The organism is Vibrio sp. 1CM2L (genome assembly GCF_023161695.1).
GTDB classification, from domain to species: Bacteria; Pseudomonadota; Gammaproteobacteria; order Enterobacterales; family Vibrionaceae; genus Vibrio; species Vibrio coralliirubri.
The window spans coordinates 1-196,675 of sequence record NZ_JALNTT010000003.1 but is presented as its reverse complement, the minus strand read 5'-3'; the positions used below and the strand labels follow the sequence as shown (position 1 = coordinate 196,675).

General features: G+C 45.6%; 168 protein-coding genes, 2 tRNA genes and 1 pseudogene. 58 read left to right on the top strand and 113 right to left on the bottom strand.

Annotation, left to right across the window (positions count from 1 at the left end):
• Positions 1-768: 768 nt before the first annotated feature.
• Positions 769-1,677 carry a TIM44-like domain-containing protein gene (locus MSG34_RS10905; protein WP_248337373.1) on the bottom strand — a complete coding sequence of 303 codons (909 nt, stop codon included), beginning with the start codon at positions 1,675-1,677 and terminating at the stop codon, positions 769-771.
• Positions 1,678-1,873: 196 nt separating this feature from the next.
• Between MSG34_RS10905 and MSG34_RS10900 the strand changes: the two genes are divergently transcribed.
• From MSG34_RS10900 to MSG34_RS10890, 3 genes are all read left to right on the top strand, one after another.
• Entirely contained in the window at positions 1,874-2,464 is a 591-nt protein-coding gene (locus MSG34_RS10900; RefSeq protein ID WP_017064073.1) for a TetR-like C-terminal domain-containing protein, read from the top strand.
• A gap of 17 nt (positions 2,465-2,481) precedes the next feature.
• The gene (locus MSG34_RS10895; RefSeq protein ID WP_248337371.1) at positions 2,482-4,356 is read left to right on the top strand and encodes an MFS transporter; all 1,875 of its coding nucleotides are present in this window, start codon (positions 2,482-2,484) and stop codon (positions 4,354-4,356) included.
• 146 nt (positions 4,357-4,502) lie between these two features.
• Positions 4,503-5,423, top strand: a complete 921-nt coding sequence (locus MSG34_RS10890; RefSeq protein ID WP_048613077.1) for a putative sulfate exporter family transporter — start codon at positions 4,503-4,505, stop codon at positions 5,421-5,423.
• Between the two features lie 133 nt (positions 5,424-5,556).
• On the opposite strand, the gene MSG34_RS10885 is transcribed toward MSG34_RS10890, so the two are convergent.
• Both MSG34_RS10885 and MSG34_RS10880 read right to left on the bottom strand, forming a co-directional pair.
• Positions 5,557-5,724 carry a hypothetical protein gene (locus MSG34_RS10885; protein ID WP_017056955.1) on the bottom strand — a complete coding sequence of 56 codons (168 nt, stop codon included), beginning with the start codon at positions 5,722-5,724 and terminating at the stop codon, positions 5,557-5,559.
• A 106-nt stretch (positions 5,725-5,830) separates the two neighbouring features.
• A complete protein-coding gene (locus MSG34_RS10880) occupies positions 5,831-6,709 on the bottom strand; it encodes a LysR substrate-binding domain-containing protein (RefSeq protein WP_048613079.1) in 879 nt (292 codons plus the stop codon).
• 193 nt (positions 6,710-6,902) lie between these two features.
• Here MSG34_RS10880 and nagE point away from each other — a divergent pair, with 193 nt between their 5' ends.
• Positions 6,903-8,348: an N-acetylglucosamine-specific PTS transporter subunit IIBC gene (gene nagE / locus MSG34_RS10875; RefSeq protein WP_170930211.1), complete on the top strand. Its 1,446-nt coding sequence runs from the start codon at positions 6,903-6,905 to the stop codon at positions 8,346-8,348.
• A gap of 124 nt (positions 8,349-8,472) precedes the next feature.
• Here the strand turns inward: nagE and menE are convergent, their stop codons facing one another.
• From menE to MSG34_RS10845, 6 genes are all read right to left on the bottom strand, one after another.
• The gene (menE, locus tag MSG34_RS10870; protein WP_248337369.1) at positions 8,473-9,909 is read right to left on the bottom strand and encodes an o-succinylbenzoate--CoA ligase; all 1,437 of its coding nucleotides are present in this window, start codon (positions 9,907-9,909) and stop codon (positions 8,473-8,475) included.
• 64 nt (positions 9,910-9,973) lie between these two features.
• A complete protein-coding gene (menC, locus tag MSG34_RS10865; RefSeq protein WP_248337367.1) occupies positions 9,974-10,981 on the bottom strand; it encodes an o-succinylbenzoate synthase in 1,008 nt (335 codons plus the stop codon).
• Between the two features lie 75 nt (positions 10,982-11,056).
• The gene (gene menB / locus MSG34_RS10860) at positions 11,057-11,923 is read right to left on the bottom strand and encodes a 1,4-dihydroxy-2-naphthoyl-CoA synthase (protein WP_017060170.1); all 867 of its coding nucleotides are present in this window, start codon (positions 11,921-11,923) and stop codon (positions 11,057-11,059) included.
• Between the two features lie 102 nt (positions 11,924-12,025).
• On the bottom strand, positions 12,026-12,826 hold the full coding sequence (gene menH / locus MSG34_RS10855) for a 2-succinyl-6-hydroxy-2,4-cyclohexadiene-1-carboxylate synthase (protein ID WP_048661466.1): 801 nt from the start codon (positions 12,824-12,826) through the stop codon (positions 12,026-12,028).
• A gap of 9 nt (positions 12,827-12,835) precedes the next feature.
• Positions 12,836-14,560, bottom strand: a complete 1,725-nt coding sequence (gene menD, locus MSG34_RS10850) for a 2-succinyl-5-enolpyruvyl-6-hydroxy-3-cyclohexene-1-carboxylic-acid synthase (RefSeq protein ID WP_248337365.1) — start codon at positions 14,558-14,560, stop codon at positions 12,836-12,838.
• Positions 14,557-15,864, bottom strand: coding sequence for an isochorismate synthase MenF (locus MSG34_RS10845; RefSeq protein ID WP_065583685.1), 1,308 nt, complete (start codon positions 15,862-15,864; stop codon positions 14,557-14,559). Before MSG34_RS10845 ends, menD begins: the two co-directional genes overlap by 4 nt.
• Before the next feature lie 296 nt (positions 15,865-16,160).
• On the opposite strand from MSG34_RS10845, the gene MSG34_RS10840 reads away from it, so the two are divergent.
• From MSG34_RS10840 to MSG34_RS10830, 3 genes are all read left to right on the top strand, one after another.
• Positions 16,161-17,393 carry a pyridoxal phosphate-dependent aminotransferase gene (locus MSG34_RS10840; protein ID WP_017060166.1) on the top strand — a complete coding sequence of 411 codons (1,233 nt, stop codon included), beginning with the start codon at positions 16,161-16,163 and terminating at the stop codon, positions 17,391-17,393.
• Between the two features lie 169 nt (positions 17,394-17,562).
• Positions 17,563-18,147 carry a 5'-deoxynucleotidase gene (gene yfbR / locus MSG34_RS10835; protein ID WP_017080360.1) on the top strand — a complete coding sequence of 195 codons (585 nt, stop codon included), beginning with the start codon at positions 17,563-17,565 and terminating at the stop codon, positions 18,145-18,147.
• A 55-nt stretch (positions 18,148-18,202) separates the two neighbouring features.
• The gene (locus MSG34_RS10830; protein ID WP_248337363.1) at positions 18,203-19,546 is read left to right on the top strand and encodes an anti-phage deoxyguanosine triphosphatase; all 1,344 of its coding nucleotides are present in this window, start codon (positions 18,203-18,205) and stop codon (positions 19,544-19,546) included.
• Between the two features lie 26 nt (positions 19,547-19,572).
• Here the strand turns inward: MSG34_RS10830 and MSG34_RS10825 are convergent, their stop codons facing one another.
• Positions 19,573-20,172: a tRNA-uridine aminocarboxypropyltransferase gene (locus MSG34_RS10825; protein WP_248337361.1), complete on the bottom strand. Its 600-nt coding sequence runs from the start codon at positions 20,170-20,172 to the stop codon at positions 19,573-19,575.
• A 9-nt stretch (positions 20,173-20,181) separates the two neighbouring features.
• Here MSG34_RS10825 and rrtA point away from each other — a divergent pair, with 9 nt between their 5' ends.
• Complete coding sequence (gene rrtA, locus MSG34_RS10820; protein WP_061039305.1) at positions 20,182-20,730, top strand: rhombosortase; 549 nt, start codon at positions 20,182-20,184, stop codon at positions 20,728-20,730.
• Here rrtA and MSG34_RS10815 read toward each other — a convergent pair.
• The 8 genes and pseudogenes from MSG34_RS10815 to MSG34_RS24250 form a co-directional block, all read right to left on the bottom strand.
• Positions 20,721-21,020 carry a ComEA family DNA-binding protein gene (locus tag MSG34_RS10815; RefSeq protein ID WP_248337359.1) on the bottom strand — a complete coding sequence of 100 codons (300 nt, stop codon included), beginning with the start codon at positions 21,018-21,020 and terminating at the stop codon, positions 20,721-20,723. The genes rrtA and MSG34_RS10815 overlap by 10 nt on opposite strands.
• Positions 21,021-21,245: 225 nt before the next feature.
• Positions 21,246-23,111: a peptidylprolyl isomerase gene (ppiD, locus tag MSG34_RS10810; RefSeq protein WP_248337357.1), complete on the bottom strand. Its 1,866-nt coding sequence runs from the start codon at positions 23,109-23,111 to the stop codon at positions 21,246-21,248.
• A gap of 218 nt (positions 23,112-23,329) precedes the next feature.
• On the bottom strand, positions 23,330-23,623 hold the full coding sequence (locus tag MSG34_RS10805) for an HU family DNA-binding protein (RefSeq protein ID WP_012604504.1): 294 nt from the start codon (positions 23,621-23,623) through the stop codon (positions 23,330-23,332).
• A 168-nt stretch (positions 23,624-23,791) separates the two neighbouring features.
• Complete coding sequence (lon, locus tag MSG34_RS10800; RefSeq protein ID WP_019824784.1) at positions 23,792-26,143, bottom strand: endopeptidase La; 2,352 nt, start codon at positions 26,141-26,143, stop codon at positions 23,792-23,794.
• A 132-nt stretch (positions 26,144-26,275) separates the two neighbouring features.
• Entirely contained in the window at positions 26,276-27,556 is a 1,281-nt protein-coding gene (clpX, locus tag MSG34_RS10795) for an ATP-dependent protease ATP-binding subunit ClpX (protein WP_009847283.1), read from the bottom strand.
• 81 nt (positions 27,557-27,637) lie between these two features.
• Positions 27,638-28,264, bottom strand: coding sequence for an ATP-dependent Clp endopeptidase proteolytic subunit ClpP (gene clpP / locus MSG34_RS10790; protein WP_004736080.1), 627 nt, complete (start codon positions 28,262-28,264; stop codon positions 27,638-27,640).
• 105 nt (positions 28,265-28,369) lie between these two features.
• On the bottom strand, positions 28,370-29,668 hold the full coding sequence (tig, locus tag MSG34_RS10785) for a trigger factor (RefSeq protein WP_017106221.1): 1,299 nt from the start codon (positions 29,666-29,668) through the stop codon (positions 28,370-28,372).
• A 294-nt stretch (positions 29,669-29,962) separates the two neighbouring features.
• A pseudogene (locus MSG34_RS24250) lies at positions 29,963-30,145 on the bottom strand (hypothetical protein); the annotation flags it as partial.
• A 163-nt stretch (positions 30,146-30,308) separates the two neighbouring features.
• Here MSG34_RS24250 and MSG34_RS10780 point away from each other — a divergent pair.
• The 3 genes from MSG34_RS10780 to MSG34_RS10770 all read left to right on the top strand — a co-directional run bounded on the left by MSG34_RS10780 (position 30,309) and on the right by MSG34_RS10770 (position 33,760).
• On the top strand, positions 30,309-32,129 hold the full coding sequence (locus MSG34_RS10780) for an ATP-binding protein (RefSeq protein WP_248337355.1): 1,821 nt from the start codon (positions 30,309-30,311) through the stop codon (positions 32,127-32,129).
• 29 nt (positions 32,130-32,158) lie between these two features.
• Entirely contained in the window at positions 32,159-33,508 is a 1,350-nt protein-coding gene (locus MSG34_RS10775; protein WP_248337353.1) for a sigma-54 dependent transcriptional regulator, read from the top strand.
• A gap of 78 nt (positions 33,509-33,586) precedes the next feature.
• Positions 33,587-33,760: a hypothetical protein gene (locus tag MSG34_RS10770; protein WP_164091110.1), complete on the top strand. Its 174-nt coding sequence runs from the start codon at positions 33,587-33,589 to the stop codon at positions 33,758-33,760.
• 45 nt (positions 33,761-33,805) lie between these two features.
• On the opposite strand, the gene MSG34_RS10765 is transcribed toward MSG34_RS10770, so the two are convergent.
• From MSG34_RS10765 to MSG34_RS10755, 3 genes are all read right to left on the bottom strand, one after another.
• Complete coding sequence (locus tag MSG34_RS10765; RefSeq protein ID WP_248337351.1) at positions 33,806-35,167, bottom strand: TRAP transporter large permease; 1,362 nt, start codon at positions 35,165-35,167, stop codon at positions 33,806-33,808.
• 2 nt (positions 35,168-35,169) lie between these two features.
• Positions 35,170-35,925: a TRAP transporter small permease gene (locus MSG34_RS10760; protein ID WP_048607896.1), complete on the bottom strand. Its 756-nt coding sequence runs from the start codon at positions 35,923-35,925 to the stop codon at positions 35,170-35,172.
• A 64-nt stretch (positions 35,926-35,989) separates the two neighbouring features.
• Positions 35,990-36,985 carry a TRAP transporter substrate-binding protein gene (locus MSG34_RS10755; RefSeq protein ID WP_016788636.1) on the bottom strand — a complete coding sequence of 332 codons (996 nt, stop codon included), beginning with the start codon at positions 36,983-36,985 and terminating at the stop codon, positions 35,990-35,992.
• Positions 36,986-37,331: 346 nt separating this feature from the next.
• On the opposite strand from MSG34_RS10755, the gene MSG34_RS10750 reads away from it, so the two are divergent.
• A complete protein-coding gene (locus MSG34_RS10750) occupies positions 37,332-37,739 on the top strand; it encodes a thioesterase family protein (RefSeq protein ID WP_048607892.1) in 408 nt (135 codons plus the stop codon).
• A gap of 11 nt (positions 37,740-37,750) precedes the next feature.
• Here the strand turns inward: MSG34_RS10750 and MSG34_RS10745 are convergent, their stop codons facing one another.
• Positions 37,751-38,593 carry a 4'-phosphopantetheinyl transferase superfamily protein gene (locus tag MSG34_RS10745; RefSeq protein WP_248338158.1) on the bottom strand — a complete coding sequence of 281 codons (843 nt, stop codon included), beginning with the start codon at positions 38,591-38,593 and terminating at the stop codon, positions 37,751-37,753.
• A 709-nt stretch (positions 38,594-39,302) separates the two neighbouring features.
• Here MSG34_RS10745 and MSG34_RS10740 point away from each other — a divergent pair.
• From MSG34_RS10740 to pfaD, 4 genes are read left to right on the top strand one after another with little or no spacing between them, the layout of a single operon-like run.
• A complete protein-coding gene (locus MSG34_RS10740; protein WP_248337349.1) occupies positions 39,303-47,150 on the top strand; it encodes a type I polyketide synthase in 7,848 nt (2,615 codons plus the stop codon).
• Positions 47,150-49,183 (top strand): PfaB family protein, encoded by a 2,034-nt coding sequence (locus tag MSG34_RS10735; protein WP_248337347.1) that lies wholly within the window; start codon positions 47,150-47,152, stop codon positions 49,181-49,183. The genes MSG34_RS10740 and MSG34_RS10735 overlap by 1 nt, the downstream gene beginning before the upstream one ends.
• Positions 49,180-55,131 (top strand): beta-ketoacyl synthase N-terminal-like domain-containing protein, encoded by a 5,952-nt coding sequence (locus MSG34_RS10730; protein WP_248337345.1) that lies wholly within the window; start codon positions 49,180-49,182, stop codon positions 55,129-55,131. Before MSG34_RS10735 ends, MSG34_RS10730 begins: the two co-directional genes overlap by 4 nt.
• Before the next feature lie 38 nt (positions 55,132-55,169).
• The gene (gene pfaD / locus MSG34_RS10725) at positions 55,170-56,807 is read left to right on the top strand and encodes an eicosapentaenoate synthase subunit PfaD (RefSeq protein ID WP_122082001.1); all 1,638 of its coding nucleotides are present in this window, start codon (positions 55,170-55,172) and stop codon (positions 56,805-56,807) included.
• 97 nt (positions 56,808-56,904) lie between these two features.
• On the opposite strand, the gene hflX is transcribed toward pfaD, so the two are convergent.
• From hflX to prmB, 11 genes are all read right to left on the bottom strand, one after another.
• The gene (gene hflX, locus MSG34_RS10720; protein WP_017056924.1) at positions 56,905-58,272 is read right to left on the bottom strand and encodes a GTPase HflX; all 1,368 of its coding nucleotides are present in this window, start codon (positions 58,270-58,272) and stop codon (positions 56,905-56,907) included.
• 225 nt (positions 58,273-58,497) lie between these two features.
• A complete protein-coding gene (locus MSG34_RS10715; protein ID WP_050052753.1) occupies positions 58,498-59,643 on the bottom strand; it encodes a S8 family serine peptidase in 1,146 nt (381 codons plus the stop codon).
• 140 nt (positions 59,644-59,783) lie between these two features.
• Positions 59,784-60,896: a sn-glycerol-3-phosphate ABC transporter ATP-binding protein UgpC gene (gene ugpC, locus MSG34_RS10710; protein ID WP_017056923.1), complete on the bottom strand. Its 1,113-nt coding sequence runs from the start codon at positions 60,894-60,896 to the stop codon at positions 59,784-59,786.
• Positions 60,897-60,902: 6 nt separating this feature from the next.
• A complete protein-coding gene (locus MSG34_RS10705) occupies positions 60,903-61,760 on the bottom strand; it encodes a carbohydrate ABC transporter permease (protein WP_122081999.1) in 858 nt (285 codons plus the stop codon).
• On the bottom strand, positions 61,757-62,695 hold the full coding sequence (locus MSG34_RS10700; RefSeq protein WP_009848503.1) for a sugar ABC transporter permease: 939 nt from the start codon (positions 62,693-62,695) through the stop codon (positions 61,757-61,759). Before MSG34_RS10700 ends, MSG34_RS10705 begins: the two co-directional genes overlap by 4 nt.
• Positions 62,696-62,876: 181 nt before the next feature.
• Positions 62,877-64,124 carry an ABC transporter substrate-binding protein gene (locus MSG34_RS10695; RefSeq protein ID WP_122081997.1) on the bottom strand — a complete coding sequence of 416 codons (1,248 nt, stop codon included), beginning with the start codon at positions 64,122-64,124 and terminating at the stop codon, positions 62,877-62,879.
• 111 nt (positions 64,125-64,235) lie between these two features.
• A complete protein-coding gene (locus tag MSG34_RS10690) occupies positions 64,236-65,681 on the bottom strand; it encodes an ATP-binding protein (RefSeq protein ID WP_122081996.1) in 1,446 nt (481 codons plus the stop codon).
• Positions 65,682-65,726: 45 nt separating this feature from the next.
• A complete protein-coding gene (locus MSG34_RS10685) occupies positions 65,727-66,455 on the bottom strand; it encodes a response regulator transcription factor (RefSeq protein WP_061039291.1) in 729 nt (242 codons plus the stop codon).
• A 159-nt stretch (positions 66,456-66,614) separates the two neighbouring features.
• Positions 66,615-68,072, bottom strand: coding sequence for a protein adenylyltransferase SelO (locus MSG34_RS10680; protein WP_248337344.1), 1,458 nt, complete (start codon positions 68,070-68,072; stop codon positions 66,615-66,617).
• Between the two features lie 569 nt (positions 68,073-68,641).
• Positions 68,642-69,283 carry a LysE family translocator gene (locus MSG34_RS10675; protein ID WP_050635205.1) on the bottom strand — a complete coding sequence of 214 codons (642 nt, stop codon included), beginning with the start codon at positions 69,281-69,283 and terminating at the stop codon, positions 68,642-68,644.
• A 253-nt stretch (positions 69,284-69,536) separates the two neighbouring features.
• Positions 69,537-70,469, bottom strand: coding sequence for a 50S ribosomal protein L3 N(5)-glutamine methyltransferase (gene prmB, locus MSG34_RS10670; protein ID WP_017060640.1), 933 nt, complete (start codon positions 70,467-70,469; stop codon positions 69,537-69,539).
• A 62-nt stretch (positions 70,470-70,531) separates the two neighbouring features.
• Here prmB and smrB point away from each other — a divergent pair, with 62 nt between their 5' ends.
• The gene (smrB, locus tag MSG34_RS10665) at positions 70,532-71,062 is read left to right on the top strand and encodes an endonuclease SmrB (RefSeq protein WP_017633130.1); all 531 of its coding nucleotides are present in this window, start codon (positions 70,532-70,534) and stop codon (positions 71,060-71,062) included.
• A 111-nt stretch (positions 71,063-71,173) separates the two neighbouring features.
• Here smrB and sixA read toward each other — a convergent pair whose 3' ends face one another.
• Positions 71,174-71,638 (bottom strand): phosphohistidine phosphatase SixA, encoded by a 465-nt coding sequence (sixA, locus tag MSG34_RS10660; RefSeq protein WP_017064097.1) that lies wholly within the window; start codon positions 71,636-71,638, stop codon positions 71,174-71,176.
• A gap of 305 nt (positions 71,639-71,943) precedes the next feature.
• Between sixA and MSG34_RS10655 the strand changes: the two genes are divergently transcribed.
• Positions 71,944-74,721, top strand: coding sequence for an insulinase family protein (locus MSG34_RS10655; protein ID WP_248337342.1), 2,778 nt, complete (start codon positions 71,944-71,946; stop codon positions 74,719-74,721).
• A gap of 478 nt (positions 74,722-75,199) precedes the next feature.
• Here the strand turns inward: MSG34_RS10655 and fadJ are convergent, their stop codons facing one another.
• Together fadJ and fadI are read right to left on the bottom strand one after the other, a co-directional pair.
• Positions 75,200-77,416 (bottom strand): fatty acid oxidation complex subunit alpha FadJ, encoded by a 2,217-nt coding sequence (gene fadJ / locus MSG34_RS10650; RefSeq protein WP_248337340.1) that lies wholly within the window; start codon positions 77,414-77,416, stop codon positions 75,200-75,202.
• Positions 77,416-78,723, bottom strand: a complete 1,308-nt coding sequence (fadI, locus tag MSG34_RS10645) for an acetyl-CoA C-acyltransferase FadI (protein ID WP_019824831.1) — start codon at positions 78,721-78,723, stop codon at positions 77,416-77,418. Before fadI ends, fadJ begins: the two co-directional genes overlap by 1 nt.
• Before the next feature lie 552 nt (positions 78,724-79,275).
• Here fadI and MSG34_RS10640 point away from each other — a divergent pair.
• From MSG34_RS10640 to MSG34_RS10625, 4 genes are all read left to right on the top strand, one after another.
• Positions 79,276-79,824, top strand: coding sequence for a sigma-70 family RNA polymerase sigma factor (locus tag MSG34_RS10640; RefSeq protein ID WP_017060646.1), 549 nt, complete (start codon positions 79,276-79,278; stop codon positions 79,822-79,824).
• On the top strand, positions 79,817-80,545 hold the full coding sequence (locus MSG34_RS10635) for a DUF3379 domain-containing protein (protein WP_052879760.1): 729 nt from the start codon (positions 79,817-79,819) through the stop codon (positions 80,543-80,545). The genes MSG34_RS10640 and MSG34_RS10635 overlap by 8 nt, the downstream gene beginning before the upstream one ends.
• Before the next feature lie 297 nt (positions 80,546-80,842).
• Positions 80,843-82,108, top strand: coding sequence for an OmpP1/FadL family transporter (locus MSG34_RS10630; protein ID WP_248337338.1), 1,266 nt, complete (start codon positions 80,843-80,845; stop codon positions 82,106-82,108).
• Positions 82,109-82,404: 296 nt separating this feature from the next.
• Complete coding sequence (locus tag MSG34_RS10625) at positions 82,405-83,733, top strand: outer membrane protein transport protein (RefSeq protein ID WP_172380351.1); 1,329 nt, start codon at positions 82,405-82,407, stop codon at positions 83,731-83,733.
• 95 nt (positions 83,734-83,828) lie between these two features.
• On the opposite strand, the gene MSG34_RS10620 is transcribed toward MSG34_RS10625, so the two are convergent.
• The 60 genes from MSG34_RS10620 to MSG34_RS10325 all read right to left on the bottom strand — a co-directional run bounded on the left by MSG34_RS10620 (position 83,829) and on the right by MSG34_RS10325 (position 145,000).
• On the bottom strand, positions 83,829-84,614 hold the full coding sequence (locus tag MSG34_RS10620; RefSeq protein ID WP_086775687.1) for an MlaA family lipoprotein: 786 nt from the start codon (positions 84,612-84,614) through the stop codon (positions 83,829-83,831).
• A 124-nt stretch (positions 84,615-84,738) separates the two neighbouring features.
• Positions 84,739-85,959, bottom strand: coding sequence for a c-type cytochrome biogenesis protein CcmI (gene ccmI / locus MSG34_RS10615; RefSeq protein ID WP_050621064.1), 1,221 nt, complete (start codon positions 85,957-85,959; stop codon positions 84,739-84,741).
• Entirely contained in the window at positions 85,959-86,450 is a 492-nt protein-coding gene (locus tag MSG34_RS10610; protein WP_081230577.1) for a cytochrome c-type biogenesis protein, read from the bottom strand. The genes ccmI and MSG34_RS10610 overlap by 1 nt, the downstream gene beginning before the upstream one ends.
• Entirely contained in the window at positions 86,447-86,998 is a 552-nt protein-coding gene (locus MSG34_RS10605; RefSeq protein WP_248337336.1) for a DsbE family thiol:disulfide interchange protein, read from the bottom strand. Before MSG34_RS10605 ends, MSG34_RS10610 begins: the two co-directional genes overlap by 4 nt.
• 5 nt (positions 86,999-87,003) lie before the next feature.
• Positions 87,004-88,974 (bottom strand): heme lyase CcmF/NrfE family subunit, encoded by a 1,971-nt coding sequence (locus MSG34_RS10600; RefSeq protein ID WP_017060654.1) that lies wholly within the window; start codon positions 88,972-88,974, stop codon positions 87,004-87,006.
• Positions 88,971-89,453: a cytochrome c maturation protein CcmE gene (ccmE, locus tag MSG34_RS10595; protein WP_017064106.1), complete on the bottom strand. Its 483-nt coding sequence runs from the start codon at positions 89,451-89,453 to the stop codon at positions 88,971-88,973. Before ccmE ends, MSG34_RS10600 begins: the two co-directional genes overlap by 4 nt.
• The gene (gene ccmD, locus MSG34_RS10590; RefSeq protein ID WP_009848525.1) at positions 89,450-89,656 is read right to left on the bottom strand and encodes a heme exporter protein CcmD; all 207 of its coding nucleotides are present in this window, start codon (positions 89,654-89,656) and stop codon (positions 89,450-89,452) included. Before ccmD ends, ccmE begins: the two co-directional genes overlap by 4 nt.
• Before the next feature lie 14 nt (positions 89,657-89,670).
• A complete protein-coding gene (locus MSG34_RS10585) occupies positions 89,671-90,411 on the bottom strand; it encodes a heme ABC transporter permease (RefSeq protein ID WP_017064107.1) in 741 nt (246 codons plus the stop codon).
• Positions 90,412-90,559: 148 nt separating this feature from the next.
• Complete coding sequence (ccmB, locus tag MSG34_RS10580; protein WP_017060658.1) at positions 90,560-91,228, bottom strand: heme exporter protein CcmB; 669 nt, start codon at positions 91,226-91,228, stop codon at positions 90,560-90,562.
• Position 91,229: 1 nt separating this feature from the next.
• Complete coding sequence (gene ccmA / locus MSG34_RS10575) at positions 91,230-91,847, bottom strand: cytochrome c biogenesis heme-transporting ATPase CcmA (RefSeq protein ID WP_048607846.1); 618 nt, start codon at positions 91,845-91,847, stop codon at positions 91,230-91,232.
• Between the two features lie 278 nt (positions 91,848-92,125).
• Entirely contained in the window at positions 92,126-92,638 is a 513-nt protein-coding gene (locus MSG34_RS10570; RefSeq protein ID WP_050644988.1) for a DUF2802 domain-containing protein, read from the bottom strand.
• Positions 92,638-93,132 (bottom strand): chemotaxis protein CheW, encoded by a 495-nt coding sequence (locus tag MSG34_RS10565; protein WP_017064109.1) that lies wholly within the window; start codon positions 93,130-93,132, stop codon positions 92,638-92,640. Before MSG34_RS10565 ends, MSG34_RS10570 begins: the two co-directional genes overlap by 1 nt.
• A 72-nt stretch (positions 93,133-93,204) precedes the next feature.
• Entirely contained in the window at positions 93,205-94,335 is a 1,131-nt protein-coding gene (locus tag MSG34_RS10560; protein WP_248337334.1) for a chemotaxis protein CheW, read from the bottom strand.
• Entirely contained in the window at positions 94,322-95,104 is a 783-nt protein-coding gene (locus MSG34_RS10555) for a ParA family protein (RefSeq protein WP_017064111.1), read from the bottom strand. Before MSG34_RS10555 ends, MSG34_RS10560 begins: the two co-directional genes overlap by 14 nt.
• Positions 95,105-95,114: 10 nt before the next feature.
• Positions 95,115-96,227, bottom strand: a complete 1,113-nt coding sequence (locus tag MSG34_RS10550) for a chemotaxis response regulator protein-glutamate methylesterase (protein WP_248337332.1) — start codon at positions 96,225-96,227, stop codon at positions 95,115-95,117.
• Between the two features lie 13 nt (positions 96,228-96,240).
• The gene (locus MSG34_RS10545) at positions 96,241-98,439 is read right to left on the bottom strand and encodes a chemotaxis protein CheA (protein WP_248337331.1); all 2,199 of its coding nucleotides are present in this window, start codon (positions 98,437-98,439) and stop codon (positions 96,241-96,243) included.
• A 9-nt stretch (positions 98,440-98,448) separates the two neighbouring features.
• Positions 98,449-99,180, bottom strand: a complete 732-nt coding sequence (locus MSG34_RS10540) for a protein phosphatase CheZ (protein WP_017064113.1) — start codon at positions 99,178-99,180, stop codon at positions 98,449-98,451.
• Between the two features lie 105 nt (positions 99,181-99,285).
• Entirely contained in the window at positions 99,286-99,654 is a 369-nt protein-coding gene (cheY, locus tag MSG34_RS10535; protein ID WP_016767062.1) for a chemotaxis response regulator CheY, read from the bottom strand.
• 42 nt (positions 99,655-99,696) lie between these two features.
• Entirely contained in the window at positions 99,697-100,431 is a 735-nt protein-coding gene (locus tag MSG34_RS10530) for an RNA polymerase sigma factor FliA (RefSeq protein ID WP_017060667.1), read from the bottom strand.
• Positions 100,424-101,311 (bottom strand): MinD/ParA family protein, encoded by an 888-nt coding sequence (locus MSG34_RS10525; RefSeq protein WP_017060668.1) that lies wholly within the window; start codon positions 101,309-101,311, stop codon positions 100,424-100,426. The genes MSG34_RS10530 and MSG34_RS10525 overlap by 8 nt, the downstream gene beginning before the upstream one ends.
• 13 nt (positions 101,312-101,324) lie before the next feature.
• Positions 101,325-102,887, bottom strand: coding sequence for a flagellar biosynthesis protein FlhF (gene flhF, locus MSG34_RS10520; RefSeq protein WP_248337329.1), 1,563 nt, complete (start codon positions 102,885-102,887; stop codon positions 101,325-101,327).
• Between the two features lie 27 nt (positions 102,888-102,914).
• The gene (gene flhA / locus MSG34_RS10515) at positions 102,915-105,014 is read right to left on the bottom strand and encodes a flagellar biosynthesis protein FlhA (RefSeq protein ID WP_048664306.1); all 2,100 of its coding nucleotides are present in this window, start codon (positions 105,012-105,014) and stop codon (positions 102,915-102,917) included.
• Positions 105,015-105,226: 212 nt separating this feature from the next.
• Positions 105,227-106,357, bottom strand: a complete 1,131-nt coding sequence (gene flhB / locus MSG34_RS10510) for a flagellar biosynthesis protein FlhB (RefSeq protein WP_017064116.1) — start codon at positions 106,355-106,357, stop codon at positions 105,227-105,229.
• Between the two features lie 9 nt (positions 106,358-106,366).
• The gene (gene fliR / locus MSG34_RS10505) at positions 106,367-107,149 is read right to left on the bottom strand and encodes a flagellar biosynthetic protein FliR (protein ID WP_017060672.1); all 783 of its coding nucleotides are present in this window, start codon (positions 107,147-107,149) and stop codon (positions 106,367-106,369) included.
• 6 nt (positions 107,150-107,155) lie between these two features.
• Positions 107,156-107,425, bottom strand: coding sequence for a flagellar biosynthesis protein FliQ (fliQ, locus tag MSG34_RS10500; RefSeq protein WP_029235191.1), 270 nt, complete (start codon positions 107,423-107,425; stop codon positions 107,156-107,158).
• Between the two features lie 11 nt (positions 107,426-107,436).
• Positions 107,437-108,366, bottom strand: a complete 930-nt coding sequence (gene fliP, locus MSG34_RS10495) for a flagellar type III secretion system pore protein FliP (RefSeq protein WP_082242291.1) — start codon at positions 108,364-108,366, stop codon at positions 107,437-107,439.
• A complete protein-coding gene (fliO, locus tag MSG34_RS10490) occupies positions 108,353-108,793 on the bottom strand; it encodes a flagellar biosynthetic protein FliO (protein WP_050635194.1) in 441 nt (146 codons plus the stop codon). Before fliO ends, fliP begins: the two co-directional genes overlap by 14 nt.
• A complete protein-coding gene (gene fliN, locus MSG34_RS10485) occupies positions 108,793-109,203 on the bottom strand; it encodes a flagellar motor switch protein FliN (protein WP_004739851.1) in 411 nt (136 codons plus the stop codon). Before fliN ends, fliO begins: the two co-directional genes overlap by 1 nt.
• Positions 109,204-109,232: 29 nt before the next feature.
• Positions 109,233-110,276, bottom strand: a complete 1,044-nt coding sequence (gene fliM, locus MSG34_RS10480; RefSeq protein WP_017631770.1) for a flagellar motor switch protein FliM — start codon at positions 110,274-110,276, stop codon at positions 109,233-109,235.
• Between the two features lie 7 nt (positions 110,277-110,283).
• On the bottom strand, positions 110,284-110,772 hold the full coding sequence (gene fliL, locus MSG34_RS10475) for a flagellar basal body-associated protein FliL (protein WP_050635193.1): 489 nt from the start codon (positions 110,770-110,772) through the stop codon (positions 110,284-110,286).
• Positions 110,773-110,825: 53 nt separating this feature from the next.
• A complete protein-coding gene (locus tag MSG34_RS10470) occupies positions 110,826-112,940 on the bottom strand; it encodes a flagellar hook-length control protein FliK (protein WP_122081967.1) in 2,115 nt (704 codons plus the stop codon).
• A 182-nt stretch (positions 112,941-113,122) separates the two neighbouring features.
• Positions 113,123-113,560 carry a flagellar export protein FliJ gene (fliJ, locus tag MSG34_RS10465; protein WP_248337327.1) on the bottom strand — a complete coding sequence of 146 codons (438 nt, stop codon included), beginning with the start codon at positions 113,558-113,560 and terminating at the stop codon, positions 113,123-113,125.
• A 19-nt stretch (positions 113,561-113,579) separates the two neighbouring features.
• Positions 113,580-114,899, bottom strand: a complete 1,320-nt coding sequence (fliI, locus tag MSG34_RS10460; RefSeq protein WP_017060680.1) for a flagellar protein export ATPase FliI — start codon at positions 114,897-114,899, stop codon at positions 113,580-113,582.
• Positions 114,899-115,699, bottom strand: a complete 801-nt coding sequence (fliH, locus tag MSG34_RS10455) for a flagellar assembly protein FliH (protein WP_017060681.1) — start codon at positions 115,697-115,699, stop codon at positions 114,899-114,901. Before fliH ends, fliI begins: the two co-directional genes overlap by 1 nt.
• Before the next feature lie 125 nt (positions 115,700-115,824).
• A complete protein-coding gene (fliG, locus tag MSG34_RS10450; RefSeq protein ID WP_017060682.1) occupies positions 115,825-116,886 on the bottom strand; it encodes a flagellar motor switch protein FliG in 1,062 nt (353 codons plus the stop codon).
• Entirely contained in the window at positions 116,879-118,621 is a 1,743-nt protein-coding gene (fliF, locus tag MSG34_RS10445; protein WP_248337325.1) for a flagellar basal-body MS-ring/collar protein FliF, read from the bottom strand. Before fliF ends, fliG begins: the two co-directional genes overlap by 8 nt.
• 16 nt (positions 118,622-118,637) lie before the next feature.
• Positions 118,638-118,949 (bottom strand): flagellar hook-basal body complex protein FliE, encoded by a 312-nt coding sequence (fliE, locus tag MSG34_RS10440; RefSeq protein WP_017060684.1) that lies wholly within the window; start codon positions 118,947-118,949, stop codon positions 118,638-118,640.
• Positions 118,950-119,081: 132 nt separating this feature from the next.
• The gene (locus MSG34_RS10435; RefSeq protein WP_248337324.1) at positions 119,082-120,491 is read right to left on the bottom strand and encodes a sigma-54 dependent transcriptional regulator; all 1,410 of its coding nucleotides are present in this window, start codon (positions 120,489-120,491) and stop codon (positions 119,082-119,084) included.
• A 33-nt stretch (positions 120,492-120,524) separates the two neighbouring features.
• The gene (locus tag MSG34_RS10430; RefSeq protein ID WP_019820743.1) at positions 120,525-121,565 is read right to left on the bottom strand and encodes an ATP-binding protein; all 1,041 of its coding nucleotides are present in this window, start codon (positions 121,563-121,565) and stop codon (positions 120,525-120,527) included.
• 184 nt (positions 121,566-121,749) lie between these two features.
• Complete coding sequence (locus MSG34_RS10425) at positions 121,750-123,216, bottom strand: sigma-54 dependent transcriptional regulator (protein WP_017064122.1); 1,467 nt, start codon at positions 123,214-123,216, stop codon at positions 121,750-121,752.
• A 227-nt stretch (positions 123,217-123,443) separates the two neighbouring features.
• Positions 123,444-123,854 carry a flagellar export chaperone FliS gene (gene fliS, locus MSG34_RS10420; protein ID WP_004736194.1) on the bottom strand — a complete coding sequence of 137 codons (411 nt, stop codon included), beginning with the start codon at positions 123,852-123,854 and terminating at the stop codon, positions 123,444-123,446.
• A 12-nt stretch (positions 123,855-123,866) separates the two neighbouring features.
• The gene (locus MSG34_RS10415; protein WP_248337322.1) at positions 123,867-124,172 is read right to left on the bottom strand and encodes a flagellar protein FliT; all 306 of its coding nucleotides are present in this window, start codon (positions 124,170-124,172) and stop codon (positions 123,867-123,869) included.
• Between the two features lie 3 nt (positions 124,173-124,175).
• On the bottom strand, positions 124,176-126,203 hold the full coding sequence (gene fliD / locus MSG34_RS10410; protein ID WP_248337320.1) for a flagellar filament capping protein FliD: 2,028 nt from the start codon (positions 126,201-126,203) through the stop codon (positions 124,176-124,178).
• Between the two features lie 22 nt (positions 126,204-126,225).
• Entirely contained in the window at positions 126,226-126,651 is a 426-nt protein-coding gene (gene flaG, locus MSG34_RS10405) for a flagellar protein FlaG (RefSeq protein WP_248337318.1), read from the bottom strand.
• A gap of 81 nt (positions 126,652-126,732) precedes the next feature.
• Positions 126,733-127,863 carry a flagellin gene (locus MSG34_RS10400; protein WP_019820748.1) on the bottom strand — a complete coding sequence of 377 codons (1,131 nt, stop codon included), beginning with the start codon at positions 127,861-127,863 and terminating at the stop codon, positions 126,733-126,735.
• A gap of 773 nt (positions 127,864-128,636) precedes the next feature.
• A complete protein-coding gene (locus MSG34_RS10395; protein WP_102300543.1) occupies positions 128,637-129,770 on the bottom strand; it encodes a flagellin in 1,134 nt (377 codons plus the stop codon).
• A gap of 648 nt (positions 129,771-130,418) precedes the next feature.
• The gene (locus tag MSG34_RS10390) at positions 130,419-131,555 is read right to left on the bottom strand and encodes a flagellin (protein ID WP_048615757.1); all 1,137 of its coding nucleotides are present in this window, start codon (positions 131,553-131,555) and stop codon (positions 130,419-130,421) included.
• Between the two features lie 418 nt (positions 131,556-131,973).
• The gene (gene flgL / locus MSG34_RS10385; protein WP_050620599.1) at positions 131,974-133,164 is read right to left on the bottom strand and encodes a flagellar hook-associated protein FlgL; all 1,191 of its coding nucleotides are present in this window, start codon (positions 133,162-133,164) and stop codon (positions 131,974-131,976) included.
• 10 nt (positions 133,165-133,174) lie between these two features.
• Complete coding sequence (flgK, locus tag MSG34_RS10380; RefSeq protein ID WP_248337316.1) at positions 133,175-135,055, bottom strand: flagellar hook-associated protein FlgK; 1,881 nt, start codon at positions 135,053-135,055, stop codon at positions 133,175-133,177.
• A gap of 209 nt (positions 135,056-135,264) precedes the next feature.
• The gene (gene flgJ / locus MSG34_RS10375; protein WP_248337314.1) at positions 135,265-136,206 is read right to left on the bottom strand and encodes a flagellar assembly peptidoglycan hydrolase FlgJ; all 942 of its coding nucleotides are present in this window, start codon (positions 136,204-136,206) and stop codon (positions 135,265-135,267) included.
• A gap of 11 nt (positions 136,207-136,217) precedes the next feature.
• Positions 136,218-137,309, bottom strand: a complete 1,092-nt coding sequence (locus MSG34_RS10370) for a flagellar basal body P-ring protein FlgI (protein ID WP_048615751.1) — start codon at positions 137,307-137,309, stop codon at positions 136,218-136,220.
• A gap of 94 nt (positions 137,310-137,403) precedes the next feature.
• Positions 137,404-138,180 (bottom strand): flagellar basal body L-ring protein FlgH, encoded by a 777-nt coding sequence (gene flgH / locus MSG34_RS10365; RefSeq protein WP_050620602.1) that lies wholly within the window; start codon positions 138,178-138,180, stop codon positions 137,404-137,406.
• Between the two features lie 87 nt (positions 138,181-138,267).
• Positions 138,268-139,056, bottom strand: a complete 789-nt coding sequence (gene flgG, locus MSG34_RS10360; protein WP_017062259.1) for a flagellar basal-body rod protein FlgG — start codon at positions 139,054-139,056, stop codon at positions 138,268-138,270.
• A gap of 21 nt (positions 139,057-139,077) precedes the next feature.
• Positions 139,078-139,827, bottom strand: a complete 750-nt coding sequence (locus MSG34_RS10355) for a flagellar basal body rod protein FlgF (RefSeq protein WP_019825277.1) — start codon at positions 139,825-139,827, stop codon at positions 139,078-139,080.
• A gap of 253 nt (positions 139,828-140,080) precedes the next feature.
• On the bottom strand, positions 140,081-141,385 hold the full coding sequence (gene flgE / locus MSG34_RS10350; protein WP_017062260.1) for a flagellar hook protein FlgE: 1,305 nt from the start codon (positions 141,383-141,385) through the stop codon (positions 140,081-140,083).
• Positions 141,386-141,434: 49 nt separating this feature from the next.
• Positions 141,435-142,148: a flagellar hook assembly protein FlgD gene (gene flgD / locus MSG34_RS10345; RefSeq protein WP_010439286.1), complete on the bottom strand. Its 714-nt coding sequence runs from the start codon at positions 142,146-142,148 to the stop codon at positions 141,435-141,437.
• 17 nt (positions 142,149-142,165) lie between these two features.
• Positions 142,166-142,579: a flagellar basal body rod protein FlgC gene (gene flgC / locus MSG34_RS10340; RefSeq protein ID WP_017631739.1), complete on the bottom strand. Its 414-nt coding sequence runs from the start codon at positions 142,577-142,579 to the stop codon at positions 142,166-142,168.
• A 4-nt stretch (positions 142,580-142,583) separates the two neighbouring features.
• Positions 142,584-142,979: a flagellar basal body rod protein FlgB gene (gene flgB, locus MSG34_RS10335; RefSeq protein WP_004736175.1), complete on the bottom strand. Its 396-nt coding sequence runs from the start codon at positions 142,977-142,979 to the stop codon at positions 142,584-142,586.
• Positions 142,980-143,234: 255 nt separating this feature from the next.
• Positions 143,235-144,062, bottom strand: coding sequence for a protein-glutamate O-methyltransferase (locus MSG34_RS10330; protein ID WP_004736174.1), 828 nt, complete (start codon positions 144,060-144,062; stop codon positions 143,235-143,237).
• Positions 144,063-144,073: 11 nt separating this feature from the next.
• Positions 144,074-145,000, bottom strand: a complete 927-nt coding sequence (locus MSG34_RS10325) for a chemotaxis protein CheV (protein WP_019825285.1) — start codon at positions 144,998-145,000, stop codon at positions 144,074-144,076.
• A gap of 77 nt (positions 145,001-145,077) precedes the next feature.
• Here MSG34_RS10325 and flgA point away from each other — a divergent pair, with 77 nt between their 5' ends.
• From flgA to flgN, 3 genes are all read left to right on the top strand, one after another.
• Positions 145,078-145,824, top strand: a complete 747-nt coding sequence (gene flgA, locus MSG34_RS10320) for a flagellar basal body P-ring formation chaperone FlgA (protein WP_048611324.1) — start codon at positions 145,078-145,080, stop codon at positions 145,822-145,824.
• A 178-nt stretch (positions 145,825-146,002) separates the two neighbouring features.
• Positions 146,003-146,320 (top strand): flagellar biosynthesis anti-sigma factor FlgM, encoded by a 318-nt coding sequence (gene flgM / locus MSG34_RS10315; RefSeq protein ID WP_017062263.1) that lies wholly within the window; start codon positions 146,003-146,005, stop codon positions 146,318-146,320.
• Positions 146,321-146,386: 66 nt separating this feature from the next.
• Complete coding sequence (gene flgN, locus MSG34_RS10310; RefSeq protein WP_248337312.1) at positions 146,387-146,812, top strand: flagellar export chaperone FlgN; 426 nt, start codon at positions 146,387-146,389, stop codon at positions 146,810-146,812.
• A 254-nt stretch (positions 146,813-147,066) separates the two neighbouring features.
• Here the strand turns inward: flgN and flgP are convergent, their stop codons facing one another.
• Positions 147,067-147,498 (bottom strand): flagellar assembly lipoprotein FlgP, encoded by a 432-nt coding sequence (gene flgP / locus MSG34_RS10305; protein WP_017062265.1) that lies wholly within the window; start codon positions 147,496-147,498, stop codon positions 147,067-147,069.
• Positions 147,499-147,507: 9 nt separating this feature from the next.
• A complete protein-coding gene (locus MSG34_RS10300; protein ID WP_248337310.1) occupies positions 147,508-148,143 on the bottom strand; it encodes a FlgO family outer membrane protein in 636 nt (211 codons plus the stop codon).
• Between the two features lie 192 nt (positions 148,144-148,335).
• On the opposite strand from MSG34_RS10300, the gene MSG34_RS10295 reads away from it, so the two are divergent.
• Together MSG34_RS10295 and MSG34_RS10290 are read left to right on the top strand one after the other, a co-directional pair.
• Positions 148,336-149,469 (top strand): flagellar assembly protein FlgT, encoded by a 1,134-nt coding sequence (locus MSG34_RS10295; protein ID WP_248337308.1) that lies wholly within the window; start codon positions 148,336-148,338, stop codon positions 149,467-149,469.
• A 139-nt stretch (positions 149,470-149,608) separates the two neighbouring features.
• Positions 149,609-150,115 carry a Fe3+-citrate ABC transporter substrate-binding protein gene (locus MSG34_RS10290; RefSeq protein ID WP_248337306.1) on the top strand — a complete coding sequence of 169 codons (507 nt, stop codon included), beginning with the start codon at positions 149,609-149,611 and terminating at the stop codon, positions 150,113-150,115.
• A gap of 126 nt (positions 150,116-150,241) precedes the next feature.
• Here MSG34_RS10290 and MSG34_RS10285 read toward each other — a convergent pair whose 3' ends face one another.
• From MSG34_RS10285 to MSG34_RS10275, 3 genes are read right to left on the bottom strand one after another with little or no spacing between them, the layout of a single operon-like run.
• Positions 150,242-151,483: an NAD(P)/FAD-dependent oxidoreductase gene (locus tag MSG34_RS10285; RefSeq protein WP_248337304.1), complete on the bottom strand. Its 1,242-nt coding sequence runs from the start codon at positions 151,481-151,483 to the stop codon at positions 150,242-150,244.
• A gap of 23 nt (positions 151,484-151,506) precedes the next feature.
• Positions 151,507-152,580, bottom strand: a complete 1,074-nt coding sequence (locus MSG34_RS10280) for a methyltransferase (RefSeq protein ID WP_122081958.1) — start codon at positions 152,578-152,580, stop codon at positions 151,507-151,509.
• 28 nt (positions 152,581-152,608) lie between these two features.
• A complete protein-coding gene (locus tag MSG34_RS10275) occupies positions 152,609-152,998 on the bottom strand; it encodes a hypothetical protein (RefSeq protein WP_019824137.1) in 390 nt (129 codons plus the stop codon).
• A 72-nt stretch (positions 152,999-153,070) separates the two neighbouring features.
• Here MSG34_RS10275 and MSG34_RS10270 point away from each other — a divergent pair, with 72 nt between their 5' ends.
• The 18 genes from MSG34_RS10270 (at position 153,071) to MSG34_RS10185 (ending at position 169,248) form a co-directional block, all read left to right on the top strand.
• Positions 153,071-153,820 (top strand): beta-ketoacyl synthase chain length factor, encoded by a 750-nt coding sequence (locus tag MSG34_RS10270; RefSeq protein WP_248337302.1) that lies wholly within the window; start codon positions 153,071-153,073, stop codon positions 153,818-153,820.
• Positions 153,817-154,587, top strand: a complete 771-nt coding sequence (locus MSG34_RS10265) for a lysophospholipid acyltransferase family protein (RefSeq protein ID WP_248337300.1) — start codon at positions 153,817-153,819, stop codon at positions 154,585-154,587. Before MSG34_RS10270 ends, MSG34_RS10265 begins: the two co-directional genes overlap by 4 nt.
• A gap of 105 nt (positions 154,588-154,692) precedes the next feature.
• Positions 154,693-154,953, top strand: coding sequence for a phosphopantetheine-binding protein (locus MSG34_RS10260; RefSeq protein ID WP_004736154.1), 261 nt, complete (start codon positions 154,693-154,695; stop codon positions 154,951-154,953).
• A gap of 10 nt (positions 154,954-154,963) precedes the next feature.
• Positions 154,964-155,221 (top strand): acyl carrier protein, encoded by a 258-nt coding sequence (locus MSG34_RS10255; RefSeq protein ID WP_004739745.1) that lies wholly within the window; start codon positions 154,964-154,966, stop codon positions 155,219-155,221.
• Entirely contained in the window at positions 155,221-155,778 is a 558-nt protein-coding gene (locus MSG34_RS10250; protein ID WP_050633644.1) for a septation protein IspZ, read from the top strand. Before MSG34_RS10255 ends, MSG34_RS10250 begins: the two co-directional genes overlap by 1 nt.
• A gap of 6 nt (positions 155,779-155,784) precedes the next feature.
• Positions 155,785-157,173, top strand: a complete 1,389-nt coding sequence (locus tag MSG34_RS10245) for an AMP-binding protein (protein ID WP_248337298.1) — start codon at positions 155,785-155,787, stop codon at positions 157,171-157,173.
• An 89-nt stretch (positions 157,174-157,262) separates the two neighbouring features.
• Positions 157,263-157,625, top strand: coding sequence for a 3-hydroxyacyl-ACP dehydratase (locus MSG34_RS10240; RefSeq protein ID WP_248337297.1), 363 nt, complete (start codon positions 157,263-157,265; stop codon positions 157,623-157,625).
• Complete coding sequence (locus tag MSG34_RS10235) at positions 157,618-159,423, top strand: glycosyltransferase family 2 protein (RefSeq protein ID WP_248337295.1); 1,806 nt, start codon at positions 157,618-157,620, stop codon at positions 159,421-159,423. Before MSG34_RS10240 ends, MSG34_RS10235 begins: the two co-directional genes overlap by 8 nt.
• Positions 159,401-160,948, top strand: a complete 1,548-nt coding sequence (locus tag MSG34_RS10230; protein ID WP_050654250.1) for an aromatic amino acid ammonia-lyase — start codon at positions 159,401-159,403, stop codon at positions 160,946-160,948. The genes MSG34_RS10235 and MSG34_RS10230 overlap by 23 nt, the downstream gene beginning before the upstream one ends.
• Before the next feature lie 56 nt (positions 160,949-161,004).
• Positions 161,005-161,535, top strand: a complete 531-nt coding sequence (locus tag MSG34_RS10225) for an acyl-CoA thioesterase (RefSeq protein WP_050643085.1) — start codon at positions 161,005-161,007, stop codon at positions 161,533-161,535.
• Positions 161,522-162,208 carry an outer membrane lipoprotein carrier protein LolA gene (locus tag MSG34_RS10220; protein ID WP_050620615.1) on the top strand — a complete coding sequence of 229 codons (687 nt, stop codon included), beginning with the start codon at positions 161,522-161,524 and terminating at the stop codon, positions 162,206-162,208. The genes MSG34_RS10225 and MSG34_RS10220 overlap by 14 nt, the downstream gene beginning before the upstream one ends.
• Positions 162,180-164,552, top strand: a complete 2,373-nt coding sequence (locus MSG34_RS10215) for an MMPL family transporter (protein WP_248337293.1) — start codon at positions 162,180-162,182, stop codon at positions 164,550-164,552. The genes MSG34_RS10220 and MSG34_RS10215 overlap by 29 nt, the downstream gene beginning before the upstream one ends.
• Entirely contained in the window at positions 164,549-165,172 is a 624-nt protein-coding gene (locus tag MSG34_RS10210; RefSeq protein WP_248337292.1) for a DUF3261 domain-containing protein, read from the top strand. The genes MSG34_RS10215 and MSG34_RS10210 overlap by 4 nt, the downstream gene beginning before the upstream one ends.
• 5 nt (positions 165,173-165,177) lie before the next feature.
• Positions 165,178-166,377 carry a beta-ketoacyl-[acyl-carrier-protein] synthase family protein gene (locus MSG34_RS10205; RefSeq protein WP_248337290.1) on the top strand — a complete coding sequence of 400 codons (1,200 nt, stop codon included), beginning with the start codon at positions 165,178-165,180 and terminating at the stop codon, positions 166,375-166,377.
• Positions 166,370-166,834 (top strand): hotdog family protein, encoded by a 465-nt coding sequence (locus tag MSG34_RS10200; protein ID WP_248337288.1) that lies wholly within the window; start codon positions 166,370-166,372, stop codon positions 166,832-166,834. Before MSG34_RS10205 ends, MSG34_RS10200 begins: the two co-directional genes overlap by 8 nt.
• A complete protein-coding gene (locus MSG34_RS10195; RefSeq protein ID WP_048611283.1) occupies positions 166,831-167,556 on the top strand; it encodes a 3-ketoacyl-ACP reductase FabG2 in 726 nt (241 codons plus the stop codon). Before MSG34_RS10200 ends, MSG34_RS10195 begins: the two co-directional genes overlap by 4 nt.
• Complete coding sequence (locus MSG34_RS10190; RefSeq protein WP_193841652.1) at positions 167,553-168,776, top strand: beta-ketoacyl-ACP synthase; 1,224 nt, start codon at positions 167,553-167,555, stop codon at positions 168,774-168,776. The genes MSG34_RS10195 and MSG34_RS10190 overlap by 4 nt, the downstream gene beginning before the upstream one ends.
• 7 nt (positions 168,777-168,783) lie before the next feature.
• The gene (locus MSG34_RS10185; RefSeq protein ID WP_248337286.1) at positions 168,784-169,248 is read left to right on the top strand and encodes an Sbal_3080 family lipoprotein; all 465 of its coding nucleotides are present in this window, start codon (positions 168,784-168,786) and stop codon (positions 169,246-169,248) included.
• 89 nt (positions 169,249-169,337) lie between these two features.
• Here the strand turns inward: MSG34_RS10185 and gltX are convergent, their stop codons facing one another.
• On the bottom strand, positions 169,338-170,765 hold the full coding sequence (gene gltX, locus MSG34_RS10180) for a glutamate--tRNA ligase (protein ID WP_248337284.1): 1,428 nt from the start codon (positions 170,763-170,765) through the stop codon (positions 169,338-169,340).
• 288 nt (positions 170,766-171,053) lie between these two features.
• On the opposite strand from gltX, the gene MSG34_RS10175 reads away from it, so the two are divergent.
• Both MSG34_RS10175 and MSG34_RS10170 read left to right on the top strand, forming a co-directional pair.
• Entirely contained in the window at positions 171,054-173,861 is a 2,808-nt protein-coding gene (locus MSG34_RS10175) for a heavy metal translocating P-type ATPase (protein WP_248337282.1), read from the top strand.
• The gene (locus MSG34_RS10170) at positions 173,851-174,291 is read left to right on the top strand and encodes a DUF411 domain-containing protein (protein WP_017060536.1); all 441 of its coding nucleotides are present in this window, start codon (positions 173,851-173,853) and stop codon (positions 174,289-174,291) included. The genes MSG34_RS10175 and MSG34_RS10170 overlap by 11 nt, the downstream gene beginning before the upstream one ends.
• Positions 174,292-174,554: 263 nt before the next feature.
• On the opposite strand, the gene MSG34_RS10165 is transcribed toward MSG34_RS10170, so the two are convergent.
• A complete protein-coding gene (locus MSG34_RS10165) occupies positions 174,555-175,289 on the bottom strand; it encodes an oligogalacturonate-specific porin KdgM family protein (RefSeq protein WP_248337280.1) in 735 nt (244 codons plus the stop codon).
• Between the two features lie 536 nt (positions 175,290-175,825).
• Positions 175,826-178,477, bottom strand: coding sequence for a beta-N-acetylhexosaminidase (locus MSG34_RS10160; RefSeq protein ID WP_248337278.1), 2,652 nt, complete (start codon positions 178,475-178,477; stop codon positions 175,826-175,828).
• A gap of 405 nt (positions 178,478-178,882) precedes the next feature.
• Between MSG34_RS10160 and MSG34_RS10155 the strand changes: the two genes are divergently transcribed.
• Together MSG34_RS10155 and MSG34_RS10150 are read left to right on the top strand one after the other, a co-directional pair.
• Positions 178,883-179,770, top strand: a complete 888-nt coding sequence (locus tag MSG34_RS10155) for a TraB/GumN family protein (RefSeq protein WP_248337276.1) — start codon at positions 178,883-178,885, stop codon at positions 179,768-179,770.
• Positions 179,771-179,891: 121 nt separating this feature from the next.
• A complete protein-coding gene (locus MSG34_RS10150; protein WP_048615705.1) occupies positions 179,892-180,314 on the top strand; it encodes a hypothetical protein in 423 nt (140 codons plus the stop codon).
• Between the two features lie 440 nt (positions 180,315-180,754).
• On the opposite strand, the gene MSG34_RS10145 is transcribed toward MSG34_RS10150, so the two are convergent.
• Positions 180,755-180,831, bottom strand: a tRNA-Pro gene (locus MSG34_RS10145).
• Positions 180,832-181,086: 255 nt separating this feature from the next.
• Here MSG34_RS10145 and MSG34_RS10140 point away from each other — a divergent pair.
• The 3 genes from MSG34_RS10140 (at position 181,087) to rluF (ending at position 183,289) form a co-directional block, all read left to right on the top strand.
• Complete coding sequence (locus tag MSG34_RS10140) at positions 181,087-181,227, top strand: DUF3149 domain-containing protein (protein WP_017062321.1); 141 nt, start codon at positions 181,087-181,089, stop codon at positions 181,225-181,227.
• 170 nt (positions 181,228-181,397) lie between these two features.
• Positions 181,398-181,979: a DNA endonuclease SmrA gene (smrA, locus tag MSG34_RS10135; RefSeq protein ID WP_017062320.1), complete on the top strand. Its 582-nt coding sequence runs from the start codon at positions 181,398-181,400 to the stop codon at positions 181,977-181,979.
• A 176-nt stretch (positions 181,980-182,155) separates the two neighbouring features.
• Positions 182,156-183,289: a 23S rRNA pseudouridine(2604) synthase RluF gene (gene rluF, locus MSG34_RS10130; RefSeq protein WP_248337274.1), complete on the top strand. Its 1,134-nt coding sequence runs from the start codon at positions 182,156-182,158 to the stop codon at positions 183,287-183,289.
• 106 nt (positions 183,290-183,395) lie between these two features.
• Here the strand turns inward: rluF and ybaK are convergent, their stop codons facing one another.
• The 8 genes from ybaK to hemA all read right to left on the bottom strand — a co-directional run bounded on the left by ybaK (position 183,396) and on the right by hemA (position 191,621).
• Positions 183,396-183,869: a Cys-tRNA(Pro) deacylase gene (ybaK, locus tag MSG34_RS10125; RefSeq protein WP_086774113.1), complete on the bottom strand. Its 474-nt coding sequence runs from the start codon at positions 183,867-183,869 to the stop codon at positions 183,396-183,398.
• A 118-nt stretch (positions 183,870-183,987) separates the two neighbouring features.
• Positions 183,988-185,649 carry a bifunctional UDP-sugar hydrolase/5'-nucleotidase UshA gene (gene ushA, locus MSG34_RS10120; protein ID WP_248337272.1) on the bottom strand — a complete coding sequence of 554 codons (1,662 nt, stop codon included), beginning with the start codon at positions 185,647-185,649 and terminating at the stop codon, positions 183,988-183,990.
• A 458-nt stretch (positions 185,650-186,107) separates the two neighbouring features.
• Positions 186,108-186,962, bottom strand: coding sequence for a 3-deoxy-8-phosphooctulonate synthase (gene kdsA / locus MSG34_RS10115; RefSeq protein WP_017069619.1), 855 nt, complete (start codon positions 186,960-186,962; stop codon positions 186,108-186,110).
• Positions 186,963-186,984: 22 nt separating this feature from the next.
• On the bottom strand, positions 186,985-187,794 hold the full coding sequence (locus tag MSG34_RS10110) for a SirB1 family protein (RefSeq protein ID WP_048615697.1): 810 nt from the start codon (positions 187,792-187,794) through the stop codon (positions 186,985-186,987).
• 27 nt (positions 187,795-187,821) lie between these two features.
• A complete protein-coding gene (locus MSG34_RS10105; RefSeq protein WP_009848726.1) occupies positions 187,822-188,205 on the bottom strand; it encodes a SirB2 family protein in 384 nt (127 codons plus the stop codon).
• 173 nt (positions 188,206-188,378) lie between these two features.
• Positions 188,379-189,239 carry a peptide chain release factor N(5)-glutamine methyltransferase gene (prmC, locus tag MSG34_RS10100; RefSeq protein WP_065675631.1) on the bottom strand — a complete coding sequence of 287 codons (861 nt, stop codon included), beginning with the start codon at positions 189,237-189,239 and terminating at the stop codon, positions 188,379-188,381.
• A gap of 5 nt (positions 189,240-189,244) precedes the next feature.
• Positions 189,245-190,333: a peptide chain release factor 1 gene (gene prfA / locus MSG34_RS10095; protein ID WP_019821589.1), complete on the bottom strand. Its 1,089-nt coding sequence runs from the start codon at positions 190,331-190,333 to the stop codon at positions 189,245-189,247.
• Positions 190,334-190,361: 28 nt separating this feature from the next.
• Positions 190,362-191,621 carry a glutamyl-tRNA reductase gene (gene hemA, locus MSG34_RS10090; RefSeq protein ID WP_248337270.1) on the bottom strand — a complete coding sequence of 420 codons (1,260 nt, stop codon included), beginning with the start codon at positions 191,619-191,621 and terminating at the stop codon, positions 190,362-190,364.
• Between the two features lie 160 nt (positions 191,622-191,781).
• Here hemA and lolB point away from each other — a divergent pair, with 160 nt between their 5' ends.
• The 6 genes from lolB (at position 191,782) to MSG34_RS10060 (ending at position 196,531) form a co-directional block, all read left to right on the top strand.
• Positions 191,782-192,429: a lipoprotein insertase outer membrane protein LolB gene (lolB, locus tag MSG34_RS10085; protein WP_248337268.1), complete on the top strand. Its 648-nt coding sequence runs from the start codon at positions 191,782-191,784 to the stop codon at positions 192,427-192,429.
• A complete protein-coding gene (gene ispE, locus MSG34_RS10080) occupies positions 192,426-193,301 on the top strand; it encodes a 4-(cytidine 5'-diphospho)-2-C-methyl-D-erythritol kinase (protein ID WP_050620629.1) in 876 nt (291 codons plus the stop codon). Before lolB ends, ispE begins: the two co-directional genes overlap by 4 nt.
• A gap of 27 nt (positions 193,302-193,328) precedes the next feature.
• Positions 193,329-194,273: a ribose-phosphate pyrophosphokinase gene (locus MSG34_RS10075; RefSeq protein WP_004739814.1), complete on the top strand. Its 945-nt coding sequence runs from the start codon at positions 193,329-193,331 to the stop codon at positions 194,271-194,273.
• Positions 194,274-194,481: 208 nt separating this feature from the next.
• A complete protein-coding gene (pth, locus tag MSG34_RS10070; RefSeq protein WP_004739815.1) occupies positions 194,482-195,072 on the top strand; it encodes an aminoacyl-tRNA hydrolase in 591 nt (196 codons plus the stop codon).
• Between the two features lie 10 nt (positions 195,073-195,082).
• A complete protein-coding gene (gene ychF, locus MSG34_RS10065) occupies positions 195,083-196,174 on the top strand; it encodes a redox-regulated ATPase YchF (RefSeq protein ID WP_010439159.1) in 1,092 nt (363 codons plus the stop codon).
• Between the two features lie 280 nt (positions 196,175-196,454).
• Positions 196,455-196,531, top strand: a tRNA-Met gene (locus tag MSG34_RS10060).
• Positions 196,532-196,675 lie beyond the last annotated feature (144 nt).

The following is a 196,675-nucleotide window of genomic DNA, read 5'->3' as shown; positions in this document are numbered from 1 at the left end:
GTGGCCAAAGGGAGCAGACTGTAAATCTGCCGGCACTGCCTTCGATGGTTCGAATCCGTCTCCCTCCACCATATTCTCCTTAATTGGAAAATCGAAAAGCCAACTCATCGAGTTGGCTTTTTTCGTTTCTGTGCTTTATCTCTTTCTAAACGTATCTTTGTAAACGTGTCTTTCTAAAACAGCCCTTACCTTCCTAAACACTAACCCGCTACAACCCAAAAGAAAGGCTAAGCGATCTAGCCCATGCAAACATCAGTGATCCCAAACTTCTGTATGACGCTCGCACACCAGATAAGCAGCGCAGCCTAAGCAATTGGTCGATACATGTTCTTCGCATTCATTCGCAATTCTCTGTTTCTGCTGCAAAGTAATCTCAGGCTCCAATACGGGTTCAAAGAACTTTGTCATTACTCACCACATCCAAATAAAATCAGTTAGTTAGTTAGTTAGTTAGTTAGTTAGTTAGTCTCAGGTTAATCCAATCTTTGGATAAGTTAATCTCTTAATATTTGTCGTGATGACACACTTCCGCTACTCATGTTCTTTGTCTGTTCCGCACGTTTTCGTCATATTGGCATTGTTCCTTGAATCTGAACCCCTTCCCTCTTCCCCAAAAAACAAGCTCAAAGCCAATTTCCCTGCTGCGACTTATAGACACATATACATTAGATACAAAAAAGCCCCTGCTGATTTCTCAGCAGGGGCTTTCTATTATTTGGTGTCATTCCGAATAACTACATCCTATTGATGTTGAGTTAAATCCTGGAATTAACCTTGAATACCAACAATTAACCAAGGTGCATTGTTAGTTGTTAGGTCACGCTCAAGGTGCCAGATATCAGTGATATCTTCTTCAACGCCATCCGCTGTGTCACGGTAACGACCGCTAAACTGAAGACTTAGCTGTGCTTTGCTACCATCGTGGTCTGCGCGAACGAATTCAGCATCAACGTACATTACGTCAGTGTGCTGATCACCGTCTAGCTTATTGCGCTCAGCTTTTAGGTCTTCAAATAAGCTTGGAGATACGTATTCTTCAATCGTGTTTAGCTCGTTGTGATTCCATGCACCTTGCAGTGTACGGTAGTGCTCACGAGAACCGTTGATGAATGCCGCTTGATCAAAGCCCGGTGGGTAGTTATGTGGAACATCGCTTTGTGCACCAAAACCGAAACCACCAGCAGCGCCTTGTGATTGAGGTTGTGCTTGCTCGAAGTTATGAACATTTGGTTGTTGCTTAGGTTGTTCAAACTTGTTCTGACCCATGCCGCCGAATGCTGGCTGTTGGCCACGTGCATTCTGCTGATTCATTGAGCCCTGCTTCGCGCCCAACATTCCGCGTAGGAATTTAAACGCTAGGAAAGCAATCAGACCCATAATCAGAATATCCATGAACTGGATACCTTCAAATGCACCACCAAAGAATGCTGCTAAAAGACCACCAGCAAGTAAGCCACCTAGTAGACCGCCCATAAGGCCTTTCTTGCTAGAGTTAGCTGCTGTGTTCTTACCTGTTTGATCTTGACGGATCGAATTCGTGTTTTGTTGTTTTGGTGCTGGAGCCGTTTTAAAGCTTTTGCCAAATGACTTACCACCACCAAACTTTTTCGCTTCCGCGATTGGCGTCACCGCGACTGTTACCAACAGGATCGCGACTAGTGAGAAAAATCGTTTCATTATTATCCTTTATAGGTTTTTTATCTTTCGACACCTTAATCATACTCGTTAACAAAGAACAATGAAATATTCACCGTGTTTACACATGTATCATAATATTGCGGCTATTAATTGATTACTAAACTAGCGAAGGGATTGACGGCACTCAGGGGCAGCATTAAAATATTGAACGATGTTCATTTAATAGAAAGTACCCATGGCAAGACGAAACGATCATACTCGCGAACAATTAGTGCAATTAACCTTAAAAACGGTAACCGACTTCTTAGAAGAGCACTCTTATCACGAGCTAAGTCTACGTAAAATCGCCAATATGATTGGTTACGTTCCAAGTACCTTAGTGAATGTATTTGGTAACTACAACCTACTGCTTTTGCATGTGGTCGCTCAAACATTAGATGAACTGGCGTCAGAATCTGCTGCTGCTGTTGAACAATCGAGCAACCCTCAACAAGCTCTATTCAACCTTGCCTACTGCTATCACGATTTTGCACAGAGACACCCTCACCGTTGGCAGCTTATCTTTGAGCACAACATGAACGGTGAAAACCTTCCTGAATGGCAATCGAATCGCATCGATAGAATGACAGGCATGCTAGAACAGTTGCTAGTAGCGATTGCTCCTGAACATACGAAAAGCGAAGTCGTTAAAGCCAGCCGTGTATTATGGTCTGGAGTACACGGAATTACTCTACTTAGCGTTGATGATAAATTTTTCGCCTCTGAGCCTATTGATGGTAAAGAGCTGATCAATAACCTAGTCTCAAACTACTTAACCAACTGGTAATCATCCAAGGAAAGACAATGAACAACAGCAGCCAATCTTCGCTGTTAACGCAAAAAAGGTTCCTACCCTACTTTGTTACCCAATTTCTAGGAGCCTTTAACGACAACATATTCAAAAATGTCCTGTTACTGTTTGTTGCTTTCGCAAGCGTAGACACGCTGCCTATTTCCAGCAATCTATTCATTAATTTGGCCGCTGGCCTTTTTATTCTGCCCTTCTTCTTATTTTCAGCTTTGGCCGGTGTACTGGCCGACAAATACGAAAAATCGTGGTTCATCCGTAAGGTTAAGCTCCTTGAAGTAGTAATCATGTCACTGGGTGCGATCGGTTTTATCTACGAAAGCTACGGAATATTACTTCTGCTTCTGTTCCTTATGGGAACGCAGAGTGCTTTCTTTGGCCCGGTGAAATACGCCCTGCTTCCACAGCAGTTAGAAACAAAAGAACTGGTAGCTGGTAATGCTCTTGTTGAGACAGGTACATTCTTAGCGATCCTGATTGGAACTCTAGGTGCAGGCATCATTGCATCTGAAGAAGGCGCGAAGCTCATCGCTGCGGTGTGTATTGTTTCGTTTGCCGTGCTTGGCTATATATCGAGCTGCTTTATCCCACAAGCGCCAAGTAATGCACCAGACCTTAAGGTAAAGTGGCAACCTGTAAAACTGACCCGCGCGACACTGGCGATTGCCAAAAAAGATCGCCCGACCTTTCAAGCTCTGATGTCTATCAGCTGGTTCTGGTTCCTTGGTGCGGCTTACCTAACTCAGTTTCCCAACTTCACTAAACTGCATCTAAACGGCACTGAAAGCTCCGTCGCCTTTTTACTGGCACTATTCTCGGTAGGCATTGCAATCGGCTCTTTGGCTTGCGATAAGTTATCTAATCACCGAATTGAAATCGGCATCGTGCCAATGGGCAGCTTAGGTATCTCGATCTTCGGTCTTCTGATGGCGATATCCATCCCGGAGTCTTTGCCTGACTTTAGTTCTTTCCATCAATTCGTCACCTACTCAGAGCTGTGGCCACTGTTTGCTTACCTTCTGCTTCTGGGGATCTCTGGCGGTATCTTTATCGTTCCTCTGTATTCACTGATGCAGTTACGTGCTAAGCCCGACGAGCGTGCCCAAGTGATTGCCGGGCTCAATATTTATAACTCACTGTTCATGGTGGGAAGTGCGGTTTTAGGTATTGTTTGCCTTAGTGTTCTAGAGCTTTCAATTCCACAGCTGTTTATCTTGCTCGCGGTGGGCAACACTTTGGTGATGCTGTACCTGTTTTATCAGGTGCCTATCTACGCTTTCCGCTTCTTTACGTGGGTGGTCACTCACACCATGTATCGAGTTAAACATAAGAACTTACATCACCTGCCAGAAAAAGGCGGCGCGTTGATTGTCTGCAACCATGTGAGTTATATGGATGCACTGCTGCTGAGTGCGGTTTGCCCTCGCTTGATCCGTTTTGTGATGGAAGAGGATTACACCAAGTTGCCGCCAATTCGACGCTTCTTGAAAAGAGCTGGGGTGATTCCAATCTCCGCCACCAACCGCAACTCGATTCGAAACGCTTTCAAAGAAGTAGAGCGTGCCCTACATGAAGGTCACATCGTGTGTATTTTCCCAGAAGGAAAGCTCACCTCTGATGGCGAAGTGGCTGAGTTCATGCGAGGTATGGAGCTGATCATCAAACGTTCCCCTGTCCCAGTGATTCCTATGGCTCTCAAAGGATTATGGGGCAGCTACTTTAGTCGTTACAAAGGCCGTGCCTGCAAAGGGTTACCCACTCGCTTCTGGACCAAGCTAGAGATAGAAGCGGGCGAGCCGATTTCACCTAAAGAAGCCTCTTGTGAAACGCTTCGACAGTCAGTCTCTGACCTTCGCGGATCACTACGCTAGTTAACCAGCCCTTTATTCATATCAGCTGAACAAGCGTTAAGTTTTCCTTAACGTTTGTTCAATTCATTTAGACTTACTTATCATTTTATTGAACGTATAGTGGTCTCATCACAATAACGCCACAACAAAACAAGACTCTAAATACAATGAACCTAAAAAAGTCCGTTCCATTTTATCTTGCTGCACTGTTTTGCTTAACGCCTTGGGTTAGCTCACCGACAGCCCTGGTTATCGGTTTCCTGCTTGCTAGTTTAGGTTTAGTCCCTGAACACTTGGAAGTCGGCAAACTTACCAAAAAGCTACTGGCCTACTCTATTGTTGGCTTGGGTTTTGGTATTCAGTTTGAAAAAGCATTAGCAGTAACAGGCGATGGTATTGGGCTCATTGTAACGACGATTATCGGTACATTAGTCATTGGTTGGTTCTTGGCTAAACGAATGGGGTTAGACCGCACTACAGGCTACCTTATCTCTTCTGGTACCGCGATTTGTGGTGGTAGCGCGATAGCAGCTGTGGCGCCCGCTATCAAAGCAGACGATGAACAGATTGGCTTGGCATTAGCCACTGTATTCGTGTTGAACTCGGTTGCTCTATTCTTATTCCCAATGATTGGTCACGCGCTTGAACTCAGCCAACAAACATTTGGTACTTGGGCAGCTATTGCGATTCACGATACGTCTTCTGTTGTCGGTGCAGCTTCAGCGTATGGCGAAGAAGCACTGACGACAGCGACAACATTGAAGCTCGCTCGCGCACTTTGGATCATCCCAATCGCTTTAATCAGTGCGATGATCTTCAAGAACGATCAAAAGAAGATTACAGTTCCCTACTTCATTTTCTTCTATTGCGCCGCTATCGCGGTGAGTGACTTACTGCCACAATTTGAGATGGTCTATCAAGGAATCTTTGATGTCTCTAAGCGAGCACTGGTAGTGTGTTTGTTCTTAATTGGCTGTGGTATTTCAGTTGAGAAGTTAAAAGCGGCAGGGCCAAAACCATTGATGTTTGGTATTACGATGTGGGTCATGATCTCGACAGGTTCATTAGCATGGTTAACTCTCGCCTAGCCTGCATAGAAACGCTTTAGATGGTTGTTCGGTTACCTAGACACTCGGGTTAGCGAGCAACAAAACAAAAAGGCAAAGCTCCAATGGGCTTTGCCTTTATCGTTTGTGGTAAGGATATTCTTTGTTGCAGCAATCACGAATCAAACAGGGGCTTATCACTCTTCTTACTCTCTCTTTTCATTAAAACAAGTACCACAACCAACACAAATGCGGTGAGCTCAGCCAACGAACGAGTCAACCCTGACGAGATGACCGCTTGGCCTATCTGCAGTAAAACCGCAATGATGAGGGCAATTTTCATAATAAGACCTTATTCTATAATCCGTTATTTATATGGCTTATTATGATGGATGGTTATAAAGATAATAAATTCTGTTTTGAACTATCTAATTGCTAAATTAACTAACCTAACGCAACTGCCCTTCTAACCACTTAATAAAGGTTCTTACCTTAGGCCGTTTTTCCGTGCCTAGCGGGCAGATTAAGTCATACCCTTGGTCTGTATCCATGCTCGGATAAGGTGTTATGAGCTCACCAGTCTGAACATACTGCTTAACAAAATGATAGCGCCCCATCGCGACACCGATATTACTGAGGGCACTTCTTACGCCCATATCTCGGTGGCTCACGCAGTAAAATTGCTCAAACAAGTTCACATCCAAGCCGTGGTGTTTAATCCAACGCTGCCATACATCTGACCCTAGTGCATGAATGAAATTAATCCGGTGCAGCGATTCTAAGCCATCATCAAAGATGTCGTGCTCAGCCGCGTAACTCGGTGTACACACCGGAATATACTTTTCACCGAACAGGCGCTGTCGATGCATGTCTTTGAGATCTTCAGCACCATAGTAAATGGCGACATCGAGATGATTTTGATGAAAATCCTGCTCTTCTTGCGAGAAAATGTTGAGATTAAACTTAGGATATCGCTTTTTAAAATCAGCCAGTCTTGGTAGTAACCAACTGTTAGCAAATGCAGGACTGGTACCGATATTGATCTGTCCATACAAGTCTGTGTTGGTAATGTCTTCGATCTCACCAAAAATAGAGCTTAACGACTTGGATAACGTTCGTTGAAAGCGCTGGCCTTCTTCCGTTAGTTCCAGTTTACGAGTCCCTCGCACAAACAAGTTAAATCCGAGTTCACCTTCTAACACTTTGATTCGATGGCTAACGGCTCCCTGAGTCAGATGCAACTTTTTCGCCGCTAGCGTAAAGCTCATTTTCTCTGCAGCAACATTAAAAGTATGAAGATTTCTAAGTAAAGATTGATGGTTAGCCATACGAACTCATGCATTAAAAATTTTAATTCATACTACTACCCGTTTCGTTTGTTTGCATTAAGAAATAAGTTTTTAATAGCCGCAGTTACTTAAAATCCTGCCTCGATCAACCTTTGACTCCATGCGTTGACGAGCAGAAACATTAAAAAAATTAATTACAAACTTAGGGGCACATATGAATATACTCGGGTATATGCAAAAAGTAGGTAAGGCATTGATGGTTCCCGTAGCCACACTGCCAGCTGCAGCAATCCTTATGGGAATCGGCTATTGGTTGGATCCTGTTGGTTGGGGTTCAGAAAGTATCTTAGCCGCATTCTTGATCAAATCTGGTGGCGCGATCATCGACAACATGGCGGTTCTGTTCGCGGTAGGTGTCGCATTTGGTTTGAGCCGTGATAAGAATGGTTCTGCGGCACTGTCTGGTTTTGTGATGTTCCTCGTCGTCACCACGCTACTTGCTCCGGGCTCTGTTGCTCAGTTAATGGATGTTGAACTCAGTGAAGTGCCAGCGGCATTTGGCAAAATCAGCAACCAATTCGTAGGTATCATTGTGGGTATCATCTCTGCTGAGATCTACAACCGCTACTCAACCGTTGAACTTCCTCAAGCTTTAGCATTCTTCAGTGGTAAGCGTTTGGTTCCTATCCTGACCTCAATCGCAGGTATGGCTCTCTCTTTTGCTCTACTTTACATCTGGCCAGCTGTTTACGACGCTCTGATCGTTCTGGGTATTAAACTAGAAAGCATGGGCGCTGTGGGTGCCGGTCTGTTTGGTTTCTTCAACCGTTTGTTCCTATCAGTTGGTATGCACCACGCTCTTTACCCTGTGTTCTGGTTCGACGTTGTTGGTATTAACGACATTCCAAACTTCTTAGGCGGCGCGCAATCTATCGCTAACGGCACGGGTATTCCGGGCAAAACAGGCATGTACCAAGCGGGCTTCTTCCCTATCATGATGTTTGGCCTACCAGCAGCAGCATTGGCGATGTACCACTGTTCTGATGCGAAAAACAAAAACCAAGTATTCGCAATCATGCTTGCGGCAGCTATGGCTTCATTCTTCACAGGTATTACAGAGCCGCTAGAGTTCAGCTTCATGTTCCTAGCACCGGTGTTGTTCCTACTGCATGCAGTATTAACAGGCCTATCGCTTTACATTGCAGCAAGCATGGAATGGATGGCAGGCTTCGGCTTCTCTGCTGGTTTCGTTGACCTAGTACTATCAAGCCAAAACCCACTAGCGGTTAACTGGTATATGCTACTGGTTCAAGGTGTGGTGTTCTTCGCGCTTTACTACGGTATTTTCCGCTTCGCTATCATCAAGTTCAACCTACGTACTCCAGGTCGTGGTGAAGAGATGGAAGCAGAGAAAGAAACTGAAACGCCAGAAGCATTGGCTAACCTAACCAATAGCTACATTGAAGCGGTTGGTGGTGCAGATAATATTCTAGAAGTCGATAACTGTATTACTCGTCTACGCTTAACTGTGAAAGACTCAGGTGCAGCAGACAGCGATAAACTGAAGAAACTCGGTGCGGCAGGTGTGGTACCGGTTGGTAAAGGTGGCCTGCAAGTTATCATTGGCCTAGGTAAGGTAGATAAAGTCGCTGAGCAAATGAAGAAGGCACTCGCTTAACGCCAAACCTTGAATGACACGATAAATAATTAGAATTTGTGACGGCTTCACCACCGTCACAACCCCCTGAAGCGCAATTACGACTAGTCACCGTGTATTGCGCTTCATTTTATTGCTCTTCGCTCTATTTAGAACGAGTCTGCTGTAACCACTGCGCCAATCCAGCGCGCGAAACCTTAATACCCTGTTGTTCCTGAAGAGGCATTCGATAATACTCAACAGGAAATTTGAACCGTTCAAGACGACCAGTTAATTGCTCGATAAACCACTCTTTGGTTGGCAGATCAGCACAATCGACAATCGCTACAGGTCGGAATCCAAACTCATCATCTTCAATGGGAACAATAAAAACCTGATTAACCTCAGACAATTGATTGAGTATTCGCTCAATTTCTTCGCAATGAATGTTCTCACCACCAGAAATAAACTGATTGTCGGCACGACCAATAATCGACACTTGTTCGCCATCCCACTCACCAAGATCTTTGCTATCAAACCAGCCGTTGTTATCAACTAATGGCGTTAATTTACCTTGATAGTAATACCCGGACGCGAGCGTCTCGCCACCAATAAAGATACGTTTTTCTTCAATTTTTAGCTGGCGATGGTTAAGGACAAAACCGGCGGTGCTGCTGGCATCAACGGGCTTCGCGGTCACGGTTGAAGCCGCTTCGGTCATGCCGTATCCAAGCCATGTTTCGATACCCATTTGTTGAGCTTCGAGCCCAAGTGCTTCTGGTATATGACTACCACCCAAAAGTACATGCGTTAAAGTAAGTGCTTGCTTACTCTTTAACAATCGATGTAGCTGAGTAGCGACTAATGAAGCGTGACTGCATTCTTCTATATCGGTTTCAAGCTGACCTGTGCCTATTTTGATGCAACCACCAGCCGCCAACCAACGATGAACTATCGCCAGCCCCGACACATGGTACATAGGTAAACTCAGTAACCAAGTGTCACCTTGTTGATAACGAAACACCTCAAGCAGCCCTGACGCAGAACACAAGTGCTGCTCAAGTGTATGAACGACCGCTTTTGGGTTTCCGGTAGAGCCTGAAGTGAATACGATGCTCGCTAGGTTTTGCGGATTGAAGTTGGTCTCTTGAGATGTCGTTATCCGACTGTCATCAACATCGACCTTCACTTCATTTAAACAAGGCAAGGTCACCAACTGAGTATTCAAATCAGCAGTCTCTGAATGCTCTATCCCACTACTGTCTAAAAGCCAAAGGTAGCTTTGTTGATCTGCTTGATATAAGGAATCGAGCTTTTGCTTCAGGCGTAAACTAGGCTGAGGCATCGTAAACGCACAAACCACACCCAAATTGAGTGCGGCAAGGTAAGCCGGGAGCACTTCAGCTTGATTCTTACCAACAATCGTCAGTACATCACCTTCAGATAGGCCTTGATGAGATAGCTGTTGTTGGTACTCACTAACCAACACAAACACTTGCTGCCAAGTATAAGTGCGGTGAGTGGTCACTAACGCTGGTTGAAGTGGGTTTTGCTGCGCCCACTGTACCCAGAGCGGGTGATGATTAGATTGTGGGCGCATCATAGGATAACCAAAAATAGATTAAAAACTTGTTAAGCTAACTAAATTGCCATTCAAATAGTTCGGTCTAAGAAGACCAAATCAATTGTTGCTGGTCAAGTGTAGAGACAGGCAACAGACTCCCCGGCCAAGAAACCTCTAGCTGCTGCTTGAACAAGCCAATCGTATCCAGCCCCGGCACTTCGTTTGGCAAATATTGATGCGCCAAACGAGCAATCTGAGTCAGACCTAGGCTCGACTCAATGCTTGAGCTCAATACAGGTTTCATTCCAAGCTTCTGTGCACGCTCAATGATTGCCACACAACGCTCGACAGAACCAATAAGAGTCGGCTTGATCACGACAGCTTTAACACCAGTAAGGTCGCTAAGATCAAACTCTGGGCTTCGCACCGCTTCTTGCAGTGTTTCGTCCCACGCAATCGCTACGCCGTGGTCGATGGCAAAGGCCAAGCTGTCTTCTGGCTTTTGGCAAGGCTCTTCAATAAAGCTAATGCGCTGACGCAGTGACGGCGAAATGTATTTAATAAACTGCTTCGCTTTCTCTGGCTTCCACGCTCGGTTGGCATCAAGTCTTAGGGTCAAATCAGGGATCGACTCAAGGAATAAGCTAACCAGCATACCATCGCGAATCGCTTCGTAGAGGCCGACTTTCACTTTCGCGACCTTCTCGCCTTGCATCTCATTCAATACAGGGATCAGTTCATCTGGATCGCCTGTACACAAAGGCGCAGCTTGGTAGTTACCTTGAGCGTTAAGATCGCCTCGCAATTCCATCATCGCCATTGAAAAGCCAAACGCGACAGAAGGATACAGCTCGTCGAAAGGAGTTTGAGGCTTATTGTGGCTCCAAAGCTCTAATTCGTGTTGAAGCTGAATGCCAGCTTGTTCGGCATCTTCTTGACTAAAACCGGGCAAAGGTGCAACTTCGCCAAAACCAGTTTTACCATCACACTCTAGTTGGATGATATAGCCAACGCGTTCGTTCAACTTATTGTCGCGAAGAACCACCCCACTATCCATAGGTAATTGATAACGGTAAAGTTTAGCGTGACGCTGAGAATTCACTGAGTTCATAAAGTTTCCTAAAAAACGGGGAACATCAAAACAAAACGAGCCGCTATTAGCGACTCATTTTGAAGAGGAGAAAGACTATGGATTACGCGGGAACTTGTCGAAGTCCGGTCGACGTTTCTCGTTGAATGCGTTGCGGCCTTCTTGGCCTTCCTCTGTCATGTAGAACATCATGGTTGCATTACCAGCCAACTCTTGTAAGCCTGCTTGACCATCACAGTCAGCGTTCAGAGCCGCTTTCAAGCAACGCAGTGCCATTGGGCTGTGTTGAAGAACTTCACGACACCAACGAACGGTCTCTTTTTCTAAGTCAGCGACAGGAACAACGGTGTTTACAAGGCCCATGTCCAGTGCTTCTTGTGCATCGTAGAAGCGGCACAAGAACCAGATTTCACGCGCTTTCTTTTGACCAACGATACGAGCCATGTAAGAAGCACCCCAACCGCCATCGAAAGAACCAACTTTAGGACCCGTCTGACCGAACTGCGCGTTTTCAGCAGCAATAGTAAGGTCTGCCATCATGTGAAGTACATGACCGCCGCCTACTGCCCAACCCGATACCGCTGCGATAACTGGTTTTGGACAAGTACGAATTTGACGTTGGAAATCAAGTACGTTCAGGTGGTGTGTACCTGAATCATCTTGGTAGCCGCCGTAGTCACCACGAATACTTTGGTCACCACCAGAACAGAACGCCTTCTCACCAAGACCCGTCAAAATGATCACGCCTACTTTCTCGTCGTAACGAGCGTCAGCCAGTGCGTTGATCATCTCTTTTACGGTTTGTGGACGGAACGCATTGTGGACTTGAGGACGTGCAATCGTGATTTTTGCAATACCATCGTCAGATTTGTGGTACTGAATATCTTCGTATTGACTGCTTTCATCGCTCCAGTTAACTGCCGCGTAAAGTTCTTCTTCTGTGATGCCTACTGTTTTAGCCATGGTGATTCCCATTGTTCTATTAGAGACCACGACTAACGAGTAGTCGTGACGGTGTTGCTCTGCTTTTGATAGTGCTTGATACGAGAGAATCGCTCAGTCAGATTAACGACGACTGGCGATACATTGGATTATCAGGTTGGAAAACAGCTCAGGTTGCTCAAAATGAACATTATGACCCGCGTAATCCACCTGACTATATTCAAAGCCACTATTCTCTGCTAGCTCCATGAATTTACGATCTTTTTCTCCACATACATAATGCAATAAATGCTCATGAGATTTCAATGTGGCACGTAAATCCGGTTGCTTAGCTAACGAAGTAGATAACAACATATTTGCTACGGATACTCCAAGGTTACCACTACGCTTTATGACCAAAGTTTGTCTTTGCTCATGATTTAGTGAAGAAAAGACGCTTTGTTGATACCAATCGTCTAAAACATCTTCAATCGACTGCTGTGCAAAGCGAACAGCCCATTGCGTATCGTGTACTAACCTTTGTGCTCTTTCTTCATCACATTCCAAGCCAAAGTTGCCACCTTCAATGATGACTTTCTCGAGGTTGAGCGTCTCAAAGCAAGGGCTTGTCACCCCATACATAGCGAGCCTTCCGCCCATAGAATACCCAATCACTACGATAGGATAATCGGCAGGAAGATCGTTGAGAGCCAGTTGGGATGTGATGCACTGGACAATTTTCTTGCAGCAATGATCAAACCCTACCGGATCGATAAAGCGACTTTGTCCGTGTCCGGGTAAATCTATGCAAAGGAGAGGAAAATCCTCAAGGAATGGATGACATGCACTCCAATCATCCCCGCTTCCGAGTAAACCATGTAAGAAAACAAGCAAAGGTTTGTCAGAAGAATCTTGTACAGCTGGGTAATAATCGGAGTAAAGCATGTAAAGTCCTTAGGCTAATGCCTCGGTGAGCATTGAACTGAATTGTTTCAGCAAAGTAGACGCTTGTTCGGGAGGCGTCTTAACTTCCACGAGCAAGGTACCCTGACCCTGTTCGAAATGTTGTTCGATAATGTTTTGATAGCAGTTCAAGGTTTCTGGCGCAGCGTACCCCAACTGGAATTGCGCAGCTGCGTGTTCAAAACTGAAACCATGAGGCATTTGATAAAGTGACTGTTTCTGCTGTTCTGGTACCGGCAATAAATCAAAGATCGCACCACCATCATTGTTGGTCACAACAATAACCATCGGCGTTAAATTATGAGTCAGCAGAGCCAGTGAGTTGAGGTCGTAAAGCAAAGAAGTATCGCCAATCAACATCAACAAAGGATTTTGGTTGGCTTTCACTACACCCGCAGCCGTTGCCACCAAGCCATCAATGCCCGATGCACCACGATTGCTGTAAACCCGATTCGCAGATATTGACGACAGCATATCCACCAGCCTTACCATCAAGCTGTTTCCCACAAACAACTCTCTGTCTTTAAGTCTAGACGACAAGTCAACAGCAACACTCAACTCGGTCAGTTGGTCATTATTGGATATTTGTGCGAGTGCGAGTTGCTGAACGGTATTAGCCACCTCGATTAAAGGCGTCGCCCAACCCGAATGTTTGCCCAACAAAGTTGGCAGGTGTTGATCGGTTATCCAGGACTCAATATTGGAAACAATATGAGTTTGAGGCAGATGGTCTTGATTTATACGGTGCGCATCAGGTGAAACCACGACATATTGCGTGCAATCGAACCAAGCCGCTTGTGACTTAACCCATTGGTTTAATCGCTTAGAAACAATGCGCTCACCAAACTGAAGAATGAAATCACACTGGTTGAGTTGCTCTTTGACTGAGTCACTCTGTAACCAGAGATCATAATGCTTCCAATCACTGCTCACGCCCGATTGAGGATCACAGAAAATTGGCCAGCCCAAAGCCGAAGCAAACTGCTGCGCTTTTGTTGCCGCTCCTTTATCAATCGAACCAATAATCACCGCACCTTTACGCGCTAGGTAATCGCCCGGCGCTATCGGCTGTACAGTCAAATGGTTGGGTAAACAGGTATTAGAATACGGGGTTGTTGACGAGCTCCACCCAGCGATACTGTTAGTGTAGTCAGCATACATGTCAGCACTGTTCTTAGAATAGAGCGGCTCTGGGAACGGACAATTGATATGAATCGCACCGCCCACATTGCGTTGTTTCGCAAGCGCGCTATCAACCGATGTTAGAAGCCAATTCAATGAAATCTGTGTGGTTGGACTTGGTAGATATAAAGCACTTTCAACATGGGAAGAAAAGATACCCTGTTGTTGAATCGCTTGATTGGCACCACAGTCGACCAAGTCGATGGGTCTATCAGAGGTCAGCAAGATCAGCTTCTCTCGTGTCAGCCCAGATTCAGCCGTCGCAGGAAGCAAATTCGCCACAGCGGTTCCTGATGTCACAATCACCGCAACTGGCTTGTTGCTGGCTTTAGCTAAGCCTAACGCTAAGAACCCAAGACCACGCTCATCAAAGTGCGTGTGTAAGTTTAACTTGGGATTAGCTTCAGCTTCGAGAGTTAATGGCGTTGAGCGAGAGCCCGGTGCAACACAAACATGTTCAACGCCATTGCGTGCAAGTTCTTCAAGTAACGTGTGACACCAAACTCTGTTTAATACGGCTTGGTCGTGATTCATGACGCCACACCTAATGGTGGGTGATCAGAAATGAGGCTGAGCAGAGTCGACATCTTCTTGTTCAGCTCTTGCCATTCATGTTCGGCAACCGATCCCGGCACGATCCCCGCGCCAGCAAACAGTTGTACTTGATCGTTTACAATCAAGGCGCTTCGAATCGCCACGCAGAATTCCGCTCTCTGATGACTGATATAGCCTACAGAGCCTGCATACCAGCCTCGAGCAAACGGTTCGTGTTCTAGAATGAAATCCATCGCTTCTTTACGCGGCAAACCCGCTACCGCCGCTGTTGGTTGTAAAGCAGCAAGCAACTGCACACCATTAACGCCATTGTTGAGCTGAGCATGGATATTGCGCTTCAAATGCTGCACCTTGCGCAAGCGCACTAGACGCGCATCCTTTTCAACATGGACCGTTTGAGAATGAGGAGTGAGACGCTCAATGATGTCGTCGACCACATACTGGTTCTCATTGAGGTTTTTGCTGTCTTGAGAAAGCCAGTTGGCCAGTTCCATATCCTCAGTTGCGTTCTCTCCGCGACCAATGGTCCCAGCAAGCGCTTCGGTATCGAGCTCAGTACCATGTCGGCTATATAAGCGTTCAGGTGTCGAGCCAATGAAACTATGTTTAGAATCCAGCACCAACATAAAGTGGAAACTGTGGTGATTTTGCAGATAGCTGGCTTTAAGTAATTGAGCTGCGCAGATTGGCGCATCGAGCTGCAGTGTGGTTTTACGCGCTAAAACGACTTTTTTGTACTCTTCGTCGCTAATGCCTTGCAGCACTTTATCGACAAGGTTGCCCCACTGCTCTCTTTCTGGAACGTGATTAATTTGTTCAATATGGGCAGACAAAGGCGCCAATATCGCGGCTTCTACAGAAAGCTTATTCAAAGCATTAATAGAAGAAACACGATCAGGGGACAAGTTAACCGCCAGCGACCAAGTATTGTCAAAGCGGATCAATTCAACCTGAGGAAGGAAGAAAAACGACTCCATGCAGCGACGGTTCTTTGCGGTGTGCCCGTCAAACGAGCGTCCACCCCAGATTCGTTGGTCTTCACCAAGAATCGCGTACGCGGGTGCAGGATCTGAAAACGTATGTAACTGTCCGAGCGCAACAACCTCTTCACGAGTGTCGCGTGACTGCCAGTAGAACTTAGGAAAGAGCGGTTGAGCATGAAGCCATTCTATAAATGCAAACGATGGTTTTTGCGTTAGAACTTCAACACAACGAACTTCGCTTGCTTGGGCATTTTGTACTCGCTCAATCAAAGCGGAGATAGTTTGCTGGAAATGTGACAAATCGACCTCGTTCACATCTAAATTATTATTATATTAGTTTGATACTTTATGGGCAGTACCCACTTAGATCAAGAATGTACTATATCTTTTCAACATTCCTGTGATTTTAAGCGATCCCGCCCCTTTATTCATCTTAGCCAATAACCAAGAAAGCGATTAATTAAAATTTAGAAAAGAGTGACAACAAAAAGGCTAAACGTGACACTGAAATGCGACATTCATCAGATTTTTATTCTATCAAACGCCATTTTGCGGTACTTTAATAAAGTATTTAAATTAATTTCAGGAAATCGGCAATGCAAAATATCGGGATGTCGTCAAAACTCAACAGCGTATGCTACGAAATCAGGGGGCCTGTACTCAAACATGCTAAGCGCATGGAAGAAGAAGGGCATAAAATACTGAAGCTTAATATTGGTAACCCCGCCCCATTTGGTTTTGACGCCCCTGATGAAATCCTTGTTGACGTAATCCGTAACCTACCGACATCTCAAGGTTACTGCGACTCAAAAGGCATCTATTCAGCCCGCAAAGCGGTTGTTCAGCACTACCAGAAAAAAGGCCTACGTAACCTTGATGTAGAAGACGTTTACATTGGTAACGGCGCATCAGAGCTTATCGTTATGTCTATGCAAGCGCTACTGGATAATGGTGATGAAATCTTAGTTCCCGCTCCGGACTACCCACTATGGACAGCGTCTGTTGCGCTTTCTGGTGGTACACCGGTTCACTACATGTGTGATGAAGATGCTGATTGGTATCCAGATTTAGATGACATGCGTGCGAAGATCTCACCAAAGACGCGCGGCATCGTTCTTATCAACCCGAACAACCCAACAGGCGCGGTATACAGCCGTGATTTCCTATTACAAGTGGTTGAGATTGCTCGCGAGCACGGTTTGATCATCTTCGCCGATGAGATCTACGACAAAGTACTTTACGACGGTGCGGTACACACTTCAGTGGCGACACTTGCGGAAGACGTACTAATGGTGACGTTCAACGGCCTATCTAAAGCTTATCGTGTATGTGGTTTCCGTGGTGGTTGGATGTTCTTAACAGGCCCTAAACACCTAGCGAAAGGCTACGTTGAAGGACTAGAAATGCTGGCCTCAATGCGTTTGTGCGCCAATGTTCCGATGCAACATGCCATCCAAACCGCACTCGGTGGCTATCAGAGCATCAATGAGCTGATTCTTCCAGGCGGTCGACTGCTTGAACAGCGTGACCGTGCATGGGAACTGATCAACAAGATCCCTGGCGTTTCTTGTGTGAAACCGAAAGGCGCAATGTACCTGTTCCCTAAAATCGACACAAACATGTACAACATCAAAGACGATCAGAAGTTTGTACTCGACTTCCTTAAGCAAGAGAAAGTGTTATTGGTTCAAGGTACTGGCTTCAACTGGCCGAAACCGGACCACTTCCGCATCGTGACTCTGCCGCACATCGAAGATCTAGAAATCGCGATTGGTCGTCTAGAGCGCTTCTTACAGACTTACAGCCAAGACGACCTCATCGAAGGTTAATAAGCACAAAGAAAGATGGCTACAATTTGCTGTTTTAAAAGACTTTAACTTGTATTCATTCACTTCTATGCTTAAAAGGCTCCTGTTTAGGAGCCTTTTTTGTATCCGCTGTCTCGTATGCCTGCGCAAACACAAAATACGAGTGGAGCACTCTCTAGATAGGACATTTATGAAACAGAGCCATTTCTTTGCCCATCTCGCACGTATGAAGCTAATTCAACGCTGGCCCCTGATGCGATCGGTCTCAAGCGAGAACATTTCAGAACATAGCCTACAAGTTGCTTTCGTGGCACACGCTTTGGCGCTGATCAAAAACAAGAAGTTTGATGGTCAGCTTAACCCCGAACACATTGCTCTGCTTGGCATGTACCACGACACCAGTGAGGTACTGACGGGTGATTTGCCAACGCCTGTTAAATACTACAACCCGGACATTGCACAAGAGTATAAGAAGATAGAAGCCGCAGCAGAACAAAGACTGCTTTCGATGTTGCCAGAAGAATTCCGAGACGACTTCTCCCCCTTCTTAATATCTGGTACTGCGAGTAAAGAAGAGCAAAGCATCGTCAAGCAGGCCGACACCATCTGTGCTTACCTGAAATGCTTGGAAGAGCTCAGTGCGGGCAATCATGAATACGAGCAAGCCAAGCGCCGACTGGAAGAGACACTCGAACAACGCAAAAGCCCAGAAATGGACTACTTTCTCACCACATTTGCGCCGAGCTTTGAATTATCACTAGACGAGATAAGCTAGCTGGGTATAAGTTGTTTTTAATTAGCTAAATAAAATCAATTTGATAGGTGCTATTTTGAATTCTCCACTCGAACCACCCTTTGTACTCGAACAGGAATGGCAGTATCGAAATGACGATGAACACAAAATAAGACGTGATGATCACCGCAGCCCGTATCAGCGTGACCGTGCGCGCGTGCTTCACTCTGCTGCTTTCCGTCGCTTACAAGCGAAAACCCAGATCCATGGCACCACGGTCAATGACTTTCACCGAACACGCCTTACCCACTCCCTCGAAGCGGCGCAACTTGGCACCGGTATCGTCGCTCAATTGAAGAAAAAGCAACCCGAATTTCGAGACCTATTGCCCTCAGACAGTTTGATTGATTCACTGTGTTTGGCTCACGACATCGGTCATCCACCATACGGACATGGTGGCGAAGTCGCACTCAACTACATGATGCGCGACCACGGCGGCTTTGAGGGCAACGCTCAAACGTTTCGTATTGTCACACAGCTAGAACCTTACACTGAACATCACGGGATGAACCTATCTCGACGCACTTTGTTAGGTCTGATTAAGTACCCTTCTCTGCTTAGTGAGGTTCAAGCTAAATTACAGTCTGAGCCCGTTAAGCATCAACGACAGCTCCGTGCTAAAGATTGGATGCCAGCAAAAGGCATCTACGATCATGATGAAGAACTGTTTAACTGGGTGCTTGAGCCGCTTTCAAGCAGCGACCAACAGCTCCTAAAACAGAAAAGAAAAACACACACCGAGCCACTTGAACATAACAAGACCAAATATAAGTCGCTGGATTGTTCGATCATGGAGTTGGCTGATGACATCGCGTATGGCGTGCATGATTTAGAAGATGCGATTGTGCTTGGTTCTGTGACCAAAGCTCAGTGGGTCGAATCGGCTTATCCTCAACTGAAAGAGATGGCCGACCCATGGATTTGTGAACACCTAGATTCAATCACAGAGATGCTTTTCTCTGGTGAACAGTATCGTCGAAAGGATGCGATTGGTGGGATAGTCAACGCCCTGTTGACCAGCATCTCGATTAAGCGAGTGGATGCTAACTTTGAGAATGTGCTTTTGGCATACAATGCGGTGCTTGAACCGAGCATGGACGGCACGCTCGATAAACTGAAACACTTTGTCAGCGAGTTCGTGATTCAAGTGCCACAGGTTCAAGTCATCGAATACAAAGGCCAACAGATCATCATGGATATGTTTGAAGCATTCAGCGCAGATCCGGAACGCTTGCTGCCACTACCCATCAAGAAGCAATGGCTACAACATCAAGATGAATCAAGAAAAATGCGCGTGATAGCGGATTACATCTCATCGATGACCGATGATCTTGCGCAGAAAATGCATCAGCAGCTGTTCTCGGCTCATACCGAGTTTTAACTCCTGACTCGTACCAGTGAATCGGCTTAATCTAAGTAGTTTTTCTCAAACACACCCGGCGGCATTTGATTGATTTGAAACTGAATCATTTGGTCAAATGCCGTTAGCAAAGGGCTAAAGTCGCCATCTCTCTCTAACAAGCTAAGCAAATGATAGCCAGCTTCAACGGTTGAAAGGCTGTTTTCACTGGGTGCTTTGCGAATTCGGTAGTTACCCTTGAGATCTTTCGGTAAATGAACCGTGTTCAACGCATGCAAGTTACTCGATACTTGCCACATCTTGAATGCCTTTTTCCACGTACCATCCAATAAAATTACACGCAGCTTCTTATTAGGACATGTCGCAGACTCAACTGAAGCAGAATTTTCGCTTGGGTATAAAATCACATGTTGGTACTGTTCATCGGCCAGCAATGCGTTCAGTTGTTCATTTTCTGAAAAGTCTTCACCGACAAGCGTCACACTGTTATTTAGAGACAACGAGAGAATACGCGCCGTTCCCATCGGACGATACTCTTCTGATGGGTGCTGAAGAATGATAAGCTCAACATTCGATTCGAGTGGTGTAACCCACTGACAAATACAAGCTTTCAAAGCCTTGCTGCATTGGGGGCAATAACGAGACATGGATTTAATGTGTACCCTGTTTTAATTTTCACTTCACTTTTATGCGTCTTATTCCAATTTGAGCCAATACAAGCTTGGGTCGTTTGGGATAGCAATGCGATTGCCGAAGGGCAATGGTGGCGAATCCTAACAGGAAACTTTTCACATACCAACTACTCGCATCTTCTGATGAATCTAGCAGGCTTGTGGATCATCAGCTACCTGTTTCAACCGAGTAAAAAACAGCTTGTTGTTGCTTTGCTTGTGATCAGTTTAGTGACTGGCGTCTCTCTGTTATTTTCAAGCATTCAGATCTACGTTGGCCTATCGGGCACTTTGCATGGGTTATTTGGCTTGTTCGCGCTCAGAGAGGCTTTAAACGGCAGGAAATCTAGTTGGCTGTTAGTGTTCGGATTGGTCGCTAAAATCGCTTGGGAGCAGCTTATTGGTCCTTCTAGTACGACTGGCGAACTGATTAACGCTCGCGTAGCAATTGAAGCCCACCTAGCAGGTGCACTGGCTGGAGGCTTCATAGCTGTCGTTTCATTTCTAATGAATAAAAAAACGGATCAAAGCTGAATTCTTTCGCGATTCTTTTCAACCGTCGCTTGACCTATTCCTTTGACACTCACCAAATCATCAGCAGTCGTAAATGCCCCGTTCTGATCTCTGTAATCGACGATCTCTTTGGCTTTCTTATCACCCACGCCAACCAATAGTGCTGAAAGTTCTTCTGCTGTCGCGGTATTGATGTTGACCGTAATCTCAATGCCATCGTAAAGCTCAGCCTTAGTTGGGCTGTCTGCAAACACGGCAGGGCTTAAGAGCACCAGAAATGAAAGAATTAATGTTGAATATATCGTGCGCATAAATCGTTCCTTTGTTCAAAAAACGTAACTTATGCATTTGCCGCGCTAGATAACACAATCACCAGATAAAAATAAAGCGGGTCACCTAGGTGACCCGCTTCGTTATACATCTTATTTTCATCAGCTTGTTTGTTGGCTCACAAATCTGAATTGGAGCTTAACAATCATATGTTGATTCTCGGTAGTCAACTCTAACTTGAGCTTGCTACCGAGGGAATCAAACGCTTACTGACCTTGACCCACTACGTAGTATTCAACGTCTGCGTTTTTACGAAGTACGTTTAGTACGTTAGTCAGGTCTTGCTGGTTACCAACTCGCTCCAACTGTGCACCAATTTGAGTGCTGTAAGCTGGGTTGATTTCAGCAGTCACTTTAGAAAGCTCAACAACAACGATGTTACCGTCTTGGTCTTTAGATTGACCGAACACAGCTTGACCTGCTTCTGGTTTCGCTAGAGCGAATACAGATACCGCTAATGGCGAGTTACGGTCAATCGTTTCAAGTTCAGTGAACTCAAGGTTGTTGTCCGCTAGCACTGCTTCATTGCCTTGCTCAAGTTCGTTCACTAGAGAAACACCTAGCTCAACCGCTTGCTGCTCTGCTTGTACAGCAGACAATGCAGCAACAACTTGATCTTTCACTTCAGCTAGAGGAAGAACTGTCTCGTCACGAGTCTCTTCTACACGAACAACAATTACGTGCTCAGGTGCAACTTCGATAACTTCCGAGTTTAGACCGTCTTCTTTCACTTCAGGGCTCAAGATAGCTTGCATAACTGCAGGCGTCATCAGAACTTCTGGAGCGTCGACTTGAGAGATGAAATCTGTTGTTGTGATCTTCGCGTTGATAGCTTCTGCAGAATCATCTAGAGAATCTGGGAATTCAAACGCTACTTTTTCTAGCTCGGTTTGTTGCTCGTAGAACTGATCAACTGCGTGTTGGTCTAGAAGCTCTGTCTTAATCTCTGCCGCTACTTCAGTGTAAGGCTGAGCTTGAGACGCTTTTAGTTCGTCTAGCTTGATGATGTGGTAGCCGAAATCAGATTTAACTAGGCCAGTCGTATCACCAATATTCTCAAGAGCGAAAGCCGCGTCTTCAAATGCTGGATCCATAACATCGCGTTCAATCCAACCTAAATCACCACCAACATCTGCACTACCGAAGTCGTCAGATTTCTCTTCCGCTAGCGTAGCAAAATCAGCACCTGCATTTAGCTCGTCTAGGATTGACTGAGCTTTCGCTTCGTCGTCGCCTTGAACTAGGATGTGGCTAACTTTACGTTGCTCTTCAGTTGAGTACTTGTCTAGGTGCTCTTGGTAGTATTTCTGTGCTTCTTCATCGCTTACTTCAAGCTGAGACTTAAGTGCTTCAGCAGAAAGCTCAATGTAAGATACCTTCGCTTGCTCTGGACGAGTGTAAGCTGCAGGGTTCTCTTGGTAGTACTGTTCGATCTGTTCGTCAGTTAACTCGATGCCTTTTGCAAGGTCAGCAACAGACAGTGTCACTGTGCGAATATCACGAGTTTGTGCGATAAGCTTGCTCTGAGTATCGATTTCGCCCTGAAGAACGAATTCACTGCCTTGAAGTGCAGTCACAAGCTGGTTGCGCATTAGGTCACGACGCATGTATTCAGCGAAGCTCTCTGCGCTGAAACCTGCACGACGTAGTGCTGCTTGGTAAACTTCTTGGTCGAATTGACCAGCCGTTTGGAACTGAGGCATTTCTAGAATCATGGTACGGATTTGAGAATCACTGATTCGTAGGCCTAGAGACTCAGCTTGCTGCTCAAGCAGTACATCATTGATCATGCGATCAAGTACTGATTTACGGAAAGACTCTACGTAAGCAGGGTCTGCAAGCATTTGCGCGAAGTAATCGCCAAGTTGAGACTGCATACGGTTACGTTCGTTTTGGTAAGCCTGTTCGAACTCACCACGAGCAATTTCTGTGTTGCCAACTTTAGCTGCTGCGTTGTTACCGCCACCGGTGATGTAGCTGCCTACACCTGCGAATACGAATGACAGGATAATCAACCCAAGGATAATTTTTACCGCGATGCTATTCACGCCTTCGCGTAATCGATCCATCATAATTTAAGTGCTCTCCGGATATGAAGCATTGGCTTCAAAATAAAAATCTATTCACGCGATATTATCAGAAAAAGAAATGCGCATCAGTAGGATGCGCATAATTTAAATAAGTTCAATGTGCTTTGTACACATACTGTTTAAGAATGAAACATCATTTTTCAAACAGTAAACGCATTTTACTGCCTTCCCCTCTTAAATGGAGGTTTCAGCAGTGAAAATTAGTTACATGCGTCTTTAAGTGCTTTACCCGCTTTGAAGCCAGGTACTTTAGCTTCTGCGATTTGGATCTCTTCACCAGTTTTTGGGTTACGACCTGTACGAGCAGCACGAGTACGAACACTGAAAGTACCAAAGCCAACAAGTGCAACTTGGTCGCCTGATTGTAGCGTTGTGCCAACTGCTTCGATGAATGCGTCTAGAGCGCGGCCAGCTGAAGCTTTAGAGATGTCTGCGTTTTCTGCGATTGATTCTACTAGTTGTGTTTTATTCACTGTTTTTCCCCTATGTGTCATCTGTGACTACTTCTGATGACTGTACGTTCCATTTTGGTTTTAATTTAGCCGCAAGCCTTATTGCAAAAGGGCTGCCGCTTTGATCAATAACTTAGCGTCCAAAAAAAACGCTGACAAGCCTTTTCGAGCCTATCAGCGTAATTCTTTACTTATTTTTGCTATGCATCACTATTTTTTCACGTCAAACTCGACCCCTGACGGATCTCGTTCTAGCGCGACTTTGAGTACTTCATCAATCCACTGAACCGGGATCACCTTCAAGTCAGCGATTACGTTGTCTGGAATCTCTTCCAAATCACGCTCATTGTCTTTAGGAATCAGTACAGTTTTGATGCCGCCACGGTGTGCTGCAAGCAGTTTTTCTTTCAAGCCACCGATAGGTAAAACTTCACCACGAAGGGTAATTTCACCTGTCATACCGACCTCAGCTTTAACCGGATTACCCGTCAAGCTAGAGACAAGTGCAGTACACATTGCGATACCCGCACTCGGGCCATCTTTCGGTGTAGCACCTTCTGGTACGTGAACGTGAATATCGCGCTTTTCGTAGAAATCTGAGTTAATACCCAGTTTTTCTGCACGAGAACGAACCACGGTCATTGCCGCTTGGATCGATTCTTTCATCACATCGCCAAGTGAACCGGTTTGCGTTAGCTTACCTTTACCCGGCATTGCTTCAGTTTCGATAGTCAGTAGATCACCACCAACTTGAGTCCAAGCTAAACCAGTCACTTGACCAATACGGTTGCTTTCATCCGCTTTACCGAAGTCATGACGTTGAACGCCTAAGTACTCTTTCAGGTTATCAATGTTAACCGTTACAGACTTAAGGTCGCTGTCTAGCAAGATGTTCTTCACTGCTTTACGACAGATCTTAGAGATTTCACGCTCTAGGCTACGTACACCCGCTTCACGCGTGTAGTAACGAATGATGCCGATGATTGCAGAGTCTTCAATCTCAATCTCATGAGGCTTAAGACCGTTGCGTTGAACTTGCTTGTCCAATAGGTGGCTCTTAGCAATGTTCAGCTTTTCATCTTCTGTGTAACCAGACAGACGAATGACTTCCATACGGTCCAGCAGTGGGCCAGGAATGTCCATCGAGTTAGACGTTGCAACGAACATCACATCAGACAGATCGTAATCGACTTCTAGATAGTGATCGTTGAATGCATTGTTTTGCTCAGGGTCTAGAACTTCTAGAAGCGCTGAAGACGGGTCGCCACGCATATCAGAAGACATCTTATCGATTTCATCTAATAGGAACAGTGGGTTCTTAACGCCAACTTTAGACATCTTCTGGATTAATTTACCCGGAAGTGAACCGATGTACGTACGACGGTGACCACGAATCTCAGCTTCATCACGAACGCCACCTAGTGCCATACGTGTGTACTTACGACCCGTTGCCGCAGCAATCGAACGACCTAGCGAGGTTTTACCTACACCAGGAGGACCTACAAGACAAAGGATTGGGCCTTTTAGCTTGTTGATACGGTTTTGTACTGCCAAGTATTCAAGAATACGTTCTTTAACACGCTCTAAGCCGTAGTGATCTTCGTTTAAGATCTCTTCCGCTTTCGCTAAATTCTTTTTCACTTTTGAACGCTTAGCCCAAGGAACGCCAACCATCCAATCAATGTAGCTACGTACTACTGTTGCTTCAGCAGACATTGGCGACATCATTTTCAGTTTTTGCAGTTCTTGCTCAGTTTTCTCACGAGCTTCTTGAGGCATCTTAGAATCTTCGATCTTCTTCTTCAGAGTCTCGAATTCATCAGGTGCGTCGTCCATCTCGCCAAGTTCTTTCTGAATCGCTTTCATTTGCTCATTCAGGTAGTACTCACGCTGAGATTTTTCCATCTGCTTCTTAACGCGGCCACGGATGCGTTTTTCAACTTGCAGGATGTCAATTTCTGACTCCATTTGGCCCATCAAGAATTCCAGACGTTCAGTCACATCTAAGATTTCTAGAACGTGCTGCTTGTCTACCAGTTTAAGTGGCATGTGCGCAGCAATCGTATCAGCAAGGCGAGCTGCCTCATCAATACCGTTCAGAGACGTTAGAACCTCTGGAGGAATCTTTTTGTTTAGCTTAATAAAGCCTTCGAATTGATTGATCGCACTGCGAACAACCACTTCTTGTTCTTTTTCGTCAAGTTCTGAGGTAACAACGTATTCGGCATCCGCTAAGAAGAATTCACTTTCTTTGAATTGGTGAATTTTTGCACGCTGCTGACCTTCAACAAGTACTTTAACCGTACCATCAGGGAGCTTTAATAACTGAAGAATAGTAGCGACTGTACCTACGTTAAATAGGTCGTCGATTGAAGGCTCATCAGTGTCCGCTTCTTTCTGCGCTACAAGTAGTACTTGTTTGTTAGCTTCCATTGCCGATTCAAGGCATGTAATCGATTTTTCACGACCGACAAACAATGGAATAACCATGTGTGGGTAAACCACTACATCACGTAGAGGTAGCACGGGGATTTCGATACGCTCGGAACGTTCCAAGTTCATATATTTCTCTCTTCCGCTTTAACTTATAAAGCAGTATATGGGGCTTAAACGACTGGATTCAATGGAAGAATAAAAAAAAGGAGGTAATTGCTTACCTCCTTTTTCAATTTGAGTGACTTGTCTAAAAAAGACCTACTCTGCAACAGCTGCTTGGTTATCTGAGTTGCTGTAAATCAACAGTGGTTCTGACTCACCATTAATTACCGACTCATCAATCACAACCTTGCTTACATCAGTTGAAGATGGCAGTTCGTACATAGTTTCTAGTAGAACACCCTCCAAGATAGAGCGTAGACCACGAGCACCTGTTTTACGGTTCATTGCTTTCTTAGCAATTGCGCGTAGGGCATCTTCACGGAATTCTAACTCTGTATCCTCAAGCTCAAATAATGCTGCGTACTGTTTTGTCAGTGCATTCTTTGGCTCACATAGGATTTGGATTAGCGCTTCTTCATCAAGCTCTGTCAGTGTTGTTGTCACAGGTAGACGACCAATGAACTCTGGAATCAGACCATATTTCACTAGATCTTCAGGTTCTACTTGAGTGAACAATTCACCGATAGTTTTGGTTTCATCTTTTGAACGCACTTCTGCGCCAAAGCCGATACCTGAACCTGTTTCTACACGCTGTTCAATCACTTTATCTAGGCCTGCAAACGCACCACCACAGATAAATAGGATCTTAGACGTGTCCACTTGCAAGAACTCTTGCTGTGGATGCTTACGACCACCTTGAGGTGGAACTGAAGCAACTGTACCTTCAACAAGTTTTAGTAGAGCTTGCTGTACACCTTCACCAGACACGTCACGCGTGATTGATGGGTTTTCAGCTTTACGAGAAATCTTGTCGATTTCATCGATGTAAACAATGCCGCGTTCCGCTTTCGCTACGTCGTAATCACATTTCTGAAGCAACTTCTGGATGATATTTTCAACATCTTCGCCCACGTAACCTGCTTCGGTTAGTGTTGTTGCGTCTGCCATTGTGAAAGGAACGTCTAGGAAACGAGCCAATGTTTCAGCCAGTAGTGTTTTACCACTACCAGTAGGACCGATAAGAAGAATGTTACTCTTACCTAGCTCTACGCCTTCAGCTGTCGTATCACCATTACGTAAACGCTTGTAGTGGTTATAAACTGCAACTGCTAGCACTTTCTTCGCGTATTCTTGACCGATTACATAGTCGTCAAGATGCTCACGAATCTCACGCGGCGTTGGCAGCGATTCCGATTCTTTCTTAGGAAGAACATCTTTAATTTCTTCACGAATAATGTCGTTACAAAGATCGACACATTCATCACAAATGTAAACAGAAGGACCTGCGATTAACTTGCGAACTTCGTGTTGGCTTTTGCCACAGAAAGAGCAGTAAAGCAGTTTACCGCTACCACCCTCTTTGCTTTTATCTGTCATTCGCTAACCTCTTAGCCTTAACTCTCTATGCTTGAGTGTATATCAATTTGAATCACTTTGCGTTAAACAATTGCCCTGCAATTATTGACCGCGGTGATTAAGAACTGAATCCACCAAGCCGTATTCTACTGCTTGATCAGCAGACATGAAGTTATCACGATCTGTATCGCGCTCAACAACTTCTAGAGGCTGACCAGTGTGCTCTGCCAATAGTTTGTTTAGCTTTTGTTTGATCGTTAGGATCTCTTGCGCGTGAATTTGAATATCAGACGCTTGGCCTTGGAAGCCGCCAAGTGGCTGGTGAATCATTACACGTGAGTTTGGAAGCACGTGACGCTTACCAGGAGTACCACCCGCTAGTAAGAATGCACCCATAGAGCAAGCTTGACCCATACATACTGTGCTCACGTTTGGCTTGATGAACTGCATTGTGTCGTAGATAGACATGCCTGCTGTTACGCTACCGCCAGGTGAGTTGATGTAAAGATAGATATCTTTGTCTGGGTTTTCTGATTCCAAGAAAAGCAGTTGAGCCACGACAAGATTTGCCATGTGGTCTTCCACTTGACCTGTTAAGAAAATGATACGTTCTTTTAATAGACGAGAATAAATATCGTAAGAACGTTCACCACGGGAAGTCTGTTCAACCACCATAGGAACTAGTGCGTCCATAATCGATGGCATTGTATTTTTTTCTTGGTAGCTCATATTCTTATGTCCCTAAAATAAATGGCCCGAATGATTAAATCATACGGACCATTGTTAGCAGAATTGTTGACCGTACGTCAACCTTCTACGTCAGATATTACTATATTAAGCAGGTTGCTGATTCATTAGCTCGTTGAAGCTAACTTCTTTATCAGAAACTTGAGCTTTAGCGATGATTGCATCAATAGCTTGCTCTTCTAGAGCAACATTGCGCATGTTGTTCATCATTTGCTCGTTTTGCTCGTAGTAAGCAATAACTTCTGTTGGATCTTCGTATGCTGTAGCCATCTCTTCGATGATAGCTTTAACTTTCTCGTCGTCAGCTTTTAGCTCTTCAGTCTTGATTACTTCACCAAGAAGAAGACCTACAACTACGCGACGTTTAGCTTGCTCTTCGAACAGCTCACGTGGAAGTTGGTCAGCAGCTTCAGTGTTGCCACCGAAACGTTGAGCAGCTTGTTGACGTAGAACACCGATTTCTTGATCGATAAGAGCAGAAGGTACGTCGATGTTGTTTTCGTTAACTAGACCGTCGATAGCTTGCTCTTTGATGCGGTTCTTAACAGCTTGCTTAAGCTCACGCTCCATGTTCTTACGAACTTCAGCTTTAAGACCTTCAACGCCGTCAGCAGCGCCGAACTTAGAAACGAATTCTTCGTTTAGTTCTGGAAGTTCACGAGCTTCAACTTTGTTCAGCTTGATAGAGAACTTAGCTGCTTTACCTTTTAGGTTTTCAGCGTGGTAATCTTCTGGGAAGTTTACGTCGATTTCGAATTCCATACCTGCTGTTTTACCAACGATACCGTCTTCGAAGCCAGGGATCATGCGACCAGCGCCCATCTCTAGTGGGAAGTTCTCAGCTTTGCCGCCTTCAAACTCTTCACCGTCGATAGAACCAACGAAGTCGATAGTTGCACGAGAACCAGCGTCAGCAGCAGCTTCAACTTCAGTCCAAGTTGCTTGTTGCTTACGTAGAGTTTCGATCATCTCTTCAACGTCAGCTTCTTTAACTTCTACTGCTGGTTTCTCAACAGTGATGTTTTCTAGACCTTTCAGCTCAACTTCTGGGTAAACTTCAAAAGTTGCGTTGAATACTAGGTCAGCGCCTTCGTTGTTTTCAACTGGTGCGAAAGTAGGTGCGCCAGCTGGGTTGATTTTCTCTTTAACGATCGCTTCGATGAAGTGACGTTGCATTACTTCGCCCATCACGTCTTGACGTACTGCTTTGCCGTACATTTTAGCAACCATCTTCATTGGCACTTTGCCTTTACGGAAACCATCGAAACGACGGTTTTTCGCGATGTTGCGTAGTTCAGCTGTAACTGCATCTTCGATGTTAGCAGCAGGAACAGTAATATTAAGACGGCGCTCTAGGCCTTCTAGCGTTTCAACAGTAACTTGCATTATATAAACCTCAAAACTGGCTCAGTAATCTGAGCATATGAGCCGTAACTTAGCTTTAATTCAAAAGCAGACGTTGTTGGCTGCATCCTTGTGTAGTGCTCTATCCGAACACCTAATTTAAAATCGAGCATTGATGTCTGAATTGATTATTCAACCAAACACCAGACTAATCAGCGATATCTTCGTTCTTCACACGTCGATTAAAACGTAATAAAGCTTGTTTTCATAAACAAGAAAGGTATCTCCGATTAGCCTCAGGACAGAAATTTTAGACGCGACATTCTAGCGATCTGTTTAATCTCTGTCGAGCCGTTCACCTCTGCATGATGATGAATGCTCTAAATTCGTCCAACTAAGTGATACAAAAACGATCAAATCATCACTTAGCACAACAGAAATGGGGACAATAGCGACTTTTTCAAGGGAATCGAGGGCTTTTTTTGCTAAAAACCTTAAAAAGAGATCTTGCTCTTGTTTTACCCCTCAGAGTCGATAACTTTTTCAACAATCCCCGTTACAAACCCTTAACCTACACCCATCTGTTCACTCTCTGCTTTCAGCAAAAACTACCGCTATTTGCTACCATAAACGAGAGAAGACAGGCTTGATTGTTTACTAAAGAAATCAGCGGAGAGCCTTCATGTTTCAAGCTTTTAGAATCCCAATACTGTTAATGGTCACATACAGTTTACTGATGGTGTTTGGCGGTCATTGGGTGTGGAGCACAAGCCATGAAAGTTTGTTAAATGATCATCAATCTAAGCTGGACCGCTTTTCTGTTCATATTTCAAGCCAATTGGATAAGTTCGCGCACATTCCAGAACTGCTTTCAAAAGACAAAGAGCTGGTCGATGCCCTGCACTCTCCAAGTAACTCTGCGCAAACCGAGCTCACTAATCGTTATCTAGAGCACGTAAACTCGGTGATTCAAGCATCCGACACCTACCTACTAGACAGTATCGGCACCACCATTGCAGCCAGTAACTGGAATCAACCGCATTCTTTTATTCGTCGTAATTTTGCTTTCCGTCCTTACTTTCAAGAAGCGATTATTGGCAATGAAAATCAATATTTTGCGCTAGGTTCAACCTCAGGAAAGCGAGGCTATTATTATTCTTATCCCGTCTCATATGCCGCCGAGATTATTGGCGTCATTGTCGTAAAGATGGATTTATCGCTGATTGAAGCAAGTTGGAAAGGCAAACAGAGTTTTTTTGTTGCTGACGATAAAGACCAGATCGTATTTATGTCGAGTAACCCTGAATGGCTTTTCAAAAGCCTTGAGCCGCTAAGCGAAGCGCAACACACTCGAATTCAGGAAAGCAGGCAGTATCTCGATACCAAAATAGAAAGCCTGCACTTCTCTGGCGATTTAGACAGTGCCACTAGTCGTATTGAGTCGCCACACAAACTCGTCCAAGAGCAGTTCTTTAGCTCTTCGCGTTTCCTAGCCGAACCAAAACTCACCATACGGGTATTTTCTCCAACCCACTTAGTTTGGTGGGACTTAGTTGCTTACCTTGTGGTTCTGAGCCTTATCTTTGCGATTATTTATCTAACGATGCAGCTCAACCACCATCGACAACAAAGACGAGCACAGATAGACAGGCTGCAATCCGAAGCCAAGCAAAAACTCGAATTTCAAGTGCTTGAACGTACATCGGAGTTGCATGTCGAGATCAAACACCGTATCGAAACCGAACATGTATTGAGGCAAACTCAAGACGAGCTCATCCAAGCCGCCAAACTGGCGGTGTTAGGTCAAATGTCGGCGAGCATCAGTCACGAGCTAAATAACCCGCTCGCTGCGATTCGCAGTTATGCCGACAACGGCCGACTGTTTCTTGCCAAAGATAAAACCGATCGTGTCGATGACAATCTATCGCGAATCTCAGCACTCACTGATCGTATGGCGAAAATCAGCCACCAGCTTCGCTCCTTCGCCAAGAAATCCACCGCAGAAGAGCTACACACATTACAAATACTCCCAGTTTTACATTCATCGAAAGAGTTGATGAAGCCACAACTTAAGAGTGAACGAGTTAAGGTCAACGAGCTCCCTGAAACCTTTGATGCTTGCGTGCTCGCCAACGCCATTCAACTGGAACAGGTGATCATTAACCTGCTGACCAACGCGATTCAGGCGATGGAACAACAAGACGACAAACAATTAGCTATTCTGTTAGCGATTAGAGAGTCCGACCATCAACAAGCCAATACCTTGCTGATTCATGTCGATGATAACGGCCCCGGCTTCACCTCCCCTTCGAACGGAAACTTTTTTGAACCCTTTCATACCACCAAGAAAAACGGACTTGGACTTGGACTATCGATTTCTCAACAAATAATCAGCGGAATAAATGGCAAGCTCGTTACCGGTAGTAGCCCTCAAGGCGGGGCTCGATTCAGCATAGAGTTGCCCCTTGTTGGACATGAACAGCAAGCAAAAACTCAGCAATAACCAGAATACAAAGAAGTAAAGGAATCACTATGTGTCACGTCTATTTCATTGATGATGAATCCGATCTAAGAATGGCGATTGAACAGAGCTTCGAGCTCGCCGACATTGATGCCGAATTCTTTCCCGATGCGGAGTCTGCTCTGCTCGCGATTCAAGAAAACGGCTTACCTCACGTGATCATCACTGATATCTGTTTACCGGGCCTATCCGGGCATGACCTGCTCAACACCGTGATGCACAAAGACAAAGAGATCCCCGTGATCATGATTACTGGTCACGGCGATATTTCGATGGCCGTTCAAGCAATCCAATACGGCGCCTATGACTTCATTGAAAAACCTTTCGCTAATGAACGCCTAATCGAAACCACCAAGCGAGCGATAGAAAAACGTCAGCTCACCCTTGAGAACCTTGAGTTAAAACGTTCACTCAAGGCCAGCCAAGCGCTTGGCCCAAGGATCATTGGTGACACGCAATCAATGACGGAGCTGCGGTCTATCATCACTCACGTTGCCGATACCAATGCCGACATATTGCTATTTGGCGAAACAGGCACCGGCAAAGAATTAGTTGCACGTTCTCTACATGAACAAAGCAGCAGGCGGGAACAAAACTTCGTCGCGGTCAACTGTGGAGCGGTTCCTGAAAACCTAATTGAGAGTGAGCTGTATGGCCATGAAAAAGGCGCATTCACTGGCGCTGAAAGCAAACGTGTCGGTAAATTTGAATTTGCTCAAGGCGGAACTCTATTCTTAGATGAAATTGAATCCATGCCAATGCAGGCACAAATTCGCCTGTTGCGCGTCTTGCAAGAACGCGTCATCGAAAGAGTCGGCTCAAACGGATTAGTCCCACTTGATATTCGAGTAATCGCCGCAACCAAAGTTGACTTAAAAAAGGCTGCTGAAGAAGGCACTTTCCGCCAAGACCTCTATTATCGGCTCAATGTCGTGACCCTAGATTTGCCACCGTTAAGAAGCCGACAAGAAGATATCCCAGCACTCTTCCATCACTTCTTACTGGTCGCTGCAGCACGTTATGGCAAGACAGCCCCAGCCCTTCCACAAAAGGAGCTGCATACCCTTTTAGCTCATGATTGGCCGGGAAATGTTCGAGAATTACGTAACACTGCAGAGCGTTTTGTGCTTTTAGGTAAGCTTTCTCACTTATCAGACAGCGCCACTGAAACTACTCAAGAGCTGTCTTTGGCAGAATTGGTATCTGACTTTGAAAAAAACACGTTGAAGCAGGCACTTATTGAATGCAATGGCAGTATAAAAGAGACCATGGAGAGGCTGCAATTACCGAGGAAAACCCTCTACGATAAGATGCAAAAACACCAGCTAACGAAAGAATCTTATAAGGTAGAACCAAACTAAATTAGATTTGGGAGCAAGATCACCTATACTTATTTCAATAACAGGATGTTATGCAATAAATATAATAAGGAAGTCGTTATGGGTGAGAAAACAAAAGTGCCATCGATTACCGATACTTTCGAAATAGATGGTATTTTTTATACTGACAATCATGTTGATCTATACACGCCAGAATTAGAGGCAAAACGGGCTCTGTATGAGCAGATAAACCATCATTCAAATCGTGGCAGAAATATAGATGAGGAGGTCTAGTAACCTCCTCATTTTTTATGGGTTAAATTCCATGTCACCAAATAACTACTTGGTTATGATTTCCGGTCCCATCAATGTGGTCGGCAACCATGTTGATACCCACGGCACGTAAGTGACGATAATCAGGAACAAGAACATCACCCCTACCCAAGGCAGTGCAGCTTTCACTACGTTTATCATCGACATCTTGGCGACACCTGCGGTCACAAACAAATTGAGCCCGACAGGCGGCGTTATCATCCCTATCTCCATGTTCACTACCATCATGATACCTAGGTGAATTGGATCGATACCGAGTGCAATAGCGATTGGGAATACCAATGGCGCAACGATGATCAGCAAGCCTGATGGCTCCATGAACTGCCCACCAATCAAGAGTAAAACGTTCACTACAATCAAGAAGGTGATCGGCCCTAAGCCCGCAGATAGCATAGACTCAGTGATCATTTGAGGAATGCGTTCTTCGGTCAGTACATGCTTAAGAATCAGAGCGTTGGCAATGATAAACAGCAGCATAATCGTCAGCTTACCTGCATCGTAAAGTGTGTCTTTGGTGTCTTTATGGAAGAAAGTTTGGAACACTTTCACCAAAGCAGGCTTTGTATTGTTCTTGTCAGCGAAAGGCCCCATATCTTTATAGATAAAGTTGGCAATGAAGAAGGCATACACCGCAGCGACAGCCGCCGCTTCTGTCGGAGTAAAGATACCGCCGTAGATACCACCTAGAATGATGACAATAAGCAGCAAACCCCAACTCGCATCTTTCGCAGCTGCGAACATCTCGCCCCAGCCCACAAATGGCTGCGCCGGAATCTTCTTAATACGAGCTGCAATGTAGATAGCAATCATCAGCATCACACCCGCCAGCAGACCAGGAATCACGCCACCTAAGAACATACGACCTACCGATACATCGGTCGCCGCTGCGTATACCACCATCACGATTGACGGTGGAATCAAGATCCCCAAGGTACCCGCGTTACAGATAACCCCTGCCGCGAACTCTTTTGAATAGCCGTTTTTGATCATGCCCGCAATAACAATACTACCGATAGCCACTACCGTTGCAGGAGATGAACCAGAAAGGGCTGCGAACATCATACATGCCACAACCGACGCCATCGCCAAGCCGCCGCGGAACCAACCCACCATCGCGATAGCAAAACGGATAATACGTTTCGCCACGCCACCAGTAGACATAAAGCTAGAGGCCAAAATAAAGAAAGGAATCGCTAAGAGTGTGTAGTGGCCTGCAAAAGCATTAAACAGCGTTTGTGCGACTGAAGCTAATGACGCATCTGAATGCATCAATAAGAATATTACGCTCGATAAACCGAGGGAAATTGCAATTGGTACACCGACCAACATGAAAGCAATTACCATTAAAAATAGAAATAACATTGCCATGATTAGTCTTCCTTACCGTTAGATTTTGTACTCGACTCATTCGCTTTGTTCTGCGGAGTCGAATTCAATACCGCTGTCGCATCTTCGTCAGAGCCCGCTAGCACGTCCGCTTTCAACGCATCCAGCTCTTCTTCGGCTTCATGTCCTGCAATCATGCGGTCAAGCTTGCCTGTTACCACTTGGTAAGCAACTTGAGCAAAACGGAACGTCAGCATTGCCATGCCAATCGGCAGCGCCATATAAGGAATAAAACGTGGCAGTTTCTCGTATCGCTCGCCTTCATTCAGCCAGTCAGCAAGAAACTGAAGCATCTCTGGCATTGGAATATCGTCGGTCTCATACCATGCGCGATCGGTCGCGAATGGGTACCAATAATTCCAAGAGCCGATAAGAAGTAAGATTGAAAATGCTAGGCAGCTTGTCACGGCGATTAGCGCATACACTTTGCGTAGCTTTTCTGGGGCAAGGTTGATGATTACATCAACACCAATGTGGAAGTGTTTTTTAACGCCATATGATGCGCCCACTAATACCATCCAAGCAAACATGAACACCGTCAGTTCCAGTGCCCATAAGATGTTGTCATTGAATGCGTATCGAAATACCACGTTGGCAAAAGTAAGTAGCGTCATTGCGCCAAGGAAAAATGCGATTAATGACTCTTCAATCACATCCGTAACTCTTCCGACTTTGGAAAAAAGAGAGGTTTCCAGTGCTGATTCGCTAGAATTTGGTTGTTCCATTTGAGGCTTTTCCATAATTGACTCCGCTTATAATTGTTTTAATAAGGAGTGACGAATACTCGCCACTCCCTTAGCGGTGTTATTGGTTTGAAGCTAACGCTGCATCGATAAGGTCTGAACCGATGTCTTTTTCAAACTTCTTCCATACTGGTTGAAGTGCAGCTACCCATGCTTCACGCTGTTCAGGCGTAAGTGTACGAACCTCACCACCCGCTTCGATGATGTTGTTTTTGTTCGCTAGGTTAACTTTTGAAGATTCTGCATTACGCGTCTCAGACACTTCTTGAACGATAGTGCCAAGCTGTGTGCGTACATCTTCAGGTAGGTCTTTCCAGAAGTCGTTTGACGTTACAACTAGGTAATCCAAGATACCGTGATTGGTTTCAGTCACGCCGTCTTGTACTTCAAAGAACTTCTTACCGTAGATGTTTGACCATGTGTTCTCTTGGCCATCGATAACCTTAGTTTGCAGGCCACCGTACACTTCTTTGAAAGACATCTTCTGTGGGTTAGCGCCTAGTTGTTCAAACTGAGCCACCAATACATCCGATGCTTGAACACGGAATTTCAAACCTTTTGCATCTTCAGGGCTGATAAGAGGTTTGTTCGCCGACATCTGTTTCATGCCATTGTGCCAAAACGCAAGGCCTTGCAGGCCACGACGCTTCATCGCGTTCTTCAGCTTTTCACCAGATTCTGAGTTTTGGAAACGGTCAACGGCTTCTACGTCTTCAAATAGGAAAGGAAGGTCAAAAATGCGGTATTTCTTAGTGAACTTCTCAAATTTTGACAGCGATGGCGCCGCCATTTGAACATCACCATTTAACAGGGCTTCCAGTACCTTATTATCATCGTAAAGTGTTGAGTTAGGGAAAACTTGCATACAAGCTTTGCCATTCATTTCCGTGTTTACTCGCTCTTCCAGTAAAGAAGCGGCGATGCCTTTCGGGTGCTTATCGGTATTGGTTACATGACTGAATTTAATCACGATTTCACCTGGGTCACAGTTTGCAGCAGCATTAAAACTAGTGAGCGCCAGAGCAGATACAGACAGCAGGGTAAGAGGCTTAAACATTATTATTCTCCTTAGTAAACAAAGCAGCCCTTCAATGGGAACTGCGTGCTTTCACTAAGGCAATTAGCGCGCCACATTGACACAATTCATTAACAAGCCTTTAACCACAAGGCTTCATCAGATCTGCCTGCAGTTGTCGCTAACTCGCTGCAAAAATAAATGGGTGGAAAATGACACATAGAATATTTGTAAATGGGTGGAAGCTGACCAATGTATTAGTGATGAATGAGGTCTGACCAAAAGCCACATTACCGATGATGTCTTGAAGTAATTTCGACCTATCCTGTAGAGTGCTGCACAACTTAGTCAGATTTACTGTCCCACTACTTACCAAGAGTTGATACCAATGAGTCAGATCTACCATCACCCAGTACAAATTTACTATGAAGATACCGATCACTCAGGTGTGGTTTATCACCCTAACTTTCTAAAGTACTTTGAGCGTGCGCGCGAACATGTCTTGGGTAGCGATAAATTGGCGGAATTGTGGAACGAGCACGGACTAGGTTTTGCGGTCTATAAAGCCAACATGACTTTTCAAGATGGGGTTGAGTTTGCTGAGATCTGCGACATCCGAACCTCTTTTGAACTCGATGGAAAATACAAAACCTTATGGCGACAAGAGGTATGGCGTAAAGATGCGACTAAGCCTGCCGTGATTGGTGATATTGAAATGGTCTGCCTTGATAAAGACAAGCAACTGCAGCCGGTACCCGCTGAAGTATTAAAAGCGATGCTTGGAGAGTCGAGCTAGCTTTATTTTATCTACATAGACGTAAAGAGGTGAGACGACGAAAAGGTTCTCATCTCTATCTGCATGGGTAGCAAATTTCCGCCAAGTGTAACCGCAAAACGATACTGCTCATCCAACCGCCCTAAGCAACACTGCCAATCTGTAGAACTATCGTCTTGTTGAGCAGAATTCAAATTCAACCCAATCCCGCTATGTAGCCTGATTTCGCGATACAAGCCTGATTGAAAGCCTAACGAACTGAGTTCCAATGCTTGCTTGGTCAAAAATGTTCGCTTGGTAAAATTAGAGAAATCGAACGAGAAGCTTCGCAACGATGTGGCTAGCCCCTTGCCTGTCGCTTTGATATACGACTCCTTCAGCGCCCACAGATCGAAAAAACGCTCTCTCTGCAGTTCTTTACTAAGTTCAAGTAAATCCGCCAATTCTTTATCTGAAAAATAGTGCTTCATGATCGAATCGATATTGGTCGAGCTTCTTGCATGTTCGATATCGACACCTAATTGAACTGGCCTCCCTACTCTCTGGCAAACCGCGATTAACAAATGTTCTTTGCTATGACTGATATTGAAATTTAACCCCGTCTTGAGTTGCTGTTCGGCGACTAAACTTGGCTTTCCTTTCTCACCATATTCAAAGCGCCACGCTTCGGGCATTAAATCAGAATAGCTAGACAACACCTTTCTTAGGTAGTTGCGAACATACAGAGCTTGAACTTGAGATGAGGGCATTCGATACCGCTCGACTTTGGCTATTTCATCGGCCGTGAGTGTCTGTTTGAGGTGTGACTTACTGTCGATGTCGTCAGGCAAATCACTCAAAGAACATAGCCACAAATCAACGATTGGATTTTCCAATTTACTCACGTTCACTTCTTCAAACCACTTATCAAAAAAACATCAAAACGAACAAATTTAACTCACCTATGATTTGAGATAAACATAGAGAATTTGCGCAGGAAACACCCTTCATATAGGGACTTAAAACTAACTTTTAAAATAATAACAAATTAAAACACAGATCACACTCCACCTTACGGAACAGACATCTATTAAATGTTACTTACAAAAATCTGACATAGATCTCAACAAGTCAAAAAATAGAGTACAAACACTAAAAAACCACTCATACCCATTAATTATCAATAAGTTAATTACATTAAAAATACAAAAAACAAAAGTTCAGTAAAATCATCTGGTCTGAACAGATCATAGTGGCCTCTGGGAGCATTGTATCGGCCACTCACCTCGGGTAGCCTGCTCAACCATTAAACAAAATCACACGTTTTTATTGCGGATACCTGCTTTGCATAAAGCAGTACTTTGGACAGGATTTAAATGGACATTAACCTCACATTCGAATGCCCTCTTCTCGCATGAAAAACGTAATCAACCCCTGCAAGTCACTGTACTTAGCACCCCCTATTTCAGTCAGGTGGCCGACTTTCGGTAGCCTTACTCTTCAGCTGCGTTTGCCCAAATCTGTCTCAGATTTATTTTCGATTTATTTAAAAGCGCAGCCTCAAAACACGACATCGCCCTCAGTGATTTCAAGTGGAGACTCATAATGAGCCAACCCGAAAAAAATACACCGGAATCAGTCGACGACACTCGACTTAATAAACGCCTTAAAGACATGCCAATTGCTATTGTTGGTATGGCAAGCATGTTTGCGAACTCTCGCTACCTAAACAAATTCTGGGATTTGATCAGCGAAAAGATCGATGCAATTACCGAAGTGCCTGATACGCACTGGCGCCCAGAAGATTACTACGATTCAGATCGTACTACGCCAGACAAGTCTTACTGTAAGCGCGGCGGTTTCATCCCTGAAGTTGACTTCAACCCTATGGAATTCGGTCTTCCGCCAAATATCCTAGAACTGACTGATACGTCACAGCTGCTTTCTCTGATCGTGGCAAAAGAAGTACTTGAAGATGCGAAGCTGCCTGAAGGCTACGATCGCGATAAGATCGGTATTACGCTCGGTGTAGGCGGTGGTCAGAAGATCGCTCAAAGCTTAAATGCTCGTCTCCAATACCCTGTTTTGAAAAAAGTCTTCAAGAGCAGTGGCATCAACGACGAAGACAGCGAAATGCTGATCAAAAAATTCCAAGACCAATACATCCACTGGGAAGAGAACTCATTCCCTGGTTCATTGGGTAACGTGATTTCAGGTCGTATCGCTAACCGCTTTGACCTTGGTGGCATCAACTGTGTGGTAGACGCTGCGTGTGCAGGTTCTCTAGCCGCAATGCGCATGGCACTGAGCGAGCTGGTTGAAGGCCGCAGTGAAATGATGATCACTGGTGGTGTGTGTACTGATAACTCACCAACCATGTACATGAGCTTCTCTAAAACCCCAGCATTTACCACCAATGAAACCATTCAACCTTTCGATATCGACTCAAAAGGCATGATGATTGGTGAAGGCATCGGCATGGTTGCTCTGAAGCGCCTTGAAGATGCTGAACGCGACGGCGACAGAATCTACTCAGTGATTAAAGGTGTCGGTTCTTCTTCGGATGGTAAGTTCAAGAGTATTTACGCACCTCGCCCTGAAGGACAAGCAAAAGCACTCAAACGTGCTTACGATGATGCTGGTTTCGCACCGCACACGCTTGGCCTACTAGAAGCGCACGGCACAGGTACAGCAGCTGGCGATGTTGCTGAATTTGGTGGCTTAAACTCGGTATTCAGTGAGAACAATGAAGAGAAGCAACACATTGCGTTAGGTTCTGTGAAATCTCAAATAGGTCACACCAAATCAACTGCGGGTACTGCAGGTTTAATCAAAGCTGCATTAGCACTGCACCACAAAGTACTGCCGCCAACGATCAACGTGTCGAGCCCGAATCCTAAACTGGATATCGAGAACTCTCCGTTCTACCTAAACACACAAACTCGTCCTTGGATGAAACGTGTCGACGGCACACCGCGCCGTGCAGGTATCAGCTCATTCGGTTTTGGTGGCACTAACTTCCACGTTGTATTAGAAGAGTACACGCCAGAGCACGCTCGCGGTGACAAATACCGTCAGCGCCAAGTACCGCAAACTCTGTTGTTCAGCGCAGAATCTCGCCAAGCACTGATCGACGAGCTAAAACAGGTTTCAACTCAAGCTGCCGATGCTGCGTTCAAACTGGAAGCACTTGCTGAGCAACACTCTCTACGTAAAGTAAACGCTAAACATGCTCGTCTTGGTTTAGTTGTCACTGACCAAGCAGACCTTCAAGCTCAGCTGACTCAAGCGGTTTCTATGCTTGAGAGCCAAACTAAAACACATTGGCAGATGCCAAACGGTACTAGCTACCGTGAGTCGGCACTGATTGCTGAAAACGGCACTGGTAAAGTAGCAGCGCTATTTGCAGGTCAAGGTTCGCAATATCTAAACATGGGTCGCGAGCTTGCTTGTCATTACCCAGAGATGCGCCAACAGCTTGCGCAAGCGGATCAAGTATTTGGTCAGCACAAAAAGACGGCTCTGTCCCAAATTCTATTCCCAATTCCAACCTTCACACCAGAAGCAACCAAAGCTCAAGAAGCTGTGTTAACCAACACGGCCAATGCGCAAAGTGCAATTGGTACTGTGTCTATGGGTCAGTTCGACATCATGACTCAAGCTGGCTTCAAAGCCGACATGGTCGCAGGCCACAGCTTTGGTGAACTAAGCGCACTATGTGCTTCGGGGGTTATCTCGCAAGACGATTACTACCAGTTAGCTTTCGCTCGTGGCGATGCGATGGCGGCGACACCTGAACAAGGCGACAGCGGTACTATGTTTGCGGTCATCCTAGACGCAGACAAGCTTCCAGCCGTTGAAAGCTGCATCAGTCAATTCGAAGGCGTGAGTATTGCCAACTACAACGCTCCGACTCAACTGGTTATTGCTGGTCCAACTGCAACGGTTCAACAAGCAGCACAAGCGCTAACTGAACAAGGCTTCAAAGCAATTGCTCTGCCAGTTTCTGGTGCTTTCCACACGCCGCTTGTTGCTCATGCTCAAAAGCCATTTGCTGCGGCAATTGATAAAGCTTCATTCAGCGCTCCAACGCTGCCGCTTTACTCAAACGCAACGGGCAAACTACACAGCAAAGACGCTAAAGCGATCAAGAAAGCGTTCAAGCAACATATGCTGCAATCGGTTCGTTTCAGTGAGCAAATTGAAGCGATGTATGAAGCAGGTGCGCGCGTATTCGTTGAGTTCGGTCCGAAAAACATTCTTCAAAAGCTGGTTGAAAAAACATTGGCTGATAAGAACGAAGAGCTTTACGCAATCAGCATCAACCCAAGCCCTAAAGGCGACAGTGACCAACAGCTTCGTTTAGCTGCGGTTCAACTGTGTGTGGCAGGAGTTTCATTAGACAACATTGACCCTTACCAAGCTGACATTGCTGAACCTGCAAAGGCATCACCAATGAACATCAAGCTGAATGCAACCAACTACATCAGCCCTGCTACTCGTAAGAAAATGGATCAATCATTGGCTTCGGGCAACGTCACCGAAAAGACTGAGATTGTTGAAGTGAAAGTTGAAGTCGAGAAAATCGTGGAAAAAGAAGTGATTAAAACAGAAATCGTTGAAGTACCTGTGGCTGCTCCTCAAGCTTCAAATATACAACAGTCAACTGCTCCAGCACCAAGTGCACAAGTAGCAACAACAACTCAGCAACCTCAAGTAGCACAACCTGCACCAGCGACTATTCAGCCAACAGCTTCAGTAACGGTTGATGAATCTTCACTGCAGTCGTTCTTCAATGCTCAACAACAAGCAGCAGAAGTACATCAGCAATTCTTGGCGATTCCTCAGCAATACGGTGATACGTTCAATACCCTAATGTCTGAGCAAGCGAAAATGGCAACAGCAGGCGTAGCAATTCCTGAGAACCTACAGCGTTCTATGGAGATGTTCCACCAGCACCAAGCTGAAACGCTAAAAGCGCACGCTCATTACCTAGAAATGCAAGCGCACAGCAACAACTCAGCACTTAATATGCTGACGCAAGGTTCAGTACAAACGACACAACCAACCTTCGTTGCGCCAGCAAATGCTCAACCTGCGATTCAAGCTCCAGTTGCTCCAACAGCTATCGTTCAGCAGCCTGTAGCTCAAGTGCAAACTGCTCCTGTACCGGCCGCGCCAGTTCAAGCTGCACCGCTTCAAAAGACAGCAGCTCAACAAGCTCCAGTCCAGAAAGCCGTTCCTGCACCACAAGTAGTGGCTCAAGCAGCAGCACCTGTTGCAGCTCAGCCTGTGCCAGTTAAAGCGCAACCGGCTCCTGTCGCTGCACCAGTAGAAGTACAATCAGCCGATGCTGAAAAAGTGATGCTAGAAGTGGTCGCTGAGAAAACGGGTTACCCAACGGAAATGCTTGATCTAGAAATGGACATGGAAGCAGACCTTGGTATCGACTCAATCAAGCGCGTAGAGATCCTTGGTACCGTTCAAGATGAAATGCAAAACCTACCTGAGCTGAACCCTGAAGATTTAGCTGAGTGTCGTACTCTTGGTGAAATCGTTACTTACATGAACAGCAAGATGCCTTCTGGAGTTTCAGCTAATGAAGCCGCACCAGTTCAAGCAGTTGCTGTAGCTAACGGTCTTGATGCGAAAGTCGTTCAACAAACCATGCTAGAAGTAGTTGCTGAGAAAACGGGTTACCCAACGGAAATGCTTGATCTAGAAATGGATATGGAAGCAGACCTTGGTATCGACTCAATCAAGCGTGTTGAGATTCTTGGTACGGTTCAAGATGAACTGCCTACTCTTCCAGAGCTAAACCCTGAAGACTTAGCTGAGTGTCGCACTCTTGGCGAGATTGTTGACTACATGAACAGTAAACTTCCGACTTCTGCACCAGTTGCAGCACAAACGGAAGTAGTTGCTCCAGCAGCAGCTAACAATGGACTAGATGCAGCTGTTGTTCAAGAAACCATGTTAGAAGTAGTAGCAGAGAAAACGGGCTACCCGACTGAAATGCTAGACCTAGCAATGGACATGGAAGCTGACCTTGGTATCGATTCAATCAAACGTGTTGAAATCCTAGGTACGGTTCAAGACGAATTACCGACTCTTCCAGAGCTAAACCCTGAAGATCTCGCTGAGTGTCGTACTCTTGGCGAAATCGTAGACTATATGAACAGCAAGCTTCCAGCTTCTGCTCCAGTAGCAGCTCAAGCATCTGCACCAGCGCAAGCAGTCTCAAACGGTTTAAACGCTGAGCAAGTTCAAAGCACAATGCTGAGCGTAGTGGCTGATAAAACGGGCTACCCAACAGAAATGCTCGACCTAGCAATGGACATGGAAGCAGACCTTGGCATTGACTCAATCAAACGTGTTGAGATCCTTGGTACGGTTCAAGATCAACTACCAACATTGCCAGAGCTGAACCCTGAAGATCTAGCTGAGTGTCGTACTCTTGGCGAAATCGTTGACTACATGAACAGCAAATTAGCTCCTAGTTCAGAAGCTGCGACAGTCGCTCCAGAAGCAGCTACAGCCGCTGCAGGAAGCGCAAGCAACGACCTGAACCCTGAACATGTTCAATCCACAATGATGGAAGTGGTTGCCGACAAAACAGGCTACCCAGCAGAAATGCTCGACCTAGCGATGGACATGGAAGCAGACCTTGGTATCGATTCGATTAAACGCGTTGAGATCCTGGGTACAGTTCAAGACCAGCTGCCAACGCTGCCGGAGCTAAACCCTGAAGACTTAGCTGAGTGTCGTACACTTGGTGAAATCGTTACCTACATGCAAAGTAAGCTATCCGCTGCTGCACCCGTAGCGACTGCTAAAGCTGATTCAGTAACGCCTATCGCAGAAACAGCGACAGCGGAACTTCCTCCACACAATGAGGTGGCGCTAAAAAAGCTACCAGCGGCAGATAAACTCGTCGATTGTTTCTCAAAAGATGCTTGTGTCGTGATCACAGATGATGGTCACAACGCTGGTGTTCTAGCAGAAAAGTTGACCGCTAACGGCATTCAAGTTGCTGTAGTGCGTAGTGCTCTTTCTGCCGCGTCACCTTTAAACAGTGAAATCGCAAGCTACACGATCAACAGCGTCGATGATGCTGGTGTGACTGCAGTTATTAACGACATCGAAGCAGACCTTAAAACGTCGAACAAAGTGATTGCTGGCTTCATTCATTTACAAGCTATCGTTGATGCCAAGCAAAGCAACGAGCAAGCGGTTAACTTGAATGCAGACTCAAGAGCTTCACTGACGACAGCGTTCTTATTCGCCAAGCACCTAAATGACCAACTGAATGCCGTTTCTGGTCGCAGTGTGTTCTTCACACTAAGCCGTATCGATGGTGGCTTTGGTTACCTAGATACTAAGCAATTAGCGAATGCAGAACTCAACCAAGCCGCGTTGTCTGGTCTCACTAAGACACTGAGCCATGAATGGTCAAACGTGTTCTGCCGAGCATTGGATGCTGACGCTTCTATTGATGCTCGTCACCTAGCTGAAGCTATCACTGGCGAACTATTCGATATCGATACCAACACGGTTGAAATCGGCCTTAGCCATGCGGAAAACGGTGAATCTGGTCGTGCAACATTGATTGCTTCAACACCAGGTGCAGCACAAACCAAAAACGCAGGCGCTCAACTCACCAAGAGCGACAAAGTTCTCGTAACTGGTGGCGCTAAAGGCGTGACGTTTGAATGTGCACTGACGCTTGCTAAGCAATGTAAATCTCATTTCATTCTTGCAGGTCGTAGTAAGCATATTACTTCAGCTGAACTACCTCAGTGGGCACAAGGCAAGCAAGAGAAAGAGCTAAAACCAGCGGCTATCGCTCACCTACAAGCTACGGGTGATAAGCCAACGCCGAAGAAAGTTGATGATCTGCTAAAACCGGTATTGAGCAGCCTTGAAATCAACGCAGCACTTACCGCTTTCAACGAGATTGGCGCGAGCGCTGAATACCTAAGCTTAGATGTTTCGTACCATGAGTCAGTAGGGAAAACACTGGCAAATTTCGACGACATTACAGGTCTTATCCACGGTGCAGGTGTACTGGCTGACAAACACATTCAAGACAAAACGCTTGATGAACTGAACATGGTTTACGGCACGAAAGTGGGCGGATTAGAAGCAGTTCTTGGTGGTCTTGATAGCAGCAAACTAAAACTGATTGCGATGTTCTCTTCGGCGGCAGGTTTCTACGGAAACACAGGCCAAAGCGACTACTCGATGTCTAACGAGATCCTAAACAAAGCGGCTCTGCAATTGTCTGCGCGTAACCCTCAAGCGAAAGTGATGAGCTTCAACTGGGGACCGTGGGACGGCGGCATGGTAAACGCAGCGCTGAAGCGTATGTTTACAGAGCGCGGTGTGTACGTAATTCCTCTTCAAGCGGGTGCAGAGCTGTTTAGCTCTCAGCTACTGAACGAAACTGGTATTCAACTGCTGGTTGGTACGAGCATGCAAGGTTCTGACAACAAGGAAGCTGCTGTAAAAAAGCTTAATGCGGAGTCTGTGCATCTTGCAGAGAGTCCGCTGAATACAAGCATTACTGTGACACGTCATCTTGATCCAAAGGCATTGCCTTTCATTCAAGATCACTGCATTGCCGGTAACCCAGTGTTACCGACAGTGTGTGCCATCCAATGGATGCGTGAAGTCGCTGAGCAACTGTTAGGGGTGAACGTTAGCGTTCACAACTACAAACTGCTGAAAGGTGTGATTTTTGATACTGATGAAGTGCAAGAGCTGAAACTGGTTCTTTCCTCTGATGCTAAATCAAAAGGTCAGCTAAAAGCAGTGATCAGTTGCCAAGGGCGACCACAGTATCAAGCTCAGTTGCAAGTTGCCTCTGTGCAAGTGTCTGAAGATGTTCAACAAGCGTCGACAAAGCGCTTTAAAGCCAACACTTCAGCACCTGTAACAACGGCACAAGCTCTATACAGTGACGGCACTCTGTTTCATGGACCAAGACTGCAAGGTATTACCTCAGTTGAACGTTTTGACGACTTAGGCTTATTGGCTCAATGCCAGTTGCCTCAGATTGAAAACAGCGACTGCGGATCATTTATCCCTAAGCAAGGTTTTGGTGATAGCCAACCATTTGCGGAAGATTATCTGTTGCAAGCCATGTTGGTATGGGCTCGATTGAAATACGGCGCGGCAAGCCTACCGTCTGCAATCGGTGAGTTTATTTGTTACGCACCGATGCACGATGGTGACCAAGGTTGGCTAGAGCTGAGCGTGATAAAAAGCACGGCTCGTTCGCTGCAAGCTGACATCTCGCTTTACCACCAAGATGGTCGTTTAAGCGCGGTAATGAAAGGTGCCAAAGTCACCATCAGCAAGAGCTTAAATGACGCATTTTTGCCGAAATCTAGCTCAGCAGTATCGAAGAAAGAGGCAACTAAGAACGCAGAAAAGGAGCAATTGTCATAGTGACTGTTCCTACTAATAAAGCGATGCCATTGCGCATCGCTCTTTTAGCTCAGCCAGCAAACGCGGCTGAGCTTTCTGCCGACTTATTCCCCTCGCTCCCAGAGATGATAACTGTTGTGGTTGGTGGCAATTTTAATCAAGCACTTACTCACGCCATCGAGGCAGTCAATCAAGGTAATGCCGTTAAGCTCTGTTTGGATTCTCACTCACCATCATTGTTGATGCTGAGTGCGCTGAATGCTGCTCAGAATAAAATTCACCCACACGCGAATTTGGCGAGCTTTGTAGATACAGCTACCGGAAATAGCATTCAGCTAGCTCTGGATATTGCACGCCGCCCCGCTGCAGATTTAAGCCATCAACAGCAATACTCAACCCTATCTGCTTCACAGCAGTTTGATGAATTGTTGAATATAGTTGAGGCTATATCGAGCCGTTCATTACCGAGTCATTATTGGTTCACTGAGCCGAACAAAGCACGTGTTGCTGCGTTAACTTTCAGCGACGATAGCCAACAATCCACCAGCCTGATATTGACTCAAGCGACCGGTTTGCAACAACCAAAACCCTTGCTATCAAGTGAGCGTTTGATGTTTGTGGTTTCTGGCAATGACCAAGCTGAATTGGTTTCTCAGCTAACCTCGTTAAGAGAAGAGCTTAAATGCGTTAGCGAATTGGCAGACAGTGAACTTGCTATCGCCAGCTTGATGCATTCAAACCTAAGTCACTTTCAAAGCGTTCAGCACAATGCTGGCCTTAGCGCGAATATCGTGATTCAGGCCGCTTCAATTGATGCTGCACTACAAGAGATCACAGCGGTAGAAAATGCGTTGCCAAAAGTAATGGCTGACAATAGCCAATACAAAACTCCTGCGGGCAGTTGTTTCTCTCCAAAGCCTCAAAGCAAAGGTGGCGTTGCATTTGTTTACCCTGGTGTTGGCACGGTTTATCCCGGCATGTTGCGCGAGTTTCACCACCATTTCCCACAGTTATTTGCTCGCTTAGAACGCGAAGGTAACTTGAAAGAGATGCTACAGGCTGACAAAACCTACGCTGAAGACGCGCAAGAAATGTCGCTCAGTGAGCTGGCAATTGCAGGTGTGGGCAGTAGTTATCTGTTAACACAACTACTGTGTGAAGAATTCAAAGTGCAGCCAGACTTCGCCTTGGGTTACTCCAAGGGTGAAGCTTCCATGTGGGCTAGCTTGAATGTTTGGAAAAACCCACATGCGCTAATTGAGATGACTCAAACCAGTCCTATCTTCACCACGGCTATTTCTGGCGAACTCACCGCAGTACGTCAAGATTGGCAGCTGAACGGTGACGAAAGCATCCAATGGAATAGCTTTGTGGTTCGCAGTGATGCGCAAGCAATTGAGGCTCTGTTACCAGAATTCCCACGTGCTTACCTTGCCATTATCCAAGGTGATACTTGCGTACTGGCCGGTTGTGAAAGCACATGTCGTGCATTGCTCAAAAAACTGGGTAAACGTGGCATTGCCGCGAATCGTGTTACCGCAATGCACACCACACCAGCATTGAGCCAACATAGCCAAGTGCGTAAGTTTTACACGCAACCACTGTTCGACGAATTGCCAAAGCATATCCGCTTTATCAGCGCAGCAGGTCTACCGACGAGCGCACCAATCAATATCGACAGCGACAGCATCGCCCTTTCAATTGCCGATACTTTCTGTTCGACGCTGGATTTCACCGCGTTGATCCAGAGTGCGCGTCAGCAAGGTGCGCGTCTGTTTGTCGAAGTAGGTGCCGATCGTCAAACCAGCACATTGATCGACAAGATCAATCGTAGCGACAACGTAGCCGACCAGTACTGCACAATCGCTTCCAATGCCAAGGGTGGTGACGATATTGTCACGCTCATCAAGTGTATTGGCCAGCTCATTACTCACCAAATTCCACTGTCTGTCGAGCCACTTATTCAAGGGCTAGAACAACAGATCACCGCCGCTAAGCAATTACGTGGTGTGTCTCAAGGCAGCGCAGTGAATCATCAAGGAGAGCTAGTATGAGTTCTCAATCGAACCAGTATCAGGCTCAAACTCAAACTCAAACTAAGAATAAGCAGCAAGTGAAATGCAATAAGATCGCGATTGTTGGTATTGCTAACCAATACCCAGAAGCGGATACGCCAAAAGACTTTTGGCAAAACTTGCTAGATAAAAAAGATTCTCGCACCATATTAAGCGCTGAAAAGTTAGGTGCTAAACCTGAAAGCTATCAGGGTGTACAAGGTGAGTCAGACCGCTTTTACTGTGATAAAGGCGGCTACATCGAAAACTTCAATTTCGATAGCAATGGCTACCGCTTAACAGCAGAGTCGTTCAACGGTGTTGACCAGAGTTTCCTATGGGCTTTGGACACCAGTCGTAAGGCGTTAGTCGACGCAGGCATTGATCTGAATGACGATGTTTTAGAGCGCACAGGCGTGATCATGGGTGCCCTTTCGTTCCCAACCACACGTTCAAACGACTTGTTTCTGCCGATGTATCACTCGGTGGTCGAGAAAGCACTACAAGCTAAATTGGCTAATGACCAGTTTTCACTGCTACCAACCAATGAAACGGCTCATGACCTCAACCCTATCAACGGCGCTGCTGCACATAACGCCTCTAAGCTAGTGGCTGATGCATTGGGTCTAGGCAACGTGCAACTTAGCCTAGATGCAGCATGTGCAAGCTCAGTCTATTCATTGAAGTTAGCCTGTGATTACTTGAATACGGGCAAGGCCGACATGATGTTGGCAGGCGCGGTATCCGGTGCTGACCCATTCTTTATCAACATGGGTTTTTCCATCTTCCACGCTTACCCTGACCACGGTGTGTCAGTTCCGTTTGATAGCAACAGTAAAGGTCTGTTTGCTGGCGAAGGTGCCGGTGTTTTAGTCCTAAAACGCTTAGCTGATGCAGAGCGTGATGGCGACAACATTTACGCAGTTGTCAGCGGTATTGGCTTGTCGAACGATGGCCGTGGCCAGTTCGTATTAAGCCCAAACAGCAAAGGACAAGTACAAGCCTTTGAACGCGCTTACGAAGCTTCTAACCTATCGCCAGACAGCATTGAAGTGATTGAGTGTCACGCAACCGGCACGCCATTAGGTGACAAGGTTGAGTTAACCTCAATGGAGCGTTTCTTTGCTGACAAATTGAATGGTTCTAACCCGCCATTGATTGGCTCTGCGAAGTCAAACCTCGGCCACTTACTGACTGCGGCGGGTATGCCAGGGATCATGAAGATGATCTTTGCGATGAAAGAAGGCGTGCTTCCGCCAAGTATTAATTTGGACAAGCCACTATCGTCGCCAGAAGGTTTATTTGGCTCACAGACTCTGCCAACCCAGGTTCAACCTTGGCCAAATAAAGCGGGCAACCCAGAGCGCTGCGCGGGTGTTTCTGTATTTGGTTTCGGTGGTTGTAATGCTCACTTACTGCTTGAAGCGTATTCAGACACTCGTCATGTAAACCAGACTCAAGAGTCGGCTTCTCCAAGCCTACAACCGTCTAATTTAAGCATTACAGGTCTAGCGTCTCACTTTGGTTCTCTGCAAAGTATCAACGCGCTGAGCACTGCGATTGAAACCAACAACGATGCTTTCATTGCCTTGCCTAAGAAGCGCTGGAAAGGTTTAGACCAACATCCAGAACTGCTGAACCAGTTTGGTTTACACGGTATTCCAAACGGAGCCTACATCGATCAGTTCGATCTCGACTTCCTTCGCTTCAAAGTGCCGCCTAATGAAGATGACCGTTTGATCTCTCAGCAGTTGCTACTGATGAAAGTTGCAGACGAAGCGATCAAAGATGCCAAGCTTGTAGCAGGCCAAAAGGTTGCAGTACTCGTTGCGATGGAAACAGAGCTTGAGATGCACCAATTCCGTGGACGCGTAAACCTGCATAGCCAATTGGCTGACAGCTTTGCCAACATGGGTATTGAGCTAACACAAGACGAATACCAATCGCTAAAAACCATCGCGATGGACAGTGTGATGGACGCAGCCAAGCTGAACCAATACACCAGTTTCATCGGTAATATCATGGCTTCGCGTATCTCTTCATTGTGGGACTTTAACGGCCCTGCCTTTACGATTTCAGCCGCTGAACAGTCAGTTGCTCGTTGTATCGATGTCGCACAAAACTTGATGTCGCAAGAATCCATGGACGCAGTCGTGATTGCAGCCGTTGACCTAAGCGGCAGTGCAGAACATGTGATTCTGAAGAACAGCGTGAGCCCAGTGTCACTTGCTCCAAAATTCGGACAACCGCAAGACGGCAGTTGGAATGTGGGCGAAGGCGCAGGTGCAATTGTTCTTGTTGAAGAGAGTCGAGTGGCGAGCAACCAAGATACGGCTTACGGCAGTATCAACGCATTGGCCTTTGGTTCAAGCGAGCGTAACAATGCAGTTGCTGATGAGTTACTGACTCAAGTCGGTATGAGCTTAAACGATGTTTCTCTGCTTGAGCTTAACCATGCACCTGAATCTTCATTACATCAGTCTTCGTCTCTAAGTTTAGGGAACACAAAGACGACTCAAGCGAGTCAACGTGTGGGTCACTGCTCTGCAGCCTCTGGTATGGCAAGCCTGCTACACGGTCTGCTCAACCTGAACCTTGAGTCTCTGAATCCAAATGCCAGATCTAAGAGCGCGATTGTTGTCAACATCAGCGAAGGACAATGTTCACAGCTGCTACTGAGCCAGTCAAGTGTTGAATCTCAGTCACTTTCCGTTCGTTTAAGCAATGAACTGGCGAGCGATGCTAAACGTCAATTGGTTAAGCAAGTGACTCTTGGTGGTCGCGATATCTATCAACATATTGCCCAAACCCCAGTGACCAACTTGGCAACGATTCAACAGAAAGCTTTTGGTAAACAAGCGGCAAGAGTGGCGTCGATTCAAACGACAGCAAGCATTCAAGCAGCCCTTGCGCAAAAAGAGTTAGAGAAGAAGGCATTAGCGCAGAACGCGGTAGAGCCAGTCATCGAAACTCCTACATCAGTATCCCCTACTCTGGCGCCAACTCGCCACAGTCAGCTAACAGGTAACCACAGCAATATGACTCATGTCCTATCCGCTAAAAATGGCGCGTCTCAAATCGACGCTAATACGGATGCAGCATTACAGCCGTCTGTAACACCACACAACCAAGCTTTTGCTCAAAACCAGCAAGCAGCGCAGCAAGTACACAAAGCATTCCTGCACACTCGTGCCCAAGGCATGCAGATGGCTGATGCGCTATTAAAAGCACAGCTAAACGCAGTGACATCTGGTTTAGATAGCTCAGCCGAAACATCAACTCAGCCTGTTCAAGCTCAACCAGATCAGGTTCAGTCAACACCAGTAAACGCACTTGCGACACCTGCACCAGTAAAACCTATCCGTAAACCATGTATCTGGGATTACGATGATTTGGTTGAATACGCTGAAGGCGACATCGCCAATGTATTTGGCCCTGACTACGCGATCATCGATAGCTACTCGCGCCGCGTTCGCCTACCAACCACAGACTACCTATTGGTATCTCGTGTAACCAAGCTCAACGCGACAGTGAACGAGTACAAGCCAAGCACTATGACCACAGAGTACGACATCCCAGTTGATGCGCCGTACCTTGTAGATGGTCAGATCCCTTGGGCTGTTGCAGTTGAATCAGGTCAGTGCGACCTAATGCTGATCAGCTACTTAGGTATCGATTTTGAAAACAAAGGCGAGCGTGTTTATCGCTTACTTGACTGTACGCTGACCTTCCTTGGCGACTTGCCTCGTGGTGGCGATACGCTGCGTTACGACATCTCAATCAACAGCTTTGCTCGCAATGGCGACACGCTGCTGTTCTTCTTCTCGTACGAATGTTTCGTTGGCGACAAGATGATCCTTAAAATGGATAACGGTTGTGCGGGCTTCTTCACTGATGAAGAGCTAGCAGACGGCAAAGGTGTGATTCACACTGAAGATGAAATCAAGGCTCGTAAGCTGGCAACTAAGCAACGCTTCGACCCTATGCTGCACTGCCCTAAAACGCAGTTTAACCACCAAGAACTGCGCCACCTGCTGACTGCAAACATTGCAGAGTGTTTTGGCCCAACTCACCAATCCAATCGCCACCAGCCTTCTTTGTGCTTCAGCTCAGAGAAGTTCATGATGATCGAAAAGGTCAGCCGTGTTGAACCGCAAGGCGGCACATGGGGACTTGGTCTGATTGAAGGTCACAAGCAGCTAGAGCCTGAGCACTGGTACTTCCCTTGTCACTTCAAAGATGACTCAGTAATGGCTGGCTCTTTGATGGCAGAAGGTTGTGGTCAACTTCTTCAATTCTTCATGATGCACCTTGGCATGCACACGCTTGTTCAAAATGGTCGTTTCCAACCGCTTGAAAATGCCCCTCAACAAGTGCGTTGTCGTGGTCAAGTTCTCCCACAATCGGCAGAACTGACGTACCGCATGGAAGTGACCGAGATTGGTCTAAGCCCTCGTCCATACGCGAAAGCTAACATTGATATCTTATTGAACGGCAAAGTGATTGTTGATTTCCAAAACTTGGGTGTGATGATCAAAGAAGACGACGAATGTACTCGTTACCTGCCTTCTTTAGAAACAGCTGTCGCGCCCCCTATTATCGAAAACTTGGGCCATACACCGGCAGTGAATCAACAGGCTTCAGCGAATGCGCCATTGATGGCGCAAATTGAAGACCTAGCAACAGCGCCAAACAAAGGCGTGATTCCACTTCAACACGTTGAAGCTCCGGTTACGCCGGATTACCCGAACCGCACACCCGATACGGTTCCGTTCACGCCTTACCACATGTTCGAATTCGCAACCGGTGATATCGAGAAATGTTTCGGCCCTGATTTCTCTATCTACCGTGGGATGATTCCACCACGTACTCCGTGTGGCGACCTACAGCTAACCACTCGTGTCGTCGAGATTGATGGCAAGCGTGGCGACTTCAAGAAACCTTCATCGTGTATCGCAGAATACGAAGTGCCAGAAAATGCATGGTACTTTGATGAAAACAGCCACCACACCTTAATGCCTTACTCGGTGTTGATGGAGATTTCACTGCAGCCAAACGGCTTTATCTCTGGCTACATGGGCACAACACTGGGCTTCCCAGGTGAAGAACTGTTTTTCCGCAACCTAGATGGCAGCGGCAAAATGCTGCGTAACGTCGACTTGCGTGGCAAAACAATTACCAACGATTCTCGTCTGCTTTCAACAGTAATGATGGGCACCAACATCGTACAGAGCTTCAGCTTCGAACTGAGCACTGACGGCGTGCCTTTCTACCAAGGTACAGCGGTATTTGGTTACTTCAAGGGCGCAGCACTGAAAGATCAGCTTGGTTTGGACAACGGTAAAGTAACTCACCCTTGGCACGTTGATAACAACCGCACGCCGGATGTAAACATCAACCTACTAGACAAAACGACGCGTTACTTCAATGCACCCGTTTCTGCTACTGGTGAAGTGCAAGAGCACTACCAACTGGCTGGCGGTCGCTTGAACTTTATCGATACTGTGCAGATCACCAGCGATGGTGGTAAAGACGGTCTTGGTTACCTATACGCTGAGCGTACAATTGACCCAAGTGATTGGTTCTTCCAGTTCCACTTCCATCAAGACCCAGTAATGCCAGGTTCTCTAGGTGTCGAAGCGATCATCGAACTGATGCAAACCTACGCGCTAAACAAAGATCTTGGCGCTGGCTTCCGCAATCCTAAGTTTGGTCAAATTCAATCTGAAGTGAAGTGGAAATACCGTGGTCAGATTAACCCTCTGAACAAACAGATGTCTCTGGATGTACACATCACTGCGATTAAAGACGAAGACGGCAAACGCATCATCGTTGGTGACGCAAACCTGAGTAAAGATGGTCTGCGTATTTACGAAGTGAAAGACATCGCGATTTGTATCGAAGAAGCCCCTGCTATCGATAAAGCTTCTGGTATCAAGAAAGCATAAGCCGCCATTAGAGACAGAGAATTAGGAAAGAATTTAGTATGACAACTCAAACTACAATCAATAACGAAAAGCTATCTCCGTGGCCTTGGCAGATCGAAGAGAACACAACGCGTTTCGATAACGCAGCAATGTCAACAATCTTGAAAGATTTAAGCCTTGCTTGTTACGTAGTGAACCACCCAGAGAAAGGCTTAGGCGTAAGCCAACAAGCTGAGATTGCATCGGGTGATTCAGCAAGCTCGGCGAACAGCCAACCTGTTAGCGCCTTTGCTCCCGCTCTTGGTACACAAAGCCTAGGCGACGAAGATTTTCGTCGCTGCCACGGCGTGAAATACGCTTACTACGCGGGCGCAATGGCTAACGGAATTTCATCTGAAGAGTTGGTGATTGCGCTTGGCCAAGCTGGCATTCTTTGTTCATTTGGCGCGGCGGGCTTAATCCCGTCTCGCGTTGAGCAAGCGATCAACCGCATTCAAGCTGCACTGCCAAACGGTCCTTACGCGTTTAACTTGATTCACAGCCCAAGCGAACCAGCGCTAGAGCGCGGCAGTGTTGAGCTGTTTTTGAAGCACAAAGTGAAAACAGTTGAAGCTTCAGCATTCTTAGGTCTAACACCGCAAATCGTTCACTACCGTGCCGCTGGCCTTAGCCGCGATGCACAAGGTGAGATTCAGATTGGCAACAAAGTTATTGCTAAGGTAAGCCGCACTGAAGTCGCAAGTAAGTTCATGCAGCCTGCTCCTGTGAAAATGCTGCAAGCTCTGGTTGATGAAGGCCGAATCACAACAGAACAGATGGAGCTAGCACAGCTTGTTCCTATGGCTGATGACATTACTGCAGAGGCCGATTCAGGTGGCCACACCGATAACCGTCCGCTGGTTACCTTACTACCAACGATTCTTGCCCTGAAAGAGCAAATCCAAGCTCAATACCAATTTAAAACACCGCTACGTGTCGGTTGTGGTGGTGGCGTAGGTACGCCTCACGCTGCTCTAGCAACGTTTAACATGGGTGCGGCATACATTGTTACCGGTTCTATCAACCAAGCGTGTGTTGAGGCTGGCGCGAGCGAGCACACACGTAAGCTACTTTCGACAACCGAAATGGCTGACGTAACTATGGCTCCTGCGGCAGACATGTTCGAAATGGGCGTGAAACTGCAAGTGGTTAAACGTGGCACCTTGTTCCCAATGCGTGCAAACAAGCTGTACGAGATCTACACACGTTACGACTCGATTGAAGCGATTCCAGTTGAAGAGCGTCAAAAGCTAGAGAAGCAGGTATTCCGTTCAACTCTGGATGATATTTGGGCTGGTACTGTGGCGCACTTTAACGAGCGCGACCCTAAACAGATCGAACGTGCTGAAGGCAATCCAAAACGCAAAATGGCGTTGATCTTCCGTTGGTACTTGGGGCTTTCGAGCCGTTGGTCAAACACGGGCGAACAAGGTCGTGAGATGGATTACCAAGTATGGGCAGGCCCGGCACTTGGCGCATTCAACGCATGGGCGAAAGACAGCTACCTAGACGATTACCAACAGCGTAATGCGGTCGACCTTGCTAAGCATTTGATGCACGGTGCGGCGTACTTGGCTCGTGTTAACTTGCTGACTTCACAAGGTATCAAACTTGATCCAGAGCTGGCACGTTGGAAGCCAACGCAAAGAATGGCATAGGCATTTCAATGTAGCGTTAATTAAGCTCAACGAATAAAAAAAGCGACCACTAAGGTCGCTTTTTCTTTAGGCGTTCTTATCTAAACTAGATAGACGATCAAGATTTCTGCATACGCTTTTTCAGTCGAGCTAAGTCAATTTCACTAGAGCGAACGGTCAACTTAATACACTCGTAGTCGTACTCTTCTTTTACCACACTCATGTTTGAGCGAATCTCACCGATGATACCTTGTCCAGAATAAGGAATCGTGATCTCTTCTTCGATCATGCCTTCTTCAGCAACACCAACGATGTACTTGTGCAGTTTCGTAATATCCAGAGGATCACGAGTTGACGTTAGCATCGCATCTGGGAATTCTTCGATCAGCTCTAATTGCTGCTCTTCAGTCAATCTATCGCACTTATTCAGCACTAATAGTTTTTCGCTGCCTTCAACACCCACTTGAGCTAATACGTCGTGTACTACATCAAGTTGCGCGCGGAATGAAACGTCAGAAGCATCAACGACATAAAGCAGCAATGAAGCATCATGCGCTTCTGCTAATGTTGAGTGGAACGAAGCAACCAGATCGTGTGGCAGTTTCTTGATGAAACCCACAGTATCTGAAACAAGGATACGCGGCTGAGTGATTGGTTGAAGCGCACGAACCGTGGTGTCTAGCGTTGCGAACAGTTTATCTTCACCCACGACTTCGGTTGCGGTCATTGCACGCATCATCGAAGATTTACCAGCATTGGTGTAGCCAACTAAAGCAACAGTGAAAAGCTCCGCGCGCCTTGTGCGTCGGGTCTTCATTTCATCTTGTACGCTTACTAGCTCACGCTTAAGCGCAGCAATTTGGTCACGTACGTTACGACGGTCTAGCTCTAGAGAAGTTTCACCGGCGCCCTGACCCATTTGACGCTCTTTATCACCCTCTGCCGTTTCACGAAGTCGTGGCACTAAGTAGTTTAGACGAGCGATATCAACTTGCAGGCGAGCAGTACGAGTACGAGCGTGACGGCTGAATATTTCGATGATGATGCCAGTACGGTCAAATACTTCCACACCCAAACTCGCCTCAACAGTACGCAGTTGAGATGGGCTTAAATCACAGTCAAAGACCACAACATCAGCGGCGCCGTATTGGAAATTGCCCGTTGGAAGATCATCAAAATCTAGCTCGTCGATTTCTGAATCAAATAGACCTGATTCATCAAGGAAGTCTTCATCTTCTGCTTCTTCAATCGAACCTTGGTAACCGGTTAGGTGAGCAATTTCCGCAAGCTTACCAGCACCCAACACGTTTTGTCGTTGAGCTGAACTGTGGTGCTGCGATTGAGTACCAACCACTTTAAACCCTAGGGTTGTTACTAAGCGAGCAAGTTCGGCAAGAGACTCTTTTGCTTCGTCACCTTTGAAGTCCGGTGTCGTAATAGAAATAAGTAAAGCGTTACTAGCTGAGGGTTTTGCTGTTAGTTTCATGTATTCTTCTGTTTATGCACCAAAGTGCAACCTAGTATTTGGTCTAAAGTTGACTCGATCCTACGCGTTTCTACGTCAGCTTTATATAGCCACATCACACTAAATATCAGCTTTGATGATAATTAACTGTCTACTCGATGATTATTCACAATAAAAAACGACCCATCAGGTCGCTTTTTATTGCCTACAACGGCATTTTTATACCTACTTAAACTATCAAACAAGTTAATTACTCACTGCAATAGGGTCAGGAGATCCGTCGGGATCATTATTCACATCCCCATCCAAAGAGAATGAGCCTCCGGTGGCTAACAGTACTCCACAAAAGTGAGGAGCCGCCATTGAGGTACCATTGTAAGAAACCGTTCCTCCGCCCGTTTTGGTCGATAACACATCGACTCCAGGTTGAGCGTAATCTACATCAGAGCCATAATTGGAAAAGTAAGCGAAATTATCGTTAGATTCACCAAATGCGGAAATAGTAAATATATTCGTGCCGTTGGTACTCGCTGGCGTAAACCCACTGGCATCCTGCCCTGAATTACCCGCTGCGATTGAGAAAAATATCCCTTGAGCAGCGGCCGTTTTAATCGCGCTATCCAAGGCGGCTGAATATCCAGCTCCTCCCAAACTCATATTGGCACAGTCACCAGAGTCACCATAACGAGCAACATGATCAACTCCTGCAATCACGCCCGACATTGAACCACTGCCGCTATTATCTAACACCCGTACTGGAATTACCTGTACACCAGGAGCAACACCAACGACATCAAAACCGTCATCATACGCACCAATCGTTCCTGCTACATGCGTGCCGTGACCATTACCATCGCTAGTATTGTTTTTCTTACCGCGAGTAAAGTTTGCCCCTCGAGATTTGTTTACATTTAAATCTGGGTGATTACTGTCAATACCCGAGTCTATAACCCACGCAACAGATGAGGAATTACTCATATCAACAGTACCACCGTTGACTCTGGTTACACCCCAAGGAACCTGCTGAACAGCTCGATCAACACTATCTCCACCTCCGCCTCGATTAGGTTTACCTCCTCGCGGTAAAGCATGCATGACGATATCAGGCTCAATGTAATCAATCTCGGGGAACCTATTTTTAAGACCTTTGAGAGCTTGCTCTGGGACCTTAACAGAAAACCCTTTCAAGGCATGGCTATATTGATGACCAACTACACCACGCCCATTGGCAACTTCGCGCGCGATATCGTTCGCCCGTGATTCCGATACACTCTGTTTTAAAACGACAATATAACTGTCTCTCAAATCATGATTAACAACAGCAGATACAGGAGAGGAAAGAAGAGCAAGTGACATTGCTCCTACGAGTAATTGGACTCTCATTGCAGACATCCTTTTTATAAAAATTAATCTCCCATCAAGCATAGACTCTACTGAGTTTTTTATCATTAATGTGACAATTAACCTGTCTTGATACAAAAACACCCCATCAAACGATGAGGTGTTTGGTGAAACTAACTTGCTAGTAACACTTAGAAATCGATTCTCGCTTCCGTCTGAGCATCGAAGAATACGGCTTTGGATAGGTCAAAATGCAGCGGTGCCATTTGCCCAACCGACACCTCAAACTCCGGTGACAAGCGACACGCGACTTCTTGATCGTTCACTTTAACCATTGCGATGGTATCTGGCCCTGTCGGTTCCAATACCTCTAGCTGTAAGTCCAGCTTTGTCGAGGCAGAAACATCATCACCTTCCTGTTCAGTAATGTGTTCTGGACGCAGCCCAATCACCAACTCTTTGCCATCTTGGTCACGCATACTTTGTGGCAAACGAATGTGGTGTTCTTGATCTGCGGTACCGACCACTTTAATGATCGGATTCTGTTCCTCATCCAAATCCACCATGGTTTTAATGAAGTTCATTGACGGTGACCCCATAAAGCCAGCCACAAACATATTGTTGGGTTTGGTGTAGATCTCTTGCGGTGTGCCGAGCTGCTGCAGCTCACCATCTTTCATTACCGCGATGCGGTCAGCCAGTGTCATTGCCTCAATCTGATCATGGGTTACATAAACGATCGTGGTATTGAGCTTCTGGTGCAGACGTTTTATCTGATGACGCATCTCAACACGTAGCTTGGCATCCAAGTTAGAAAGTGGTTCATCAAATAGATAAAGCTTAGGGCGACGAGCCAGAGCCCGCCCCATAGCGACACGTTGACGCTGACCACCAGAAAGTTGCGACGGTTTACGATCAAGCAATTGCTCGATTTGCAGCATTTCTGCCACTCGATTCACTTCAGCATCGATCTCGTCCTGAGGCATCTTGCGAATCTTCAAACCGAAAGCGATATTGCCGCGTACCGTCATGTTTGGGTAAAGCGCGTAGGATTGGAATACCATCGCAATGTCGCGGTCTTTAGGTTCAACCTGCGCTACATCTACACCATCAATCACAATCTCACCCGAGCTAATATTTTCGAGCCCAGCAATGGTGTTCATTAAGGTCGATTTCCCACACCCCGAAGGGCCGACAAGTATCAAAAATTCCCCCGAATCGATACTGATGTCGATGCCCTTTAACGTTTCGTTGTCCGCGTTGCGATAGGTTTTACGGATCTGTTTTAAATCTAATGTTGCCATGGGTAATTATCCTTTTACTGATCCTGCCGTTAGGCCACGAACAAAATATTTTCCTGCGAAGACATACACCAACAGCGTTGGCAGTGCGGCGATGATCGCGGCAGCCATGTCGACGTTGTATTCTTTAACGCCTGTACTGGTGTTCACCAAGTTGTTTAATGCCACGGTGATCGGCTGAGTTTCTGAGCCGGAGTAAACCACCCCAAACAAGAAATCATTCCAAATAGCGGTGAACTGCCAGATCACCGTCACCATGATGATTGGCGTGGAGATCGGTAATAAGATCTTAAAGAAAATCGTAAAGAAGCCTGCACCATCTAGCTTTGCCGCTTTGATCAATTCATCAGGAATAGAGATATAGAAGTTACGGAAAAACAGAGTCGTAAACGCCATGCCGTAGATAACATGCACAATCACCAAACCGATGGTCGTGTTTGCTAAACCCATCTTGCCAAGCATGGTTGCCATTGGCAGTAGTACCACTTGGAACGGAATGAAGCAGCCAAAAAGCAACAAACTAAAGAACAGGTTTGAACCTCTAAATTGCCATTTCGTCACCACATAACCATTGAATGCACCGAGCAATGTTGAAATCGCAACCGCAGGAATCACCATTTGGAATGAGTTCCAGAAGTAGCCTTTGATGCCTTCACATTTCACGCCCGTACAAGCCGAGTCCCACGCTTTATACCAAGCATCGAACACCCACTCTTTCGGCAAGCTCATCAAGTTACCCGCCTTGATATCAGGCAGAGTTTTGAATGAGGTCAGCACCATCACGAACAATGGCATTAGATACACTAAACAGAAGAAAAGCAGTGCTGAATAGATAAAGATTCGAGCAAAATTGATGTTATTCATCATGACTTTTTCTCCCTAAGTTCAGAGTAAAGATAAGGCACGAGAATCGCTAAGATACCGGCAAGCATCATCATGGCACTAGCAGCACCAAGGCCGATTTGACCACGAGTAAAAGAGTGGGCGTACATGAATAGTGCAGGTAGATCCGATGAATAGCCCGGGCCACCCGCCGTCATTGCGGTCACAAGGTCGAAGCTCTTAATCGCAATGTGTGACGTGATAATAACCGCACTGAAAACCACAGGGCGCAAGCAAGGCAGAATGATTTTGAGATAAATAGTAGGTAAGCTTGCACCATCGATTTGAGCCGCTTTGATGATTGATGAATCGATGCCACGAAGACCCGCTAAGAACATTGCCATCACAAAACCTGAAGACTGCCACAGTGCCGCGATAACCAAGGTATAGACCGACATTTCAGAGTCGACTAACCAATCAAATTTGAAGTCAGTAAATCCCCAATCTTGCATCAGCTTTTCAATACCAAGACCCGGATTAAGAATCCATTTCCACGCCGTACCTGTCACGATGAATGACAACGCCATTGGGTAGAGATAGATAGTTCGAATCGCCCCTTCTTGGCGGATATTCTGGTCAAGCAATACCGCTAAACCAACACCAAGCAAGATAGCAATCGCCATGAACAGAAAGCCAAACACACCGAGGTTAGTGATTGAGGTGATCCAGCGATCGTTATCCATCAGCTTTTCATATTGGGTTAAACCAACGAAATTAAAGCTCGGCAGAAATCGAGAGTTGGTGAACGACAGCGCTGCCGTCCAAAAAATGTAACCGTAGATACAGACCACGGTCACTAACGCGGTCGGCGCCAGTACAATTTTAGGTAACCAATGTTGCAACCTGTCAGCAAAACTTGGTTTCGGTGCAGGCTGGCTCCTTGTGGGTTTTGGAGTCGACTCAGTCAAAACATGCTCCATAACTTATCCTTGTTGCACAATCGAGCCAATGGCTTACCTTTCGGCACCACATCAGCATCACGCATATCAGAATTGGGAGTGAAGAGTAGATAGACTCCCTACGAGCCTACCCACCCTGGGGGTTTGGTAAAGCAACACAACCCGTCACTCACGTGCGTTGTGTGTCGCTTATCAAGTTAGATTAGATAGCCGCTTTCACAGCTTTCGCTAACTTAGCCGCCGCTTGTTTTGGATCGGCATCTTTTTCGTTGAAGAAGTTGGTCACTACGTCATAGATAGCGCCTTGAGCGTAGCTTGTTGTCGCTAGGCCGTGAGCCATACTCGGAACAAGATCGCCAGATTCCGCACTCGCTTTGAAGGTAGCCATTGAGTCCAACGCACATTGGTCAAACTTAGACATGTCCATATCTAGACGTACAGGGATAGAACCTTTGTTAAGGTTGAAGACTTCTTGGAAATCTTTGGTAAGAATGGTTTTCGCTAGATCTTGCTGCGCTTTTTGGCTCGCTTTGTCGCTTAACTCAAAGAACGCAAAGCTATCGATGTTGAAAGTGAATTGGCCATCAGTACCTGGAGCTGGTGCACAGATGTAGTCTTTACCCGGCACTTTGCCTGCCGCAGTAAATTCACCTTTCGCCCAGTCACCCATGATCTGCATTGCCGCTTCGCCATTGATAACCATCGAAGTTGCTACGTTCCAATCACGACCCGGAGAGTTGCTGTCGATGTAATCACGCATCTTTTTGAACTTGGTGAACACTTCCACCATTTTGTCGCCAGATAACACGTCCATATCCAGATCAACGAACGCTTTGTTGTAATCTTCACTGCCTAGTACATCAAGTGCTACAGCTTCGAATACCGTAGCGTCTTGCCAAGGTTGACCACCGTGAGCCAGTGGAATGAAGCCAGCCGCTTTAATCTTGTCTGCGGCAACAAAGAACTCATCTAATGTCGTTGGAACCGTCACTCCTGATTTTTCTAAAACAACAGGGTTCGCCCAAAGCCAGTTAACACGGTGAACGTTGACAGGAACCGCCACATATTCGCCATCCCACTTCATCACTTTAGTGACCACTTCTGGCAGTAGCTCATCCCATTGTTCTTGTTTCGCCGTTGCATCGAGAGACGTTAGAAAACCTAAACCACCCCACTCTTGAATATCATGACCTTTGATCTGCGCGGCAGATGGAGGATTGCCCGACACTGCTCGAGTTTTCAAAACAGTCATCGCACTTTCACCCCCGCCACCAGCAACAGCAAAATCTTTCCAAGTATGGCCTTGTTCTTCAATCATCTCTTTCAGTACCGCTGCGGATTTCGCCTCGCCACCGGCAGTCCACCAGTGAAGCACTTCCACTTCACCAGCTTGAGAAAATGTTGAGGCAGCAAGAAGAGATAGAGTAAGTAGGGTTTTATTGATTTTCATTATTATCTTCCATGTTTTAGCGGACTCGACGTCCGGTTCAATAAAGAGTCTACTTATTTTGATTTCTAGGATTGAAACAAAAGGTAAGCCCTATGTAACACAATTGTTACATTACACTTCTAGGCCTGTTGGGATATAGACTTTGGCTTCTAAGCCGCCTTGAGAGGAGTTGCGAATAATGAGATCTCCGCCGTGTCCATGCAGGATATTTCGGCAGATCCCGAGGCCAAGACCGTGTCCTTGATCATCCGTTGCTAACCTAAAGTAAGGTTCAAAAACTAACTCTAGCTTGTCTTCTGGAATGCCATTGCCACGGTCTTTAATGGTCACGACTACCCAAAGCTCATCACCGCTGATTTCTACCACAGCTGAGGAACCATACTTAACCGCGTTGTCGATTAAGTTGGTCAGTACACGCTTTATCGCCAGTGGCTTCGCGACCAATGGCTCAATGACGACCGGCTCGAACTCAACCTTCGTTTGGTACTGGTTATGAGATTCAATCACAGCAAGCACCATTTCATTGAGGTCAATAATGGCATTGTTCTCGTGTAAGTCAGTATCTCTTACGGCCTGAAGAGCACCTTTAACCATCATCTCAAGCTCATCGAGATCTTTGTTGAATTTGTCTTTCTTTACTTCACTCTCCAACAACTCTGCACGCAATCTAAGCCGTGTTATTGGTGTCTTTAAGTCATGGGAGATTGCCGAGAAAAGGTGCTCACGGTCGGCAACATAGCGACGAATTCGTTGCTGCATGCGATTGAAGGCTCGGGTCGCCGTCACCAGCTCCGTTGCCCCTTCTTCATTAAGTGGTGGCTGCTGAATATCCATACTCATCTCATTGGCCGCTCTTGCTAATTTTTTAAGAGGGCGTACTTGCCGACGAATCATCAAGTAAGTCAAAACCAAAAGAATGAGTGTTGAGGAAACTAAGAAGATCACCTGTTCTCTGCCGAGAATCGTATCGTCGAGTTTGACGTAAGGCGCCGGTAACAACGCGGCGATATACACCCATTCATGACTGGCTAATTCTATCTGAACAACCAGAATCGGCGGATTAAGAGGTTCTAAGGTTAATGTGTGATGTGCCCACGATCGCGGGAGATCGCTCAAGTAAATGTCATTTTTAAGTAAACGAAGATGTTCAGGGCGAGAGAAATCAACACGAACTGATTCCACTTTATTGAGCTTGCTACTCAAAACACTTTCTATCGCTTCAATCGAAGCGGTTTTTAAACGGGTATCAGGGATCGGTTCGACAATCAAAGCCTCTTTATTGAAAGATACGAAAAAGCGCGTACCGCCCATATTGCGGATCTGATCTAATACGATATGACGATATTTGACGGGCAGAGACTGAAAGAAAGTCACCGTCGACGCAAACATATTGGCCATGCTTTCGGAGGCAGAACGAATCCCTTCCAACTCTTTGTGTTTGGATTCGCTATACCAAATAGACGTTGCGATCCCCTGAGCAATCACCACGGCTAACAAGGTCAGTAGCAATGTTCTTGCGACCAAGGAGTTTGGTTTTAATCGACTCATCCAGTTCATAGGCAATACTTCATTGGCAAGGTGTTCACTAACAGCACTTGATTATCAGTGTTCATACTGAACAGGAACAGCGAGGATATAGCCATTGCCGCGCATGGTTTTGATGTAGTGAGGATATTTACCACTGTCGCCCAATCGGCTTCTCAGACGGCTAAGCTGCACGTCAATGCCACGTTCAAAAGGTAGCGCTTCTCGGCCTCTGGTAGCGAAAGAGATGGTGTCACGGTCAAGAACTTCGTTAGGGCGAGTTAAGAACAACATCAACAGAGAAAAATCACTGCCCGACAAATCCATCTCTTCTGAATTTTCATTGTGGGAAATTCGATGCGCTAATGTATCAAGCGTCCAATCACCAAAAATAATTTGCTTTGGCAGTGCATCACTTGGCTTGTCATCAACCACTTGAACGCGGCGTAATAACGCTTTGATACGAGCCATTAACTGACGAGGACTGAACGGCTTGGCGATGTAGTCATCGGCACCAATTTCTAAACCAATGATCTGGTCGGTTTCATCCGATACGGCAGTCAGCATGATGATTGGCACATTAGATTGCTTACGGACACGTTGGCACAAGGTAAAACCATCGTCACCGGGTAGCATCACATCCAGCAGAATCAGATCTGGATAACCTTGGTTTTGCAGATGAGCTTCTAGTTCAACGCCATCTCCCACAGAAGAAACATCGAAACCCGATTTTGTGAGGTACTCTTCCAGCAGCTCGCGGATTTCTTGATCATCATCCACCACGAGAATTCGAGTATTTGTTGGCATCGCCCAAACCTATTAAATTTACAACTTATTCACATAGTGTATAGGCTGGCCGATTGTTTGATTATTGACATGTTTGTAAAGTTAGAAGAACAAACAGATAAAGATCACAACTTAGTGACCTCTATCTGAATCTTTAGGGCTTAATCCGCTATTGGTTGGTTATGAAGAGCAGCTGATCTCCATTGCTTTGCCCCACTCAGGAGGTAGAGCCGCAAGGTGTTCATAATCCGGGTGTTCCGCATAAGGGTCTGCCAGTACCACCATCAAAGCGTCAATGTCGCTGCTATCACCGCGCTCTGCTTTGTCTATCGCAAGCTGAGCTAGGTAGTTTCTGAGGATATATTTAGGGTTTACCTGCCTCATCTTTTCGCAGCGCTCTGCCACTGAGCTCTCTTCCAGTTCGCAACGTTGTAAGTAGTTATCTACCCACAGTTTTGCTGCATCTCGATCAATTATCAGATCAATCACTTCTTGTGGCGACAAGGTGTCTAGGTTCGATAGCGTTCTATAGAACCTTGGGTAGTCGACTTTGTTTTGCGACATCAGCTCGAACATAGATTCAAACAAACGACTGTCACCTTCTTGTTTCGAAAGTAGCCCCAACTTACGACGCATCATCTGACTGAAATAACCGTTCATTTGCGGTTCGTACTGTTCTAACGCGGCCTCTAAGTCGGCCTTATCCACCAGCGGAGAAAGTGAGTGAGCCAGTGCAGACAGGTTCCATAAACCTATTCTCGGTTGCTGGTTGAATGCGTAGCGCCCTTGATAATCCGAGTGATTACAGATCAAGCGAGGATCGTATTCGTCAAGAAATGCGAATGGACCATAATCGAAAGTTTGCCCGATGATCGACATGTTATCGGTGTTCATCACGCCATGAGCAAAACCATTCGCTTGCCACAACGCGACCATTTCCGCAGTGCGATCGACAATCTCATTATACATGGCAGCGTAAGGCTTCTCTTCATCAAGGCATTCCGGGAAGTGCCATTCGATGACTTTATCAGCCAGTAATTTATGTTCTGCCAACTGATTGGTATAAAACAGATGTTCAAAGTGCCCAAATCGAATGTGAGATTCTGCAGCACGCACCAGTAATGCCCCCCACTCTTGCTTCTCACGATAAACTGGCGTGTCACTGGTCATCATGGCTAATGCACGTGTGGTTGGGATGTTAAGCCCCGCCATCGCTTCACTACATAAGTACTCACGAACCGTTGATCGAATAACAGCGCGTCCATCGCCCATGCGAGAATAAGGCGTTTTACCGGCACCTTTGAGGTGTAAATCAAACGTTTCACCACTTTTAGCGACAACTTGAGCCAATAACAGCCCTCTTCCATCACCTAAATCCGGATTATAAGAACCAAACTGGTGGCCTGCGTATTTCATTGCTACAGGCGAAAACTGCTCAGGTTCAACATTGCCAGATAACGTTTCAAGCAATTCCTCGGAAGCATCATCAAATGACGGAAAGCCGAGTTCATCCGCAAGCTTATGGTTCCATGCGAGCCATTGAACATTGTTTAGCGGTGTAGGTTGAATTGGGGTATAGAACAGTCGAGGTAATGCAGTAAATCGATTGTTAAATGAAATAGAATCCCAGACAGACATGAGAGATACACTGTAGATAAAAGATAACTTAAGATTATCACAGTTTCGTAACAACTTCAGAAGTGCGATGGCGCTTGTTTATAGAGATAAGGTGACAAACCAGTCCACTGAAATAAGGTGGTGACTTAAGGCAAGAAGTGACAACGAGAAAGTGGCAACTAGAAGTTAATTATTGGGGGAAGCTTGCTAGAAGAAGATGACTAAGAAAAAGTTAAGTGGCTAGCCTGATGAGAAAAGCCACATTTATAAGAGAAAGAGTTCTGACTTTGAAGACTTTTTAACAAGTGATTTCATAATAAAAACTAAAAATATAGAGCCATGAAGCTGACTACATTAGAGCAAGAATACCCACTAGAGAAAGGGTAGAGAAAATCCAAGTACGACTGATTACGCCAAAGTTACTGTGTTGAATCATTTCTTGATGCTGCATATGTCTCTCCTTGAGAACGTGATGGTGTAACTACAATATATCGGCTTTTCGCCAAAATCAGCAAGCATATTAATATTAACCTTTTATGACAGCATCAAGAACATTCTGTAATTATTCACCTCTCTGATAAAACAGAAAGTTATGCTCGACTGGTCGTCGAAAGCAGTGCACCAGCTCCAATAAAGACACCTCCAGTGACACGATTAAAGACCTTAGCTCGACCTTTCGCAAACAACCAATTTGACGACTTCGCGCCCAAGTAGGCATACACCAGTAACCAAGACAATTCCATCACTGCGAAGGTCAAAGCAAACACGGTAAACTGTGGTAATAGCGCAATTGAGGGATCAATAAACTGTGGGAAAAGTGCGGTAAAAAACAGGATAGCTTTGGGGTTGCTCGCGCCAACAATAAAGCCACTTAGGTAATGCTGCGCAGCACTTTCTTTGACAGTTCGAGCACCGCCTTGTTGATCCGGTAACTTGTCATAATCTTGTTGGTTAGAGCGCAGAGATTTCCAGCCGAGGAAGATAAGGTAAGCCGCACCAGTCCATTTTATGACATTAAATACCACTTCGGACGAAGCAATAATTACCCCTAGCCCGGTAAACGACAAGGTTAGAATGCCAGTAATCGCAGTTAAGCTGCCCAAGGCGGTAAATATCGATAATTTAAAGCCAGATTGCACACCTTTGGTCATGCACAATAAAGAACTTGGGCCTGGTGATGCCGTTAAGATCAGCACCGCTAATAAATAATAAATCCATGTATCAAAGTTCATCGTGAATCCTCCTTAACTCACTAAAACGACTAAATATTAAACACCAATATCTAATAAGCCCTCATATTAATCAACTAAATATTGCGCTGAACTTCTTCGATATAAATGCAAACATCTTTAATCTAGGCAATAAAAAACGCCATGCATTGCTGCATAGCGTTTAAATAAAAACGTTTCAAATCGAACGTCTTACTCAGTTTCAGGTTCTAAGCTTACAGCCCGATGACCGGATCATTCGCTTAATAGCTACAAACTAGTCTTTGTAGATAGAGAACTCATCAGCGCAAGCAACAAGCTGCTCACGAGTGATCATGAATACGCCATGACCACCGTTAGAGAATTCAATCCAAGTGAATGGAATCTCTGGGTACTGATCCATCATATGAACCATTGAGTTACCTACTTCACAGATAAGAATACCGTCGTCAGTTAGGTAGTCTGGTGCGTTAGCTAAGATGCGACGAACCAATTTCAGACCGTCTGTACCCGCAGCTAGGCCAAGTTCTGGCTCGTGAGTAAACTCATCTGGTAGGCTGTTCATATCTTCTTCGTCCACGTAAGGTGGGTTAGATACGATCAGGTTGTATTTCTCTTTTGGCAAATCACGGAAAAGATCTGAACGGATTGGGAACACTTGCTGCTCCATGCCGTGATCTTGAACGTTCTGCTCTGCAACTTGCAATGCATCGGTAGAGATATCAATCGCATCTACTTCAGCGTCAGGGAATGCGTGAGCACAAGCAATAGCGATACAACCACTACCCGTACACATATCCATGATGCGAGTTGGCTCTTCAGTTAACCAAGGTTGGAATTGAGCTTCGATCAGCTCACCAATTGGCGAACGAGGCACAAGAACGCGTTCATCAACGAAGAACTCAAGACCACAGAACCAAGCTTTGTTGGTTAGGTAAGCCGTTGGTGTACGATCATTAATACGCTTGATTACGCGCTCAACAATACGCAGACGTTCGCTGCTCGTTAGACGAGAGTTCATCACATGCGAAGGAACATCAATCGGCAGATAAAGAGTAGGTAAGATAAGTTGTACTGCCTCATCCCACGCGTTATCAGTGCCGTGACCATAAAATAGGCCCGCTGCGTTAAAGCGGCTAACAGTCCAACGAATCACATCTTGAAGCGTGTGTAGTTCTGATACCGCTTCTTCTACAAAAATCTTATCCAAAATTGTCTCCGAAAAGCGCTACAATACTGCTAATTACGTTTCTAATTAGAATTCATAACCTGATGAGCAAAAAAGACACCGACTTCGATGACGATTTCGCCCTGTTCAACGATGCAGTAAAGGGCGTTAAAAAGTTGCAACAGGATACCATAGTCCAGCAGCCAAAAAGAAATGCCAAGCAAAAAGAAATTACTCGAACGGCAAGACAAGCCAGTGATAGCGAGTTTTATTTCTCGGATGAGTTCATTCCGCATCTTAGCGAAGACGGTCCGACACGTTATGCGCGTGATGATGTCTCTAAATATGAGGTCAAGCGCCTACGTCGTGGTGTCTACGTGCCTGACGTGTATCTCGATATGCATGGTATGACTCAACAAGAAGCTAAACGTGAGCTTGGCGCGATGATTGCGCACTGCGTGAAAGAGAGCGTGGCATGTGCCTGTGTTCAACACGGTATCGGTAAACACATCCTTAAACAGAAGGTGCCTTTGTGGTTAGCACAGCACCCAGATGTGATGGCCTTCCACCAAGCGCCGTTAGAGTTTGGCGGCAATGGCGCACTGTTGGTTCTGTTATCAATTCCTGAGAAGTAATTCTGGTTAACGAATTCTCTCTCACCAAAAAACAACAAAGGGCATCCCAATCATATTGAGATGCCCTTTCTAATTGTCTGCAACTTTGTCATCAAACAGAGCTCAACGAGCTTATGGATTGATGTTCCAAAGCAACTCACCTTTTTGTGTCTCAAGGTTGAAGTCGATACACGCTAGGCCCGAAGTGGGAAACATAGGCGGCGCCATGCCTGTTGCAAACTCTGCCGTTAGGTAGCCCACTAGAGGTAAATGAGAAACAAATAAAATGGTCTCTAGTTTTTCTACTTCAGCCATTGCTAAGGTCAAATCAAACACATCGTCGGACATTCCATAAGGCGTAATATCATCACAGGTTTCTACTTTCTTTCCAGAAAACGCCTGAGAGATCTCTAACCACGTTTCTTGTGCCCTTAAATATGGGCTCACCAGCACTTTATCGAATTGACTAATCCCCTGCTCATTAGCAGCTTGTGCCACTGCAAGAGAAGCCATTTTCCCGCGCTTGGTCAACGCTCGTTCTGCATCCGAGTTCGCAAAATGTTCTGCTTCACCGTGGCGCATAATGAATATTTTCATGTTCAATCCTGTCTTCGTAACATGTCGAAAGTCGATATATCCCATATATCAGCGAAACGCTACTTAGGTTTGGCTCTCAATCCAGAGAAACCGCAGTCAATATAAATAATTATATCAAGTCACTTGCCAAAGAGTTCGACTTTCTTAACAATCTTGTTAAAAGAAAATAAATTACTGATAAAAATCGATAAAAGTGATTTAGAAATCGCCAAAAAGCACTTCATATCCCAAAATATGATCACAAGGTTTGCACGCCGAATCATCGGGTACATAATTTAAAAACCACCTTCTCTGGAGATGCTCCTGTGCACTTAAGCCCAAATGATGAACATCAATACCGCTACATAACCTTAAATAACGGGTTACGTGTACTGTTAGTTCAGGATCAAAATGCTCAAAAAGCAGCAGCCGCATTAGCCGTCAATGTGGGGCATTTTGATGACCCTACAGACCGAGAGGGTTTAGCTCACTACTTAGAGCATATGCTATTTTTAGGAACTGAAAAGTATCCAAAGGTCGGAGAGTTCCAAAGTTTTATCAGCCAGCATGGCGGCAGCAACAATGCTTGGACAGGAACAGAGCACACCTGCTTCTTTTTTGATGTCGAATTGAATGCCTTTGAAACCGCACTCGATCGCTTCAGCCAATTTTTTACCGCTCCCCTGTTCAACGAAGAAGCGTTAGACAAAGAACGCCAAGCCGTTGATTCCGAATACAAGATGAAACTCAACGACGACTCGCGACGCTTGTACCAAGTTACCAAAGAACTGGTGAATCACAATCACCCATTCTCGAAGTTTTCTGTCGGTAATATCGATACGTTGGGTGACAGAAACGGCGAGACGATTCGACAAGAGATCTTGGCTTTCCACCAGCAACAATACTCTGCTGACTTAATGACCCTGACACTGTCTGGCAATCAATCATTAGATGAGATGCAAAGCTGGGTTGAGAATCGCTTTAGCTCGATCACCAATCACAATCTACAAGGCAAAAAGGTTGAAGTACCGATTATTGGCGAGTTAAGCACAGGCGTTCAAGTCCACGTTGAGCCGATTAAAGAAGTACGTAAACTGATCTTAACCTTCCCGATGCCAAGCATGGACGAACACTACGGCGTTAAGCCATTATCGTTCTTTGCCCACCTTTTAGGTTACGAAGGTGAAGGCAGTTTGATGATGCAACTCAAAGAGAAAGGTTGGATAACATCCCTCTCTGCAGGTGGTGGCGCGAGTGGCAGTAACTACCGTGATTTCACCGTGAGTTGCTCGTTGACCATTGAAGGTTTAACCAAAACCGATAACATCATCCAAGCGATATTTCAGTACATCAAGTTAGTCGAACAACAAGGCATCGAGGAGTGGCGCTACCTAGAAAAACGCGCCGTTTTAGAGTCTGCTTTCCGCTTTCAAGAGCCAGCAAGACCGCTTGATGTGGTCAGCCATCTCGTTATCAACATGCAACACTACCAAGAGCAAGATGTGGTCTATGGCGATTACAAAATGTCGCATTTCGATGACGAATTACAGCGTTCTTTACTGCCTTACTTAACCGTCGACAACATGCGTGCGACCATTGTTGCTCAGGGGTTCGAGTATGACAGAGAAGCGAAGTGGTACTTTACGCCCTACTCGGTCACACCTTTTAGCGCTGAACAAGTTCAATGCTTTACGTGCATTAACCCCGGTTGGCAGTTTGAACTCCCAAGCAAAAACCCGTTTATTTGCTACGATCTAGACCCGACTGAACTCGAAGGTGACGCTAAGTTCCCACAACTGCTAGAAGAGCTCGATGGCTTTAAGTTATGGCATCTGCAAGACCATCAATTCCGAGTGCCTAAAGGTGTGGTGTATGTTGCAATCGATAGCCCGCACTCGGTCGCGAGCCCAAGAAATATCGTTAAAACACGCTTGTGTGTAGAGATGTTCTTAGACTCGCTGGAAAAAGATACGTATCAGGCTGAAATCGCCGGAATGGGCTACAACATGTACACCCATCAGGGCGGTGTAACGCTCACTCTGTCTGGTTTTAGCGAGAAGCAGCCACAACTGCTCAATATGATTCTTGAACGTTTCCAAGCACGCGACTTTAGTCCAACACGCTTCGAAACCATCAAGCATCAACTGCTCAGAAACTGGAACAATGCGTCGCAAGATCGTCCTATCTCTCAGCTGTTTAATGCGATGACGGGGATACTTCAACCAAATAACCCGCCCTATTCTGTGTTAATTGAAGCGCTGGAAACGATAGAGGTCGATGAGCTCTCCTCTTTTGTTCAAGCAATCTTGGCGGAACTTCATGTTGAGATGTTTGTGTATGGCGACTGGAAAAAAGCCGATGCACACAAGATGGCTGAAACGCTAAAAGATGCACTGCGTGTTCAAGATCAGGCTTACGAAGAGTCACTGCGTCCGCTCATCATGCTCGGTGAAAACGGCAGCTTCCAACGTGAAGTAGTGTGTAACCAAGATGATTCGGCCATCGTGGTTTATTACCAATGTCCTGATATTTCGCCTAAAAACATCGCGCTGTATTCACTGGCAAACCATTTGATGTCGGCCACTTTCTTCCATGAGATACGAACCAAGCAGCAACTAGGTTACATGGTCGGCACCGGCAATATGCCGCTCAACCGACACCCTGGAATTGTGTTGTATGTGCAATCACCGAATGCCGCCCCTGCTGACTTGTTAGCCTCAATAGATGAGTTTCTCAATGCCTTTTACATGGTGCTGTTGGAGCTTAACGACTATCAATGGCACAGCAGCAAACGCGGCCTCTGGAATCAGATTTCAACGCCGGATACGACTTTGCGCGGTCGCGCTCAGCGCTTATGGGTTGCGATAGGCAATAAGGATGTTGAGTTCAACCAAAGAGAGCGCGTATTGGAAGACCTTAAGGGGTTAACTCGCTCTGACATGATGCGTTTTGTGGTGAGTCAGCTAAAACCTCGTACGGCGAATCGTCTGATTATGCATGCCCACGGTAATGCTCACAATGAGGAAGAGAAGCTGTCAGCAGGTGTTGAAATTGGCTCTATTGATGAGTTTCAACTACGCCCGAAAGATACTGAGCTTGGCTGATAAAGCTGCAATGAAAATCATAAGGTTGATGTGAAAGCATCAACCTTTTTTATTAGGTGAAGCACAAAAGCAGATCTCCTATTACACTCCTTCGTCGCTTTAGGAGATGACGGTTGTTTTGATTGAGGTGTGTTTGACCACCCTTCTAGTCAACACAATAGGTTAATTTTTATACCTCAATCGTTATTCCCAAGAAAGAGAAACGACCGAGTTGGAAATATCCCACACCGACCAAGCCTACCAAACCTACCAAACAGAACAAATCCCTCTACTCGTCATTCCCGAAAAGGAAGAATGACTGAGTCGGGAATCTCCCACACCAAGCCAACGCTGCCAGACAGCACACATCACTCCCCCGTCATTCCCGAGAAGGAAGAATGACTGAGTCGGGAATCTCATTCCTTTCACACTCGTTCATAAAACAAAAAAGCCCGCATCAATCGCTTGATGCGGGCTTCTTAATCAGTGAGTTAGAGAGTTACTTGTAGAAAGACTCACCCAAACCCGCGCGTGTCAGTAGGCCATCACAAGGCGCGAAACGATCACCGTACTTCTTAGCGAAGTCATTCATCATCTCAACCAGTGACTTAATACCGATTTGATCCATGTAGCGGAACGGACCACCTAGGAATGGAGGGAAACCGATGCCGAAAATCGCACCGATATCACCATCACGAGGGCTTCGGATAATGCCATCATCTAGACAACGAACCGCTTCATTCAACATAGGTAACACACAGCGCATCGCGATATCGTTATCGCTCAACTTAGGATCTGGTTGAAGCTTAAGAAGCTTGTAAACCGACTTATCGACTTCCTTCTTCTTCCCTTTGTAAGTGTAGAAACCTTTACCGCTCTTACGGCCTTTACGGTTGTCATTCAAAAGAATGTCGAACACATCAGGGCCTTGGAAGCGATCGCCTAACTCATTCACTAAAATCGGAATGATCTTCGCTCCGATATCAACACCCACCTCGTCTAATAAGGTGATAGGGCCAACCGGGAAACCGAAGTCCAGTAACGTGCTGTCGAGCTTTTCAATCGGCTCATTCGCTAGCAGTAAATGCGCGGCTTCATTCATGTACGGAGCAAGAATACGGTTCACGTAGAAGCCAGCCGTATCTTTCACAACAATCGGCGTTTTACCCTGCTTCTTCGCTAATGCAACCACCGTCGAGATCGTCTCTTCAGAGGTTGTTTCATGAGGAATAACTTCAACCAACGGCATTTTTTCTGCAGGGCTGAAGTAGTGAAGACCGACCACGTTTTCTGGTCGCTGTGCCTTCTCTGCAATTTTATGGATTGGCAGTGAAGACGTATTCGTCGCGAAGATAGTCTCTGGCTTGGCATTAGCTTCGATGTCCGCAACCATTGACTGCTTAAGGTCGAGGTCTTCAAATACCGCTTCAATCACCACATCGGTGTGATTAAAACTGGTAAAGTCGATACCACCAGACAGTTGAAGCATCTTACTTTCAAGACCCGCTCGGCTCAGAATACGACGCTTACGCTGCTTATCGAATAACTTAAAGTTGTAGTTAAGCGCGTTCAGTACACCTTCATTTGATACGTCTTTAATGCGCACAGGTACTTTCGCCTTAGCAACGCTGACATGACTGATACCTGCGCCCATAAGACCACCGCCAAGCACACCAACACGCTTAACCGCTTTGGGTTCTGCGTCTGCGCCGTGCTCTTTTTTCATTTCCGTAGTTGCAAAGAAAATCGAACGAAGGGCTTTAGATTCAGAAGTCATAACCAGTTCTGAGAAACGCTTCGCTTCATACTGAAGGCCTTTGTCAAAGCCGCTCTCAAGGCCATAACGAATCACGTCTAGAATCGCATCTGCTGCTGGGTAATTGCCGCGTGTTTTCTGATTGGTCTTCTTAGAAGCTTGTTCAAAAATTACTTTGCGACCAAGGCCGTTACGTGAAATCAGCTTTTCTTTGGTCGACGCTTGGCTTTTCGACGCAAGACGCTTACCTTTTTTACTGCCCGTATTCTTTTCAACAAAGCTCTTAGCGACTTCAAGCAGGATAGTTTCAGGCACGCAAGCATCCACAACACCAAGCGATTTCGCTTTCTTAGCGCGCAGTTGCTTGCCCGTAAGGATTAGGTCGAGCGATGGTAACAAACCGATAAGGCGAGGCAGACGTTGTGTACCGCCAGAGCCTGGTAACAAACCTAACTGTACTTCTGGCAGACCAAGACGAGTCTTATCTGAATCGGTACATACGCGGTAATCACACGCCAGTGCGAGCTCTAAACCGCCACCTAAACATGGACCGTGAATCGCTGCGACCACTGGGTACGGCAGTTCAGACAGAGTTTGGAACATCTCCTGCCCTTGGCGAGCCAGAGATTGCGCTTCGTCAGCCGTTTTACATGCATCAAGCATTCGTACATCAGCGCCAGCGATAAAGTTATCTGGCTTTAGTGAATGAACGATTAAGCCCTTAACTCGGCTCTGCTTTTCTTTTAGCTGCTCAAAGATGGCTTTCATTTCTTCAGCAAAAGCCGCTTGCAGCGTGTTCATTTTCTCGTTTGGTACATCAATCGCTAACCAAGCAATATCTTGCTCGTCGATATTAAGAGTAAATGCTGTCGCTTTCTTTTTGGTTGATTCAGTCGCCGACGTTGAACCTGGTTGGGCGACTGTTTCTTTTTCTGTTGTTGCATCAAGAGTCGTAGACATTATTCTACCTCCAAGATCATTGCTGCACCTAAACCACCAGCCGCACAAGCTGTGTTCAGTGCCAAGCCGCCACCGCGACGTTTCAGTTCACGTAATGTTTGAGTCATCATGCGCGCGCCAGTCGCTGCAAACGGATGTCCGTAAGCAATCGAGCTACCCAGCACATTGAACTTATCCATATCAATCTCACCGATCGCTTTATCGCGGCCAAGATTCTTCTGTGCAAACTCATCGCTCGCAAACATTTTAACGTTAGCCAAAACTTGGGCAGCGAATGCTTCGTGCATCTCGATCAGTGTTAAGTCTGACAACTCTAAACCGGTGTTCTTCAATACTTGAGAGGTCGCGTAAGTCGGGCCCATCAACATGTCCGTTTCAACACCAATCGCTGAGAACGCATAACCACGAATATAACCAAGCACTTCTAAGCCTAGTTCTTTCGCTTTACCTTCGCGCATCAACATCACTGCCGCACCGCCATCAGTAAGCGGCGTAGCATTGGCTGCCGTTACACTGCCGTACTTTCTATCAAAAGCAGGACGCAGCTTAGCGTAACCTTCAACCGTTGAGTCGTGGCGAATGTTGTTGTCTTCCGCTAGATACTTTTTGTAAGGCGCTGGGAATGCAGTCATCACTTCGTCTTTAATCTTGCCTTCTTTCCATGCTTGAGAAGCCAAAGAGTGAGAACGGTGAGCAAGTGCGTCTTGAGCTTCGCGAGTAATACCATGCGTCTTAGCCATTTGCTCAGCCGTTTGTCCCATGGATAAACCGGTCGAGTATTCAGCAACTGCAGGTGGTACTGGCATCAAATCTTTTACGGAAAGCGTTTTAAGAATCTTGAGCTTTTGACCCATAGTTTTCGTTTTACTCAGCGCTAATAGATTTGCCGCTAACTTTTTCGAAACACCGATAGGCAATACAGAAGAAGAGTCCGCACCGCCCGCAATACCGACATCAATCGTGCCAGCCATAATGCTTTCGGTCACGTTAACTGCCGCTTGGAAGCTGGTCGCACATGCTCGTGTGACACTGTAGGCATCGGTATTGATGTCCATGCCTGTGCCCAACACGATTTCACGCGCAATGTTCGGCGCTTCTGGCATTTGCACGACTTGGCCGAACACAACTTGTTCGATAAGCGCAGGATCAACATCCGTTCTTGCAAGCATTTCGCTCACAACCATTTTGCCTAGGTCAACCGCAGGCACTTGGCTAAATTCTGTGCTCTGACGAGCAAATGGGGTTCGTAATCCAGCGACAACGGCAACACGTTCTCCAGAACGCGTTTTGACTTCCTGTTTGCCCATGGTTTCTCCTTAAAGTTAAGAGGTCTGACCTGAAGCATTGTAAAGAAGTTGTTAATTAAATCAAACGAGCGTTTAAATAAACGTGATACGAGTATCTCACTGTTTGAAAATATAACTGCACATTCAGGCGAACCTTTTTGGGGGAAAGGTTGTCGTAAGAGACTAAACTATTGTAAGCCAGGACTGTTATCGCAATGTAGAGAATGGTTTTCTTGAGGCAAAAAAAAACCACACAAAGCTGTGTGGTCGGAATGTATATAAAGCAATTAACTTAGCGCCAATTGAAATAATCAGTTTCCTGATTAGGAGAAAGTAAAGTCAGCCTTCAAAAGGAAGTGTCGTCTTGCTCAACATGCTAGCCACGAATGACTAACTAGACGACAAGGTGTACTATAACGGGTTCGAAGCCTTAGATTTTGAAGTAGATCAATTTTAATGTGATTTTACGATTTCCTGCCGATCGTTAGCTCTAAAAATATAAAAACGAAGCACAACGTATAGAGGACAGCTATACGCAGAGCAATTATGGAGGCTCGTGTGTCAATAATAAAAATGTTTGGAAAGAAAACAGCCAAGCGTCCGGTCAACTCTGATATGGACAAACAAAGAAAATACGAAGCACTCGTGCGTGCCTATCATCGTGACCTCTTTCGCTACGCCTATTGGTTATGCAAAGACAAAAGCATTGCCGAAGACTTAGTTCAAGAAACTTGCCTTCGTGCATGGAAGTCACTCGATAGCCTCCAAGATGAAAAAGCCGCTAAATCTTGGCTGATTACCATCTTGAGACGCGAGAACGCTCGACGTTTTGAACGCAAACAGTTTGATCTGGTTGATATCGACGATCATGGTAACGATGCTAGTGTCAGTGATGACCCGCACCATCAGCATCAGTGGTTGCAAGCTCAGATCATGAAACTTGAAATTGATTACCGTGAACCTCTCTTCTTGCAAGTGATTGGTGGTTTTAGTGGTGATGAGATTGCCGATATTCTCGATCTCAACAAAAACACGGTGATGACACGTTTATTCAGAGCTCGAAATCAGTTGAAAGAGCTGTTGGATACAGAAGAGGCAGAGAGGGGGCAACATAATGGATGATTTGGAATTTCGTCGTCGTGTATTGTCGGAACCTAAACAACGTACACAAGATATTGTTGATGCAGCCGCGAATAGCGAAGCCAATAGTAACTTCTTAGACGATGTACTAGCGCTTGATAAGCAGATCCACTCAGCGATGAATGTGGATGTGCCAGACGATCTTGCTGATCGTATTCTGTTCAATCAGACCTCAAGCGAAGAAAGCAAAGTAGTAAGGCCTACGTTTGCGAGACGAGCAATGGCAATGGCTGCCTCAGTGGCGTTTGTTGCTGGTTTATTAGTTGGCCAAGTGAATTGGGGAAATGCATTCGTTTCACCTGCGCAAGCTAGTTTAGTTGATACGGCGATGAAGCATGTTGTTGATGAGAAGAGCTTTGTTAGTAACATCGATGAACAGGTCACATCGCAGCAGATCAACGCAAAAATGAATCCATTTGCTTTTCAGTTTGATGATGCTTTCCCTTACCACGTCTATTACCTAAACCACTGTGGCTTTGGTAAATCCAACGCGGTACATATGGTATTCCAAGGCGCAAAAGGCAAAGTAACACTGTTTTTAACCGGTATTCCGACAGACAAACCTATCGACTTTGATGAAAAAGGTATGTCCGGCTCGGTAACACCCGTCGATGGCAGCAGCTTAATCCTGGTGGGTGAGAATGGTGAGGATGTTTCCAAAATCGCCGAAAAGCTGACAAAAATGATCAAACCAATGAGCTAATTCGCTCTCAAAGCCCCGTCACAAAAGGCCCAGCAATTATATTACTGATATTGCTGGGCTTTATTTATAAATAAACCAAAAAACCATTCACCATACCAATACCTCTAGAGTTAAAACTCTAAAAAACAGCATTTCGCACCATTTTCGTGCCAGATAGGCGTCATTTCCATAATTTTCCACTCAAAATTCCCAATGGTCGGATTTGTATATCGTATACTTGCGAATAGGATCAGCCACCATTGAGCAATTGCTCAAATTAATCGCCCTGTAGAGGCGGATATATAAAGGAATAAATGAATGACTACCAACAACACGCGTCTGTTTAAAAAGTCTCTTTTAGCAGTAACAATTACACTGGCGTCTTCGCAAGCGATGGCAGCAGGTTTCCAACTTAACTCGCAATCAGCAACTGGCCTTGGCCGTGCTTTTGCTGGTGATGCAGTTATCGCAGATAATGCTTCTGTTATGGCTCGTAACTCAGCAGCAATGGCTTTGTTTGATTCATCTCAGTTTTCTGCTGGTATCAACTATATCGAGACTGACATCGATGTTACAAACGTAAAAGCAGGCGGCACAGTGCCTGTCGATAGCGCAAACAATAGCAGTGGTACTCCGGTTCCTAATATCTACTATATCCACCGACTAAATGACCAATGGGCACTAGGTGCTGGTATTTACTCTAACTTCGGTACAACCAATAATTTTGATAGCAGCTTTGGTTCAAGTAGCGCTCTAGGTGGCGCACACACTGGCCTATCAGCATATGGTGGTACTACTGAAATCAAAAGTATCAACTATGCACTATCGGCTTCATACCGTGTGAATGAGCAATTCTCTGTTGGTGCCGGTTTAGATATTATTCAAGGTAGCGGTAAACTAGAGCGTAACTACACAAAAACCGACTTAATCACAGGTAACACTAGTACAACTAATCTAGCATCTATCGATGCAGATGGTATTGGTTTAGGTTGGAATATTGGCGCGGTATATGAAGTAGACTCAGCAAACCGCTTTGGACTTTCTTACCATTACAGCCCTGAAATTGAAGCAGATGGCGACATGACTTTAGGTGGGGCACTTCCACTAGATACGTTATACCTATCGTTACCAAGCATGGCTGAATTCTCTGGTTACCATGAGATTAAAGATACTAAGTTTGCAGTTCACTACTCTGTTCAGTGGATTGGCTGGAACACATTTGACACTCTAGAAGCAGACTCTGTTGCTGGTAAGCAAGAAATTGGTAACTACCAATGGCAAGACGGTTGGCACTACGCAATCGGTGGTACTTACTTCCTGAACGATGCTTGGACTCTGCGCGCTGGTTACATGTATGACACTGCAGCTCAAGATAAAGTAACTTCGATTTCTGTTCCTGATTCTGACCGTCAATGGTTCTCTGCAGGTTTCACATACGCATTCCAACAGCAGCATACTGTTGACTTTGGCTTTACTTACCTACTAGGTGAAGATGTAGATGTAACTGAAGGTGGCGGTGCTCTAACAGCAACTACTCACGCAGACGCTATCTTAGCTGGTATCCAATACAGCTACAGCTTCTAATATAAGCTAATAAGTAATCCCCAAAGGGTCGCATTATGCGACCCTTTTTTATTGCCTAAACCACTGAACCACATCAATTTAAGCTTACAACTGTAGCCTGCAAGGACAATATATGACTACAAGTGTACGCTCAAATTTCGCAACACAGCCGATACATTTAGATTATTTCTCTAATAATTAAACACATTTACTCATTAAATCCCTAAAACACTGTTTTATTCGAATTTCATTTTTAAAGTAATGACTCTAAAAGTAGAATCACGCCACTAAATACTTATGATTCAGCGAACATAATAATGAAAATGAATAAGACTCTTCTATCTGCTGCAGTGGCAGTTGGACTACTTTCGACTTCTACCGTAACTCACGCGGCAGGCTTTCAACTAGCAGAATACTCAGCAACAGGCCTAGGCCGCGCATACGCGGGTGAAGCAGCAATGGCTGACGGTGCAGACGCACAATGGCGTAACCCTGCTATGCTGACTTACCTAGAAGGCACACAAGTTTCTGTTGGTGGTATCTACGTTAACCCTAACATTGATGTTAAAGGTGAAGTAAACCACGCCCACCCTGCGATAGGTACAAGCCAAGCATCTTCAAACGATTTCGCAGATGACGCTATTATCCCGAACCTTTACATTTCTCACCGTTACAACGAGAAGTTTGCTATCGGTTTTGCATTTGGCACAAACTACGGCATGGAAACCAACCTAGGTGATGATTTCAATGCTTCTCACTTCGGCAATGAAGCAAGCGTAATCACTAAAGAAGCTAACCTAAACTTTGCTTATCAAGTAGTTGAGCAAGTAAGTGTTGGTGGTGGTATTCGCTATGTGATGGGTGAAGGTAGCTTTGGCGCGACAGCTCCTGCAAAGAATGCTGTTGGAGTAAATCCAAGTACTGGCGCACCAATCTCTGTCCCTGCAGGAACAACACTGAAATACATGGAAGGTGATGATACAGCATGGGGTTGGCAAGTAGGTACAGCATGGCAGATCAACGAGAACAACCGTATCGGTTTTGCCTATAAATCTGAGGTTGAACTCAAATTAGAAGGTCATGCTGAAGGTATGGGCTTTGGCATGATGACACCCGGTCAACGTGACAATGGCCATATGATGTTAGCACTTCCTGCAACAGCTGAACTTGCAAGCTTCCACCAGTTAACGGAAACATTGGCAGTTCATGCAAGCTTTAACTGGACTGACTGGAGTTCTTTCGAAAAACTACAAGCAGAATTAAACACATACGGCAGCCAAACAGTTAAAGTGGAAAATTGGGAAGATAACTACCGCCTTGCTTTAGGTGCAACTTACCAAGTTGACCCAAAACTGGCTCTACGTACTGGTGTGGCTTACGATACTTCGGCTGTTAGTAACAAAAACCGTACTATTACAATCCCAGAAACTGACCGCACTTGGTTAAGCATTGGTGCGGGTTACCAATGGTCTGAACAACTTTCATTAGACGCGGGCTTTACTTACATCATTGCTAAAGATGCTCCAATCACTGAGTCACGTGGTTATAAATCTGACGATGTTGCAGAAGCTGTTGGTGGCCAATTTGTTGGTACAACAACAGGTAATGTTTGGCTAGTGGGTATCCAAGCTAACTACCGCTTCTAATCTGTTTGACTTAATCTAAAGTCATAATCATTAAAAAGGCTCGATGTTGTTTTCAACATCGAGCCTTTCTTTTATCGGTTCTCTAAATCGTGTTTCTAGTAATCTTCTAGATAACCATCGATGAAGTCTTCTTCTTCAAGGTCGACCTCTTCAGGTTCAATCTCGGCTTTGAAATCACGACGTTGAATGTAAACATCACGCGTTAATGCGTATGGATCAGGAGAATTATCCAACAGCGCCTCTTGTGACACTAACTGAGCACGTGTTTCCATGCCCTCAAATGCCCACTTGCCTAAGCTTGCCCAGAAGTTCAAGAACGACAGAGGCACATACAAACCATCGACGGTTTCAGTCACTTCTCGCGTCGTTAGTGGACCATAACCCGGCACCATGAAGTACGGACCATTCCCTACCCCGTAATGGCCAATCGCATCAGAGAACGACTTATCATCGTATTTTGTGATCCCAGCTTCGCTGGCAATATCGATCAAGCCTAACAAACCAATCGTTGAGTTAATCCAAAAACGATTGAAATGGTCGAGTGCTTTTTCACCATTGCCCATAATAAGGTTATTCACCATGCTTGATGGTTCGTCTAAGTTGGCTAGGAAATTGGAGATACCAGAACGCACTGGCACAGGGGTGTAGTCAACATAAGCGAGGGAAACAGGGCGAACTAAATAAGGATCTAGATATTCGTAGTTGATATCCCACATCGCTCGGTTGAAACCTTCAAAAGGATCATTCGGGTGGGACTCTTCGACGTATTCAGAGGTTTCGAGGTTATCATCGTCAACACTTTCGTCCGGCGCACTTGAACACCCAACCGTTAAGCTTGTGATAAAAAGTAAACTCGAGAGTCTTAAAACACTGGCAGACATATCACCTTTTCCATAAGGAATTCAAAAAATAAAAAAGGCCAGCAATCGCTGGCCTCAATTGTTTGGCTAAGTCTATACCGTTTATCTGCAAATCGGAATAGCTAACACCTATGCAAAGTGATGATTAATATTGCTTATTGATATCAATGGTCACTGGAGCACCCAGTTCAACCACTTCACTTTCACCGTACCAATCACCTTCGCGAGTTGAAACGTTGCCGTCTGTATCAAGCCTAGCTCTAACCATCAGAGTTTCAAGGCTAGACAGCTCTTGTCCTTCCAACATGCTGTTGCCGTCATCAAGAACAACAGTACGCGGGAAAGTCCCTAGTGGGTAGCGTGCCGCTGCGATAGGCATTGGAGAACCATCAGCTCTGTGTACTGACACAATTAACACTGAGTTAGGGTCAGCATTCACGTCTGCAGATAGATCGAGCGTTACAGCAACAGTCTTACCTTGGTCAACACCCATAGTGTCGCCCATTTTCTTCTGAGCACTTTCAATACTGCGCGAAAGCATTTCATAGCGACTGTCTTGTGGACCAATCATCTGCTGCATGATGCTCCAGTACTTCACAGCACCCGGGTAGTCTTGACGCTCAAACGCATCGAACGCTAGCAGTGAGAACACACGAAGGTCAACGTAATCGTTTTGAATCAAACGGCTCAAAATCAAACGAGCTTGGTTCTGATCAGCTTCATCAGGTGAAAGCATCAGTGCTTGTGCGAAGCCTAACTGAACATCTTCATTCTTAGGTTCAAGTTTGTAAGCTCGTTCCATAGAATCTTTTGCTGTTTCAGCATCACGGTTAGCCAGTGCGATACGACCGAGTAGTAACCAACCAGTTGAATCTTTTGGTTGGTAATGCAGACGCGTACGAAGCGCCAGAGTCAAATCTTCCAGCTCATCATCCGTTAGTGCACCACCTTCCGATGACATCAGCTTTTTAGACAATTCAGGAAGGTTAGAACTCACTTCTTGCCAGTGTTGAACTTTGTCCAATGCACCGAACTTAAAGTACATACCATAAGTCACAACGACGACAAGAATGATCGACGGTACCACTACACCAAGCGTAGAGATTTGAGTCTTCTTCATCTCTTCTTGTGCAGGAACATCGTCAAGCAGAGACTGTTTCAAATCAGCGATCAGTTCTTGTTGGTTATCAACAAGACCTTCCTCTGCTTCTACTTCTAACTCGACAAGACGGTCTTTATAGAATGCTTTGTTCAACTCGTCGCGAAGCATTTCATCATTGTTTGCCTTCTTATTAATGAAAGGCAGAACAATTAAGAAAATTGCCGCTAGCGAAAGGATAATGGTAGAAATCCAAAATAGAGTCATTACTTCTTATCTCCGTCGTTCTCTTCATCGAGTAACGCTTTTAAGCGAGCTTCTTTGTCTGCATCCCAGTCTTTATCTGACTCTACTGCTGCTTTTGATTTTGACTTTCTGCTTCGTAAAATAATCAAACCAAATCCAAACACAACCACCGCAAACGGACCAATCCAAAGGATCGATGTAGCTAGTGTCAGTGGTGGATTGTAAGTCACAAAGTTTCCGTAGCGAGCAATCATGTAATCAATGATATCTTGCTTCGACTTGCCGTCTTTTGTCATCTCGTACACTTTTTGGCGTAAGTCGACCGCTAGCTCAGCGTTCGAATCACCAATAGTGTTGTTCTGACATTTAGGACAACGCAGCGTATTGCTCAGCTCTTTGAACTGCTGTTCTTGGTCCACGGTTTCGAATTCATGAAACTCGATAGGCGCAGCAGTAACTGTCGCTGAGATTGCGAACGTAGCGAATAGAGTAATCAGTGCCTTTCTAATCATTTCGATTCCTCCAACAACTCTTGATACATCGGCTCAAGCGTCGATGCCCAGTTGGTTGGGTTCACGTCACCAACATGGCGGTAGCGAACCACGCCGTTAGCATCGATTAGGAAAGTTTCAGGCGCGCCATACACGCCAAGGTCAAGGCCTAGCATGCCATTACCATCAAACAGGCTGATTAAGTAAGGGTTACCCAGCTCTTTCAACCAACCAACGGCTTTGTTGCGATCATCTTTGTAGTTAAGACCAATGATCTTAACGCCTTGATCCGCAAGCTTGTTCAGGTAAGAGTGCTCTGCATAACAAGTAGGACACCAAGTCGCCCAGACGTTAAGAAGCAGTGGCTCACCTTTAAAGATCGCTTGATCATGAAACTTACCTGGTTGTTCTAAGTCTTCTAGACCGAACTCAGGAACAGGCTTACCAATCAATACTGATTCAAGCTTAGTCGGGTCATCACCCGACTGGTTGCGCATTAATTGCGTGGCAAAGATTCCAGCTAGAACCATGAACGCAATCAAAGGAATGAATAAAATCTTCTTGTCCATTCTAATTAAGCCTCCTGCTCTTCAGCCGACTTTTTGGTTGGCTTACGGAAACGGTAACGACGGTCACTGATTGCAATAGCACCACCAATCGACATGATCAAAGAACCTGCCCAGATCCAACGTACAAACGGTTTGTAGTAGATACGTACGGCCCAAGACTTGTTGTCGTCCAAACGCTCACCCATTGCGATGTATAGGTCGCGTGTTACGCCACGGTCAATCGCCGCTTCTGTCATCATAGACTTAGCTGTGGTGTAGAAACGTTTTTCAGCGTGAAGCGTGTTGATGTATTTGCCTTCTTTAGTAATTTCAAAGTCAGCAATGTAACCATCGTAGTTAGGACCATCTTTGTCACGAACCCCTGTAAACAGGAAGCTGTATTCTTCAAGCTGGTAGCTTTCACCTGGCGCCAGACGCACATCACGTTCGATGCTGTAGTTTTGCACCATCGCGATACCAATCACTGTCACGGCTAAACCAATGTGACCACACATCATTGCCCAGTGGCTACGAGGTAGCTTAGTTAGACCTTTCAGGAATGTGTGACGGTGAGTCGCACGCTCATGCAGCTCAAAACCGTGCATGAAGATGATCCAGAACGCCATTACCCAACCAGCAAACGCAGTACCACTGAAGCGGTCAGCCAGTAGAGCAACCATTAGCGCACTCAAGCCAAGTGAGAATGCACCTGAAATCAGCATTGGTTTAACAAGCTTAGATAGGTTGTCACGTTTCCAGCGGATCAGAGGACCGATACCAAGCAGGAACGAGAACGGGATCATTAACCAGAAGAACAACATGTCAAAGAATGGTGCACCGATAGATACCGAGCCCAACCCTAACTGTTTGTGAACTAAAGGCAGTAGCGTACCGACTAATACAACGACAAGCGCTGCAATCAATAAGATGTTGTTACCAAGCAGTGCGTTTTCACGAGAAACCAAATCGAAGTTACCGCGAACACGAACCGATGCGCCTTTAACAGCGAACAACAGCAGTGAACCACCGATAACAAAGACTAGGAAACCTAGAATAAACATACCACGAGCAGGATCCGACGCGAATGCGTGAACCGATACCAAGATGCCCGAACGAACTAGGAATGTACCTAGTAAGCTTAGCGAGAATGCAGAGATAGCCAGCAGTACTGTCCAAGCTTTAAATGTGCCACGCTTTTCAGTTACCGCTAGTGAGTGCATTAGAGCAGTACCAGCCAACCAAGGCATGAATGAAGCGTTTTCTACTGGATCCCAGAACCACCAGCCACCCCAGCCAAGTTCGTAGTAAGCCCACCATGAACCTAGTGCGATACCTACCGTTAGGAATAACCAAGCTGCGATTGTCCAAGGACGCGACCAGCGAGCCCATGCCGTATCAAGACGACCACTCATTAGAGAAGCGATTGCGAAAGAGAACGCAACAGAGAAACCTACATAACCCATGTAAAGCATTGGCGGGTGAATAATCAAACCCGGGTCTTGCAGTAGTGGGTTCAAGTCACGGCCATCTACAGGGAAGAAAGGCAATGTACGTAGGAACGGGTTAGACGTTACGATAATGAACAGCAAGAAGCCGACCGTAATCAAACCCATGATAGCCAGTACGCGAGCAACAGACTCTTGAGGCATACCACGGCTAAACGTCGCTACTGCAACCGTCCAACCCGCTTGGATAAGAACCCAAAGCAGTAATGAACCTTCGTGAGCGCCCCAAACCGCCGTAATTCGGTAGTACCAAGGCAGCTGGCTATTCGAGTTACTTGCTACGTATTGAATCGTAAAATCATTTGTGTAGAACGCGTAACACAAGATAAAGAACGAAATCGCTAAGAATCCGAACATACCCCACGACAACGGTCGTGCGCTGTTCATCAGTAATGTGTTATTTCGAGCGGCTCCATACAATGGGAGCACGCTCAGCAGCAATGCAAGTCCCAAGGACAGGATCATCGCAAAATGGCCGATCTCGGCTATCATTGAGCATTTCCTTCTTTTTGTTCAGTCGTGTATTGCAAAGGCTCATGGGTTTTCTTCATTGCTTCCGCAACTTCAGAAGGCATGTACTCTTCATCGTGCTTTGCCAACACCTCAAACGCTTCGATTGTCGTTGCATTTTTAAGAACACCCTGAGCAACAATACCTTGGCCTTCACGGAAAAGATCAGGAAGGATGCCATCGTATAGAATTGTTACTTTAGGGCCTACATCTTGCAAATCAAAGCTAACACGTAGTGATTCATTGTCACGGCTTACAGAGCCGACTACGACCATGCCACCAATACGTAGGCGTTGACCAACTTCAGGTTTCTTACCATCTTTGCCGTTGACCAGCTCAGTTGGTGTGTAGAACAGATCCATGTTCTGGTTAAGTGCGTAAACCATCAATCCAACAGTCGCACTGATACCAAAAAAGATCGCTAAGACAATGCCCAGCCTCTTTTTACGTCTTGGGTTCATAGAGTGTTCTCCATATTTTTTGCTGCATCGATACGAGCTTGACGATCAATCTTAGCTTGTACTTCATTTAGTAATTGCTTACCACGACGAACGCTTACGACCAGTAAAATGATCATCGCGAGGAATGTGATTCCAAATGCACTCCATACATACGAGGCATAGCCTCCCATGGCAAAGAAATCACTCAAAGATTCAAAATACATAATTACCTACCCTACTACGCTTTTTCAGCCGCAAGCTTGCGAACCCATGGACGGTGACTTTCTTTACTGATGATTTCGTTACGGAAACGAACCATAGTCACAGCACCAAAGAAAAAGGCGAAGCCGAAGATGTTAAGAAGAAGCGGCCATAACATGTCACTTGAAATAGAAGGCTTGTCGAACTTAGTGATCGTCGCGCCTTGGTGAAGTGTGTTCCACCACTCTACTGAAAAGTGAATGATAGGTAGGTTGATGACACCAACGATAGCCAAAATGCCTGCCGCTTTGGCTGCTGTTTTTTGGTCGTCAAAAGCATGGTGAAGTGCAATCACACCCAAGTACAAGAATAGAAGAATCAGCTCTGAGGTTAAACGCGCATCCCAAACCCACCAAGCACCCCACATTGGTTTACCCCAAACAGCGCCGGTTAGTAACGCAATGAAGGTAAACACAGCACCAATAGGCGCCATCGCCAGTGCGGCCATATCTGATAGCCTTACCTGCCATACCAAACCGATAAAGGCAGCAATCGCCATCGACATGTATACGCCCATCGACCAGATTGCAGACGGAACATGGATGTAGATGATACGGAAGCTATCGCCTTGTTGGTAATCAGAAGGCGCAAATGCAAGCCCCCACACGGTACCGACGGATAGACACAATAGCGCTAGGATCGAAAACCATGGCAAAAGTTTACCAGCAAGCTGATAAGAGGTTTCTGCTTTGGCATAGGGATGGAGCCATTTCCACATGTTGTAATCTCACTCTTACTTCATTTTGCTTACAGCTATTAAAGCTATAATTATAATAATTTTATTTGTCTTACTTTCAGTTTTACTGACTCTATGAGTCCAATCGACACGTTTGGTTCACATTGGCTATACGATAACGGAACCCCAATCAGTTCACACTCACTCTAAGTGCGGCACTGATCGCAAAAGGCGTCATAGTCATCGCACCCATTAACATTGCCCCAAGCACCGCCAATTGGCCGTTGTACGCAACGCCCAAAGCCGCAGCGTCAATCGCTGACGTCGCGAAAATCAAAATGGGGATGTAAAGCGGCAAGATTAACAGGCTTAACAGGACTCCGCCCTTCTGTAACCCAACGGTTAACGCAACACCAATCGCACCAATAAAACTCAATGCGGGTGTTCCTACCAGCAAGGTCAACACAACTGAGAGCCAAGTATCAAAATCTAAAGACAACAAAACAGCCAACAATGGGCTGATTAAAATCAATGGTAACCCGGTCAACAACCAGTGTGCTATGACCTTGGACAATACTACCAACTGCAACGGGATGGGCATCAGCATCATCTGCTCAAGGGCGCCATCTTGGAAATCATCGCGGAAAAGACGCTCTAAAGAGAGCAGTGCAGAGAGCAAAGCTGCCACCCAAACAATACCCGCAGCAATGCGCGCAAGTAGGTTTGGCTCAGGGCCGATACTCAAAGGGAATAGAGTTATAACAATGATGAAGAACCACAAAGGGTTAAAGATATCCGCTTGACGTCGAAACGCGATAAGCAGCTCGCGTCGGATAATCGTGGTCATTGAAGAGATCATATTACTCACCCAACTTAATTTTTCTTAGTTTCGGGCTATCAGCAAACATATCTTGGTGCGTGGTTAATAGCACAATGCCACCGTTGTCTGCATGCTGAGAAAAAAGAGATTCGAGAACTTTCACGCCCTGCTTATCAATGGCAGTCAGCGGCTCATCGAGAATCCACAACATTTGCTTGCTCAACCAAAGGCGAGCCAACGCAACTCGGCGTTGTTGGCCTGCTGAAAGTTGCCCTGCAGGTACGTCTTCTCTGCCCGCAAGCCCCACTTGAGCCAGCGCGTGGTAAAGCTCTTCTTTGCTGGTACCGCCACTGTGAATAGACTGATAAAAGCTCAGATTCTCATAAGCACTAAGCTCGCGCTTTACGCCTGTTTGGTGACCAAGAAAAAGTAAATTTTGATGATAAACATCTCGACTCGATTCAATAGACTCACCGTCCCAAGAGATAGTGCCGTCATCGCGATCGCCTAAACCAGTAATAATCCTAAGGAGTGTCGTTTTCCCAGTACCGTTACGACCTTCAACCTGAACCAGCTCACCTGGTTTCAATTGAAAAGACAACGATTCAAACAGAACCCTGTCGTCACGAATAGCAGTTAAATTTGAGACTTCTAGCATAGGTAAATTTAGTCGAGTAATGAGAGCGCTATAGTAGCACACCAACATGGTGACAAAACAGGACTAGGCGTTTTCGATAGAACAAAGTCGGTAAGAAACTGTTACCACCGCATCACAATTTACACATTTTCATCAACAAACAAGATATTGTCGTAGATACAAGCACTTATAAACATCGTTCTATATAGATCGATTAGACATAAAAAAAGAAGCCGAAGCTTCTTTTAAGAGGAATACGTAATAAACATCAATTGCTCAATACGAATTAAGCGCTCATTTTAACGACGTCGAGGCGGGTCTCTGCGCTCGCGAGAGGCATCGGGTTGCTCATCGTACGATGAAGGATTACTTCTTAACGAAGGGATTTTTTCCTTACCCGCGAGCTTATTCTGCAGAGACATCATCAGCTCAGCTTCCGCTTTAGGTAATTCACACTCTTCGATCAGTTCGTTAATCCCGGCACCAAGCTGAACCATTTTCGTTGCACGTGTGTACAAGCGTCCATCGGTGTCAGCATGTTCCAGCTCAACAATACGTTCATTCAAGTGCTTTATCAGATCTTGCTGTTCCGTCACTTTCTGGCCAAGGCCAACCACAACAGAGCGAACCTCAAGTAATTGCTTACTCGATTTTTGAAGCTCTTTATCCAAGTTACGAACTTGCAGACGTGACTGATCGAGCTGCTTTTGAATCGCACGTTTTACTTTGCTAATCAAAATCACGATGAATAACGTAAAAACCCCAACGCCTGATATCAGGGCAGCAGGGCTTAAAGGAAGCGCTTCAAACATTACAGGTGAGCCATCTCATCCCATTCGTCTTCGCTTAGTAGTTTGTTTAGATCTACTAAGATAAGCAGCTTGCCATCTCGGTTACTTACACCTTGGATGAACTTAGCACTTTCATCAGTACCAACACTTGGCGTTGTGTCGATTTCAGAAGAACGTAGGTAAACCACTTCAGCAACGCTATCTACTAGAATACCAATTACTTGACGCTCAGATTCAATAACGATGATACGAGTGTTGTCTGTGATTTCACCTTGCATCAAACCAAAGCGAGAACGAGTGTCGATAACAGTAACAACGTTACCACGTAGGTTAATAATACCTAGAACGTAATCTGGAGCACCCGGTACTGGAGCAATTTCGCTGTAACGCAGTACTTCACGTACTTGCATTACGTTGATGCCGTAAGTTTCTTCTTCTAGCTGGAAAGTCACCCATTGAAGTACTTCATCATTCGTTTGCTCTTTTCTTACTTCAACTTCACTCATATGAGACATAGATAATCCTCTTGCCGTCGTTACCGACCACTATTATTAACTTGATGCTTATTGTTAGCCTAATGCTTATGACTAGCTTAATGCTTTTACATCTAGCCCTGCGTTTAGCATGGCGATTAATGCTTCAACATGAATCAAAGCACACATTTTTTCTTTTACCATACCAGCGAGCCATGGGCGTTTCCCTGCCATTTCTCGCCAACGTACTTTATCTGTATTAAGTAGCTCGGTGCCTTTTAGCTCAGTACCCGCAAGGCCCCACAAGCTCTCTCCAAGCATCACTATATATTGATAGTTTTCTTTGTACTCGTCACCTGATAGTTTCTCAGACATCACCCATTTTGCGGTGTCGACCACATCTAGCTGACTATCACGGTTGGTTTGTAAACCTAAATACCAAGCTGGCTTACCAATGATATGACTTAACTCTTCAAGGCGATGGATGCCGCCAAGCTCATCAAGTGGCACCGCAAAGGTCACGCCATTTACATCAAAATACAAGACTTGAAAGTCTTCTTTGCGAACCGTACTTTCCCAAGAGGTAAACTGGTCAGCACCTCCGGCTTGAGTTTCTGGTTCAATAACTGTCTCGGGCTCAGGAACGTCAAGTTCAGGCTCAACAGCCTTAACTTCTGCTTGTTCCGTCGCTAACGGTTCAGCTTGTAACTCTTCAATTTGCTGCGATTCAACAGGTGGCTCTACAACAATTGATAAATCGGGTTCTGGAAGATTCCAATCCTGAATCTCTGGCTCTTCGAACACTTGAACAGACTCAACCGCGGCATCAAACATTTGCATGTCAGCTTGCTGGGCGATTTTCTGGGTGTTCTGATCCATCAACTCATCAAGGTTCAGTTCATCAACAACATTGGTCGCCTCTAAACGACTCAGTAGTTTCTGAACATCTTCAAGGTTAGGAACCTCAAACTCAGCCGCGCGTATTTCTGCGTAGCTTGAGTGGTGACTCGAAAATTGGCGCTCTGGCTCTGGCTCTGGCTCTGGCTCTGGCTCTGGCTCTGGCTCTGGCTCTGGCTCTGGCTCTGGCTCTGGCTCTTCAGGTTGTGATTCGTCGCTCGACTCGTCAACAAAAAAATCGTCAGATTCAAAGCTTTCATCACCTAACAACGCAGTAAAATAATCATCCAGTGCTTGTTCACTGGAGAGACTTGGCTGCGCCAATGTTGATTCTTTATTCGCGCTCATTTATCGCCAACCTTTCGAGATAAATAAGCAACTGTTTATAAGCAAATACACCACGGCTACCCGATGCAAAATGAGAGGCTGGCAAGCGCTTTAGGCTCGCATCTCGAAACTTGGTATCAATCGGCACAGCAGACGTCCAAACTTGGTTTGGGTAATCATCTTTGAGCTGCGTTAATGTTTGCAGTGAGGCTTTGGTTCGCTTGTCGTACATCGTTGGGACAATCGTCACCTTAAACGGTGTTTTGCGAGACTTCTGCATGATGGTCAAAGTGCGAATCATGCGCTCTAAGCCCTTCATCGCCAAAAACTCAGTCTGTACCGGAATCAATATACGATCGCTTGCAGCCAATGCATTGACCATCATCACACCCAGAATTGGCGGGCAATCAATCAATACATAGTCATAGTCGTCTTTCAAAGCGGCTAAAGCACGCTTCAAGATCAACCCCATGCCGCTTCGATTTCCCATTACACGGTCTAATGTCGCCAAAGACATATGCGCAGGGATAATATCGATACCTTCGACTTCCGTTTGTAGAAGCAAAGGTCTTACCGTCTGCGCGTTAAACTCACGCAACTGGAACAGATCAAACAGGCTCGATTCCACCGTATCTGAGTCGTACCCCAGATAGGTGGTCAGTGATGCATGTGGGTCAGTATCAACCAACAGAACACGGTGCCCCTTCAACGCAAGTAAACCTGCTAGAGTCACGGTCGTGGTCGTTTTACCAACACCACCTTTTTGGTTTGCAACACTCCAAACAATCATTTCGATTTACCTAAGCTAACCCAACTTCAACCAAGATCCTTTCCGCGATGCGGTCTAGAGGGAGGTCTTCAGTAGAAATGCCAGCTTTTGCTACAGCTTGAGGCATACCATATACAACACAACTATCTTCGTCTTGTGCCCAAATCGTCGAGCCCGCAGTTTTCAACATACGCGAACCTTCTCGACCATCTGCGCCCATACCGGTCAGTATCATAGACAAGACTTTGTCACCGTAGATCTTCGCTGCAGAGCCGAATGTGACATCCACACAAGGCTTGTAGTTCATGCGGTCGCCGCCATCGATAATTCTTAGACGTGCAGACCCTGCGCGGCCATCAACCATCATCTGTTTACCACCTGGAGCAAGATACGCCACGCCAGGTTTTAACACATCACCGTCTTGCGCTTCGCGAACTTCAATCTTACACAAGGTGTTCAATCGACTTGCAAAAGCAGCGGTGAATGTTGCAGGCATATGCTGAACTAACACAATCGGATGTGGATAGTTGGCAGGGATGCGAGTCAAAATCTTCTGTAGAGCAACAGGGCCGCCAGTCGACGTACCGATCGCTGTTAACTGATACTTTTTACCAGAGGCTCTGAATTTCGCAGCAGAAGCAGCAGCTCTAGCGGCTGGAGCGGCAGAAATCGGTTGGCGTAATGGCGTAGATGTTGAAGTCGTTGCTGTCGCTCTCGGTGCAATAGGAGCACGACGCATAAACGCACGCTTTGCAGCAATCTGAATCACACGCTGTTGAAGTAACGCAACCGCATCATCACGGTTACGTGCAATGTCTTCAAACTTCTTAGGTAAGAAGTCAAGAGCACCTGCATCTAACGCATCTAACGTTGCTCTCGCTCCATCATGCGTTAACGATGAAAACATCAAAATAGGCGTTGGAGACGCGGCCATGATCTCACGAACGGCAGTGATGCCGTCCATGACAGGCATTTCAATGTCCATCGTGATTACGTCAGGTCTTAGCTGTTTCGCTTTCTCAACGGCTTCTTTACCGTTTACTGCAACATCAATGACTTCTAGGCGAGCCTCTGAGTTGATGATCTCGCTAACGCGACGACGAAAAAAACTCGAATCATCAACGACTAATACTTTAATCGCCATATTTATCCTTAAATTAAATTCTTGACGCAGCTGCGTACTGCTTCAACAAGTCCGGCACATCTAGAATCAATGCAATGTGTCCGTCACTTGTAATTGTCGCGCCTGCCATTCCTGGCGTGCCTTGCAGAAGCTTATCAAGCGGCTTGATCACGACTTCTTCTTGACCGATAAGCGTATCGACAACAAAACCAACACGTTGGCTACCAAGTTGCACGATAACAACATGGCCGTGTCCTTTGCGCAGTTCAACAATACCCGCTTTAGGTGCAAGCCAGTTTTGCAAGTAGAACAACGGAATAGATTTATCGCGAACGATGATCGTCAGCTGACCATCAACCACGTTTGTGCGGCTTAAATCCAGGTGGAAGATCTCGTTAACCGATGCCAATGGCAATGCAAATGGGTGACCCGCAACACCGACCATCAAGGTTGGTAGAATCGCTAGGGTTAGTGGAACCTTGATGGTGATCTTGGTGCCCTGTCCCATTTCTGAATCAATATCAATAGAGCCGTTCAGTGTGTTGATCGCTGTTTTCACAACGTCCATACCCACACCACGACCAGAGATATCCGAGATCTGCTCTTTGCTTGAGAAGCCAGGAGCAAAAATCAGGTTGAAACACTCTTTATTTGATAAGCGAGACGCTGCATCTTCATCCATCAGGCCACGTTTAACCGCGATAGCACGAAGCTTATCTGGGTCCATACCGCCACCGTCATCAACGATAGCTAGCTCAATGTGGTCACCTTCTTGAGAGGCAGACAGAATCACTTTACCCGTTCTAGATTTACCTGCTGCAACACGGTCGTCCGGCATTTCAATACCATGGTCGACAGAGTTTCTCACCAAGTGAATCAGGGGATCAGCAAGTGCTTCTACTAAGTTTTTATCAAGATCCGTTTCTTCTCCACGCATTTCAAGAACGATGTCTTTCTTCAAGCTACGAGCAAGGTCACGGACAACTCGTGGGAAGCGACCAAATACTTTCTTGATCGGCTGCATACGAGTCTTCATTACCGCACCTTGTAGGTCTGCAGTAACAACATCTAAGTTAGAGACAGCTTTCGACATTTCTTCGTCGTTGCTGTTGAGGCCTAGGCTGACAAGTCGGTTACGCACCAATACCAGTTCACCCACCATGTTCATGATGGTGTCCAGTGTTGATGTATCAACGCGAACTGTTGCTTCAGCTTGCTGCTTCTTAGCCGGTGCTTTAACTTCAGCTTTTGCTGGAGCGCTCGGTTTTGGCTCAGCTTTAACGGCAACTGGCGCGGCTGGTTGAGGTTTAGGCGCAGCTTGAGTTGCTACTGCCTTAACTTCTGCAGGCTTAGTCGCGGCATCCAATTCTTCAATCGAAGGTCCATTACCTGAGCCATGTAATTGGTCAAGTAACTTCTCGAACTCTTCGTCAGTCATCAGATCATCGCCTTCAGACATCGCCGAAACAGGTGCTGCAGGAGGCGCTGGCGGAGGAGGAGGCGTTGAACTTGCCGCGGTCGGGCTGTTACCCGCACCGTGCAGTTCATCTAATAACTTTTCAAATTCGTCATCAGTAATATCACCACTGTCAGCAACAGGCTGAGGTGCAGCGGGTGCTGGCGGCGGTGTTGGAGCAGAAGGCGCTGTTGGTGAGCCACCTTTACCGTGAAGCTCATCAAGCAAGCGTTCAAACTCATCTTCAGAGATGTCATCGACTGAAGATGCATTAATGTTTGAGCTTTCAGCAGTAGGTTCCGGAGCAATAACAGGCTCAGGCGCTGCAACAACAGGTTCAGGGATAATAGGTGCAGGCGCTTCTACTGGTGCCACTTCATCCGCAGACTCTGGTTTGCAGAGACGGTGAAGTTCATCCAATAAAGATTGGTCAGCTGGTACTAAAGGTTCCTGATCTTGCACGGCGCGAAACTGTACATTGACTGTATCTAGCGCCTGCAGCATGGTATCCATCAAACCTGATGTTACGCTGCGTTGGCCGTTTCGTAGAATGTCGAACACATTCTCAGCACCATGACAAGTATCCACCAGCTCAGTTAATGCTAGGAAACCAGCACCACCTTTTACTGTATGGAAACCACGGAAAATAGCATTTAATAGGTCTTTGTCGTCAGGGTTATTCTCAAGCTCTACCAGTTGTTCTGATAGGAGTTCAAGGATCTCTCCTGCTTCGACTAAAAAGTCCTGAAGAATATCTTCGTCTAAATCGTAGCTCATACGTTACCTTTAAAATCCAAGACTGGATAACAAATCGTCGACTTCATCTTGAGATGCGACAGCGTCTTCGCGCTCTTCTGGGTTCATAATTGGACCTTCAGGCGCAATCGATGCTTTCTTCTCTGACTCTGGAGTTGGCTCTTTTTGATTCGCACCGAATACCGTGAGAATCTCGACCAAACGTCCTTCCACCTCATTCACCAAGGTAATAACTTTGCTAATTATCTGCCCAGTTAAATCTTGGAAATCCTGAGCCATCAAGATTTCAGTCAATTGTCCGCGTAGTTCAGTACTGTCGCCTTCTACTTGGACAAGCAATCCATCAATGCGGTGACATAAAGCTTTAAATTGTGCCAGCTCAATGCGGCCATGCATCAGTTCATTCCATTGAGGCCTTACTTGAAGTAAACACTCGTGTAGGTTGTCTGCGATTGGCATACAGCGATCAACAGCGTCCATCGTCTTGTTTGCCGCAACTTCCGTTTTATCAATGACATACTGAAGGCGATCCCTTGCGTCAGGGATTTCATCATTTGCGATAACGCTGATGCGTTCATCGAAATTGAATTGAGTCAAAGAGTCATGGAGGTCGCGTGTCAGACTTCCTATTTCTTGAAGCATTGGATTGTCTTGAAGACTAAAGTTATCTTCATAAATGCTTCTCACAAGAGAATCAGCATTTTGCTGCTCATCGTTCTCAAGCAGCTCTACTAATTTTTTTGCTTGTTCTAATGAAATCATCCTGAATTCGGCCTTACTCCGCATACTTTGTGCGCTTAGGCTATCGAGATAAACAGATAACTTATCAGTCAGTGTTTACCTAGAAGTGCCTAAATTTATTGATGCTTATAAGCGATCAAAAATCTTATCAAGTTTCTCTTTCAGCGTTGCAGCAGTGAAAGGCTTCACAATGTAACCATTAACACCCGCTTGCGCAGCTTCGATGATCTGCTCACGCTTCGCTTCAGCTGTGATCATAAGCACTGGAAGGTGCTTAAGTTCTGCGTCTGCGCGAATGTGTTTAAGCAGGTCAATCCCTTGCATGCCTGGCATGTTCCAGTCAGTTACCACGAAATCAAATTCGCCTTTTTTCAGCATAGGTAACGCGGTCAAGCCATCATCTGCTTCTTGAGTGTTGTTGAAACCTAAATCGCGAAGTAGGTTTTTAACAATTCGGCGCATCGTTGAAAAATCATCAACAATGAGAATTTTCATGTTTTTGTTCAAATTAGCCTCCACTGAATAGGATCAGTGTTGTTAGTCGTTCTGTGTCCAAGCACTTAACTTAGTGCGTAAACGCTGCATAGATTGGCTCAGTATTTGGCTTACACGAGATTCGCTGACACCTAGCACTTCCCCAATCTCTTTTAAATTGAGTTCTTCGTCGTAATAAAGCGAAAGCACAAGGCCTTCTCTTTCCGGAAGTTGTTTTATCGAATCGATCAAAGCTTGGCGGAATGACTCATCAGCAACCCCTTGAAAAGGCGTATTATCTTGAGAGTCTTCATTCGGAGATATTACATCATCTGAGACGCCTAAATCTTCGATTCCAACCAGTCTTGAGCAATTAATGTCAGTTAAAGCACTGTGATACTGCTCTAAGCTGAGCCCCATGTGTTTTGCCACTTCGGCATCACTCGGGTCGCGGTTGAGAATACCCTCTAATTCCGCGATTGCACTACTGATTTCTCGATTGTTTTTATGAACCGATCTCGGCACCCAATCCCCGCGGCGAATGTCATCCAACATTGCCCCGCGAATTCGAATACCAGCATACGTCTCAAAGCTTGCGCCTTTGGTACCATCATAGTTTTGTTGCGCTTCAATCAAGCCGATCATGCCGGCTTGAATTAAGTCATCAACCAATACATTAGGCGGTAATCGCCCCAACAAGTGATGAGCGATACGTTTAACCAACACAGAGTACTTCTCAAAAAAAGCCTGTTGGCTATTGTGATTAGCGTGTTGGTCGTAAGTAAGCGCTTTATTCACCAAATGGTTCCTCTATAAATTCAGTACGATTCAGCAGCCTTTCAACAAAGAACTCCAAGTGTCCGCTCGGTGTTTTTGGTATTGGCCAGGTCAATGCTTTGTTAGCCAAAGAGCTGATTGCCAATGCAGCTGGAGAGCGAGGAAACGCATCGACTACGATTTTCTGTCTCTTGACTGATTGACGTACTTTATCATCTAAAGGAATACATGCTACGAGTTCGAGGCTCACATTCAAGAAGCGCTCTGTGACCAAAGTCAACTTTGCAAATAATTCTCGGCCTTCGCGGTAGCTTCTGACCATATTTGCAACAACTTTGAATCGCTGAACTTGGTGTTCTCTGCTTAAAAGCTTAATCAAAGCATATGCATCCGTGATCGAGGTAGGTTCATCACATACCACGACAACCACATCTTGCGCCGCTCTTGAGAAGCTGATCACCATGTCCGAAATACCGGCTGCGGTATCAACCAACAAGATGTCCATCTCGTCTTCAAGCGAACCGAATGCGCGAATCAAACCAGCATGCTGAGCGTGTGAAAGTTCAGTCATGCTTTGAGTGCCCGATGTCGCTGGAATAATTTTAATTCCGTGCGGCCCTTCGACAATCGCATCCTTAAGTTCACATTCGCCAGCCAACACATGCCCAAGGTTTCGTTTAGAACGAATACCTAGCATGATATCGACGTTCGCTAGCCCTAAATCGGCATCTAGCACCATGACTTTTTTGCCTTGGCGCGCCATGCAAATAGCCATACCTAACGTCACATTAGATTTACCAACGCCTCCCTTACCACCGGTTACAGCGATAACTTTTGTGAGTGAAGGCTTGGTTAAGCGACGGAGGCCGCTAGCTTGATCATGTATCATATTTTCATTCATATTTATCCGCCGCCTAGAGCCCTTCAGAATCGCTATTCCAGTAATGAGGTTCATTCTCTGTAGATTTTTCTAATAGCTCATTAGCCTTAGCAATCATGTACTTTGGCTGAGCTATAACGATATCTTCAGGAACTCGTTGACCATTTGCTATGTAAGCAACTGGTAATGCATTTTGTATTACGACACTGATGAATTCACCTAGACTTAGGGATTCATCCAGCTTAGTCATGATGCATCCCGACAACGGGATTCTTCTAAAGTGTTCAATTGTTTCTTGCAGTACTTTGCGTTGCGCGGTTGCAGGCAACACAAGGTAGCTATTGATAACGGAACCACTCTCTTGCATCAATGTGTCTAACTGCTCAGATAGGCGAACATCTCGTTGTCCCATGCCTGCAGTATCGACCAGAATCAGGCGACGATTACGTAACTGATATATTACATCGGCCAGTTCGCTAGAATCTTTAGCAACTCTTACAGGACAACCCATAATTCGACCATAGATCGATAACTGCTCATGTGCACCTATACGATATGTGTCAGTTGTCACTAGTGCGACGTTATCTGCGCCATATTCCATGGCAGCGCGTGCCGCTAGCTTTGCAACAGTTGTCGTTTTACCCACACCAGTTGGGCCAAGTAGAGCCACAATACCGCCGCGTTTTAAAATATCTTTCTGAGTGACAGAGATTTGGTCAGCAACCAGTGCTAACAAAGCCTTCCATGCTCGCGCTGGTTTGGTATCTTCAGGAATGTAACAAGCCATCTGATCGGCTAGCTCTGCAGAAACACCCATACGCTCAAGGCGCTTAATAAGCATCGCTCTGAGCGGTTCACGACGCTCAACTTCTTGCCACATTAATCCAGATACTTGATGTTCTAACAGACGACGAATTGAGGTCATCTCTTCGCGCATCGTTTCCATTTCAGAATCAGAGCCTTTCGAGTGAGTGTTCTCACGACCGCGATCATAACGAGTAGGATCCAAGCGAGGTGCCGGACGCTCGACTCTGCGGTCTTCAGCAATCAACTTAGACAAACCTGTTTCACGAGCAAATGCTGAATCAAGATTGCCGTGAGACTGTTGGTTACCGTTAGACTGCTGATGGCCATGAGACTGCAGATTGCTTTGAGTCTGATGACTATGAGGGTTATGACCCGTGCTTGATTGGCGATTAAGCAATGCTGACAATGAATCTTCATTTTCAGCACGATGTTGTGGTTCATCCTCGGCTCCATGACTGTATTGTTTTAGCATATTCGCAAAGCGCTTAGTCATTGAGCGTCCACCTTCAGCATTCGACTGCAGGCTAACCTTGTCATCGTCTAGTTGACGTCGCCCTGCAGGAGCTGCGGGTGCGGCCATTTGCGTATATTGGCTTTGTGCAGGCTGCTGAGGTTTATTTAGTCTCTGGCTTGCTGTTGAAGGGCTAGATTCGCCATCAATAGCGGCAACAATTTCCACGCCACCTGCGACCTTTTTGTTAGACATGATCACCGCCTCTGAGCCAAGTTCTTCTTTAACTTGGAGCAGTGCCGTTCGCATATCTTTTGCAAAAAATCGTTTAATTTTCAATTCGATCGTCCGTTCTAATTAGGCGGCTTAATTACCAACAGCTTGTACTATACGTATCTGCTTTTCGTCCGGTATCTCTTGGTAAGACAAGACTCTCAAGCTTGGGATCGTGTTTTTCACGAACTTAGCCAGAGTCGAACGTAACACACCAGAGGTCAATAGTACCGCTGGTTCACCTTTCAGCTCTTGCTCTTGCGTAGCGTGGCTGAGAGAGGTCTGTAAACGTTCGGCTAAACCAGGTTCAATACCAGCAGATTCTCCGCCGGATGCCTGCATGGTTTGATGCAAGATTTGTTCCAGCTCAGGAATTAGGGTTATCACTGGCAACTCTGGCTCTATACCATTGATTTCTTGAACAATTAATCGTTTCAATGAGATACGAACCGCCGCAGTAAGTATGTCAGGTTCTTGACTCTTACCTGAATACTCCGACAAAGTTTGGACTATAGTTCGAATGTCACGAATTGGAATAGCTTCATTCAATAGGTTCTGTAGCACTTTCACAACCACACCCAACTGCAATTGATCCGGTACAAAACCTTCCACCAGCTTAGGTGTTGAGCGGCTAAGCATCTCAAGTAAGTTCTGAACTTCCTCGTGACCAATAAGCTGTGATGCGTTGTTGGTAAGCAGTTGGCTAAGATGTGTCGCCAATACTGTAGAAGAATCGACAACGGTATAACCTAGAGCTTGTGCGTGTTCACGCTGCTCTTCACGAATCCATACCGCTTCTAATCCAAATGCAGGGTCGATTGTCGGCTCACCATCGATCATACCGTACACTTGGCCCGGGTTGATCGCGAGCTCCATGTCAGGCTTGATCTCAGCTTCACCTACTGCGACACCCATCAGGGTAATTCGGTAGCTGTTTGGTGTCAGCTCTAGGTTATCGCGAATGTGTACCGCTGGGATCAAGAAACCAAAGTCTTGAGACAACTTCTTACGCACACCTTTAACGCGTTCAAGCAGTTCGCCCCCTTGGTCTCTGTCAACCAAAGGAATTAAACGGTAACCCACTTCTAAACCAATAATATCGACAGGTTGAACATCATCCCAAGAAAGCTCCTTCTGAGAGCCTACTTCTCCATTCGCTTCAACGGTTGCCGGAAGATTAGGTTCTTCCGCCTTCTTTTTGTTTTTCTTATCGATGTAATACGCACCCGCGCCCGCAATAACAGCAAGACTCAAGAATGAGAAATGTGGCATACCCGGAACAATACCCATGATGCCAAGGATAGCGGCGGTGATCATCAAGGCTTTTGGATTGTCGAACATCTGGAAGACGAGCTGTTGCCCCATGTCTTCATCAGTATTTTGACGCGTTACCATCATTGCAGCTGCTATAGAAAGGAGCAGTGACGGGATTTGTGCAACCAGACCATCACCGATAGTCAGTAGCGTGTAGATCTCGATTGCTTCACCAAAACCAAGGTCAAACTGAGCCATACCAATGCTCAAACCGCCAATGATGTTGATGAACAAGATTAAGATACCAGCGATCGCATCGCCTTTAACAAACTTAGATGCACCGTCCATCGAACCGTAGAAGTCGGCTTCTTTGGTTACTTCAAAACGTCGCAGACGCGCCTGGTCCTGGTCGATCAAACCTGCGTTCAAGTCGGCATCGATTGCCATCTGTTTACCCGGTAACGCATCCAAGGTGAAACGCGCGCTTACTTCCGAGATACGGCCCGCACCTTTGGTTACAACCATGAAGTTGATGATCATCAGAATCAAGAACACCACTAGACCGACAGCGTAGTTACCACCGATAACCACGTTACCGAAGGCTTCGATCACGTTACCAGCAGCGTCACCACCTTCATGGCCATGGAGCAATACCACACGTGTTGAAGCAACGTTCAAGGCCAATCGAAGCAGAGTCGCAATAAGCAGCACGGTCGGGAATGCAGCGAAGTCTAAAGGCCTACGGGTATAAACCGAAACCAATAGCACAACCATAGACAGTGCAATATTAAAGGTGAAGAACATATCCAACAAGAAAGCTGGAATGGGCAACACCACCATAGCAAGCGTGGCAAGTACCATAACAGGCGCACCAATCGCAGGCATGGCACGGTTAGGGATTTTAGGTAGCTTGTCCGCAAAAGGCAGGGAGAATTTCATAAATCTAGACAGTTTCGCTATGTTGTAGCTCTCTGAAGAAGTGGATTAGATCTTAGTCAGGGCTGTTTTGCTATGGGCTTATAATGTTCAGGCTTACTACAGCAAACACTGTACCAACATCTCACGTCAAATTATCGCCATCACCTCTATAAAAGGAAGATTAGCTAGCTCGCTATTATCAAGGTTCATCACGCAGAGCTCAAGCAATTGATCTAATGACGTAAATCAGGTGGGATCGGCATATTAGAATCTTGCAGTTTTGGTCGCTCACCACCTCGTTTTCGGTACTGTTTAAGCTGGAAAACATATGCAAGCACTTGTGCAACTGCTGTAAACAGACCGTCAGGAATTTGTTGTTCTAGCTCAGTGGTATGATAAAGCGCCCTCGCTAATGGCGGCGCTGGAACGATATAGATGTCATTTTCACGCGCAATCTCTCGGATCTTCATCGCCATGTGGTCGACACCTTTAGCAACCACAATTGGTGCTTTGTCTTGATTCTGCTTGTAGCGCAGCGCCACTGAAAAGTGTTCCGGGTTGGTCACAATCACATCCGCTTGAGGGACATCAGCCATCATGCGACGCTGAGCCGCTTCCCTTTGAAGCATACGAATTCGGCCTTTCACTTCCGGCTTACCTTCAGTGTCTTTGAATTCGTCTTTGACTTCTTGTTTGGTCATCTTCAATTGATCGGCGTGTTGCCAGATCTGGAACGGGATATCAATCGCCACCACAATCAGCAGTGAGCAGCTGATCAACAGGATGAAATTGAGCAAGATATCCAAGGCATGAAAGATGTTCTGCGGGTACACATCCATACTCAGCTGCATTAAATCATGCTGAGAGGCTTGAATCAGATAAATCGCCATCCCCGATACGAGCGCTACTTTAAGAATAGACTTGAGCAGTTCAACCCAACTTTGCAGGCCAAACATACGCTTGATACCACTCAGTGGGTTGAGCTTAGACGCCTTTGGCATCGCCGCTTGCATTGAGAAGTTAATCCCACCGACACCCGCAGCGCCGATGACGGCAGCAACAAACAAGGTTATCAGTATCAAAAACAGCGGAAAAAGCAGGTTCACCAGTGCGCCACCAGCGATTTCAAGCAGCTTATTGGTGTCAAAAATTTCGTCGCGACTCAAAGAGAACAGACGTTGCATCGCCTCGAACAAAGCCTTCGCCATCGATTCGCCAAACCACATTAATGCAATCGCACCGACAATTAGTACCGATGCTGACGCCAGCTCTTTTGACCTTGCAACCTGCCCTTTCTCTTTGGCCTGTTGCAAGCGTTTGGGCGTGGCGTCTTCTGTGCGTTCTTGACCGTCTGACTCTGCCATTTCAGTCTCCTAGCAATCTAACCGGATTAGACGACATATCTGTTGTTCGCCCTGCATCCAGAATAGCTCATAGTGACTATACAAGCCGCCAAGGATGTACCAACAAAGTAACAGACCCACGAGTAGCGCAAATGCAAAACCCAAAGAAAAGATGTTTAACTGAGGTGCCGCACGCGTCATTACACCAAAGGAGAGGTTAATCGTTAGCAGCGCGATAATGCCCGACAAGGACATCGCCAATGCCGTTTTGAACATGATACCGAGCCACAATGCGAGCTCTCTGAAATCCACAGAGGTTAGAGAGCCACTGCCAATCGGCAAGGTCTTAAAACTAAACACCACCAGCTGCAGCATTTTCAAGTGACCATCGGTCGCCAAGAAGAACATGGTCGCTAGCAGCATGAACAGCTGACCAAGTACCGGCGTGTTTTGCCCGTTAGCCGGGTCGACCATTGAGGCGAAGCCCAAGCTCGATTGCATACCCAAGATCTGGCCGAGCATAACAAAGGTTTGAATCATGAACTGGGTAACAAAGCCCATGGCCACGCCAATCACGATTTGCTCAAAGACAGTCAGGAAGCCTTGAAAGGACAGAAGTTCAATCTCTTTGGGAACGGCCGGAATCGCAGGCATCACCGCAAAAGTAATCGCCAAACCTAAATACAGACGAATACGCGGAGACACAAAGCGTGCCCCTGTTACCGTCATCACCATCAGCATCGCTGAGATGCGAGTGTATGGCCAAAAATAATTGGCTAACCACTCTAGTACAAGGCTCGTTGGGTATTCCATATCGGTTTAATACAGAACTTGCGGCAAGCGTTCGATGAGCTCAAAAAAGAACTCCATCATCATCTGGGTCATCCAGTGTGCGAATAGCATCAACGCCAATAAGGTCACAATCAAACGCGGCAGGAAACTCAGTGTTTGTTCGTTGATTGAGGTCGCGGCTTGGAAAACGGCCACAACCAAACCGATCAGCAGGCTAGGAATAATGATAGCGCAAACCATGATTAGTACCATCCAAAGGGCATCTCGGAACAACTCTACGAATATTTCAGGATTCATTATTCCCCCAGCTACAAGGCAAAACTGCCGGCGAGTGTGGAGAGTATCAAGTTCCAGCCATCAACAAGAACAAACAGCATCAACTTAAACGGCAGCGATACAATCATCGGTGACAACATCATCATACCCATAGCCATCAATACCGATGCCACCACCAAGTCGATGATTAGGAAAGGCAAGAACAGCATAAAGCCGATTTGGAAAGCCGTTTTTAATTCCGATGTGATAAATGCTGGAATCAGAACCGCCATCGAAACATCTTCAGGGTTAGTCACTTCCGCACCAGAAATCTCAACAAAGGTTTCAAGATCTTTGATTCGAGTCTGTTTGAGCATGAAGGACTTAATCGGTTCTTGGGCAACATCAAATGCCTGTCGTGCCGATATCTGTTCATTAAGATAAGGCTGAACTGCTTGTTCGTTAACTTGATTAATCACTGGCGACATGATGAAGAAGGTCAAGAATATCGCGATACCAATAATGACTTGATTAGACGGTGTTTGTTGTAGACCCATCGCCTGACGCAAGATAGACATCACAACCACAATACGAGTGAACGATGTCATCAAAATCACCATCGCCGGCAAGAAGCCAAGCATGGTCATTAACGCGAGAATTTGCAGGTTAATCGAGTAGTCTTCACCGCCATTGGCATTGGTTGTCATGGTAAAGGCAGGTATGCCGCCACCATTGCCAGTCAAACTGCCCGTGGTCATGGTTGTCGATTTGGCTTGGTCTTGTTCCATCGTGCTGATAGTGACCGATTCCGAACCAGCAGTATTCGCAGGAATGACGGTGCCGTCTTCAGCTTGTGCAAATACCGACACACTGAATACGATTGAGCATAGGAGAATAAGCTGAACCAACATCACTGTCACCGCTCGGAAAGCTCCGGCTTGGTGAAAGTAAGAGGAGTTCAAAAGTCCGTTACTTGTTTGCATCTTTTTTTATTAGCTGGGAAAGCTGACTTGAAAATGTACTTTTTTCCAGCATCTCCTGAGTAAGAGGTTTATCGAGCTTAGAGATCAGCTGAATCGATTGTGTGGTAATCCCTACCAAGAACTGTTCATCTCCCGCTTGCACAATAGCGATACGCTCTTTAGTACCAACAGGGATTTGCCTAACAATCGCCAAACCTTGTTGATTCGACATCGCAGGCACTTGCATTCGCTTGAGTAGCCAAGCAATAAATAAAATGAAGGCTATAACGAAAATTAGCGACCCAAAGGTGGTCGCTAAATCGAGAGAAGGCGGTGTTGCTGCAAAGGCAATGGAAGGAACCGTTAATAGCCCTACTCCCAAGGTTCCTCGTAGCAGCCCTGTCATTCCGAGAGAAGAGCCCGCCAGTCTTTGAGACAAAAAGCGCATTAACGCAGCTTCTTAATTCGTTCTGTTTGGCTAATAACGTCAGTCAAACGAATACCAAATTTGTCGTTTACTACAACCACTTCACCGTGAGCAATCAGAGTACCGTTAACCATCACATCCAGTGACTCACCAGCAATTCGATCAAGCTCAACAACCGAGCCTTGGTTCAATTGAAGTAAGTTACGGATACTGATCTGAGAGCGGCCAACTTCCATCGAAATAGTCACTGGAATATCCATAATGGTATCCAGCTTACGACGCTCATCTTCAGAAATCGGAGATGATGAATCGGTTAGCTCATCAAGTGGTGCCGCAAGCACATCATCAACATCAATTGACGGCGCTGAAGGATCTTCACCAAGTGCTGCAGCCCATTCGTCTGCTAGCTTTTGATCTTCACTAGGTTCCATTACCAATTCCTATACTTTTATCTATTTTTCTATTCGTCATCATCGCTGTTTTCGAGTTCAGACATTAAGTCTTTACCTAGAAAAGCGAGATCAGTTTTAACCACATGGGGTCTTTGAATTTTTTCCGAAATCTGAACTGCAAGCTTCTCACCAGAACGGCCCATTTTCACACGATAAGTCGGCAGTTCTTCGACAAACATGGTTGCGTGTTCAGGCATGTTCATTGGGATAACATCACCAGGGCGTAGCTCCATCAGATCACGAAGGGAAATATCTTGCTCTAGCAAATTCACACGGAAGTTGACGGGCACATCCATGATCTCATCACGCAGTGCGGTACTCCAACGAACATCGGTTTCCATCTTGTCTGATTGAACACCCGCATCAAGCAATTCACGGATCGGCTCAACCATGGAGTAAGGCATGACAACGTGGAAGTCACCACCACCGCCATCTACTTCAATGTGGAACGAACTCACAACAATCACTTCGGTTGGGCTCACAATGTTCGCCATACTTGGGTTCACTTCAGAATCCAAGTATTCAAACTCAACCCCCATCACTGGAGACCAAGCTTCTTTGTAATCTTCAAAAACAATTTTCAGCAGTAACTGAATGATTCGTCTTTCAGTAGGCGTGAATTCACGACCTTCAATCTTGGCGTGGAAACGACCATCACCGCCAAAAAAGTTCTCTACGAGAATGAAAACCAGACGAGCTTCCATGGTGATGAGTGCCGTACCTTTCAGTGGACGGAAACGAACCATGTTTAAACTGGTGGGTACATACAATGTGTTTTGGTACTCACCAAACTTCATCATTTGTACGCCGTTGATCGACACTTCAGCCGTTTTACGTAACATATTAAACAAGCTGATACGCATATGACGTGCGAAACGCTCGTTAATAAGTTCAAGGGTCGGCATTCGACCACGGACGATTCGATCTTGAGATGAGAAGTCGAAATTGACCGCATTGTCATTTTCGGTTTCTAAGACATCTTCAACTTCTTCAACATCATCAACGCCATGTAACAGCGCATCAATTTCGTCTTGGCTTAATAAATCGGTCACAAATTACCTATTGAATTACGAAGTCAGTGAATAACACTTTTTCAATCACAGGCTGGCCAACAGCTTGAGCCAGGCTTGCTTTAATATCTTCTGTTGCCTTGTCACGCAGTTCAACTCGTCCGGTTGGTGAGCGCAATTGATCGACCGTTGCCGAAGCAAACGTGGCCAATAGCGTACTTTCTACAAGTGGAGAGTGGTAACGAGCTAGGTCTTCATTCTTACTGCCACGTACCATGAGCTGTGCTTTTATCTGAACTAGGCGATCTTTTTTGTCACCTGTCACATTAAACAAGAAGGGCTGTGGAATATTAACATACATAACAGGCTCTGCAGCGACCACAGCCGTTGTTGGCTGAGACTGAGATTCAGAGGCGCTATCGTCAGAACCTAAGAAAAAGTACAGCGCACCACCTATACCAAGCAGTAACACGACTACGGCAATAATGATTATAAGGAGCTTGCTCTTCCCTTTAGGTGCATCTTGTTCTTCTGCCATACTTTACTCTAACTTCCTGTTCTTTCGATTAACTAAGCGTTCTTAGCCTGATATTAGGCATAATAACTAATTCCATCACGCTTTGATGCGACATTCAATTCAAGATTGCTGCCACTATCAAGGTTTTCATCACCTTGCGTATCATTTGTGCGGTTAGCGCCGGATTGTTGCTCACCATTGTTGTATCTATCTTGTCCCTGACCGGAGTTCTGTTGTTGAACAGACGAATCGGCAAGCTGCAGACCTTGCTGAGCAAGCATCTCTCTCAAGCGAGGTAAGGTTTGTTCAATCACATCTCTCGCTTGCTGATTACTCACCGTAAAGTGCACGTTTGCCACGTCATTATTCATGGTCATGCGGATTTTCATTTGGCCCAGTTCTGGTGGGTCGAGACGGATGTCCAAGTTCTTGAGGTTCTTAGACATCATCATTTGTACTTTTTCAGCCACTTGCTCATTGGCTAGCTCTTTGGTGAGCTGTAAAGGTGCTTGTTGAGCAGCTTGAATTTCAGCTCGCGTAGGTGCTGAACCCACCGTTGCCGTACCTTGTGCACCAGCTGCAGAAGCGATCTGCTGAGCAAAGGTTGAATCTTTAGAATCTTCTTTAGCACCCGCTTTACCCAAACCAGACAGTGCTGCTGCACCGGCGCCCGCTTTAAGAAGCGTATCAGTCGAGCCGGCTTTTGTGGCAGCTGGCGTTGCATTCATCGCCATACCTTGCGCGGTTAAAGCTGGATCCAACGTTGCTTGCTGCTGAGGTGAAGCCACATTAGCTTGTTGAGCTGCATGTGCATTATTGGCGTGCAGCATTGCCGCCTTTTCCGTAAGAGCATTGTTTGCTGATTGAGAAGCAGCCTGCGCTGACACTTGTTGTGCCGCCGTCGCTACAGCTGCTGTTGATGCTGCCGCAGCTAAGGCTTTAGTTTCGCTTGAATCCGTATTATCCCAATCGATAGCAGCGGGTTCACCAGACGCACTGTTCGCAGCCGGAGCTTGACTTAGCAGAGCTGTTGCTTGTTGTTGAACGTTTGCGAGCTGTTGATTCAACAGGTCTAGGTTAGAGCTCGCTTTAGCCAAAGCGGCTTGCTCATCAACAGTCAACTTAGCACCACTTTGTTGCTTCTGAAGCAAGCTATCGACAACAGACTGCTCTGATTCGATTTGTCCATTCAATTGGTTTAGCGCTTTGGTATGGGCATCTACTTGCTTTGCCAGTTCAATATCCGCGGCTGATAATGCTTGACTCTGATCGGCAGCAACCGCACTAGCTGCATTCTTTTGGCTCAGCTCTCGGCTCATACTGGCTTCAATTTGTTCTGGAGTGACGCCTTTATCCATCAACTGTCGAATTTCAGTATCAGTAAGCTGAGAAACACCCTTACCTCTGGTAAGTACAGCGATTTCAGAATCGACTTCAAGGCTCTTCTCTTGATTTGCAACCTTAGCTTGTTGTGTCGCCTTATCCGTAACGGAAGCTCCTGCAACAGAAGCACCGGTGATATTACCTTGGGCTTGATCTGCCTGACCTTGCTGAGGCAAGCCTTTGCCGTTTGGCGCTTGATTTAGAGTTTTGTTTGCCTCGTCCAATTGACCAAGCAATTTATTGCCTTCACTCATCGCTGCATTGGCTTGCGATGCCTGCGCAGCACCATCTACCGTTGATGAACCCTGATTTTGGGATTGAGCAATATGTTCTTTAGATTCGTTAGTTGTAGCCTGCGCATCTTTACCATCTACCTTATCTGCGACAGTCTTATCAGCGACAGTGCTATCAGTGCCCGAATTGGCTTTGAGCTGAGCCTCAGATCCAGACGCAACCTCTGCTGATGTTTTATCAGCAGCTTTCTCGTCTTCTACTTCTGAAGCTGCTTGCTTGCTTTGCGCTTCGCTCACTTCGTCAGTAGCCTTTGATTCAGCTGAATCACCTTTGTTCGTTTCGGCTGACGCTTCACCTTCGGTAGAGGCCTGTTTAGTATCAGGTTTCGCGGTGCTTTCTGTGTCTTTTACTGCGGCTTTACTGCCACTTTCTTCAAAGCCAAGCGCTTCTTTAAAGGACTCAAAGAAACCTTTAGAATCGCCGGTTTCTTCTACCTTGGAAGAGGCAGAACCGGTGTCCAACAACGATGACGTTTTGTTGGTCGCTGAATTTGAGGAAAGACTAACATTCATATATACAAGCTCTATCTACTAGCTTTGCTGCCATGAATCAGGCAACAAAAAGAAAGTCGGATGCTTTTCATGCCTTTGGTGGGCATAACGCGCAATTTTATATAAAACGGAGCAAGAAACATGCCTATAAGTTCGGTTCTCACAATATCGAGAACAGCGCTTACGTCATTCGTGGCTTAGGATCACATCTTCTTTCGGCTGTATAACAGAGTCGAGAACTCATCCATTTGCTTTTGTTCTCTTTGATCTTGCAGCTTTGCTTTCTCTTTCTGCTTTTTCTCCATCAACCACTCGTAGGATTTACGTTTTTTTCGTAACTCCATCCAGTAGCCTTGGCAGTTGTCGACTTGATTTTTAAAGTGGTGCTCGGCTTCTCTCTGTTTGGATAATGTCTCATCCAACTGAGTTAAGAAGCGGTTCAGGTGACCATATTGGCTCGCCGTTAAGCCAGCCTTACCGCGATCAACGAGCTGCTGACAGTAATCCAGTCGATACTTTTCAATCTGCGCAACTTGCTCATAGTAACCTTGCAGCTCAGAGTTCGCTTTGTTGAGCGCTAGTACGGCTTGGTTCTCTTGATCTTTGGCTTGATCGAGCAAAAATTCTAATGCGTTATCCATGACTAACCTTATTCACTCGTTAGCCACCCAAGACATGCTTCAACATGTTGACGCACATGTCGTATGGGACAGTTTCTTTCATCTTCTGCTGCAAGTACTCATCCAGTTTTGGCTTCAACGTAAAGGCACTATCGATTGCTGGATCCGTTCCTGGCTTGTAAGCGCCAATCGAAACCAAATCTTGGTTTTTACGGCAGATAGACAGCACTTGCCTTACCGCTTTCGACATCAAGACATGTTCTTCAGTGGTGATTTGCGGCATAACACGACTGACGGATTTCTCAACGTCAATCGCAGGATAATGACCAGCATCAGCCATCTCACGAGATAACACAACGTGACCATCGAGAATTGCTCGCGACGCATCCGCAATCGGATCTTGTAAGTCATCGCCTTCGGTTAACACGGTAAAGAAAGCCGTGATAGAACCTTGTTCATCATTGCCGTTGCCTGCTCGTTCCACCAGCGCAGGAAGCTTAGCGAAGACTGATGGCGGATAACCTTTGGTTGCTGGCGGCTCACCAACAGACAGAGCAATTTCACGCTGAGCTTGAGCAAAACGGGTCAATGAATCCATGAGTAGCAGAACATCTAAGCCTTGGTCGCGGAAGTACTCGGCGACAGCCAACGCGGTTTGACAGCCTTTTAAGCGCATCAATGGCGATGAGTCGGCAGGAGCGGCAACCACAACCGAACGTTTACGGCCATCTTCACCAAGAATCTCTTCAATAAACTCTTTAACTTCTCGTCCACGCTCACCGATTAAGCCAACAACAACCACTTGTGCAGTAGTACCTCGAGTCATCATCCCCAGCGTGACCGACTTACCTACACCAGAACCTGCAAACAGGCCGATACGCTGCCCTTTACCCACGGTTAGCAAACCATTAATGGCTTTCAAGCCGACATCGAGTGGCTCAGAAATCGGTTTACGTGCTAACGGGTTGATTGGTTCCGCATTAAATGAAGCGCGTTGCTCGGTATAGATTGGACCTAAACCGTCGAGTGGATTACCAACGCCGTCGATCACTCGACCGAGCAGTTCCATTCCAACAGGGATACCACTTTCGGTGGTCATTGGTGTGACGCGAGCGCCAGGTAAGATCCCGGTGATTTGTTCACTCGGCATCAAAAATAGGTTATCGCCAGAGAAACCGACGACTTCGGCTTCCATCTGACCAGACATGGTTTCAACTAGGCACAAGCTGCCGATTGGCGCTTTACAGCCGGTCGCTTCAAGCGTTAAGCCAACAACTCGTACTAACTTACCTGAGGCAATCGGTCGCGATTTTAACCCTTCGACTTTGTACTGACTGAGACGGTTCGCTAACTCAAGCATTACTCATGACCCTGGTGACGATTTGCGCCGCAGAAGTTTTGAATGACGTTCTTTACGCGATCTTCCATACGGTAGTTAACGCTCGACTCACCCGCTTCGATTTGCACGTCACCACGATTAAGTGCCGGCTCTGCCACCAACGTCCAATTACGGCAGTCCAACTCAGTTTCGCCATACGCAGAGCGAATGATCGCCACATCTTCTGGGTTAAGCTTCAATGTGATTGCGTGACCAGAGATCGGTAACGACTCTACCGATTCTTTAACGGTATCTAATATTATTTGTGGGTTGGTTTGCACTTCAACATGAACCACTTCTTTGACCATAGTAAGCACCATGTCGACCAATTGCTTCTCCACCTGAGCGTTCATCAGCTCTAATGGTTGAGCAAACTGGTTTGCCAGCCCCATGAAGACGGCCACTTGTTGTTGAATGTATTCTTGACCCGCGGTTACGCCTTCAAGCTTGCCGGCTTCGTTGCCTTCTTCGTGACCTGCGGCAAAGCCTTCTTCTTTGCCTTTTTCATAGCCTTGCTTAAAGCCCGCCTCTTGGCCTTGATGCAGCCCTTCCTGATAAGCGCCTTGTTTAATCAGCTCGATTTGCTCTTCAGTCAGAACCAGCTCTTCATCTTCAATGGCTTCTTCAACCGTTGGCATCCAACTAGGGTCGTAGTTAAAAGCGGTTTCTTTGGCTTGTTTGCTCACGTCAGAGGTGTAGTCAGGCAGCCCCCATTTCTGAGGTTGGGCAACCGTATTATCTTCTTCAGGGCGAAGGAAGCCGCGTTTTCTATCACCTGACATATCAGTACCTATCTATGAGTGAGCTTAACTGTATTGTGAATTCAAGCAGTTAAACTGAGTTAATCTGTGGTTCGAGATTGGATAAAGAAAAGCCCCAACAGTGTGGGGCTTTTGAGGTTTCTGTATTAAAGGAACTCGTCGGCGCCACCAGACAGCATAATCTCGCCACTGTCTGCCATCTTCCTCGCAATACCCAAAATCTCTTTCTGAGCTGCTTCGACGTCAGAGACTTTGACTGGCGGCATCGCCTCAATATCGTCTCTCATCATATCGGCAGCACGTTTAGACATGTTCTTGAAGATCTTCTCACGTAGACCTTCATCGGCACCTTTAAGTGCTTTCTGTAGAATGTCTTGTGGAACATCACGTAGTAGACGCTGAACACCTTGGTCATCAACTTCAATAAGGTTTTCAAAGACAAACATCAGATCTTGAATCTGCGTTGCCATGTCTTCGTCTTGGTCACGGATTTGATCCATCAAGACGCCTTCCACGTTGTTATCCATGTAGTTCATGATCTCAGCCGCGGCTTTCAGGCCACCAATTTTGGCCGCTTGAGCACCCGCTTGACCCGCGAACTGTTTCTCCATGATTTCGTTCAGTTCAGCAAGCGCCGAAGGTTGAACTTCTTCAAGGTTGGCAATACGCATCATCAGATCCAGACGAACTCGCTCTGGGAACTGAGACAGGATCTCAGCCGATTGATCGGCATCGAGGTACGACAACACAATGGTTTGTATTTGAGGGTGCTCGTTGATGATAATGCTCGCCACCTGACGAGGATCCATCCACTTAAGCGAATCCAAACCTTTCGAACCTGTGCCGAGAAGGATTTGGTCAACAAGGTTATTCGCCTTGTCTTCACCCAGAGCAGCAACTAACGCATTACGCATGAAGTCTTCGCTGCCCATACCAATGTTGGTGTACTTCTGAATATCATCTAAGAAAGCACGGTGCACTGCGCCTACTTTCTCTTGGGATAGGTCTGTAGCTCGCGCCATCGCACTACCCACACGCTGAACCTGCTTTGGCTCTAGGTGACGAATAATACCAGCAGCATCTTCTTCATTTAAACTGAGCAACAAGATCGCAGCGCGCTCATCGCCTGAGATAGAGCCGATATCCACGCTAGAGACATCAAGCACTTCACCGCCTTCAGTTTGTTGTGGAACTATTTCGTTAGCCATCTACCATCCAATTCTTAACTACTTGAGCTGCTAGCTCTGGTTCATTCGCTACAAGTGCACGTACTGCTTTCAGCACATCCTCGTCTTTATGAAGGTTTGGTAAGTCGATGCTTGAACCAAATTCAAACAGCTCACCACCTTCAATATCACCACCAATTAAGCTGGTTTCGCCGTCGGCACCAATTGGCATACCATCAGGGCCGTACATCTGTTCATCGTTGTCTGCTGCTGGGTTAAGCAGTTTCTTCATTGCAGGGCGAACAAGTACCAACACCACCACAATAATAACCAAGGCACTTGCAAACCAACGAACCCAATCATTGAAGTTTGGATGCTCCCAGATTGGTACATCAGCAACAACATCTGTTACTTGAGGTGCAAACTGCATGCTTAATACGTTGAGCAAATCACCACGAGTTTCATCAAAGCCCACCGTACCAATCAGTACTTGGCGAATCGCATTGATTTCGCTCGCCGGGATCGGAGTATGAACCACTTCACCCGTATCTGGGTTCAAGGATTGACGGTCTTTGATCGCAACAGAAACCGTCTGGCGGTTAACCGTGCCGCTCTGTTTACGTTCATGACTGATGGTGGTGTCTAGCTCAAAGTTTCGAGTCGCTTCTTTGTGAACCGAGCCTTGCCCCGTCATTGCGCCGTCTTTCATCTGAGCAACATCTTGTGGGATTGAGGCATCTGCAGGTGGCTGATTACTCAAAGCTCCAGGAATACCCGCCACAGTATTACCGTTGTTGTAATCTTCTAAGGTGTATTCACTTCGAGTCGCAGGTGTATTCGGATCAAAACGCTTTCGGGTTTGTTCCACTGCACTGAAGTCGAGCTGAATATCAACCTGAGCGGTATAGTTACCAAACCCAAGAATAGGAATCAGAATAGAATCAATTTTTTCACGTAGAGCCTGTTCTTGATTGCGCTCTAACTCGTGTTCTTTACGACGCGCTGCAGACATTGGGTCTTGAGAGCCTGAGCTCAACAATCGACCATGCTGATCGGTTACCGTAATACGTGAGGTTTTCATTCCCGGAACGGCACTAGCGACCATATCAACAACAGAATCGACTTCTTGTTGCTTAAGATTGTTGCCCGTTTTAAGGGTTAGGAATACGGAAGCGGAGGCTTCTTGATTGTGACGCACAAACACGCTTTGCTTCGGCAACGCCAGTAAAACCTGAGCTTTACGCACCTGTTTCATCTGCTCAATCGCTTTGGCAAGCTGTCTTTCACGGCTTAATTTAAGGCGTTCTTGTTCTAAACGCTGTGATACACCAAAGCCCATGTCTTGCATGAGGATGTCATCACCCGCGTTTCGCTCTTGGTTCAAACCCGCTCGTACCATATTAAGCTTCAATGAGTTGTACTCACTCGCCGGTACTGAGATGGTATTGCCTTCAAGCGTGTACTCGATCTTTTGCAGATCCAAGTAATCAAGAACGGGGATCAATTCTTCTGTTTCGTAAGCCCCTAGTGGACGCATTTCTGGCTCTTTCACCCAGAAAAACAGCATCACAATCAGCGCTACACAGATAGAGATAGAAAGGACTAACACGACCTGACGGAGTAAATCGAGATCACCGACAGCCATATCGAACTTCGATGAACTGCGTTCACCTAGATCGGGATTTTGCCCTTCTCCGTCTAGCTCAGAGCCTGCAATAAGTGCGTGGTCGCTGCTATCGCTTACGGTTAAATCTGTTGTTTGACTATTATCTGCCACTATTTAACTACCCAACTTATACCGGCATATTCATCAGCTCTTTGTACGATTCGACCAATTTATTTCTAATTTGGATCGTCGCCTCAAAAGCCACGCTAGATTTATTACGAGCAATCATCACGTCCGATAGGGATACGCTTTGGTCACCACTATCAAAACGAGCTTGAAGATCACCAGAGGTCTTTTGTAATGAGTTCACATTATTGATGGCATTAGTCAGCATGTTGCCAAAATCTGCACCGACCGCTTGCCCCGTTGCTGCGGGACGCGCGCTGGCAGCTTCGACCATCATCGCCTGCATTTCGCCTTGTAAACCATCTATTCTCATCTACTACCTCAGGAGTCAAAATTATGACCATCTATTTAGCTGTATTATTGACAGAGCAATTAGCGTGCCACACATTAAATTGACTAGATATCGTATTACACTAGTCAGAAAGCTGACACTACTAATCTATCCTCAGTTTGGGATATCTATTCCAGCATCGCGCATTTTCGCCAGCTTGTAACGCAATGTACGAGGGCTAATCCCCAGTTTTTCAGCCATATCTTTGCGTCGGCCATTACATGCTATCAGGGTTTCAAGAATGATCGCATACTCTTGATCTCTAAGCTCATTACCTAACCCCTCGCTGCTAGCCGCGATTTTATTAATTGGGTTTGCTTCGGCAATAGGCTTGATTTCTGGCGCAGCAACATCACTGCCTTCGACGATTTGTTGTAGGCTGCTTGCGTCTTGCCAATCAACACCTTCAAGAAGGATGTGCTCGCCAGAGATGTTCTCTTGTTCGCTCAATATTAACGCACGCTGTACCACGTTGTCTAATTCACGAACATTGCCCGGCCACGGATAATTGACGAGTTTGCTGATCGCTTGTGCCGACATCACAGGCACTGGCATACCAAGCTTGGTGCAGTGGCGCTCAACTAAGTGCTTGGCCAAAGGCTCAATATCACCTTTACGCTCGCAAAGCGGAGGCCAAGCAATTGGGAATACATTCAGGCGATAGTATAAATCTTCACGGAAGTTCCCTTCAGAAACATACTGTTTTAGATCACGGTTACTGGTCGCTAATACGCGGACGTCTAATTTGATGCTCTTGCGGCTACCTAACCGCTCAACTTCGCGTTCTTGCAATACACGCAGTAGTTTGACTTGTAGGCTAAGATCCATTTCACTGATCTCATCCAGCAGAATCGTACCGCCCTGCGCTTGCTCGAATTTCCCTGGGCAAGCTTGAATAGCGCCAGTAAATGCGCCTTTTTCATAGCCAAACAGGGTCGCTTCTAACATGTTGTCTGGGATCGCCGCGCAGTTAATCGCGACAAACGGGCCATCTTTTCGGCTAGAAGCATTGTGAATGTAGCGAGACATCACCTCTTTACCAGAACCACTCGGGCCTAACACCATGACATTAGCATCGGTTTTCGCAACTTTATCAGCCAGCATCATTAGCTTGATACTTTTTTCATCAGCAACGATAGCGTCGCCGTTGTCATCCGACTTTACAGGGGCATAACGGCTGACCATGTTGAGCAGCACTTCCGGCGCAAATGGCTTTGCCATGTAGTCGATAGCGCCCTCTTTCATAGCAGCAACGGCATCTTCGATGTTGGCGTACGCTGTCATTAGCAATACAGGTAAGTTGGGCCAATGCTGCTTGATGTTTCTCAATAGCGCCAAGCCACCCATGCCCGCCATCTGCACGTCAGATACGACAATATCAACGGAGTTCGATTTTAATTTGACCAGAGCATCTTCCGCACAATCCGCTTCCAGCCATTCATAGCCAGCAAGCGCGAGTGTGTCGACAAGGGCTTCGCGTAGACCTTCATCATCTTCGACGATTAACACTTTGCTTTGAGCCATAGGATTCTCCAGTGTAAATTCAGTTAAAACTTATTAGTCTTCAGAAGAAGCACTTCTTTCAAGCGGTAGACACATGGTAAAGCATGCGCCGTCGCCTTCTTCTGATATCAATTCCAGTCGGCCTTCATGTGCTCGACATACCATTTGTACAACCGCTAAGCCTAGACCTGTACCTTGCGAACGAGTGGTAAAGAAGGGTTCCATAATTTTACCTTGAAGCTCTTTCGGTACTCCGGGGCCACTGTCTTGCACTGATATCTTAAGCTCGCCGTTTACGGGCCTAAAAAACACATCAATCTGCGATTCCTTGCCCGCAATTTGAACCGCGTTCAACACTAGGTTGCTTAACGCTGAGGCGATAGCATTGGCGTTACCGAACATTTGAGTCTGTTCGCCCTCAACTTCTTGGCAATAATCAATCTGGTTAGTTTTCAATGCCGCTTCCACCATAGGGTGAAATTCGGTGATCAATTCAGCCACAGTAAATGGCTTAACGACTTTGTTGTCACCACCTTTGGCAAACAACAGCATGTCGTTCACTTGCTTCTCTAAGTCATGCAATCTATCCATAAGCTTAGATTGAAAACGCGTTTTTGTTGCCGGCGGCAGGTTTGGCGCGGCAAGGTTTGATGCATACAGCATCGCACTTGAAAGCGGCGTTCGCACCTGATGGGCAAGCGAGGCCACCATTCTACCTAATGAAGACAAACGCTGAAGATCACTCACGCGAGACTGCAAGAGTCGGGTCTCGGTCAAATCGGTAATCAAAATCAGCTGACCCGTGGTAGAGGCTGAAATCGCCAAACGTACTTTTCGCCCGTTCTTCAATGAGATCTCATGACCGTCATCGTCTTTTGGGTCGAAGGCACTTTGAATCACTGAAAACCACTTCTCGCCAACCAACTCAACACCAAGAATACGGTGCGCTTCAGGGTTCGCTTCTCTCACTTCGCCGTGTGTATCTAACAAGATGACCCCTGCAGGCATCACGTCGAGTACTTGCTTATAGCGCTCAACCTGCTGTTCAACAGAATCTAGGTGTGATTGATTTTCTGGTTCGTTAGATACGTGCATGTCAAAAATTTGCCTCAAATACTAAAACAGCCTGAGACGTACAACACGAGTCAGGCTATTTGCTATATTTATCACATAGTTAAGCAAGCAACAACTCGACTATGGTTTATCTGTTCACTTAGCTAGAGTTACCAAATAGCTAAAAAGTGTGTGCTAGTTTTTCGTTTTCATCGAAAACTGGGCACTAGCGCTGCAAGTTATATTTACGCATTTTTTCAACCAGAGTGGTTCTACGCATTCCAAGCATGTCAGCAGCACGAGCAACAATACCGCCCTGCGCTTCTAAAGCTTGATTGATCATATTCACTTCCATATCCGCGAGTAGCTCTTTCAAGTTAACCCCTTCTGGCGGTAACTCTTGAGGAGCATTGGCATTGTCGGCAATATCATCTTGCTGATCAAAGCTGAAATCTTCTGAGAATAAGTCAGCAAGTGCATCACGCTCTTGCTCCTCTTCAGATCCAAAGCTATTAAACTCTGGCTGGAACTCAGGGATATCGCTGTATCGATATTTAGTTGGCAGGTGATTCACATCAACCAAGCTGTTTGGATACAAGATAACCATTCGTTCAACCAGGTTCGCTAGTTCACGAACGTTACCTGGCCAGTAATGCTCCATCAAAGAGTTGATAGCACGAGCCGTGAAACAGATAGGCATGCTGCCTTCCGCTTCCATTCGAGTCATCAGCTCTTGAAGCAACAGTGGAATGTCTTCTTTGCGATCTTGAAGCGCCGGCATTTCAATCGGGAATACATTCAAGCGGTAGTAAAGGTCTTCACGGAACGAATCATCGTCGATCATATCTTCAAGGTTGCGGTGTGTTGCCGCAATCACTCGGACATCAGCTTGTATGGTGCTGTTGCCACCTACGCGCTCAAAGCATCGCTCTTGCAGCACTCGTAGCAGCTTAACTTGCATCGCCATCGGCATATCGCCAATTTCATCAAGAAACAGTGTGCCACCTTCAGCCAATTCAAAACGGCCCTTACGTGCGGTAATCGCCCCAGTAAATGCGCCCTTCTCGTGACCAAACAGTTCACTTTCAAGCAAATCAGGTGGAATCGCGCCACAGTTTACAGGAACAAAAGGCCCTGAACGACGTTTAGAGTGATAGTGAATGTTACGCGCTACGACTTCTTTGCCTGTACCAGATTCACCAAGAATCAGCACGTTCGCTTCCGTAGAAGAGACTTGTTCAATTAAGTGACGTACTTCTTGAATGCCAGCACTTTGTCCTACTAGGCTGCGAAACAGTGTGTTCTTGCGTGCCGAAGACACAACTTGAACACCTTTGCGGCCTAAGAAATCTTTACAGTGTCTTAATGCATCACTTAATTGCGGGTAGTTAAGAGGAAGTTCAAGCTCACCAACATAGTTAGTCAACTCGTCAACCGGGTGATTGTTTTTGCCAATCACCAGTAAAGGGATGTGATTGGCGTGAACAAGCTTCTCATTCAGTAATGCGTTGAAGCCTTTACCTTTAATGGTACCAATAATGCAGCCGGCCCACTGTAGTGACCAGTCAACTTTACGTGCTTGTTCAGAGCTGATTACTTCGCAGCTCTCTCCTACAAACTCTAATATTGTGCTTAAATTGTGACGATCTTGAGCGTTATCGTCGACGACAAGCAGTTTTGCCAAACCTTGCATAAGTAGGAATTATTGCCTTTATTTTGGTGCGATGCGGAAAAACGGTGAGCAACGTAGTCTATAAAACAGTGAAAGTATCAACGATTACGGTCTACGTGGACAAATTTAGGAAATCAGCAACGAAAAAAGCCATTAGGCTATCTAATGGCTTCTATTTTATTTGATTAAAAAAATAAGGCAACCAACCAATTAAGGGATATGAGGTTGGTTAAAACTGCAATTTTTCTTTAAATTCCTACGTCAGCGGACGTCAAGTTGTGATATTCGTTCGGAATTTGGTCCCAAGCGCTCTTAATTTCGCGAATAATATCGATAACATCATCAATAGGCTGTGGGTCATTTTTGTGATTTGCCGCAGAAATTTGCGTGATCATGAACTCATAAAGTTGATCTAGGTTTTTCGCAATATCGCCACCATCGTCCATAGATAGGCAACTACGTAGGCTAATAATGATATCTAGAGCCTTACCAAGTCGCTCGCCTTTCACTGGGATGTTGCCTGCTTGCATTGCCGCTTTACCTTGAATCAAACGCTCGATAGCACCGGCCATTAGCATTTGTACAATCTTATGCGGTGAGGCAGCCGTTAGCTGACTATCCACTGATACCTTTTTATATGCCTGTAAAGAACCGCGCATAGTAAACCTCTTCTATAAAAACTTTTTGTATTGTTGAACTGATTTAGCACCGTGACGGTATTTGTGCAGGGTCTTACCTACTCGACTCGTCTCAGACTGCATCAATTCGACTAATTTTCTGGTTCTGGTAATGGCTTCAAACCATTCAGAACTTTGCTTAACGTCGGGATGTGAGTCGATTATTTGAAGCACGTTTTGCAATAACTGTTCTCTGTTATCGACAAGCTGCCTTATTTCTTCAGCATTAATTTCACTAAATTCCAGTTTAGAGATAATTAGTTGATCGAGTTCACAAAGCTCCTGTAGCTGGCTAGTCATCTATTAGCCCAACGCATTCATCATACTGCCCAACTGAGATTGCATCTTACTGGTCGCATCTTGCATGGCTGTGAACTTAGAGTGAGTACGGCTCTCTAGGCTGTCCATGCGGCGGTCGAGCGCGCTTTGGTCATCAACCAAGCGGTAGTTTTGCTCGACCAAGCTCTTCTCTCTAGTACGGATTGAACCCGTAATACCTGTGATACCTTGAATCGCATCTTCCACTTTTTTGGCGAAACCGTTGTTGCCACCAAAGAACTCACCCAACTTATCGAAATTGTTGTTGAGTTGACGATCAAGCATGTCGTAGTTGATTTCTAGCGAGCCTTGCCTTGTGGTGGTGATACCGAATTCAGTCAAAGACTTAAGGTTGTCTGGCGCACCTTCGATACTTGATGAGAACACCCCTTTCAATCGAGAGTCGGCGTTACGCACTGTACTGTCACCAGAAAGCGGGCCTTTTTGACCGGTCGTTGGATCAACACCCGCAAGGTCTTTCGACACTTGATAGAACTGGTTATAAGAGCTCACAAAGGATTCAATATCTTGGCGAACACTATTACGGTCGTACTCCACACCAATTTCTGCCGGCGGCTTATCTTTTGGCGTTTTTCCTTTCACCGTAATATCAATACCTTCAATGGCATCTTCAATCACATTGTTATTACTAGAGAGCTGAGCAACACCATCTAGGACAACCATAGAATCTTGGCCAGCCTGAACTTCAGTCATACCGCTATAGGTATCAAAAGTTTGCTGTGCTTGTTCGAGGTCAGCTTGTGCTTTATCGACCTTCTCTAAAAGCTCTCGCTCTTCGGGTTCTAATTTAGCACGCTCAATTTTCTTGGCTTGTTCTGCGGTGAGTTCGCCTTTTTGAACTTTCTCAGCCAACTCCGCTTTTTCTTGTGAAATCTTCTCTTCGATACGCGCTTGCTCAGCCTCAAGTTTTTGTTGGGCTTCTTTCGGTGTCACGTATGAATCGGTCAGAGTACCTGAGGCAGCATTTGACCACCCCGGCACATCGGGTGCCTTCTCTATCGCTTTTTCATCAAGCTCAAGTTCTGGTGTGTAGTAAGAATCTAAAAGCGTACCTGACGCGGTTTCAGTCCAACCAGGGATATTGTCTTCAGGCATCACCGACTTTGCCGCTTGAGCTGCGTCTAGGGCAGCTTGACCGTCGGCTGCGGCTTGCTCACCGTAGCTGAGACTTTGAGAGTCTCCGTCAACATCTGAAGTAGAATCGGTTTGAGCTGCAGGGATGATATTGCCATCTTTATCGAGTGTTTCATTCGCATTTGGGTCATCGTTAGCGATCACTTCATCGATGAGTTCGACGGCTTTTCCTGCAGGGGTTAGAGCTAGAATATCTTGAGCAGCAACGCGCGCTTTCTCTAGCGCTTTAACACGTTCTTCAAGCGTTTTGTATTCGAGTTTTTTCAGGGGATTGGCAGCATCTGACTCAACATTAATGCTGATTTGCTGATCTGAACCAGACTGGTTCGAGGCAATAATAAGTCTTGGACCTTCGACATCGTTGATAATAGATGCACGAACGCCTGGGTTGCTATCTGCACCGTTGATACCACGAACAACTTCGATAAGTCTCGATCTGTCGCCAACTTGCACATCAAAGCTGTCATCACCAAGCGAAACCTGCAGCTTACCTGGGCCAAATTTCATGTCCTCTGACAGTACATCAGAAGCCACTTTATGGCTTTGGGCAAGCTGCAACACATCGATGGCATATTTGCCAGCGATCGCTTCGGTAGTCGCGGTTGCAGAGACAAGACCTTCATCGGTACTTTCGACTGTTCGCACAGCAAAAGCTTTTTCCTGACGAAAGTTTGTCATCAGGTTTTTCATCGAATCAAGGGATTCTCTGAGTCTTCCATAGGCACTAATGCTGGTATCGATTCGCGTTCGTTCATTGTCGATTCGTTGCTGTTTAGGTACACGCTCCGAATCAACAATTTTGCTGACCATGGAATTGATATCCATGCCAGACGAAATCCCCATTGGGCCAAAACTCATTAAATCACCTCAATAATACGACTTAAACCTTCACCTCAAATATTCGACTATTCGAGTTTTGGGCTGCTAGGCGTCTTAGAATTTCAAGCATTTCTTCATCAGGGATCTGGCGAATAATATCACCGGTTGTGGTCTCATAAATGGTAACCACATCTCTCCCAGATTCTTCATCGACCTTAAAAGCCACACCTTTATTGAGAGAGGAGATAAACTCGTTTACCTTCTCCACCATTTTGACTCGCTCTTCATCATTTAACTCTTGTCTATGTTGAGCTAATTGAATCGCCGCTTGGGTAGCTTCCTCTTTCGATTTCTCTACCTTGTCATAAGATGTTGCTTCTTTTAGTCGCGAAAGACTCGACGCACTACTACCTTCATCGCTTGCAATTTTAATGCCACTAGGTGAGCCATAAGGCTGGATGTTCGATGCGTTGGATGATATTTCCATAACACTCTCCCTCCCTCCTTTATGAGCCAAACAGTAAAACTCTACCCAGAGTAGAGTTTACCGCTACTTACCGAGGTAAGTTTAGCCCAATAAGCTTAGAGCTGCTGATGGTGACTGTTTTGCTTGAGCTAGGATAGAAGTACTCGCCTGTTGTAGGATTTGAGACTTAGTCATAGCCGTTGTTTCTTTCGCGTAATCGGTATCTTTGATACGGCTCTTAGACGCATTAACGTTTTCATTGATGTTATCTAAGTTGCTGATTGCGTGGTCAAAACGGTTTTGGAAAGCACCAAGAGATGCACGGTTACTATCAACAGATTTTAGTGCGCCATCAATGATAGATACTGCTTCGTTTGCACCAGCAACCGAGGTTACATCGATGTCGTTAACGGTAACGTCTTTACCAGCACCGATACCAAGTTCACCCGCAAGGCTGCCGCCGAACTCAACATCACCATCAACTTTTTGGCTAGAAGCGAAAAGTTGCAGTTTGCCGCCTTCACCAACAGACGCTTTAACGTCTTGGCTTTGACCGTTGATGTAAGTTGCTAGCTCTTCCATATCGTTGCCTTCTTTCGCAGAAATAGACAACTCTTGTGCTTCGCCAAACTTATCGTTGTATTTGATCGTTAAGTCAGCGCCAGCACCTACACGCCAAGAAGCATCTTTGCCTTCTTCTACGCCGTAGCTCTTGCCACCCATGTCTTGAGTGTCGGTACGCATGTTATTCATAGTTAGCATTACTGCTTCACCGGAGTCTGCGCCGATTTGGAAAGATTGGCTACCGTAAGTACCGTTAAGAAGCTTGTTACCACCAAAAGAGGTCGTTTCAGCAATACGGTTAAGTTCTGTGTTTAGAGCAGAGACTTCTTCTTGGATCGCAACACGTTCAGATTTGCTGTTTGAACCATTTGAAGATTGAAGAGAAAGGTCGCGCATACGCTGCAGAATGTTGGTTGACTCATTCATTGCACCTTCAGCTGTCTGTGCAATAGAGATACCGTCATTCGCGTTTTTCACAGCCATATCTAGGCCACGGCTTTGCGACGTTAAGCGGTTAGAGATTTGTAGGCCTGCAGCATCATCTTTTGCGCTATTGATTTTATAGCCAGAAGACAAACGCTCCATTGATTTTTGAGTACCTTCAGCCGCGCTATTCAGGTAGCGCTGAGCCGTCATTGCAGACACATTAGTGCTTACATTAATCGCCATAGTTGATCTCCTTTAGGCATTTTTTAATGCACTTATGTGACTCTCACCTCACACAAATACATGTCAATTTGTTTATGTACCAGTGTCTCTCTCACCTTACATTGGTACATATCATTTCTCTCAATCCCTTTAACGGCCCCTTAATTAGAAGCTTTAATAAAAAATGCGATTTTTTTCGTATTCTTTTCAACAACAAAGAAAAGTGTGATCGAGCTTCAATTAATAGAGCATCATTCGTTAAAGTTTCGTATCTTCGCTCATTGATAAGTGTCGCCTTGCACATAAAAACCAAAGCAGATCCCTGATATCTCGTTCTACTCGATTCTGGGATGACGGTTAATTCCCTCACCGGCTTATGGTTTACTCTTCATTCCTTACAGTGGTAGATAAGAACGAAACAAACTCCTTCCTCAAAAAACTAGATTCCTGATACCTCGTTCTACTCGATTCTGGAATGACGATTGAAAACTATTGTTTGAATCTGAGTAATTATTTACTCGATCTAATCTTGCCAAAGCAGCTATACAGCCTCCACAACCCAACCCCGTCATTCCCTACAGTGAGGAACGAACGTGATAGGGAATCTCGCTTTTACTCTCGTTTACCAACATTGCACTTTTCCAAATACGCCTTTGCCAAATTGCAGGCAATAAAAAACCCAGCCGAAGCTGGGTCTGTTTAGCGCTCATCTCTCACCACGAGCTAATTTGTGGAAGCCTAACGTTAACGCTTATGATCAACCATGATTATAGTCAACGTGGCTTTTCAATCGATTAACCTAGTAGGCTAAGTGCCGAGTTCGGAGCTTGCTTCGCTTGAGCAAGAATCGAGCTTGAAGCTTGAGAAAGGATCTGAGACTTAGTCATCTGAGTCGTTTCTTTCGCGAAGTCGGTATCTTTAATGCGGCTCTTAGATGCATTAACGTTCTCGTTAATGTTGTCTAAGTTGCTGATTGCGTGGTCGAAACGGTTTTGGAAAGCACCTAGCTCAGCACGGTGGCTGTCTACGTACTTAAGTGCCGCATCGATTACTGCTACAGACTCTTGTGCGCCGCCTACAGATGTTACGTCGATAGTATCAACCGTTACATCTTTAGCTGCTTGAATACCTAGCTCACCAGCAAGACCGCCAGAGAAAGACACATCGCCGCTCACTTTGTTGTTACCAGTGAACATTTGTAGCTTGCCGTCTTCAGTAACAGACGCTTTAACAGAATCTTGTTGACCGTTGATGTAAGTCGCTAGCTCTTCGATATCGTCACCGGCTTTTGCGCTGATGTCGATTTCTTGTGCTTGACCAAAGTTATCAGTGAACGACAATTTCAGGTCGTTAGAACCCGCTTGAACGTTCCAATCTTTGTCTTTCGCGTTCTCAGTTTGGTAGCTCTTACCACCCATCTGAGCGTTATCAGAGCGCATGTCTTTCAGTTGAAGCATTACCGCTTCACCGTTGTCTGCACCGATTTGGAATGATTTAGTACCGTGAGTACCGTTAAGCAGCTTGTTGCCACCAAAAGACGTCGTTTCCGCAATACGGTTTAGTTCGTCGTTCAGTGCTGTTACTTCTTCTTGAATCGCTACACGCTCAGATTTTGAGTTTGAGCCGTTTGAAGATTGTAGAGACAAATCACGCATACGTTGCAGGATGTTGGTTGTCTCGTTCATTGCACCTTCAGCAGTTTGTGCAATAGAGATACCGTCGTTCGCGTTACGTACAGCAACATCAAGGCCGCGGCTCTGAACGTTCAAACGGTTCGAGATTTGTAGGCCCGCAGCGTCATCTTTTGCGCTGTTGATTTTTGAGCCTGAAGCTAGACGCTCCATTGATGTTTGTTGTGCGCTGTTTGCGTTGTTTAGGTAACGTTGCGCTGTCATCGCTGAAACGTTTGTATTTACATTCACTGCCATGGTGATTTCTCCAATTGATTTTCCGGTATAGCGGTTTCCGACGTCTCGGAAAACCAAGTAGTTCTCTCAAAGTTACTTTTAATAACGGCGCGAAAATCAGAAGCTTTAGAAAAACTTTCAAAAAACCACAAAAAAATTATTAATTTATTATTTATCAATAACTTAATTTTCATCATTTTCTAATACAGCGATAGATTTCAATTGGAAAAAGATCTCAACCTGTTCGAAAAACGTACGAATCTCCATGTAAATGGCTCAAGATGGAGAAATGATCAATCGCCAAAGATCTCTTGCTTAGGCAGATCTTGTGTAATAGATGACATTATTTGTAGTGAAGAAGAACCGTCAAATAGAGATTTGAGAAAGGTAGAGCGAGAAAATTCGTAGGAAAGTAAATAGCAAAAACAAGAAATACAGAAAGGAAAAAGCCCCTTTTCCTTTGAGAGAACCGGGGCTAGTTGGCGCGTCAGAGCCTGTGTGGAGATCATCGAGAAATGAACACATTTCCGACTTGCCGTTGCATTCTTACTGTAAAAATGGATAGCAGGTGAGAGATGAGAGAGCTAAACACTCAATAGTAAGTATGCTTGCCAGTTTCCCTTGCTGCATGGCTCACGTCTGAACACGAGCAGCAAGTTCAACCAATAACTATTGCAATAATGACATCGCAGAGTTAGGCAACTGTTTTGCTTGAGCAAGTATTGAAGTACCTGCTTGTTGCAGAATTTGTGATTTGGTCATTTGCGTCGTCTCTTTCGCAAAGTCCGTATCTTTGATTCGGCTGTTTGAAGCGTCTACGTTCTCTTGTACGTTTGCCAAGTTATTAATACTGTGGCTTAGACGGTTCTGTTTTGCACCCAAATCAGCACGCTGTGAATCCACGTACTTCATTGCAGAATCAATCACGCTGATCGCGTTCTGTGAACCCGCAACGCTGGTTAAGCTAACATCTTGAACAGAGGTTGCGCGGCCTTCACTCTTAATACCTAGCTCAGACGCTAGACCACCAGAGATAGACATTGCACCTTCAAGGTCAGGTTCAGCAACGAACAGTTGAATGCGACCATCATCAGTAACCGATGCGTTAACAAGATCAGACTGACCATTAATGTAAGTCGCAAGCTCTTCGATATCATCGCCTGCTTTGGTATTGATATCTAAAACGATGTCTTCACCCGCTTTAGTTTTGAATTCGAACTTAAGATCGCGAGCTTGTGCAGGCACTTCCCAGCTCTTATCTTTACCGTTTTCAGAATCAAACGTTGTACCACCCATGCGGAAGTCATCGGCACGAATGCTCGTCAGAGCCATGATCATCGCTTCACCAGAATTAGAACCAATCTGGAACGATGCTTCACCAAATGAACCGTTCAATAGACGACGGCCACCAAAAGACGTAGTTTCCGCGATACGGTTAAGCTCATCTTGAAGTGCCATCGACTCTTCGTTCAGTGCCGTACGCTCCGCCGGAGAGTTAGTGCCGTTTGATGATTGAATCGCTAGGTCACGCATACGTTGTAATACGTTGGTTGATTCGTTCATCGCGCCTTCAGCGGTTTGAGCAATTGAAATACCGTCATTGGCATTACGCATTGCTACATCAAGACCACGAGATTGAGCTGTTAAGCGGTTCGAGATTTGCAGACCCGCTGCATCATCTTTTGCGCTGTTGATCTTGTGACCCGATGACAAACGCTCCATAGAAGTCGCTAAGTCATTAGATGCTTTGTTCAGGTAACGCTGTGCTGTCATAGCAGATACGTTAGTGCTTACATTGATAGCCATTTTGCTCTCCTTATGAGTTCGCAAAGTTTCTGCGAAGCGGCCAGCTTTACTCTCATATGGATAAGCACTGACCGTGTATTACTCGATAAACCCTATACAAGGTTTAAGATCTGTATTAATCATTTATGACCAACACAGATACAAGTTGTATGCCAAGTTTAATATCATATAAATAATTTTTAAATTATCTAAAAATCAGAAACTTACAAACAACACTGCGCAATTATGATTTTCTACTATTAGAAGATGAAAAACATTCACCTTCCTTATTGCCGTTTTTTGCCGCTATTCTAGAAACATCATGCTTCGTACAAAAAAGCGGCAAACTGTGGCGTCATTCGCACGTATGGCATAGCACATACGGCAAAGAATCAACGCCATGGTGATCGACAAGCCACCATTAAATACCGATTGATCATTAAATATAGTTAAACAAGGTCAGGTCTTTGGTTTTGCCAAACGCTTGTTGAGAAGCTTGTAGTGCTCGAGAGTTTTCATTGAATTCAATGATCGCTTTCGAATAATCCAAGTCTTCAAAGTTGCTTTTTGCTTTTGCTAAAGACAACTTAAAATCTTCATGCTGTTGCTCTTGAATATCCAGAGTACTTAAACGTGCACCAACATCGGTTCTCGCCTTGGTCAAATGAATAAACGCGGCATGGAACTCTTCGGTTACTTGATGCAATTTCGCCGTAGCCGATGCATCCGATACTGGATTTTCAGCCTGTTCAGCGGCTTCTTTAAACGTATCAAAGATAGAGAAAGTCTCTCGTGGTTCTAAGGTGATCGAATCACCTTTAGTGATTTGGCCTTTGATTTGGATGTTCAGACCTTCATAGACAATGCCAGTCGAAGGATCAAAGTCTTCCGCGGCCACCACTGCGCCATCTTTTTCAAGTTGATAAGCATAATTTCCTGTCTGCATATCAACGAACGTCACTTTATACGTTGACCCATCTTCAGCTGAGTTCGTCGCACGTTCCAAAAGTAATTCAGAAGCAGGTTCAAGCTCGTACTGAGGTTCGTAGTCACCGAACGGGTTGTCTATTTCCATAAACATCTTGCTGCCCGGATCATTCATCGCCATTTCAAAGCTGCTTGCCACACGCATCTTGCGTTGGTAGTCATCACCTTGATAAGTCACGTTTCCTTGATTATCTCGAAAGAAAGGTTGATTCTTTGGTTTAGTCCCCGCAAATGTGTAGTTACCCGACTCATCTTGAGAGTTGGCTAAATGCAGGAAGTTATTGGCCAGTTCTTGAATTTCACGCTTCTTAGCTAAACGGTCTTCCGGAGAAAGCGCACCGTTGATCATCTCCATCACGGTTCGTTTTGCTTCATCAGCAAAGCCTTCAGTGTTAGAAACCAATACCTCATGATGCTCAAGACGGTTTCTGACTAGAGTAATCGCATCTACATACTGTTTAAGCTGTTCTGACTGCTGACCAATGTTTTGCAAATAGTGCGTCGCTAATGGGTCATCACTTGGCGACTGTAACTTCTTACCCGAAGCAAGTTGCGCTTGGTTGTGATGCACCTTGTTCTCTTGACGGCGCAAGTCATTTTGTACTGACTGATAATTATGGAAGCTAGAGATACGATTCAACATTTATACCTTCCTATCTCAGAGCCAAAATAGTATTGAACGTATCGTTGGCTGCTTGCATGATGCGTGAAGAAGCCATATACGCTTGCTGAAATTTCATCATATTTGCCGCTTCTTCATCGAGGTTTACTCCCGAGATAGAAGCTATACGTTCTTGAGCCGACTGTTTTTCTAACGTCGCAATATCACTCAAGCGATTTGCCGTTGAAGACTTCAAGCCCGTATTAGTATTCAAGTTGTGGTAAAGGTCTAAAATCGTAGACTCACCATCATTCAACAGCTTTCCTGTTTGAAGATCTTGCAGCTTACGCAGGTTACCGTTGTCACCTTCTGATGGGACAAGGTTTGCCGTAAACTTATCGTTTGCCACCGCGCCGGATGTGAGCTCAAACGTTGTACCGTTGATGGTCACTGGCCCTTGTGGCGGATACGGTTGAGGCTGCATTAAAATGTTACCCTTCGGATCCGTCACAGCAAACTGCTCACCTTTTGGTGAGACAATCACTTCAAACTCACGCAGTTGACCTGCTTCTAGGATTTTGAATCCCGCTGTACCCTTGGCAAACGTGGTCGATGCCTCATAACTTTGCGCAGCAATGTCTTTCGGGTCTTTGGTTTCCATCTGTATTTGAGCAGCAAAATTGCGCGTTGGACGCAGTAACAGCTTCTCTCCTAGTTCAGGAGGATTACGTACTTCCACTCGCATGCCATCAAGATAAAAAGCACTACCGCTAGAGTCGGTCGCCATCTTAACGGTCTCACCGTTCGGCTTAGTCACGACATAATCACTGCCATCGTATTTAAGGCCATACTCACCGCCTTTTAAGGCAGAAGTATCATCAATGTATACCGCAACATCGGCTTTCGATTGTCCGCTAGCCGTGACACGAGATTTTGCCACCAGCTCAGAGTTCACGTCGGTAAACAGGTCCTTACCTACGTTGCCGTTAAGATCCAAACCTTGTTCTTGAAGACTATTGACCTCATATGAAAACGCGGTCGCCAAACGACCAAGCTCATCCATGATTGCCGGGATATGTTCGTCACGCATGTCTAGCATGGCGCCGATTTTTCCGTCGATATCACTGCTGGTGATCGGTTTTAAAGACTTACCTTCAACAATTGCTAGGCGGCGCTGATGTGTATCGGGTAAACCATCAACCATTTTTAATTGGCTTGCTTCACTACCAGAGACCAAGGTATGGCCATTACCAATATGGACATTAAACCCTTCGGCATTTGAGCGTGGTGTCACCGTTACTTTGGTGTAACCAGAAAGCTCATTAATCAACTTTTCATGCTGATCTCGTAGGTCATTGTGAGGGCCAGGAGTTCGCATCATTAAACGCTGAACATCACGGATCTCGTACGCAAGTTGATTAACTCGCTCGATACCCATATCTAGTTTTTTATTCGTAGAATCAGACTGTTGACGAACCGTTTCATGGAATTCATTTAACGTCTTGCTGAGTAGTCCAGCCTTTTCTAGTACAACTTTTCGAGCACCTACATCATTCGGTGTATCGGCTAATGTTTTAACCGAATCAAACCATTCATTAAGGTTTTCTGGAATCTTCTTCGAAGCAACCGATGACAGCATACTCGACAGCATATCGAGGTTCGCTTCTGTGTCGCCTTTATTGGCGGCATTGGTTGTCGATAAGTTAAGTTCGTTGACGGCAAATTGGTCCCAAGAGCGGCGAACATTTTCCACATGCACACCCATACCGTAGCTTTGGCCACCGTACTGACGCGGGTCATTCACACCTTGAATCACAGATTGGCGGCTATAGCCCTCTGTGTTGGCGTTAGAAATGTTATGACCTGTGGTGTTTAGCTGTCTCTGAGCAGTAAGAACACTTTGTGCCCCTACATTCAGAAGATCCGACGCCATAATGCCCCCAAAAAACTTAACAAAATCAGGATAAACTGATTAACTACCAGTTTAAAAAGCAATTTATGTGCCAATAGAGGTCCCAAAGAGATAAATGACAATAATTTATTGAAGTATAAGGAGATAACTAAGGGCTTCGCTGCAAACGTTGAAAGGGTAGATAAGAAAAGAGCCTGCCAATGGCAAGCTCCCGAGTACATTCAATAACGCTAGTTCATCTCGTCAATCTTGGCTTTCACTCGCAAAACCTTGTCTGCATAGTTAGGGTCGGTTGCGTAACCTGCTTGGTGAATACCTTTGATGAAATTCTCTGAGTTACCTTGATGCTGCAATGCCGTTTCGTATCTTGGGTTTTCGTTCAAGAACTTCACATAGTCGTTAAAGCTATCTTCAAAGTTTGAGTAAGAACGGAAAGAAGCCGACTCTTTAACGGCAGTTTTTCCATGGAACTCAAGCGTCTGCGTAGCAACCTTATCACCTTTCCAGCTTCTGTCTGCTTTGATGTTGAATAGGTTATTGCTGTTACCCAAAGAGTTCTTAACCATTTTAGAACCCCAACCCGTTTCAAGGGCTGCTTGTGCCAATAGTAGAGACGAGTCCACACCAAGCGCACTTGCCGCTTTTTCAGCGTAAGGCTTCATTGAGGTCACAAACGATTCTGGAGAATCAAAAGATACTGGCTGTTTTGCTGCTTGCACATCTGTTGCTGACATAGCTTGCGCAGGTTGAACGTCTGACGCTCGCTCTTCCGAACGGCCTGAGTATTGTGGTCGTTGCAATGAAGCATCAAAGCCTTCACTGCGAACCTTCTCTTCAGAGGCATCGCCAGCTTGGCCAGCGCTTAACTGAGCCACGATCATATCCGCAAGACCTAACGAACCTGAAGCGCTCAACTCACTCGCCATTTGGTCATCTTGCATCTGACGATAGAACTGCTCGTTCTGGCTGTTCAGCATATCCGACTTAAAGCTCGAGTTCGCATCGCGCATCGACTTAAACAACATAGAGGTGAAAATCGATTCAAACTGTTTTGCCGCAGCGGTTAATGCTTCTTTCTCGCTGCCTTCTTCACCGTTTACGGCTTGTTGACGAAGGCGGTCTAGGCTGCCGATATCGTGAATAAAGCCGATGTCATTGTTATTCTTAATCATGCTTTGCCTCCTTAGATAATGATCAACTGGCCTTCAATCGCACCCGCTTGTTTCAGTGCTTGAAGGATTGCCATTAAATCAGAAGGTGCAGCGCCCACTTCATTGACTGCGCGTACCAAATCGTCCAGCGTTAGGCCCGGTTCAAATTTGAACATCTTGCCATCGCCTTCCGTAATTTCGATATCAGAATCAGGAACCACTACCGTTTGGCCTCCTGAGAATGCATTCGGCTGGCTTACGTTGAGGTTTTCTTTGATTGCGACCGTCATACCACCGTGGGTTACCGCCGCAGCTCTTAGACGAACGTGCTTACCAACCACAATGGTACCGGTACGAGAGTTAACAATGATTTTTGCAGAGCCCTCTGCAGGATCAAATTCAATGTTTTCGACTGCCGACAGGAAAGCCACGCGTTGGCTGATTTCTCGAGGAGCGCGAACTTTTACAGACGTCGCGTCAACCGCAGATGCCATTTGTGGACCTAAGAAGTTGTTAACCGCATCAGCCAAACGCTGAGCCGTTGTGAAATCGGATTGGATTAGGTTAAAGGTGATGTAGTCGCCACGGCCGAATGGGGTTGGGATCTCTTGCTCTACTGTTGCACCGCTAGAGATAATACCGACGTTAGGGTTGTTACCGACAATCTTGGAACCGTCGTTACCTTGCGCACTAAAGCCACTTACCACTAAGTTACCTTGCGCGACCGCATACACTTGACCGTCTAGACCTTTCAGGAAGGTCTGTAGCAAGGTACCACCACGAAGGCTTTTTGCTGAACCGATAGAAGACACTGTTACGTCAACTTCCTGACCTTGCTTAGAGAATGCCGGAAGTTCAGCGGTAACAATTACTGCCGCTACGTTTTTGGTTTTTGGCTTAGTGCCGGGCGGCAATTGAATGCCAAAATTTTGCAGCATCGCGTTAAACGTTTGATCGGTAAAGGGAGTTGTCTCACCTGTACCCGGCAAACCAGTCACCAAACCATAACCGACAAGTTGGTTACTACGAACACCCGCCACTTTTGCCACGTCTTTGATACGCGCAGCATGGGCACTGGTGGCAAGAAATAGCATGCCGAATAGTACGAGTGTTAGTTTTTTCATTGAGTAACCTGTCTGTATTGCTTTAATTTATAATAGCTTAGCTAAATATGGCTGCATGATAGAGGCTGTCAGTATGTCGACACCCTCTCAAGCTCTACAGTGATACATTAAAGAATCGTGCCAAGAATCCAGGCTCTTGCATATCTTTCTGTACGCCAGTTCCTGAGTACTGAATTCGTGCGTTAGAAACTCGGTTTGAAGCGATGGTATTTTCGAAGTCAATATCGTCTGGACGGATGGTGCCACTTAGGCGGATGTACTCATCGCCCGTGTTAAATGTCATCCACTTCTCACCACGAACCACTAGGTTACCATTGGCTAATACTTCGATGACTTCAACGGTAATGTAGCCGCTGATGCTGTTACTTTGGTTGGCTGACGCATCACCCGCAAAGGTATTGGTGTTGCTCAGATCGTAAGAGAAGTTGTACTTGTCGATCGTCAGCTCTTGACCACCAACAGCCAGTGGCTCCATCGATGCATCGTTAGACTTAGACATGTCTGCATTGGCTTTTTTGGTCGCTCGAGTATTCTCATCTAGCGCCACAGTAATGATGTCACCAATACCACGCGGTTTTGAGTCGTCATACATGCTGCCAATGTGGTTCACATTGAACAGTGAGCCCGTTGCCGCTGCGTAATGCTCTGGTTTCTGCTTTGGGTTGATTGGCGCCCATGCAGGGTCACCAGCAATTGGGTCGGTTCTACCACGAAGCGTGTCAATAATGCCTGAGCTCTCTTGCGCCGACTTATCACCTTCCACAGCATCAACCACTGTGGTTGCATTTTCTTCTGCCGGAGTCTCAATCGGGTCCAGCACAGCACACCCCGACATAGACATAAACAAAGCTAAACAAAAAATACGTTTCATGGCGATATACTCTCAGCAGGCAGTGGTAAATGGGTCAATTAGCAAAAACAGATCGATTAATTAAAAAGTAAACGGCGAATAAACCAATTACAGCTGTTGGTTAACAAAGCTCATCATCTTGTCTACTGACGAGATAACTTTCGAGTTCATTTCGTATACACGCTGAGCTTCAATCATGTTTACCAGCTCTTCGGTTACGTTTACGTTCGATGTCTCTAGCATCGACTGGCGAATGTTACCTAGGCCATCAAAACCCGGAACACCCTCTTGTGGGTCGCCACTCGCGCCAGTTGGCAAGTAAAGGTTTTGACCTACTGGCTCTAGACCACCCGGGTTTACAAAGTCAGTAATGGTAATTTGACCAACCACGACGTTGTTTTGCTCACCACGTAGACGAACCGATACTTCACCGTCGTTACCAACCGTTACTGAGATCGCGTCTTCAGGAATCACGATTTCTGGTTGTAGAGGGTAACCTTGGCCCGACGTTACGATCGCGCCTTCACCGTTCAGTGTGAACTGACCATTGCGGCTGTAACCTGTTTCACCGTCTGGCATTTCAACTTGGAAGAAACCGTCGCCTTCAATCATCATGTCTAGGCTGTTAGATGTCGTTTGTGCGTTACCGTGAGTGTGCACTTTTTGAGTCGCGACGACCTTAGAACCGGCACCCAGCATCAAACCACTTGGTAGCTCAGTATTCTGAGATGATTGACCACCCGGTTGATTAATATTTTGGTAGAACAGATCTTCAAATACCGCGCGGCTCTTTTTAAAACCAATGGTCGAGGCGTTGGCAAGGTTGTTCGAAATCGTTGAGATATTGGTTTGTTGGGCGTCTAAACCCGTTTTACTTACCCATAATGCTGGATGCATAGCAATGTCCTTTAAATTCTATTAGCTCATACGAAGCAGTGAATCAGACGACTTGTCCATTTCCTCTGCTGTGCTCATCATCTTGACCTGCATTTCAAACTGACGTTGTAAGTCAATTAGGCTAGTCATTTCACCTACGGCATTTACGTTACTGCCTTCGATAGCACCTTTTAGCAACGTTACCGCTGCATCTGCTTCGTATGCCTGATCTGGGTTTTTCGAACGGAATAGACCATTCGTATCTTTAAACAAACTTTGGTTGTCTGGACGCACAAGCTTAATACGATCAACGACGGCCAATTCTTCAGCTGGAGCGCCTTGAGGAATCACCGAAATCGTACCGTCAGTACCAATTTCTACTTTACTGATTGGGATGGGCAGTGTGATTGGCGCATCGTTTTCACCTAGCACCAAATGGCCACTTGCGTTAGTTAGCAAACCGTTTTGGTCAACCTTTAAATTACCGTTACGCGTTAAACCTTCGCGGCCGGTGTTATCCATAACTGAAATCCAGCCATCACCTTGAACGGTAACATCGAGATCTCGGCCAGTGGTAACCACACTACCTTGCGCGAAATTATGACCAGGACGCTCTGTCATGCTGAAAACACGAGTAGGCATGCCTTCACCATACGCTTGCATTGAACGCGCTTGTGCTAAATCAGCACGGAAACCCGTTGTACTCACGTTGGCAAGGTTGTTTGCACGTAGCTGCAAAGCCTGCATATTTTGCTTTGCGCCACTCATGGCAAGAAACAGTGCGCGATCCATAATTTTGCTCCAAAAAATCATCTTCTAGAGCTTATAAAGCAAACACTGTGCCAATATTTTTAACTGTTATTTATCAATAATTTAAATTAGAAATGAACAAGGAGGGGTGATCATTAAAGGATCATTCAGGAAGAATTGTTGCCAGTGGCATTACCGTGCGGCAATAGGGGCGGCAAATAAGAAGACAAACAACAATACCCAATTCAATAACATTGAATTGGGTATTCGCAGATGATTCAAACGCTCGAAACGATTAACGAATCTGAAGAATATTCTGTTGTAGCTGGTTGTGTACTTCTAGAGAACGCGAGTTCGCTTGGAAGTTACGTTGAGCAGAAATCAAATCAACCAGTTCTTGAGTCATATCGATGTTCGACTGCTCTAGCGAGCCGTTGTTGATGCTACCAAATGAACCTTTGTTCGATTCACCCCAGATCTTGTCACCAGAGTCGTTGGTAGAATCCCATTGAGTACCGCCTTTCTTATCCAGACCTTGCTCATTTGGTACACGAACCAAGCCTACACGACCAAGCATCACGTTTTCACCATTTGAGTAAGTACCCAGAACACTGCCGTACTCATCGAAATCGATTTTTGTTAAGAAACCTGTTGTCGCGCCATCTTCATCAAACTTAGTCAATTCAAACGGAGCGGCAAACTGAGTTGAAGAATCTAGACCAAACTTAAGCACTTGAGTTGGATCGGCACCATTCAAGTCAATTGGGTTCGCGCCAGCACCCAGTGGTTCCGAGTTAATCGGCTGACCATTGTTCAGGCTTGCTAACGTACCGTCATTGTTGAATTTCATAGTGTGACCAACATGACCTTGTGCATTCGTCGCATCACCACCAGTAATATTGACCGGCTTTTCACCGTTCTCATCTGACATGGTGTAGTACGTTTGCCAAGTGTTTGGTTGAGTCTGATCTTTGAGGTAGTAAGTCGTTAACTTGTAAGACTGACCCATAGAATCGTATACCGTCGAAGACGTTGCACGGTTATAAGTATCAGCATCTTTGAAGTTAAATGCAGCCGGGTCTTTAAGATCACCGTTTGCAGGAAGGTTAACCCCTACTTCAATGTTTTCTGTCTGTTTTGGTTTACCAAACTCAGCAGGAATGTCGAGAGGCTTTGGCGCATAAGAAAGAACTTCACCCGAGTTTGGATCAACATCGTAACCTAAAAGAAACTCATCGTTAGCGGTAACCATGTAGTTGTCTTTGTTTAGGTGAAATGCACCATTACGCGTTAATTCGTTAATCTCTGGCACCATGCGGTCTTTCGATACTGCAAAGAAACCTGTACCACTTACACGTAAGTCCATTGGGTTGTTCGTATAAATACTTGAACCTTCGTGGAACTGTTGCGCCACTTGGCTAGCTTGCGCACCGCCACCTGCCGTCGTTTTTGCGTTAGTGAACAACGAGCTTGAATAAACATCACCGAACTCGGCACGAGACTCTTTAAAGCCAAATGTGTTTGCGTTCGCAATGTTGTTACTGGTTGTATTCAGGTCTAATTGTGCAGCGGATAGGCCGCTTAAAGCTACATATGACATTCCATTATTCTCCTAATCTATCTAGCTAGCATAGTCACTCAATAAAGAGCTACGCTTTACCAACTTCTAGTACTTCAGCAAGTCGTACTGGCGATGTGAAACCAGCCAGATTGAGTAGTACGTTGCCATCGCCCTTACCAAGAAGCACACTGTTCACGTTCGCATAACTGGAAACTTGGAACTCTGTGTTCTCACCATCCAGCAAACCCGACGCTTTCACGTTGTATTTACCGGCCGGCAATGGGTTACCGTCTTCGTCTTTTCCGTCCCATTCAACACGTGTATCACCAGATGGTTTAGAGCCGATATCAAATGTGCGAACCAATTGGCCAACTTCGTTCTCAACACGGACCATTACATTGTCCATTGCCTGAGGAAGCTTAACCATTGCCGCCATACCGCCATCACCGGGTTTTACACCTGCCGCACCAGGAACCAATACATCACGGCCAACCAAAGAAGATGCCTGAAGTGCTTGGTTAGAGGTCATTGATGAATTCAAGCTTTCAAACTGTGTATTCATTTTTCCAATGCCATCTACGGTCGCAAATGAAGCCATTTGCGCAATCATCTGGTCATTGCTAACCGGCTTGAAAGGGTCTTGTTGTGCTAATTGCTTAGTCAACAAAGATAAGAAGTCTTCTTGTTTAAGATCCTGCTTACCTGTTGTTTCGTCGGGCTTTTTAGCGCCATCTTGAAGACTCTTCAGCTGGTCAACATAGGACAAGCCGCTTTGACCAACATTGTTGTTGATTCCAGCCATGTGCTACCTCCTTATCCTTATTGACCCATCTGCAGCGTACGCAGCAGCATTTGTTTACTCGAGTCAGCAACCTGTACGTTCGTTTGGTACGCACGTGATGCCGAAATCATGTTTGCCATCTCTTCCATAACGTTCACGTTAGGCTTGTAGATGTAGCCTTCGTTGTTCGCTAATGGGTGATCCGGGTTGTATTCCGCACTCAGCGGCTTATCGCTTTCCACAATACCTAGTACTTTCACAGGCACAGTGTGGTCACTGTTACGTGCTCGATTTAACTCAGCGCCGAACACTGCGTGACGAGCCTTGTAAGTTTCTTCAGCAGAACTACTTACACTGTCCGCGTTCGCAAGGTTGCTCGAGGTCGTATTTAGACGAACAGATTCAGCACTCATCGCAGAACCAGTCACATTGAATACATTAAATAAGCTCATCTAATTATTCCCCTTTAATCGCTTTAGTTAAATTCTTGAACTTACTTCCTAGGAAGTCGAGAGAGGCTTGATGCCTAATTTGGTTCTGCATGAAAAGGTTTCTTTCCAAATCCAAATCAACCGTGTTGCCATCTCCTGTATCAGGTTGTGTAGGAATTCGATACTTCGTTTCCCCGTTCACCGTTGTTGAGGCAGAAATGTGCCGACCATCTGTACGGCTAAGACCAATGCTTGCCCCAGAACTTGCCGCTTGCAGTGATTTCTTAAAGTCTAATCCCTTTGCTTTATACCCAGGCGTGTTTGCTTGCGCGATATTGGTGGAAAGCACCTCAGCGTTACGCTCACGTACACCAACTGTGTGCTGGTGAATGCCCAAAGCATTGTCAAAAGAAATAGCCATGTAAACCTCAACTCAAGAACTGACTGTTATGAAATAACCAAAGCAATATATATACCAACTTTTAAAACAAGGCGGTCTATCAATGCTTTTACAGGTTACTCGTGGGTAAACTTGCAATATACAAGCCAAAAAATAGAGTAAATTGGAATGTCACTCTGACTTAAAGATATAGCTTAAGCAGGAAAAAGAAAACCCAGCACTTGGCTGGGTTTTAAATTTAGACGGTAACGTTACACCTAATATGGGTGCCGCTCGTTACTTTAATTTGTAGATGATGCCTGGATTACAGCGAACCATTTCAAAACGATCGGTTAAGCCTGTTAACGATTCAGACGCACCCAATAGTAAGTAACCACCAGGGTTTAGGCTATTTGCCATCTGGTTAAGTACCTTTGACTTCATATCAGGCGAGAAGTAAATCAGCACGTTACGACAGAAAATGATGTCGAACTTGCCTAATAATGCATAGCTGTCCATCAAGTTCTGAGGGCGGAAGTTCACCATGCGCTTGACGTTATCTTTCACTTTCATACGGCCATCGCCCGCATCTTCAAAGAAAGTACGACGGCGCTCTGGAGAAAGCCCACGTCCCAATGCAAGGTTGTCGTAAGCGCCAGTGCGGCACATATCCAACATGCTTGCTGAGATGTCAGTTGCGGTAATCGATACATTTGGCAGCATACCTGGCTTACGAGCTTGAGTTTCAAGAATCGTCATTGCCATTGAGTATGCTTCTTGGCCTGAAGAGCTTGCCGCAGACCAAATCTTAATAGGACGCTTATTTGCCGCTATTTCCGGTAGAAGCTTATCCGCAAGCACAGCAAACGGGTAAGTATCACGGAACCAAAGTGTCTCGTTCGTCGTCATGGCATCGACAGCAGCCACACGCAGCTCACGGTTTCGACCTGTCACTACATCTCTCAACAAATCAGACAACGAAGCTAACTTAAACTTCGTTACTAATGGGCTTAGACGACTGCGCACTAAGTACTGCTTGCTGTCACCTAATACAATGCCACATTGAGATTCTAAGAAACGGCTGAAATCGCGATACTCTTGATCACTTATTGTTATAGCAGTCATTAATGTCTCTTTTAGTTAGTTAACGCAGCTTTTACCGCTGCACCAAGCTCATCCGGGTTGAATTTAGCGATGAAGGAGTTAGCTCCAACACGCTCAACCATGGCTTGGTTAAATACACCACTCAACGATGAGTGTAAAATTACGTATAAATCTTTAAGTTCGGCGTGACGACGAATCTCAGCAGTCAGCGTGTATCCATCCATTTCTGGCATTTCGATATCAGAAATCACCAATGAAATCTGATCGTAAATACTGCCTTCTGATGACATCTGCATCAGCTTCTCATAGGCTTCTTTACCATCCTTCACCGAGATAACTTCAAAACCAATCGACTCAATAGCACGCTGAACCTGCTTACGAGCAACGGTCGAGTCATCAGCAATCAAGATGCGGCGAACCAGTTCTTTCTCTTGCTCTACTTTCGCAATATCTTCAGCAATCTTGCTGTCCATTGTTTCATCAACAGGAGAAATTTCTGCAAGGATCTTCTCAACGTCAAGAATTTCTACCAATTCATTATCAATGTTGGTTACCGCTGTCAGGTAGTTAGCTCTACCTGCGCCATCTGGCGGCGGAAGAATCGATTCCCAGTGCATGTTAATAATGCGCTCTACTGAACTTACCAAGAAACCTTGAATGGTTCGGTTAAACTCAGAGATAACCACAAAACACTTTTCAACATCCGTTGTAGGACGGCCACCAATCGCTAAGCTCAAGTCGATCACAGAGATCGTTTGGCCACGAATGTGTGCTACACCTTTAACCAGTGGGTTCAAGTTTGGCATCTTTGTCAGCTTAGGGCATTGAAGCACTTCTTTTACTTTAAAGACATTAATGCCGTAACGCTGACGCCCCATTAGGCGAAAGGTTAGTAATTCTAATCGGTTTTGACCGACGAGTTGCGTACGCTGATTCACCGAATCAAGAATACCCGTCATGAGCTCATCTCCATATCAAACTTTTTTGTATAAAAAGTGTTAGTCTACTGCAGGCTACGAACCACCAGAGAAACGGAATGACGTATTATAAATCAAATTTGCCACCTCTTTCTATAGCAATGTGTAGAGCTACTTTTAAAACTGTCGCTAAGTTTATCGGCATTTTATCAATATTGTTTAGTTTTTTTGTACAAGCTGCGACCCCAGAACAAATTGAGATGATTCAGTCTGCAGCAGAGCAACATATCCTTGATACGGTTGAGCAGCCACAAGGTGGCGAACTCTTTGTTAATTCAGCAAATGTTGACTCAAGAATCAAAGCGACAGACTGCCCAGTGCCTTTAGAGACCAGCGCTTCAACGACCACCAATACCCGCAGCAGTATTACGGTTTTAGTGCAATGCGTTCCTGATGAGTGGCGAGTTTATGTACCCGTTCGCCTTTCGATGTCGGTGCCTCTTGTCACCACCACTCGCTCAATCGCGAGAGGCGAAATCGTCGGTCAATACGATGTCACCACAGCTATGATTTCTCTTAACAAATTTCGTCGCCAAGGTTTCACAGCTCCACATCAGGTCATCGGCGCTAAGGTAAAAAAGAACCTAAGACCGGGCGATGTTGTAGAAAGAGGTGATATCTGTGTCGTGTGCCGAAACGAGAAGGTTATCATACAGGCAGTAAAAGGTGGCATGACCATTACCACCAAAGGAACAGCGCTTACCGATGGCTCTATGGGTGATCAAGTAAGAGTGAAAAATGATAAATCACAGCGTATAATTGAAGGGATTGTTACCAGCATGTCTGAAGTCACGGTTTACTTTTAACTCTTTACTTCTAAATTGACGGTATCGTTAGCGATTTCACCCTCAACTCTAACGCCAAATATAACGGCTGCGGTGTTTTGTCCCTTTTCGACTATTGAGCTAAAAATTGCTAAAGTATTCGAACCCTTGGTCGATATTGACTGTACAGGTTCCCATTTTTGAAGAAAAAGGCTTAACTATGGCAGGCATTGATAATATTCGTTCAGGGCAAACCCTAACGACCACGAACCGATCAGCAGTACGCTCTGATTCTAGTTCTGAGGCATCACGCTCTGATGTATCAACTAAATCACCAGCAAGCAAAGATGCGGTTTCACTGAGCCAACAAGGCAAAGCGATTGGTCAGCTCCACCAAGATATGGCAGCACAGCCAAGCTTTGATTCTGTGAAAGTAGCAGCGATCAAAGAAGCAATTGCGAACGGTTCATACACTGTCGATCCAGAAAAACTGGCAGACAACATGATCAAGTTCGAAGATGAATTAAAAGGTCTTTAAGCCAACACTCACTTTTGATTGAAGTGATTGTCTTAAAGCACACGAGGTTATGAATAGGTTTACGTTATGGCGGCACTAGCAGATTTAGTTAATTTCCAACTTCAAAATGCCAAAGCCTTATCTGAATTATTAAGTTCAGAGAAAACCGCTATTACGAGCCGACAATCAAACGATATTGAGCGAATCGCCAAAGAAAAAGTGGTCCTTGTTGAACAACTAAGATCAACCGATCAACGAATCGCAGCCCATACCAATATCTCAGAACTGACCGAGAACTCTGAACTTGCTCAGTTAGTCACCAAGATCCAGTCTATAGTGCACGATTGCCAGCAAGCGAACCTTGTGAATGGCGAAGCCTTGAATCGAGCGCACCTTAGCTTCAAAAAACTCAGCAATATGATGCAGCAAAGCCACGGAAAAATTGGCATGACCTACAATGCCGGTGGTCAAACGCATACGATTTCTACGCTGGGAACCAACGTAAAAGCCTAGTTAAGCCCCCCTCTATTCAATACATCTTTAGTCACCTTCCTGTCTGTATCTCAGTCTATCTTTAGCATGACATCCGTCAAAACTCCCACTAGATCGGTAAATACGCCGATTAAATCGACAGACACAAAAAAGCGGCAAGTATTTTCATACTTGCCGCTTTTTTATTCATATCAATTATTAGTTGCCGATACGCCATCTGGAAAACGAGAGCAGCCAATATAACTGGATAATCCTATAACTAGATGATCATTAAGCTAGAACAACGTTTGTTGTCTCTTTTCGGGTACGGGTTGTACTTCACCGTAATTACGTAGCTGTTCCATCTTACGGATATCAAGCTGAAGCTCTGTTACATAGCTATCACCCACTGGGTAGCTGCGTACCACTTCTGCACCGCGGATTACGCCATCAACCGCACCAGAAGTACGTTCTGTACCAAGGCGTTGATCTTCCAACTCTGCTCGACCACTCACTCGCATACCATAGACTTGTTCAGCAAGTTCACGATAGGCATCGATCTTGGAAGCTCTCATCGCACGGATACGTCTTTCTTCATCGTTACGTCCCTTCTGCTCACTGATACTCGCGTAGCCAACGGCAACTAAGTAGTCGTCTGGCCTCATGTTTTGCAGTGGCTGACAACCAACAAGCAGTAAAGCGGCAACAACAAATATTAACTTCTTCATCTCGAACTCCTAAGGGCGAAGAATAACAGTATAAGGCTGGCTGATCTTTGGGTCAGAACGAATAATAACGCCATCTTGAGTTCGAATACTGTTTAGAGTATCTAGGTCACGGCCAATACGGTCTGCAGGCAAGAAGCCTTGTGCCGTCGCCACGACAATGCGAGTTTGCATGCCAACAACACGAGCATTGACTAACACACCGCCTTCTTGGCGAAGCATAGTGCCTGTCAGTACGTACTGTACGTCTTGCTCTTGAGCTAAGTCTTTCCAATCGCGGCTTAACGCGAAGTCACCTTGGTGAGTCACTTGAATAGAACCTGTTGTTTTGAAATCAACAACCTTGAAGCCACGACGCTGAAACTGATGAATGAAACCTTCTGATACCGAGTTTCCTAGCCAGTTCGTTGTGTCCATGTGTTGTAGGTCAACAAACGAAGTAATCGCTATAGGAGTTCTTGCTGAGATACTCGTATTCGAAATGATCAGATCTTCGGTCATACTTTCCACGAAGAAATCCATGGTATGACGAGGGCTATCCATCAACATAAACTGACTGCCTGAATACTCAGACTTGCCGTTATAGATTGGCGAATAAGCGCATGAGGTCAACAACATGACACTCATTACTACGAGCCATTTTTTCATTCTCTTATCTCCAGATAGGTATAGTGCTCCCTGTTCCAATATGTTCTCACCATTATTCTTTTCAATGGATTACAATGTTGGAACAGTCTTTGCTTTTCATTAATGGTTCAGATTAAGAAAAACGCACTTAAGTCAGCTTCAAGCTTATAGTTATTTGTTAAGCAATATTTATACCCAACTGGTAACGAATAGATGAAAAAAATAATTTCTTACTTATTTTCAATAAGTTCACTGATAACCATAAGCTTCAGTGCTCATGCCTCTTGGTATGAAGTTACCGGTACCGCAGCCATCGTATCCTCAGAGGAAACGGCAAGGGTTCATGCTCTGGAAGACGCGGTATATAAAGCGATCCAGTTCTCAGGTGCTGATATTGGTAGTATCTCCAACCTCACGCCCTACCTCGACGCAAACAGGAAAGAATTTCAATTTACCAATCATGAAGTGCGCTACATCTTGGTAGAAAAAGAGAAAAAGCGCAGTGGCAATATAATGATCACTGCAAGGATCGATATCTATCCTTCGGCAAATGCTTGCCATGAGAGCCAATACAAGAAGACATTTTTGGTAGGCAACATTGATGTGACCTCCCCTCAGCAAGCAGTGATGGGCAGAATCTATAACATTGGTGATGATTTTGGCCATGTCGTGGATCGACAGCTGGCACAAGAGTCTCGCAGCTTTGTTTCCGTTGGCACGACCAATTACGACATCGACAAACGTCGACCTGAGGTGATCAAGATGATCGCCCAAGATACTGGCGCGCAGTACATCATTGGTGGTGACATTACCGATTTAACCGCGACCATCGAATCCAAGCTTTTGAAAGACGACATCATCAATCGTCAGTTTGCGTTAGAGATGCAAGTCTTCGATGGCAAAACAGGACATCAGGTTTACAACCGTAGCTATCGTGAAGTGGCAAAGTGGCCATTTGCTAAGACCAGTGAAGTGGACACCCGCAGTGCTCGTTTCTGGGCATCAACCTACGGCAGTATGATGCTTCGTGTTAGCCGCAATATTATGTTGGACTTAGAATCTGAAGTGTCATGTAAGATCACACTTCCAGAGGTGGCTGCAGTATTTGGTAACACGGTAACCATTGATTTAGGTCGAATGCATGGTGTACAACAAGGTGACAAGCTGCAGCTATGGCACACAGGCTCGTTTATCGACCAACGCGGCTTACCTCGTAATAAGGTATCTCAAAGCGACATCACACTGACGGTTTCTCGCGTTTATGAAAACGAAGCAGAACTGACGATCGACCAACCAAGCCTTGCAGGAAGCATTCAAATTGGTGATGTGATGCAGAAAATCATGTAGTTAGCGACACGCTCATCTCATAGTTTCTAATAAAGACTTAGCACTTTTGTTAAGGCTTTATTTTTTTCATGGGTATTAGTTTCGGTTTTGCAGTATTTGGCGTAATCTTATTAATAACATAATCATCACTTAGCAAACTATGAGTCAGAATAATCTAATTGGTGCTACCGGTTACCGCTTTATCTCGAAAGGTAAAACCGCTTTTAAGATCCACATCCATACTCCCGAAGATACGGTGCTGCATCGGTCGGTCGGTTTCGTTCGTATGGGTGAAGACAAAGCACTCAAGAAAACCATTAAATTAAGAGATGAACTGGGCAGACAGCTATGGGGAAAATTTTGGCCCAAAGTCGTCAAAGAGCCCTACCTGATGACGCGCCTGCCTCATAGTCTAGAACCCAAAATTGTATTCAAGCCAAATCCAACTCAGAGTGATCCTGAACACCGCGACGAGTGCTACATCGCTAAGTGGCGTGTATTCTCAGAAAACGGCGACTACAAATACAAAACCAAGGTGTGCTCCATTAGAAAGCACGGCAGACTTGCCGCTTATAGCCAAACCAAACGCGCCCTGCTTGATGCCCACAAAGACGTGATTGATCTACTTGTCTTTATGGGACGATTGAACAGCATCGACCTGAAGTAGTTTAGAACGCAATGAGGTTGATTACCCATATTGTTCACATACAAAAACAGCCGCACATTGCGGCTGTTTTTATTTTTAGGCTAAGCATCTGGTGCTTTAGCGTGTTGTCCACACTAAATAGACCACCTAGCTTCGGCATATCTCTGCCAATGTTGTGAGGCGGCGCTTAGATTCCTTAACATAAGGGTTGGTTTGATCCCATGCGTAGCCCGCCAGAATTGAGCACACCATCTGCTTAATCTTTGGGTTTGGATCTTGATAGAAAATCACGTCCTGTAAAGTACCTGAGTACCACCCCTCAACATATGTCCTAAAGGTGTTTACGCCAACCATCAACGGATCTGCATAATCGCGCTTCCAATCGACGTGTTCACCGTTAAGCTGCTTTTCAACACACTCAACCGCAAACTGAGCCGACTTCATCGCAATTGTCACGCCGGATGAAAATACCGGGTCAAGGAACTCACCAGCATTGCCAAGCAACGCGTACTTATCCGTCGCCAGATGTTTTACATTGGCAGAATAGCCACCAATTTCACCTGCAGGGTTTGGATATTCGGCATTTGCCAGAATTTCGGCTAAGCCCGGCTCTTCTGCCGCTAGCTGTTTAATGGCAGCTATCTTGTCTTCTGGATAGGATTCAAAGAACTTAGGCTCGCCTACCACACCAAACGAAGAGACACCGTTACTAAACGGGATCAACCAATACCAAACATCAGGGTTGCTTGGGTGTACTGAGATCAGGATTTTATTGCGGTCATATTCGAGGTTGGTATCAACCTCTGCAATATGATCGTTAATGTGCGTAAAAATAGCTTTGCGTGGAGGAAGTGATGACGGCTCTTCCAAGTTAAGCATTTTCGGTAGCACTCGGCCAAAACCACTGCCATCTAGCACGTATTGCGCTTCTAGTTGATAGCGCTCTCCACCCAACACTTGCACATCTAAAATGGTACTGTCTTCAGTGAAGTTAATACCCATCAACTCATGTTGATAATCAATGCTGACACCCTGCGACTCAGCCGTATCTGCCAATACCTTATCAAAGGCACCTCGCTGAACCTGAAACGTGGTTCCTGGACCAGAAGAGAACTTGTCTTCAAAATTGAACGCCGTATAAACGCCATTTTTGCGAAAGGCTGCGCCATCTTTGTATTGGAAGTTGGCGTTGATCACTGCATCAGTCATCCCAGCCTGTTCAATCACTTCCATGCAAGCGGGTAATAGGCTTTCACCAATAGAAAAGCGAGGGAATACGCTCTTTTCAATCACTCGAACATCGATGCCTTTTTTATGAAGCAAAGACGCAGCAATTGAACCTGACGGCCCAGCTCCGATGATCACCACTTGAGTTGATAGTTTTTTCATTATTTAAGCCATGTTTGTTATTTTTATTGCGCACCAGCTTTCAATTCAAGAAGCGTGTGACCAAGACCGATATCGTCGGTACGCGTTACCACTTCAAAGCCCGCTTCTTCAACGATCTCTAAGAAATCTTCACTGCGGTAAAAACGGCTGTTGCCATTTGCCAAGCAGGTAAAGTAGAGAGACGTCGCGTTTAAGCTATAAGAAGCCGCATCGTATTTCTGTGCATCCCAAAACAGTTCAAGGATATAGACAGTCGCGTCTTCTGACATATGAGAGCGAACACGCTTTAATATACTCAGAATCTCCATGGGCGAGAAGCAATCAAGGAACTGGCTCATCCACCACACATCCGCGCCCATTGGCAGCGCTTGCTGCTTATCCAACATATTCGCTGGGAATGGCGTTACTCGGTCTTGATGACCATGCTGCGTTGCGTTTGCCATTGCCATTTCTAACTGCTGTGGCAAATCAACAATCGTCACTTCAACATCAGAATTGTGGTTGCAACACTGCATTGCCCACTTGCCTGTATTGCCGCCAATATCCACCAGCGATTTAGGCTTCTTACTGAAGACTTTTTCAAGTAATACTGGGAACGAGCGATCAGAATAGAAGTGATCGAACTTGAACCAGCTCTCTTTTGCTTTTTCTGGCAATTGAGACAAGCCTTGATAAATGGTTTCCCAATCTCCAAGCTCTTTCAAGCCAGCAGGTGTGCCCTCTTCAATCGCTTCGGTTAGATGCATCATCGCGGCGTAACAAACATCGGCCGTAAAATCCATGTTTGCGTTGGTCATGCCATCGTGCAGAAGGTAGAAGCCAAGGTTGGCCATTTTGTAGTTAGGTTTGTCCCAAGTAACAATATGCGCACTTAACGCCATATCGAGCAGGACTTTCACGCCGTACTCAGAGACACCAGTTGATTCAGAGATCGACTCTGCTGGCAAACCCTCGTTGCCCGCGTCATCTAACGCTTTCAAGATGCCTAAATCACGAAGTGTACGAGCAGTATGAAAAACAATAGGAGCGAACGACAATTTCTGCGCTTCTGTTTTTGCTTCTAATGCGTTGAATGGATCTAATTTATATTCCGACACGAAAAACCTAACTTTAAATAATAGAGAGTTACTCAGCTGCCATTTGTGCAAGCTTACGTTTAATATCAACGTTTAAGTTATTAACCCAACGGTTGTAATTACGGTGTATTTCACCATCGTCGTACTTCAAATTCTCTGACTCAACGTAAAGAATAGAGTAAAACTTATCACTATAAGGAATTTCAACCACAGCGTGGTGCGAACGAACATACAACTCAGCACGTATCAAGCCAGGCTTTATTTCTGAAACCAACCAGCCTCGATTTTCAGCCGATTCATAAATAGCTGATTTAACCTGTTTACTTTGAAGATTCAGTGCAACTGGAGTATCCTCAACATTCATTACAGGTTGGACGCGTCCACATCCTGCAAGAACGAATATGAATAACATTGAAACCGCTATTTTTAGTAATTTCATTTAAATTCCTTATCTGTGTTTATTTATAAGCGCGCATAGTATTTAGTTAGACCCAAAGCAAATCAATACTCTATGTCAAATCAATCCCAATTAATGTCGTTTAATATTGAGAAATGGTCTGCAAATTCGGCTGGTCTCAATTCTGTTACCCAATGGCAAGCGTGGAGCACTAATTTAGATTGGCCACAAGATGGCTCAACTGAATTTAAAGCTATCCCTCCAATGATGCGCCGTCGAATGAGTGTGCAAAGCAAACTTGCCGTCCAAACCGCGTTAACCTTATTAAAAGACACCTCGATTGATTATCTTGTCTTTGCTAGCCGACATGGTGAGCTGCACCGAACTGCCACTTTGATTCAGTCGATATTAGAAGGTGACGATGCCTCGCCGATGGCGTTCTCACAGTCAGTACATAATACCGCAGCCGGTCTAACCACCATTGCCGCCAAAGCGCCGATTCCACTGACTTCAATCGCCGCAGGGCAAGATACTTTCCACAACGCTCTGATCGAAGCCTATCTTTACCTACATCAGTATCCGTCACATCGTGTACTCGTCATTGACTTCGACCAGCCTTTGCCTGAGCTTTACCAAGAGTACGAAACACAACACTATGCGGATTACGCTCTGGGCCTCGTGCTCACCGCTGGCAGTGAATACTCTATTGCTAGAGCAGTAGAAGCCAACCAAGCACCTTCCCAGTTACCACAAGGGCTACAAACGCTCCAACATATCTTATTGGGTACAAATAAGTGGGCTATTGCTGGCAAGCACCAAACTTGGTCGTGGATAAATAACACCGAGACAGGCCCACAATCATGAGCAAAATCGACCAATATTGGCGAGTATTCGCAACAGGGCTGTGCTTTACCATCTTTGGTCTAGGTGGCTTAGTATTGAGCTTCTTAATCTTACCTACTATCGCGCTAACTACTCCCAATACCATTAAAAGAGAGCTTAAAGCGCAGCGATTGATTCGCTTCTCATTCAGCGCCTTTTGCCAAATCATGAAGTTCACCGGCGCGATTGATTACCGAATTGATGGCGCGGATCTATTACGTGAAGATCGTAACTGCATCATCGTCGCCAATCACCCTAGCTTAATCGACTATGTCCTTATCGCTTCTCAACTTCCTCAATGTGATTGCCTCGTTAAGGCCGCAATTTGGGAAAACCCTTTTATGAAAAGGATTGTCAAAGCGGCGGGTTATATACCCAACCAAGCCCCTGACGATCTTTTAGAGCGCTGTGAAGAACGTTTCTCACGTGGCAATGTGCTGCTGGTTTTTCCCGAAGGAACTCGCACAACGCCAGGAATTGAACCATCCTTACAACGTGGGGCCGCACAAATCGCCACTCGAACACAGACCGATTTGCGCGTGATTCATATTACGGTTTCTCCGACATTCTTAACGAAAGAGAAAAAATGGTATCAAGTTCCTGCGACGAAACCCTTTTTTCATATCGCGGTGAAAGGTAAAATAGAAGTCGCACCATTTATTGAGAATTCAAATAACTTAACTTCGGCAGCAAGGCGCCTTAATCATCACCTTGCACACTCTATTTTCCCTTCCGAAGAAAGCATTTAGCTCATCAATAAAGCAACTGGCGATATCAGCATTTCGAAAATACATCGCATAATGTAGAATCGCCCCCTTAAAGCAGCATTCAGATAAAGCATTAAGTAGGCCAAAGTGGAAACATTACACAACGAACTGAAACAACTGATCATCGACGCATTGAATCTTGAAGACATGAGCATTGATGAGATTGAAACGGAAGCTCCACTATTTGGTGATGGACTTGGATTAGACTCTATTGACGCGCTAGAGCTTGGTCTTGCTATCAAGAAAAAGTACAACATTGTTATCGATGCCGACGATTCAAACACTCGCCAGCACTTTGCATCCGTTGAAAACCTAGCAAATTACATCTCATCTCAAACGAACAACTAGACAGATCTTTATGACACAAGCTAACCAACAAGAAGTATACAACCAGGTTAAAGATGCGCTGATTGAGCTGTTCGAGCTTGATGCTGAAGATATCACGCCTGAAGCACACCTTTATCTTGATCTAGACCTAGACAGCATTGATGCGGTTGATTTGGTCGTTCACCTACAGAACGTAACAGGTAAGAAGATCAAACCTGAAGAGTTCAAAGCAGTACGCACCGTTAATGACGTTGTAGAGTCTGTGGTTGAACTGTTGAAGGACGCATAATGCGTCCTCTGCTGACTTTACTGTCGGCAATCATACTTTTCACTTATCCAATAGCGGTTTACTTTGGACTCAACAAGTTTGGCCTACAAACCGTTGGTATCGTCTTGGCCGTTATCTTTGCTGTCCGTATTTTCACTGGCGGTCAGGCCAAAATCAAAGAGCTAAAACACTTAGCTTGGATCAGTGGTAGCGCGGGGATTGTTCTGCTGGCATTAGGATTAACCTTCAAGCAGCATGGCTGGTTAACCTATTACCCCGTCATCGTTAACGTTTGTATGTTGGTTGTGTTCGCTTCAAGCCTTTGGCAACCGCAAACGATTATCGAGCGTCTTGCTCGACTCCAAGAGCCTGAACTTCCACAAAGTGGCATTGATTACACACGAAAAGTCACCAAAGTTTGGTGTTTGTTCTTTGTTATCAATGGCTCTATTGCCCTTTACACCTGCTTCCAACCTCTTGAGATATGGACCCTATACAATGGCTTACTCAGCTATTTATTCGCAGGGTTACTCTTTGCAGGAGAGTGGATAGTAAGACAGCGCATTCGTCAGAGTTAAATTGTTATGACCCAAACCGTCTCTTACACTTCCTTGTCTGAACTTCTCAGCCAGAAAAGATCGCCAGATTCTATTGTTTGCTTTGACGACAATAGCGAGATTACGTGGCAAGCATTTAACACCGACTTATCTCAACTCGTGCACCTTTTATCTTCATCCCCTTTTCAACGAGTTGCGATTTGCACCCAAGACAGCTATCAATTTTCGGTGACTTTTTTGGCATGTGCCGTCAGCCAAAAACACATCATCTTGCCGGGGAACTACCAGCCCTGTGCGCTTGGCGAATTGAGTGAACATTTTGATTGCTTGTTAGTTGATGACTCGATTGGTGAAGTTGAGGTTAGTGACGTTCTCAATATCCAAAACTTATTGGACTCAAGCACCTCGTCAAAACAACCTCTAATCGATAATCTTGCGACCATTGATTTGGCAGCCATCCAATTGACCCTGTTTACGTCTGGTTCCAGCGGCACACCCAAGGCAATCAATAAAACACTAGAACACCTAGATATTGAGACAGCTCAGCTAGATAAGAACTGGGGCGGAATACTGAAGGGAAAACAAGTTCACAGCACGGTCTCGCACCAACATATCTATGGTCTGTTATTTCGAATCTTATGGCCTCTATGCTCTGGTGTTCCATTTGCTCGGAACAACCTTGAGTACCCAGAGCAGATCTTGTCTCACGCCAATAAAAACTGTGTGCTGATCAGCAGCCCTGCTCTGCTCAAACGATTAAAGCACGAAACAAAATCGTCACAGCTTGCTGGTGTGTTCTCTTCTGGTGGTCCGTTACCAACCGAGTCGGCTCACCAATCACGTAGCCTGCTTGGTCATTTACCGATTGAAGTCTTTGGCAGCACAGAAACCGGTGGTATCGCATTTCGTCAGCAAGAGAGCGCTCAAACACCTTGGCAACTTTTTGACTGTCTTGAGGCTAGTCTCAACAGTGAGAATTGCATTAAGTTATTGTCGCCGTACATCGACAAAAACAACTGGTATCAAACCGCCGATGAGTGCGAAATGGTCTCGAGCAATCAATTCATATTGAAAGGCCGAACCGATCGAGTGATCAAGATAGAAGAAAAACGAGTATCACTGGTTGAAGTCGAAAAGCGACTAGAACAACTGCCTTGGATAAGTGAATGCGTGGTGATTCCATTTGAAGGGCCTGAACGCTTAATCTTGGCGTCGGTTTTGGTATTATCAAATGAAGGCCAAGCGACGCTCGCTACCATGAGCAGAGGTAAGTTCTGGTTGATGCTGCGTTCAGAACTCAGAAAATGGTTAGAGCCAATCGCCATCCCGAGAAAGTATCGAGTGGTTGATGAGATTCCTCTCAACAGCCAAGGTAAGCGATTAACCTCTCACATAGAGCAGCTCGTAAAATCATAGAAATCGCTTATCGTGTTTTACACTGAGTTTATCTTTTTATATTTTTGTCAGAACACCCATTTTCAGCCCAAGGATTCTAAGCACACGCTATGGATAAGAGAAAGCCAAACATCATTGCTGTTGACACTGCAGAGAATGAATCGACCCTGACACTCCATGTTAATGGAGACATCACCGATTTTAAGGGGCACTTCAAGAGCTTCCCTATTCTTCCGGGTGTTACACAGATTGATTGGGCGCTTTACTATGCAGTCCAAGAGCTGAATGTCCCTGGTTGCTTTAAAGGCATGGAGGTCATCAAATTCCAAGAGCCTATCCTGCCCGACTCGACCATACAACTGTCACTCAAGTGGGATGCTGACAAAGATAAATTAAGCTTCAGCTACACCTCGAACAACGGCGAACAGACTCACTCTTCAGGCAAAATGAAGCTGGGAGAGAAAAGTGAATAGCACTCCCGTCGAGGCTACTTCTCAGCACCAACTTAGGGAGAGCAGCTATAACGCTTGCTTCTTGATTCCGTGCTTTAACCATGGCGCAACCATGCCTGCGGTGGTTTCTTCACTCCATCATTTTGAATTGCCGATCATCATCGTTGACGATGGCAGCGAACTCGCGACTAAGCAGTTTCTGGCTCCACTTGCCGATAGCCCAAGCGTAACTTTGGTGACACTGGAACAGAACCAAGGCAAAGGCGTCGCTGTAAAAGCTGGCATCAAGCGAGCGCAAGAGCTCGGTTTTAGTCATGCCATACAGATTGATGCTGACGGTCAACACGACCTTGAAGCACTACCCGCATTAATCCAAGCTTCGCAAGACAAACATCAGCGCTTGATATCAGGTCAACCTGTGTATGACGAGAGCGTACCCAAGGCAAGGCTCTATGGGCGCTACGCGACACACATTTGGGTATGGATAGAAACCCTTTCTTTAGCAATTAAAGACAGCATGTGTGGCTTTAGAGCGTATCCAATCAACCAGACACAAGCAGTGCTCAGTAAATACGATGTTGGGTCTCGAATGGACTTCGATATCGAGATTCTGGTTCGCCTGTATTGGGAAGGCTGCGACATCGACTTCGTTGAAACACGAGTTATCTACCCTGAAAACGGCATCTCTCATTTCGATGCGCTGTGGGACAACGTAAAAATCAGCTGGATGCACACGCGATTGTTCTTCGGCATGTTGCCAAGAGCACCAAAGCTGATTGCTCGCCATTTCAAATCAACGTCTGCTGAAGATGGTCAAAACCAAGATTCCCGGGCTGGATCAAACAACAACGAGTCAGAACAGCCCCATTGGTCCCGCACTCAAGAACGCGGCACCGTACTTGGCATCAAGCTGTTACTAGCCATTTACACCCTGTTAGGTCGCAGTGTATTCAACCTAATTTTGCGTGGTGTGATGCGTTACTACCACCTTACGGGCAAACGCGCACGAAACGCCTCAGAACAGTACCTGTTTCAACTAAAGGCTTACGCAGAGCAACAAAATATTGAGTTACCTGCGGAGCTAACCAGCTATAACCATCTGCTTTCGTTTGGCCATACGATGTTAGACAAACTGGCGGCATGGAAAGGTGATTTCTCGGCAGATAACCTGACAATTCATGGCCAAGACCAATTCGAGAGCATGGTGGCAAATAAGCAAGGTGTGCTAATCCTTGGATCTCACCTTGGTAATATTGAGCTGTGCCGAGCTTTGGGCCGCAGACACTCGAACATCAAAATCAACGCTCTGGTTTTTACAGAACACGCTGAACGTTTTAATTCCGTAATGAAAGCGGTTAACCCGCAATCTGATTTAAATTTGATTCAGGTGACATCAATGGGACCTGATACCGCTATCTTGTTGCAACAGAAGTTGGAGCAAGGCGAGTGGATTGTGATTGTTGGCGATAGAACCTCCACCAGCAAAGAGAGTCGCTCAGTATGGGCGGAGTTCTTAGGTAAGGAAGCGCCCTTCCCTCAAGGGCCATTTATGTTAGCCTCGATTCTCAAAGCGCCAGTATTTCTATTATTTGGACTACGTGATGATTCACAATCCAAGCCGCACTTTAATGTCTATTTCGAGCATTTTAGCGACAAGATAGAACTACCAAGAAAGACTCGCGAACAATCTTTACAGCAAGTCGTGCAGAAATACGCAGACCGACTTCAGCACTACACACTGAAAGCACCGCTTCAGTGGTACAACTTTTTTAATTTTTGGACATTGAGCAAGCACCATGACGAAAAAGAATCCAAATAGCATCACCTTTGGTGCCGAACGCCTCACGATTGAGGACGTTGTCGCTATCTCACAAGGCGCTAAAGCCTCGATGAACTCAAGTGAAGCATTCACATCTAAGATCGACCGTGGTGTCGCTTTCTTAGAACGCCTACTGAAAGAGGAAGGCGTGATCTATGGTGTGACAACGGGCTACGGTGATTCATGTACCGTTGCGATTCCACCAAATCTTGTTGATGAATTGCCACTGCATCTAACACGCTTCCACGGTTGTGGTTTAGGTGAAATACTGTCTCACGAGCAAGCTCGTGCAGTATTAGCAACGCGTCTTTGTTCGTTGTCACAAGGTGTCTCTGGTGTTACTCATGATTTGCTCAACCAGATCGTTACCCTAATTAACCAAGACATCTCACCACGTATTCCTCAAGAAGGATCGGTGGGTGCCAGTGGCGACTTAACGCCGCTATCTTACTTAGCAGCAGCCCTGATCGGCGAGCGCGATGTTATCTACAAAGGTGAAGTTCGCCCAACCAGTGACGTCTACAAAGAGTTAGGTATTAGCCCTATCAAGCTTAAGCCAAAAGAAGGCTTAGCATTGATGAATGGCACGTCAGTAATGACAGCTTTGGCTTGTATCGCCTACAAGCGTGCGGAATACCTAGCTCAGCTATCAACTAAGATCACCGCAATGGTATCTGTCGGTATGCACGGCAATGATTTTCACTTCGATGAAGCGCTGTTTGCAGTGAAGCCTCATCCGGGTCAACAGCAAGTGGCTGCATGGCTACGTGATGACTTACAAGCGGATCGCCCGCCACGCAACAGTGATCGCCTACAAGATCGATACTCTTTGCGTTGTGCTCCACATGTGATTGGTGTGGTTCAAGACTCACTACCTTGGCTACGCCAAATGATTGAGAACGAACTAAACAGCGCTAACGATAACCCAATTATCGACGGCGACAATGAGCGCGTACTGCACGGTGGACACTTCTACGGTGGCCATATCGCAATGGCAATGGATACGCTAAAAACAGCAGTAGCCAACCTTGCAGACCTACTTGATCGCCAAATGGCGCAGCTGATGGACTACAAGTTCAATAACGGTTTGCCATTTAACCTAACGGGCGCTGAAGGCGAACGTAAACCGATTAACCACGGCTTTAAAGCAGTACAGATTGGCGTTTCAGCTTGGACAGCAGAGGCATTGAAACACACCATGCCCGCAAGCGTGTTCTCTCGTTCAACAGAGTGTCACAACCAAGACAAAGTCAGCATGGGCACCATTGCGGCTCGTGATTGTCTGCGTGTTCTTGAACTAACTGAACAAGTTGCGGCAGCATCACTTCTGGCGGGCACACAAGCGCTTGAACTTCGTAAACGCCACAATGAGCTTGATGAGCACCACATGAGTGAGAACCTAAAGCATATTCGCGACGAAGTGCTTAAAGAGTTTGAATTTATCGTTGAAGATCGACCACTTGAAGGCGATCTACGTCACTTCATTGCTCGTATTCAAAGTCAGCACTGGTCACTTTACTCATAAAGTAGCTAACTTCATAAAGTAGCTGCCCCTTTACGCAATATTGTTGAGAGCGATTTATGTCTGAAATTCTTCATCCATTACAATCTGAGGTGACGCTTATCACCTCATTCCAAGATGCCGATCCAATGGGCGTGATCTATCACGGCAACTACTTCCGATTTTTTGAAGAAGTTAGGCGCATCATGATGGATAAGATTGAGTACAACTACCATGAGATGAAGGATTCAGGCTACATGTGGCCGATCATCGACACGCGTGTAAAGTACATTAAGGCGATACCGTTTAATCACAAGATTAAGGTCACGGCGAAGCTCACCGAGTGGGAAAACCGCCTGCGCGTCGATTATGAAATTCATGATGCCCTAACCGGTGCTCGCATGACTCGAGCACACACCATGCAGGTTGCAGTGACTATTGAAGAGCAAGAGATGTGCTTTGCTTCACCGAAAGTGTTTACCGACAAAGTCGAGCACTGGCATCAATTTGGCTGCTTACTCAAGTCAACCGAACAACAATCAAGTGACCAACAATCCGAGCAATCTCAAATATCTAACACACAGCAGCAGGTGAACCATGAGTCTGTTTAAGCGCGGACGTAAGAAAATCAGCATCGCACTACTAGGGCTTGCCTCTGTGATGGCGAGTAGCTTTGTTATTGCTAACGAAAACTCAGCAACCGTCGGCTCTATTTCAGACCTGCAAACAGTATTAAGCGCAAACAACATAGTGCGTGGTGAGTTCACTCAAACGCGCAACATGGAAATGTTCGCCCAACCTCTAACATCACAAGGTACTTTCCTGTTAGATAAGTCGAACGGTTTGCTTTGGACACAAGCTACCCCCTTTCCTGTGAGCTTGGTGCTAACCGATAACAAACTGAGCCAAAGGTTTGCCGATCAACCCGCTAAAATCATCACCGATAAAGAAAACCCAATGGCGTTTTATTTCAGCCATATCTTCTTGTCGGTGTTTCATGGGGATACGCAAAAACTTCAGGAACAGTTCGCACTCGATTTTGAGCCAACAACTGTCACAAGCTCTGATGAAAATACAGAGAATCAGTCTTGGACACTCACTCTAAAGCCGAAAAGTGCTCCGATGAACGCGGTATTTGAAGCCATTACGCTGCAAGGTAAAAATGATATTGAACGTATTGAGTTGAGAGAGATTCGTGGAGACAGCACGGTGATCGAATTTAGCCAATTGAGCCATCTACCGGAAGTATTATCAGATGCTGAAGCGCAACAATTCCAACTCTAGCCTTGCCCTTGTTTGGCTTGTTGTCGTCATGCTATTTAGCGGATTGTTGATCAAACAATTCGCTTTTTCTTCGTCGGTACCGATTGAAAGCAACATTCTAAAGTTACTGCCAGAAAACCAGCAAGACCCAATGGTAGAGCAAGCCTTTCAGCAGATATCCAGCTCGATGAGCGAGCAGGTTGTATTTATCATCAGCACCCCCGACATCGACCAAGCCATGATTGCGACCGACGCTTTTGAAAAAGCTCTCAACCAAAGAGCCTTTTCAAGTCAGCCAACTCTGTTTCAGCAAGTTCAAGGCAAAATCAGCGCCAGCACCCAAAGCCAGTGGAGCGATTTCTACTTTCGTCACCGAGCTCAACTGCTTACCCAGCAACAAAAAGAGACGCTGACCCACTCTCCTGATTCACGAGCTCAATACGTCATTCAGTCTCTGTACAATCCGTTCTCAGGCGTCACTGCAGCCGAACTGTCGATGGATCCATTTCTACTATTTCGCGACTACATCAGTGCTGTTGGCGTTCAATCAAGTAACTTTGTTCTGAAAGAGGGATACCTCACCGCTCAATCTAATGACCAAACTCATATTTTGGTGACGGCGACTTTGGCGGGTTCACCTTATAGCTTGGCCATTCAAGAGCAACTTCCCGATCTTGATTCAATTGAGCGCGAGATCGAAAAGCAGTTTGGCGTCAAAGTGCAGCATACCGGTGTGGTGTTCTACGCCAATTACGGTACCGAAAGTGCGAAATCAGAAATCAGTACCATTGGTTTGGGCTCTTTGGCAGGTGTTATTTTATTGGTGTGGCTGACGTTTCGTAGTGCCCTACCACTTGCCTTATCTTTGCTATCAATCAGTACTGGGTTATTGGTTGCGCTGGCAAGCACCGTCGCTATCTTCGGTAAAGTTCATCTGTTTAGTTTGGTGTTCGGTGCTAGCTTGATTGGCGTGTCCATCGATTACTCCTTTCACTACCTGACTGACCGCTTGGCAGCTGGAAGTAAATGGCAAAGTGACAAAGGCTTGAAGCACATTCTCATTGCGATCACCTTGGGTCTTATCACCAGTTTGATTGGCTACTTAGGTTTGCTGGTCGCGCCTTTCCCGGGATTGCAGCAACTTGCTCTGTTTTCGTCGATTGGACTGATCGCAGCTTACGCCAGTGTGGTGTGTTGGTATCCGGTTTTAGCGGCAAAACCGAGCCAAGAGCGACCTCTTCCCTTGTCGAAGCTTTGGCATACTTGGTTAAGCCTCTGGAGCAACCAAAAATTTAGAATTGGCTTACCGTTCACAGTGACAGTCTTGAGCCTGATGTCACTCAGTCAAATTCGTTACGACGACGATATTCGCCAACTTCAGGCGATGCCAGAGCAACTCAAACAGCAAGAGCAAGCCATTACTGAAATCTCAGGATTAGGCAGTGGTCAAAATATGCTGTTGGTGACTGCTAAGAGCGACCAGAAGCTACTCAAAAAACTGGCAGAAATCACCACAAGTTTAGATTCCCTAGTCGATAGCCAAGCTATCTCAGGGTATCGCAGCATCAATCAACAGTTGCTAAGCGAACAAGAACAACATGATAACTATCAGCTAGTTGAACAACTCTATGGCCAACAAAGCCATATATTACAAAGCACGCTGGGTTGGCCTAGCTTTCCAGAGCTACCTAAGTTCGAGCCAATCACGGTATCTGGATTTTTAGAATCACCAGTGTCAGAACCTGTTCGACCACTTTGGTTAAAACCTATCGACGGACAAGCGGCGTCAGTCATTTTGATCAAAGACGTCACAAATTCAGAACTGTTCTCTCAATGGCTCGATTCAGGCTTTGCTCAACAGCAAGGTGTTAAATACCTTAATAAAGCCGATGAAATCTCTGCTCTCTTTGCGGAATACAGAGTCAAAATCACCGAGTTATTATTGATAGCGTTAGCCGCTATTGGAATGGTTTTAGGCTGGCGTTACGGTGTGAAGCAAAGCCTATTAATGCTGTTGCCTTCATTGATTGCCGGAGTGGCAGGTTTAGCTGTCACGGGTATCTTAGGTTCCACGTTGAACCTGTTTAATCTGTTGGGCTTGATTCTGATTTTAGGGATTGGCATAGACTACACCCTGTTCTTTGCTGAGCAGAAGAAATCACTAAGCACCTTATTGGCGATTACCTTATCAGGCCTCACTACACTACTCTCGTTTGGCTTATTGTCACTGAGTCAGACTCATGCCATTCATAGCTTTGGGGTAACCGTTCTGACAGGCATCTTTGTCGCGTGGCTACTTTCTCCGCTCGCGATCAATAGTAGTAAAAACGTAGAACGCCCAACCTCTAGAGAGGCTTTTAGATGAATAAGACGTTAAAGGTAACCTTCGCCACACTAGTGGGTATTCTACTCAGTGCCTGCTCGATGGTTTCTCAGCAACCGAGTGGTGCCAGTGTGTCTATCAACAATGACACAGAGCTAGCACTGCCATTGCCAGCTGAACTGGGGTACTCCCTCACGGCCAGTCAACTGATTAGCGCTACGTGGGAAACCGACACGCAGCAACTGCCTGTTCAAGTTGAAGTCACACCGGATAAAGTGGTTTTGGCAGGCTTTTCCTCTTGGGGAACGCGCATCTTATCGCTGCAATACCAGAACCAAGCCATTGAAACTCAAGTTCTGTCCGGTCTTGGCGCAACCCTGCCGCAACCCGAGCAAGTACTATTTAATTTAATGCTGACCTTATGGCCGGCAGACGCATGGGCGCAGCCTTTACAAAGCATAGGTTGGCACCTAGTCGATACCGACAAAACAAGAACCGTTTTTGACGATAACCAACAAGCCATTATTCGTATTGAATACCAAGCAAAAGTCGGCGAACCAAAGACATCTGGAGAGATTGTTTTCAAACATCTGATCCAAGGCTATACCATCACCATACAAACGTTGAATTCAACGATTGTCGACAACCCAAGTAAGAGTTGAACACTATGCCTATTTACATCCAAGACTGTGGTTTCCACTCAGCGCTAGGTTCAGAGATTGCGGACATTCATGGCTGCCTGAAAGATGAGCGTGAATCAAATATGGTCGAAGTAAATGATATGCTGAACGATGGTAAACATACTGTCGTTGGTCAGATCGCGGGTGAACTGCCACCGATTCCTTCAGATCTTACGCAATACACCACTCGCAACAATCAACTGGCGCTGTCGGCTCTCAATCAAATTGAAGACTCTATCGAGCAAGCCAAATCTCAGTTTGGCGCAGATAGAATTGCAGTGGTTATCGGCACCAGTACTTCGGGAATTTCGGACGGTGAGGCCGCTTTTAAACACAAACTCGACCAAGATTCTTTTCCCGGGCATTATCACTACTCAAAACAAGAGCTAGGAAACACTTCCGAGTTCGTTAGCCAATACTGTTCATTAACTGGGCCAAGCTACGCGGTCTCAACGGCTTGCTCATCCAGTGGTCGTGTGTTTCTCACTGCGCAACGTTTGCTAGATTCAGGCATGGCTGATGCTGTGTTAGTCGGTGGCGTGGATACCTTATGTAAGCTGACACTCAATGGGTTTCATGGTCTGGAAGCACTCTCAACGACACATTGTAAGCCATTTAGTGCAACCCGAGATGGTATCAATATCGGCGAAGCGGCGGCATTTATGTTGCTCAGCAGAACAAAACTAGCCGGTGTAAATACAGCGCAAGACACATCAAACATTGCCTTATTAGGCTGTGGTGACAGCTCTGACGCACACCATATTTCAGCGCCCCACCCTGAAGGCAACGGCGCAGAACAAGCGATGAAAAAAGCGTTATATTCTGCACAGTTACAAGCAGAAGAGATCGGTTATATCAATGCACATGGTACAGCAACGCCACTCAATGATTCAATGGAAAGCAAAGCCATCCATCGTATTTTTGCAAACAAGGTTCCCGTTAGCTCAACCAAGCCGCTTACCGGGCATACTCTAGGAGCTGCAAGTGCGATTGAGGCGGCAATTGCATGGCATATTTTAAAATATGACTTACCGCTTCCCTTACAAAAATGTCAGGATAAAGCTGAAGATATTGAGATTGATTTGGTAAACTGTACCCAGAAACTTAAAGTAAAGAACATCTTAAGCAACTCGTTTGCTTTTGGTGGCAACAACATTAGCCTGATTTTTGGTGTAGTAAATGACTGATATCCCTTCTGTAGACCAACTCCTCCCTCACGATGATCCGATGATATTAATCGATCGCGCTATCAGCGTAGAGGCGTTGTCGATCCACTGTCAGGTCGATATTGGTGACCATAATCTGTTCTTTGACGCCCAATCTCAAACGGTCCCAGCTTATGTTGGTATCGAGTTTATGGCGCAGTCTGTAGCGGCGTGGTCTGGATACCATGCGCTGAAAAGCGGCACCACTCCCCCCATCGGTTTTCTGCTTGGCTCTCGTCGCTATAAATCCCTGTGTGATGAGTTTACTCAAGGTCAGACCCTTGATATCTATGCCGAACAGCTTATGGAAGACAGTGGTATGGCCGTATTTACCGCAAGAGTCGAAGACCAAGGTGAGTTAGTGGCTCAATGCCAGCTTAACGTCTACGTGCCGACCGAACAAAAATTACAAGAAATGAAAACTAGGAGCCCATCATGAGCCGTCAGGTTTTAGTCACTGGTGCCAGCAAAGGCATTGGTAAAGCGATCGCTATTCAACTCGCGAAAGACGGATTTGAAATCGCCGTTCATTACATGGGTGACAAGCAAGGTGCAGAAGAGACGCTGCAGTCGATCATCGAACTGGGTGGCGCAGGTCGCCTTATCCAATTTGATATCAGCAACCGCAGCGAGTGTCGCGAAAAGCTTGAGTCTGATATCGCTGAACATGGCGCTTATTATGGTGTGGTGAACAACGCGGGCATTACTCGTGACACGGCATTTCCTGCGATGACAGAAGAAGAGTGGGACGGCGTGATTCATACCAACCTCGACAGCTTCTACAATGTGCTCCACCCATGTGTGATGCCTATGGTACAGAAACGCAAAGGCGGTCGTATCGTCACTCTGGCGTCGGTATCGGGCATCATGGGTAACCGCGGTCAAACCAACTACGCAGCAGCTAAAGCCGGCGTGATTGGCGCGACTAAGTCTCTGGCTCTAGAACTCGCAAAACGCAAGATCACGGTAAACTGTGTGGCTCCTGGCTTAATTGACACAGGTATGGTTGACGAGCACGTGAAAGATCATGCGCTTCCTCAAGTTCCACTGCGCCGAATGGGCGAGCCTGAAGAAGTCGCCGGCCTAGTCAGCTACCTTATGTCTGACATTGCAGGCTATGTGACTCGCCAAGTGATTTCAGTTAATGGAGGCTTAGTATGACCCGCCGCGTTGTTGTAACTGGCATGTCTGGTGTTACTGCCTTTGGTAATGACTGGCAGCAGATAGAGCCAAAACTAAAAGCCTGTGAAAATGCGACTCAATATATGCCAAGCTTTGAGCAGTACGATGGTCTCAACACTAAGCTTGCTGCGCCTATTGATGACTTCCAACTGCCAAAACACTATAAGCGTAAACAAGTGCGTGGCATGGGACGAGTATCCCGCCTAGCCACCGTTGCGACAGAAAATGCATTAGAGCAAGCAGGGCTGATCGGCCACGATATTTTAACCAATGGTGAAACCGGCATTGCTTACGGTTCTTCAACCGGCAGTACTGATGCCGTTGGTGCGTTTGGCGTGATGCTCAACGAGAAGTCGACACGTGCGATTACCGCAACCACCTATGTTCAAATGATGCCACACACCGCTGCGGTCAACGTGGGGTTGTTCTTCGGTCTGCGCGGCCGAGTGATTCCCACCAGCAGTGCGTGTACTTCAGGAAGCCAAGCGATTGGTTATGCCTATGAAGCAATTAAGCACGGCTACCAAACCGTGATGGTTGCCGGTGGTGGTGAAGAGCTATGCCCAACTGAGTCTGCCGTTTTCGATACCCTTTTTGCTACCAGTTTAAAAAACGACACACCAAAAAAATCTCCTAGCCCTTACGACAGTGGGCGCGATGGCCTTGTTATCGGTGAAGGTGCAGGCACGCTTGTTCTTGAAGAGTATGAACATGCCGTGGCTCGTGGTGCGAAGATTTACGCTGAGATCATCGGCTTTGCCAGCAACTGCGATGCCGCTCATGTAACACAACCTCAGATGGAAACCATGCAAATTTGTATGGAAAAAGCGCTGAAAGATGCGCAACTTCCGGCTGAAAAGATTGGCTATGTATCTGCGCACGGAACGGCGACTGAAAAAGGCGATATTGCGGAAAGTAATGCGACCGCGAACATTTTTGGTGAAGTGCCAATCAGCTCATTAAAAAGCTACTTTGGTCATACGCTTGGCGCGTGTGGTGCGATTGAAGCTTGGTTAAGCCTAGAGATGATGCATTCAGGTTGGTTCAGCCCAACATTGAATCTTGAGAATATCGACGAACAGTGCGGCAAGCTCGATTATATCACAGGCTCTGGTCGCGAATTGGACGTTAAATATCTGATGAGCAACAACTTCGCTTTTGGCGGAATCAACACCTCAATCATCTTCAAAAAAATCTAGGATAGATATGAAAAACTGGTTAGTTGCTGCTGTTGTCGTTTTACTCGCAGGTTGTAGTGCTCCGAAATATTCAGGAAACGCACTACCAGAAGCAAATACAATCGAACAGGTTACGATTGTTGAAGACGAGAAAACTCGTTCGGTTTTCCTCGATTCCATGCTCGACTGGTGTCTGAATAATCAGGTCAAATGTAAAGTCGTTGCCGACGGCTCAGAACATAATCCAGAGGACATCACGCTTGATTATGTCTCTCGTTGGAGCTGGGATTTCAGAACCTTTGTGGCAGACGCTAAGATCTCGGCTTATCAAGATCAACAGCGCGTAGGCAATGTCGAATTCAAAGCGCCAAACAGCGGAAACTTTTCTAAGTTTGGTGACGATATGGAACGCATCAAAGCGATGATGGATATCTTGTTCGATAAGAAAACAGCCACGCAAGCGACTCAAATGATTGCCGACGACAAACTCTAACGAAATCGTTCAGATAGTAAAACTCGATACAAATAAAAAGGGTCAGTAACCAAGTTACTGACCCTTTTTTGATTCTAGCAATCGCTCAATTAAGCGTTAGCTTCACGCTCAGCGATGAACTCAAGAGCCATCTTGATGCGAGCGATTACGCGCTCTTTACCAACAAGCTCCATCACTGCATCAACAGAAGGAGACTGACCGCCGCCTGTTACTGCTACGCGAAGTGGCATACCGATTTTACCCATGCCGATCTCTAGCTCTTCACATACTGCTGCAATCACACCGTCTTTGATGTTTGTAGTAGTGAAATCTTCAAGCGCTTCAACCTTAGCAAGAGCAAGCTCTAGTGGGCCTTTAGCAACACCACGTAGGTGCTTCTTCGCTGCGCCAGCTTCAAACTCAGAGAAACCTTCGTAGAAGTAACGAGATTGCTCAGCAAGTTCGATAAGCGTGTTACAACGCTCGCCAACTAGCTTGATCACTTCAGTAATAGCTGGGCCATTTGTTGTATCGATCTTCTGTGCGTCTAGGTGCCATTGCAGGTATTTAGCAACGTACTCAGGCTCAGAAGTCTTGATGTAGTGGTTGTTCAACCAAAGTAGCTTGTCAGTGTTGAATGCAGAAGCAGACTTGCTGATAGCGTTCAGGCTGAAGAATTCAATCATCTCTTCTTGAGAGAAGATCTCTTGGTCACCGTGAGACCAACCTAAACGAACTAGGTAGTTGTTTAGTGCATTTGGTAGGTAACCTTCGTCGCGGTATTGCATTACAGAAACAGCACCATGACGCTTAGAAAGTTTCGCACCGTCATCACCAAGAATCATTGCACAGTGAGCGAAAGTTGGAACTGGCGCGCCTAGTGCTTCATAGATGTTGATTTGACGAGGTGTGTTGTTGATGTGGTCTTCACCACGAACAACGTGTGTAATACCCATATCCCAGTCATCCACTACCACTACGAAGTTGTATGTTGGTGCACCGTCTGTACGACGAATGATTAGGTCATCAAGTTGGCTGTTCGCGATTTCAATGCGACCACGGATTTGGTCATCAAATACTACGCTGCCTTCTTTAGGGTTACGGAAACGGATAACGCATGCATCACCTTCTTTTGCTGCTTCGTTTGCTGCAACAATTTTAGGGTGGTTAGCATCGTAACGAGCCATCTCTTTGTTTTCTTCTTGCTCTGCACGAATTTCATCAAGCAGTTCTTTAGACGCGTAGCATTTGAATGCTTTGTCTTCAGCAAGTAGCTTATCAACCATTTCGTTGTAACGGTCAAAACGCTTAGATTGGTAGTAAGGACCTTCATCCCATTCCATACCCATCCATTGCATGCCTTCTAGAATTGCATCAACCGCTTCTTGAGAGTTACGCTCAAGGTCCGTGTCTTCGATACGTAGAACGAATTCACCACCTTGGTTCTTAGCGAATAGCCAAGAGTAAAGTGCAGTACGTGCACCACCAACGTGAAGATAGCCAGTTGGGCTAGGAGCAAAACGAGTTTTAACCGTCATTTAAATACCTTGATTATGTAGGTGATTCTTTTAGTGCTCGCCATTACAAAGCCTGTAACAGACAAATATCACTAAATTTTGGGCGCTATTTTATCACCACCGCTTAAATCTACAATCAGTAGTGAATGATTAATGTGCTGATCTTGTACGAAAGCTATCGTAGAAGGAGAAAACCAATAGCTCAAGTCCATGTCATGCGCTCTAAAAAGATAAATTCTCGCCACGCTCGCGATAAATCTCATCCATTCCATCACTCAATATTCCAACAAATATTAAATTCTTGAATTTATGTTTGACCTTACCCTTACGGGAAGGTTTATGTTAGGGCTAGATGAGAATTGGAGTATCGATATGAACCATTACACAACTGCGCTCAACGGCCTAAATTGCTTGGGGTGTGCGAAGAAAGTTCGCACACTGTTTGATGATCTCGACAATACGACGATCAATGACATATCGCCGACGTACATCGATATTTCGACGCCTTTTAGTTATGTTGAGCTCAATGAACAGTTAGCAACCCTTGGTTATTCAATGGGTAATTCGCTGCACCTTTCATTATCAGGGCTCAGCTGTGGTAAGTGCGTGAACAAGCTAACTCAAGCGCTTCAACAAACCGAGCAAGCCTCAAATCTGGAAGTCACCAAAGATGAATTGTCGTTGGTGACTCTACTTGAAGAATCCGAGCTTATTGACCTGGTCGAAAGTGTGGGTTATCACGCAGCTCCCTACTCTGAAGCCAATAACCTTTTATCAGATTCAGAAAACGAACAAGCAGATAAAAAGATTGAAGATACTGAAGATAAAACCACAGCTAGCCAATATACCTATCACCTTGTTCTTGAGGGAATGACGTGTGCGAGTTGTGTGTCTTCGGTAGAGAAAGCACTGAAAAAGAATGAGTTTGTCGACCAAGCACAGATCAACCTCGCTGAGCAGACAGCCTTGGTTTTCACCTCTCAAACAAGAGACATCATTGAAAACGCTCTAATAGAATCGGTGAAAGTTGCCGGTTATGGCGCGGAGTTTGTTGATGACGCGGCGACTCAACAGCAAAAACAACAAGAACAGCAACTTCGTACTCAACAGGCCTTCCTTAGAAACTCAGTAAGTGCGTTGGTGATCGGTGCTCCGTTGATGGCATGGGGCGTGTTCGGTGGCAGCATGACCATTGCCACATTTAACGAACAACTGGCTTGGGGCTTGGTTGGTGTTGTTTGTTTGATACTGCTTGCAACCTCAGGTCGCAGCTTCTTCACGAATGCTTGGCAGTCACTGATGCACAAACGTGCAACCATGGATACCTTAGTCGCTCTAGGTACAGGGGCGGCATGGTTCTATTCAATGTTGGTTGTGCTGATTCCATCATGGTTCCCAGAACCATCGCGCCATGTCTACTTCGAAGCCAGTGCGATGATTGTCGGCCTTATATCTTTGGGTCACTACATTGAAGCCAAAGCCAAAGCGCGTACCACAAAATCTTTACAGGCATTGATTAACTTACAGCCTCAAAAAGCGGTAGTTATCGTCGATGGCAAAGAACAAACCATCGCAGTAGAAGCCATTCAGGTAGGCATGCAAGTACGAGTGAAACCCGGAGAAAAAGTGCCGGTTGATGGTGTCGTAGTCTCAGGTGAATCTTATATCGATGAGTCGATGCTGACCGGTGAACCACTTCCCAACGTTAAATCAACTAATGATGGCGTTTCTGCGGGCACCATTAATGGTGATGGTAGTTTAATTATTGAAGCGACTGGGATTGGATCAAGCACCATGCTGGCTAGAATCATTCAAATGGTTCGCCAAGCGCAAAGCAGTAAACCAGCAATCGCCAAGCTTGCCGATTCTATCTCAGCCGTTTTTGTTCCGGTTGTGGTCGCAATCGCAGCGGTCGCCGCCCTAATTTGGTTTTTTGTAGGCCCACAACCAAGCGCCAGTTACATGTTAGTGGTATCAACCACAGTGCTGATCATCGCTTGTCCATGTGCATTAGGCCTAGCCACACCGCTTTCGATTACTGTTGGCGTAGGTAAAGCGGCTGAGTTTGGCGTTCTTATTAAAGATGCGGATGTATTGCAGTCTGCCAGCAAAATCGATGCTGTTGTGTTTGACAAAACAGGGACATTGACCCAAGGCAAACCAAGCGTTCAACAGGCCTTTTACGCTAATCTAACGGAGCAAGAACTACTGGCTTATGCTTATTCAGTAGAAGTTGGGTCTGAGCACCCACTCGCCAAAGCCGTGTGCCAATATGCAGAGAGCTTGGAAGTTTCAGTACTCCCACACAGCGAATTTGAAAACCAACGAGGGCTTGGGGTTCAAGCTACAATTAACGGAAAGAACGTGCAAGTTGGCTCGCTTAAATACCTCACCCAATTAGATATCAATACAGAAATTGGCGCGGATTTCATCGAGCTTTGCCGCTCGCAAGCGTGGACACCTATTTTCATTGTTATTGACCAAAAACTGGAAGGCATATTGGGCATTTCAGACGCGTTAAAAATAGATAGCAAACAGGCGATAGCTCAACTAAAATCCGCCGGAATTCACACTGTGCTATTAACAGGCGACAACGACTCTGTGGCTCAAGCAATAGGTAAAAGCGTCGGTATCGGCGAGGTTATCTCGGAAGTGCTTCCAGAGCAGAAAGCTCAACATATTGTTCAGCTTCAACAGCAATATAAGAGTGTTGCGATGGTCGGAGACGGCATTAACGATGCACCCGCTCTTGCTCAAGCAGATATAGGAATCGCAATGGGCAGTGGCAGTGATGTCGCGATTGAAAGTGCGCAAATGACGCTACTCAACTCATCGCCATTATCAGTAAGCTACGCGATCGAGCTATCTCAAGCGACTGTGAGAAATATGAAGCAAAACCTATTTGGTGCCTTTATCTACAACTCGCTTGGTATTCCCATCGCGGCCGGTGTACTTTACCCATTTTTCGGATTTCTGCTTAGCCCTGTAGTTGCAGGGGCAGCGATGGCGATGTCGTCAATTACGGTAGTAAGCAATGCCAACAGGCTGAGATTGTTCAAACCAACTCATTCTAATATTAATAACAACCATATTCATGAGGTTAACCATGATTCGTAAAATTATGACTCTTACTGCACTCGCTGCAATCTCAGGACAAGCTTTAGCTACTGATGTTCTAAACCACAAATCTCCATACTGCGGCTGCTGCACAGAATGGACTGAACATATGCGAGATGCTGGGTTCGATGTTACTGAGAAACTCCACGATGATATGAACCCAATCAAGCAGAAACTAGGGGTAACACAAGAGCTAGCCTCTTGCCACACTGCAGAGATCGACGGTTACGTATTTGAAGGACACATTCCAGCAGATGACATTAAAGCCTTTCTAGAAAACCCACCACGTAATGCGATTGGTTTAGCGGTTCCGGGCATGCCTATGGGTTCGCCAGGCATGGAGTATGGCGATAAGAAAGACGAGTATTCTGTGTATGCGTTTAATGAAAAAGGTCAGGTGTTTGAATACCGTCACTACAACGGGAAATAGAACCTAAACAGACCAACACACAACTATAAAAAAGAAGTCATAAAAATAGAGCCTAGCATTTAGTAAACCCAAGACTGTGGTTTACTTGCTAGGCTCTTTGCTTTTGGACAGTAAAGCAAATCTTGTCGCGGCACCAACCGGGCTGTTAGTACCGCTATGTTCCCTTCGCTAATTAACTAAGAAGTTATTCAACAACAAAGCTATTTAACAAAGAAGTTCACTCGGCTAATAATCTAAGCGACTAAGCAGCCAAGTGAATCAGCTTAGAAGCCGTAAGAAGCACCGAATACGAATGCGTTGTTCTGCTTAGAAGCGCCGTTTGCGAAATCTACACCGTTAGCTTGGCTACGGAACTCAAAGTAAGGTTGAACACCTTGACGAGTCCATGTTGCACGTAACTCGTGGTCCATCGCTTCAGCGTCAATCATGTAAACGTTGTTGTAGCTAAGCGCTAAATCAGCATTCACTGTGTAAGCAATGCGGTTATCCATGCGGTAGTCTGTGTCAGCATTAGCTGAAGTATCATCGATGTGTGCACGAGTACGGTTACTAATAGAGATGCCGTTGTCGAAGTTGTAACCGATCTTAACTAATGGACGGAACTGAATGCTCTCGCCTGCAGAGAATACATGCTGGTAACCCGCAGCAACCCATAGGTTGTCAGTGATGTTGAAAGCTTGCTCGCCACCAACAGTAATAAACGCGTTTGCTTGACCTGTAGACGCATCTGGCATAGAGCCGTCTGCATTTGGACCTTGCTCTGCTGGAGTTAAACCTTGAAGGTCACCCAATTGGATGCCGTCAAACTCAGTGTAAACCGTGAAACCGCCTAGAGAGTTGTCAAACGTGTGACCAGCTTCTAGCGTAGAAGTCATGTCAGAACCGTGGATACGGCCGTCATCGTGAATTTGGATGTTACCCGTTACGTAAGAAGAACCAGCAAAAGCACTAGAAGCGAAAGCAAGAGAAAGAGCACTTAGAGCGATAATTTTTTTCATAGTAAACTGCCTTAGTTTAATTTTTTCAGCGGCACATCTTCGGTACATCATTCACCTTCACCGCTTGAGTAGTTGGTAGCCTCCCTGGCATGAAATCTATGTTGCTCGAATTAATTCGCGTTTAAAAATAAAAGAATGGGCAGAGTGATCTCTCTCACTATCAAAAAAGAACAAGTTATTTAATGCTTTAAAATCATACACTTAAAAACATAAAAATTGATAAAAAACTCAGGACGAAAAAACGCACAGATCCAGATCACATTATTTCACGTCGCGAAATTAGAATGAGTTAGTTCAATCACACTTGATTTAGAGTTTTTTATGGAGGACTTATTTTTTGAAGAGAATAATGAGAAGCGCGTCACTTTTGCGATGGAACTCACCTTATGTGCATTGTTGACGATATAAACAAAGAGTATTTCTATATGTTTCAGCTTAAGAGAAGTGCCTAACTTAGTTTGGACGAAAAAAAAGCTCCCACTTTTATCTAAATAAGACAATAGCTAGGGAGCTTTTCTATTAATGTTGCTTATCGATTATTCTACCGAAGTCACTCGACTTACTTTCTCGCCACTTTCAGAGATAGAGCGGATGTAAGTTTCGCCAGAAACCGATGGACGTTGTTGCTCATCATACGTTAGCCAGTTTTCACCATCAGCTGAGTATTGAAGCTCTACGCCTGGGAATTGAACGTTCATTGCAAGCTTGCCATCAACCACTTTTGCACCCGGAACTGGCAGTCGGTAATCAATACCCGCTTTTTCAAGCTTAGCCAGTTCACGTTGGCCAACAATATTCGCGAAACGATTAAAGTCACTGTTTAGAGCCTGCTTATTCACTAAGTCAGTATCTTGAGAGTACTCAACGCCCACTTTGTAGTCGTTTTCCCAATCCGCTCGGTGCCATGCACGCTCAGCTGCAGCAAGAACGCGTGGGAATACCATGTATTCATACTGCTCGTCGGTACGTACTGTTTCAGACCAAAGCTGAGCTGACAAACCGTAGAAAGGTTTCGCTTCAATCTCACCTTTACCGCTGAAGCCATTGCCGTCACGGTCTAATGACGTTTCTGCGTTTTGTGGCATGTTCTCTGGAGCAAAGCCAAACATCTTACGAGTATCTGTTGCACGCGTTGCCCAGTAGTAACCACGTTCTGCTGCGTCTACTTCGTATGGCATATCCATGTATACGTAATCTGGGTTAGAAACAATTACGTCATAACCTTTCGCAGACCAGTCGTAAACTGATGAAGTACCGCCCCAGTAAAGAACATCCCAGAAGTTAACGCGCGTACTTTCTGTTGCAAATGCTTCTTCACCTTCGCTGTATTTCAGGCCATCTTGCCACGCTTGGAAGTGTGGAATGCCCTTATCAGCAACAATCTTAGACACCTCTTCTGCAAAATGGCTTGGCAGGTGACCGAAATCGCTTACTGTACCGTCAGCAATTAATTTCTGACATTGTGGAGACTGTTGGAACGGCTTATCTTGCTTAGATAAATCAATGTTTCCTTTCCATGCCACTTTGTCTTCTGCATTAATATCTTGTAAGCCAGCGCCTAACTTAATGTTTTTCGCTTCATCGCCACCAAAGTGCCAAGTCGTTAGCGGAACACCCGCTTCTTGGTGCATTGCTGCCACTTCAGAGATCACTTTATCAACAAAGTGAGTCGACGATTCCATACATGGGTTAATGAAGCTTTGCTTATCGTAGAACTGAACCGTGGTTACGTTCGATGTATCTTGTGGATCCATCAAGCGGTATTCATTTGCTTCCGCTTCTTTACCTTCCGCCATTAGGCGAGTGTAACGAGCTTCCATTGATACCACAGCAGAACGAGCGTGTGCTGGCATATCAATCTCTGGGATAACTTCGATGCTGCGCGCTTTTGCGTAGCTTAAGATCTCGACGTAATCCGCTTTACTAAAGAAACCAGAGCCAAAGTTATCTGTTGTTGGACCTGAACCTAGCTGAGGCAGTAAACAGCTTTGCTCTTCCAAATCGAAACAACGATTAGACCCTACATCCGTTAACTCTGGTAAACCTGGGATTTCTAAACGCCAACCTTCATCATCCGTTAAGTGAAGGTGCAGTTTGTTCATCTTGTAGGCTGCCATTTGATCTAGTGTTGCTAGGATGGCATCTTTTGAATGGAAGTTTCGAGCAACATCCACCATCACACCACGGTAATCAAAGCGTGGCGCATCTTGGATCGACAGTTGTGGTAATGATTCAGCATTCTGACTGTCTATTAGGCCAAAAATAGACTGAACTGCGTAGAAAGCGCCTGTTTTATCAAACGCTTTAATTGCAATCCCCTCTTCCGAGATGCTTAGTTCATAAGCGCCAGATTTCGCTAAATCACCCGTAAACTGAGTAGGAACAACAGCGACACTCACAGGTAGGTCGCCACTCACATCTACGTTTACCACATCTGCACGTTCTTCAATTGCTGCGAATTGCTCAGCGTCGAATGCGTCTTTAGGCAGGGCAATACCACCAGCAATGCTAACTGAACCTTCACCGGCTTCTACCGACAAAGGCGTTGGTAGTAAAGTGGTTGATACGTCTTGCGTTGCTAGATCCGCATTCTTTTCGAAACGCGTAACAGCAGTCGCCATTACGTTGTTGTCATCAGGCGTACGCTTTAGGTTGTTTCCTTCTAAACCTGTTACGAACGACGCGACATCTTCCGTATTCAATGAAGCAATCATCTTAGGTTCTGCGTTTGGTGCCGTTACAAATGCACCTGGCATAAAGTCGGTTTCAAACAGTTGCCAGTATTCACTGGTTAATGGAAGAATCACTTCTTCACCCGCTGCAAAACCATCGAACTTTTCTGTTGGTTCTAGCTTGTGTAAGTCGCCGGTTACGCGAGTGATTTTAAACTGCTCATTATCAACATCTAAGATAAGGCGAATACTGTGGAAGTAGATGGTCCAATCTTTTGAATCAATCGCTTCACCATCGTTAGTTAGCGTCATGTTCACTTTATTACATGACGCCCACTCTGCGCCTAAGTCCTGGCAAGCCATGCCTTCGTTTGCACCGTGGTTCGTCAAGATTTCGTATTGCACATCAAGGTTATCAGCCAGTGCATTAACCACCTTTTGCTCTGGTGCTTGTGTTACAGCACAACCCGCCAAACCAGCCAGTACCGCTACAGATAGTAAGTTTCTCTTCAACATCGTATTCACCCATAAATTTAAAAATTGAGTAAGAAGCAAATTGGAGCGCTTCGAAAGTTAGCTAAACTATATGGGCTTATTTTTTACCGTGAATTAAATCAAGCGAATAAAGTGATCAGCTTCAAATCTCAAAAACAACGATAAAATTAATTATATAAAAATCATCAAGTTAGAATTAACGGCACTTCCGTCAGTTTTATTTTGACGTAAAAATTGAGAATTGAATCACAATCTTTTTAAAGGATTTCATAAAATCGTGTCGTTGATACAGAGAAAGGTTTAAGAGTGTGTTCGGGTTGTTATACTTTTCGTACAAACAACGTGACATCGTTCTCAAAAAAAACCGTTAAAAAACACCGTCAAAATCGATTTTAACGAGTTTAATACTTCCTTAAGGAGCTCCCTTTGCGTCCACTCTGGTACATGGTTTTATTCGTTCTCGCTTTTTCAGCTAGGCAAGCGGTCGCAGAGCCCCTTTATTGGCAAACAAAAAAGGATGATCTGACACTCACTATCTTAGGTTCTGTGCACGTTGGGGACGAGAGTATGTACCCACTTCCTTCGGCGATCACCGACGCGCTAAAAAACAGTGATGGGTTAGTTATCGAAACGGATATCAGAAAGTCTGATGGCGTTGTATATCCCCACAACAAACTCACAACTGCCGATGTACTCAATGAAGAACAGCTGCAATTATTAACCGACATCTCAAAATCATTGGACATGCCGACGCAACAACTGCTTAGCTCACCGCCTTGGGCGACTTCTCTTTCGATACAGATGCAGCAGCTAAAAAACCTTGGTTATGGCTCCGCCGGCGGCGTTGATGCGATGCTAGCTTACAAAGCGACTATCCAAGATGTTCCGGTTATCAGTTTAGAGCCACTACAATTCCAAATAGACCTGATGACAAAACAAAAGGATGACGGTAAGGAATGGTTAGTCAGTAGCCTAGAAGAATTTGACCAAACTGATCGTGTGGTTCATTGCCTGATTGAAAGCTGGAAAGCGGGCGATTTAGCGAAGCTGGAAGCCTTCGCAGAGCTATCAGAGATGTCTCCTGAACTTGAGAAAGCATTCTTAACCGATCGCAACATAGACTGGGCAAACAAGCTATCCGCCAATAATTGGAAACTTAAGTCTAAAGGGAACTACTTGATAGTAGTTGGCACCTTGCACCTAATTGGAGAAGGTAACCTTATACAGTTATTAAAAAAGAAAGGCTTCAGTGTCATCCAGCAATCACAAAGCCAACCAGCCCAATGTCAATTTGAGGCTAGCCCAAAAGGCTAACAATACTCACCTCATTTTGTTTTCGTTATAAAAGCATTTCCTTAATAACAGAATCTTTACATTTAATAGCACCATTGCAGTGCTATTATCTTTCGCTCTTTTTACCTATGGCGTTGTTCTAATGAAACCAGTACTTTTTGCTTTCCCTTTAGCCCTCACGATGCTGATGCCCTCAATAGCCTCAGCCAAAGAAACATGCACCATCGAACAGTTTCAGGCGATAGACATACAACCGGATACCAAAGGCGGTGTATTAGATAAAGAAAGCGGGCAGTTTTTGATTACTGAGAAACCACCGATGCGCTGCGCCAATATTACGTTCACAACATCGACAACACGAAACCGTATCGCAAGCCAAATGAACAGCAATTTTGAAGCTAACTTTTACGACAACCAAACGGGAAGCTCTCACTCGGTGACGTTTGATGAAGATGAAGTAAAGGCAGGTTACATTCGAATAGGCCCTAACAAGCCAGCGGAAGCGTATGTTTGTTTTGTTACCTCGGAAACACCAATAAAAGATATTACGTGCGATGTTAAGTAAATAATTTTGGGACGGGCTTATTGGGTCAATCCTTGTCTCTAAACAAGGTGTTTAGAACAACAATAGATTTTCTACTCACTCATTCGCCACTCTAGTGAGTGACACATATACCAGAACGCAAAAAAAACGTAGCCCCTTCTATTACAAAGAGTACTACGGCTTTCTTTAATATGGCCGGTGAAGAGCTTATTTTGAACATCAGGCGAACCCCACCTAGGTTCTAATCCCATTTCCCATGCCCTGAAACGACGAAAGCCTGCTCAATGAGCAGGCTTTCTTAATGTGGTCGGTGAAGCAGGGATTCGACGCGGCTGGGCTTCCATCGGACTGGCGCACCAGCCCCCACCCTCTGGTTCCAATCCAAATCGAAACAAAAGGGTTAAAATGCAAAAAAGCCGTAGCCCCTTCTATTACAGAGAGTGCTACGGCTTTCTTTAATATGGTCGGTGAAGAGGGATTCGAACCCCCGACCCTCTGGTCCCAAACCAGATGCGCTACCAAGCTGCGCTATTCACCGAGATATCTAACTGACTGATTGCCTGTCGATGGAGCGTATAATACGGATTCTAAATTTATCCGCAAGCGCTTTTTCTCATATTTATTGTGAATTCGAATCGTTCGAACAAAAGACATACAACAACAGGCTTGATGTGACGAAAAACACACAGTTACCAACAAGTATTTAACTTATGAAACAGGATTGATCCAGATCAGTGAATTGATAACACCAGTTAATACACTAACCCGTGTCATATAACTTTGAGGTATACACATGGACTTTTGGCTAGATCTCCTATTTGGTAATGCGGTGGGACTATCTTCAATGATAGTAATCTTCGGGGCTCTGGGTCTCATGATGTTTTATGGAGGCTTCTTCATCTACAAAGTTATGACTGAAAAATCTCCTCACTAGAATCGCTCAGCCTAAATCATTTACTTTTAAGTATTCTTTTACTTTATAAGTAAGTGTCAAAACGCTTTGCACCGGAGCAGACTTATTGTCTTCTCCGGTTTTTTCATTTTTAAACCCAGCCTCAACTTAGGTATACTTACCCTATCCTTCCCCAACTTGAGATACACACTATGTCTCATGATGACGACTTAGATCTATTCCAAGAAATGATGGGCGATGTTAAACGTATCGACCATGACACCGCTGAACACCAGAAAGTACACCGAGTCACCGAATCTCACCTTGCTAAGCGTGAAGCCGCTATGTGGCTGTCTGACGACGAGAAAGACTACTTATCGTTAGATTACTCGCCAATGATCAAGCCAGACGATGTCGTTGCTTATAAAAAAGACGGTGTACAAGAAGGCGTATACAAAAAGCTGCGCCTAGGCAAATACCCTATTCAAGCCAAGCTCGACCTTCATAGGAAAACACTGAAAGACGCACGTAACGAAGTGCTTTCATTTTTGCGTCAGTGTTTAAGAATGGATGTTCGTACTGTCATCATTGTTCACGGTAAGGGTGAGCGTTCGAATCCACCAGCAATGATGAAAAGTTACGTGGCAAATTGGCTCACGCAAATCAACGACGTTCAATGTGTTCATTCTGCACAGCAATTTCATGGTGGTACTGGCGCAGTCTACGTAATGCTCAGAAAGAGTAATGAGAAAAAGCTAGAGAACAGAGAGCGCCATCAAAAACGCACCAGTTAATAAGTTGAGATAGATAAATGGACTAGTAACGATTTTGCATCAAGATCGATATTTCGTGCCTAGACTCACGCCAAGTGCTAAAATTGCCTCAGTTAACGAATTCCAACTCAAAGCAACTATCCAAAGGTTGCTTTTTGTTTATCTATATTTCCGTTGTGAAACGCTAAGAGAATATCATGTCACAAGAATCCCAAGCTAAACGCCTTAATAAATACATCAGTGAAACTGGTTTTTGCTCACGCCGCGAAGCCGATAAGCTCATTGATGCAGGCCGAGTTACTATTAACGGTAAGATCCCTGAAATGGGTACTAAAGTCTTGCCAGGTGATGATGTTGAGATCGACAATAAGCCTGTTCGCTCAAAAGAGAAGCCTATTTACATTGCTCTTAATAAACCAACAGGTATCACCTGTACGACTGAGCGTGATATTCCTGGCAACATCGTCGACTTTATCGGCCACCACAAACGTATTTTCCCGATTGGTCGTCTAGATAAGCCTTCTGATGGCCTTATCTTCTTAACCAATGACGGCGACATCGTAAACAAGATCCTACGTGCAGGTAACAACCACGAGAAAGAATACGTGGTGCGTGTAGATAAGCCGATTACGACGGAATTCTTGAAGCAAATGGGCGCTGGCGTTCACATTCTCGATACAGTCACTTTGCCATGTAAAGTAGAGAAAGAGACCAAATTCTCATTCCGAATTACGCTAACACAAGGCCTTAACCGCCAAATTCGCCGTATGTGTGAAGCGCTCGGTTATGAAGTTTTTAAACTGCGTCGTGTTCGTATTATGAATATCTCACTAGACGGTATTCCTAACGGCAAATGGCGCTACCTGAGCGACGAAGAGATCACTGAAATTTTAGCGATGTGTGAAGGCTCAGTAAGTACGGAAGATGCGTCAAAAATGAACGCGAAAGGTCAACGCATTCGTAAAGCGACTGACGCGAAACTTTTTGATAGCCGTGAAGAGAACCAAGCTTCAACAGCGCGCCGTAATCAAAACGAGAACCGTACTCGCACTTACCGCGGTAACAATGCGGATGAATTCCGTCATGCTCCTAACTCAAAGCGTGGCCGCAATTCATCGAACAGTGAAAGCGGTGGTAATACCGAGAACTGGAAATCGAACTCTCGTTCAGAGCGTTCTAATTCAGATAGAAACCGTTCGGATCGCAATCGCACAGATCGCGATAATACCGATCGTAGAAGTGGTAAACCGGCAAATCGCAGCCAAGATTCAAACAGACCGAACAAACCTGCACCAAAGCGTGTTGGTGGTACTTTAGGTCTGAAGAAGTAGTCAGAGTCAATAAGACGAGACACTCGATATAAAAACGCCCGCTAGATTAGTCTAGAGGGCGTTTTTGTTGGTCATTCGATAGTTTTATCGTCATGACGACGACAATCTATAAACATAGATCGGCAAACTGGCCGCGAGTCAGCAGTGTTAAGTCTTTTGGGTCTAATTCAATCTCTAGCCCACGCTTACCTGCACTCACACATATCGTTTCAAAATCTGTCGCAGTAGAATGAACGAAGGTAGGCAGTGCTTTCTTCTGTCCAAGCGGACTAATTCCCCCCACGACATAACCCGTGGTTTTCTGAGCAATCTCAGGATCAGCCATCTCTGCTTTTTTGCCTTTCGCCGCTTTTGCTGCCAGTTTTAGGTTTAGCTTCTGGTCGACAGGAATAACGGCAACAGCCAAATCTTTCGCCACACCATTCAAGCAGAACAACAGCGTTTTGAATACACGTTTGGGATCTTGACCAAGCGCTTCAACGGCTTCTAAACCATAGTTCGTATTATTCGCATCATGATGATACTGATGCACGCTATGAGCGATTTTCTTTTTCTTGGCGAGATTGATTGCAGGGGTCATAACAAATCCAAACGATAGATAAACAAAAAGCGACGCCGAAGCGTCGCTTTAGTTAAATTTATCATGGTGCTAGAGTCAATCTAATTTAGCACCTATTGATACAATTGCTTGGATTCAATTACTTGTAAACCATTTGATCTGAAGGCGCGTACTTGTTCACGTCAACCGGGCTGTTTGCTTCTAGGTACTCTTTCAATACTTCAGCATCAACAAAACCAGTATTTACGTAACCTGGGTGGTCAGATAGTTTAGGGTAACCGTCACCACCAGCAGCGTTAAAGCTTGGTACTGTGAAACGGTATGTTTCGTCTAGACGAAGCTGTTTGCCACCGATGAATACATTCGATACTTCACCGTTTGCTACTGTCATTGAGATACCAGCAAACTGAGCGTAAGCACCAGAATCGATTGGTTTAGTCGCCACTACATTTAGGTAATCTAGAACTTCTTTACCCGTCATGTCTGTGTAAGTCAGGATGTTTGCAAAAGGTTGTACTGTTAGTACGTCTTTGTAAGTAACATTACCAGCTTCAATTGAGTCACGAACGCCACCAGAGTTCATCACAGCGAAGTCTGCTTTTGCACGCTCCATGTGAGAAGTCGCAATTAAGCGACCTAGGTTGGTCTGTTGGAAGCGAACGACGTTACGATCGCCTTCAAGCTTGCCATTTGTCTCTGCGATTTGAACTTCTAGCTGTGCTTGACCTTGCTCTTGGAAAGGACGTAGGAATTCAAGTAGCTCTGGGTCTTGTGCGATTTCATCTTGAATAAGAACACGTTGCTTCTTACCGTCAATCTTAACTTTCTTCTTAAGGTTAACTGGAATCAGATCGTAGCTCACCATCTCTAGCTCGCCATTACGGAATTCGTAGTCAGCACGACCTACGTACTTGCCCCACTCATGAGCTTGAACGATGTAGGTACCGTTCTGTACGTCAGGCTTACACTCATCACCCGGCTTGAAGTTTTTCTTCGCAACGTTAGGGCCTTCCATACATACAGGCTCTTGAGAGTGACCACCAACGATCATGTCTAGATCGCCTTCATTTAGGTAACGAGCAAGTGCGACATCACCCGGTGCGTTAACACCACGTTGGCCATTTTCGTAGTGACCCATATGAGTCACAGCAAAAATTAGATCCGGTTTTTCTGTTTCTTTAAGTTCAGCGATTAGCTTCTTCGCTTCTTCTTTAGGATCACGGAAGTCGATGCCTGCGATAAATTCAGGGTTACCAATCTTTTGGGTATCTTCCGTTGTTAAACCAATAACCGCAATCTTGATGCCTTGCTTTTCGAACATCTCGTAAGCTTGGAACTTACGTTCGCCTGTCGCTTTATCGTAGATGTTCGCAGATAGCATCGGGAAATTAGCCCAATCGATCTGCTTTTCTAGTACGTCTAAAGAGTTATCAAACTCGTGGTTACCCAATGCCATTGCATCGTAACCAATTTTGTTCATACCTTTAAAATCAGGTTCTGCGTCCTGAAGGTCTGACTCTGGAACACCCGTGTTGATGTCACCGCCAGATAGAAGCAACACGCTACCGCCTTCTGCTTCAACTTCTGAACGAAGTTGGTCAACTAGCGTTTTACGTGCAGACATGCCGTATTCGCCGTATTTATTCTGCCAGAAACGACCATGGTTATCGTTTGTGTGAAGAATCGTTAGCTTGTAAGTTTCGTCTTGGTTCCAATCATGAGCTGATTGAGACGCACACCCAGCTAGAGTAGCTAGAATTGCAGCACTTAGTGCTGTCTTTAGAATAAGGCGTTGCTTCATTGTCATACCTTTGAACTTTTTAGGGAAATCCACTGCTTTTTTATCACTCAAACTCAACAAATGTCCGCTAAGGAAACATCGTTATAAGTTAGTAAAACATGAAGTAGTTTAAATTAAGACGGTAAACCTAACAGAGTGATTTCATATTTATGTAGGATAGATCACCTTAATCTCCTATCGAGTGTGTAACAAAGCGGCAAAGTTGCATTTGAGCAAATAAGTGATCACAGGCAAACGTTTTCATAATTTTTTAGATTATTTGTGATTGGCTCAATTCAACATCCCCGAAAAGTGACCTTCGTTAAATTTATTCTATTTATCAAAGCTTTAATTGATACGTTATAACATAGCAATTGGTAGGCTAACTGGTTTGAAAGTATCAACTAAACCGCAACTCGCTGACCGATAGGTACAAAAAAGCCGGCGTTTGCGCCGGCTGTTAATTATATGCAGTTCAATTATTTAATATCGATGTGCTCAAAGCCTTTGATAAGGTCATCAAGTGCTTTCATCTGCTTCAAGAACGGCTCTAGTTTGTCTAGAGGTAGCGCAGATGGGCCATCACAACGAGCTTGGTCTGGGTTCGGGTGAGCTTCAATGAACAGACCCGCAATACCTGTCGCCAGGCCAGCTTTAGCAAGTTCAACCGTTTGCTCACGGCGACCGCCAGATGCTGCACCTGATGGGTCACGCATTTGTAGAGAGTGCGTCACGTCAAAGATAATTGGACTACCGTTTGAAGACTTCTTCATTACGCCAAAGCCAAGCATATCAACTACTAGGTTATCGTAACCCATGCAAGCGCCACGCTCACAAAGGATGATGTTGTCGTTACCGCACTCAGCGAACTTATCAACGATGTTGCCAACTTGGTTCGGGCTCATGAACTGAGGCTTCTTCACGTTGATTACTGCGCCAGTCTTAGCCATTGCTTCAACAAGATCTGTTTGACGAGCTAGGAATGCAGGTAGTTGGATTACATCAACCACATCCGCAACAGGCTGAGCTTGAGCTTCTGTGTGGATATCAGTAATGATCTTCACGCCGAAAGTGTCTTTCAGCTCTTGGAAGATTTTAAGACCTTCTTCCATACCTGGACCACGGTATGAATGAACTGAGCTGCGGTTCGCTTTATCAAAAGACGCCTTAAATACGTAAGGGATGCCCAGCTTCTCGGTTACTTTTACATAGTGCTCACAGATCTGCATAGCAAGATCGCGAGATTCAAGAACGTTCATGCCTGCAAATAGCGTAAATGGCTTGTCGTTAGCAATTGGCATATCGCCAATGTGAACTGTTTTCTGTTCCATCATATTCTCTCTAAATAATTATTAATTAGTGAACAACCACTGTCTTTTCGTTCATGACGTTCACTTGAGATTTCAGTAACTCAGATGCAGGGTCATCTGGGCATTGGTCGATAAAATATTGATAATCGGTTGCGGCTACTTGGTGACAGTCTAGCTGCTGATAGATAAAACCACGGTCACGGATTTCATATGGGTCATCAGGTACAAACGTCAAAGCAAGGTCAGTACACTTCAATGCAAGTGTATAACGCTCTTCTCGCAGCAGTGCACTCTTGAGCAGGGCTAACCACTTACCAATAATTGTTGGGTGGTCGGCGACTTCTAGGTGCTCAGGTTTCACCTTAGCTAATGGGCCATCATGTCCAATTAACCATGCTCGCAACGTTTGTTCGCCAACGTACTCACCGTTATAAGGATTAATATAGGCTGCAGCTTGCCCGTACCAGCTTACTTTAAGTAAGAATTGAGTCGGAAAAGAGACGCCCTCTACAGGAAAGCCTAGCTTGCGACTTAGAAAAAGAAAGATCGCCCCCAGACTCACTGGAATGCCTTTCTTTCTCTCAAGCACTTTATCGATGAACGCGTTTTCCGAAGAAAAATACGCATCTTTATCGCCAGCAAAGCCCCATTCATAAAAGAATAGTCGAATAAAAGATTCAAACTTCTGCTGTTCATCGATTTCATTAACCAAAGCAAACTCGGCGTCTTTTAACAATCTCGCCAGCTCTTGCTCTGCCCAACTGTCTTGAGTTTCTGGGTTAATCGCTTTATTTAAGATCAATGCACCTTCAGCTAACTCTAGCTGGTCAAAGTCTTCATCAAAAAATTCGTACATAGATAGTTAACCGAAATAAGGAGATAATTAACCGAAAAATGTTGGTGTCTTGGTCATTGCGATTTTACCTGCCATCGCTAACCAGCCAAGCGCACCAAAGAAAGAGAATACTCTCAGTAGCTTGTTTTTACCTAGCTTAAGCGCAAAGAAACCTAATGCGATGTAAGCCATAACACAAGTTAGTTTTTCGGTTAACCATGGTGCTGCTGGTGTAAATGGAATAAAACCAGTGATGAAAATCAAGCCAATACCCGATAGCAATAGCAACGAGTCATTGATATGAGGGAAACGCTGCAAGAAAGGGTGCTTAAGCTTAGGTGAGTTAGCCATCATAAGAGCGAAACGAATCGAAAGAAGTAGCGCGCTTATCGCAATCGTTAATAGGTGAAAATGTTTTAGACCTTCGTACATGGTATTCCTTTATATTTTTATATGTGCTTTCGTTAACACGAGCCTCACAATACCCGTTAATGCCCTGTATTTCTTCGTTAAATGCATTACCGAGTTAAATGTATTGTCGAGTTAAAGGTATCAATTTAGCAAGTTCATCATCCATTGCTCACAAGACGATTAACAATCACTAACTATGAACAGTAACGACCCAATGTCACTCGGTCATTACCACCGTAATCTTTCTCTGTGACAACATCGAGATAACCGAGCGCCTGCATAATCTCACGAACTGCCAAACCTTGGTCATAGCCGTGTTCAAATGCTAACCAACCTTCATTTTCCAAAAAGCCGCGAGCGTTTTCAGAAATGTATCGGATATCTGCAAGCCCTTTCTCTTCAGCAACCAGTGCTGTGATCGGCTCAAAACGCACATCGCCTTGAGACAAATGAGGATCATTCTTCTCAATGTATGGCGGGTTAGAAACAATCAGAGAGAACTTCACAGTTTCTTCAGAGCTCAAAGGCTCAAACCAACTACCGTGCAAAAAAGTCGCATTGGTGATATTGAGACGTTGTGCATTCTCTGTAGCAAGCTGCTGTGCTTCAGGGCGAAGATCAATACCCGTTACCTGTCGATTCGGCATCTCAGACGCCAGTGCTAACGCGATAGCACCTGTACCTGTCCCTAAATCTAGAATCGCGCCTTGCTTGCCATAGGTTTTATCTAAAGCTACCTCAACCAAACGCTCAGTATCTGGGCGTGGGATTAATGTAGAAGGGGAAACTTTTAACGGCAGTGACCAAAACTCACGCTCACCAATTATGTAAGCCACAGGCTCACCGGTTAAGCGACGTTTTAGAAGGGCATTGAATTCAGACTCTTGCTCTGAGGTGAGATGCTTCTCAGGCCAAGTCAGTAGGTAAGATCTTGGTTTATCTAAGGCGTGACAAAGCAGTACCGCGGCATCAATAGAGGGTGATGTGTTATCACCCTCTTGAAGCTTTACGATTGCTGCTTTTAAAGCACTTTCAACCGTATATGCTGACTGCATACTGGTTAGTTGTTCTCTGCAAGTGCAGCAAGCTGATCGGCTTGGTGCTCTTGAAGTACAGGATCAAGCAAGCTTTGCATGTCACCTTCAAGTACTTCGTTAAGACGGTAGATAGTAAGGTTGATACGGTGATCCGAAACACGACCTTGTGGGTAGTTGTACGTACGAATACGGTCACTACGATCACCCGAACCTAGTAGGTTACGACGTGTATCAGAAACCGCTGCCGCGCGGCGCTCTTCTTCTGCTTGAACAATACGAGCAGCAAGAACAGCCATCGCTTTCGCTTTGTTTTTATGCTGAGAACGCTCGTCCTGACACTCGACTACTGTACCCGTTGGTAAGTGAGTAATACGGATTGCTGAATCCGTGGTGTTAACGTGCTGACCACCCGCGCCTGATGCACGGAAAGTATCAATTTTAAGGTCGCCCGCTTTGATTTCTGGAAGATCCGCTTCTGGGATTTCCGGCATAACCGCAACCGTACATGCTGACGTGTGAACACGGCCTTGAGATTCGGTTTCAGGTACACGTTGTACACGGTGACCGCCTGACTCAAACTTCATGGTGCCGTAAACAGCGTCGCCACTAACCTTAGCGATCATCTCTTTGTAGCCGCCTTGTTCAGAAGCATTGCTGCTCATGATTTCAACGCGCCAACCTTTCTTCTCAGCAAACTTAGAGTACATACGGAACAGGTTGCCCGCGAAGATACCCGCTTCATCACCACCCGCGCCTGCACGGATTTCAAGGAAACAGTTACGCTCATCGTTTGGATCTTTTGGAATCAGAAGAATCTGTAGCTCATCAGTCAAACGCTCAATCGCCGCTTTTGCGTCTTTGATTTCGTCTTGAGCCATTTCACGCATTTCAGCGTCATCTTCGTTTGCCATCTCTTCAGCAGCTTCTAGATCTTCTTGAGCTTGCTGGTATGACTGGAAGCAAGCCGTCACTTCTTCTAGTTGAGAGTACTCTTTAGAAAGTGCACGGAATTTGTCTTGATTCCCGATTACATCTGGATCACCAAGTAGATGTTGAACTTCTTCATAGCGTTCAACAAGTGTTTCAAGCTTTACTAGAATCGAGGCTTTCATAATGTCTTATTCTGTTGGAGGTCTAATATTATTGAGGGTTTTCTAAGCCCAAACTCTGTCTAATGACCATTAATTTTGCAGGTTCTCCTTGCTCAGCTGCACTTTGAAGTGCGCGCGTTGGAGCATGGATCAATTTGTTTGTGAGCTTGTTACTTAGCTCAAGTAAGACTTTCTCAGGGTCACCGCCAGCGGCAAGTGATTGTAAACTCTTACTTAATAATTCTTCTCGGATTTCGTTGGCCGATTTACGGTAGTCACGAATACTGTCTACAGCTTGCAGTGAACGCATCCAACTCATGAATGCTGCACTTTCTTCGCTAACTATTGCTTCCGCTTGAATCGCTTCCACTTTGCGTTGTTCAATGTTGCCATCAACAATCGACTGCAGATCATCCACTGAATAAAGGTAGGCGTCATTCAATTCACCAACCTGAGATTCCACATCACGCGGAACCGCAATATCAACCAGCAACATAGGTTGATGTTTTCTTGTTTTCAGTGCAGTTTCAACCATGCCTTTACCAATGATAGGTAACGGACTTGCGGTTGAGCTGATCACGATATCCGCTCGATGCAGATGATCAGGGATCTCATTGAGGCTGATCACTTCAGCACCAAACTCTTCAGCCAACCCTAAAGCACGCTCACGAGTTCGGTTAGCCACAATCATCTTGGTACAGCCATTCGCTGAAAGATGCTTAGCCACCAACTCAATGGTTTCACCCGCACCCACCAATAACACAGTTGAATCGGCAATCGACTCAAAGATGTGCTTGGCTAACGTACAAGCTGCGTAAGCAACCGAAACCGCGCTTCCGCCGATCTCAGTTTCAGTTCGAACACGCTTCGCGACAGAGAATGATTTCTGGAACAGCTTTTCCATTGAAGCATCAACAGATTTGTTCTCTCGCGAGTCTGTATAAGCTTGCTTCACCTGACCCAAGATCTGTGGTTCACCCAATACCAAAGAGTCCAAACCACAAGCTACGCGCATTAAATGTTTAATCGCCGCCTGCTCTTCATGGATATAAATGCTCGGTTTTAGCTCTTCAGGGCTCACTTGATGGAAAACTGACAACCAATCGATGAGCTTATTTTTTGCCACGCCTTTGACGTCACAATACAATTCAGTTCGATTACAGGTAGAAAGTATGACACTTCCATTTACGTGTGCATTTGCGTTAAGTTGCTTGAGTGCCTCAGATAATTTATCTGGACCAAAAGCGACTTTTTCTCGCAATTCAACCGACGCTGTATTGTGATTGATACCTACGGCAAGCAAAGACATGTATCAGAAGTTCTCGATCAGGGAATGGAAACAAGGGGCGAATTTTACTTGATGCATGGCTCTATTTAAAGAGCAAGCGGGATTTGTTTTCCTGACTTCGTGAATTCAATGCTATAGTTGAAGCGTTTTTTAGATAAATTTGAACAAGTTGTGAGCAAATATGAGCAAGCTTCTCAAAATCACGTATCTTATTTTTATGGCCATAATTATGGTGGGTTGCTCGTCTATCCCAGAACAACCAACCAGCGTTGAATGGCAAAGTCATCAAGATCGGCTTTTACAGATAGACAACTATCAAGCCTCAGGCAAGCTCGCTTACATTTCTCCAGAGCAACGCCAAAGCCTAAATTTCATTTGGAAGCATTCACCAGATCAAAGTAAATTAAGGCTTACGACTTTTCTCGGTCAAACGGCATTGAACCTAACCATTGACCCATCAGGTGCAAAAGTCGTGACCTATGATGATCAAGTATTTACTCATGCGAGTGCTTCAGTCTTGGTTGAGCAACTGACAGGCTTACAGATCCCTATTGATCATCTACCACAATGGTTTCTTGGCATTCCAGACCAAGCCGATAGCTACCAATTGAACACCACCAATACGCTTGAATCTCTCACCAAACAAGTCAGCAACCAACTATGGACACTGAGTTTTGCTAACTATCGCAATACAGAGGTGCCGAATAAGCAACTATCGGATGAAGACAACACTAAGGTAGAGACAATCCCACTCCCTACTCGATTGTCATTCAAGCAAGACAATAACAAAATCAACATTGTAGTTTCGAAGTGGACACTGAAAAAATGATAACAACGCCAACCCATTGGCCTTCTCCGGCTAAACTGAATTTATTTCTCTATATCACTGGTCGACGTGACAATGGCTATCACGAACTTCAAACTTTATTTCAGTTTGTCGATTTTGGTGATGAACTGACGGTTACCGCAAACTCAGAAACTAACTCGATAACAATCACACCAGAAATTCCTGGGGTAGCACTTGAAGACAACCTGATCTGGAAAGCCGCTACTGCGCTACAGCAATATACCTCAACCTCTTTCGGTGCCGATATTGAACTCAAGAAAGTACTGCCTATGGGTGGCGGTATTGGCGGAGGCTCTTCAAATGCAGCAACCGTATTAGTCGCTCTGAATTATTTATGGCAACTCAACCTCTCCGATGATCAACTCGCCGAGATCGGTTTGAAGCTTGGTGCTGACGTTCCTGTCTTCGTTCGAGGCCACGCCGCCTTTGCTGAAGGGGTTGGAGAACAGCTACAGCCCGCTAATCCGGATGAAAAATGGTATCTTGTGGTTAAGCCTCAAGTAAGCATAGCAACTGTAGACATATTCACACATTCAGAATTAACTCGAAACACGCCAAAGCGAGCGCTATCAACGCTTCTAGAGCAAGAATACGTAAACGATTGCGAAAAAATTGTGCGAATGCTGTACCCAGAGGTTGATAAGCAACTTTCATGGCTGCTACAATACGCGCCGTCGAGATTGACTGGCACAGGTTCGTGCGTTTTTGCTGAATTTAACAGCAAAAAAGAAGCCGAATTGGTGCGAGAACAACTGCCTGACACAGTTTCCGCTTTCGTAGCGAAAGGAAGAAATATTTCTCCTTTAAAAGAAACTCTGGCTGAATACCAATCAGCCCACCCACAATCTATTTAAAACTGGACGCAACCCGAGGTTTCCACCGTGCCTGATATGAAGCTATTTGCTGGTAACGCAACACCTGAACTAGCCCAACGTATTGCTGATCGTCTATACATCTCTCTTGGCGATGCTACTGTAGACCGTTTTTCTGATGGCGAAGTCGCTGTTCAAATCAATGAAAACGTTCGTGGTAGCGATGTATTCCTGATTCAATCAACTTGTGCACCAACCAATGACAACCTTATGGAATTGGTGGTAATGATTGACGCAATGCGCCGTGCTTCTGCTGGCCGTATTACTGCTGTAATCCCTTACTTCGGTTATGCCCGTCAAGATCGTCGTGTACGTTCTGCTCGTGTGCCAATTACTGCAAAAGTTGTTGCAGACTTCCTTTCTAACGTTGGCGTTGACCGCGTTCTTACTATCGACCTACACGCAGAGCAAATCCAAGGCTTCTTCGATGTACCTGTTGATAACATCTTCGGCACTCCAGTTCTTCTAGAAGACATGGCTAACCGTGGCCTAGAAAACCCAGTAGTGGTTTCTCCAGACCTTGGTGGTGTTGTACGTGCTCGTGCAACGGCTAAAGCGCTAGGTGATGTTGACATCGCTATCGTTGATAAGCGTCGTCCACGCGCTAACGTTTCTGAAGTAATGAACCTAATCGGTGATGTTGAAGGCCGTGACTGTGTTATCGTTGATGACATGATCGATACGGGTGGCACACTATGTAAAGCAGCTGAAGCGCTTAAAGAGCGCGGTGCTAAGCGTGTATTCGCTTACGCAACTCACGCTGTTTTCTCTGGTACTGCTGCGAACAACATCAAGAACTCTGTTCTAGACCAAGTTATCGTAACGGATTCTATCTCTCTATCTCCAGAGATGGCTGCGACGGGTAAAGTGACAACACTTAGCCTTTCTCGCATGCTTGCTGAAGCGATTCGTCGTATCAGCAACGAAGAATCAATCTCAGCGATGTTCAACTAATCAAAGCCCAATAGCTTTGCTTTAGGAACACATGAGAGAAAAACATTAAGCACTTCATTCAATGAAGTGCTTTTTTTATGTCTGAGTAATATTGCACTGCTGGTTATCACAAACAGGAATAATCGCGCAGCTATCAGCTAGCTCGCACCTTTTTCATAAACTGTGATATCATACGGCGCTTTTTGAAATCCCAAGAGAGATCCATACCTTGAGCCAACAAATAAAACTTCTCGTTGGACTGGCTAATCCAGGTCCAGAATACGCCAAAACTCGCCACAATGCGGGCGCTTGGGTAGTTGAAGAATTAGCGCGTGTACATAACGTGACACTAAAGAACGAACCAAAGTTCTTTGGCCTAACGGGTCGTATCATGGTTCACGGTGAAGATCTTCGTTTGCTGATCCCAACGACTTTTATGAACTTGTCAGGCAAAGCAGTTGCAGCCTTAGCAAAGTTCTACCAAATTAAACCAGAAGAGATCATGGTCGCTCACGATGAGTTAGATCTGCCTCCTGGTATTGGAAAGTTTAAAAAAGGTGGTGGTCATGGTGGACATAATGGTCTGAAAGACATCATCAGCAAACAGGGTAACAATAAAGAATTCTATCGTCTTAGATTAGGCATTGGCCATCCAGGACACAAAGATAAAGTTGCAGGTTATGTATTAGGCAAAGCTCCTCAAAAAGAGCAAGAGTGTATCGAGGCCGTCGTTGACGAATCGGTTCGCAGCCTAGACATCTTATTAAAAGATGGCCTACCAAAAGCACAAAATCGCTTACATACGTTCAAAGCAGAATAAGGTTTATATCATGGGTTTTAAATGTGGCATCGTTGGTCTACCAAACGTTGGTAAGTCAACTCTGTTTAACGCACTGACTAAAGCAGGCATCGAAGCAGCAAACTTTCCATTTTGTACGATCGAACCAAACACAGGTATCGTTCCGGTTCCAGATCTACGCTTAGATGCATTAGCAAAAATTGTTAATCCACAGAAGATCCTTCCAACGACAATGGAATTCGTAGATATCGCGGGCCTAGTTGCTGGCGCATCTAAAGGTGAAGGTCTTGGTAACAAATTCCTAGCTAACATCCGTGAAACTGACGCTATCGGTCACGTTGTACGCTGCTTTGAAAATGAAAACATTGTTCACGTTGCTGGCAAAGTATCTCCAATCGAAGATATCGAAGTGATCAATCTTGAACTTGCACTGGCTGACTTAGATAGCTGTGAGCGTGCAATTCAACGTAACGCGAAGAAAGCAAAAGGCGGCGACAAAGACGCTAAATTCGAAATCACTGTACTAGAAAAGCTACTTCCAGTTCTAACTGAAGGTGGTATGGCGCGTACTGTTGAACTTGGCAAAGAAGAAGCGGCAGCAATCGGCTACCTAAACTTCCTAACACTTAAGCCAACCATGTACATCGCAAACGTTGCAGAAGATGGTTTTGAAAATAACCCATACCTAGACGCTGTTCGCGAATACGCAGAAAACGAAAACAACGTTGTTGTTGCTGTTTGTGCAGCAATCGAATCTGAGCTTTCTGAGCTTGATGACGAAGATCGCGAAGAGTTCCTTGCGGATATGGGTATCGAAGAACCAGGTCTTAACCGAGTGATCCGCTCTGGTTACGAACTACTGACTCTTCAAACTTACTTCACAGCTGGCGTTAAAGAAGTTCGCGCTTGGACAATCCCTGTAGGTGCAACTGCGCCACAAGCAGCAGGCAAGATCCACACAGACTTCGAGAAAGGTTTCATCCGTGCTGAAGTTGTTGGATTCGATCACTTCATCGAATTTAACGGTGAGAGCGGTGCGAAAGACGCAGGTAAATGGCGCCTTGAAGGTAAAGAATACATCGTTAAAGATGGTGACGTAGTTCACTTCCGCTTCAACGTATAATTCTGATTAAACATCTAGAAAAAAGGCCAGTGAATTCACTGGCCTTTTTGTTTTTCCCCTTTCTAAATTGCCCCTCACCAGAAACTTAACTTCCTATATATATCGCCTTTTAGACCTGTTTTTTGTCGACAAATACGCCTCTTTGCCTAAAAAGAAACCGAACAGATGTTTATTCGCGATTTATTCAAAAAAAAAGTTGACGGGTTTCGCTCAACTACGCATAATGCGCCCCGTTCACAACGAAGCGGCAACGTCTAGAAATGAACGACAATTTGGAAATGGCTACTTAGCTCAGTTGGTTAGAGCACATCACTCATAATGATGGGGTCGCAGGTTCAAATCCCGCAGTAGCCACCATTTCCTAAGCACTCTATTTGTTATTAAACACATGTTTATTAACGACAAGAGTTTTTAGGAAAGTAAAGCGGTCGTGGCGGAATTGGTAGACGCACCAGATTTAGGTTCTGGCGCCGAGAGGTGTGAGAGTTCAAGTCTCTCCGA

Bases quoted from the DNA above. Each gene is read 5' to 3' on its own strand.
- MSG34_RS10905 (WP_248337373.1), bottom strand. From the start codon at position 1,677: ATGAAACGATTTTTCTCACTAGTCGCGATCCTGTTGGTAACAGTCGCG.
- MSG34_RS10900 (WP_017064073.1), top strand. From the start codon at position 1,874: ATGGCAAGACGAAACGATCATACTCGCGAACAATTAGTGCAATTAACC.
- MSG34_RS10895 (WP_248337371.1), top strand. From the start codon at position 2,482: ATGAACAACAGCAGCCAATCTTCGCTGTTAACGCAAAAAAGGTTCCTA.
- MSG34_RS10890 (WP_048613077.1), top strand. From the start codon at position 4,503: ATGAACCTAAAAAAGTCCGTTCCATTTTATCTTGCTGCACTGTTTTGC.
- MSG34_RS10885 (WP_017056955.1), bottom strand. From the start codon at position 5,724: ATGAAAATTGCCCTCATCATTGCGGTTTTACTGCAGATAGGCCAAGCG.
- MSG34_RS10880 (WP_048613079.1), bottom strand. From the start codon at position 6,709: ATGGCTAACCATCAATCTTTACTTAGAAATCTTCATACTTTTAATGTT.
- nagE (WP_170930211.1), top strand. From the start codon at position 6,903: ATGCAAAAAGTAGGTAAGGCATTGATGGTTCCCGTAGCCACACTGCCA.
- menE (WP_248337369.1), bottom strand. From the start codon at position 9,909: ATGATGCGCCCACAATCTAATCATCACCCGCTCTGGGTACAGTGGGCG.
- menC (WP_248337367.1), bottom strand. From the start codon at position 10,981: ATGAACTCAGTGAATTCTCAGCGTCACGCTAAACTTTACCGTTATCAA.
- menB (WP_017060170.1), bottom strand. From the start codon at position 11,923: ATGGCTAAAACAGTAGGCATCACAGAAGAAGAACTTTACGCGGCAGTT.
- menH (WP_048661466.1), bottom strand. From the start codon at position 12,826: ATGCTTTACTCCGATTATTACCCAGCTGTACAAGATTCTTCTGACAAA.
- menD (WP_248337365.1), bottom strand. From the start codon at position 14,560: ATGAATCACGACCAAGCCGTATTAAACAGAGTTTGGTGTCACACGTTA.
- MSG34_RS10840 (WP_017060166.1), top strand. From the start codon at position 16,161: ATGCAAAATATCGGGATGTCGTCAAAACTCAACAGCGTATGCTACGAA.
- yfbR (WP_017080360.1), top strand. From the start codon at position 17,563: ATGAAACAGAGCCATTTCTTTGCCCATCTCGCACGTATGAAGCTAATT.
- MSG34_RS10825 (WP_248337361.1), bottom strand. From the start codon at position 20,172: ATGTCTCGTTATTGCCCCCAATGCAGCAAGGCTTTGAAAGCTTGTATT.
- MSG34_RS10815 (WP_248337359.1), bottom strand. From the start codon at position 21,020: ATGCGCACGATATATTCAACATTAATTCTTTCATTTCTGGTGCTCTTA.
- ppiD (WP_248337357.1), bottom strand. From the start codon at position 23,111: ATGATGGATCGATTACGCGAAGGCGTGAATAGCATCGCGGTAAAAATT.
- MSG34_RS10805 (WP_012604504.1), bottom strand. From the start codon at position 23,623: ATGACACATAGGGGAAAAACAGTGAATAAAACACAACTAGTAGAATCA.
- lon (WP_019824784.1), bottom strand. From the start codon at position 26,143: ATGAACTTGGAACGTTCCGAGCGTATCGAAATCCCCGTGCTACCTCTA.
- clpX (WP_009847283.1), bottom strand. From the start codon at position 27,556: ATGACAGATAAAAGCAAAGAGGGTGGTAGCGGTAAACTGCTTTACTGC.
- clpP (WP_004736080.1), bottom strand. From the start codon at position 28,264: ATGAGCTACCAAGAAAAAAATACAATGCCATCGATTATGGACGCACTA.
- tig (WP_017106221.1), bottom strand. From the start codon at position 29,668: ATGCAAGTTACTGTTGAAACGCTAGAAGGCCTAGAGCGCCGTCTTAAT.
- MSG34_RS10780 (WP_248337355.1), top strand. From the start codon at position 30,309: ATGTTTCAAGCTTTTAGAATCCCAATACTGTTAATGGTCACATACAGT.
- MSG34_RS10775 (WP_248337353.1), top strand. From the start codon at position 32,159: ATGTGTCACGTCTATTTCATTGATGATGAATCCGATCTAAGAATGGCG.
- MSG34_RS10770 (WP_164091110.1), top strand. From the start codon at position 33,587: ATGGGTGAGAAAACAAAAGTGCCATCGATTACCGATACTTTCGAAATA.
- MSG34_RS10765 (WP_248337351.1), bottom strand. From the start codon at position 35,167: ATGGCAATGTTATTTCTATTTTTAATGGTAATTGCTTTCATGTTGGTC.
- MSG34_RS10760 (WP_048607896.1), bottom strand. From the start codon at position 35,925: ATGGAAAAGCCTCAAATGGAACAACCAAATTCTAGCGAATCAGCACTG.
- MSG34_RS10755 (WP_016788636.1), bottom strand. From the start codon at position 36,985: ATGTTTAAGCCTCTTACCCTGCTGTCTGTATCTGCTCTGGCGCTCACT.
- MSG34_RS10750 (WP_048607892.1), top strand. From the start codon at position 37,332: ATGAGTCAGATCTACCATCACCCAGTACAAATTTACTATGAAGATACC.
- MSG34_RS10740 (WP_248337349.1), top strand. From the start codon at position 39,303: ATGAGCCAACCCGAAAAAAATACACCGGAATCAGTCGACGACACTCGA.
- MSG34_RS10730 (WP_248337345.1), top strand. From the start codon at position 49,180: ATGAGTTCTCAATCGAACCAGTATCAGGCTCAAACTCAAACTCAAACT.
- pfaD (WP_122082001.1), top strand. From the start codon at position 55,170: ATGACAACTCAAACTACAATCAATAACGAAAAGCTATCTCCGTGGCCT.
- hflX (WP_017056924.1), bottom strand. From the start codon at position 58,272: ATGAAACTAACAGCAAAACCCTCAGCTAGTAACGCTTTACTTATTTCT.
- MSG34_RS10715 (WP_050052753.1), bottom strand. From the start codon at position 59,643: ATGTCTGCAATGAGAGTCCAATTACTCGTAGGAGCAATGTCACTTGCT.
- ugpC (WP_017056923.1), bottom strand. From the start codon at position 60,896: ATGGCAACATTAGATTTAAAACAGATCCGTAAAACCTATCGCAACGCG.
- MSG34_RS10705 (WP_122081999.1), bottom strand. From the start codon at position 61,760: ATGATGAATAACATCAATTTTGCTCGAATCTTTATCTATTCAGCACTG.
- MSG34_RS10700 (WP_009848503.1), bottom strand. From the start codon at position 62,695: ATGGAGCATGTTTTGACTGAGTCGACTCCAAAACCCACAAGGAGCCAG.
- MSG34_RS10695 (WP_122081997.1), bottom strand. From the start codon at position 64,124: ATGAAAATCAATAAAACCCTACTTACTCTATCTCTTCTTGCTGCCTCA.
- MSG34_RS10690 (WP_122081996.1), bottom strand. From the start codon at position 65,681: ATGAACTGGATGAGTCGATTAAAACCAAACTCCTTGGTCGCAAGAACA.
- MSG34_RS10685 (WP_061039291.1), bottom strand. From the start codon at position 66,455: ATGCCAACAAATACTCGAATTCTCGTGGTGGATGATGATCAAGAAATC.
- MSG34_RS10680 (WP_248337344.1), bottom strand. From the start codon at position 68,072: ATGTCTGTCTGGGATTCTATTTCATTTAACAATCGATTTACTGCATTA.
- MSG34_RS10675 (WP_050635205.1), bottom strand. From the start codon at position 69,283: ATGAACTTTGATACATGGATTTATTATTTATTAGCGGTGCTGATCTTA.
- smrB (WP_017633130.1), top strand. From the start codon at position 70,532: ATGAGCAAAAAAGACACCGACTTCGATGACGATTTCGCCCTGTTCAAC.
- sixA (WP_017064097.1), bottom strand. From the start codon at position 71,638: ATGAAAATATTCATTATGCGCCACGGTGAAGCAGAACATTTTGCGAAC.
- fadJ (WP_248337340.1), bottom strand. From the start codon at position 77,416: ATGTCTACGACTCTTGATGCAACAACAGAAAAAGAAACAGTCGCCCAA.
- fadI (WP_019824831.1), bottom strand. From the start codon at position 78,723: ATGGGCAAACAGGAAGTCAAAACGCGTTCTGGAGAACGTGTTGCCGTT.
- MSG34_RS10640 (WP_017060646.1), top strand. From the start codon at position 79,276: ATGTTTGGAAAGAAAACAGCCAAGCGTCCGGTCAACTCTGATATGGAC.
- MSG34_RS10635 (WP_052879760.1), top strand. From the start codon at position 79,817: ATGGATGATTTGGAATTTCGTCGTCGTGTATTGTCGGAACCTAAACAA.
- MSG34_RS10630 (WP_248337338.1), top strand. From the start codon at position 80,843: ATGACTACCAACAACACGCGTCTGTTTAAAAAGTCTCTTTTAGCAGTA.
- MSG34_RS10625 (WP_172380351.1), top strand. From the start codon at position 82,405: ATGAAAATGAATAAGACTCTTCTATCTGCTGCAGTGGCAGTTGGACTA.
- MSG34_RS10620 (WP_086775687.1), bottom strand. From the start codon at position 84,614: ATGTCTGCCAGTGTTTTAAGACTCTCGAGTTTACTTTTTATCACAAGC.
- ccmI (WP_050621064.1), bottom strand. From the start codon at position 85,959: ATGACTCTATTTTGGATTTCTACCATTATCCTTTCGCTAGCGGCAATT.
- MSG34_RS10610 (WP_081230577.1), bottom strand. From the start codon at position 86,450: ATGATTAGAAAGGCACTGATTACTCTATTCGCTACGTTCGCAATCTCA.
- MSG34_RS10605 (WP_248337336.1), bottom strand. From the start codon at position 86,998: ATGGACAAGAAGATTTTATTCATTCCTTTGATTGCGTTCATGGTTCTA.
- MSG34_RS10600 (WP_017060654.1), bottom strand. From the start codon at position 88,974: ATGATAGCCGAGATCGGCCATTTTGCGATGATCCTGTCCTTGGGACTT.
- ccmE (WP_017064106.1), bottom strand. From the start codon at position 89,453: ATGAACCCAAGACGTAAAAAGAGGCTGGGCATTGTCTTAGCGATCTTT.
- ccmD (WP_009848525.1), bottom strand. From the start codon at position 89,656: ATGTATTTTGAATCTTTGAGTGATTTCTTTGCCATGGGAGGCTATGCC.
- MSG34_RS10585 (WP_017064107.1), bottom strand. From the start codon at position 90,411: ATGTGGAAATGGCTCCATCCCTATGCCAAAGCAGAAACCTCTTATCAG.
- ccmB (WP_017060658.1), bottom strand. From the start codon at position 91,228: ATGATCTCTTCAATGACCACGATTATCCGACGCGAGCTGCTTATCGCG.
- ccmA (WP_048607846.1), bottom strand. From the start codon at position 91,847: ATGCTAGAAGTCTCAAATTTAACTGCTATTCGTGACGACAGGGTTCTG.
- MSG34_RS10570 (WP_050644988.1), bottom strand. From the start codon at position 92,638: ATGTTTGAAGCGCTTCCTTTAAGCCCTGCTGCCCTGATATCAGGCGTT.
- MSG34_RS10565 (WP_017064109.1), bottom strand. From the start codon at position 93,132: ATGTCTCATATGAGTGAAGTTGAAGTAAGAAAAGAGCAAACGAATGAT.
- MSG34_RS10560 (WP_248337334.1), bottom strand. From the start codon at position 94,335: ATGAGCGCGAATAAAGAATCAACATTGGCGCAGCCAAGTCTCTCCAGT.
- MSG34_RS10555 (WP_017064111.1), bottom strand. From the start codon at position 95,104: ATGATTGTTTGGAGTGTTGCAAACCAAAAAGGTGGTGTTGGTAAAACG.
- MSG34_RS10550 (WP_248337332.1), bottom strand. From the start codon at position 96,227: ATGGCGATTAAAGTATTAGTCGTTGATGATTCGAGTTTTTTTCGTCGT.
- MSG34_RS10545 (WP_248337331.1), bottom strand. From the start codon at position 98,439: ATGAGCTACGATTTAGACGAAGATATTCTTCAGGACTTTTTAGTCGAA.
- MSG34_RS10540 (WP_017064113.1), bottom strand. From the start codon at position 99,180: ATGATTTCATTAGAACAAGCAAAAAAATTAGTAGAGCTGCTTGAGAAC.
- cheY (WP_016767062.1), bottom strand. From the start codon at position 99,654: ATGAAAATTCTCATTGTTGATGATTTTTCAACGATGCGCCGAATTGTT.
- MSG34_RS10525 (WP_017060668.1), bottom strand. From the start codon at position 101,311: ATGAATGAAAATATGATACATGATCAAGCTAGCGGCCTCCGTCGCTTA.
- flhA (WP_048664306.1), bottom strand. From the start codon at position 105,014: ATGAAATTCTCCCTGCCTTTTGCGGACAAGCTACCTAAAATCCCTAAC.
- flhB (WP_017064116.1), bottom strand. From the start codon at position 106,357: ATGGCAGAGTCAGACGGTCAAGAACGCACAGAAGACGCCACGCCCAAA.
- fliR (WP_017060672.1), bottom strand. From the start codon at position 107,149: ATGGAATACCCAACGAGCCTTGTACTAGAGTGGTTAGCCAATTATTTT.
- fliQ (WP_029235191.1), bottom strand. From the start codon at position 107,425: ATGAATCCTGAAATATTCGTAGAGTTGTTCCGAGATGCCCTTTGGATG.
- fliP (WP_082242291.1), bottom strand. From the start codon at position 108,366: ATGCAAACAAGTAACGGACTTTTGAACTCCTCTTACTTTCACCAAGCC.
- fliO (WP_050635194.1), bottom strand. From the start codon at position 108,793: ATGCGCTTTTTGTCTCAAAGACTGGCGGGCTCTTCTCTCGGAATGACA.
- fliN (WP_004739851.1), bottom strand. From the start codon at position 109,203: ATGGAACCTAGTGAAGATCAAAAGCTAGCAGACGAATGGGCTGCAGCA.
- fliL (WP_050635193.1), bottom strand. From the start codon at position 110,772: ATGGCAGAAGAACAAGATGCACCTAAAGGGAAGAGCAAGCTCCTTATA.
- MSG34_RS10470 (WP_122081967.1), bottom strand. From the start codon at position 112,940: ATGAATGTTAGTCTTTCCTCAAATTCAGCGACCAACAAAACGTCATCG.
- fliJ (WP_248337327.1), bottom strand. From the start codon at position 113,560: ATGGATAACGCATTAGAATTTTTGCTCGATCAAGCCAAAGATCAAGAG.
- fliI (WP_017060680.1), bottom strand. From the start codon at position 114,899: ATGCTTGAGTTAGCGAACCGTCTCAGTCAGTACAAAGTCGAAGGGTTA.
- fliH (WP_017060681.1), bottom strand. From the start codon at position 115,699: ATGTCAGGTGATAGAAAACGCGGCTTCCTTCGCCCTGAAGAAGATAAT.
- fliG (WP_017060682.1), bottom strand. From the start codon at position 116,886: ATGGCTAACGAAATAGTTCCACAACAAACTGAAGGCGGTGAAGTGCTT.
- fliE (WP_017060684.1), bottom strand. From the start codon at position 118,949: ATGAGAATAGATGGTTTACAAGGCGAAATGCAGGCGATGATGGTCGAA.
- MSG34_RS10435 (WP_248337324.1), bottom strand. From the start codon at position 120,491: ATGGCTCAAAGCAAAGTGTTAATCGTCGAAGATGATGAAGGTCTACGC.
- MSG34_RS10430 (WP_019820743.1), bottom strand. From the start codon at position 121,565: ATGCACGTATCTAACGAACCAGAAAATCAATCACACCTAGATTCTGTT.
- MSG34_RS10425 (WP_017064122.1), bottom strand. From the start codon at position 123,216: ATGCAAGGTTTGGCAAAACTGCTTGTCGTCGACGATAACGCTCAAGAT.
- fliS (WP_004736194.1), bottom strand. From the start codon at position 123,854: ATGCGCGGTTCTTTACAGGCATATAAAAAGGTATCAGTGGATAGTCAG.
- MSG34_RS10415 (WP_248337322.1), bottom strand. From the start codon at position 124,172: ATGACTAGCCAGCTACAGGAGCTTTGTGAACTCGATCAACTAATTATC.
- fliD (WP_248337320.1), bottom strand. From the start codon at position 126,203: ATGAGTTTTGGCCCAATGGGGATTTCGTCTGGCATGGATATCAATTCC.
- flaG (WP_248337318.1), bottom strand. From the start codon at position 126,651: ATGGAAATATCATCCAACGCATCGAACATCCAGCCTTATGGCTCACCT.
- MSG34_RS10400 (WP_019820748.1), bottom strand. From the start codon at position 127,863: ATGGCGATTAATGTAAGCACTAATGTGTCTGCAATGACGGCTCAGCGC.
- MSG34_RS10395 (WP_102300543.1), bottom strand. From the start codon at position 129,770: ATGGCAGTGAATGTAAATACAAACGTTTCAGCGATGACAGCGCAACGT.
- MSG34_RS10390 (WP_048615757.1), bottom strand. From the start codon at position 131,555: ATGGCTATCAATGTAAGCACTAACGTATCTGCTATGACAGCACAGCGT.
- flgL (WP_050620599.1), bottom strand. From the start codon at position 133,164: ATGTTGAATCGTATCTCTAGCTTCCATAATTATCAGTCAGTACAAAAT.
- flgK (WP_248337316.1), bottom strand. From the start codon at position 135,055: ATGGCGTCGGATCTTCTGAATGTAGGGGCACAAAGTGTTCTTACTGCT.
- flgJ (WP_248337314.1), bottom strand. From the start codon at position 136,206: ATGATTAAGAATAACAATGACATCGGCTTTATTCACGATATCGGCAGC.
- MSG34_RS10370 (WP_048615751.1), bottom strand. From the start codon at position 137,309: ATGAAAAAACTAACACTCGTACTATTCGGCATGCTATTTCTTGCCACC.
- flgH (WP_050620602.1), bottom strand. From the start codon at position 138,180: ATGAAACGTATTTTTTGTTTAGCTTTGTTTATGTCTATGTCGGGGTGT.
- flgG (WP_017062259.1), bottom strand. From the start codon at position 139,056: ATGCATCCAGCATTATGGGTAAGTAAAACGGGTTTAGACGCCCAACAA.
- MSG34_RS10355 (WP_019825277.1), bottom strand. From the start codon at position 139,827: ATGGATCGCGCACTGTTTCTTGCCATGAGTGGCGCAAAGCAAAATATG.
- flgE (WP_017062260.1), bottom strand. From the start codon at position 141,385: ATGTCATATGTAGCTTTAAGCGGCCTATCCGCTGCACAATTAGACCTG.
- flgD (WP_010439286.1), bottom strand. From the start codon at position 142,148: ATGGCTGGAATCAACAACAATGTTGGTCAAAGCGGCTTGTCCTATGTT.
- flgC (WP_017631739.1), bottom strand. From the start codon at position 142,579: ATGAGCTTATTTAATGTATTCAATGTGACTGGTTCTGCGATGAGTGCT.
- flgB (WP_004736175.1), bottom strand. From the start codon at position 142,979: ATGGCTATTTCTTTTGACAATGCTTTGGGCATTCACCAGCACACAGTT.
- MSG34_RS10330 (WP_004736174.1), bottom strand. From the start codon at position 144,062: ATGACTGCTATAACAATAAGTGATCAAGAGTATCGCGATTTCAGCCGT.
- MSG34_RS10325 (WP_019825285.1), bottom strand. From the start codon at position 145,000: ATGACGGGTATTCTTGATTCGGTGAATCAGCGTACGCAACTCGTCGGT.
- flgA (WP_048611324.1), top strand. From the start codon at position 145,078: ATGACGTATTATAAATCAAATTTGCCACCTCTTTCTATAGCAATGTGT.
- flgM (WP_017062263.1), top strand. From the start codon at position 146,003: ATGGCAGGCATTGATAATATTCGTTCAGGGCAAACCCTAACGACCACG.
- flgN (WP_248337312.1), top strand. From the start codon at position 146,387: ATGGCGGCACTAGCAGATTTAGTTAATTTCCAACTTCAAAATGCCAAA.
- flgP (WP_017062265.1), bottom strand. From the start codon at position 147,498: ATGAAGAAGTTAATATTTGTTGTTGCCGCTTTACTGCTTGTTGGTTGT.
- MSG34_RS10300 (WP_248337310.1), bottom strand. From the start codon at position 148,143: ATGAAAAAATGGCTCGTAGTAATGAGTGTCATGTTGTTGACCTCATGC.
- MSG34_RS10295 (WP_248337308.1), top strand. From the start codon at position 148,336: ATGAAAAAAATAATTTCTTACTTATTTTCAATAAGTTCACTGATAACC.
- MSG34_RS10290 (WP_248337306.1), top strand. From the start codon at position 149,609: ATGAGTCAGAATAATCTAATTGGTGCTACCGGTTACCGCTTTATCTCG.
- MSG34_RS10285 (WP_248337304.1), bottom strand. From the start codon at position 151,483: ATGAAAAAACTATCAACTCAAGTGGTGATCATCGGAGCTGGGCCGTCA.
- MSG34_RS10275 (WP_019824137.1), bottom strand. From the start codon at position 152,998: ATGAAATTACTAAAAATAGCGGTTTCAATGTTATTCATATTCGTTCTT.
- MSG34_RS10270 (WP_248337302.1), top strand. From the start codon at position 153,071: ATGTCAAATCAATCCCAATTAATGTCGTTTAATATTGAGAAATGGTCT.
- MSG34_RS10265 (WP_248337300.1), top strand. From the start codon at position 153,817: ATGAGCAAAATCGACCAATATTGGCGAGTATTCGCAACAGGGCTGTGC.
- MSG34_RS10255 (WP_004739745.1), top strand. From the start codon at position 154,964: ATGACACAAGCTAACCAACAAGAAGTATACAACCAGGTTAAAGATGCG.
- MSG34_RS10250 (WP_050633644.1), top strand. From the start codon at position 155,221: ATGCGTCCTCTGCTGACTTTACTGTCGGCAATCATACTTTTCACTTAT.
- MSG34_RS10245 (WP_248337298.1), top strand. From the start codon at position 155,785: ATGACCCAAACCGTCTCTTACACTTCCTTGTCTGAACTTCTCAGCCAG.
- MSG34_RS10240 (WP_248337297.1), top strand. From the start codon at position 157,263: ATGGATAAGAGAAAGCCAAACATCATTGCTGTTGACACTGCAGAGAAT.
- MSG34_RS10230 (WP_050654250.1), top strand. From the start codon at position 159,401: ATGACGAAAAAGAATCCAAATAGCATCACCTTTGGTGCCGAACGCCTC.
- MSG34_RS10225 (WP_050643085.1), top strand. From the start codon at position 161,005: ATGTCTGAAATTCTTCATCCATTACAATCTGAGGTGACGCTTATCACC.
- MSG34_RS10220 (WP_050620615.1), top strand. From the start codon at position 161,522: ATGAGTCTGTTTAAGCGCGGACGTAAGAAAATCAGCATCGCACTACTA.
- MSG34_RS10215 (WP_248337293.1), top strand. From the start codon at position 162,180: ATGCTGAAGCGCAACAATTCCAACTCTAGCCTTGCCCTTGTTTGGCTT.
- MSG34_RS10210 (WP_248337292.1), top strand. From the start codon at position 164,549: ATGAATAAGACGTTAAAGGTAACCTTCGCCACACTAGTGGGTATTCTA.
- MSG34_RS10205 (WP_248337290.1), top strand. From the start codon at position 165,178: ATGCCTATTTACATCCAAGACTGTGGTTTCCACTCAGCGCTAGGTTCA.
- MSG34_RS10200 (WP_248337288.1), top strand. From the start codon at position 166,370: ATGACTGATATCCCTTCTGTAGACCAACTCCTCCCTCACGATGATCCG.
- MSG34_RS10195 (WP_048611283.1), top strand. From the start codon at position 166,831: ATGAGCCGTCAGGTTTTAGTCACTGGTGCCAGCAAAGGCATTGGTAAA.
- MSG34_RS10190 (WP_193841652.1), top strand. From the start codon at position 167,553: ATGACCCGCCGCGTTGTTGTAACTGGCATGTCTGGTGTTACTGCCTTT.
- MSG34_RS10185 (WP_248337286.1), top strand. From the start codon at position 168,784: ATGAAAAACTGGTTAGTTGCTGCTGTTGTCGTTTTACTCGCAGGTTGT.
- gltX (WP_248337284.1), bottom strand. From the start codon at position 170,765: ATGACGGTTAAAACTCGTTTTGCTCCTAGCCCAACTGGCTATCTTCAC.
- MSG34_RS10175 (WP_248337282.1), top strand. From the start codon at position 171,054: ATGTTTGACCTTACCCTTACGGGAAGGTTTATGTTAGGGCTAGATGAG.
- MSG34_RS10170 (WP_017060536.1), top strand. From the start codon at position 173,851: ATGATTCGTAAAATTATGACTCTTACTGCACTCGCTGCAATCTCAGGA.
- MSG34_RS10165 (WP_248337280.1), bottom strand. From the start codon at position 175,289: ATGAAAAAAATTATCGCTCTAAGTGCTCTTTCTCTTGCTTTCGCTTCT.
- MSG34_RS10160 (WP_248337278.1), bottom strand. From the start codon at position 178,477: ATGTTGAAGAGAAACTTACTATCTGTAGCGGTACTGGCTGGTTTGGCG.
- MSG34_RS10150 (WP_048615705.1), top strand. From the start codon at position 179,892: ATGAAACCAGTACTTTTTGCTTTCCCTTTAGCCCTCACGATGCTGATG.
- MSG34_RS10140 (WP_017062321.1), top strand. From the start codon at position 181,087: ATGGACTTTTGGCTAGATCTCCTATTTGGTAATGCGGTGGGACTATCT.
- smrA (WP_017062320.1), top strand. From the start codon at position 181,398: ATGTCTCATGATGACGACTTAGATCTATTCCAAGAAATGATGGGCGAT.
- rluF (WP_248337274.1), top strand. From the start codon at position 182,156: ATGTCACAAGAATCCCAAGCTAAACGCCTTAATAAATACATCAGTGAA.
- ybaK (WP_086774113.1), bottom strand. From the start codon at position 183,869: ATGACCCCTGCAATCAATCTCGCCAAGAAAAAGAAAATCGCTCATAGC.
- ushA (WP_248337272.1), bottom strand. From the start codon at position 185,649: ATGAAGCAACGCCTTATTCTAAAGACAGCACTAAGTGCTGCAATTCTA.
- kdsA (WP_017069619.1), bottom strand. From the start codon at position 186,962: ATGATGGAACAGAAAACAGTTCACATTGGCGATATGCCAATTGCTAAC.
- MSG34_RS10110 (WP_048615697.1), bottom strand. From the start codon at position 187,794: ATGTACGAATTTTTTGATGAAGACTTTGACCAGCTAGAGTTAGCTGAA.
- MSG34_RS10105 (WP_009848726.1), bottom strand. From the start codon at position 188,205: ATGTACGAAGGTCTAAAACATTTTCACCTATTAACGATTGCGATAAGC.
- prmC (WP_065675631.1), bottom strand. From the start codon at position 189,239: ATGCAGTCAGCATATACGGTTGAAAGTGCTTTAAAAGCAGCAATCGTA.
- prfA (WP_019821589.1), bottom strand. From the start codon at position 190,333: ATGAAAGCCTCGATTCTAGTAAAGCTTGAAACACTTGTTGAACGCTAT.
- hemA (WP_248337270.1), bottom strand. From the start codon at position 191,621: ATGTCTTTGCTTGCCGTAGGTATCAATCACAATACAGCGTCGGTTGAA.
- lolB (WP_248337268.1), top strand. From the start codon at position 191,782: ATGAGCAAGCTTCTCAAAATCACGTATCTTATTTTTATGGCCATAATT.
- ispE (WP_050620629.1), top strand. From the start codon at position 192,426: ATGATAACAACGCCAACCCATTGGCCTTCTCCGGCTAAACTGAATTTA.
- ychF (WP_010439159.1), top strand. From the start codon at position 195,083: ATGGGTTTTAAATGTGGCATCGTTGGTCTACCAAACGTTGGTAAGTCA.